Origin of the sequence: Pseudomonas tumuqii (genome assembly GCF_013184545.1) — a bacterium.
Lineage (GTDB): Bacteria > Pseudomonadota > Gammaproteobacteria > Pseudomonadales > Pseudomonadaceae > Aquipseudomonas > Aquipseudomonas tumuqii.
In genome coordinates this window covers 286,839-517,524 of the sequence record NZ_JAAOJA010000001.1, presented here as the reverse complement: position 1 = coordinate 517,524, position 230,686 = coordinate 286,839, and the positions used below count along the sequence as shown (strand labels likewise).

Annotated in this window: 194 protein-coding genes, 4 tRNA genes and 3 pseudogenes (2 of these 201 only partly in view); 92 read left to right on the top strand and 109 right to left on the bottom strand. The window is 64.5% G+C overall.

Going from position 1 to position 230,686, the window contains the following annotated elements; translation table 11 throughout:
• The 3 genes from G9C89_RS02260 to G9C89_RS02250 form a co-directional block, all read left to right on the top strand.
• Positions 1-447 carry the final stretch of an ABC transporter permease subunit gene (locus G9C89_RS02260; RefSeq protein WP_172143976.1) on the top strand. It extends 459 nt beyond the left edge of the window, so only the last 447 of its 906 coding nucleotides appear in the window; the start codon falls outside the window, past its left edge; it ends in the stop codon at positions 445-447.
• 133 nt (positions 448-580) lie between these two features.
• Positions 581-1,549: an ABC transporter ATP-binding protein gene (locus G9C89_RS02255; RefSeq protein ID WP_172143974.1), complete on the top strand. Its 969-nt coding sequence runs from the start codon at positions 581-583 to the stop codon at positions 1,547-1,549.
• A complete protein-coding gene (locus G9C89_RS02250; RefSeq protein WP_172143972.1) occupies positions 1,549-2,538 on the top strand; it encodes a peptide ABC transporter ATP-binding protein in 990 nt (329 codons plus the stop codon). Before G9C89_RS02255 ends, G9C89_RS02250 begins: the two co-directional genes overlap by 1 nt.
• Positions 2,539-2,833: 295 nt before the next feature.
• On the opposite strand, the gene G9C89_RS02245 is transcribed toward G9C89_RS02250, so the two are convergent.
• The 6 genes and pseudogenes from G9C89_RS02245 to G9C89_RS02220 form a co-directional block, all read right to left on the bottom strand.
• Positions 2,834-3,754, bottom strand: coding sequence for a 5-oxoprolinase subunit C family protein (locus tag G9C89_RS02245; RefSeq protein WP_172143970.1), 921 nt, complete (start codon positions 3,752-3,754; stop codon positions 2,834-2,836).
• Entirely contained in the window at positions 3,751-4,428 is a 678-nt protein-coding gene (pxpB, locus tag G9C89_RS02240; RefSeq protein ID WP_172143968.1) for a 5-oxoprolinase subunit PxpB, read from the bottom strand. The genes G9C89_RS02245 and pxpB overlap by 4 nt, the downstream gene beginning before the upstream one ends.
• Positions 4,425-5,171, bottom strand: a complete 747-nt coding sequence (locus tag G9C89_RS02235) for a 5-oxoprolinase subunit PxpA (RefSeq protein ID WP_172143958.1) — start codon at positions 5,169-5,171, stop codon at positions 4,425-4,427. The genes pxpB and G9C89_RS02235 overlap by 4 nt, the downstream gene beginning before the upstream one ends.
• Before the next feature lie 97 nt (positions 5,172-5,268).
• Positions 5,269-7,796, bottom strand: a pseudogene (locus G9C89_RS02230) (PepSY domain-containing protein).
• Between the two features lie 63 nt (positions 7,797-7,859).
• Positions 7,860-9,977, bottom strand: coding sequence for a TonB-dependent receptor (locus G9C89_RS02225; protein ID WP_172143956.1), 2,118 nt, complete (start codon positions 9,975-9,977; stop codon positions 7,860-7,862).
• 285 nt (positions 9,978-10,262) lie between these two features.
• Entirely contained in the window at positions 10,263-11,426 is a 1,164-nt protein-coding gene (locus tag G9C89_RS02220; RefSeq protein ID WP_172143954.1) for a type III PLP-dependent enzyme, read from the bottom strand.
• Positions 11,427-11,857: 431 nt separating this feature from the next.
• On the opposite strand from G9C89_RS02220, the gene G9C89_RS02215 reads away from it, so the two are divergent.
• Complete coding sequence (locus G9C89_RS02215) at positions 11,858-13,441, top strand: peptide chain release factor 3 (protein WP_172143952.1); 1,584 nt, start codon at positions 11,858-11,860, stop codon at positions 13,439-13,441.
• A 127-nt stretch (positions 13,442-13,568) separates the two neighbouring features.
• Entirely contained in the window at positions 13,569-14,039 is a 471-nt protein-coding gene (locus G9C89_RS02210) for an REP-associated tyrosine transposase (protein WP_172143950.1), read from the top strand.
• 114 nt (positions 14,040-14,153) lie between these two features.
• Here the strand turns inward: G9C89_RS02210 and G9C89_RS02205 are convergent, their stop codons facing one another.
• The 3 genes from G9C89_RS02205 to ptsP are packed head-to-tail and all read right to left on the bottom strand — an operon-like array spanning position 14,154 to position 19,723.
• A complete protein-coding gene (locus G9C89_RS02205) occupies positions 14,154-15,890 on the bottom strand; it encodes a fructose-specific PTS transporter subunit EIIC (protein ID WP_172143948.1) in 1,737 nt (578 codons plus the stop codon).
• A 21-nt stretch (positions 15,891-15,911) separates the two neighbouring features.
• Positions 15,912-16,847 carry a 1-phosphofructokinase gene (pfkB, locus tag G9C89_RS02200; protein ID WP_172143946.1) on the bottom strand — a complete coding sequence of 312 codons (936 nt, stop codon included), beginning with the start codon at positions 16,845-16,847 and terminating at the stop codon, positions 15,912-15,914.
• Positions 16,847-19,723, bottom strand: a complete 2,877-nt coding sequence (ptsP, locus tag G9C89_RS02195; protein WP_172143944.1) for a phosphoenolpyruvate--protein phosphotransferase — start codon at positions 19,721-19,723, stop codon at positions 16,847-16,849. Before ptsP ends, pfkB begins: the two co-directional genes overlap by 1 nt.
• 167 nt (positions 19,724-19,890) lie before the next feature.
• Here ptsP and cra point away from each other — a divergent pair, with 167 nt between their 5' ends.
• The gene (gene cra / locus G9C89_RS02190; protein ID WP_172143942.1) at positions 19,891-20,898 is read left to right on the top strand and encodes a catabolite repressor/activator; all 1,008 of its coding nucleotides are present in this window, start codon (positions 19,891-19,893) and stop codon (positions 20,896-20,898) included.
• On the opposite strand, the gene G9C89_RS02185 is transcribed toward cra, so the two are convergent.
• Positions 20,880-22,931 (bottom strand): AsmA family protein, encoded by a 2,052-nt coding sequence (locus G9C89_RS02185; RefSeq protein WP_172143940.1) that lies wholly within the window; start codon positions 22,929-22,931, stop codon positions 20,880-20,882. The two genes, cra and G9C89_RS02185, sit on opposite strands and share 19 nt — an antisense overlap.
• 145 nt (positions 22,932-23,076) lie before the next feature.
• On the opposite strand from G9C89_RS02185, the gene G9C89_RS02180 reads away from it, so the two are divergent.
• A complete protein-coding gene (locus G9C89_RS02180) occupies positions 23,077-23,859 on the top strand; it encodes a TatD family hydrolase (protein ID WP_172143938.1) in 783 nt (260 codons plus the stop codon).
• 265 nt (positions 23,860-24,124) lie between these two features.
• Here the strand turns inward: G9C89_RS02180 and G9C89_RS25465 are convergent, their stop codons facing one another.
• The 6 genes and pseudogenes from G9C89_RS25465 to G9C89_RS02155 form a co-directional block, all read right to left on the bottom strand.
• Complete coding sequence (locus tag G9C89_RS25465) at positions 24,125-24,829, bottom strand: methyl-accepting chemotaxis protein (protein ID WP_390623757.1); 705 nt, start codon at positions 24,827-24,829, stop codon at positions 24,125-24,127.
• A 153-nt stretch (positions 24,830-24,982) separates the two neighbouring features.
• A pseudogene (locus G9C89_RS25460) lies at positions 24,983-25,186 on the bottom strand (HAMP domain-containing protein); the annotation flags it as partial.
• A gap of 1,595 nt (positions 25,187-26,781) precedes the next feature.
• Positions 26,782-27,618, bottom strand: coding sequence for a regulatory signaling modulator protein AmpE (gene ampE, locus G9C89_RS02170; protein ID WP_172143934.1), 837 nt, complete (start codon positions 27,616-27,618; stop codon positions 26,782-26,784).
• Positions 27,615-28,178, bottom strand: coding sequence for a 1,6-anhydro-N-acetylmuramyl-L-alanine amidase AmpD (gene ampD / locus G9C89_RS02165; protein ID WP_172144832.1), 564 nt, complete (start codon positions 28,176-28,178; stop codon positions 27,615-27,617). The genes ampE and ampD overlap by 4 nt, the downstream gene beginning before the upstream one ends.
• A gap of 151 nt (positions 28,179-28,329) precedes the next feature.
• Positions 28,330-30,062, bottom strand: a pseudogene (gene ltrA, locus G9C89_RS02160) (group II intron reverse transcriptase/maturase).
• Between the two features lie 1,535 nt (positions 30,063-31,597).
• Entirely contained in the window at positions 31,598-33,910 is a 2,313-nt protein-coding gene (locus G9C89_RS02155; RefSeq protein ID WP_172143932.1) for a DUF1631 domain-containing protein, read from the bottom strand.
• 304 nt (positions 33,911-34,214) lie between these two features.
• Here G9C89_RS02155 and nadC point away from each other — a divergent pair, with 304 nt between their 5' ends.
• Positions 34,215-35,063 carry a carboxylating nicotinate-nucleotide diphosphorylase gene (gene nadC, locus G9C89_RS02150; RefSeq protein ID WP_172143930.1) on the top strand — a complete coding sequence of 283 codons (849 nt, stop codon included), beginning with the start codon at positions 34,215-34,217 and terminating at the stop codon, positions 35,061-35,063.
• A gap of 85 nt (positions 35,064-35,148) precedes the next feature.
• Here nadC and G9C89_RS02145 read toward each other — a convergent pair whose 3' ends face one another.
• The 7 genes from G9C89_RS02145 to G9C89_RS25385 all read right to left on the bottom strand — a co-directional run bounded on the left by G9C89_RS02145 (position 35,149) and on the right by G9C89_RS25385 (position 39,573).
• On the bottom strand, positions 35,149-35,481 hold the full coding sequence (locus G9C89_RS02145; protein WP_172143928.1) for a DUF5615 family PIN-like protein: 333 nt from the start codon (positions 35,479-35,481) through the stop codon (positions 35,149-35,151).
• Positions 35,478-35,705 (bottom strand): DUF433 domain-containing protein, encoded by a 228-nt coding sequence (locus tag G9C89_RS02140; RefSeq protein ID WP_172143926.1) that lies wholly within the window; start codon positions 35,703-35,705, stop codon positions 35,478-35,480. Before G9C89_RS02140 ends, G9C89_RS02145 begins: the two co-directional genes overlap by 4 nt.
• A gap of 368 nt (positions 35,706-36,073) precedes the next feature.
• Positions 36,074-37,027, bottom strand: coding sequence for an ABC transporter ATP-binding protein (locus G9C89_RS02135; RefSeq protein ID WP_172143924.1), 954 nt, complete (start codon positions 37,025-37,027; stop codon positions 36,074-36,076).
• Positions 37,024-37,860, bottom strand: coding sequence for a hypothetical protein (locus tag G9C89_RS02130; RefSeq protein WP_172143922.1), 837 nt, complete (start codon positions 37,858-37,860; stop codon positions 37,024-37,026). Before G9C89_RS02130 ends, G9C89_RS02135 begins: the two co-directional genes overlap by 4 nt.
• 1 nt (position 37,861) lies before the next feature.
• Positions 37,862-38,671 carry an ABC transporter permease gene (locus G9C89_RS02125; protein WP_172143920.1) on the bottom strand — a complete coding sequence of 270 codons (810 nt, stop codon included), beginning with the start codon at positions 38,669-38,671 and terminating at the stop codon, positions 37,862-37,864.
• A gap of 276 nt (positions 38,672-38,947) precedes the next feature.
• Positions 38,948-39,364 (bottom strand): hypothetical protein, encoded by a 417-nt coding sequence (locus G9C89_RS02120; protein WP_172143918.1) that lies wholly within the window; start codon positions 39,362-39,364, stop codon positions 38,948-38,950.
• A 23-nt stretch (positions 39,365-39,387) separates the two neighbouring features.
• Positions 39,388-39,573 (bottom strand): prepilin-type N-terminal cleavage/methylation domain-containing protein, encoded by a 186-nt coding sequence (locus tag G9C89_RS25385; protein ID WP_172143916.1) that lies wholly within the window; start codon positions 39,571-39,573, stop codon positions 39,388-39,390.
• 234 nt (positions 39,574-39,807) lie between these two features.
• Here G9C89_RS25385 and pilB point away from each other — a divergent pair, with 234 nt between their 5' ends.
• Genes pilB through G9C89_RS02100 form a run of 3 tightly spaced genes read left to right on the top strand, consistent with a single transcriptional unit; the run spans position 39,808 to position 43,611 of the window.
• Positions 39,808-41,511 (top strand): type IV-A pilus assembly ATPase PilB, encoded by a 1,704-nt coding sequence (pilB, locus tag G9C89_RS02110; RefSeq protein WP_172143914.1) that lies wholly within the window; start codon positions 39,808-39,810, stop codon positions 41,509-41,511.
• A gap of 3 nt (positions 41,512-41,514) precedes the next feature.
• Entirely contained in the window at positions 41,515-42,735 is a 1,221-nt protein-coding gene (locus tag G9C89_RS02105) for a type II secretion system F family protein (protein ID WP_172143912.1), read from the top strand.
• Between the two features lie 3 nt (positions 42,736-42,738).
• On the top strand, positions 42,739-43,611 hold the full coding sequence (locus G9C89_RS02100) for a prepilin peptidase (RefSeq protein ID WP_172143910.1): 873 nt from the start codon (positions 42,739-42,741) through the stop codon (positions 43,609-43,611).
• Between the two features lie 362 nt (positions 43,612-43,973).
• Here the strand turns inward: G9C89_RS02100 and G9C89_RS02095 are convergent, their stop codons facing one another.
• The gene (locus G9C89_RS02095; RefSeq protein ID WP_172143908.1) at positions 43,974-44,516 is read right to left on the bottom strand and encodes an REP-associated tyrosine transposase; all 543 of its coding nucleotides are present in this window, start codon (positions 44,514-44,516) and stop codon (positions 43,974-43,976) included.
• A gap of 271 nt (positions 44,517-44,787) precedes the next feature.
• Here G9C89_RS02095 and coaE point away from each other — a divergent pair, with 271 nt between their 5' ends.
• Positions 44,788-45,396, top strand: coding sequence for a dephospho-CoA kinase (coaE, locus tag G9C89_RS02090; protein ID WP_172143906.1), 609 nt, complete (start codon positions 44,788-44,790; stop codon positions 45,394-45,396).
• Positions 45,393-45,599 carry a DNA gyrase inhibitor YacG gene (gene yacG, locus G9C89_RS02085; RefSeq protein ID WP_172143904.1) on the top strand — a complete coding sequence of 69 codons (207 nt, stop codon included), beginning with the start codon at positions 45,393-45,395 and terminating at the stop codon, positions 45,597-45,599. The genes coaE and yacG overlap by 4 nt, the downstream gene beginning before the upstream one ends.
• A 98-nt stretch (positions 45,600-45,697) precedes the next feature.
• On the opposite strand, the gene G9C89_RS02080 is transcribed toward yacG, so the two are convergent.
• Positions 45,698-45,913 (bottom strand): hypothetical protein, encoded by a 216-nt coding sequence (locus tag G9C89_RS02080; protein WP_172143902.1) that lies wholly within the window; start codon positions 45,911-45,913, stop codon positions 45,698-45,700.
• A 169-nt stretch (positions 45,914-46,082) separates the two neighbouring features.
• Positions 46,083-46,772 carry an energy-coupling factor ABC transporter permease gene (locus G9C89_RS02075; protein WP_172143900.1) on the bottom strand — a complete coding sequence of 230 codons (690 nt, stop codon included), beginning with the start codon at positions 46,770-46,772 and terminating at the stop codon, positions 46,083-46,085.
• A 261-nt stretch (positions 46,773-47,033) separates the two neighbouring features.
• Between G9C89_RS02075 and G9C89_RS02070 the strand changes: the two genes are divergently transcribed.
• The 3 genes from G9C89_RS02070 to G9C89_RS02060 all read left to right on the top strand — a co-directional run bounded on the left by G9C89_RS02070 (position 47,034) and on the right by G9C89_RS02060 (position 49,408).
• Positions 47,034-47,663 carry a DUF1780 domain-containing protein gene (locus tag G9C89_RS02070; protein ID WP_172143891.1) on the top strand — a complete coding sequence of 210 codons (630 nt, stop codon included), beginning with the start codon at positions 47,034-47,036 and terminating at the stop codon, positions 47,661-47,663.
• 200 nt (positions 47,664-47,863) lie between these two features.
• The gene (locus G9C89_RS02065) at positions 47,864-48,037 is read left to right on the top strand and encodes a DUF3094 family protein (protein ID WP_172143889.1); all 174 of its coding nucleotides are present in this window, start codon (positions 47,864-47,866) and stop codon (positions 48,035-48,037) included.
• Positions 48,038-48,100: 63 nt separating this feature from the next.
• Positions 48,101-49,408, top strand: coding sequence for an NAD(P)/FAD-dependent oxidoreductase (locus G9C89_RS02060; RefSeq protein WP_172143887.1), 1,308 nt, complete (start codon positions 48,101-48,103; stop codon positions 49,406-49,408).
• Between the two features lie 462 nt (positions 49,409-49,870).
• Here the strand turns inward: G9C89_RS02060 and G9C89_RS02055 are convergent.
• The 3 genes from G9C89_RS02055 to G9C89_RS02045 form a co-directional block, all read right to left on the bottom strand.
• Positions 49,871-49,946: transfer RNA gene (locus tag G9C89_RS02055), tRNA-Lys, on the bottom strand.
• A 5-nt stretch (positions 49,947-49,951) separates the two neighbouring features.
• Positions 49,952-50,028 (bottom strand) — tRNA-Pro (locus G9C89_RS02050).
• A 10-nt stretch (positions 50,029-50,038) separates the two neighbouring features.
• Positions 50,039-50,114 (bottom strand) — tRNA-Asn (locus G9C89_RS02045).
• Between the two features lie 210 nt (positions 50,115-50,324).
• Between G9C89_RS02045 and G9C89_RS02040 the strand changes: the two genes are divergently transcribed.
• Positions 50,325-52,664 carry a DUF1631 domain-containing protein gene (locus G9C89_RS02040; RefSeq protein ID WP_172143885.1) on the top strand — a complete coding sequence of 780 codons (2,340 nt, stop codon included), beginning with the start codon at positions 50,325-50,327 and terminating at the stop codon, positions 52,662-52,664.
• 17 nt (positions 52,665-52,681) lie between these two features.
• The gene (locus G9C89_RS02035; protein WP_172143883.1) at positions 52,682-53,014 is read left to right on the top strand and encodes a PilZ domain-containing protein; all 333 of its coding nucleotides are present in this window, start codon (positions 52,682-52,684) and stop codon (positions 53,012-53,014) included.
• Between the two features lie 241 nt (positions 53,015-53,255).
• On the opposite strand, the gene clpB is transcribed toward G9C89_RS02035, so the two are convergent.
• Both clpB and G9C89_RS02025 read right to left on the bottom strand, forming a co-directional pair.
• A complete protein-coding gene (gene clpB, locus G9C89_RS02030) occupies positions 53,256-55,820 on the bottom strand; it encodes an ATP-dependent chaperone ClpB (protein ID WP_172143881.1) in 2,565 nt (854 codons plus the stop codon).
• A gap of 357 nt (positions 55,821-56,177) precedes the next feature.
• On the bottom strand, positions 56,178-57,179 hold the full coding sequence (locus G9C89_RS02025; RefSeq protein WP_172143871.1) for an outer membrane protein assembly factor BamD: 1,002 nt from the start codon (positions 57,177-57,179) through the stop codon (positions 56,178-56,180).
• Positions 57,180-57,484: 305 nt separating this feature from the next.
• Here G9C89_RS02025 and rluD point away from each other — a divergent pair, with 305 nt between their 5' ends.
• Both rluD and pgeF read left to right on the top strand, forming a co-directional pair.
• Complete coding sequence (gene rluD / locus G9C89_RS02020; protein ID WP_172143869.1) at positions 57,485-58,459, top strand: 23S rRNA pseudouridine(1911/1915/1917) synthase RluD; 975 nt, start codon at positions 57,485-57,487, stop codon at positions 58,457-58,459.
• Positions 58,456-59,190 (top strand): peptidoglycan editing factor PgeF, encoded by a 735-nt coding sequence (pgeF, locus tag G9C89_RS02015; protein ID WP_172143867.1) that lies wholly within the window; start codon positions 58,456-58,458, stop codon positions 59,188-59,190. The genes rluD and pgeF overlap by 4 nt, the downstream gene beginning before the upstream one ends.
• A gap of 93 nt (positions 59,191-59,283) precedes the next feature.
• On the opposite strand, the gene G9C89_RS02010 is transcribed toward pgeF, so the two are convergent.
• Positions 59,284-60,915 carry an NAD+ synthase gene (locus tag G9C89_RS02010; protein WP_172143865.1) on the bottom strand — a complete coding sequence of 544 codons (1,632 nt, stop codon included), beginning with the start codon at positions 60,913-60,915 and terminating at the stop codon, positions 59,284-59,286.
• A 402-nt stretch (positions 60,916-61,317) separates the two neighbouring features.
• Between G9C89_RS02010 and G9C89_RS02005 the strand changes: the two genes are divergently transcribed.
• From G9C89_RS02005 to G9C89_RS01995, 3 genes are read left to right on the top strand one after another with little or no spacing between them, the layout of a single operon-like run.
• The gene (locus G9C89_RS02005; RefSeq protein WP_172143863.1) at positions 61,318-61,554 is read left to right on the top strand and encodes a PP0621 family protein; all 237 of its coding nucleotides are present in this window, start codon (positions 61,318-61,320) and stop codon (positions 61,552-61,554) included.
• On the top strand, positions 61,544-63,136 hold the full coding sequence (locus G9C89_RS02000) for a sensor histidine kinase (RefSeq protein ID WP_172143860.1): 1,593 nt from the start codon (positions 61,544-61,546) through the stop codon (positions 63,134-63,136). The genes G9C89_RS02005 and G9C89_RS02000 overlap by 11 nt, the downstream gene beginning before the upstream one ends.
• 2 nt (positions 63,137-63,138) lie before the next feature.
• Positions 63,139-64,476 carry a sigma-54-dependent transcriptional regulator gene (locus tag G9C89_RS01995; protein WP_172143858.1) on the top strand — a complete coding sequence of 446 codons (1,338 nt, stop codon included), beginning with the start codon at positions 63,139-63,141 and terminating at the stop codon, positions 64,474-64,476.
• 127 nt (positions 64,477-64,603) lie between these two features.
• On the opposite strand, the gene thiO is transcribed toward G9C89_RS01995, so the two are convergent.
• The 13 genes from thiO to G9C89_RS01930 all read right to left on the bottom strand — a co-directional run bounded on the left by thiO (position 64,604) and on the right by G9C89_RS01930 (position 79,288).
• Positions 64,604-65,692, bottom strand: coding sequence for a glycine oxidase ThiO (gene thiO, locus G9C89_RS01990; protein WP_172143856.1), 1,089 nt, complete (start codon positions 65,690-65,692; stop codon positions 64,604-64,606).
• A 114-nt stretch (positions 65,693-65,806) separates the two neighbouring features.
• On the bottom strand, positions 65,807-66,277 hold the full coding sequence (locus tag G9C89_RS01985) for a type IV pilin protein (protein WP_172143854.1): 471 nt from the start codon (positions 66,275-66,277) through the stop codon (positions 65,807-65,809).
• The gene (locus tag G9C89_RS01980) at positions 66,277-70,044 is read right to left on the bottom strand and encodes a pilus assembly protein (RefSeq protein WP_172143852.1); all 3,768 of its coding nucleotides are present in this window, start codon (positions 70,042-70,044) and stop codon (positions 66,277-66,279) included. The genes G9C89_RS01985 and G9C89_RS01980 overlap by 1 nt, the downstream gene beginning before the upstream one ends.
• A 41-nt stretch (positions 70,045-70,085) precedes the next feature.
• On the bottom strand, positions 70,086-70,547 hold the full coding sequence (locus G9C89_RS01975; protein ID WP_172143850.1) for a pilus assembly PilX family protein: 462 nt from the start codon (positions 70,545-70,547) through the stop codon (positions 70,086-70,088).
• Positions 70,548-70,555: 8 nt separating this feature from the next.
• Positions 70,556-71,557 carry a PilW family protein gene (locus G9C89_RS01970; protein WP_256674089.1) on the bottom strand — a complete coding sequence of 334 codons (1,002 nt, stop codon included), beginning with the start codon at positions 71,555-71,557 and terminating at the stop codon, positions 70,556-70,558.
• A complete protein-coding gene (pilV, locus tag G9C89_RS01965) occupies positions 71,554-72,015 on the bottom strand; it encodes a type IV pilus modification protein PilV (protein WP_172143848.1) in 462 nt (153 codons plus the stop codon). The genes G9C89_RS01970 and pilV (G9C89_RS01965) overlap by 4 nt, the downstream gene beginning before the upstream one ends.
• On the bottom strand, positions 72,012-72,485 hold the full coding sequence (locus G9C89_RS01960) for a GspH/FimT family pseudopilin (RefSeq protein ID WP_172143846.1): 474 nt from the start codon (positions 72,483-72,485) through the stop codon (positions 72,012-72,014). The genes pilV (G9C89_RS01965) and G9C89_RS01960 overlap by 4 nt, the downstream gene beginning before the upstream one ends.
• A gap of 473 nt (positions 72,486-72,958) precedes the next feature.
• Positions 72,959-73,489, bottom strand: coding sequence for a GspH/FimT family pseudopilin (locus tag G9C89_RS01955; RefSeq protein ID WP_172143844.1), 531 nt, complete (start codon positions 73,487-73,489; stop codon positions 72,959-72,961).
• Positions 73,490-73,497: 8 nt separating this feature from the next.
• Complete coding sequence (locus G9C89_RS01950) at positions 73,498-76,689, bottom strand: pilus assembly protein (RefSeq protein WP_172143842.1); 3,192 nt, start codon at positions 76,687-76,689, stop codon at positions 73,498-73,500.
• 31 nt (positions 76,690-76,720) lie between these two features.
• Complete coding sequence (locus G9C89_RS01945) at positions 76,721-77,218, bottom strand: pilus assembly PilX N-terminal domain-containing protein (protein ID WP_172143840.1); 498 nt, start codon at positions 77,216-77,218, stop codon at positions 76,721-76,723.
• The gene (locus G9C89_RS01940) at positions 77,215-78,318 is read right to left on the bottom strand and encodes a PilW family protein (RefSeq protein ID WP_172143838.1); all 1,104 of its coding nucleotides are present in this window, start codon (positions 78,316-78,318) and stop codon (positions 77,215-77,217) included. Before G9C89_RS01940 ends, G9C89_RS01945 begins: the two co-directional genes overlap by 4 nt.
• Complete coding sequence (gene pilV / locus G9C89_RS01935; protein WP_172143836.1) at positions 78,315-78,872, bottom strand: type IV pilus modification protein PilV; 558 nt, start codon at positions 78,870-78,872, stop codon at positions 78,315-78,317. Before pilV (G9C89_RS01935) ends, G9C89_RS01940 begins: the two co-directional genes overlap by 4 nt.
• 8 nt (positions 78,873-78,880) lie before the next feature.
• Positions 78,881-79,288, bottom strand: coding sequence for a type IV pilin protein (locus G9C89_RS01930; RefSeq protein ID WP_172143834.1), 408 nt, complete (start codon positions 79,286-79,288; stop codon positions 78,881-78,883).
• A 354-nt stretch (positions 79,289-79,642) separates the two neighbouring features.
• On the opposite strand from G9C89_RS01930, the gene G9C89_RS01925 reads away from it, so the two are divergent.
• On the top strand, positions 79,643-80,158 hold the full coding sequence (locus G9C89_RS01925; protein WP_172144826.1) for a GspH/FimT family pseudopilin: 516 nt from the start codon (positions 79,643-79,645) through the stop codon (positions 80,156-80,158).
• A 193-nt stretch (positions 80,159-80,351) separates the two neighbouring features.
• Here G9C89_RS01925 and ispH read toward each other — a convergent pair whose 3' ends face one another.
• From ispH to murJ, 6 genes are all read right to left on the bottom strand, one after another.
• Positions 80,352-81,296: a 4-hydroxy-3-methylbut-2-enyl diphosphate reductase gene (ispH, locus tag G9C89_RS01920; RefSeq protein WP_172143832.1), complete on the bottom strand. Its 945-nt coding sequence runs from the start codon at positions 81,294-81,296 to the stop codon at positions 80,352-80,354.
• A 124-nt stretch (positions 81,297-81,420) separates the two neighbouring features.
• Entirely contained in the window at positions 81,421-81,858 is a 438-nt protein-coding gene (locus tag G9C89_RS01915) for an FKBP-type peptidyl-prolyl cis-trans isomerase (RefSeq protein ID WP_172143830.1), read from the bottom strand.
• A complete protein-coding gene (gene lspA / locus G9C89_RS01910) occupies positions 81,855-82,355 on the bottom strand; it encodes a signal peptidase II (protein ID WP_172143828.1) in 501 nt (166 codons plus the stop codon). Before lspA ends, G9C89_RS01915 begins: the two co-directional genes overlap by 4 nt.
• Positions 82,356-82,463: 108 nt before the next feature.
• A complete protein-coding gene (gene ileS / locus G9C89_RS01905) occupies positions 82,464-85,295 on the bottom strand; it encodes an isoleucine--tRNA ligase (RefSeq protein ID WP_172143826.1) in 2,832 nt (943 codons plus the stop codon).
• A gap of 14 nt (positions 85,296-85,309) precedes the next feature.
• Positions 85,310-86,269, bottom strand: coding sequence for a bifunctional riboflavin kinase/FAD synthetase (gene ribF, locus G9C89_RS01900; protein WP_172143824.1), 960 nt, complete (start codon positions 86,267-86,269; stop codon positions 85,310-85,312).
• Positions 86,270-86,389: 120 nt separating this feature from the next.
• Positions 86,390-87,934 (bottom strand): murein biosynthesis integral membrane protein MurJ, encoded by a 1,545-nt coding sequence (gene murJ / locus G9C89_RS01895; RefSeq protein ID WP_172143822.1) that lies wholly within the window; start codon positions 87,932-87,934, stop codon positions 86,390-86,392.
• A gap of 200 nt (positions 87,935-88,134) precedes the next feature.
• Here murJ and rpsT point away from each other — a divergent pair, with 200 nt between their 5' ends.
• A complete protein-coding gene (rpsT, locus tag G9C89_RS01890) occupies positions 88,135-88,413 on the top strand; it encodes a 30S ribosomal protein S20 (protein ID WP_172143820.1) in 279 nt (92 codons plus the stop codon).
• A gap of 217 nt (positions 88,414-88,630) precedes the next feature.
• On the opposite strand, the gene G9C89_RS01885 is transcribed toward rpsT, so the two are convergent.
• The 5 genes from G9C89_RS01885 to rplU all read right to left on the bottom strand — a co-directional run bounded on the left by G9C89_RS01885 (position 88,631) and on the right by rplU (position 92,347).
• Entirely contained in the window at positions 88,631-89,095 is a 465-nt protein-coding gene (locus G9C89_RS01885; RefSeq protein ID WP_172143818.1) for a CreA family protein, read from the bottom strand.
• Positions 89,096-89,105: 10 nt separating this feature from the next.
• Positions 89,106-90,224 carry a glutamate 5-kinase gene (proB, locus tag G9C89_RS01880; RefSeq protein ID WP_172143816.1) on the bottom strand — a complete coding sequence of 373 codons (1,119 nt, stop codon included), beginning with the start codon at positions 90,222-90,224 and terminating at the stop codon, positions 89,106-89,108.
• Positions 90,225-90,340: 116 nt separating this feature from the next.
• Positions 90,341-91,564: an Obg family GTPase CgtA gene (gene cgtA / locus G9C89_RS01875; protein WP_172143814.1), complete on the bottom strand. Its 1,224-nt coding sequence runs from the start codon at positions 91,562-91,564 to the stop codon at positions 90,341-90,343.
• 174 nt (positions 91,565-91,738) lie between these two features.
• Positions 91,739-91,996 carry a 50S ribosomal protein L27 gene (rpmA, locus tag G9C89_RS01870; protein WP_172143802.1) on the bottom strand — a complete coding sequence of 86 codons (258 nt, stop codon included), beginning with the start codon at positions 91,994-91,996 and terminating at the stop codon, positions 91,739-91,741.
• A 39-nt stretch (positions 91,997-92,035) separates the two neighbouring features.
• Complete coding sequence (rplU, locus tag G9C89_RS01865) at positions 92,036-92,347, bottom strand: 50S ribosomal protein L21 (RefSeq protein ID WP_079203223.1); 312 nt, start codon at positions 92,345-92,347, stop codon at positions 92,036-92,038.
• Positions 92,348-92,593: 246 nt separating this feature from the next.
• Between rplU and G9C89_RS01860 the strand changes: the two genes are divergently transcribed.
• Together G9C89_RS01860 and G9C89_RS01855 are read left to right on the top strand one after the other, a co-directional pair.
• Positions 92,594-93,562 (top strand): polyprenyl synthetase family protein, encoded by a 969-nt coding sequence (locus tag G9C89_RS01860; protein WP_172143800.1) that lies wholly within the window; start codon positions 92,594-92,596, stop codon positions 93,560-93,562.
• A gap of 311 nt (positions 93,563-93,873) precedes the next feature.
• Complete coding sequence (locus G9C89_RS01855) at positions 93,874-94,101, top strand: PA4570 family protein (RefSeq protein ID WP_172143798.1); 228 nt, start codon at positions 93,874-93,876, stop codon at positions 94,099-94,101.
• A gap of 113 nt (positions 94,102-94,214) precedes the next feature.
• Here G9C89_RS01855 and G9C89_RS01850 read toward each other — a convergent pair whose 3' ends face one another.
• Positions 94,215-94,832, bottom strand: a complete 618-nt coding sequence (locus G9C89_RS01850; RefSeq protein ID WP_172143796.1) for an FKBP-type peptidyl-prolyl cis-trans isomerase — start codon at positions 94,830-94,832, stop codon at positions 94,215-94,217.
• 156 nt (positions 94,833-94,988) lie between these two features.
• On the bottom strand, positions 94,989-99,140 hold the full coding sequence (locus G9C89_RS01845) for a sensor domain-containing protein (RefSeq protein WP_172144823.1): 4,152 nt from the start codon (positions 99,138-99,140) through the stop codon (positions 94,989-94,991).
• 440 nt (positions 99,141-99,580) lie between these two features.
• Between G9C89_RS01845 and ettA the strand changes: the two genes are divergently transcribed.
• The 8 genes from ettA to G9C89_RS01805 all read left to right on the top strand — a co-directional run bounded on the left by ettA (position 99,581) and on the right by G9C89_RS01805 (position 108,826).
• A complete protein-coding gene (gene ettA / locus G9C89_RS01840; RefSeq protein ID WP_172143794.1) occupies positions 99,581-101,245 on the top strand; it encodes an energy-dependent translational throttle protein EttA in 1,665 nt (554 codons plus the stop codon).
• A 233-nt stretch (positions 101,246-101,478) separates the two neighbouring features.
• Positions 101,479-101,808 (top strand): TraR/DksA family transcriptional regulator, encoded by a 330-nt coding sequence (locus tag G9C89_RS01835; RefSeq protein ID WP_172143792.1) that lies wholly within the window; start codon positions 101,479-101,481, stop codon positions 101,806-101,808.
• Positions 101,809-102,138: 330 nt separating this feature from the next.
• Positions 102,139-104,595, top strand: a complete 2,457-nt coding sequence (locus G9C89_RS01830) for a Lon protease family protein (RefSeq protein WP_172143790.1) — start codon at positions 102,139-102,141, stop codon at positions 104,593-104,595.
• A 386-nt stretch (positions 104,596-104,981) separates the two neighbouring features.
• The gene (locus tag G9C89_RS01825; RefSeq protein ID WP_172143788.1) at positions 104,982-105,323 is read left to right on the top strand and encodes a PA4575 family protein; all 342 of its coding nucleotides are present in this window, start codon (positions 104,982-104,984) and stop codon (positions 105,321-105,323) included.
• Between the two features lie 216 nt (positions 105,324-105,539).
• On the top strand, positions 105,540-106,037 hold the full coding sequence (locus G9C89_RS01820; protein WP_172143786.1) for a TIGR00645 family protein: 498 nt from the start codon (positions 105,540-105,542) through the stop codon (positions 106,035-106,037).
• 319 nt (positions 106,038-106,356) lie between these two features.
• Positions 106,357-106,656, top strand: a complete 300-nt coding sequence (locus G9C89_RS01815) for a DUF6482 family protein (RefSeq protein ID WP_172143784.1) — start codon at positions 106,357-106,359, stop codon at positions 106,654-106,656.
• 344 nt (positions 106,657-107,000) lie between these two features.
• Positions 107,001-108,254, top strand: coding sequence for a serine hydroxymethyltransferase (gene glyA, locus G9C89_RS01810; RefSeq protein ID WP_172143780.1), 1,254 nt, complete (start codon positions 107,001-107,003; stop codon positions 108,252-108,254).
• Between the two features lie 200 nt (positions 108,255-108,454).
• Positions 108,455-108,826 (top strand): PilZ domain-containing protein, encoded by a 372-nt coding sequence (locus tag G9C89_RS01805; RefSeq protein ID WP_172143778.1) that lies wholly within the window; start codon positions 108,455-108,457, stop codon positions 108,824-108,826.
• Positions 108,827-108,845: 19 nt separating this feature from the next.
• On the opposite strand, the gene radA is transcribed toward G9C89_RS01805, so the two are convergent.
• The 3 genes from radA to G9C89_RS01790 form a co-directional block, all read right to left on the bottom strand.
• Positions 108,846-110,210, bottom strand: a complete 1,365-nt coding sequence (radA, locus tag G9C89_RS01800; RefSeq protein WP_172143776.1) for a DNA repair protein RadA — start codon at positions 110,208-110,210, stop codon at positions 108,846-108,848.
• A 131-nt stretch (positions 110,211-110,341) separates the two neighbouring features.
• Positions 110,342-110,611, bottom strand: coding sequence for a YdcH family protein (locus G9C89_RS01795; RefSeq protein ID WP_172143774.1), 270 nt, complete (start codon positions 110,609-110,611; stop codon positions 110,342-110,344).
• Positions 110,612-110,677: 66 nt separating this feature from the next.
• Entirely contained in the window at positions 110,678-110,926 is a 249-nt protein-coding gene (locus tag G9C89_RS01790; protein WP_172143772.1) for a YdcH family protein, read from the bottom strand.
• On the opposite strand from G9C89_RS01790, the gene G9C89_RS01785 reads away from it, so the two are divergent.
• A complete protein-coding gene (locus G9C89_RS01785) occupies positions 110,920-111,147 on the top strand; it encodes an EAL domain-containing protein (protein ID WP_172143770.1) in 228 nt (75 codons plus the stop codon). The two genes, G9C89_RS01790 and G9C89_RS01785, sit on opposite strands and share 7 nt — an antisense overlap.
• Before the next feature lie 84 nt (positions 111,148-111,231).
• Entirely contained in the window at positions 111,232-111,645 is a 414-nt protein-coding gene (mscL, locus tag G9C89_RS01780) for a large-conductance mechanosensitive channel protein MscL (protein WP_172143768.1), read from the top strand.
• 58 nt (positions 111,646-111,703) lie between these two features.
• Here mscL and G9C89_RS01775 read toward each other — a convergent pair whose 3' ends face one another.
• Positions 111,704-112,480 (bottom strand): ferredoxin--NADP reductase, encoded by a 777-nt coding sequence (locus tag G9C89_RS01775; RefSeq protein WP_172143766.1) that lies wholly within the window; start codon positions 112,478-112,480, stop codon positions 111,704-111,706.
• Between the two features lie 217 nt (positions 112,481-112,697).
• Between G9C89_RS01775 and G9C89_RS01770 the strand changes: the two genes are divergently transcribed.
• A complete protein-coding gene (locus G9C89_RS01770) occupies positions 112,698-113,822 on the top strand; it encodes a methyltransferase (protein ID WP_172143764.1) in 1,125 nt (374 codons plus the stop codon).
• Positions 113,823-113,927: 105 nt separating this feature from the next.
• Here the strand turns inward: G9C89_RS01770 and G9C89_RS01765 are convergent, their stop codons facing one another.
• Genes G9C89_RS01765 through G9C89_RS01755 form a run of 3 tightly spaced genes read right to left on the bottom strand, consistent with a single transcriptional unit; the run spans position 113,928 to position 116,525 of the window.
• On the bottom strand, positions 113,928-114,071 hold the full coding sequence (locus tag G9C89_RS01765) for a DUF2474 domain-containing protein (protein WP_172143762.1): 144 nt from the start codon (positions 114,069-114,071) through the stop codon (positions 113,928-113,930).
• Between the two features lie 10 nt (positions 114,072-114,081).
• The gene (cydB, locus tag G9C89_RS01760) at positions 114,082-115,089 is read right to left on the bottom strand and encodes a cytochrome d ubiquinol oxidase subunit II (RefSeq protein ID WP_172143760.1); all 1,008 of its coding nucleotides are present in this window, start codon (positions 115,087-115,089) and stop codon (positions 114,082-114,084) included.
• A 2-nt stretch (positions 115,090-115,091) separates the two neighbouring features.
• Entirely contained in the window at positions 115,092-116,525 is a 1,434-nt protein-coding gene (locus G9C89_RS01755) for a cytochrome ubiquinol oxidase subunit I (protein WP_172143758.1), read from the bottom strand.
• A 310-nt stretch (positions 116,526-116,835) separates the two neighbouring features.
• Here G9C89_RS01755 and G9C89_RS01750 point away from each other — a divergent pair, with 310 nt between their 5' ends.
• Positions 116,836-118,086: an MFS transporter gene (locus G9C89_RS01750; RefSeq protein ID WP_172143756.1), complete on the top strand. Its 1,251-nt coding sequence runs from the start codon at positions 116,836-116,838 to the stop codon at positions 118,084-118,086.
• Between the two features lie 102 nt (positions 118,087-118,188).
• Here the strand turns inward: G9C89_RS01750 and G9C89_RS01745 are convergent, their stop codons facing one another.
• Positions 118,189-118,743, bottom strand: a complete 555-nt coding sequence (locus tag G9C89_RS01745; protein ID WP_172143754.1) for a DJ-1 family glyoxalase III — start codon at positions 118,741-118,743, stop codon at positions 118,189-118,191.
• Positions 118,744-118,937: 194 nt separating this feature from the next.
• Here G9C89_RS01745 and G9C89_RS01740 point away from each other — a divergent pair, with 194 nt between their 5' ends.
• Both G9C89_RS01740 and trmA read left to right on the top strand, forming a co-directional pair.
• Positions 118,938-120,230: an NCS2 family permease gene (locus tag G9C89_RS01740; protein ID WP_172143752.1), complete on the top strand. Its 1,293-nt coding sequence runs from the start codon at positions 118,938-118,940 to the stop codon at positions 120,228-120,230.
• Positions 120,231-120,313: 83 nt separating this feature from the next.
• A complete protein-coding gene (gene trmA, locus G9C89_RS01735) occupies positions 120,314-121,402 on the top strand; it encodes a tRNA (uridine(54)-C5)-methyltransferase TrmA (RefSeq protein ID WP_172143750.1) in 1,089 nt (362 codons plus the stop codon).
• A gap of 44 nt (positions 121,403-121,446) precedes the next feature.
• Here the strand turns inward: trmA and G9C89_RS01730 are convergent, their stop codons facing one another.
• Positions 121,447-122,316 carry a helix-turn-helix domain-containing protein gene (locus tag G9C89_RS01730; RefSeq protein WP_172143748.1) on the bottom strand — a complete coding sequence of 290 codons (870 nt, stop codon included), beginning with the start codon at positions 122,314-122,316 and terminating at the stop codon, positions 121,447-121,449.
• Between the two features lie 107 nt (positions 122,317-122,423).
• Here G9C89_RS01730 and pobA point away from each other — a divergent pair, with 107 nt between their 5' ends.
• Positions 122,424-123,608 carry a 4-hydroxybenzoate 3-monooxygenase gene (gene pobA / locus G9C89_RS01725; RefSeq protein ID WP_172143725.1) on the top strand — a complete coding sequence of 395 codons (1,185 nt, stop codon included), beginning with the start codon at positions 122,424-122,426 and terminating at the stop codon, positions 123,606-123,608.
• Between the two features lie 229 nt (positions 123,609-123,837).
• Here pobA and G9C89_RS01720 read toward each other — a convergent pair whose 3' ends face one another.
• The 6 genes from G9C89_RS01720 to G9C89_RS01695 all read right to left on the bottom strand — a co-directional run bounded on the left by G9C89_RS01720 (position 123,838) and on the right by G9C89_RS01695 (position 132,462).
• On the bottom strand, positions 123,838-124,575 hold the full coding sequence (locus tag G9C89_RS01720) for a hypothetical protein (RefSeq protein WP_172143723.1): 738 nt from the start codon (positions 124,573-124,575) through the stop codon (positions 123,838-123,840).
• Positions 124,576-126,984, bottom strand: a complete 2,409-nt coding sequence (locus G9C89_RS01715) for an efflux RND transporter permease subunit (RefSeq protein ID WP_172144820.1) — start codon at positions 126,982-126,984, stop codon at positions 124,576-124,578.
• A 43-nt stretch (positions 126,985-127,027) separates the two neighbouring features.
• Positions 127,028-128,113, bottom strand: coding sequence for a WD40/YVTN/BNR-like repeat-containing protein (locus tag G9C89_RS01710; protein WP_172143721.1), 1,086 nt, complete (start codon positions 128,111-128,113; stop codon positions 127,028-127,030).
• Positions 128,114-128,463: 350 nt separating this feature from the next.
• Positions 128,464-129,825, bottom strand: a complete 1,362-nt coding sequence (locus G9C89_RS01705; RefSeq protein WP_172143719.1) for a DUF1329 domain-containing protein — start codon at positions 129,823-129,825, stop codon at positions 128,464-128,466.
• Positions 129,826-129,843: 18 nt separating this feature from the next.
• The gene (locus G9C89_RS01700) at positions 129,844-131,490 is read right to left on the bottom strand and encodes a DUF1302 domain-containing protein (RefSeq protein WP_172143717.1); all 1,647 of its coding nucleotides are present in this window, start codon (positions 131,488-131,490) and stop codon (positions 129,844-129,846) included.
• 204 nt (positions 131,491-131,694) lie between these two features.
• Positions 131,695-132,462, bottom strand: a complete 768-nt coding sequence (locus tag G9C89_RS01695; RefSeq protein WP_172143715.1) for a coniferyl-alcohol dehydrogenase — start codon at positions 132,460-132,462, stop codon at positions 131,695-131,697.
• 279 nt (positions 132,463-132,741) lie between these two features.
• Here G9C89_RS01695 and G9C89_RS01690 point away from each other — a divergent pair, with 279 nt between their 5' ends.
• From G9C89_RS01690 to G9C89_RS01680, 3 genes are all read left to right on the top strand, one after another.
• Complete coding sequence (locus G9C89_RS01690) at positions 132,742-134,580, top strand: sigma-54-dependent Fis family transcriptional regulator (protein WP_172143713.1); 1,839 nt, start codon at positions 132,742-132,744, stop codon at positions 134,578-134,580.
• Between the two features lie 508 nt (positions 134,581-135,088).
• Positions 135,089-136,171, top strand: coding sequence for an aromatic ring-hydroxylating dioxygenase subunit alpha (locus G9C89_RS01685; protein WP_172143711.1), 1,083 nt, complete (start codon positions 135,089-135,091; stop codon positions 136,169-136,171).
• Complete coding sequence (locus G9C89_RS01680) at positions 136,168-137,121, top strand: PDR/VanB family oxidoreductase (RefSeq protein ID WP_172143709.1); 954 nt, start codon at positions 136,168-136,170, stop codon at positions 137,119-137,121. The genes G9C89_RS01685 and G9C89_RS01680 overlap by 4 nt, the downstream gene beginning before the upstream one ends.
• Before the next feature lie 154 nt (positions 137,122-137,275).
• On the opposite strand, the gene G9C89_RS01675 is transcribed toward G9C89_RS01680, so the two are convergent.
• From G9C89_RS01675 to G9C89_RS01660, 4 genes are all read right to left on the bottom strand, one after another.
• A complete protein-coding gene (locus G9C89_RS01675) occupies positions 137,276-138,007 on the bottom strand; it encodes a GntR family transcriptional regulator (RefSeq protein WP_172143707.1) in 732 nt (243 codons plus the stop codon).
• Positions 138,008-138,061: 54 nt separating this feature from the next.
• On the bottom strand, positions 138,062-138,721 hold the full coding sequence (locus tag G9C89_RS01670; RefSeq protein WP_172143705.1) for a TetR/AcrR family transcriptional regulator: 660 nt from the start codon (positions 138,719-138,721) through the stop codon (positions 138,062-138,064).
• A gap of 233 nt (positions 138,722-138,954) precedes the next feature.
• A complete protein-coding gene (locus tag G9C89_RS01665; protein WP_172143703.1) occupies positions 138,955-139,896 on the bottom strand; it encodes an alpha/beta hydrolase in 942 nt (313 codons plus the stop codon).
• A 19-nt stretch (positions 139,897-139,915) separates the two neighbouring features.
• Entirely contained in the window at positions 139,916-141,358 is a 1,443-nt protein-coding gene (locus G9C89_RS01660) for a coniferyl aldehyde dehydrogenase (protein WP_172143701.1), read from the bottom strand.
• A gap of 336 nt (positions 141,359-141,694) precedes the next feature.
• Between G9C89_RS01660 and G9C89_RS01655 the strand changes: the two genes are divergently transcribed.
• Positions 141,695-142,186, top strand: coding sequence for a MarR family winged helix-turn-helix transcriptional regulator (locus G9C89_RS01655; protein WP_172143699.1), 492 nt, complete (start codon positions 141,695-141,697; stop codon positions 142,184-142,186).
• A 181-nt stretch (positions 142,187-142,367) separates the two neighbouring features.
• On the opposite strand, the gene G9C89_RS01650 is transcribed toward G9C89_RS01655, so the two are convergent.
• The 10 genes from G9C89_RS01650 to G9C89_RS01605 all read right to left on the bottom strand — a co-directional run bounded on the left by G9C89_RS01650 (position 142,368) and on the right by G9C89_RS01605 (position 153,353).
• Entirely contained in the window at positions 142,368-143,615 is a 1,248-nt protein-coding gene (locus G9C89_RS01650) for a thiolase family protein (RefSeq protein ID WP_172143696.1), read from the bottom strand.
• Between the two features lie 2 nt (positions 143,616-143,617).
• Positions 143,618-145,423, bottom strand: coding sequence for a feruloyl-CoA synthase (locus G9C89_RS01645; protein ID WP_172144817.1), 1,806 nt, complete (start codon positions 145,421-145,423; stop codon positions 143,618-143,620).
• Between the two features lie 226 nt (positions 145,424-145,649).
• Complete coding sequence (locus G9C89_RS01640; protein ID WP_172143694.1) at positions 145,650-147,098, bottom strand: aldehyde dehydrogenase; 1,449 nt, start codon at positions 147,096-147,098, stop codon at positions 145,650-145,652.
• Between the two features lie 192 nt (positions 147,099-147,290).
• Positions 147,291-148,121, bottom strand: a complete 831-nt coding sequence (locus G9C89_RS01635) for a p-hydroxycinnamoyl CoA hydratase/lyase (protein WP_172143692.1) — start codon at positions 148,119-148,121, stop codon at positions 147,291-147,293.
• Between the two features lie 307 nt (positions 148,122-148,428).
• Complete coding sequence (gene pcaC / locus G9C89_RS01630; protein WP_172143690.1) at positions 148,429-148,824, bottom strand: 4-carboxymuconolactone decarboxylase; 396 nt, start codon at positions 148,822-148,824, stop codon at positions 148,429-148,431.
• A 132-nt stretch (positions 148,825-148,956) separates the two neighbouring features.
• Positions 148,957-150,309 carry a 3-carboxy-cis,cis-muconate cycloisomerase gene (locus G9C89_RS01625; RefSeq protein WP_172143688.1) on the bottom strand — a complete coding sequence of 451 codons (1,353 nt, stop codon included), beginning with the start codon at positions 150,307-150,309 and terminating at the stop codon, positions 148,957-148,959.
• Between the two features lie 51 nt (positions 150,310-150,360).
• The gene (gene pcaG / locus G9C89_RS01620; protein WP_172143686.1) at positions 150,361-150,969 is read right to left on the bottom strand and encodes a protocatechuate 3,4-dioxygenase subunit alpha; all 609 of its coding nucleotides are present in this window, start codon (positions 150,967-150,969) and stop codon (positions 150,361-150,363) included.
• A gap of 12 nt (positions 150,970-150,981) precedes the next feature.
• Entirely contained in the window at positions 150,982-151,701 is a 720-nt protein-coding gene (gene pcaH / locus G9C89_RS01615) for a protocatechuate 3,4-dioxygenase subunit beta (protein WP_172143684.1), read from the bottom strand.
• 119 nt (positions 151,702-151,820) lie between these two features.
• The gene (gene pcaQ, locus G9C89_RS01610) at positions 151,821-152,753 is read right to left on the bottom strand and encodes a pca operon transcription factor PcaQ (RefSeq protein ID WP_172143682.1); all 933 of its coding nucleotides are present in this window, start codon (positions 152,751-152,753) and stop codon (positions 151,821-151,823) included.
• A 213-nt stretch (positions 152,754-152,966) separates the two neighbouring features.
• A complete protein-coding gene (locus G9C89_RS01605) occupies positions 152,967-153,353 on the bottom strand; it encodes a DUF4345 domain-containing protein (RefSeq protein ID WP_172143680.1) in 387 nt (128 codons plus the stop codon).
• 132 nt (positions 153,354-153,485) lie between these two features.
• Here G9C89_RS01605 and G9C89_RS01600 point away from each other — a divergent pair, with 132 nt between their 5' ends.
• From G9C89_RS01600 to ypfJ, 3 genes are all read left to right on the top strand, one after another.
• A complete protein-coding gene (locus G9C89_RS01600) occupies positions 153,486-153,920 on the top strand; it encodes a DUF411 domain-containing protein (protein WP_172143678.1) in 435 nt (144 codons plus the stop codon).
• A 15-nt stretch (positions 153,921-153,935) separates the two neighbouring features.
• On the top strand, positions 153,936-154,808 hold the full coding sequence (locus G9C89_RS01595; protein WP_172143676.1) for a PhzF family phenazine biosynthesis protein: 873 nt from the start codon (positions 153,936-153,938) through the stop codon (positions 154,806-154,808).
• Between the two features lie 69 nt (positions 154,809-154,877).
• On the top strand, positions 154,878-155,753 hold the full coding sequence (gene ypfJ, locus G9C89_RS01590; RefSeq protein WP_172143674.1) for a KPN_02809 family neutral zinc metallopeptidase: 876 nt from the start codon (positions 154,878-154,880) through the stop codon (positions 155,751-155,753).
• A gap of 94 nt (positions 155,754-155,847) precedes the next feature.
• Here ypfJ and G9C89_RS01585 read toward each other — a convergent pair whose 3' ends face one another.
• Positions 155,848-156,735 carry a PA4780 family RIO1-like protein kinase gene (locus G9C89_RS01585; protein ID WP_172143672.1) on the bottom strand — a complete coding sequence of 296 codons (888 nt, stop codon included), beginning with the start codon at positions 156,733-156,735 and terminating at the stop codon, positions 155,848-155,850.
• Positions 156,736-156,834: 99 nt separating this feature from the next.
• Positions 156,835-157,725 (bottom strand): LysR family transcriptional regulator, encoded by an 891-nt coding sequence (locus G9C89_RS01580; protein ID WP_172143670.1) that lies wholly within the window; start codon positions 157,723-157,725, stop codon positions 156,835-156,837.
• A gap of 100 nt (positions 157,726-157,825) precedes the next feature.
• On the opposite strand from G9C89_RS01580, the gene G9C89_RS01575 reads away from it, so the two are divergent.
• From G9C89_RS01575 to G9C89_RS01525, 11 genes are all read left to right on the top strand, one after another.
• Positions 157,826-158,467 carry an NAD(P)-dependent oxidoreductase gene (locus tag G9C89_RS01575; protein WP_172143668.1) on the top strand — a complete coding sequence of 214 codons (642 nt, stop codon included), beginning with the start codon at positions 157,826-157,828 and terminating at the stop codon, positions 158,465-158,467.
• Between the two features lie 160 nt (positions 158,468-158,627).
• The gene (locus tag G9C89_RS01570; protein ID WP_172143666.1) at positions 158,628-158,909 is read left to right on the top strand and encodes a DUF2218 domain-containing protein; all 282 of its coding nucleotides are present in this window, start codon (positions 158,628-158,630) and stop codon (positions 158,907-158,909) included.
• Positions 158,910-159,067: 158 nt separating this feature from the next.
• Positions 159,068-160,117, top strand: coding sequence for a bifunctional DNA-binding transcriptional regulator/O6-methylguanine-DNA methyltransferase Ada (ada, locus tag G9C89_RS01565; RefSeq protein WP_172143664.1), 1,050 nt, complete (start codon positions 159,068-159,070; stop codon positions 160,115-160,117).
• Positions 160,118-160,236: 119 nt separating this feature from the next.
• Positions 160,237-161,088: a MaoC family dehydratase gene (locus G9C89_RS01560; RefSeq protein ID WP_172143662.1), complete on the top strand. Its 852-nt coding sequence runs from the start codon at positions 160,237-160,239 to the stop codon at positions 161,086-161,088.
• Positions 161,089-161,136: 48 nt separating this feature from the next.
• Complete coding sequence (locus G9C89_RS01555) at positions 161,137-161,442, top strand: nucleotide pyrophosphohydrolase (RefSeq protein ID WP_172143660.1); 306 nt, start codon at positions 161,137-161,139, stop codon at positions 161,440-161,442.
• Positions 161,439-162,188 carry a methyltransferase domain-containing protein gene (locus G9C89_RS01550; protein ID WP_172143658.1) on the top strand — a complete coding sequence of 250 codons (750 nt, stop codon included), beginning with the start codon at positions 161,439-161,441 and terminating at the stop codon, positions 162,186-162,188. Before G9C89_RS01555 ends, G9C89_RS01550 begins: the two co-directional genes overlap by 4 nt.
• A 110-nt stretch (positions 162,189-162,298) precedes the next feature.
• Complete coding sequence (locus G9C89_RS01545; protein ID WP_172143656.1) at positions 162,299-162,898, top strand: DUF4136 domain-containing protein; 600 nt, start codon at positions 162,299-162,301, stop codon at positions 162,896-162,898.
• Positions 162,899-162,967: 69 nt separating this feature from the next.
• Positions 162,968-163,528: a DUF4136 domain-containing protein gene (locus G9C89_RS01540; protein ID WP_172143654.1), complete on the top strand. Its 561-nt coding sequence runs from the start codon at positions 162,968-162,970 to the stop codon at positions 163,526-163,528.
• Between the two features lie 94 nt (positions 163,529-163,622).
• On the top strand, positions 163,623-164,114 hold the full coding sequence (locus tag G9C89_RS01535; RefSeq protein ID WP_172143652.1) for a GNAT family N-acetyltransferase: 492 nt from the start codon (positions 163,623-163,625) through the stop codon (positions 164,112-164,114).
• Positions 164,107-164,481: a DsrE family protein gene (locus G9C89_RS01530; protein ID WP_256674087.1), complete on the top strand. Its 375-nt coding sequence runs from the start codon at positions 164,107-164,109 to the stop codon at positions 164,479-164,481. The genes G9C89_RS01535 and G9C89_RS01530 overlap by 8 nt, the downstream gene beginning before the upstream one ends.
• Positions 164,478-164,942, top strand: coding sequence for a glycine cleavage system protein H (locus G9C89_RS01525; RefSeq protein WP_172143648.1), 465 nt, complete (start codon positions 164,478-164,480; stop codon positions 164,940-164,942). Before G9C89_RS01530 ends, G9C89_RS01525 begins: the two co-directional genes overlap by 4 nt.
• Positions 164,943-164,971: 29 nt before the next feature.
• Here the strand turns inward: G9C89_RS01525 and G9C89_RS01520 are convergent.
• The 8 genes from G9C89_RS01520 to G9C89_RS01485 all read right to left on the bottom strand — a co-directional run bounded on the left by G9C89_RS01520 (position 164,972) and on the right by G9C89_RS01485 (position 175,155).
• Positions 164,972-165,067: transfer RNA gene (locus G9C89_RS01520), tRNA-Sec, on the bottom strand.
• 18 nt (positions 165,068-165,085) lie between these two features.
• Entirely contained in the window at positions 165,086-167,020 is a 1,935-nt protein-coding gene (gene selB, locus G9C89_RS01515; RefSeq protein ID WP_172143646.1) for a selenocysteine-specific translation elongation factor, read from the bottom strand.
• Positions 167,017-168,426 carry an L-seryl-tRNA(Sec) selenium transferase gene (gene selA, locus G9C89_RS01510; protein ID WP_172143644.1) on the bottom strand — a complete coding sequence of 470 codons (1,410 nt, stop codon included), beginning with the start codon at positions 168,424-168,426 and terminating at the stop codon, positions 167,017-167,019. The genes selB and selA overlap by 4 nt, the downstream gene beginning before the upstream one ends.
• A 3-nt stretch (positions 168,427-168,429) precedes the next feature.
• Positions 168,430-169,350, bottom strand: a complete 921-nt coding sequence (gene fdhE, locus G9C89_RS01505) for a formate dehydrogenase accessory protein FdhE (RefSeq protein ID WP_172143642.1) — start codon at positions 169,348-169,350, stop codon at positions 168,430-168,432.
• A gap of 83 nt (positions 169,351-169,433) precedes the next feature.
• On the bottom strand, positions 169,434-170,057 hold the full coding sequence (locus G9C89_RS01500) for a formate dehydrogenase subunit gamma (RefSeq protein ID WP_172143640.1): 624 nt from the start codon (positions 170,055-170,057) through the stop codon (positions 169,434-169,436).
• A gap of 51 nt (positions 170,058-170,108) precedes the next feature.
• The gene (gene fdxH / locus G9C89_RS01495) at positions 170,109-171,029 is read right to left on the bottom strand and encodes a formate dehydrogenase subunit beta (RefSeq protein WP_172143638.1); all 921 of its coding nucleotides are present in this window, start codon (positions 171,027-171,029) and stop codon (positions 170,109-170,111) included.
• Position 171,030: 1 nt separating this feature from the next.
• The gene (gene fdnG / locus G9C89_RS01490) at positions 171,031-174,105 is read right to left on the bottom strand and encodes a formate dehydrogenase-N subunit alpha (RefSeq protein WP_172143636.1); all 3,075 of its coding nucleotides are present in this window, start codon (positions 174,103-174,105) and stop codon (positions 171,031-171,033) included.
• 117 nt (positions 174,106-174,222) lie between these two features.
• The gene (locus G9C89_RS01485; RefSeq protein WP_172143634.1) at positions 174,223-175,155 is read right to left on the bottom strand and encodes an SdiA-regulated domain-containing protein; all 933 of its coding nucleotides are present in this window, start codon (positions 175,153-175,155) and stop codon (positions 174,223-174,225) included.
• A gap of 469 nt (positions 175,156-175,624) precedes the next feature.
• On the opposite strand from G9C89_RS01485, the gene G9C89_RS01480 reads away from it, so the two are divergent.
• The 4 genes from G9C89_RS01480 to G9C89_RS01465 all read left to right on the top strand — a co-directional run bounded on the left by G9C89_RS01480 (position 175,625) and on the right by G9C89_RS01465 (position 180,485).
• Positions 175,625-177,127 carry a SulP family inorganic anion transporter gene (locus G9C89_RS01480; protein ID WP_172143632.1) on the top strand — a complete coding sequence of 501 codons (1,503 nt, stop codon included), beginning with the start codon at positions 175,625-175,627 and terminating at the stop codon, positions 177,125-177,127.
• Between the two features lie 12 nt (positions 177,128-177,139).
• On the top strand, positions 177,140-177,991 hold the full coding sequence (locus G9C89_RS01475; RefSeq protein ID WP_172143630.1) for a universal stress protein: 852 nt from the start codon (positions 177,140-177,142) through the stop codon (positions 177,989-177,991).
• An 88-nt stretch (positions 177,992-178,079) separates the two neighbouring features.
• Positions 178,080-179,201: a GGDEF domain-containing protein gene (locus tag G9C89_RS01470; RefSeq protein WP_172143628.1), complete on the top strand. Its 1,122-nt coding sequence runs from the start codon at positions 178,080-178,082 to the stop codon at positions 179,199-179,201.
• 159 nt (positions 179,202-179,360) lie between these two features.
• Positions 179,361-180,485 carry a GGDEF domain-containing protein gene (locus tag G9C89_RS01465; RefSeq protein WP_172143626.1) on the top strand — a complete coding sequence of 375 codons (1,125 nt, stop codon included), beginning with the start codon at positions 179,361-179,363 and terminating at the stop codon, positions 180,483-180,485.
• A 23-nt stretch (positions 180,486-180,508) separates the two neighbouring features.
• Here G9C89_RS01465 and G9C89_RS01460 read toward each other — a convergent pair whose 3' ends face one another.
• The 3 genes from G9C89_RS01460 to G9C89_RS25020 all read right to left on the bottom strand — a co-directional run bounded on the left by G9C89_RS01460 (position 180,509) and on the right by G9C89_RS25020 (position 185,933).
• Positions 180,509-182,332 (bottom strand): diguanylate cyclase, encoded by a 1,824-nt coding sequence (locus G9C89_RS01460; RefSeq protein ID WP_256674086.1) that lies wholly within the window; start codon positions 182,330-182,332, stop codon positions 180,509-180,511.
• A gap of 93 nt (positions 182,333-182,425) precedes the next feature.
• Positions 182,426-184,747 (bottom strand): peptidoglycan glycosyltransferase PbpC, encoded by a 2,322-nt coding sequence (pbpC, locus tag G9C89_RS01455; protein ID WP_172144814.1) that lies wholly within the window; start codon positions 184,745-184,747, stop codon positions 182,426-182,428.
• Between the two features lie 595 nt (positions 184,748-185,342).
• Positions 185,343-185,933, bottom strand: coding sequence for a hypothetical protein (locus G9C89_RS25020; protein WP_218575907.1), 591 nt, complete (start codon positions 185,931-185,933; stop codon positions 185,343-185,345).
• Between the two features lie 316 nt (positions 185,934-186,249).
• Here G9C89_RS25020 and G9C89_RS01445 point away from each other — a divergent pair, with 316 nt between their 5' ends.
• On the top strand, positions 186,250-186,552 hold the full coding sequence (locus G9C89_RS01445; protein ID WP_172143622.1) for a hypothetical protein: 303 nt from the start codon (positions 186,250-186,252) through the stop codon (positions 186,550-186,552).
• 342 nt (positions 186,553-186,894) lie between these two features.
• A complete protein-coding gene (locus tag G9C89_RS01440; RefSeq protein WP_172143620.1) occupies positions 186,895-187,188 on the top strand; it encodes a hypothetical protein in 294 nt (97 codons plus the stop codon).
• 149 nt (positions 187,189-187,337) lie between these two features.
• Here the strand turns inward: G9C89_RS01440 and G9C89_RS01435 are convergent, their stop codons facing one another.
• Together G9C89_RS01435 and G9C89_RS01430 are read right to left on the bottom strand one after the other, a co-directional pair.
• Positions 187,338-192,242: an alpha-2-macroglobulin family protein gene (locus G9C89_RS01435; protein WP_172143618.1), complete on the bottom strand. Its 4,905-nt coding sequence runs from the start codon at positions 192,240-192,242 to the stop codon at positions 187,338-187,340.
• Between the two features lie 184 nt (positions 192,243-192,426).
• Complete coding sequence (locus G9C89_RS01430) at positions 192,427-192,891, bottom strand: aminoacyl-tRNA deacylase (protein WP_172143616.1); 465 nt, start codon at positions 192,889-192,891, stop codon at positions 192,427-192,429.
• Between the two features lie 172 nt (positions 192,892-193,063).
• On the opposite strand from G9C89_RS01430, the gene G9C89_RS01425 reads away from it, so the two are divergent.
• Together G9C89_RS01425 and G9C89_RS01420 are read left to right on the top strand one after the other, a co-directional pair.
• Complete coding sequence (locus tag G9C89_RS01425) at positions 193,064-194,434, top strand: MATE family efflux transporter (protein WP_172143614.1); 1,371 nt, start codon at positions 193,064-193,066, stop codon at positions 194,432-194,434.
• A 23-nt stretch (positions 194,435-194,457) separates the two neighbouring features.
• The gene (locus tag G9C89_RS01420; RefSeq protein ID WP_172143612.1) at positions 194,458-194,913 is read left to right on the top strand and encodes a DUF2214 family protein; all 456 of its coding nucleotides are present in this window, start codon (positions 194,458-194,460) and stop codon (positions 194,911-194,913) included.
• Between the two features lie 82 nt (positions 194,914-194,995).
• Here G9C89_RS01420 and speA read toward each other — a convergent pair whose 3' ends face one another.
• The 4 genes from speA to G9C89_RS01400 form a co-directional block, all read right to left on the bottom strand.
• Positions 194,996-196,909, bottom strand: coding sequence for an arginine decarboxylase (gene speA, locus G9C89_RS01415; RefSeq protein WP_172143610.1), 1,914 nt, complete (start codon positions 196,907-196,909; stop codon positions 194,996-194,998).
• A 125-nt stretch (positions 196,910-197,034) separates the two neighbouring features.
• Positions 197,035-197,406 (bottom strand): translation initiation factor Sui1, encoded by a 372-nt coding sequence (locus tag G9C89_RS01410; protein WP_172144808.1) that lies wholly within the window; start codon positions 197,404-197,406, stop codon positions 197,035-197,037.
• 274 nt (positions 197,407-197,680) lie between these two features.
• Positions 197,681-198,217 (bottom strand): NUDIX hydrolase, encoded by a 537-nt coding sequence (locus tag G9C89_RS01405; RefSeq protein ID WP_172143600.1) that lies wholly within the window; start codon positions 198,215-198,217, stop codon positions 197,681-197,683.
• A gap of 3 nt (positions 198,218-198,220) precedes the next feature.
• Positions 198,221-199,288, bottom strand: a complete 1,068-nt coding sequence (locus G9C89_RS01400; protein ID WP_172143598.1) for a DUF2333 family protein — start codon at positions 199,286-199,288, stop codon at positions 198,221-198,223.
• Between the two features lie 268 nt (positions 199,289-199,556).
• On the opposite strand from G9C89_RS01400, the gene G9C89_RS01395 reads away from it, so the two are divergent.
• From G9C89_RS01395 to G9C89_RS01335, 13 genes are all read left to right on the top strand, one after another.
• Complete coding sequence (locus tag G9C89_RS01395) at positions 199,557-201,188, top strand: GGDEF domain-containing response regulator (protein ID WP_172143596.1); 1,632 nt, start codon at positions 199,557-199,559, stop codon at positions 201,186-201,188.
• Between the two features lie 173 nt (positions 201,189-201,361).
• The gene (locus G9C89_RS01390) at positions 201,362-203,326 is read left to right on the top strand and encodes a methyl-accepting chemotaxis protein (RefSeq protein WP_172143594.1); all 1,965 of its coding nucleotides are present in this window, start codon (positions 201,362-201,364) and stop codon (positions 203,324-203,326) included.
• A 158-nt stretch (positions 203,327-203,484) separates the two neighbouring features.
• Positions 203,485-205,275: a protein-disulfide reductase DsbD gene (locus G9C89_RS01385; RefSeq protein WP_172144805.1), complete on the top strand. Its 1,791-nt coding sequence runs from the start codon at positions 203,485-203,487 to the stop codon at positions 205,273-205,275.
• Between the two features lie 121 nt (positions 205,276-205,396).
• Entirely contained in the window at positions 205,397-205,840 is a 444-nt protein-coding gene (gene aroQ, locus G9C89_RS01380) for a type II 3-dehydroquinate dehydratase (RefSeq protein ID WP_079203286.1), read from the top strand.
• A 22-nt stretch (positions 205,841-205,862) separates the two neighbouring features.
• Positions 205,863-206,318, top strand: a complete 456-nt coding sequence (gene accB, locus G9C89_RS01375) for an acetyl-CoA carboxylase biotin carboxyl carrier protein (RefSeq protein WP_172143592.1) — start codon at positions 205,863-205,865, stop codon at positions 206,316-206,318.
• Between the two features lie 17 nt (positions 206,319-206,335).
• Positions 206,336-207,685: an acetyl-CoA carboxylase biotin carboxylase subunit gene (gene accC / locus G9C89_RS01370; protein WP_172143590.1), complete on the top strand. Its 1,350-nt coding sequence runs from the start codon at positions 206,336-206,338 to the stop codon at positions 207,683-207,685.
• A 205-nt stretch (positions 207,686-207,890) separates the two neighbouring features.
• Positions 207,891-208,769, top strand: coding sequence for a 50S ribosomal protein L11 methyltransferase (prmA, locus tag G9C89_RS01365; RefSeq protein ID WP_172143588.1), 879 nt, complete (start codon positions 207,891-207,893; stop codon positions 208,767-208,769).
• Between the two features lie 81 nt (positions 208,770-208,850).
• The gene (locus G9C89_RS01360; protein WP_172143586.1) at positions 208,851-210,209 is read left to right on the top strand and encodes a DUF3426 domain-containing protein; all 1,359 of its coding nucleotides are present in this window, start codon (positions 208,851-208,853) and stop codon (positions 210,207-210,209) included.
• A gap of 236 nt (positions 210,210-210,445) precedes the next feature.
• Positions 210,446-211,444, top strand: coding sequence for a tRNA dihydrouridine synthase DusB (dusB, locus tag G9C89_RS01355; RefSeq protein WP_172143584.1), 999 nt, complete (start codon positions 210,446-210,448; stop codon positions 211,442-211,444).
• Positions 211,441-211,761 carry a DNA-binding transcriptional regulator Fis gene (gene fis, locus G9C89_RS01350; RefSeq protein ID WP_172143582.1) on the top strand — a complete coding sequence of 107 codons (321 nt, stop codon included), beginning with the start codon at positions 211,441-211,443 and terminating at the stop codon, positions 211,759-211,761. The genes dusB and fis overlap by 4 nt, the downstream gene beginning before the upstream one ends.
• Before the next feature lie 86 nt (positions 211,762-211,847).
• Positions 211,848-213,455: a bifunctional phosphoribosylaminoimidazolecarboxamide formyltransferase/IMP cyclohydrolase gene (gene purH, locus G9C89_RS01345; protein WP_172143580.1), complete on the top strand. Its 1,608-nt coding sequence runs from the start codon at positions 211,848-211,850 to the stop codon at positions 213,453-213,455.
• A gap of 241 nt (positions 213,456-213,696) precedes the next feature.
• A complete protein-coding gene (gene purD / locus G9C89_RS01340; protein WP_172143578.1) occupies positions 213,697-214,986 on the top strand; it encodes a phosphoribosylamine--glycine ligase in 1,290 nt (429 codons plus the stop codon).
• A gap of 387 nt (positions 214,987-215,373) precedes the next feature.
• Entirely contained in the window at positions 215,374-218,169 is a 2,796-nt protein-coding gene (locus G9C89_RS01335) for a hybrid sensor histidine kinase/response regulator (protein WP_390623747.1), read from the top strand.
• A 16-nt stretch (positions 218,170-218,185) separates the two neighbouring features.
• On the opposite strand, the gene G9C89_RS01330 is transcribed toward G9C89_RS01335, so the two are convergent.
• The gene (locus G9C89_RS01330) at positions 218,186-219,262 is read right to left on the bottom strand and encodes a WD40/YVTN/BNR-like repeat-containing protein (RefSeq protein WP_172143574.1); all 1,077 of its coding nucleotides are present in this window, start codon (positions 219,260-219,262) and stop codon (positions 218,186-218,188) included.
• A gap of 12 nt (positions 219,263-219,274) precedes the next feature.
• On the bottom strand, positions 219,275-219,544 hold the full coding sequence (locus G9C89_RS01325) for a MoaD/ThiS family protein (protein ID WP_172143572.1): 270 nt from the start codon (positions 219,542-219,544) through the stop codon (positions 219,275-219,277).
• A 215-nt stretch (positions 219,545-219,759) separates the two neighbouring features.
• On the opposite strand from G9C89_RS01325, the gene G9C89_RS01320 reads away from it, so the two are divergent.
• From G9C89_RS01320 to ureC, 11 genes are all read left to right on the top strand, one after another.
• A complete protein-coding gene (locus G9C89_RS01320; RefSeq protein ID WP_172143570.1) occupies positions 219,760-220,356 on the top strand; it encodes a MarC family protein in 597 nt (198 codons plus the stop codon).
• Positions 220,357-220,570: 214 nt separating this feature from the next.
• Positions 220,571-221,839 (top strand): urea ABC transporter substrate-binding protein, encoded by a 1,269-nt coding sequence (urtA, locus tag G9C89_RS01315; RefSeq protein ID WP_172143568.1) that lies wholly within the window; start codon positions 220,571-220,573, stop codon positions 221,837-221,839.
• A gap of 130 nt (positions 221,840-221,969) precedes the next feature.
• Positions 221,970-223,541, top strand: coding sequence for an urea ABC transporter permease subunit UrtB (gene urtB, locus G9C89_RS01310; protein ID WP_172143566.1), 1,572 nt, complete (start codon positions 221,970-221,972; stop codon positions 223,539-223,541).
• A gap of 139 nt (positions 223,542-223,680) precedes the next feature.
• Positions 223,681-224,757, top strand: coding sequence for an urea ABC transporter permease subunit UrtC (urtC, locus tag G9C89_RS01305; protein ID WP_172143564.1), 1,077 nt, complete (start codon positions 223,681-223,683; stop codon positions 224,755-224,757).
• A 145-nt stretch (positions 224,758-224,902) separates the two neighbouring features.
• The gene (urtD, locus tag G9C89_RS01300) at positions 224,903-225,754 is read left to right on the top strand and encodes an urea ABC transporter ATP-binding protein UrtD (protein ID WP_172143562.1); all 852 of its coding nucleotides are present in this window, start codon (positions 224,903-224,905) and stop codon (positions 225,752-225,754) included.
• Positions 225,755-225,848: 94 nt separating this feature from the next.
• Positions 225,849-226,547 carry an urea ABC transporter ATP-binding subunit UrtE gene (gene urtE, locus G9C89_RS01295; protein ID WP_172143560.1) on the top strand — a complete coding sequence of 233 codons (699 nt, stop codon included), beginning with the start codon at positions 225,849-225,851 and terminating at the stop codon, positions 226,545-226,547.
• 94 nt (positions 226,548-226,641) lie between these two features.
• A complete protein-coding gene (locus G9C89_RS01290) occupies positions 226,642-227,481 on the top strand; it encodes an urease accessory protein UreD (RefSeq protein ID WP_172143558.1) in 840 nt (279 codons plus the stop codon).
• Between the two features lie 3 nt (positions 227,482-227,484).
• Positions 227,485-227,787: an urease subunit gamma gene (ureA, locus tag G9C89_RS01285; RefSeq protein WP_172143556.1), complete on the top strand. Its 303-nt coding sequence runs from the start codon at positions 227,485-227,487 to the stop codon at positions 227,785-227,787.
• A gap of 3 nt (positions 227,788-227,790) precedes the next feature.
• Positions 227,791-228,312, top strand: coding sequence for a GNAT family N-acetyltransferase (locus G9C89_RS01280; RefSeq protein WP_172143554.1), 522 nt, complete (start codon positions 227,791-227,793; stop codon positions 228,310-228,312).
• Positions 228,309-228,614: an urease subunit beta gene (locus tag G9C89_RS01275; protein ID WP_172143552.1), complete on the top strand. Its 306-nt coding sequence runs from the start codon at positions 228,309-228,311 to the stop codon at positions 228,612-228,614. Before G9C89_RS01280 ends, G9C89_RS01275 begins: the two co-directional genes overlap by 4 nt.
• 86 nt (positions 228,615-228,700) lie before the next feature.
• A complete protein-coding gene (gene ureC / locus G9C89_RS01270) occupies positions 228,701-230,401 on the top strand; it encodes an urease subunit alpha (RefSeq protein WP_172143541.1) in 1,701 nt (566 codons plus the stop codon).
• A 25-nt stretch (positions 230,402-230,426) separates the two neighbouring features.
• On the opposite strand, the gene G9C89_RS01265 is transcribed toward ureC, so the two are convergent.
• Positions 230,427-230,686, bottom strand: partial view of a DMT family transporter gene (locus G9C89_RS01265; RefSeq protein WP_172143539.1) — the end only. 604 nt of this gene lie beyond the right edge of the window; only the last 260 of its 864 coding nucleotides appear in the window; the start codon falls outside the window, past its right edge; it ends in the stop codon at positions 230,427-230,429.

Genomic DNA, 230,686 nt, shown 5'->3' with positions numbered 1-230,686 from the left:
GCCATCCTCGGCCCTGGCCTGATCAACACCATCTTCGCCATCGCCATCGTCTCGCTGCCGTCCTACGTGCGCCTGACCCGCGCCGCGGTGCTCGGCGAACTGAACCGCGACTACGTCACCGCCGCACGGCTGGCCGGCGCCAGCCTGCCGCGCCTGATGCTGGTCACGGTGCTGCCCAACTGCATGGCGCCGCTGATCGTGCAGGCCACCCTGAGCTTTTCCTCGGCGATCCTCGACGCCGCCGCCCTGGGCTTCCTCGGCCTCGGCGTGCAACCGCCGACGCCGGAGTGGGGCACCATGCTGGCCTCGGCGCGCGACTACATCGAGCGCGCCTGGTGGGTGGTCACCCTGCCCGGCCTGACCATCCTGCTCAGCGTGCTGGCAATCAACCTGATGGGCGACGGGCTGCGCGATGCGCTCGACCCGAAACTGAAGAATGCCGTGTGAGGAGGCCCCGCATGCACAACGACCCGTTGGTGCGCACGGCGCACCCTACCCTGACTGGGGCGTCCCCGATAACCCGTAGGGTGACGCGGGGCCGCCCAGGCCGCGCGCACCACGCGCTAGTGGAGCTCCGCCCATGAAGCTGCTCGACATCAAGAACCTCAGCGTGCGCTTCGGCGACGCCAACGCCGTGCCGGTAGTCGATGGCCTCGACCTCAGCGTCGACAAGGGCGAGGTGCTGGCCATCGTCGGCGAGTCCGGCTCGGGCAAATCGGTGACCATGCTGGCGCTGATGGGCCTGATCGACCCACCCGGCGTGGTCAGCGCCGACAACCTGCAGTTCGACGGCACCGACATGCTGCGCCTCAAGGGCCGCCAGCGCCGGCGCATCGTCGGCAAGGACCTGGCGATGATCTTCCAGGACCCGATGACCGCCCTCAACCCCAGCTACACCGTGGGTTTCCAGATCGAGGAAGTCCTCCGCCAGCACCTTCAGCTGTCGGCCAAGGCGGCTCGCCGCCGCGCCCTGCAACTGCTCGAACGGGTCGAGATCCCCGCCGCCGAGAGTCGCCTCGACGCCTACCCGCACCAGCTCTCCGGCGGCATGAGCCAGCGCGTGGCGATCGCCATGGCGATCGCCGCCGAGCCCAAGCTGCTGATTGCCGACGAACCGACCACCGCGCTGGATGTGACCATCCAGGCGCAGATCATGGAGCTGCTGCTCGACCTGCAACGCGAGCAGGATATGGGCCTGGTGCTGATCACCCACGACCTCGCCGTGGTCGCCGAGACCGCCCAGCGGGTCTGCGTGATGTACGCCGGCCAGGCGGTCGAAGTCGGCGTAGTGCCCGGCCTGTTCGATGCCCCGGCACACCCCTACACCGAGGCGCTGCTCAAGGCGATTCCCGAACACAGCCTGGGCGCCCGGCGCCTGGCCACCCTGCCCGGCATCGTCCCCGGACGCTTCGACCGCCCACACGGTTGCCTGCTCGCGCCGCGCTGTCCCTACGCGCAAAGCAACTGCCAGGCGCAGCGGCCGACGCTGGACCCGCAGGTCCGCGGCGCGGTGCGCTGCTTCTATCCATTGAACCAGGAGGTCGCATGATGGCTGACAGAGCGAGCGCCACCAGCGTGCTCAGCGCCCGCGAGCTGACCCGCCACTACGCCGTGTCCCGCGGCCTGTTCAAGCCCCACGCCACGGTGCAGGCCCTCAACGGCGTGTCCTTCGAACTGCAGGCTGGCAAGACCCTGGCCGTGGTCGGCGAATCCGGCTGCGGAAAATCCACCCTGGCGCGCGCCCTGACCCTGATCGAGCAACCCTCCTCCGGCTCGCTGCAGATCGCCGGCCAGGAGGTCACAGGGGCCAGCAAGGCGCAGCGCAAGCAACTGCGCCGCGACGTGCAGATGGTCTTCCAGAACCCCTACGCCTCGCTCAACCCGCGGCAGAAGATCGGCGACCAACTGGCCGAACCGCTGCTGATCAACACGCCGCTTTCCAGCCTCGAACGGCGCGAGCGGGTGCAGGCGATGATGCAGCAGGTCGGCCTGCGCCCCGAGCACTACCAGCGCTACCCGCACATGTTCTCCGGCGGTCAGCGCCAGCGCGTGGCCCTGGCCCGGGCGATGATGCTCAATCCCAAGGTGCTGGTGGCGGACGAACCGACCTCGGCCCTCGACGTGTCGATCCAGGCCCAGGTGCTCAACCTGTTCATGGACCTGCAGGAGCAGTTCAACACCGCCTACGTGTTCATCTCGCACAACCTCTCGGTGGTGCGCCATGTCGCCGACGATGTGCTGGTGATGTACCTCGGCCGCCCGGTCGAAATGGGCGCCAAAGAGCTGATCTACAGCCGCCCGCTGCACCCCTATACCCAGGCGCTGCTGTCGGCGACGCCAACCATCCACCCGGATCCGAGCAAGCCGAAGATCAAGATCGTCGGCGAACTGCCCAATCCGCTGGCGCTGCCCAGCGGCTGCGCCTTCCACCAACGCTGCCCATATGCAACCGAGCGCTGCAGCGTGGAACTACCGCAACTGCGCCTGCTCGATGCGCGCCAGGTGGCTTGCCATCATGCGGAGCGGATCAATGGCTAAGGACGATTTCGCGGCCAATAACTAGGCGTCCCCGCCGCTCCCACAGAGAGCGACAGTCGTAGGTTGGGTTAGCGGCGGCTGCATTTCCGAGCAAGTCACAGATTCGAGGCGCCGCGTAACCCAACAGGGCGTCAGCAGGTACGCCGCAATGATGGGTTATGCCGCGCAGAAAATGCGGTCTTGCCGAGCATCGCCTGGGCGGCTAACCCATCCTACGGTTACTGGCCCCCCCCTGTAGGAGCGGGCCATGCCCGCGAAAACCGGTCGAGGTGTACAGGTCGCGGCAGGGCCAGGATCAGCGCCCAAAGAACCGATAAAACCCGCGCAGCTCGGCCTGGGCCTCGCCGAGGTCGACCGGGCTGAAACGCAGCTCGTGGTGCGCCGGGCACTGGGCCAGGCGGGCCTGGTCGAGCGGGTGCAGCCAGCCGAGGATGGGGTAGCCGCCCATGGTCTGGTGGTCGGCCTGGAGGATGATCGGCCGGCCGTCGGGCGGCACCTGGATCGCCCCGCGGCCGACGCCTTGCGACCACTGTTGCGGCGGTGCCACCAGCGGCTCGCCGAGCAGGCGTGCGCCCATGCGATCGGACTGCGGGCTGAGCTGCCAGCTGCGCTCGAAGAATGCCTGCAGCTGATCGGCCGCGAAACCCGCCGCAGCGCCGCCGCCGATCACCCGCAATTGCGCCGGGGCCCGGTAGTCCGGCTGATAGGGCCAGGGCACGCTGGCCGCGCGCGCCAGGTTGACCGGCCGGCAGGGCAGCAGATCGCCCGCACGCAACGGTCGACCCAAGCCATCGCCGCCGCCCAAGCCTTCACGCAGTTGGGTGCTGACGCTGCCGAGCAGCGACGGCGCACGAAAGCCGCCGGCCACCGCCAGGTAGGCGCGCTGGCCGCTGCGGGCAAAGCCCAGCTTGAGACGCTGGCCGGCGCGCAGGGGGAAGCGCGACCAGGGCGGCAGCGGCGCGCCGTCGAGCGTCGCCGCGACCTGCGCGCCGGTCAGCGCCAGCCAGGTATCCAGCTCGCTCTCCAGCTCGAGATAACCCAGGGCGACCTCCAGCAGCGGTGTGCCCCAGGGGTTGTCCAGCAGGTGGTTGGCCCAGGCGGCGGCGTGCAGGTCCAGCGGCCCGGCCGGCGACACGCCGAGGTGCTGCCAGCCAAACCGACCGCCATCCTGCAACAGACTCTGCGGCCCCGGCTTGAGTACCCGCAGCCCGCTCATAACGGCCCGCCCTCGGCACGGAAGCTCTGCTCGTCGACAGCCACGAAACGCACCCGGTCACCCACTACCAACGGGCATGGCGGCTCACGCTGGACATCGAACAGGCGCCGGGGACACAGGCCGAGCAGATGCCAGCCACCGGGCGAGGCCTGCGGATAGACCGCGGTCTGCCGCTCGACGATGGCCAGGCTGCCGGCCGGCACCCGTGTGCGCGGCGTGCTGCGGCGCGGCAGGGCCAGGCGCTCATGCAGGTCGCCCAGGTAGGCGAAGCCCGGGGCGAAACCGATGGCGCCGACCCGGTACTCGGTAGAACTGTGCAGCTCGATCACCTGCTCGACGCTCAGCCGGCACAGGCGCGCCACCTCGGCCAGGTCGGCGCCGGCATACCAGATCGGGATCTGATGCAGACGTCCGCCCTCGGCCGGCAAGGGCTCGGCGAGCCAGCGCGGCAGCAATGGACTCAGGCGTTCGGCCAGTTGCCGGTGATCGGTGCGGGTCAGGTCGTAATGCAACAGCAGGCCGGTCCAGCTCGGCACCAGATCACGCAGCAACGGCCCCAGTTCGGCACGAATGCGCTCTGCCAGCAGCGCGATGCGCAACGGCAACTGCGCATCGGGCTGCTCGGCCAGCACCAGCAGGAGCGCTTCGGCGCCGGCCGGCTCGAAGCGCATCATGAGGCGTCCAGCAGCGCCCGCAAGCGCCGCAGCACGGCCAGCGATTCGGCGTTGTCGCCATGCACGCAGAGGCTGTCGGCACAGAGTTGCAGCGGTTTGCCATCGATATCGGCAAAGGCCTCGCCCTGGGCGATGGCCAGGCCCTGGTCGAGGATCCGCTGCGGATCGCGGTGCAGCGCATCGGCCAGGCGCCGTGGCGCCAGCTGGCCGTCGGCCAGGTAGGCACGGTCGGCGAAGGCCTCGAAGATCAGCGGCACGTCGGCGGCATCGGCAAACTCCAGCTCACGGCGATTGTCCAGCAGGGCCAGGACCATCAGCGGCAAGCCCTTGCGGTAGCTGGCACAGGCATCCAGCACCGCCGCGAGCAGGGCATCGTCGCGCACCAGGTCGTGGTACAAGGCTCCATGCGGCTTGACGTAGGCCAACTGGGTGCCGGCGGCGCGGCAGAAGGCATCCAGCGCACCGATCTGATAGAGCACCTGGGCGGTGACCTCCTCCGGCGAGCAGGCCAGATGGCGGCGGCCGAAGCCGACCAGGTCGGGATAGGCGGGATGCGCACCGATGCTCACCCCATGCTGCACCGCCAGGGCGACGGTGCGTTGCATGGTCAGCGGGTCGGCGGCGTGAAAGCCACAGGCCAGGTTGGCCTGGTCGACCAGGGGCATGGCCAGGGCGTCATCGCCCATGCTCCAGGCGCCGAAGCTCTCGCCCATGTCGCAATTCAGCAGGATTCGTCTGTTCATGAGCACAAGCTTAGAGCCACAGCCAGAGCGGCACCAGTAGCCCGGGTGCAATCCGCGACCACGTTCTCGCCAGCGGCGGATTGCATTGGGCTACGCCTCAATAGACATCCCGTCGATAGCGGCCCTGCCCGCCAGTTCGCCGACCGCCGCCGCGCCCAGCACCTCATGCAGCACCGCGTCCACCCCCGCCGCCATCCCGGCCAGGCTGCCACACACATACACCGCCGCACCCTCGGCCAGCCAGGCGCGCAGCAGCTCGGCGGCTTCGCCCAGGCGCTCCTGCACATAGACCTTGTGCGCCTGGTCGCGGGAAAAGGCCAGGTCCAGGCGCGCCAGCTCGCCGCTGGCCAACCAGCCCTGCAGTTCGTCGCGGCAATAGAAGTCATGGGCCGCGTTGCGCTCGCCGAACAGCAGCCAGTTGCGGGTATGCCCGACGGCGATGCGCGCCTTGAGCAGGCTGCGCAGGCCGGCCAGGCCGCTGCCATTGCCGATCAGGATCAGCGGGCGCTCATCCTCGGGGGCATGGAAGGCGCTGTTGCGGCGCACCCGCGCCAGCAAGTGGCCGTGCAGCGGCGCATGCAAGGTCAGCCAGCCAGAGCCGAGGCCGAGGCTGCCGTCGGCATGCCGCTGCTGGCGCACGATCAGTTCCAGTACGCCATCGCTGGGCAGGGAGGCGATCGAGTATTCGCGCGCCGCCAGTGGCACCAACGCATCCAGCACGGCCTGGGCGTGCAGGCCGAGCAGGTGGGCGAAGCTGTCCGGCAGTTGCCGGGTCGCCAGCGCCTGGTGCAACGATTGCTGCATGCCGTCGAGCTGCACCGGCTGGCTGCCGTCGACGCCATGGGCCTGCAACCAGCTAGCGACCCTGACCTCGCTCTGGCGCGGCAGCACTTCGAGGATGTCGCCGGCGCACCAGTCGGCTGGCTGGCTGGCGTTGAGCCCCAGCAGGAAGGTCGGGGCGCCCTGGCTGCCCGGGTTGAGCAGCTCGCGCCGGTTCAGCGCCCACAGGCCATATGGCTGTGCGGGGCTGCCGAGCGGCTGCGCACCGGTCAGTTCGCCAAGCTGGCGCTGCCAACTGGCCAGTGCGCTGGCGTCGCCGGCATCCACCCGCACCGGCTCGAACAACGTGCGCGCGCCTTGCTGCCCGAGCCAGCCGTGCAGGCGCTCGGCGAAACCGCAGAATTGCGCGTACTGCCGATCGCCGAGGGCGAGCATGGCGTAGCGCAGATGCGCAAGCTCCAGCGCCTGGCCGAGCAGTTTGCGCTCGAAGCCGCGGGCGCTGTCCGGCGCCTCGCCATCGCCGAAGGTGCTGAGCACGAACAGGGCATGTTGCGCTTCGCTCAGAATCTGCCGATCGAGACGCGCCAACGGCTCGACCCGCACGCCATGGCCGGCCGCCTGCAGTTGCCCGGCGGTCTGCCAGGCCAACTGCTCGGCGAAACCGCTCTGGCTGGCGAAGCCGATCAGCCAGTCGCGCGCACCCGCACCCATCGGCAACAGTGCCTTGCGGGCGGCCAGGGCCGTGCGCTTGTTGCGCCGACGATCCAGGTACAGCAACCAGCCGGTAATGGCGAACAGCGGCATGCTCAGGCTGGCCAGCAGCATCAGGATGCGCCCGGGCAGACCGAAGTAGCTGCCGACATGCAGGGCATAGTTGCTGGCCAGCAGCTGATCGCCGAACGCCAGTTGGCGATAGCGCCGGTTGCCGCTCGGCGCGCCGCTTTGCGGGTCCAGCGCCACCTGATTGAGGGCGCGATCATGGGGCGCGTCGGCGAGCAGGTAGAACACCGTGGCCGGCTGACCGGCCGCAGCCGGCAGGCGCAGACTATAGGCGCTAAGCTGCGCCCCGGCGGCTTGCTGCAACCCGGCCCAGAGCGCCGCATGGTTCACCGCAGGCAACGCCTCGCTCGCAGGCTGAGCGCCCCGGCCGCCGCGCACGCGGGTGCCGGCCGGCTCGCTGCCGAGCAGAGCAGTCAGGCCTTCGCGGTACCAGTCGTAGGACCAGTACAGCCCGGTCAGCGCCGCACACAGATAGAACGCCAGGCACCAGGTGCCGGCCACCGCATGCAGATCCCAATTGAACGCGCGGCCGCGCTTGGCCCAGTCCAGGCTCAGCCAGGCGCGCCAGCTCGAGGCCTGGCGCGGCCAACGCAGGTAGAGCCCGGAGAGGCAGAAGAAGATCAGCGCCAGGGTGCTGGCGGCGGTGATCTGCTTGCCGTACTCGCCCATGGCGAGAAAGCGGTGCAGCTCCAGCATCAGCTCGAAGAAGCCCTGCCCGCGCGGCGCGCCGAGCAGCTCGCCGCTATAGGGGTCGAAATAGCGCAATGCTCCTTGGCGTTCGCCCGGCGGTGGGGCGAACATCACCCGACCGGGCGCATCGGCGGCCGCCTCCACATTCAAGCGCACCACCCGCTGCTGGCTGGCCGCCTCGATGCGCGGCAGCAGCACATCCGCCGGCAATACGCCGCCGTCCCGCACCTCGACCCGCAGCACCTCGGGATTGAGCGCGCGCAGCAGTTCGTCCTGGAACGAATAGGCGGCGCCGGTCACGCCCATCAGGGCCAGGACCAGGCCGGCAGTGATGCCGAGCAACCAATGCAGCTGAAAGAGGATTTTCTTCAACATTTTTTCAATCCCGCAGGGTGGTCCGTGTCGGACCACCCACAGACAGGCTGCACAGCTTCCTAATTAGAAGCTGACCTGATAACCCAGGGTGACGGTGCGTCCGCGACCCTTGAACAGCTGGTCGTCGCGCTTGCTGGCGGCCTGGGCGTAGTAGGTCAGGTAGTCCTTGTTCAGCAGGTTCTCGATGCCCAGGCTGGCCTCGCCCACCGGCAGGCGGTAGCCGAGCGAGGCGTCGACCAGGCTGTAGCCGTCGAAATCCAGGTCCGGGTCGTCGAAACCACGGCTAGCGTAATGATTGGCCTGCAGGCGGCTGTTGAGCTTGTCGCTCCAGTTGGCCTGCCAGCTGATGCCGTAGCGATCCGGGGAGATGTTGGCTCCGTCCAGGTCGGTGTCGACCTTGCCATCGCCGTCGGTATCCGAGCGGCCGTTGACCTCGGCATAGGTCGCCTGCAGACGGTGGACAGGGTTGATCTGCCAACCGGCCGTGGCCTCGATGCCGTCGATCTCGGTGCGCTCGCGGCGTACCTGATAGAAGCCGCCGACGTTCTGCAGGCGCGCCCCCAGCTCGGCGTCCGACTCGAAGTAGCTGACTTCGGCATCGAAGGGACCCTGGTTGAAGCGCAGGCCGATCTCGCGGTTGTCGGTGACGATCGGCTGCAGGTCGAGGAAGCTGTCGACGCTCAGGCCCGGCTGGCCGATGCCGCGCAGCACCCGGCCGACGTCCGGCATGCCGAAACCTTCGGAGTAGTTGGCGAACACCTGCGCCCAGTCCGTGGCCTGGAACACCAGGCCGGCGTTGAACAGGGTTTCCTCGAACGTCGGGCTGCCGCCCTCGACGCTGACGCCGCCGGCGGGGGTGGTGGTCGAGGCGATGGTATGGAAGTCGTCGATGTCCAGCCGGGCGAACTCGTGGCGCACCCCGGTGTGCAGGGTCAGGCGCTCGCTGGCCTGGATTTCGGCCTGGAAAAAGGGCGCGAAGTTGCGAAAGCGCGTTTCCGGCACCCATTCGCGGTCGGTGGCGATCAGCATCTGGCTGGTGGTGTCTTGCAGTATGTCGAAGCCGCCGGTGAGCCCCAGCAAGCCGTCGAACATGCCCTCACGACCCAGGCTGAACTTGCCGCCATACTTGTCCGATTCGTTCTGCGACTGGTCGAACAGGGTGCCGACCGGGGCAATGGAGGCGTCCTGGAAGGAGGCATGGCTGCCGCCGCCGAAACGCGCGCGAAAGCGCTGGCTATAGAGCTGCGCGGACAGGCGATTGCCGAACAGGTCGTCGTGCTTGTAGCTCAGGCTGGTGGCCAGCACCTCGTTCTGCGGCGCCTCGCCCAGAGGTTGGCCCTTGCGCGAAGTGGCCGGGATGCCAGCTGCGCGGTCGCCAGGCACGTTGACGTACTCGTGCTCGCCTTCCAGTTGGAAGCGATTGACCATCAGTTCGAGATTCTGCTCGCTGTCGAACCAGTAGCCCAGCTTGAGCAGCAGGTCATTGCTGGTCGAATCCATGATATCGCCCTGGGTGTCGTCGACGCCGATCAGCTCGCCGTCGGCGTCGTAGAACATGCCACGGGTCTGCCAACTGAGCGCAGCCAGGTAGTCCCAACTGCCCTGATTGCCTTCGACGCGGTAATCCAGCTTGTAGCCCAGCCCCTCGGAGTCATAGTCGGTCGGTCCATTCAGGCTGACCCCGGCGTGCTGCTTGAAGGTGCCGCCTGCGGGGCGGCGGGTGACGTAGTTGATGATCCCGCCGGTGGCGCCCAGGCCATGCTCGGCGCTGGCACCATGGATCACCTCGATGCGCTCGACCATCGCCAGATCGATGGTGTAGCCGTCGCGGGCGCTGTCGCGCAGCGGCGTCGACTGCGGCACACCATCGATCAGCACCAGGGCCGAACGGCCACGGAAGGTCTCGCCGGAGCTGGTCATCTTCTGCCGGCTCGGCGAGTAGGACGGAATCAGGTTGCTGAGCACCTGGCCATGGTCGGAGGTGATCGCCAGCTGCTGCTCGATCTGCTCGCGACTGATCACCGTAATCTTCTGCGGCGTCTTGCCCGCCTCGCTCCTGGCACGGGTGGCGCTGATGGTGACGGCATCCAGCTCAACGGCCTCTTGGGCGAAAGCGGGTAACCCCGGCAGGGCCAGGCAGGCCAATGAAATAGAGAGCTGGAGGCGGGAGCGACAGAACACGGGACAGACTCCTTTGTGGGCGAGGTGAAAACCAAAGGGTCGGCAAGATACATCATCTGATAATCGTTTGCATTACGATTGTTAAAATGCACGAAGTGGCCGCCGCCGACACGCACCCGCCCCCCCCGGCGCAACTTGCGCCAGGAAGATTCAGCGAGAACGCACAGCACGGCCACAAGGGCCAATGCCTCCGGATTGCCCGGAGCTGGTGCGCAAAAAAATGCCGCTCACTTGCGCCAAGTGAGCGGCATGTTCGCCGCCGCGGGAGTTACCGGCAGTAGCTGTTTACAGGTAGTAAGCCTTCAGCGGCGGGAAGCCGTTGAATTCCACCGCGCTGTAGCTGGTGGTGTAGGCGCCGGTGGACAGCCAGTACAGGCGGTCGCCGATGGCCAGGTTGAGCGGCAGGCCGTACTTGTAGTTCTCGTACATGATGTCGGCGCTGTCGCAGGTCGGGCCGGCGATTACCACCTCTTCCATCTCGCCCTTCTTCTCGGTCCAGATCGGGAACTTGATCGCCTCGTCCATGGTTTCGATCAGGCCGCTGAACTTGCCCACATCGACGTACACCCAGCGCTCCACGGCGGTACGCGACTTGCGCGCCACCAGCACCACTTCGCTGACCAGGATGCCGGCGTTGGAAATCAGCGAGCGACCCGGCTCGAGGATGATTTCCGGCAGGTCGTCGCCGAAGTCGTCCTTGAGGAAGCGGATGATTTCCTCTGCGTAGGTTTCCAGGCTGTTGGTGCGGGTGATGTAGTTGGCCGGGAAGCCGCCACCCATGTTGATCATCTGCAGGACAATGCCGTCTTCTTCCTTGAGGCGCTCGAAGATCACCTTGACCTTGGCGATGGCCGCGTCCCACACGCCGATGTCGCGCTGCTGCGAGCCGACATGGAAGGACACGCCGTAGGGCACCAGACCGAGTTGGCGGGCGAGGATCAGCAGGTCCATGGCCATGTCGGTCTGGCAGCCGAACTTGCGCGACAACGGCCAGTCGGCGGTGGTCGAGCCTTCGGTGAGGATGCGCACATAGACTTTCGAGCCGGGTGCGGCCTTGGCGATGTTGCGCAGGTCGGCTTCCGAGTCGGTGGCGTACATGCGCACGCCCTTCTCGTAAAAGTAGCGGATGTCCTTGGCTTTCTTGATGGTGTTGCCGTAGCTGATGCGCTCCGGGCCGACGCCACAGCCCAGCACCCGATCCAGCTCGTAGATCGAGGCGATGTCGAAGTTCGAGCCTTTTTCCTTGAGCAGCTCGATGATCTCGACCGCCGGGTTGGCCTTCACCGCGTAATAGACCTTGGCAAACTCGAACCCGGCGCGCAGGTCGTCGTAGGCCTTGCTGATGGTCGCGGTATCGATCACCACGAAGGGGGTTTCGTGCTGATCGGCGAATGCCTTCATTTTCTGAAAGGTGGCGGGGGCGTAATAATCTTCGACCTTGATCGGCATGCGTGGGACTCCAAATGGCAAAACACACAAAGATGAATGAGGGGGTGGCTTTGTCAGCAAAGCCGCGAACGCCTGATCAGTTTCCCCACTTTGGTTCGCCTACTTCCCAAGGCATGTCGCCGAGTACCTGCACAGGTCTCTCGTCGTCAGTACTTGAGCCGGATGGATCGTTGCCAGCATGGACGTTCGGGCGCGAACTTTAGGACCATGGGAAGCTTAGATCAATCAAAAATTGTCGGATTTACCCGCGTTTTATCGGCTGATTTGCCGGTCGTTGCGGATTCAAAACAAGGCGTCACGAAATGCTGCACAAAGCCTGGCAAACTGCGCATTTTCCGCCCTGACTACAGGTCGCCGCGCTGAGGGCCGTTTGCCGCTATAATCGCTCCCTTTTTTGACAGACCGACTATCAGTCGACGGGTTCCCCCAGCATGAGCAAGCAGGCCGCCGAAGTCGCCAAAAGGCGCACATTCGCCATCATTTCCCACCCCGACGCCGGTAAAACCACGATTACCGAGAAACTCTTGCTGATGGGCAAGGCGATTGCCATCGCCGGCACGGTGAAGTCGCGCAAGTCCGACCGCCATGCCACCAGCGACTGGATGGAGATGGAAAAGCAGCGCGGCATCTCCATCACCACCTCGGTGATGCAGTTCCCCTACCGCGAGCACATGATCAACCTGCTCGACACCCCCGGCCACGAAGACTTCTCGGAAGACACCTACCGCACCCTGACCGCGGTGGACAGTGCGCTGATGGTGCTCGACGGCGGTAAAGGCGTCGAGCCGCGCACCATCGCCCTGATGGACGTCTGCCGGCTGCGCGACACGCCGATCATCAGCTTCATCAACAAGCTCGACCGCGACATCCGCGACCCGATCGAACTGCTCGACGAGATCGAGGCGGTGCTGAAGATCAAGGCCGCACCGATCACCTGGCCGATCGGCTGCTACCGCGACTTCAAGGGCGTCTACCACCTGGCCGACGACTACATCATCGTCTACACCGCGGGTCACGGCCACGAACGCACCGACATCAAGATCATCGAGAAGCTCGACTCCGACGAAGCCCGCGCCCACCTCGGCGACGAGTACCAGCGTTTTATCGAGCAGCTGGAACTGGTCCAGGGCGCCTGCCACGAGTTCGACCAGGACGAATTCCTCAATGGCCAACTGACCCCGGTATTCTTCGGCACCGCGCTGGGCAACTTCGGCGTCGATCACGTGCTCGACGCGGTGGTGAACTGGGCGCCCAAGCCGCTGGCGCGGGTCGCCAACGAACGCACCGTGGAACCGGTCGAAGACAAGTTCAGCGGCTTCGTGTTCAAGATCCAGGCGAACATGGACCCCAAGCACCGCGACCGGATCGCCTTCATGCGCATCTGCTCCGGCAAGTACGAGAAAGGCATGAAGATGCGCCACGTGCGCACCGGCAAGGACGTGCGCATCGGCGACGCCCTGACCTTCTTCTCCAGCGAACGCGAGATGCTCGAGGAGGCCTACGCCGGCGACATCATCGGCCTGCACAACCACGGCACCATCCAGATCGGCGACACCTTCACCGAAGGCGAGAGCCTGGGCTTCACCGGCATCCCGCACTTCGCCCCGGAACTGTTCCGCCGCGTGCGCCTGAAGGACCCGCTGAAATCCAAGCAACTGCGCCAGGGCCTGCAACAGCTGGCCGAGGAAGGCGCGACCCAGGTGTTCTTCCCCGAGCGCAGCAACGACATCATCCTCGGCGCGGTCGGCGTGCTGCAGTTCGATGTGGTCGCCAGCCGCCTGAAGGAGGAATACAAGGTCGAGTGCGCCTACGAGCCGATCACCGTGTGGTCGGCGCGCTGGATCGAGTGCGGGGACAAGAAGAAGCTCGAGGAATTTTCCAACAAGGCCGTGGAAAACCTCGCTGTCGACGGCGGCGGCCACCTCACCTACCTGGCGCCGACCCGGGTCAATTTGGCGCTGATGGAAGAGCGCTGGCCGGACGTGAAGTTCAGGGCAACGCGCGAGCATCATTGATCGGTTGCGCTACCCTGTGTAGGAGCCAGGGGGACGCCTAGTCCTTGCTGGCGATCGCTTTCTTGCCGCGCGCTGGATCGCCAGCAAGCTGGCTCCTACATAAACGTGCCCACAGGAATTAACTGGAATGGATTCCAGCCGCTTCGCCCACCGCAGCCATGCCCTGCGGACCGGGCGCTTCTCCGAGCCCGGTCGGGCTTATCTGCTGACCGCCGTTACCCTCGAGCGCAAGCCGGTTTTCAACGACTGGCAACTGGCTCGCCTGCTGATTGCCGAGATGCGCCACGCGCACGAATCAAAGGCGGTCCAATCAATTGCCTGGGTGCTGATGCCGGACCATCTGCACTGGCTTGTCGAGCTTAGCGACACGCCCATGCAAGCTCTGATGCAACGCCTCAAATCGCGCAGCGCGATTGCCATCAACAAAGCCAGCGTCGTGCACAACGGCAAGCTGTGGCAGAGAGGCTTCCACGACCATGCACTGCGCCGGGAGGACGATATGCAAGCGATTGCGCGCTACATAGTCGCCAACCCATTGCGGGCTGGGCTGGTCGAGCATATTGGCGACTATCCGTTATGGGACGCGATTTGGCTGTGACGCCACCAGCATGGATCGCCAGCAAGGACTAGGCGTCCCCCTGGCTCCTACAGAAACATCGCCACCCTGTAGGAGCCAGCTTGCTGGCGATCCGAATCCAGAGGTAAATGATCGCTACGCCTCCCCCCCCGCCACCACCAGCTCCACCGCCTCGCCTCTTTTGATCAGCGCATAGACCACCCCGGTCAACAGGCTGCCGGCGACTATGGCCAGCAGATAGAGCAGCGCATGGTTGATCGCATTGGGGATCAGCAGGACGAACAGGCCGCCGTGCGGGGCCATCAGCTTGCAGCCGAAGTACATCGACAGCGCGCCGGTCAATGCCCCGCCGGCGATGCTGGCCGGGATCACGCGGAACGGGTCCTTGGCGGCGAAGGGAATCGCCCCCTCGGAGATGAAGCACAGCCCCAGCACTCCGGCGGCCTTGCCGGCTTCGCGTTCGCTCTGGGCGAACTTGTGCCGGGCGATGAAGGTGGCGATGGCCATGCCGATCGGCGGCACCATGCCGGCGGCCATCACCGCGGCCATCGGTGCGTAGCTCTGCGACGCCAGCAGGCCGACGGAGAAGGCGTAGGCGGCCTTGTTGATTGGTCCGCCGAGGTCGACGCACATCATGCCGCCGAGCAGCAGGCCGAGCAGGATCGCGTTGGTGCTGCCCATGCTGTCGAGAAAGCTGGTCAAGCCGACCAGCATGCCCGCCACCGGCTTGCCGACCACATAGATCATCACCAGACCGGTGAACAGGCTGGCCAGCAGCGGGATGATCAGGATCGGTTTCAGGGCTTCGACGCTGGCCGGCAACTGCACCCAGCGGGCGATGGCCTTGGCCGCATAGCCGGCGAGGAAGCCGGCGATGATGCCGCCGATAAAGCCCGCGCCCAGGGAGCTGGCGAGCAGGCCGCCGATCATCCCCGGCGCCAGGCCGGGACGGTCGGCGATCGAATAGGCGATGTAGCCGGCCAGCACCGGCACCATCAGTTTGAACGCGGCCTCGCCGCCGATCTGCATCAGCGCGGCGGCCAGGCTGCCCTCCTGCTTGAACGCCTCGATACCGAAGACGAACGACAGGGCGATCATCAGCCCGCCGGCCACCACCATCGGCAACATGAAGGACACGCCGGTGAGCAGATGCTTGTACGCCCCGCCCTGGGCGGCGGGGCCGGACTGCGCGGCCTCGCCCTGGCTGCCGCCAGCCAGGGGCTGCGCCTCGGCCAGGGCGCGTTCGAGGGTCTGCCGGGGCTGCTTGAGGGCCACCCCGGTGCCGCAGCGGAACACCTTCTTGCCGGCGAAGCGGGCGGTCTCCACCTCGATATCGGTGGCCAGCAGGACCACATCAGCGGCGGCGATGGCGGCGTCATCCAGCACGTTGCGCGCGCCCACCGAGCCGCGGGTTTCCACCTGCAGCTCGTAGCCGAGTTGCTCGGCCGCCTGCTGCAGGGCCTCGGCGGCCATGAAGGTGTGCGCCACCCCGGTCGGGCAGGCGGTCACCGCGACCAGGCGTGGTCGGGCAGGCGCCTCGGCGAGCGCCGGTGCATCCTGCTGCAGGACCTCGGCGTGTTCGGCGGCGGCGAGCAGGAACTGCTGCGGATCGGCCAGCGCTTCGGCCGGGGTGGATTGCACCAGGCGCTTGCCGACAAAGCGTTGCAGCGACAAGTCGCCGGTCTTGACCACCACCACCAGTTCGGCGGCGGCGATGTCGGCGTCGCTCAGCGGCGAGCCTATCGCCTTGGGGTCATGCACCTCGACCCGGCTCGTCCAACCCAGACGCTGGGCGGCGGCTTCCAGTAAACGCGAGCAGAGCACGCTGGTGACCATGCCATTGGGGCAGGCGGTGACGATCAGCAGATTCATGAAAATGACCTCATTATTGTTTTAATCCAGGGACGCGATAGTCACGCCCGCTTCCAGGCGCGCCAGTTGTTCCCGGTCGTGAATACCGAAACCGAGCTGGGTGACCGCCTGCGCGGCAATCGCGGTGGCCAGGCGCAAGGTGCGTTCGGCCGGCCAGCCAATCAGCAGGCCGTGCAGCGCGGCGGCGAGCAGCGAGTCGCCGGCGCCCACCGTACTGACCACTTCGACCCGCGGCGGCCGCGCCTGCAGCGCAATGTCCGGGCCGAACCAGTAGACGCCCTCGGCGCCGCGCGACAGCAGCACATGCTCGACGCCCGAGGTGCGCAGGCGCAGCGCCGCGGCCTGCAGATCGGCCGCGGTGGACGACCACAAACCGCAGGCATCGGCCAGTTCCTCCTCGTTGGGCTTGATCAGCCAGGGCGCCACGGCCAGCCCGGCGCGCAACGCGGCGCCACTGCTGTCCAGCGCCAGCGGCAGGCCGAATGCCTGCAGCCGGCGCAGCAGCGCGGCGAACCATTCGGGGCTGACGCCCTGCGGCAGGCTGCCAGCGACCACGATGGCGTCGTGGCCGGCCACGATCCGCTCCAGCTCCTCGAGCAACTCGGCCTGATGCGCCGCCCCGACCTGCGGTCCCGGACCATTGAGGTCGGTGATCCGCCCGACGTGCTCGGCCAATTTGATATTGCTGCGGGTTTCCCCGGGCACGCGGACGAAGGCGTCGACGAATCCGCGCCGCGCGAACAAGACCTCGAAAGGCGCGGCGTTGGCCAGCCCGAGAAAGCCGCTGACCGTGACCTTGTGGCCAAGGTCGGCCAGCACCTGGGCCACGTTCAGGCCCTTGCCGGCGGCGTGACTGTGCAGCCCCAGGCTGCGATTGACGGTGCCGACCTGCAAGGCCTCGAGCGACACGGTCAGGTCCAGCGCCGGGTTCAGGGTCAGGGTCAGAATGCGTGCCATCAGCCGATCTCCTCCACCAGGGCACGCACTGCCGCGGCGCTGTCCAGACCGAGCGCCTGGCGGGCCAGCAGTTGGCTCTGGCTGAAATCCAGCTCGCGCACCCGTGCCTTGACCAGCGCGATGCTGCGCGCCGAGACGCTCAATTCGTCCACCCCCAGGCCGACCAGCAGGGGCACCGCGAGCATGTCGCCAGCCAGTTCGCCGCACACCCCGACCCATTTGCCATGGGCGTGGGCGGCCTCGACGGTCATGCCGATCAGGCGCAGCACCGACGGATGCAGGCCATCGGCCTGGGCCGACAGGGTCGGGTGGTCGCGGTCGATGGCCAGGGTGTACTGGGTCAGGTCGTTGGTGCCGATGCTGAAGAAGTCCACCTCGCGTGCCAGCACCGGTGCCAGCAGCGCCGCCGAGGGCACCTCGACCATGATCCCCAGCTGCAAGTCGGCCAGCGGAATCTCTTCGCGCAAGCGCAGCGCCATGTCGCGCGCGGTACGCCACTCCTCGACGCAGCAGACCATCGGAAACATGATCCGCAGCGGCCGGCCCTCGGCCGCGGCGAGCAAGGCGCGCAACTGGGTTTCCAGGATCTCCGGGCGCTGCAGGCTGAGGCGGATGCCGCGCACGCCGAGGAAGGGGTTCACCTCCGCCGGCATCGGCCAGTAAGGCAGCGGCTTGTCGCCACCGACATCCAGGGTACGCACCACCAGCGGTCGCCCGTCGAGGGCATCGAGCACACGCCGGTATTCGACCTCCTGGGTCGCCTGGTTCGGCGCCTGGGCATGATCCATGAACACCAGCTCGGTGCGCAGCAGACCGATGGCTTCGCCGCCCAACTCGACCGCGGCGGCGGCTTGAGCGCTGGCGCCGATATTGGCCGCCACTTCCAGACGATGACCGTCGCGGGTCACCGCCGGCTGCATGCGTTCGGCGTGGGCGCGCTCGCGGCGGGCTTCGCTGGCCTCGCGCTGGCGCAACGCCTGCTCCAGGGTCTGCTGATCGGGCGCCACGCGGAGCAGGCCGTGATCGCCATCGAGCAACAGCACAGTGCCCTGGGCCAACGCCAGGACCGCCGCACCGGCGCCCACCACCGCCGGGATGCCCAGCGCGCGGGCGATGATCGCGCTGTGTGCGGTGGCGCCACCGCGTGCGGTGAGGATGCCGGCCACGCGCTGGCGATTGAGGCTGGCGACATCCGAAGGCGCTACTTCGTCCATCACCAGAATGTAGGGCTCGTCCGGCTCGCGCGGCGCCTCGACGCCACACAGCTGGGCCAGCACGCGGCGGCCGATGTCGCGCAGATCGGCGGCGCGCTCGGCCAGCAGCGCATCATGCAAGGCTTCCTGCTGGGCGGCGGCCGTCTCGATCTCGCCAGCCCAGGCCGCCTCGGCACTGAGCCCCTGGTTCAGGCGCACGGCCACGTCCTCGCCCAGGGCCGGGTCGCGCAGCATCGCCTGGTGGGTGATGAAGATCTCGCGGATATTGGCTTCGGCCGTGACCTCGACCACGCGCTGAATGTCGGCGCCGACCTGCTCCAGCGCCGCGCTCAAGCGCTGCTGCTCCAGGGCCGCGCCCTGGCCTTGCTGCGGGTAATCGAGCACCGGCGGCACCCTCACCAGCGCCGGGCCGATGGCAATACCGGGCGCCGCGGCAACCGCCTGCAGACGCGCACCGGCAGCAGGCGCCGGCAGCTTTGCTGCAGCGCTGAGCAGCGGCGCAACACTGGCCGGTACCCCAGCCTCGGCCAGCGGCAAGGGTTCGATGCTTTCCCCCAGGCCCGCCAGCACGGCGGCTTCCAGGGCCGGCAGGACCTCGCCGGCGATCGCCGGCTCGGCGCTGAACTGCAGTTCCTGACCACGCCGCGCACCCAGCGCCAGCAGCTTGCTCAGGCTCTTGACCGACACCCCGGCGCCCGCCTCGCCGGCCAGACGCACGCGCACCTCGCCGGCGAAAGCCAGGGCAATTTCGCTCAAGGCCTTGGCCGGGCGGGCATGCAGGCCATGGGTATTGGCCAGGATCACGGCGCACATCGGCCAGTCGGCGGGCACTTCACCGCCCAGGGCCTCGAGCACGCTGCGGCTGCTGGTAGCCTGGCTGAAGGCCGCGGCGCGGCCCTCGATCAGCAGATCGCAGAGGCGCTCGAGCAATTGCCGATGGGCCTCGCCGAGGCTGGCCAGGCAGAACAGGCCGGTCAATGGCTGGCCCCGGTAGTCGAGCGGTTGTGCCGGGGTGACGAACGCCAGGCCGGGGCTGAGCACGGCCTGATCGCTGTGCAACCACCACAGGCCGTTGCCCAGCGGCAACGGCTGGCCCTGGGCCAGGCTGTTGGCGAAGCCGGACTCGGCGCAACCGGCCTTCTTCAGCAGACGCGCGCCCTGCCAGAGCAGTTCGTCGAAATCCTCGACCGCCACACCCAGGCCGATCAGTTGACTGTCCAGCGCCAGTTCCTGCGGCGCGCCCTGCAGCAGCGCGACTATTGCCTCGGGCTCCTGCGCCGCACGCAACGCCGGGCCGAGATCGCCTTCGCCGAGGGCCCGGGTGAGCAATTGCAGCAGGCGCAGGTGCTCATCCGAGCGGGCAGCGATGGCAATCGCCAGGTAGACCATCTGGCCATTGCCCCAGTCCACCCCCTCGGGGAACTGGATCAGGCGCACGCCAGTGCAATGCACCTGATCGCGGGTTTCCGGGGTGCCATGGGGAATCGCGATGCCCTGGCCCAGGTAGGTCGAACCCTGCTTTTCGCGCGCCTGCATTCCGGCCAGGTAGCCGGGCGCGACCAAATCATCGTGCACCAGGCGATCGGCAAGCAGCGCCAGCGCCGCCGGTTTATCCGGGGCGCTATGGCCCATCTGGATCTGCGTGACATTCAACTCGAGCATTGAAGATATCCTCTGGCAACTGACGGCGCCGCTAGCGTGAAGTCCAGGCTATTTGCAAAGAATAGCCACTTGAACTATCTGCTGAATCGTTTCACCTAACGACTGGCACGTTACCTGATAATCGGCGATCCTTGAAGCCCTGCCTTTTCCCGCTCAGGAATCCACCCTTGAAACTCAGTGACATCGCCCGCCTGGCCCAGGTTTCCGTCACCACCGCCAGTTACGTGATCAACGGTCAGGCCGACAAACGGCGGATCAGCGCCGCCACCGTGGCGCGGGTACTGGAAGTGGTCGAACACCATGGCTATCGACCCGACCAGCAAGCCGCCGGCCTGCGCCGTGGGCAGAGCCGCTGCCTGGGTTTCATCCTGCCGGACCTGGAGAACCCCAGTTACGCGCGCCTGGCCAAGCTGCTCGAACAGCGCGCCCGCGCCGCCGGCTACCAGTTGCTGATCGCCAGTTCCGATGACGACCCGAGCAGCGAGCGCCAGGTGCTCAAACTGTTCCGCTCGCGCCGCTGTGACGCGCTGATCGTCGCCAGCTGCCTGCCCCAGGACGATCCGGCCTACCTGCACCTGCTCGCGGCCGGCGTGCCGGTGATCGCCGTCGACCGCGCCCTCGACCCCGCGCACATCTGCTCGGTGGTCAGCGACGACCAGCAGGCCGGCGCCCTGCTCACCGCCAGCCTGCTCAGCCCGCCGCCGCGGCATATCGCCCTGATCGGCGCGCGCCCGGAACTGCCGATCAGCCAGGCCCGCGAACGCGGCTTTCGCCAGGCCCTGAGCGACTTCGGCGGCAGCATCAGCGTCAGCCACGCCGAACAATTCAACCGCGCCAGCGGCTACCGGCAGATGCGTGCCCTGCTGGACAACCACGCCGACCTGCCGGATGCGCTGATCACCACCGCCTATGTCCTGCTCGAAGGGGTGTTCGATGCCTTGCAGGAACAGCCGGGGCCAGGCATCGACGGCCTGCGCCTGGCCACCTTTGGCGACACCCAGCTGCTGGATTTCCTGCCGCTGCGGGTCAACGCGATCTCCCAGCAACACGAGCGGATTGCCGAACGGGTGCTCGACCTGGCCCTGCGCGCCATCGAGCGGGACGACTACCAACCCGGCATCGAAGCCATCCCGCGCCTCCTCAAGATCCGCCACGCTCAACGCCGCGCCGGCTGACCCATCTGCTGCAGCAGCACGGCGCATTGGTTGGGCTGATCGCCGCTGGGGACCACCAGCGCCAGCAGCCCGGCGGCCGGCGCCACCAGCGCGCCCAACGCCAGCATGCCGCTGCCGCGCAGCACCAGGGGCACCGGCTTGACCCCGGCGCGGGGGCTCTTCAAGCTGCCCGCGACATACAGCGGCGAACGCAGCGAGAGCACTCGCACGCCCTTGGACTGCGGGGCGACGCTCAAATCCAGGCGCTCGTTGCTCAGGTTCAGTGTACCGTCCACCTCGATCAAGGCGTTCTCGGTGTCCACCACGAACAGCCGTGTGCTCATCAGGCCTTGCTCGATGCCCAGGTCGGCTGCCGCGCAGTTGATCGCCACCTCTTCGTCGCCGAACAGCTTGCCGATCAGGTAATTGCCCAGGTTGAGCCCGGCGATCTCCATCAGGTTGCGGCTGATCCGACCGTCGTTGATCAGCAGTTTCAGCTCGCCTTCGGCGCTGCCGAGCAGAGCCGCCACCGAGTTGCCGGTGCCTTCGAGGCGCGCATCGCCGTTCAGCTCGCCGAGGCTGCTCTGCATCACCTCGACGCCGGGAAACAGCTGCTTGAGCTTGAACCGGCGGGCATTGAGCCGGGCCTGCCCCTGCATGGGAGTAGCCCGGCCATCGAGGCGAATGACCGAGTCCAGCCGCCCACCGGCCACACCGAAACGCAACGGCTCGAGAATGAGCTCGCCATCGTTGAGCAGCACATGGGTGAACAGGTCGGTGAACGGCAGCTCTTCGCGCTGCACGATGCGTTTGCCGGTGAAGCTGACATCGGCATCCATGGCGCGCCAGCGCTCGGTACGGAAGGCCTCCACCGGCAGTACCTTGTCCGCCGGCTGCCGGGCAGTGGCGCCACGCGCCTGCTTCTGCGCGTTGGAGTCGGCGCCGATCAGCGGCGCCAGATCGGCGAAGCGCAACTGGTTGGAGGTCAGGCTGCCCGACAGTTTCGGCCGGGGCTGGCGGGCGACGAAGGTGAGGTTGCCATGGATGTCGCTGGCGCCGATGCGACCATGAAAATCCTCGTAACGAAAGCGGGCGCCGCCCTCTTCCTGCAGCTGCGCGCTGAGCCGACCCTCGGTGGTATAGGCCGGGGTATCTGGCAGGGTCACCCCGGTCAGCGGGTAGAGATTGCCCAGGCTGCTGCCGGACAGGCGCAGACGCAGGTCGAGGGCACCGAGATGCTGCGGGTCGGTCAGGGTGCCGGCCAGCACGATGCGCGTGGAGCCGGCGCGGATATCCGCCTGCAGCGGGAAGGGCCGCCGCGCATCCTGCAACGCCAGCAGCCCGCCGACCTTGCCGCTGCCATCCAGCGCCAGGCCCTTGTAGCGGCCCTTGGCCTGCAGAGCGAAGGCGTAGTCCTGCGCCGCGGCGTGCTGCCTGGCGGTCTTGTCCGCAGCGCCCTTGCCGACGATATCGCTGAACGGGATCGGCTGGCCGAGCGGATCCACCTGCAGTTCCAGACGGGTCTGCAGGCCCTGGTCGTCGAGCCTGACCCGGGCCTTGTCGAACGCGATGGTGCCGATATCCAGCGTCCAGGGCGAAGGCGTTTGCGGGTCGTCACCGCCAAGGTCGAAGGTCCAGTTGCTGCGACCGTCGGCCAGGCGCTCGAGACTGGCACTGGGCGCGCTCAGGTCGATACGCGGAATGTGCACGGTTTTCCACAGCAACGGCAGGGGCGCCAGGCGGAACTGCACCCTGTCCAGGCTGACGAAGGACTCGCCCTCGGCCCACTCGGGGTTGCCCAGGGACAATCGCTCGGCGGAGAAATGCGGCCAGGGCAGCCAGGCACGCCAATTGCCTTCGCCCGGCTCGCGCTGCCAGACCACCGCCAGGTCGCCCTCGATCGCAAAGGGCCGATCGAGGGCTGCGGAGACCCTGGCATTGAGGGTCGGCCTGAGCAGGTTCCAGTCGAACAGCAGCAGGAACAGCGTCAATCCCGCCACCAGTAGCAGCAGGCTTGCCAGGCACCAGCCGAGCACTTTAGCCACGCGCGTCATCTACCCAATCCATCACTGAAAATCCTCAATGGGCTGCGTTCCTTGTTGTTTCGACTGACGGAATGCTCGAATGACTCCCACGAAGGTGGCAGCCTGGCGCTAAATGCCCGACGCTATAAACTTGGTCGCTCCCGGAAAAACGTCCATGCATCTGATCGACACCCACACCCACCTGGATTTCCCCGACTTCGACGCCGACCGCACTGAACTGCTCGCGCGTTGCCGCGCCCTGGGCGTGGAGCGGCTGGTGGTACTCGGCGTGCACCAGGGCAACTGGCAACGGCTGTGGGATCTGGTGCAGGGCGATGCCGGCCTGTACGCCGCCTTCGGCCTGCACCCGGTGTTCCTCGACAAGCATCGCCCCGAACACCTGCACGAGTTGCGCGCCTGGCTGCAGCGCCTGGCCGGCCATCCGCAGCTGTGCGCGGTGGGCGAGTTCGGCCTGGACTATTTCCTCGAACAACTGGACCGCCAGCGCCAGCAGGCACTGTTCGAGGCACAACTGCAGCTGGCGCTGGAGTTCGAGCTGCCGGTCCTGCTGCACGTGCGCCGCGCCCATGCCGTGACCATCGCCACCCTGAAACGCCTCAAGCCGCCGCGCGGCGGCATCATCCACGCCTTTGCCGGCAGCGTTGAGGAAGCCCGCGAATACCTCAAGCTCGGTTTCAAGCTGGGCCTCGGCGGCGCACCGACCTGGCCCCAGGCCAGACGTCTGCAGCAGACCCTGGCGCGCCTGTCGCTGGACGCCGTGGTGCTGGAAACCGACGCCCCGGACATGGCCCCGGCCATGCACCCGCACCAGCGCAACAGCCCGGAATACCTGCCGGAAATCTGCACCGAACTGGCGCGGCTGATGAATGTCACCCCAGAACAACTGGCCGAAGCCAGCAGCCGCAATGCCGCCGAACTGTTCGGCTGGGCTCTCTGAACACCACAACGCAACCTGCGGGCAGCCACAGCGTTTTTGTAGGATGTGGCGGGCCGCGTAGGCTTGAGCGCAGCGATACCCATCACGACGAACTGCGGCAAATCAATAAAACCCGGTGGCTGCGTAACCGGTTGATGGGTATCGCTGCGCTCAACGCCATCCTACGGGTTGGTGGTCTGAAGCAGGCCGCCCGGACCGCCCCACGCTCCTGGCGTAAACGACAAGGCCCGCCAAATGGCGGGCCTTGTCGGTACTGCAACAGCTCTCAGACGCGGAACGCGCCGATCAGTTGTTTCAGGCGCGACACCAGGCCGGACAGTTCGCGGCTGGCCGACTCGGTCTGGCTGGCGCCCGCGGCGGTGCGTTCGCCGGCGCGGTTGATCTCGACGATGTTCTGGTCGATATCGTGGGCCACCGCGGTCTGCTGTTCGGCGGCCGCGGCGATCTGCTGGCTCTGGTCGACGATCATGCCCACCGCACCGAGGATGTTCTCCAGCGCCAGTTGCACCTTGCCCGACTCGCTGACCGTGCCGCTGGCCATCTGATGGCTGGCGCCCATGGCCTTGACCGCCGCACCGACCCCGCCCTGCAACTTGTCGATCATGTTCTCGATCTGCTCGGTGGACTGCTGGGTGCGCTTGGCCAGGTTGCGCACCTCGTCGGCGACTACGGCGAAACCGCGGCCCTGCTCACCGGCCCGCGCCGCCTCGATGGCGGCGTTGAGTGCCAGCAGGTTGGTCTGCTCGGCGATGCCCTTGATCACGTCCAGCACCTGGCTGATCGAGGCGCTGTCGCTGGCCAACTGGTTGATCACTGCCACCGACTGGTCGATCTCGCTGGCCAGGCGCTGAATGCTGCCGACCTGGGACTCGACCAGGGCGCGGCCGCTGACGGTTTCGCGGTTCACGCTCTGCGCGCTATCGACCGCCGCGGCGGCGCTGCGCGCCACCTCCTGGGCGGTAGCGGACATCTGGTTCATCGCCGTCGCCACCTGTTCGATCTGGCTGCGTTGCCCGGCGACCGCCTGGTTGCTCTCGCCGGAAACCAGTTCCACGCTATCGGCCTGACGCTCGACCTCGACCACGGTCTGGCCGACGCGCTCGATCAGGTCATGGATCTTCTTCACGGTCTCGTTGAACACCTGCCCCAGCTCGCCCAGTTCATCCTTGCTCTGCGGCGTGAAGCTGACCGTCATATCGCCGGCCGCGACTTTATCCATGACCTCGCCCAGGCTCTTCAAGGTGCTCCGGGTCGACACATAGAAGGCGCCATAGAGATAGCCGATCAGCAGGAACACCAGCACCAGCGCCGCGACCAACAGAACCATCTGCCCACGGTTTTCCTGTAGACGCTCCTGCAGTTGCTGATCGAGGAAAGCCAACACCGCATCGTTCAGCTCATAGGTCTTGCCCATGGCCGCGCCGACTTCTTCATAGAATTGCGGCCAGGGCATATCCAGGGTATCGGCGACCACCACCTTGTTCTCGAACAGCGCAACACTGGTCTTCAGGGTCGACTGGCTGGCGGTGGCCAAGGTTTCCAGCGCGGCGCGCGCGGCCGGGCTGCTATTCAAGGCGTCCTGCAAGTTCAAGCCATACTCGGCGTGGAGCTTTTCCAGCTCCAGCAGCAAATCATCGAACTTGGTGCTGGCGGCCGAGTTGAGGAAGCCCTGCCCCAGAGAATAGGCGCCCACTGCCCTGCCCTTGCTCAATGCTGACGTGATCCCCGGCGTGGTGCTGACAATCAGGTCGGTCATCTGCCGAACTTCGCGCTGACGATCCTGACTGAGGCCGGCCTGAGCCGCGATCAGCTTGATGAATACCTGCGAACTGTCCAGCAGCTTTTCGGCCAATCCAGCTTTGCTTTGCAGCGAAGTCTCGCTCTGTACCGCGGCCAGTGCGGCAATCATTTCATCGCGCCTGGCGGTGAATTCGTCGACCTGTTCGGCCTCATGTACCACCGGCACCAAGCCCTGCAAGGTCGCGTCCAGCGCACTATGCTGGCGTGTGATACGTGCCTCGAGATCGCCCGCCTGACCGGACTGACCAGACTGACCGATCATGACGTTGATTTCCATCAGGTCGGAAAAATCCTCCAGGTCGCGCCTTAAACTCAGCGCCTGACCGAGCAGGTCGATGCTCTCCAGAGCCGCCTGGGTGCTGACGAACTGGCGATAGGAATCGCGTACCAGATAGAAGTTGGTGACCAGCATGGGCAGAAAGAACAGGACACTGATCAAACTGAACTTCATGCCGAAGCTGAGGCGATTCATTAGCGCGATGGCCGGATACAGCACGGTCTTCACAAGACGTCTCCTGTTCTCATTATTGTTATGCAGCGTTACAAGGTCGACCGTGGAAAGGCTCCCGCGGTAGTCGTTGCATCCCTTGCAGCCCGACCTGAGGCGTCCCGATCAATGCATAAGATGCCAGTACGGCAGATCCGCCTGAGCAACCGCCTGGCCGATCGATCGAGCACAGTGTGCTTGTATACCCGTTATCGACAGCAATCTCTGTAACTTAAGGTTAAACACGTGCACATCCCCAAGCCTCGGCCGTCGGCAGGAGCGGGAGCGTTACCCGGCCCCCGTAGGATGGGGCGGGCCGCGCAGGATGAGCGCAGCGATCTGCGGAAAATCAATAAAACCCGGCCGCTACACATCCGGTTGATGGGTATCGCTACGCTCAACCACATCCTACGAAAAACGGTGTGGCTGCCAATCGCTGACCTGTCGCCACCAACCCGTAGGATGGCGCGGGCCGCGTAGGCTTGAGCGCAGCGATACCCATCACTGCGCTCTGGATCCCGCGCAACCGCGCCCCGGTGTGCGCCGGGGCTGATTCGTATAGGGATGGATTGATCGAAGATGACGCCTGAGCGCCGCTGGGTACTGCTAGCTCAACCGCAGGCTGCCAAAGGTGATCAGTAGAACAGTTCCCAGAGGGCGAACACCGCATACCAGAGCACGGCGGAGCGCACCAGTAGCTGCCACAGGCTATCCAGGCTGCTCACCCCGGCTTCGCCGAGCACCGGTTCCGGCGTCTCGCAAGCCGCGCGCCCGACATCGATCACCAACTGCGCGGCACTGATGTCCCAACTCAACAGTTCGTGCAACAGCGCCCGGTTGACCGCCACGAAATTGCCGACCAGGGCAAAACTTGCCGCCAGCACTCGTACCGGCATCCAGTCGAAGGCATGCCGCAGTTGCACGGCGCGCTCGCGCAAGTTCTCCTGCCCGGCATGCTCGGCGAGCAGGGCCAGCAACCGATAAGCCAAGGCCGCCAACGGGCCAAGCAGCGCGTACCAGAAGATCACGGCGAAGAAACTCTGATAGGCCTGCCACACCAGATGCCCTTGCACCTGCTGCAGCAGCGCGCCCTCCTCGCCGGCTTCCAGGGCCAGATCGCGACGGGCGACCAGATAGGCAGCCTCACTGTCACCGCGCCGCCAGCTGTCGCGAAACGGCCCGAGCGCCGCCTGCAAATCGCCACGCCCAAGGCTGTAGATCAGCACCAGCAGGTGCACCGGCAACGCCAACCAACCGTAGGCCAGCGGTTCGAGCAACACCAGCAGCAACCCCAGCACGACCAGCGGCAGCACCACCAGCAGCACGATCGCCAACCAGGGGCTCTCGATAAAGTCCGCCTGCCGCTCCACCCTGGCCAACAGCCGCAACCAGGGACCGTCCTGCTGGATCTTGTTGCGCCAGGCCGAAAACTTCTCCACCCACAGCACCAGCAACAACACCAGAAAACTCATGACTTCTCCTTCCTATCCATCAGTGCAGCGCGCAGGCGCGACCAGTCGAACGCCGGGCCGGGGTCAGTCTTGCGGGTCGGGGCGATGTCGCTGTGCCCGCAGATACGCTCCAGGGTGAGCGCCGGATACACCCTTTGCAACTCGGCCGTCAGGCCAACCAATGCGGCATATTGCGCATCGCTGAAGGGCAGCTCGTCAGTGCCCTCCAGCTCGATCCCCAGAGAAAAATCGTTGCAGTTCTCGCGCCCGGCGAAACACGACTGCCCGGCATGCCAGGCGCGCTCGTTGCACGAGACGAACTGAGTGATGGCGCCGTCGCGCTCGATCAGGAAATGCGCCGACACGCGCAAGCTCGCAATCTCGGCAAAGTATGGATGCTCATCGACGATCAGGCGATTCTGGAAGAATTCCTGCACCTTGCCGGTCCCGAACTGTCCCGGCGGCAGGCTGATGTTATGGATCACCAACAGGGAAACCTCAGCCTGCGGGCGCTCATTGAAATTGGGCGATGGGCAGTGGCGCGCACCTTGGCACCAACCACTGCGAGGATCCAGCTGCATAAAGGCTCCTTGAGTCGGGTAGAGATAGGCCATTACTGGCCCATCCCCCCCTTAGAACCGTGCGTGCGATTTTCATCGCACACGGCTCAAGCTTACGTTAAACCAAGTAGCTTGGCCGGCAACGCACGGAGTGTTGCGTGTGATTCTACGGCTATAGACCGTTGAACTGTAGAGTTACCTCTTGTCGCTGGCTATGCACCAACGCATGACAGTTGGGATGGAGCAGCACACGGTTGCATAAGGTATCCGGCCCACCGTCTACACGTCTGATGACGTGATGGTCGTGCCAGCCAGTTCCCTTGCTTACCGCTTGCCCGCACAGGGCACAAAGACCCCGCTGTCTACGGAAGAGGCTGAGGATTTGCCCTCGATAACGCAGCTTGTGCTGCATCCGCTGGACTCTCAACGCCTCCCACTTCAGTTCGTGCTCTGCGTCATAGGGGGTGTAATCCCCCGGCAGACGTTTGTGGCGCACGATTGCGGTTCCCGCCAGTTTGTACAACTGGCGATACTGCCTTTCTCCCTTGCCATTCTTGTAGGGGTACGCAAACACCCAGTTCTGCCTACCTATGGATCGGAAGTATTTATTCCTGATCCATTCAGCCGACTTCTTCGGATGCCTGCGCTTCGCCCACCTCCAGATTCGCCAGAAAATCAGATTATCCAGCTTGCTGAAGGTCTTCTTTGCCACGACTGGGGAATGGTATTGCGCCACCCCTTCAGTACCGGATTCAGATGGCCGACCAACGCTTCCTGCGTCAAAGCCCCGCTGCCTTTAATGATCTCGCTCACCTTCCGATAGAACGCCGAGGCGTTTTTCTTCGAGGGCTTGATCAGCAGCTTGGCCTTCCTGTGTGGTGACTTCGGCACGTACTTCCTGAAATTCCACCCCAGAAAATCGAACCCCTGGTAAATGTGCGTGATTTGCGTTTTCTCTTGGGATAGTGCAACCCCTCGTACCGACAGGAATTGCTCCACCCAGGGTTTGATCTCTTCCTCCAGCAGCTCTTTCGAGGCTGCCAGGATCACAAAGTCATCCGCATAACGCACACATTGCACCTTGGTCTTCGCGGCCTTATTGATCCCCAGCTTCTTCGCCAGATGGCGCTTCAACTGAGTCTCCAGACCGTTGAGGGTGGCGTTGGCCAGACAGGGCGAGATGATCCCGCCCTGTGGCGTCCCGGCTTCCGTAGCCATGAGTTGTCGCCGGTCGATAACCCCAGCTCTCAACCACTTGCGCAGCACCGCCCTGTCCATCGGGACATTTCGGCACAGCCATCCGTGGTTAATGTTGTCGAAGAAGCCTTTGATGTCGCCCTCCAGAATCCAGACTGGAGCCCTTTCAGGCGCCAGCAGGTGGAAGAGCTCTACCATTGCGTCAGCCGTCGAGCGATCCGGGCGAAATCCATAGGACTTCGGATCGCTGGCGCTTTCCACGACAGGCTCCAACGCTTGCAGATACAGCGCCTGCATGGCCCGATCCAACATCGTCGGGATACCCAGTGGGCGTTTCTCCTGCTTGCCAGGTTTCGGTATCCATACCCGCCGTAGCGGTCTGGGCCGATAGCCTCTTTTTTTCGACAGACGTCCCACGGCATGGAACTTGGCTTGGGGCGTACCCCAGGTTTCTCCATCTACGCCCGGAGTCTTGCGACCCCGATTCTCCGTGACTCGCCTTACAGCCATGCAGCGACCATAAAACGAGTGAGCCAGCATCCGTTGCAGGCGTTTAACCCTGCGCCAGTCACTGTCCCGTGTTGCCTGCGCAATCTTCAGCTGCGTTTTCCGAACGGATTGCTGAACTTTGGCCCAATCGAGATCGTGCCAGTTCGTCATTCCGCCGGAGGGCGCAGACGCGACCGATGTTGCTGGTTGCGTTTTCATACAGTCCTCCCGAGATGAACGACATTCAGGACGGACTACTCCCCTATGGGCAGCAGTTCGCCCATAGGGTCATTTGGTTATCGCTGGAATCAGCGGCTCTTTTTGCGCTCGTAAACCAGATGCACGTCAGCCAGAGTTATCCCCTGCCGGTAATGTCTCACCCGGTATACCGCCCATTACAGGCGGCCATTCGCTTCTTGCATCCTCCCATTCCCCACACCCATCAGCTCGCCTTGCGGTCTGCCTGCCTACCCGATGTTGCTGGGCAGGCGAGTGGTCGGGATTGCCACGTTCCCCGAATCGCATCAATTCCCCGTTTAGGCTCCGTCTTTCCCCCGGTAGCAGTGGTGGTACCGCAGCGCATACTCATACTGCGCCGACCGACTACATTGCCATTTTGGCTGGGGCCGATAATTGCCGTAGGCCCGTCAGTGGTGTCGAGGGTTCTGTCAACGGTTCACATGCGTTAGCCATGCGGGTTTGGTCACTAGCCCCCCTGCCTCCGTGCAATTCGGATGCATCGCACGCTCCGTTGCCGGCACATGCTTCTCTTGCGAGAGGGGACATTGTTGATCGGGCTTCACACCCCGGGGTTGGCCCCCGACGCATGCCGACCTAGTGAACTGACAGGTACATGTCAGGCTCGGTACTCCCTGGACAAGCGGAGCTGAGCAATACGAATCGGAGCTTGCGCTCCGTGCTTGGACAAGAGGTCTCCCACGTCTCGCGACGGTGGCAGGGGCCAAAATGACCAGGCTTCGTAGAGGATGGATTGCGCCCCTGAGGGCGTTTTCCATCCCCAGGGAGCTTGATACATTTTGAAACAATCTCCAGTACGGAGATTGTTCTTTTGATAGTGCTTTTGATCGAATTCTAGCCAGCAAAAGCCGAATTCGAGGCGTTATTTCCCCGCAAACGGAGAGTTTCGCACCTCCGCAAGCGGATCATTTTTAGGCTATCAAAGCCAGGCTCTTGTGCTTATTCTGACTTCAACCCTCTGATAACAAAGGAGTTTTGGTGTCATGGGAAAGCTCCCAACCAAGCACAACACGACCATGCGTGTCGCACACGAGCCTCCACTCTAGAGCAGGCAGGCAACGGGGCCAAGGGGCGATCCGCTCGGAGCGCAGCGACAGATCGTAGGATCGGTTAGGCGCCCGCAAATTGACCTGCTGTCAGCAGAACAAAGGCGCCGTAACCCATCATCGATATTCGCCCTGCCAGCGGGTACAGGCATAAATCGCTTGATGGGTATCGCTGCGCTCAACGCCATCCTACAAAAGCCCAGACCGCCAACCCGTAGGATGCGGTTGAGCGCAGCGATACCCATCATCGCGACCGGCAGGCAAACCGGGAAGTTTCGGCCCCCGCCCAACCGCCCCCGGATTGCGCCGGGGCTTGTGCGGGCTACCTCGCTGAGTGAGCGTTGCTCCGGGTGGCCACCTATGGGTATCGCTGCGCTCATCCTACGCGGCCCGACGGATCGCCGCCCGTGCCATCCTACAAAGGCCGCCCCGAGTGCCACATGGACAGCGTCAGGCGCCCTTGAGCTTGCGCAGGTTGCCGATGACCGACTCCAGCGCCCGATCGAACAGCAGCGCGTCGTCGAGCAGGCGGATGGCATTGCGGCGGAACTCGAGCGCCAGGCCCATGCGGGTTTTTTCCAGGATCTTCATGCCGGTGCGGTTGACGAAGATGTACTTGCCGGTTGGCTTGATCACCGCGGCCAGCTTGCAGCGCAGCTTGTGCTCCGCGTCTTCCTGAAACTCCACCCAGCTGCCGACACCCAGGCTATCCACGCGCAGCAGGGCTTCGTCGTCATCGGCCAGACAGATATCGGGCTCACTCGCACTGCTTTGCCCGGGGGCCAGCAGTACGATCTCCTCGACCACCTCGATCATCGCCGATACATCCAGCTCTGCCGCTGGAGACAACTCCAGCGCGGCCAGCTCAGCACCGGCCTCAGCCACAGCGTCACCCGCCTGCTCGTCGCTCACGCGCACGGCCGGCGCTTCGACCTGATCCATTTCGGCTACCGGCATCACCCGTTTGAAACGCTGGAAAGCCTGCACATGCAGCGCCTCCAGCTGACTGAAAAATTCGCCCGTGGAGAACGGATCGAACGCCGCGCTGGCCATGCCTTCGCGCAACGCCTTGAGCAGCCCCGGCACCAGTCGGAGCAAATGCAGACGCGCCTCCGGATCTTCGTGGGGCTGCGCACTCCAGACCAGGTCATCCATGGTCGCCAACGCCGTCCGCCACTCGGGCGAATCGACGCCGTGCTTGAGGCAGGTGAGCATCAGCACCTTGCTCCACGCCTCCTGCAGCAGGCGCACCACCACCTCGGGCAGGCGCTTGCCCAGCAGGCGCTCATTCAGCGCCAACTCGACCTGGCGCCGCGCCAACTCGGCCTTGGCGCTGCCCTCTTCCGCGTCGCGGGTACGCTGCTCCAGCAGCTCGCTGCGGCGCCGCTCGTTACCGGTAAAGGCGAGAAAATCCGCCAGCAGCTCGGCAAAGATCTGCGGATCGTCGACAAAGTCGTTGAGCAAGCGCAGCACCACCTGCTCGATCTTCTGATACAGGCTGCCGCGCTGGGTGTCATCCTGTTCACCCCAACCCAGGGCCGCCGAGGCGATTTCATTGAGCAGGCGCCGGGCCGGATGACTGCCGCGACTGAAGAAGGTCTTGTCCAGCAGCGCGACCTTGAGCATCGGAATCTGCAGGCGCGCGATCAGCGCTTTCAGCGAATCCGGCAGGGTGCGGTCATCGAGGATGAACTCGAACAGCATCGACACCAGGTTGATCACGTCCTCATCGACCTCGCCGACTACCCGCGCTTTGCCGCTCCTGGCGCTGGCGCGGCTGAGCAGTTGTTCGAGCTGCTCGCGCAGATCGAACTCATCGCTGACCGGCGCCGGTGCATGTTGCTGCATATGGGAGAGCAGGCGCAGCAGATCGCGGCTGGTGATTGGCGCCGCATCGGCCGGCGTCTCGCGCCGCGGCGTGGCACGGCCGCGCACCTGGGCCAGCAGCGCCTGCAGCGCCACGAACACTTCCTGCACGCTCTCGCCGTCCTGCTCGCCAGCAGCGACGCCCGCCTGTTCCGCGGGGTCGCGCGCAGCCGCCCCGGAGCGCTCCGGGTTACGCCGCGCCGGCGCCGACTTCAGTTCCGGCAACACCCCCGCAGCAATCAGCAGCTGATTGGCCTCGGCATAGAGCTGATCGAGATCGGCCAACACATACTTTTCAAACAGCTTGAGGATGATCAGCTTGACCTTGATCTCCACCCCCAAGCTGCTGCACGCCTCGAGAAAAGCCGCGCAGAGCGCAGTGGGGCCGAGCGGGTTGGACTTGTCGTCGAGCTTCTTGCTGACCAGGGCATTCAGGCGCGCAGTCAGGTGGCGGACGCCCACGCCGTCGCGGCTCATGACCTTGGCCACCATGGCGTCCAGCGCCACGGACTCTTCCAGCTCGTCGTGCTGCACCAGCGCCAGGTTGTCGAACGACACAGACCCCAGCGGCGACCTGCCGATCTCGTATTGATTGAGGGTGGCGAACGGCTCGAAGACCTCTTGCAGGAAGCCGCGCTCGATACTCTTGCGCTTCAAGCGCAGATCGCGCATGGCTTCGAAGAAGGCGTTCTGCTCGCCATTGCTGGCCGCCCGATCCGCCATCTCGAACAGCGTGTCGTCGGCATTGTCGAAGAGGATTTGCAGGGATTGCTTGAGCTGCAACGCAGCCTTGTCGCGTAGGTGAATGAGCGCCACGGGCAGTCTTCCTACCGGTGAAGTGGGCGATTGCTCGGCGGCCACCGGATTCAGGTGCACCACATTCGCGTCAGTCTTCATTGCGACTCTCCTGCAGACTGCCCCCTCTTGGGCCAACCGATCTGCACAGCAACCAACTGAGCGTTATCCTTAACGTCAAAGTTACGGCGTCAATAATCATAAAGGCAAATCGATTATAGGTATGCCGCCTGCGCCCCAAACAGACTTTTCCTGCAGATATGACACAGGTCACAGATATAAATCAGCGACCTCGTAACGACGGGCAGCACCCGGCAGCCCGATCATGCGAGCCGCGATGAGCAATCTCGCTGCAGCCGCGGTCGGCAATCCCTATAATCGCCCGACCCTGACAGTGGAGCCCACCATGCCGAACCTAACCCTCGCCGACCTGACTGCCGAAATCGAGGCCAATGTTCGTCGCGCGCTGACCGAGGACATCGGTAGCGGCGATATCACCGCGCAACTGATCCCCGCCGAGCGCCTGGCCCACGCCACCGTCATCACCCGCGAAGCCGCGGTGATCGCCGGCAGCGCCTGGGTCGACGCGGTGTTTCGCCGGCTCGATCCGCGCGTCGCCGTGCACTGGCAGGTGCGCGACGGCCAACGCGTCAGCCCCAACCAGGCCCTGTTCCACCTCGAAGGTCCGGCCCGCGCCCTGCTCAGCGGCGAGCGCAGTGCCCTGAACTTCCTCCAGACCCTGTCCGCCGTCGCCACCCGCTGCCAGCATTACGCCGATCTGGTGCAAGGCACCGCGGTCAAACTGCTCGACACCCGCAAGACCCTGCCCGGCCTGCGCCTGGCGCAGAAATACGCCGTCACCTGCGGCGGCTGCCACAACCACCGCATCGGCCTGTTCGACGCCTTCCTGATCAAGGAAAACCACATCGCCGCCTGCGGTGGCATCGTCGAAGCCGTGCAAGCCGCGCACAAGATCGCCCCCGGCAAACCGGTGGAAGTCGAAGTGGAAAGCCTGGAAGAACTGCAACAAGCGCTCGACGCCGGGGCCGACATCATCATGCTCGACGAACTCTCGCTGGACGACATGCGCCAAGCGGTCGCCATCACCCAGGGCCGCGCCAAGCTGGAAGCCTCGGGCGGCGTCAACGAAACCACCCTGCGCGCCATCGCCGAAACCGGCGTCGACTACATCTCGATCGGCACCCTGACCAAGGATGTGAAGGCAGTGGATTTGTCGATGCGCTTGAGCTTGTAAGCAGAAAAAAAGGGGGGCATTAGCCGAAAAACTATTCAAGCTGTGTCCGCAACCCGAAGTCGATGCGCGCGCCCGTTACGGCAACTCAGACAATTTCGATCAGTCCAATTCGCTCATCGGCCAGACTCTCTCGCAGCTGCACGGCAGAAGTCGTCAGCGCATGCAGAACCGCTTGGTTAGAGCTATTACCAAGGGCAAGTAGAATGATCTTCGGTGGGTAACCCCACGCGGTTTGCAGATTATGAAAGTCTTCATCTTTGCTGACGATCACATAATCGTGCACCTTCGCGTATTCCCATATGCCGCGGTCATCGGCTTGTTCCAGCCCCAGCAGTGCAACTTGGGAAGAGCCAGGGAAGTCCGCCTGCAACGCCGGCAGCAATCTGCGCGACAAATTTTCATCCAGCAATAACTTCATGCAGCCCTGATCCAAGCCGCATGCTTCAGGCGGTCGGCAGCAAAAGCCAGGCAAGCAAGAATGTCTTCACGACTCAACTCCGGGTAATCCTCCAGAATCTCCTCTTGGGACATCCCCCCAGCAAGCCAACCGAGTACATCCTCAACACTGATGCGCAGACCTCGAACGCAAGGCTTGCCGCCACGCTTACCGGGCTCCAGGGTAATTCTCGAGTCGCTTGCCATAATTCATACCTACGATTTTTGTCTGCCAGCCAAACTATACACCCGCAATTGATGAAGCGAATCAACCACCGGCGGTCAAGGGTCAGAGTCGATTTTCTTTGGCCTTCCCCTCGGCAGCGGCGCCGCACGATGGGCAGTCATCGTCTATATCTGAACGCGCGACAAAAAAACCTGCGGCCACCAACCCGTAGGATGACGCGGACCCCGTAGGATGGCGTTGAGCGAAGCGATACCCATCACAGCGATCTGTGGCAAACCAATAAAATCCGGCGGCAGGGCAACCGGTTGATGGGTATCGCTGCGCTCAACCGCATCCTACAAAAGCACCGCGGCCCGCCACATCCTACAAAAGCCCTGCGAGCGCAGGGTCAGGCCGGGATTTTGTTTGGTGGGGATGGCGCGGGGGTTGGGGCGGGCTGGGGTTTCCGGGCGGCGTCGTCGAGGATTTTGAAGAACACGCTTTCGAGCGACACCGCCGGTTTCACCGACAGCAGGTGGCCGCCGCTCTGGTTGAGTTGGGCGATGAAGGCGGGCAGCGCGGCCTGGGTCAGTTCGCATTCGAACTCGCCGTCGCGCAATTGGCGGGCGCCGGGGGCGATGGCGTGTGCGGCGTTGAAGCGCACCAGCAGGTAATCGGCGCGCTCGGCGGCGAGTTCGCGCGGCGAGCGCACGGTCAGCAGTTCGCCCTTGTTGATGAAGCCGAAACGGTCGGCGATGCGTTCGACGTCGTGCAGCACATGGGAGGTGAAGAAGATCGCCCCGCCCTGCTGCTTGTACTCGTTGAGGATATCCACCACATCCTTGCGCCCGACCGGGTCGAGACCGGACAGCGGCTCGTCGAGCACCAGCAATCTGGGCTGCACGACCATGGCATGGGCCAGCGCCACGCGCTGCACCGTGCCCTTGGACAGCTCGCGGATGCGCCGGTTGGCGGACGCGCCGATAGAGAAGCGCTCCAGCCAGTTCAGGCACCAGGCCTTCTCGTCCGTCCGGCGGATGCCGTACATGGACAAGGCCATGCGCAGGATTTCCATCGCGGTGAACTGCTCGTACAGCGCCGGGGCTTCCGGCACGTAGGCCACGCCCTGGCGCGCCTCGGCCTGGCGCGCACAGGTGCCGTACAGGCTGACCCGGCCCTGGTAGTCGTTGATGATGTCGAGCATGACCTTGATGGTGGTCGACTTGCCGGCGCCGTTGGGCCCGACGAAGCCGAACACCTCGCCCTCGGCCAGGCTGAAGCTGACATCGCGCAGCGCCTGCACCGCCTTGCCCTTGACGCGAAAGGTCTGGCTGACGCCCTGAAATTCCAGTGCAGCACTCACGACTGATCCTCCATGCCGGCGATCTCCAGTTTCTTCAGGATGATGCGACCATCGCGCAACTCGTAGCCGAGCCTGAGCGGGTCGTCCGGCAAGGCCGGCAACAGCCCGGCTTCGACCAGTTGTTCGAGCCTTACCAGCGCACCGTTTTTCGCCTCGAAGCGGCGCTGCGCCTCGCGCAGGGCAACCAGACCTTGCAACCGAACGACGCGTTTGTCGAGCATGCCGCGCAGCTTGGGATCGCTGGCGGCATCGCGTTGTTGAATCAGGTAGTCCAGGGCCAACTGTTCATCGGCGAAGGTTTCCGCCTGCAGCATCACCGCCAGCTTACGGAAACCGGCTGAGTTAGCGGTAGAACGCTGCGCCGCCAACTCCAGCGCACGGCTGGCCTCGGCAATATCCTTGTTGAAGAACGCCTGATTGAAGCCATAGAAAAACGCCGGCAACTCATCCCAGAAGCGACACTGCATGGCCCGGCGCAACACCTCGGCGCCCTCGCGGTCCGCCCCACCCCAGGTGAGCAGGCCGCTGGCCAGGTAATAGTTGTCTTCATGGCAGGGGTTGAGCTCGGCCACCACCTGCTGGGCGCGGACCAGATAGCCGGTATCCGCCTGCCCCCAGCCCGACCCGGTGGCGGCCAGGCGCATGGTTTCCAGGCTGGCCGCGAGAAAGCGGTCGCCGCCGAACAGCACCAGCAACACCGGCGCGGCGATGACCACCCGGCCTTCAATCACCGGAGCCACAGGCGCAGGGGTATGGGCGCGCCACTGCGAGGCGGCGGAGAACACGGCGAAACCGAGCAGCGCCAGCAATAGCGGAGCGTAGCGGCTGCGCATATCAGGCGAAACGCTTGCGTTGCAGCGCCCAAACCGCCAGCGCCAGCAGGGCGCAGGCGTAGGCCAGACTACTCAGGAGCAACCAGGGCCAGTCGGCGGGGAGAAATTCCGGCTGGCCGTAGAGCGCCAGCATGCGCAGATCCAGCGCGCCAAGATCCGGTAGCAGGTAACCCAATACCCCGAGGCTGGCGCGATAGCCCTCGGCATTGCCGACCAGCTCGGCACCACGGCTGAGCAGCTCGACGATGGCGCCGTAGGAACGCGCCACCAGCATAAAGCCGAAGGTGCCGAGCAGGACGAAGCTCGGGGTCGAGGCGACTACCGCCAGCAGGGTCGCCAGCGCCGCCAGCACCAGCAGGTCGAGGGCCATAAAGGCGATCACGATCAGATAGGGCTGCCCCATGGCCACTGGGGTGGCCTGGGGGTGCGCGTCGCCAATCAAACCCACCAGCAACACCTGCAACAGCCCCAAGACCAGCAACAGGCCCAGCAGCATTGCCAGCAGCGCGGCAAAACGACCGAGCAACAGGCTGCGCCGCCCACGCGGGTACGTCAGCGAGTTGAGGTAATAGCGCTTGTCGAACTCGCGGGACAGCAGCTCCTGTACCAGCAGCACGATCAGCAGCGGCACCAGCAAGCGAATGGTCGAGAGCCCCACATCCAGCGCCACGGTCGTCGGCTGGCGACCACCGAAATAGGCGGACAACAGGGTGGCCAGCGCCACCACCAGCAGGACGCCAGCAGCCATCCAGACGAAGTTCGCCTTGAACGCCAGGCGCAGTGCAGTCAGAAAATCACGAAATATAGGCATTTAAGACGGGACGGAATCTGGAGAAAATAAAAATCGACACAACCGAAGAGGCTATTCGTCGAACGCATTAAAAAGAAAAATAACAGCCTGATTTATTCAAGTGGAGAACATCAGGGTCGGCGACATATCTCAGTAAACGATGGAAGCGCCTTCGCGCTTCCATCCTACGACCCAACATACCGCGATAAGGTACCGACCAAGACGTCAAGCAATACTTAAATTCAAAGCGCCCCACGCCGGGCGAGGACGCTTTGATGTGGCTAACACATAGAGCTGTTACGGCTGAGCGGTTGCAAAGGTATCGGCAGTGGCAGCGGTGCAGAGGCCACCCGGAAAACCGCTGATCACGGTGCCGCGGTTTGTATTCGCAACGGCCATTGCCGGACCGGTCACAGTCTGGACTTCCACCGTATCTTCGCAGGCAGGGTCTGCAACGGCATCGCAAGCAGTAACAACCTCGACGCTGCGGCCAACCTGGCGTCCGGCGGTATGGCAAGTAGCAATTGCAATGCGGGTAGCACTGCAATTAACACCAGCCTCTACACCAGTGGTCAGGTTGATGCGCACGTCCTCGTTCAAAAGAGTCTCGCAATCACCGACGCGTTGAACCACACCACCAGTACCAGTCAGCTGTACGGCAGAAGCCATACCCGAAACCATCAAACCTGCCAACAACAGAGTAATCTTTTTCATATTAATATCTCCTGAAAAACCGATCAGCGCAGCGAAGAGATGATTGCGGTAATGCCATTTTTGGCATCGGCAACAGCGGAGGTGTCATTCGCACGCTGGCGATACTCGTTGAACTGCGGGATGGCGATGGCGGCGAGAATACCGATGATCGCAATTACGATCATCAACTCGATCAGGGTAAAGCCTTTTTGCTTCTTGAGAGACTTCATGGACAAGCTCCTATTATGGTTAAGGTCAGCGACCTGTGCATGACAAAGCAGATGGCGTGCCAACTCGGCAGAGCGCGCAGCCCAAGGGATTTCCCGCTACACACCGCTAACCGCCCGCTCCCAACACGGCAGCAACTGACGTTTTTTGTCAGGCACGACTGCCGCACTTGGGCTTGGCGCGCGATTAGGCTATAAGTCAGCAGCATCCGCCTCCCTTCGATTAGCAGAAGCGCAATGAACGACTCTCCCAATCTGACCGGCCTGGCTCGGCAACTGGTCAACGCCGACTTGCTGGACGAACGCGCCGCGGCCCAGGCCCAGGCCCAGGCCCTACGCAACAAGATCCCGCTGGTGTCTTACCTGGTGCAGAACAAGCTGGCCAGCAGCCGGGCGGTGGCGGAAATCGCCTCCGAGCAGTTCGGCGTGCCGTTGTGCGACCTCAAGGCCATCGACAAGGACAGCCAGCCGCACGACCTGGTCAGCGAGAAGCTGTGTCGCCAGCACCGCGTGCTGCCGCTGTACCGGCGCGGCAACAAGCTGTTCGTCGCCCTCTCCGACCCGACCAATCACCAGGCGGTCACCGACATCCAGTTCAGCACCGGCCTGAGTACCGAAGCCCTGCTGGTGGAGGACGACAAGCTCGGCGAGGCCATCGACAAGTTCTTCGAGGCGGCCAACAGCGGCATGGAAGACCTGGCCGACGTCGACCTCGACGGCATGGACGTGCAGGCGGTGGACGAGAACAAGAACGACGGCGTCGCCGGCGAAAGCGCCGACGACGCGCCGGTGGTGCGCTTCGTCAACAAGATGCTGCTGGATGCGATCAGGGGCGGCTCCTCGGACCTGCACTTCGAGCCGTACGAGAAGGTCTACCGGGTGCGTTTTCGTACCGACGGCATTCTGCAGGAGATCGCCCGGCCGCCGATCCAGTTGGCGCCACGCATCGCCGCGCGCCTCAAGGTGATGGCGGCGCTGGATATTTCCGAACGGCGCAAGCCGCAGGACGGGCGGATCAAGATGCGCATCTCGAAGACAAAGTCGATCGACTTTCGCGTCAGCACCTGCCCGACCCTGTGGGGCGAGAAGATCGTGATGCGGATTCTCGACCCCTCCAGCGCACAGATGGGCATCGATGCGCTGGGCTACGAGCCCAGGCAGAAAGACCTGTACATGGCTGCGCTCAAGCAGCCGCAAGGCATGATCCTGGTGACCGGGCCGACCGGCTCGGGCAAAACGGTGTCGCTGTACACCGGCCTGAACATCCTCAATACCGTGGACGTGAATATCTCCACCGCCGAAGACCCGGTGGAGATCAACCTGGAAGGCATCAACCAGGTCAACGTCAACCCCAAGCAGGGCATGGATTTTACCGCCGCGCTGCGCGCCTTCCTGCGCCAGGACCCGGACATCATCATGGTCGGCGAGATCCGCGACCTGGATACCGCCTCGATCGCGATCAAGGCGGCGCAGACCGGGCACATGGTGATGTCGACCCTGCACACCAACAGCGCCGCGGAAACCCTGACCCGCCTGCGCAACATGGGCGTGCCCTCGTTCAACATCGCCACCTCGGTCAGCCTGATCATCGCCCAGCGCCTGGCGCGCAAGCTCTGCGGCTATTGTAAGAAGGAAGTGCAGATCCCGCGCGAGGCGCTATTGGAAGAAGGCTTCCCGGAAAACCAGATCGGCAGCTTCAAGATTTATCGCCCGGTCGGCTGCGAAAATTGCAACGGCGGTTACAAGGGCCGTATCGGAATCTATGAAGTGGTTAAAAACACGCCTGCATTGCAACGGATTATCATGGAGGAAGGCAATTCCATTGATATCTCCGCGCAAATGCGCAAAGACGGCTTCAATGACCTGCGCACCTCGGCCCTGCTGAAGGCCATGCAGGGCATCACCAGCCTCGAAGAAGTGAACCGCGTGACAAAGGACTAACCGATGGCGGCCAAAGCATTAGCAAGCAGTGTTTTCCTCTGGGAAGGCACCGACAAGAAAGGCGGCAAGATGAAGGGCGAGCTGATCGGGCAGTCACCTGCTCTGATCAAGGCCCAGTTGCGCAAGCAGGGTATCAACCCGCTCAAGGTGCGCAAGAAACCCAAGTCGCTGTTCAGCGCCGGCAAGAAGATCAAACCCCTGGACATCGCCCTGTTCACCCGGCAGATGGCCACCATGATGAAGGCCGGGGTGCCGCTGCTGCAGTCGTTCGACATCATCGGCGAGGGCTTCGACAACCCGAACATGCGCAAGCTGATCGAGGAGGTCAAGCAGGAGGTCGCCGCGGGCAACAGCTTCGCCGCCTCGCTACGCAAGAAACCGCTGTACTTCGACGACCTGTATTGCAACCTGGTCGACTCGGGCGAGCAAGCCGGTGCGCTGGAAACCCTGCTCGACCGCATCGCTACCTACAAGGAAAAGACCGAGGCGCTCAAAGCCAAGATCAAGAAGGCCATGACCTACCCGATCGCGGTGATCGTGGTGGCGGTGATCGTCACGGCGGTCCTGCTGATCAAGGTGGTGCCGCAATTCGAGAGCGTGTTCCAGGGCTTCGGCGCCGAACTGCCGGCATTCACCCAGGTGGTGGTGAACATGTCGCGTGGGCTGCAGGAATGGTGGTTCATCTTCGTCTTCGCCATCTTCGCCAGCGCCTTCACGTTTAAATGGGTGTTCAAGCGCTCGGAGAAATTCCGCGACTTCCTCGACCGCACCCTGCTCAAGGCGCCAATTATCGGCGACATCCTGTACAAAGCGGTGGTGGCGCGTTACGCGCGCACCCTGGCCACCACCTTCGCCGCCGGCGTGCCTCTGGTCGAGGCGCTCGACTCGGTGGCCGGGGCGACCGGCAACGTGGTGTTCCGCAATGCCGTGCACAAGATCCGCAATGACGTGTCGTCTGGCACCCAGTTGAACTTCTCGATGCGCAGCACCGGGATCTTCCCGAGCATGGCCATCCAGATGACCGCCATCGGCGAGGAATCCGGCTCGCTGGACGAGATGCTGGACAAGGTCGCCGGCTATTACGAGGACGAGGTGGACAACGCCGTCGACAACCTGACCACCCTGATGGAACCGATGATCATGTCGGTTATCGGCGTACTGGTCGGCGGCTTGATCATTGCCATGTACCTGCCGATCTTCCAGTTGGGCGCGGTGGTTGGCTAACTCATGACCCTAGAGTTCCTGGCCGGCAACTTGCCGGCCTTTACGTTTATCTGCCTGGTGCTGGGGTTGTTGATCGGCAGCTTTCTCAATGTGCTGGTGTATCGCCTGCCGGTGATGATGCAGCGCGACTGGCAGGCCCAGGCCCGGGAAATCCTCGAACTGCCGGAGCCGCCGGCCGCGCCGCTGTTCAACCTGATCCTGCCCAATTCGCGCTGCCCGCACTGCGGCCACGAGATTCGCCCCTGGGAGAATATCCCGGTCATCAGCTACCTGTTCCTGCGTGGCAAATGCTCCAGCTGCAAGGTGCCGATCAGCCTGCGCTACCCGCTGGTGGAATTGGCCTGCGGCTTGCTGTCGGCGTATGTGGCCTGGCACTTCGGCTTTACCTGGCAGACCGCCGGCATCCTGCTGCTGACCTGGGGCCTGTTGGCGATGAGCCTGATCGACGCCGACCATCAACTGCTGCCGGACGCCCTGGTGCTGCCGTTGCTGTGGCTGGGGCTGATCGCTAACTACTTCGGCCTGTTCACCAGCCTGGAAGCCGCACTGTGGGGCGCGATCGGCGGCTACCTGAGCCTGTGGTCGGTGTACTGGCTGTTCAAGCTGGTGACCGGCAAGGAAGGCATGGGCTATGGCGACTTCAAGCTGCTGGCCATGCTCGGCGCCTGGGGCGGCTGGCAAGTGCTGCCGCTGACCATCCTGCTGTCGTCGCTGGTCGGCGCCGTGCTCGGGCTGATCATGCTGCGCCTGCACAACGCCGAAACCAGCACGCCGATCCCGTTCGGCCCCTACCTCGCCATCGCCGGCTGGATCGCCCTGCTCTGGGGCGGCCAGATCACCGGAAGCTATCTGCAGTTTGCCGGGTTTGGCTCGTAGGATGGTGCGGGCCCCGCAGGATAGTGTGATCCCGTAGGATGGCGTTGAGCGAAGCGATACCCATCACGACGATCTTCGGCCAATCAATAAAACCCGCCGGCTGGGCAACCGCTCGATGGGTATCGCTGTGCTCAAACCTACGCGGTCCGCCACATCCTACAAAAGTCCTGCGACTGCCAACCCGTAGGATGGTGTTGAGCGCAGCGATACCCATCACAACGATCTGCGGCCAATCAATAAAATCCGGCGGATGGGCAACCGCTCGATGGGTATCGCTTCGCTCAACCGCATCCTACAAAAACGCCGCGGCCCGCCACATCCTACAAAAAACCTGCGGCTGCCAATCGGTTGGCTGTGAACGTTCAATCCGCCCATTGCTGCTCGCCGTATTCGCTGTCCGGCTCATCGCCTCCGGCCCAATCTTCGGGCAATAAACCCGCCTGCACGTAGCGGTGAAAGGACGACCACGGCCAATCGGCTACTCGTTGTACGTGGCCGTGTTTGCGTGGGTTGTGGTGGATGTAGTCGACATGCCGGGCGAAGTCCTGGTCATCGCGGATGCGGTGCTCCCAATAACGCCGTTGCCAGATGCTGCGCTCGCCTCTGCCCCGGCGGCTGGCGCAAATCTTTTCACCGCCAGGCAATGCGCGGGAGAAGCCGGTTTTTATCAGGCGCCAGCGCACGGCAAAGTCGGCATCGCCGGGCGGCAAGGTACAGAGGGCGTGCAGGTGATCGGGAAGGATGACGATGGCTTCGATACGCCAGGGATGCTGGCACATCACCCTGGCGAAGCTGGCGCGCAGCAGGTCGACCTGGGTGGTAAGCAAACCGCGTTGGCGGTCGGCCAGGTTGAGGGTGAAGAACCAGGTGGCGCCCGGCGTGCTATCCCGACGATAAGCGGTCATGGGCTGCAGTCCTTTGCAGGGTAAGACCGGGCAAGTGTAGTTGATGCAAGTGGATTGATTAAATGATGGGGATTGCTGCGGCTGCGCAATCGGTTGATGGGTATCGCTGCGCTCAACGCCATCCTACGGGTTGGCAGCTACGCCGTTTTTGTAGGATGCGGTTGAGCGCAGCGATACTCATCACCGCGATCCGCCACCTGATTCGCCAGGGCGCGGGCTCCTGCTCTACAATTGTTGCCCTGTTTATGGCCAACGAGAGCCGCACCCGAAGATGAAACCCTGGATTCTTGGCCTCACGGGCGGTATCGGCAGCGGTAAAAGCGCGGTCGCCCAGCACTTTATCGATCAGGGCGTGCATCTGGTCGATGCGGATCATGCAGCGCGCTGGGTGGTCGAGCCGGGCACGCCGGCGCTGGCCAAAATCGTCGAGCACTTTGGTGAAGGGGTGTTGCGGCCTGACGGCCAGCTCGACCGCGTGGCGCTACGCGGTCTGATTTTCCAGAACCCCGAGCAACGGCGCTGGCTGGAAACCCTGCTGCACCCGCTGATCGGCCAGGAAATCAGCCAATACCTGGCGCGCGCCGAGTCGCCTTACGCGATTCTGGTGTCGCCGCTGCTGGTCGAGTCTGGCCAGCACCGCTTGACCCAGCGGGTATTGGTGATCGATGCCCCCGAGCACTTGCAGGTGCAGCGCGCCATGCAGCGCGACCAAACCTCGGCCGAACAGGTGCAGGCGATCCTCAAGGCCCAGACCAGCCGCGAACAACGCCTGCAGCATGCCGATGATGTGCTGCTGAATGATCGCGACCTGGTTTGGCTGAAAAGCGAAGTCGAACGCCTGCACAATTTTTATCTGACCCTGCGCGGAGGCCAGCCATGAGCCAACCCACCATCGTGAAATGCCCCACCTGCAATGCCCCGGTCGAATGGGGCCCGCAAAGCCCGCAACGACCCTTCTGCTCGGAACGCTGCAAACTGATCGACCTTGGCGCCTGGGCCTCGGAAGAACACGCCATCCCCGGTGACAACCTGGAAGACGAACTGTTCTCCAGCGATCTGGATCAGCCGCCGCGCCGGCACTGACGAGGTAGGGTGCGCCGCGCGCACCAATAATCCCTGCAATGAGCGCGGCGACTCGTGCGCACGGCGCACCCTACGGGCGGCGAGTGATGCAGCGGGAATCAGGGGCGCATGAAGCCGTAGTCACGCTCATCGTCCAGGTTGTCGGCAAGGAACTGCAGTTCGGCGGCCAGGTCCTTGGCATCGCGCTCGCCGCGGCTGCGCTCCACCACCGCGCCGAGCAAGGCGCGCAAGCCGAGCGCGGGATCGAAACCTTGTGCTGGCGCCTGCTGCAGGCTTTGCTCGATTTGCTGCCTGGCCCACTCGTGTACACCCATGATGTTGTCTCCTCTGTTGTGATCGCCGGGGTAAATGATCGCGACGCTGGGCTGAAATCGCCGCCCGCCCCAGCCGCCCCCTCGTCAGCAGAGACTGGCAGACTCATGAACGGGCCGGTTGATCTGGGTCAACCCAGCAACCCCGATCAATTTGCTGAAGCCTGCGCCATCAATGCGGCTTGCTGTCGTCCTTCCAGGGCGCCGCCAGGTAGCGCGAACGATTGAAGGTTTCCAGCCAGTCGGGGTAGAACACCACCAGCGCGGTGACGACCATTCCATTGATGAAGGCCTCGGGGAAGATCACCATCCACAGGTAGCCGACGAAGTCGCCGAGCCAGGGCGGCATCGGGAATAGGCCGTCGACCCACAACACGCCCAGCCCGGCCAGGATGCACAGCAAGACGGCCAGGGCCGCGGGGAAAAAGCCGCTGAAAAAGATGTAGACGAACAGATTGCGCGGCTGCGCGCGCTCGACCCGCAGCGCGCAGAGCTCGGTGACCAGCACCGGAATCAGCACCATCAGCACGCCGTTCACCCCCAGCGCAGCCAGGTCCTGCCGGCCCAGCAGGAGCATGCCGAGCTGGGCGACAAACCCGGCGAGGATCGCCAGCGGCCAATCGAGCAGCAGGGTCACCGCCGTCATGCCGATGATGTGGTAGGACAGCCCCGAGGCGAAATCCCGGCGCACCAGCCACAGCACGAACAGCACGAACACCGTGGCGAAGACCAGGTGCTGGCGGCGCAGGTCGCTGAACAACTCCAGCCACGGCGCCCGCCATATGGCCCAGAACAGCAGCGGCAGATAAATCGCCCAGCCAATGATCTGGCTGGCGGGTGAGAGTAATTCGGCAGCGATCATAGGTAAGCGCCCAACCCCTGAATGATGAACGCAGCCAGTCTACACCGGCGCTCGGGCGGCGAAAAAAGCTTCGCGGGCGAAGCGCAACGCCGCCCGGGAAAGCCGGAACAACCCCCAATCCTTAGCCTGGCAGGTCATGCTTGACCATACCGTAGGATGCGGCGGGCCGCGTAGGTTTGAGCGCAGCGATACCCATCAACCGGCTGCCCTACCGCCGGGTTTTGCTACCAAGCCGCCGCGACTGCGGGCTAAGCTGTAGGCATGGACGATTCAGATTATTTGCGCTTGCTCACGCACCAAGCGGAGCAGGCTAACGCGTTCCTTTCCAATGCCCGCAAGTGGGAGCGTGAGCGTTGGGTGTGCCAGCGCCTGCTGCAAGCACTGAACGTCAGCCATCGGCTCGAGGAGTTCAGCGCGGCCGGGCAAGAACCGCCGGACGTGCTGTTTCGCGAGGCCAGTTTCGAGGTGTTTTTCGTGCTGGACGAAGGCCGGCGCCTCAACGATGAGTGGCGCGTCGAGCTGGAACGGCGGCGTAGCGCCTTCTCGCTCAGCCAGCTGGTACGCCGCGAGGCCAAACCGCGGCGCATCGGCGCTGCCGAGCTGCAGGCGCGCCTGGCCCCGACCCTGCGCAAGAAAGCGCACAACTACAGCGAACGCGGCCTCGACCCTGGCGAACTGGATCTGCTGGCGTTCGTCAGCCTGAAACGCGTCGTACCCGACTTCAACAGCCACTTCCCGCCGCCCACCGAGTTCCTGCGCCAGGGCTGGCGCTCGCTGTCGCTGGTCGGCCCGACTTTCGCGCGGGTATTGTTCGCCCATCCCGACGCGCCAGATTTCCTGCGCAGCAATCTCGGCCGCAGCGTACTGTTCGATGTCGGGATCAGCCTGTGATGACCCGAGACACTGCAATTCCCTGCAAACCGGCCCACCTTACGCCAGTATCACCACCCGGATACGGCAAGGCGGCATTATTCATCTGAATGACGACCCGTGCGTTGAGCCCTGGTGAACGCCACGGCTAGAATAGCCACCATCCACAGGCCAGCCGAGAACCGCAGGGTTTTCCCACGGTCTGATCCCTCGAGGTTCCTATGTCCAGCCGCCTGAGTCCCGACGATCAAAAACGCGTCGACCAGTACCTGAGTGCCCCGCAGCATCAAGTCGAACGTCAACCCTTCAAGGTGTGGCGCTTGCTGCTGATCATCGTTGGCGTGGTGATCGCCATGGGCCTGCTGAGCCGTCTTCTGAGTCGCCTGGTGCTATGAGCTGCTTCGCGCTCGCCCAGCAAGACTTAACGAATTTTTTTCCAAGCCTTGTGAGAGCAATCCATGTCCCATCGAATCCTGATCGTCGGCGGCGGCGCCGGCGGCCTGGAGCTTGCTACCCGCCTGGGTAGAACTCTGGGTAAACGCGGCAAAGCCAAAGTCACCCTGGTCGACGCCAACCTGACGCACATCTGGAAACCGCTGCTGCATGAGGTGGCTGCCGGCTCGCTGAACTCTTCGGAAGACGAGCTGAACTATGTGGCCCAGGCCAAGTGGAATCACTTCGAGTTCCAGCTCGGCCACATGACCGGGCTCGACCGGGCCGAACAACGCATCACCCTCAGCGCGACGCTCGACGAGCAGGGCGAGGTGCTGGTACCCGAGCGGCAACTGGGCTACGACAGCCTGGTGATCGCGGTCGGCAGCACCACCAACGATTTCGGCACCGCAGGCGCCGCCGAACATTGCCTGTTTCTCGACACCCGCGAACAGGCCGAGCGCTTCCATAGCCAGCTGCTCAGCCACTATTTGCGCGCCCACGCCAGCCAGAGCGATACCACCGAGCATATCAACGTGGCCATCGTCGGCGCCGGCGCCACGGGCGTGGAACTGGCCGCCGAACTGCACCATGCGGCGCACCAACTGGCGGCGTATGGGCTGGACAGCATCCACCCGGAAAACATGCGCATTACCCTGATCGAAGCCGGACCACGGGTGCTGCCGGCGCTGCCGGAGCGGATCAGCAAGCCGGTGCACAAGACCCTGGAAAGCCTCGGCGTGACAGTCATGACCAACGCCTCGGTCAGCCAGGTGACCCGCGATGCCCTGCTCACCGCTCAGGGCGACACCATCACCGCCAGCCTCAAGGTCTGGGCCGCGGGGATTCGCGCGCCCGGCTTCCTCAAGGACCTCGACGGCCTGGAAAGCAACCGGATCAACCAGTTGCAGGTGCGCCCTACCCTGCAAACCACCCGCGACGACAATATCTTCGCCTTCGGCGACTGCGCCGCCTGCCCGCAACCCGGCAGCGAAGGCCGCAACGTGCCGCCACGCGCCCAGGCCGCTCACCAGCAAGCCTCGCTGCTGGCCAAGTCGCTGAAACTGCGCGTCGACGGCCAGGGCCAGGCCCTGCCGGAATACCGCTACCGCGATTACGGCTCGCTGATCTCGCTGTCGACTTTTTCGGCGATCGGTAACCTGATGGGCAACCTCACCGGCAGCGTGATGCTCGAAGGCTGGCTGGCGCGGGTGTTCTATGTCTCGCTCTACCGTATGCACCAGATGGCGCTGTACGGCCCGCTACGCACCATGCTGCTGATGCTCAGCGACCGCATCGGCCGCAGCACCGAGCCACGCCTGAAACTGCACTGACCGATATGCGGGGAGCCGGGGCAGATGGCATCGATGGTTGCCACGCTCTGCGTCCGGTAAGCGTCTCGGGCTGTATGCCCACGCGGACGGTTCGACGCCTCGACGTGGGAACTCAAAATTGGTGATCCGTGAGGCAGCCGATGGGTATCGCTGCGCTCAACCACATCCTACAAAACAGCTGCGGCTGCCACCCCGTAGGATGGCGTTGAGCGCAGCGATACCCATCACAGCGACCTGGATGATATCCGGGAAATTTCGGCGCCTGCACAACCGCCCCCGGATTTCGCCTTCGGCTAATCCAGGCTACGAACGAATCGCCACTTCAAGCCCGCTATCGTCGTGGGCTCCATTACAAATCGCGCGCATAAAAAAAGCGCCCCGGAGGGCGCTTCTTTTATGGTTGCCGATGAACATCTCATCTCAACCTTAAGATTCAACGCTGCAAACAGCTGCAGGTGAAAATGGTGGGTCGTGTGGGATTCGAACCTACGACCAATTGGTTAAAAGCCAACTGCTCTACCAACTGAGCTAACGACCCAAAAATGGTCGGGGTAGGGGGATTCGAACTCCCGACATCCTGCTCCCAAAGCAGGCGCGCTACCGGACTGCGCTATACCCCGATTGAAAGATTGGCTCCGCGACCAGGACTCGAACCTGGGACCCAATGATTAACAGTCATTTGCTCTACCGACTGAGCTATCGCGGAACTAAGCGCTTTCAAATCTCTTCCACTAAGCTTCGGTGTGAACCGTTTCCCGTGTCTGAGGCGCGCCATTTTACGTTTCCGCAGCCGCCTGTCAACCCCTTAAATTGCTTTTATGACAATGCTTTGCACGCGAGTGACGGCCTGCTATATCTTCCTTGAGTCTGATCAGCGCAGGATGCATTAGCCACAAGGCTTCAATCAGGAACGTCCATGAGCAGCCAGGACATGCCACCGAACACGCCAAAAGCCGCACAGACCCTCGCCAGCCGTGGCATTCAGCCTCGCTTTGGCGAGCTGGTGCAGAGCTGTCGCAAATTGGTGATGAACCGACTGGCAGAGCAGCTGACCCGCGTTTTCGGGCAAGTCGATGACACCTTGTTCGAGTGCGCGGAAAAAGCCGAGAACAATCAGCTCCAAACCCTGTTCTTCGACAGCATGCGCGAGATTCGCAAGCAGCGGCCGCAGATCGAACGAACCTATCACCAGACCATCTCGCAGAATTTCTCCGACTTTCTCGACGGCAAGCTCAAGCCGGCCCCCAGCGTCATGGAACTGGATGCCGATCAGCTCACCCTGGTACAGAAAGAGGAGTACGAGGAAAGCCTGCTGATCACCACGATGGTCAGCCAGGTCAAATCACGCTGCACGGAGCAGCTGTTTGCCCTGGAGCAGCGCCTGGCCCTGCTCAACAATGGCAAACAACTGATCGAGGAGAACAATCCCTTCGGTCCGCAGATGATTGCCCTGGCATTTCGCCAGGCCCTGGTGCCCAGCCCGTTCCCGCTGCGGATCAAAGCCATCCTCTACCGCCTGTTCGACAAGTACGTGATGCTCAGCCTGGATTCTGTGTATGACGCCCTGAACCAGCGCCTGATCGACGCAGGCGTACTGCCCACGCTCAAGTACAGTGCCAAACGCGCCGCCAACCCCGAACGACCGGAGAAGAAGACCAACGCACCCGCCGCCACGCAGCAACGGCCAGCCGACAATCCCGCCCAGGCCAGCGCCCCCCCCCCGGCAAGTGCAGCCGACAGTTCACCGCTCGACCTCGATGGCCCGCCGCCGAGCAACCCGACAGCGCTGTTGCAGGGCCTGGCCGCCCTGCTCGGCGAACATCGCCAGCGCGATATTGACGCGCCATTGCTCGGCGGCACCCGCAGCATTGCCAGCTTTGCCCCGCGCGATGCCACCAGCACCTACAGCGCCAGCGACCTGCTCGACGCCCTGAACCGCATGCAGCGCCAGTCTGCCGACGAGCTGGCGCAGCGCCTGCACAGCCCGCAGCAGGTCGAAGGCTTGAAGGCCGACTTGCAGCGGCAACTGGAAGCCTTCAGCCAGCGGCCGGGCCAGCAGAAACTGTCGGAACAGGAGGCCGATGTGATCGACCTGGTCGGTATGCTGTTCGACTTTATCCTCGACGACACCTGCCTGATCGACAGCTACAAGACCACCCTCTCCCACCTGCACACGCCCTATTTGAAAGTGGCGCTGCAGGACAAGGCGCTGTTCACCCAGCACCAGCATCCGGCGCGCCGCCTACTCAACAGCATGGCCCAGGCGGGCGTCCTCTATGGCGGCGAGGCCAATGAGCGCGGCCTGCTGGCCAAGATGAAATGGGTGGTGGAGCAGGTGGTCGGCGCAAACAGCGACGATCCCTTGCTGTTCGAGGGACTCCTCGCACAATTCGACGCATTCACCGACACCCTCAAGCACAAGGTCGAACTGCGCGAACGCCGCGCCGTGGAGGCCGTCAAGGGCCGCGACAAGCTGCTGGGCGCCCGTCAGCAGGCCATAGACGTGATTGCGCGCAGCCTCAATGGACGTCAGACGCCGGCGATCATCCGCGACTTTCTCGAGCTGACCTGGACCGATGTGCTGGTCTTTGCCCTGCTCCGCCATGGCGAGAACAGCCACGAGTGGCAGCGCGCCTGTGAAGTGGCCGAGCAACTGGCCTGGAGCGGCACGCCACTGGATGAAAATGGCCGCCAACAACTGCAAGCGCTGCGCGTGGCGCTGCTGGATGACTTGCGCAAAGGCCTGCAACTGCTCGGTGGCTATCACGAGGACGGCATTCGCCGTTTGCTCCAGGACCTGGTCGCCTGCCAATACGCCGCACAGGCCAAGCAACCGCAGCTCGCCGACACCTTTGCCCCGCAGTTACCGGCGAGCACGCTCGGCGCCATGCTCGGCGAGGACGCCCTGCTCGCCACTCTGGCACCGCGCGAATCCGGCCTGTCTGCCCGCGCACAGGCATTCGCCCAGGAGCTGATCCAGGTCGAATTCGGCACCTGGTTCGAGTTCATCACGGATAACCAGCCCCACCAGCTCAAGCTCTCCTGGTTCAGCCCGACCACGCGCAATTACATGTTTGTCGATCACAGCGGCCAACGGGCGGCGATCAAACCCCTGGCCCAACTGGCCAGCGAAATGGAACAGGGCCTGGCCCGCATCGTTTCACCTGAACGCGATGCGCCGCTGGTGGATCGCGCCCTCAACGCCATTTATCGTGTGCTGCAGCGCTTTAGCGGCCGCACGAGCAAACCCCGCTAGCAGGCCAAGGAGCCACCATGGATGATCGTCGTCAGCACAGCCGGCACAGTACCGAGCTGCAGCTGGAAGTCTTCGACCTGCATACCGGACAGCGTCTCGGCCGTGTGGCAGACCTCTCTGCCGACGGCTTCATGCTGTTCAGCGACAAGCCGCACCGGGCGGACAGCCTGGTCGAATGCCGCCTGGTCAGCGAACAGGTGATCGACGGGGTCGGCGAGATCCACTTGAGCGCCGACTGCCTATGGAGCCGCCCCGGCGCCGACGGCCAACACTGCTGGGCCGGTTTTCATATCATCGACCTGGAACCCGACCAAGCCACCGCACTGGATGTGCTGCTCCAGCATCTTTAAGCGCTATCCGATCATGCCGAAGACCCCGTGATCCGTAGGATGGTGCGCCCCCGTAGGATGGCGTTGAGCGAAGCGATACCCATCACAACTCTGCGGCGAACCAATAAATCCGGCGGTTGGGCGACCGATTGATGGGTATCGCTTCGCTCAACCGCATCCTACAAAAACCCAGACCGCCACACGCGCATAAAAACGCCCCGCACGGCGCCAACCGTGACGGGGCGTTGTCAGTGCTGCCGGCTTAGACGAAGACGATTTCGTCGTTTTCGACCGTGCCGGTGACGGTGCTGCCGGGGCCGAACTTGCCGGCGAGAATCAACTGCGCCAGCGGGTTTTCGATCCAGCGCTGGATCGCCCGCTTTAGCGGCCGCGCGCCGTAGACCGGGTCGTAGCCGATGGCGACCAGCTTGTCCAAGGCCTCGTCGCTCAACTCCAGGCTCAACTCGCGCTCGGCCAGGCGCTGGCGCAAACGGCCCAGCTGGATTTGCGCGATACCGGCGATCTGCTCGCGGGCCAGCGGCTCGAACACCACCACTTCGTCGATACGGTTGACGAACTCCGGACGGAAATGGCTGCTCACCGCATCCATCACCGCCGCCCGCTGTGCCTCGCGATCACCGACCAGCTCCTGGATCTGCGTGGAACCGAGGTTGGAGGTCATCACGATCACGGTGTTCTTGAAGTCGACGGTACGCCCGTGACTGTCGGTCAGGCGGCCGTCTTCCATGACCTGCAGGAGGATGTTGAACACGTCCGGGTGGGCCTTCTCCACCTCGTCCATCAGCACCACCGAGTAAGGCTTGCGGCGTACCGCCTCGGTCAGGTAACCGCCCTCCTCGTAGCCGACGTAGCCGGGCGGAGCGCCGATCAGCCGCGACACGGAATGCTTCTCCATGAACTCGGACATGTCGATGCGCACCAGCGCCTCCTCGGTATCGAAGAGGAACTCGGCCAGGGCCTTGCACAGCTCGGTCTTGCCCACCCCGGTCGGGCCGAGGAAGAGGAAGGAGCCGCTCGGCCGGTTCGGGTCGGACAGCCCGGCGCGCGAACGCCGTACCGCGCTGGCCACGGCGACCACCGCTTCGTTCTGGCCGATCACCCGCTGGTGCAGCAGGCCTTCCATCTTCAGCAGCTTGTCACGCTCGCCTTCGAGCATCTTCGAGACCGGGATGCCGGTCCACTTGGACACCACTTCGGCAATTTCTTCCTCGGTGACCTTGCTGCGCAGCAGCTGGTTCTCGGTCTTGCCGTGCTGGTCGACCATCTGCAGGCTGCGCTCCAGATCCGGAATGATGCCGTACTGCAGCTCGGCCATGCGGCTGAGATCACCCTTGCGCCGCGCCGTTTCCAGCTCCTGGCGGGACTGCTCGATTTTCTGCTGGATCTGCGCCGAGCCCTGCACCTCGGCCTTTTCCGCCTTCCAGATGTCTTCCAGGTCGGCATACTCACGTTCCAGCCGGGCGATGTCTTCCTTGAGTTTCTCCAGGCGCTTGATCGCCGCCTCGTCGTCCTCCTTCTTCAGCGCCTGGGCCTCGACCTTGAGCTGGATCAGGCGCCGCTCCAAACGGTCGAGCACTTCCGGCTTGGAGTCGATCTCCATGCGGATGCGGCTGGCCGCCTCGTCGATCAGGTCGATGGCCTTGTCCGGCAGCTGGCGGTCGGTGATGTAGCGATGGCTGAGCTTGGCCGCGGCGATGATCGCGCCATCGGTGATCGCCACCTTGTGGTGCACCTCGTAGCGTTCCTTGAGGCCGCGGAGGATGGCGATGGTGTCTTCCTCGCTCGGCTCGTCGACCAGCACCTTCTGGAAGCGGCGTTCCAGGGCGGCGTCCTTCTCGATGTACTGGCGGTACTCGTCGAGGGTGGTGGCACCGACACAGTGCAGCTCGCCGCGCGCCAAGGCCGGCTTGAGCATATTGCCGGCGTCCATGGAGCCCTCGGCCTTGCCGGCGCCGACCATGGTATGGATTTCATCGATAAACAGGATGATCCGCCCTTCCTGCTTGCCCAGCTCGTTGAGCACCGCCTTGAGGCGCTCCTCGAACTCGCCGCGGAACTTGGCACCGGCGATCAGCGCGCCCATGTCCAGCGACAGCACGCGCTTGTCCTTCAGGCCATCCGGCACCTCGCCGTTGACGATGCGCTGGGCCAGGCCTTCGACGATCGCGGTCTTGCCCACGCCCGGCTCGCCGATCAGCACCGGGTTGTTCTTGGTGCGGCGCTGCAAGACCTGGATGGTGCGGCGGATCTCGTCGTCGCGGCCGATCACCGGATCCAGCTTGCCTTCCTCGGCGCGCTTGGTCAGGTCGATGGTGTACTTGTCCAGGGCCTGGCGCGATTCCTCGGCATTCGGGTCGTTCACCGCGTCACCACCGCGCAGGTTGCTGATGGCATTTTCCAGGGCTTTCTTGCTCACGCCCTGGGCGAGCAGCAATTTGCCCAGCTTGGTGCCTTCGTCCAGCGCGGCAAGCAGCACCAGTTCGCTGGAGATGAACTGGTCACCCTTCTGCTGGGACAGGCGGTCGGCCTGGTTGAGCAGACGCGCCAGATCCTGGGACAGGTTGACGTCGCCGGTCGGGTTCTGGATCTTGCCCAGGCGATCGAGTTCCTTGCTCAGTGCCTGGCGCAGGCTGTTGACATCGAAGCCGACCTGCATCAGCAGCGGCTTGATCGAACCACCCTGCTGGTCGAGCAGCGCCTGCATCAGGTGCAGCGGCTCTATAGCGGCATGATCGAGGCCGACGGCCAGGGACTGGGCGTCGGATAGCGCAAGTTGCAACTTGCTGGTCAATCGGTCGATTCGCATTGCGTCATCCTTCCTTTTTAAGAGCAGGCCGGCGCGATGGACACCCCTGTATTGAAAGCCTGCCGAGATGAAGACTAGATGAGGACGATTGTGCGAGTTTCAAGCGTGGCGACGTTGATCTGGGTCATAGCCAGCGGCGGATGGGCGATCCGGCGGAGTATAGGGCGGTTCGGGCGGCGTTCCGTTCGGCGCGCAGCGACAACCCGCCAGCTTTGTACCGCGCCGCTGAACCCCGGTGCACTGCCTGCGGCGAGTGACAGCCTACGAGAGCAGCAGGATCGGTCCCGCCCATAAAAAATGCCGCGCACTTGTCTCAAGTGCGCGGCATCGATTCTGCGTCTCGCCGTTCAGGTATTTTCAGTCGAACAAGCCAAAGGTCATGTAGCTGAACCAGGAGCGCTTGCGGCCCTGGGTTTCCTGGCTGGGCTCGCCTGCGGTTACCGACTTCAGCTCCTCGGGGATCTGCTCTTCGGCTTCTTCGTACTGGCGGATCACGTCCTGGCTGGCGCGGGTTTCGCCCGGCGGCAGCGGTGTATCGGTTTCGATCAGGCCGAGAGTGGCCTTGGCCAGCCAGGAGCGGCTGTCGGCCTCCTCTTCGCGCGGAACGAACTCGCCATCGACCAGGGTGGGGTGATCCGGGTAATTGAGCTTGAGGGTTTCCAGGCTGGTCGCGGCCAGCTCGTCCAGGGTCAGGCGCTGGTAAGCCTCGGTCATCACCGCCAGGCCGTCGCCGACCGATGGGGTTTCCTGGAAGTTTTCCACCACGTAGCGGCCACGGTTGGCGGCAGCGACATACGCCTGGCGGGTCAGATAGTAGTGCGCCACATGGATTTCATAAGCGGCCAGCAGGTTGCGCAGGTAGATCATGCGCTGCTTGGCATCCGGCGAGTAGCGGCTGTTCGGGTAGCGGCTGGTGAGCTGGGCGAACTCGTTGTAGGAGTCGCGGGCGGCACCGGGGTCGCGCTTGCTCATGTCCAGCGGCAGGAAGCGGGCGATCAGGCCGCGATCCTGATCGAAAGAAGCCAGACCCTTGACGTAATAGGCATAGTCGACGTTCGGATGCTGCGGATGCAGGCGAATGAAGCGCTCGGCGGCAGATCTTGCGGCTTCCGGCTCGGCATTCTTGTAGTAGGCGTAAATCAGCTCCAGCTGGGCCTGTTCGGCATAGCGGCCAAACGGATAACGCGACTCCAGAGCCTTGAGCTTGGTCACCGCACTGGTGTAACTCTTGTTGTCCAGATCGCTTTGCGCCTGCTGGTACAACTCGGTCTCGCTCAGGTTCTCGTCGAGTACCTCTTTGGACGAGCAGGCAACGGTAAGGGCGAGGATGGCGATCAGCAGCAGGTGTCTCACTTGCATGGCGGCTTGCGTCCCTGTGACGGCGGCTGTCTTGAGCAAAGCCGTCCTGTTATGATGAGCGCCCCCGGTGACCCTGGGGCAAAAGACGCCGTATTTAACCACAAGCGCGTAGCCGAAACCAAAAGTAGGGCCTGTTGATGCAGCATTTTGGCCGCCGGCCCCAGGCTTGCGCGGCAAATGCAGCCAGGCTTGTCACTGTGGCGATCATTCGGCGGCGTCCCACGCCTTGCCTGGGCTAATTTGTCGCGGCAATCGGCGTGCACTGAAACATCAACCGACCTTCAGGTCCCCCACCGTTGCCGAGCATGTCCTCTATTATTAAGCAGACCATTGAACTGAACGCCGAGGTGCCCACTGATATGGGCGGTCAACGCCTCGACCAAGTCGCCGCCCAACTGTTCGCCGAGCACTCGCGTTCGCGCCTGTCTGCCTGGATCAAAGAGGGTCTGCTGACTGTCGATGGTGCCGTGGTACGCCCGCGTGACATCGTGCATGGCGGGGCGTTACTGGCGCTGCGCGCCGAGCAGGAGGCCCAGGGCGAGTGGATCGCCCAGGACATCGCCCTGGACATCGTCTACGAAGACGAGCAGATCCTGGTGATCAACAAGCCTGCGGGGCTGGTGGTGCATCCGGCCGCGGGGCATGCCGATGGCACGTTGCTCAACGCCTTGCTGCACCACGTACCGGATATCGTCAACGTGCCGCGCTGCGGCATTGTCCATCGCCTGGACAAGGACACCACCGGGCTGATGGTGGTGGCCAAGACCATCGAGGCGCAGACGCGCCTGGTCGATCAACTGCAAAAGCGCACGGTCAGCCGCATCTACGAGTGCATCGTGATCGGCGTGATCACCTCCGGCGGCAAGATCGACGCACCCATTGGCCGCAGTTCGTCGCAGCGTCAGCGCATGGCGGTCAGCGACGGCGGCAAACCGGCGGTCAGCCATTACCGGGTGCTGGAACGCTTCCGCTCGCACACCCATGCGCGGGTCAAGCTGGAAACCGGGCGTACTCACCAGATTCGCGTGCACATGAGCCATGTCGGTTACCCGCTGGTCGGCGACCCGGTCTACGGTGGGCGCTTCCGCATCCCGCCGGCGGCCAGTCAGACCATGGTGCAGAGCCTCAAGGAGTTTCCTCGCCAGGCCCTGCATGCACGCTTCCTCGAGCTGGATCACCCGATTACCGGGCAACGGATGAAGTGGCAGTCGCCGCTACCGGATGACTTCGTCTGGTTGCTGACGCTGCTGCGTCAGGATCGCGAGGCGTTTATCGGGTGAGCTGGGCACATGACTGGCTGACGCCAGATTGGCCGGCGCCCATCTGGGTCAAGGCCTGCATCACGACGCGCAGCGGTGGCATCAGCGCTGCACCCTTCGACAGTTTCAACCTCGGCGAACATGTCGAGGACGATCCCGTTGCCGTGACCAAGAACCGTCAGCGCCTGATCAGCCAGTTGGGCTGCAAGCCGGCCTGGTTGCGTCAGGTGCACGGTGTTGCCGTGGTGCCTGCGGAGCCGGGCGACGTGCTGGAAGCCGACGCCAGCTGGACCGCCACGCCGGGTGTCGCCTGTAGCGTGATGACCGCCGATTGCCTGCCCGTGCTGTTTTGCGATCGTGCCGGCAGCCGTGTCGCCGCCGCCCATGCGGGGTGGCGCGGGCTGGCTGGCGGCGTGCTGGAGGCGACCCTGGATGCGCTGGCCGTGGCGCCGGAGGACGTGCTGGCTTGGCTCGGGCCGGCGATTGGCCCGCAGGCCTTCGAAGTGGGCGCCGAGGTGCGCGAAGCGTTCATGGCCGTGCATCCGCAGGCCGCCGGAGCCTTCGTTGCCAGCGTCAACCCGGGTCGTTATATGGCCGATATCTATCAGCTGGCACGTATCCGCCTGGCGGCGCGTGGCGTTACGGCCGTCTATGGTGGCGGCTTCTGCACCTACAGCGACCCGCGTTTCTACTCCTACCGCCGCGCCGCTCAGACCGGTCGCTTCGCGTCGTTGATCTGGCTGGCCAGCTGAGCCTTTAAATCGGCGCGGCGCACATCCGGCGGATTATCGCTGCGCTCCGAACGGAACGCCGCCCGAGCCGCCCTACGGTACATGCCCTGCGCCTCAATCGCCGATCTGCCAACCCGAGGTGATCGGGTAACGCCGGTCGCGACCGAAGCCGCGCTGGGTGACCCGTATGCCGACTGCGGCCTGGCGGCGCTTGTACTCGTTCAGATCGACCAGGCGCAGCACGCGCTTGACCGTATCCGCATCGAAGCCCTCGGCAATGATCGCATCGGCCGACAGGTCGTACTCGATGTACAACTTGAGGATCTCGTCGAGCAGCGGATACGGCGGCAACGAGTCTTCGTCCTTCTGGTCCGGCGCCAGCTCGGCTGAGGGCGGACGGTCTATCACCCGCTGCGGAATCACCGGCCCGCGGCTGTTGCGATATTCGCAGAGGCGGAACACCAGGGTCTTGGGCACGTCCTTGAGCACATCGAAACCGCCGGCCATGTCGCCATAGAGGGTGGCGTAGCCAACCGCCATTTCGCTCTTGTTACCGGTGGTCAGCACCAGGTAGCCCTGCTTGTTGGAGAGGGCCATCAGCAGCGTGCCACGGCAGCGCGCCTGCAGGTTTTCCTCGGCGGCGTCGCGGGGCAGGCCCTTGAACACCGGAGCCAGGGTGGCCATGAAGGCGTCGACCATTGGCCCGATTGGCAGCACCCGGTAGGTCACGCCCAGTGCATGGGCTTCGGCCTCGGCGTCCTCCAGGCTGATTTGCGCGGTGTAGCGGTACGGCATCATCACCGCTTCGACCTGTTCGGCGCCCAGCGCATCGACCGCCACCGCCAGGGTCAGGGCCGAGTCGATGCCGCCGGACAGCCCGAGCAGCACACCCTTGAACCCGTTTTTGCGCACATAGTCGCGCACGCCCACGACCAGGGCCTGATACACACTGGCTTCCAGCTCCGGCAATGGCACGCAGTTGGCCGGCCGCGGGCTGACTCGCTCACCATCGAGGATCAGGTCGACCGGGTACAGGCCCTCGGTGAAGGCGGCCATGCGTTGACTGATCTGGCCGCCGGCATCGACGACGCAGCTGCCGCCATCGAACACCAACTCGTCCTGGCCACCGACCTGATTGACATAGACGATCGGCATCGCCCCTTCGAGCGCGCGCTCGGCCAATGTCTCTTCGCGTTCGCGCTGCTTGTCGAGGTGAAACGGCGAGGCGTTCAGGCTCAGCATCAATTGCGCCCCGGCGTCACGGGCCTGGGCCATCGGCTCGGCGAACCAGATGTCCTCGCAGATGCTCAGCGCCACCGCCACGCCCTTGATGTCGACCACGCAGGGCTGGGTGCCGGGCTCGAAATAGCGCTTCTCGTCGAACACCCGGTAATTCGGCAACTTCTGCTTGTAGTAGCGGGCCAGCAATTGGCCGTCGGCGATCACCGCGCAGGCGTTGTAGCGCAGTTCATCCTCCAGCCAGGGATAACCGACCACCAGATAGATGCCGCGGACTTGATCCTGCAGACGCTGCAAGCCCTGCTCGATGCGCCGCTGCATGCTCGAGCGCAGCAGCAAGTCCTCCGGCGGATAACCGCACAGCGTCAGTTCGGGGAACACGATGACATCCGCCAGCCACTGATCACGGGCGTTGCATGCCGCCTCGATGATGCTCTCGACGTTGCCGTGTACATCGCCAACGCGCAAATTCAATTGGGCCATCACGACCCGCAGGGTTTGGCTCATGGCTGCCTCCACCACATAAGTCCCTCGTTCGAGTGAGCCCGGCGGCTCAGTCGTAACATGCATCGTTCAACCCACAGCATAGGGTTTAACAGCTTGCCAAGCATGTCGCGAGCGCAAAAAGCTGGCGGCTGGGCAACCCGGTTGATGGCTATCGCTGCGCTCAACGCCATCCTACGGTTTGGTGGTCGCAGCGTTTTTGTAGGATGTGGCGGGCCGCGTAGGTTTGAGCGCAGCGATACCCATCACAACGATCTCTGTCCCGATCTGAGTGGCGAACCGATGATGGTTGCCAACCAGCAAGCAGAATAGCCGCTGTGCTGGCACGACTTCCTTGGCTAAACTGCCAGGCTTTCCAATAAACTGCCTTCCAACAACCTGCATTTCCAACATGAAGAGAGCGTTATGGGCCTGTTCCGCCTGCTGTTCTGGATAGCCATTATCGCCGCGGCCTTCTGGCTCTGGCGGCGCTTTACCCGCCCCGCCCGGCGCTCCGGGCAAAACCGGCAAAGCCCCGCACCCATGGTGCGTTGCGCCCATTGCGGGGTTTATCTGCCCCGCGAAGAGGCCCTGACCAGAGCCGACCAGTGGTATTGCAGCCAGGCCCATCTCGAGCAAGGCCCCAAACCTGGTGAACGCTGAAGCCCTAGCGCTCAGCGGCATCCAGGGCCGTCGCGTACTGCGGCTCTACCACCTGTATCGCCTGACCATCGGCGTGGTGCTGGTGCTGCTGATTTCCAGCGACATGGATACCCAGCTGCTGAAGCTGGCCGATGCCGAGCTGTTTCGCTATGGCAGCTGGTTCTACCTGATCCTGAATATCCTAGTGGCCGTGGTGGTACAGCGGCCCAAGCACCTGGCGCAGATCTTCAGCCTGGCCCTGGTCGATGTGATCCTGCTGTCCGCGCTGTTCTATGCGGCCGGCGGCACGCCCAGCGGGATCGGCAACCTGCTGATCGTGGCGGTGGCCATCGCCAACATCCTGCTGCGCGGACGCATCGGCCTGCTGATCGCCGCCGTCGCCGCCATGGGCCTGATCTACCTGACCTTCTACCTCAGCCTCAGCCGCCCGGAAGCCAGCGCCCAATACGTGCAGGCCGGCGCGCTCGGCGCCCTGTGTTTTGCCGCCGCCCTGCTCCTGCAGGGGCTGACCCGGCGCCTGCAAGCCAGCGAAAACCTGGCCGAACAACGCGCGGCCGATGTCGCCAGCCTGGAAACCCTCAACGCCCTGATCCTGCAGCGCATGCGCACCGGCATCCTGGTGCTCGACGAGCAGCATCGGGTACTGCTGGCCAACCAGGGCGCACTGCACCTGCTCGGCCGCGACGCGCTGGCCGGCAAGATTCTCGACCCGCACTGCCCGGAGCTGGTCAAACGCCTGCAGCAGTGGCAGCACAACCCGACCCTGCGCCCCGCGAGCCTGCAGGCCTTTGCCGATGGCCCGGTGCTGCAGCCGAGCTTCATCGCCCTGCAGCGCAGCGGAGAGCGCCACACCCTGGTGTTTCTCGACGACATTTCGCAGATTGCCCAGCAGGCCCAGCAGCTCAAGCTCGCCTCCCTCGGCCGCCTGACCGCCGGCATCGCCCATGAGATCCGCAACCCGCTCGGCGCGATCAGTCATGCGGCGCAGCTGCTGCAGGAGTCGGAAGACCTGCAAGGCCCGGACCAGCGCCTGGCGCAGATCATCCAGGATCACTCGCGGCGGATGAACCTGGTGATCGAGAACGTCCTGCAGCTGTCGCGCAGGCGCCAGGCCGAGCCGCAGCTGCTGGACCTGAAATACTGGCTGCACCGCTTCGCCAGCGAGTTCCGCGGCTCGGCGGCGCCAGGGCAGACGCTCCATCTGGAGACCCGGAGCGGCACCGTGCAAACCCGCATGGACCCCCACCAGCTGACCCAGGTGCTGACCAATCTGGTGCAGAACGGCCTGCGCTACAGCGCGCAAAACCACCCGCAAGGGCAGGTCTGGCTGAAACTGTTCCGCGACGAGAGCAGCGACCTGCCGGTGCTGGAAGTGCTCGACGACGGCCCAGGCGTATCGCCCGAACAGGTGCAGCACATCTTCGAGCCATTCTTCACCACGGATAACAAAGGCACCGGCCTGGGCCTGTATATTGCCCGCGAGATGTGCGAAAGCAACCAGGCGCGGCTCGACTACAAACCGCGCGAAGGCGGCGGCAGCTGCTTTCGCATCACCTTCGCCCATCCACGCAAACTGAGCTGACCATGACCCGCCAGAGAGCCCTGATCGTCGACGATGAACCCGATATCCGCGAACTCCTGGAAATCACCCTGGGCCGCATGAAGCTCGACACCCGCAGCGCGCGCAACGTCAAGGAGGCGCGCGAGTGGCTGGCCAAGGAGCCGTTCGACCTGTGCCTGACCGACATGCGCCTGCCCGACGGCACCGGCCTGGAGCTGGTGCAGCACATCCTCCAGCGCCACCCGCAGGTGCCGGTGGCGATGATCACCGCCTACGGCAGCCTGGACACCGCGATCAACGCGCTGAAAGCCGGCGCCTTCGACTTCCTGACCAAGCCGGTCGACCTCGGCCGCTTGCGCGAGCTGGTGGCCACCGCCCTGCGCCTGCGCTCGCCGGACAGTCAAGAGCTGCCGGTGGACAGCCGCCTGCTCGGCGAGTCACCGCCGATGAAGGCGCTGCGCAAGCAGATCCTCAAACTCGCGCGCAGCCAGGCACCGGTGTATATCAGCGGCGAATCCGGCAGCGGCAAGGAGCTGGTCGCCCGCCTGATCCACGAACAGGGCGGGCGCAGCGAACAGCCGTTCGTGCCGGTGAACTGCGGGGCGATCCCGTCGGAGCTGATGGAAAGCGAGTTCTTCGGCCACAAGAAGGGCAGCTTCACCGGCGCCATCGAAGACAAGCAGGGGCTGTTTCAGGCAGCCAATGGCGGCACCCTGTTTCTCGACGAAGTGGCCGACCTGCCCTTGCCCATGCAGGTCAAGCTGCTGCGCTCGATTCAGGAGAAAGCCGTACGCGCGGTCGGCGGCCAGCAGGAGCTGGTGGTCGACGTGCGCATTCTCTGCGCCACCCACAAAGACCTGGCCGGCGAAGTCGCCGCCGGGCGTTTCCGCCAGGATCTCTACTACCGCCTGAACGTCATCGAACTGCGCGTGCCGCCGCTGCGCGAGCGCCGCGAAGACATCGCCCAGCTGACCGAGGTGATGCTCAAGCGCCTGGCCGAAGGCCCCGGCCTGAGCCCGGCCAGACTCGACGCCGACGCGCTGGACAAACTCAAGAGCTATCGCTTCCCCGGCAACGTGCGCGAGCTGGAGAACATGCTCGAACGCGCCTACACCCTGTGCGAAGACGACCAGATCACTGCCGCCGACCTGCGCCTGGCCGACGCCTGTGGCTCCAGCGAAAACGGCGACGCCAGCCTGGCGCAGATCGACAACCTGGAAGATCACCTGGAAGACATCGAGCGCAAGCTGATCATGCAGGCCCTCGAGGAAACCCGCTGGAACCGAACCGCCGCTGCCCAACGCCTGGGCCTGAGCTTCCGCTCGATGCGCTACCGCCTGAAGAAACTGGGGATCGATTGAGCTGCCGATGGGTATCGCTACGCTCAACGCCATCCTACGGTTGACGGTCTGGGTTTTTGTAGGATGTGGCGGGCCGCGTAGGTTTGAGCGTAGCGATACCCATCACAGCAAACTGGCGCCTACCTCCTCAGCCCAAGCGTCCTTCGGGCGCATAGGGTGCCGGATCGATGATCGGTGCACGGTCGAGCAGCAGGTCGGTCAGCAACTGGCAGGAGGCCGGCGCCAGGACCAGGCCATTGCGGAAATGGCCGCAGTTCAACCAGAGGCCGTCATACCCCGGCACCGGACCGATAAAGGGCAGGCCTTTCGGTGATCCCGGGCGCAATCCGGCCCAATGCCCCACCACCTCGGCATCGGCCAGCGCCGGCAACAGCCCGACCGCCGAGGCCTTGAGGCTGGCCAGGGCTTCCGCGGTCGGGGTCTTGTCGAACCCCACATGCTCGAGGGTACTGCCGATCAGGATATGACCATCGCGCCGCGGGATCGCGTAGCGGCCGTTGGCCAGCACGATACTGGTGAGGAAATCCTCGGCGCACTTGTAGAGGATCATCTGCCCCTTCACCGGCTCGACCGGCAACTCGAGGCCGAGGCTGCGCAACAACTCGCCACTCCAGGCGCCGGCGGCAACCACCACGCGATCGCCACGGATCTCGCCGATCGAGGTGTGCACACCACAGATCCGCTCGCCTTCGCGGATAAACCCGCTGACCGCACACTGCTCATGCACGGTCACATTCGGCATCTGTGCCAGCGCCGCGCGCAATGCCTTGACCAGGCGAGGGTTACGCACATTGGCTACATCCGGCATGTACAGCGCCTGCGAGAAGCCCTTGGCCAACGCCGGCACCGCCCGATACACCGCCTCGACCGGTACCGCCCGCATCGGCCGCTGTTCACGCGCGGCCCAGGCCAGGGGCGCGGCTTGTTCCTGATCGAGCCAGTACAGGCCGGTGACATACACCTCGGGGTCGACGCCGGTGTCCTCCAGCAACTGCGCCCCCAGCTGCGGGTAGAAATCCTGCGACCAGTGCGCCAGCGCCGTCACCGCCGGGCTGTAGCGCCAGGGATAGAGCGGCGAAACGATGCCGCCACCGGCCCAGGACGACTCTCCGCCCAGCGTGCCCTGATCCAGCAGGCAGACCTCGACACCGGCCGCGGCCAACAAACGCGCCGACAACAACCCGATAGCGCCACCACCCACCATCAAGACTCGCATAGCTTCTCCAAAAAAACGGGCCGCAAAGGCGGCCCGTTATACGTCATAAACCCGGTCGATTTCTACCAACATGCTTGCGCGGCGATCCGCTAATCGCCGCAGGGATCGCGCAAGCTAGCGCCGCCAGCACGCCGCGAGGCTGGCACCCGCAGCCTGCCCTTTGGCCCCGGTATTGCCAAGAGTCATGGTGCCGCAGGTATCGTTCGCCATGACGCCCTTGGGTACCGCGCGCAGTGTGTAGCTGCTGGCTGTCGGAGCGCTGGCAAAGCTCAGGTCGTAATATTTGCTGGTACCGTCCTTGGGCGTCTCCGTGAAAGGCAGGACGGGGGCCGCGTTGGCCGCGGTCAGGTACTTGCCGTTGGCGGTGTAGTGGCGCTCCATGAATTGCGCCAGTTCCAGCAGCGCGGTCTGCGCATCCGCACGCCGGGCCTTGCGGGTGTACTCGTCATAGGCCGGATAGGCGATGGCAGCCAGGATGCCGATGACGACGATCACTATCATCAACTCGATCAGGGTAAAACCGCCGCCATTACGCCATGCACCATGAAAACCCGCTCGGGATGCCTTGCCGCAGTATCGAGTCATCAGTTGGCCCCCACTTCATGCCAGGATTGGCGGCCAAACCGCTGTGAGTCGGGCTGCGGGATACACCTGGGCGCGCCACCACTGGAGCCGGCGAAGCACAGCCATTTATACAGCGAGGTAACGCCCTTGCTCACGCCGTCCTCCACGTCGGAGATGCCCGACCAGGGGATGTCGTCGCCCTCGTCGACGATGGTGGTTGTGTCATCGCCATCCAGGTCGTCGTCGCCGTCGGCATCGAAGTACACATAGTTAAGGCGGCCGCCGCTGGACAGATTAACGGCCATGATCCAGCTGGTTCCGCCGAATGCGCAAGGATCCGCCGACGGGGTCATGGTGGTGAAAATCACCCGATCGTTGCGCAAGGTAGCCTTGGCGATGACGCGCTCGCCCTGTGCCCCGGTGGCATCCTCGCCCGTTTCCCAGGCGAGATCCAGATACCAGCCCTTGTCGCCAGCCTGAATAGCGTTCTGCGTAATGGCGCGGCCCCTGTCCCCACTGCCGAGGGTGGCCTCGAGCAGGATCCGCTGTTCGCGCAACCCGTCGCGCCCGTCGATCAGCAGTCCGTTGTCGATGATGCCGTAGAAGCTATCTATCGCCGGATCCTCCGCAATCTCATTGTCGCCGGTGCGGTAGAAGCTGCCGGTGCCGAAAAACACCATGTGCTGCTGTTTGTCGTTGAAGGCGGATGACAGTGGCGCGGTGATGGCTTGCCGCGCACCCGAGTCATCCTTGGCGATAAACAGCGGGTTAGCGTTGAGTGACCCGGGAATACCCCAGGTGGCAGTGTTGCTGCCACTCAGGTCCAGCCGCCAAAGGTTGCCCAGCGTGTCGGCAACATAGAGCCGATCGGCAATCTGATTCGCGTCTGTATCGGAGACCAGTGGCGAGCCCAGGCCGCCGCTAGTGGCCAGGGTGAACTCCTTGATCACGCTGCCATCGGTGGCATCCAGGATCCAGACCTTGCCATCGGCCTGCACGCTATCGTGGTAACCGCTGCTGACGATCACCCCGAAGCGGTTGTTAGGCAGCGCTACCAGTGCCGGCTGGCCAATGGTGTAGCCCATTCTCGAGTGGCTGAACTCCCACATCACGCTGTCGCTGGACATGTTGCCAGGATCAGTGACATCCAGGGCGAAGACGCTCTTGCCGCCGGCGCCGGTGCTGCCTACGACCATGGTCCGCCAGCCTGTGCCGGAGCCCAGCCAGACGTCGGAAACGCGAGGGGTGCCATCGACGTAGTAGCGATGGGCGTAGGCCGGGTCAGTCAGGTTGATGAGGTTGCCGAAAACATTGCTGGGCACATAGGCAAAGAGTTCCTTGCCGCCGTTTGTCGCAGATACTTCGCTGATTCTGGCATCGAAGCCATGCAACATGCCGTCGTTGGCGCCGCCAACCACCATCGGCGTGCGATTTTGATAGGCCGAAGAGGCGCGGAACGCGCTATAGGCCACGCCCACGGCACCATTGTTCCAGCCCAGCCGAGAGTAACCGAAGTCCTGTTTATGGATGAACTGCGGATCCGAGTTGACTATGTCGCCCAGCCGACTGTTGCGTTGACGAAAGGGCTGGGTGCGGTTGGCATCCGAGATTTCCAGCGATCGATCGCCACGCAAAAAGGCCAGGCGACTCTCCGCCATGGCGGTGTCGGTCTCTCCGGTCTTGGTGAGCAGGGTGCGCTGCGCAGTACCGAGATCGCTCCAGGTGAAGTCGATACCGCTGGTCGAGCGGAGCGGACCATTGGCCGAGTCTTCGGCAAGCGGCGTGTTGCTAAAGATTTTCCGGCTGGCGACATTGCTCAGGCCATCCAGCGCAACAGCGGCACTCCAGGCGGCTTCGACCGCCACTACGCCATTGGCGCCTATCCGTTTTGCCAGCAGGTCGCCACTCCAACGCCGACTGTCGAGCAGCGACTGAAAGACTGCCGTATCGGTATTCAAGCGGGTCGAGTTGGTCGCCAGTGAAGCCGTGGTGCTTTGCACTTCGTTGGCGATTTGCGCGAAAGCCAGCTCCAGGCTCTCGATCATCTTGGCGGCATCGCTCGCAACGTAGAAGTTATCGGGCCGCGGATCGCCTGTGGTGAGCGTGTCTGTGGTGGTGCGCCACCATTCTTCGGGCAATGCCGAACTGCGCGCGTAAGGATCACCAAAACCTTCAGGCACCTTGAAACCACCGTACTTGGCGGCCAGCCAGTACTGGTTGCGGGCTTTTCCGGCCAGCGACTCGTTCTCGCGAACATCGACCCAGTAGGTAGAGACGGTTTGCTTGCCGGATACATCGGCACGCAAATCCTTGGTGTGGGCATCGTAGGCAAGGCCTGCCATGTAGGCCGAGTTATTGCGGCCGGTAAACGGGGTATTGATGGTGATGCCTTCGAGAGCGGCCACTTTTTGCGTTGCGGTGACGACATTGACCGTAGTGTCTGCGCTGACTTCACTGGGCACCGCCGGCTCTTCGGAGGTATTGCTATTGCCGGGCAGGTTCTTGTCGCGGTGTGTATTGGTGTCGCCGATGCCCAATATCACGTTCTTCTGGCAGGCATACTGAATGGGGTCACCCCAGCTGGTGATGACCGGAAAGCCATCGGCCAGTTCGTAGCGGCTGGTCGCATCGCCGCCGATCGTAGAATAGGCGGAGACATTGCCCTGGTTCTTGAAGTAGCGCAGCGAGGTATAGAACAGCTCGCTCACGGGATCATAGGACTTGTGACCCTTGCTGGTCATCTGACCAAACTTGTTCAGGTAATTGATGACGCCACTGTCAAGGATGGCGGCATTGGTTGCGGAGGCATCCGCGGAGTCGGGATTACGGACAAACACCCCCGTCAGCGCATCCCACTCACTGGCCGGGTTGCTTTGATTGCCGGCAACCCCGGGGGCACGGATGGTCTGGCCGACAAACTTCTGCTTGGCCCGTAATACCCCGCCATCTCGAAGTATGTCGTGATCGTTCAGGTAGCCGAAAACGCTATAGCGGATGTCACTGGCGTATTGCTGAATGAGTCCTTCGGGCTTGTAGCCCTGACTGTATCTTTCGCAGTTATCTTCCAGCCCGACACCAGGGTCGCACACCTTAACCCGCATATAGACTTCATAGACTCTATCCTCGTGGCCGGAAAGATTGGTCGACGACGTATAGTCTCTGACTGTTCCACCCCAGTCGCCATTCATGGTGAACCGCAGGCGATTACCAAAGCCGGCAATCTGCGTATTAAATTCACTCCAGTTGGCCGGGGTTGCATTGCCGATGGTGCTACTGCCGGTAATACCCCGTGCCCCGCTATTGTTCTGCCCTGAGTGCCTGGCTTTTTCCAGCCAGGTTTCGCTGGGTGTATCCCTGACCCGATAGCCGCCGGTCAAGGCACTGCGGAAAGGGTCGATGGTCTGGGTCGCCGCCCAGTTAAGGAAGTTGCCGCTCCATAAATTCCCGGCGCAGGTACGGCTATTGGTTATGCCGGTCGGATAGAAGTGACTGTTGCGCCGGTCACTGTTCGTCGCGTCGTGGCTATAGTCGTAGCATTTGTCGGCATCAAAATAACCGACATATTTATTACTGACCGAATAGTTGCCCAGGTTGGCCATGCTGATAATCGTCGGCCATTCGACCGAAGGCACCAATGCCAAGTTGCCCGGCACGTTGCCGCCGCCCAGCAACAGGGGCGACTGGGAGACATCCGAGTGGGCCGGAGTCGCGGCGAGCGCGATGGCCAGCGACATCATGAAGGCCAAACCCGTGCGCAGCGGCTTGTATCGGCGGGCGAAGCTGTCCATCGCTATGACTCCCCATGAGCACTTATCGAGCGGTTGGTTATTCATTGTTCGACCAGGAAAATAGAGCGCAGCTCGACGTGGGAGGCCGCGCCACTGTCGGAGTTGAGCGCCATGCCATAACCATCCGCCTCTACCCGCGTAAGGGCGCCCTCATCTGGCATCCCCAGTTCGGTGCTGGTGCGCAGCTTGGCCAGCATCGTGATGCGATAGGTGGGTAGCGTCGCAACGCCTGGAAAGCCTGAGTAAGTGCCGGTGAGCGGCGCGGCATCGAGGGTACCCAGGGTATCGCCCAGGAATTTTTCGTTGACGACCCCTTCGCCCTTGCGCAACGCCGCTTCGGCGGCCTGAAGGGCGAGACTACTGTCGCGTATATTGCCGGCCATGCTTTCTTGCAGCGATGTTCCACGCATGCTGCTCAAGCCGATGATCGTCAGCAATAACAGCATGACCATGGCGATGATCAGAATCGCCCCGCGCTGGTTATTTATGGGCACTACGTTCATGGGTCTACTCATGGCAGGCGGTTACGGATTCCGATGGTGCTCGAGAACACTTGCGCAAGACGACGATTCCCAATGGTCACGGCTGCTCCATTAAAATCGATGACTTGATTTTCTGGAGTCACATTGGTTTCAGCACCGACAACCAACAGATAGACGCGAACAGAAACGACATCGTCCCAGTCGGCGACACTAGCCGCCGACACATAATTGCTAACCTGCTTATTGGCGCCAGCGATGCCATAAAGGATCTGCATATTCTCGACCCCTTCGATCAGCACTTCATCGACGGCAACCCCAGTCGAAAAACTGATCCGGCGCAGCGCGGGGCGGCTATTGACGTCATTGCCGATGTAGTAAGTGGCACTCTGCAGTTTGAGAATGTCCATGGCGGCATCGTAGGCATGACTGAAGGGGTTGCTGGCGGGATTCTTGTTGCCGGGCGAGCCCGACCCCGTGCTGCCGCGGGTCAGGTTTTGCGCATTGGCATTACTGCGATTTTGAAACAGGTCGCAGCCCAGGGGGGCGGAGGCGATGATGATCGTGCCCTGGGCAACACCACTGGCAGCGGTCAGGCTGATGGTGTTGGCAGTGGCCGGGGTATTGCCACTAGCCGTCACCCCCGCAAGACTGGCCGCATATTTGACGTGAATCACGTCGCCAGCGCTGCGATTGGCTACCCATGAGGGTGATGCGTTAGCTCGACCGCTCAGGGCCTGGCTCAGATCGAACAAGTCATCGCTGTAGCTGGCACTGCTCTCATTGAGCAGGTTATTGAGTGGCGTTATGCACTCGCCCTTGTACCCGGCATTGCGAATGTCACTGGTTAGAAATTCCATGGCGAAGCGACCGCTTTCCTGCACGCGGGAAAGTGCGGTATTAGCACTGTAGGTTTGCTTGCTCGCCAGAAAGATCTGCAATACCCCACCCATCAGCAACAAGCTGAGGGTCATGGCGATCAACAGTTCGACGAGCGAAAGACCTTTCTGCCGGTGCATCGAGGTACGGGTCATATTTCAGTCCGGTAGACGAAGGTTTCAATGCCGCTGTCGCTGCTATCGACTGTCTTGATCCGCCCGCGATTGTCGTTCCAGCGCACGGAAATGGTCACCAGCGCGCCCGTCTTTTCGACCTTGCCGGTGCCTTCCGGCAGGGTCTGGGCCAGCGCATTCAGCCATTCGGCCTTGTCTTTCTGCGCTTGCGTGCCACTCACCGAGTTGCTGCTGGATGAGGTTGGAAAGTCGAATACGTAGGCGCTGCCCAGCGCCGCCGTACGGTTTGCCCGCATGCGGTCGGCGAGGTCGCTGGCGAGTATGGTCACTTGCGATCGGTAATAGGCGCTGTGGTTACTCTGCACGCTGGTGATCTGCAGCAGGGCCAGCCCCAGCAAGCCGATGGCGAGGACGATGATGGCGATGAGCACTTCGATCAGCGTGGCGCCGCGCTGGGCGACCGGGCGATAGGCTCTCATTGGCAGCCCGCCTTTTTCAGAGTGGCAGTACCGGTAGCGGTGAGGGCAATCTCGCGCTTTTGCTGGCCGCTGCAAAGGGCGGGCTTGACGGAGAAGTCGCTGGCAGCAGCCATGCCATTGCCGCGAAAGGTCACGCCAGCGTTCGGACCGACGATCACCAGGCCTTGTGCGCTGTCCCAGACCTTGATCACGTCCCCACCGGACTGCTGCACGAGCCAGCCAGCGCTCCAGTCCGTCCCGGCGTCACAGCTGCTGCCGCCCGCATTGCGGCGACAGATCACAACGTCCAGGCGACGTTTCACCGCCTCGGAACGGGCGAACTGCAGTGCCCCGTGAAGTTCGCTGCCCAGCGACGACGCACGGGTGTCCCGCAGCATGCTGCTGAAGGACGGGACGGCGATCCCGAGAATAATCGCGAGCACTGCGAGGGTGATCATCAGTTCGATCAGCGTGAAGCCTTTCTGCGACATCGCATCCACTCCATAGATGTCTTCTTATGGCACGCACGGACCGCCCTCTCCCTCCCCTGCAAACGCCCATCCATGGACAAACGGTCATAAATTACCGACTAACGGTAATTTTTGCGCCCCGGGATCATACCCGACTGGTACGCTCGTTTTAAATTGTTATTCCAAAGAACTGCGACATCGCCACACATCGGGATGTGACAGGCAGCGCAATGTGCGAAGCAGGCTGGGTTTGAGGAAGGCCAACGGGTTAATCGGCAAGCAGGCGGTTGCCGTGCCTGGAGACTGAGGGAAACGGAGGCAGTGAGCGCTGACGGCTAGGGGAATGAGCCAGATTGGCTGAGGCCGGCACAATGCACGAGGGCAACCCGGCACAGGCCAGCCGCCCATTGTGCCGAAACGCTGCTGCTTGATATTGGGGGTGAAGGTTGCCAGCAGAGACAGCCAGTTACGCCGGTTGAGCTACGGGAAATGGGTCAGGAGCAGGTCGCGGTATTGGTCCTGGTCACAGATGCACGCCCTGTCGCAGTGATATTGACCACACGCTCTTGGCCCCCAACGCTGGGAGTGGCACGGCAGGCTGTCAATGTAACCTGGGTAGCCCCTACACCAGTTCCCTGAAAACGCACGCTGGCGAGCGTCCCGGTAATTTTAAAACCGGAAGGGGCCGCCTGATGCTGCAGCAGTACCGTCTCGCCTGCATCCAGCGTCCCGTCGTCGTCGGCGTCGTGGAACACCACCCAGCCTTGCTCCCAGCCCCCTGCGATGCAGTTTGCGCCATCAGCAGAAACACACATCCGCACAGCGGCATTACGCTTGATCGCCTCGCTGCGCGCCAGCACCGCTCCCGCGACCAGATCGTTGGCTTGGGAGCGCAGTTTGCTGCCCAGGGTCATGTCGGAGTACGACGGCACCATGATTGCCAGCAGCACCGCGAATACAGCAAGAGTGATCATCAACTCGATCAGGGTGAAACCGCGCTGCCCTGATCGCTGAATAGAAGCCATGTGTCCAATCATTGCTCGATATTCCAATACACACGGCTTTTGTTAACCGCAGAACCACTAGGCTCGGGCGCATAATCAACTTCCACGGGCGACTCTGGGTTAGCTCCTATAACAAATGGCACATCAGTGCATACTCCATCACTGGTACATACTGTCACTATCCCTGACACTGGAGAAGGTGGCAGCCCGCCGCCATCAATTACTTGAAAACGATCAGATCCCTTAGCCGGTGAAGCATCCAGAAAATTGATGTTATAAACCCGAGCCGTCCCCAGATTCGAACCACAACTGGTCGATGATGCGACGGTTGGGGTATGGGTACTGAAGGTTACCACCCCAAACACGACCACCGCAGATGTCACCACCTGCTCTTTATCGTGGACGGCACCGGTTCCATACTGCAAATACCAGCCTTTATTATCGGCAGCGTTTAGCTCGGTCTGTTGAGCAGCAGTTAGCCCCGCACTATTAGCATCGATCTCCAACAACACATCGTCGTCGAGGCTAATCACATCCGGGTCGGCCGAACGATCATCCTTGATCATGTAAAAGGCGTTATTAACAGATGCAGTTACAGCGTCAGTACTCAATGGATGCTCGCGATCGCCAGAGCCCAACAGCACCGCATTGAAGCCACTGGTAACGACGACTTCTGGAGCAAACAGGAACTTGCGATTGGCCACCCCGCCAGGGCAAGTCTCGGTATCACAGCCGAGCGCAGCGATTTTTTTGACCGCCCAGGTCGACGGAGCGCCAGCGATACTGATCCGATAGACATTACCGCCGGTATCTGCCGCATACGCGTACTGCGCCAACCCACTGCTGTTGGTCACAACCGTAATGTCGCCCACTACACTGCGGTCTGTAACCATAGTGAGAGCGTCATTCAACACTGTGCCGGTATCTGCATCCAACACATAGATATTGCTGCCCCGAGGCGTGCCAGGCGTACACGTATTGAGATCGGAGGCGACAGTGCCATCCTCGCAGGAGTCGTAACCGCCGCCCATGATCAGCATGGGCTTGTAGTTCGTAGTAGTTGTTGTGACTCCCTCAGCGTCTGTGGAACTGGTAACGCTGGTATAACCTGCGGCTTTGATGACCTTGGGCGCCGACCATGTCTGGCCAATATTGCTCAGCCCTGTTGTCGTACTGTCAGCCTTCCATTTCAGCCTTGGGTCGGTGAGGTTCGCCCCAGCACTGACATCGAATGCGTACATCGCACTGCCGCCGCGGCGCATGGCAGCATAGACCCACACATTATCGTCATCTTTGTGCGCAGTGACCGGACCGTCGAAGAAGTAGTCCTTGCGTGTGGCTGTGGCTGTCGGCGTGCCTGGATAATACAACTCAGGGCTGTTCGAGCGCAGCCGCTCGAATTTGCTGTAGTGCTCTGGCGCGACAAACGACCAGAGCTCGTTGCCGTCGGTATCGCCCTGATTGCCATTGATGGCGCGAAAAGTTCCATCATTAGAACCATAGAACACCACTACGCCTGTATCGCCACCGTAATCCACGGCTACCGGGCGGGAATGCACCACATCGCCATGCACCGAGGGACGCATATCAGCGGCAGTCTGACCTGACTTTTCAGGGGTAGGAACGTTATCGGCGTTAACGGTGTTATCGGCACCACGTATCCACGCCACCAAATCGGCTGACAGGCCAGAACTGGTATCGCTAATTTCTGGCAGCGAGTCAGTATTGAGCACGCAGCCGTTGCAAGTCTTAACCTTGCGTGTAGTCGGCGTTAGTCCCCCACTCCGGAGGCGATATCCCGCAGCGCCCTTCTCCACAATATCGCCGTCTGGTGAGTTGGACCGATCCAGATTAGGGATAACCACTTCGTTGATGGTCGTACAGGTACCTTGCGGCAGGAACGACCAGTAGCTGTCTGGATCCTCAGACGTCCAGAAGCTGCGTGCGCAGGGCCTAAGGAAGCCTGTATTGGCCGTACTGATGGCAGGCTTGCTATCCGCATCGCCGAGAAACAAACTGAATTTCCCGCCCGAAGTATCCGCAACGAACTTATATTGCTTGAGGTTGCCTGCCCAGCGCGGGTCAGCATTGACGTCCGGGCGGAACATGCCGATAAACACCTGGTTCAAGTAGGTGCCCTGGGTACTGACGCTGATTGGCAAGCTGGCCGAAGCAAAGACACTGTTGACCGCCTGAATCTGGCTGAACGTATCCAGAATTGCGACCGTGAGTTTATCCACATCGCTGGCCGCAAAATAGCTGCCATAACCGTAGTCGGCCATCGCCCTTATGAAATTGGGGTAATTACCGTCACTCGAAGCCCCCGTAACGGCAATCCCGTGGGTGATGATGCCCTGCGCGTCATCCTTGTTACTTACGTCGGCCCCGCGCATATAACGCGCATATTCATCGGCCCAGTTGCCTTGGTCACTATTGCTGATCTCACTGGTCGGATAACTGATCTGCGTAACATTGCCGCCCAAGCCATTCAGAAGGTCGCGCGCCTCGTTGTTAGTCACCTCGCCAGCCCCGCCATTGGCGATAAAGATGATGTGGTTTCGCCCACAACTGTTGGCAGAGTGGCTGACATACTTCCCCCCCTCTACGGCAGCGGGATCCCACTTGGTACCGGCAGTGCCCTTGTAGGGTGTTTCCCCCTTGAAATACAGATAGGCCTCATGCAACGTTTTGGCAAAGGCGGCATTGTTGCCTTTATCAAGATCAATACTAAGGGCAGCAATCTTTGCCTTGAGTACCGCTTTATTTGCAGTTGTCAGCGGCAAAAAGGCCTGACGCGGATAGCCGCCGCTATTGGCGGCTGGAGATTCATTGAAGAGCATAAAGCCAACATTGAACTTGGCGCCCCCATCCGCCTCGGTCGGCAAGGCATCGATTGCGTTGTAGAGGGCACATTTCTCAATGGCTATCTTTTTACCTTGCTCAACACTTGGACTGTCTTTACCTTTTACGCTGCCATCCGGCGGGCCAACAGAAACCCCATCAGAGTCTTTAACAACCACTCCATTATCTTTGTAATAACAGTCAGCAACAGGAATATTGGACCCCCAATTTGCCGAGTTATCCAAGATAAGCAACACATTGGGAAGTCCAGAGTTCGGCGGCGTGATGCCCGCAAACAGATCAACGTCCTCTGCATAAGCAGAGCAGTGCAGAATCAGTGCAGTCATACCCAGCACGCTTTTCAGCCAAAAGCCTTTCATTATCCTTCTCCTAAGCGTCTATGCACTGCACTCAACTGCACTTTGCAAAATCGGGGTCAAGTTCACCCATATACTTGCGCACACCATGGCGCACGGTCACCGCCGCTCCCGACAGCCCATCGGCCACAACCGACTTGAGTTCCCAGAGGGTGTAAAAGCCGCTGGTACTGGGAATACCAGAAGCGACACCACTCAAAAGAGACTCATCGACAGGGGCCGGAGTTGCCCTACGGCAACCTTCCACCGTCACTGTCACCAGATATGGTGGGGTCGCAGGATCCTGATCAAAATCGAGTTCGTAGGGTTGAGCTGCTGTCAGGCTGGTGAAATTAAGGCTTACCACCTGCTCAATAGCCGCGTTAGCCGCTGCAATAGCTTCGTCGCGAGACTGCATATTACCCACGGCCTTGAGATTGCTCCCGCTCATGGTGAATGCACTGGAGATCATCAGCGTGAACAGAAGCAGCATGATCAGGCCAACGATCAGGGTTGATCCACGCTGGGAATAGAGCGATCTGGGCAAAGTCATGGGGCCTCTCTTCTGCCAGATATATTGTTCAGGCGCACCGTGCTGGAAAATACGTGGCGCTTGAAATTGTCATTGAATGGCCCGAGCGTGGTGGTGCCGAGGCTATAGGTCTTGCCATCGGTATAACCCGGCGTTGCGGTAAGGCTGCGCACCAGCACATATACTTTGACCGCCACCACATTCGCCAACTGATCTTCGGTACAGACAGTTGCGGCCGGATGGGTCGAGGGAGCAGTCGTATCGGCAGAGATATCAGCCAAGGGGCAACGCACATAGGTATCGGGAGCGCCATCGACCGGACCGTCATCGATACCCAGCTCAACCCGGAAGCCTTCCACACCTTCAATCATGGGCTCAGCGGCAAGATGCCTGTCTACGTCGAACCGTGAACGCATCAAGGTGTCATCGTCGCGAATATAATAAATATTCGACACAAACTTCCTTCTATCCGCAGCAGTCGCGCAGTCCATCTGACGAAGATCATGGTCATCGGTATCAAGCACATAGGAATAGGCTGTTTCAGGCAAGGTCGAACACAACGATGTCTGGAAATAAACTTTGCCAGCGGTATTTTCACAACCACCCACACCAGCCACACAAGTTTCTGCGTGGCGCACCACCAGGAAATCGGTGTTGGCTTTTATATCTGTTCCTATCGCTGGTGAGGCACTGGTACAGCCCGTCGGCGCATCGTCGTATGCCTGTACAGGGATACCCAGCAGATTGTTTTTATGCTCATCAGTCCAGCCTAAGTCACTGTAAGCGAGGCAGGAATTAGGAGCCTCGGTAGGCGTATCGCTGGCCACGGTGGTCAACGTCAAGTCATCAAACTGGGGGACATAGCCGTCCCAAAACCCGCCATGCGAGAGGTCGTTCTGCAACAACTGAATGGCAAAACGACCATTCTCGATCTGGATATTGGTCTTGGCCATTTCATCGTTGGTGCGAGTGACATCCAGAAAGAGTGTGAGTACGCCCCCCATGATCAGCAAACTGATGACCATGGCGACCATCAATTCGATGAGACTAAAACCGGATTGCGGGCTCTGCCCAAAGGGCCTGCACTGCTTGCTTTGCACTTCTATTAATAGGGTTTTCATAGTGTGGCCACCCGCACGATGGTAGTGACCACACGACGACAAACATCATTGGCACAGGTTGAACCGGCGGAACCATAGCTATTTGCGCCACAGGCAACACCCGCCGAAGGGGCCGCGAGAGGGAACAAGCCCTGCCAAGCCACCGTGACTAGGTATTGACCACTGCCAAGAGATTCGACACAGCCTCGACCACCTAGCATCGCGCCGATCTGACTGGTACCAACGTTTTCCGCCGCGCCTTGCAGGGCGGCGCACCACTCGCTGGAGTCTCTTTGCTTGCGGCTACCTGAATTGCTTGGGCAAGTCATGCCGAAACCAAGCGGGCTGGCTGCTCCCGTAACGTAGGTAGCTGCATTATTGCGGTTGCTGGCAATGCGATTGGCCATGTCATTGAGCAGCAACAGAGCCTGGGATCGCTGATATGCCTCCATCTCGGACTGCTGCAACCGCGACTGCAACCCCGCGATACCCAGCAAACCGATGGAAAGAATAATCACGGTGACCAGCACCTCAATCAGAGTGACGCCGCGCTGGTTTCGGATGGTTAGTGGCATAAGCATGGTCACCACTTCTCCGGCGGCGTCTTGGCCCCTTGACTATTCAGCGTCAGGTTGCCATCGCCTGCCTGCCCCCCCGACGGCACGAATGTGATCGTAAAGGAAGGCTCCGGCCCCGCACCCAGCTCGACCTTGAAACCATATTTAGCGGACACTTCGGCAGGCAACACGTATCCGGTACTGGCTTGAAAAGCGGCGGCGTTGGCCGCGGCGACATAGGCGCGGTTAGCCAGCAGCAATTGCTGTTCGCGATTGGCGATATCCATCATCGCCGCCTGCGCCGCGGCACGATTGCTCTTGATGATGTATTCCTGATAGTTCGGGTAGGCAATAGCAGCCAGGATGCCGATGATCGCAATCACGATCATCAACTCGATCAGGCTAAACCCCCGCTGCTCAGTTCGCTCCACCATGTTCCCTCTCGCGCTCGGTTTATTCACATGCCCTACCCATGCGCCGGTAGGGTACGAATCATTGCACTGGAATACCGCTAACCAGTGCGGAGTTTCGACAGTTGGCGCTTTTCCATTCACGGACGGCCATGTCCATCGACTCAGGCGAATCTAGCAGCTTTCCTCGACAGCTTTCCTTGCCCTTTTCTTGCTCTTCTTGCGCGCTTGCCTTGCAAAAAGCGGTTTACCGGCTAGAGCTTATAGGCCAGCCGCGGAAAACACTCCGGCCGGCGCGACCACCGGAGCCGGGACGGAGACGACCGGCACACGCCCTACCAGGATGGCAGGGTCACCCGACCAAGAGGCACGGACGCCATGCACCGTCACGCTTGCGGTTTCACCCTCCCCGAATTACTCACCTCGCTCGGCGTCCTCGCGCTGCTGGCGACTATCGGCGTGCCGGGCGCGCAGCAGTTCATGGGCAATCAACAACTGGTCAGCGCCAGCAATACCCTGGCGGCGAACCTGGCCCTGGCCCGCAGCGAATCGATCAAGCGGCGCCAGCCGGTGCTGGTCGACAACGCCGATGGCGATTGGGCCAGCGGCTGGCGAGTGTTCGTCGACCTGAACAACAACGGCCAACTGGATGAAGGCGAACCCTTGCTCAGGCAGGAACAGTCGCTGCCCAAGGGCGTGATCGCCAAGGGCAATACGCCAGTCGGGCGCTACGTCCGCTACACCCCGCTCGGCAACGCCAAGCTGCTGGGTGGCGGCTTCCAGGCGGGGACGCTGACACTCTGTCACGCAACCGGCAAACAGGCGGTCAGACGCCTGGTACTGAGCGCCAGCGGCAGACTGAGACGGGCCAGGGATGAGCCGGACTATTGCTGAAGGAGCATGCGAGCGCAGGCGGCGTGCAATGGGTCACCGGCGCAGCACAGAAGCTGGCGGGTTGTCGCTGCGCTCCGAAGCCGCCCTACCCGCAGGCAGTGCACCATGGCTAATCGGCGCGGCGCAAAGCTGGCAGGCTTTCGCTGCGCTCCGAGCGGAACGACGCCCGGACGCCCTACTTTTGCCGCCAGACTCAGAGCTGCGTCACCCGCAACTCCTTGGGCATGGAGAAGGTGACGTTCTCCGGCCGACCTTCCAGCTCGCTCTCGCCTGTCGCGCCCCAGGCTTGCAATTGGCTGACTACGCCACGCACCAGCACCTCTGGCGCCGAGGCGCCGGCGGTGATGCCGATGCCGGCAACGCCGTCGAACCACTCGCGCTTGAGGTCTTCGGCGCCGTCGATCAGGTAGGCCGGGGTGCCCATGCGCTCGGCCAGTTCGCGCAGGCGGTTGGAGTTGGAGCTGTTGGGGCTACCGACCACCAGCAGCACGTCGCACTCGGTGGCGAGCTGCTTGACCGCGTCCTGGCGGTTCTGGGTGGCGTAGCAGATGTCATCCTTGCGCGGCCCGCCGATGCTGGGGAATTTGCTGCGCAGGGCGTCGATGACCTTGCTGGTGTCGTCCATCGACAGGGTGGTCTGGGTGACGAAGGCCAGGGCCTCGGGGTTGCGTACCTGCAGGCGCTCGACATCCGCCTCGTCTTCCACCAGGTAGATGGCGCCGCCGTTGCTGGCGTCGTACTGGCCCATGGTGCCTTCGACTTCCGGGTGGCCAGCGTGGCCGATCAGGATGCATTCGCGGCCTTCGCGACTGTAGCGCACCACTTCCATGTGCACCTTGGTCACCAGCGGGCAGGTGGCGTCGAAGATCTTCAGGCCGCGCCGTTCGGCTTCGCTGCGCACGGCCTGGGATACGCCGTGGGCGCTGAAGATGACGATGACGTCGTCGGGGATCTGGTCCAGCTCCTCGACGAAGATGGCGCCGCGCGCGCGCAGGTCTTCGACCACGAACTTGTTGTGCACCACTTCATGACGCACATAGATCGGCGGGCCGAAGACTTCCAGGGCGCGGTTGACGATTTCGATGGCGCGGTCGACACCGGCGCAGAAGCCGCGGGGATTGGCGAGTTTGATATGCATGGTGACTCTCGGCACGCGGGAACTGGAATGGCAGTGTAATACGGCAAGGCCGTGGGGGCGGCAGTAGCCGCCGGCCGGAAGAGCTTCGCGGCTAAAGCCGCTCCCACAGAAGCAGAAACGCTAGCTACAGCGCTTTGACCGCGATGATTTCCACGTCGAAGCTGAGGGTCTTGCCGGCCAGCGGGTGGTTGAAGTCAATGGTCACCTGGCTGTCGTCGAAGGCCTTGACCACGCCCGGCAGCTCGGCGTTGGCGGCGTCGTTGAAGATCACCAGCAGGCCGTCGGAGAGTTCCATGTCCTTGAACTGGCTGCGCGGCATGATCTGCACGTTCTGCGGGTTGGGCTGGCCGAAGCCATGCTCGGGCAGGACCTGCACGGTGCGCTTGTCGCCGGCCTTGAATCCGAACAGGGCGGATTCGAAGCCCGGCAGCAGGTTGCCGTCGCCGACCCTGAAGGTGGCGGGCTGTTTGTCGAAGGTGCTGTCGACCACGTCGCCGTTTTCCAGCTTGAGAGCGAAATGCAGGGTGACTTCCCTGTCCGGGCCGATACGTACATCAGTCATGGGGTGGTTTCTCCGGACTTGTGGCTTTTGAACATATCCAGCGCCAAGAGGATGGCGCCGAGGGTAATGGCGGCGTCCGCGACATTGAAGGCCGGGAAGTACCAGCGGTGTTGCCAGTGCACCAGGATGAAGTCGACCACATGACCGAACATCACCCGGTCGACCAGGTTGCCCAGCGCACCGCCGAGCACCAGCGCCAGCGCCATGGCCAGCCAGGTTTCGTCCGGTTTCAGGCGCTTGAGCCAGACCACCAGCACAGCGCTGATGACGATGGCGATCACGGCGAACAGCCAGCGCTGCCAGCCCGAGGCCCCGGCCAGGAAGCTGAACGCCGCGCCGGTGTTGTAGGCCAGGGTCCAGCTGAAGTAATCGGGGATCACCACGATCTGCTGGTACATGGTCAGCGCGTTGTCGAAGTAGAACTTGCTGGCCTGATCGATCACGAACACCAGCAGGCTCAGCCACAGCCAGGGCAACCGGCCGAAGCGGGCGCTCATGAATGCCCCTCAATCTGTAGGAGCCAGCTTGCTGGCGATATTCCGCGGATCGCCGGGGCGCCGGACCGCAGCAAGCTGGCTCCTACGCAAGAACGCGCATGACTGCCATCACGCATAGTGACGAACCTCGCCGGCGCCTTCGATGTTGTCCACGCAGCGGCCGCAGATTTCCGGATGCGCCGGGTTGACCCCGACGTCTTCACGGTGGTGCCAGCAGCGCGCGCACTTGGCGTGGCCGGACTTGAGCACTTTCAGCTTGAGGCCCGGCACTTCGGTCTCCACCGCATCGCTTGGCGCACTGGCGAGCGGCGCCAGGCTGGCAGTCGAGGTGATCAACACGAAGCGCAGCTCGTTGCCGAGCTTGCTGAGGTCGGCGATCAGGCTGTCTTCGGCGTAGAGGGTCACCTCGGCCTGCAGGTTGCCGCCGATGGCCTTGGCCGCGCGCAGGTTCTCCATTTCCTTGTTGACCGCGACCTTGACCGCCATGACCCGCTCCCAGAACTCGCGGCTCAGCTCGAAATCCTGCGGCAGCTCGCTCAGGCCCTGGTACCAGCCGTTGAGCATCACCGATTCGTTGCGCTCGCCCGGCAGGTACTGCCACAGCTCGTCGGCGGTGAAGGACAGCACCGGGGCGATCCAGCGCACCAGCGCCTCGGCGATGTGGAACAGCGCGGTCTGGCAGGAACGGCGCGCCACGCTGTCGGCGGCGGTGGTGTACTGGCGGTCCTTGATGATGTCGAGGTAGAAGCCGCCCAGCTCCTGCACGCAGAAGTTGTGCACCTTCTGGTAGACGTTCCAGAAGCGGTAGCTGTCGTAGGCTTCCTCGATCTCGCGCTGCAGCAGCAAGGCGCGATCCACCGCCCAGCGGTCCAGGGCCAGCATGTCCGCGGCGGGCAGCACATGCTGCGCCGGGTCGAAACCGCTGAGGTTGGCCAGCAGGAAGCGCGCGGTGTTGCGGATCCGCCGGTAGGAATCGGCGCTGCGCTGCAGGATCACCTTGGACACGGCCATCTCGCCGGAGTAGTCGGTGGACGCCACCCACAGGCGCAGGATGTCGGCGCCCAGGCTGTCGTTGACTTCCTGCGGGGCGACCACGTTGCCCAGCGACTTGGACATCTTGCGACCGTTCTCGTCGACCACGAAGCCGTGGGTCAACAGCTCCTTGTAGGGCGCGTGACCGTCGATGGCGCTGCCTGTCAGCAGGGACGAATGGAACCAGCCACGGTGCTGGTCGGAACCTTCCAGATACAGGTCGGCGCGCGGGCCAGTGGCGTGGCCGAGCGGATGGGAGCCGCGCAGCACGTGCCAGTGGGTGGTGCCGGAGTCGAACCAGACGTCCAGGGTGTCGCTGATCTTGTCGTACTGCGCGGCCTCGTCACCGAGCAACTCGGCGGCATCCAGCTTGAACCAGGCCTCGATGCCCGCCTGCTCGACATGTAGCGCTACGGCCTCCATCAGTTCGGCAGTGCGCGGGTGCAGCTCGCCGCTCTCCTTGTGCAGGAAGAACGGGATCGGCACGCCCCAGTTGCGCTGGCGCGAGATGCACCAGTCCGGTCGGCCGGCGATCATGCTGTGCAGGCGCGCCTGGCCCCAGGCCGGGACGAAGGCGGTCTGTTCGATGGCAGCCAGCGCCCGCTCGCGCAGGGTGTCGCCCTCGTTCGGTTGGGTGTCCATGCCGACGAACCACTGCGCGGTGGCGCGGTAGATCAGCGGGGTCTTGTGCCGCCAGCAGTGCATGTAGCTGTGCTGGATGGCTTCGTGCTTGAGCAGGCAACCGACTTCGTCGAGCTTGGCGACGATGTTCGGGTTGGCCTTCCAGATGAACTGGCCGCCGAAGAACGGCAACGACTCGACGTACACGCCATTGCTCTGCACCGGGCTGAGAATGTCGTCATTGCTCATGCCGTAGCCCTTGCAGGAACGGAAGTCGTCCTCGCCGTAGGCCGGCGCCGAATGGACGATACCGGTGCCCGCGCCCAGGTCGACGTAATCGGCCAGGTAGACCGGCGAGAAACGCTCGTAGAACGGATGGCGGAAACGGATCAGCTCGAGCGCCTCGCCCTTGGCGATGGCCAGCACTTCGCCTTGCAGGCCGTAGCGCTGCAGGCTGCTCTCGACCAGTTCTTCGGCCAGGACCAGCAGCTTGTCGCCGGTATCGACCAGGGCGTAGTTGAATTCGGGGTGGACGTTGAGCGCCTGGTTGGCCGGAATGGTCCAGGGCGTGGTGGTCCAGATCACGATGCTGGCAGGCTTGCCCAGGCTGGCCAGACCGAAGGCGGCGGCCAGCTGGTCGGCATCTTCGACCGGGAAGGCCACGTCGATGGCATCGGATTTCTTGTCCTGGTATTCGACTTCGGCTTCGGCCAGCGCCGAACCGCAGTCGAAACACCAGTTGACCGGCTTCAGGCCCTTGAACACGAAGCCGTGCTTGACCATCTCGGCCAGGGCGCGGATCTCGCCGGCCTCGTTGGCGAAGTCCATGGTCTTGTACGGGTTGGCCCAGTCGCCGAGCACGCCGAGGCGGATGAAGTCGGCCTTCTGCCCTTCGATCTGCTCGCCGGCATAGGTGCGGCAGCGCTCGCGGGTGAGGTCGGACGGCTGGTTCTTGCCGAAGGTGGTCTCGACCTTGTGCTCGATCGGCAGGCCATGGCAGTCCCAGCCCGGCACATAGGGGGCGTCGTAGCCGGCCAGGGTCTTGGAGCGGGTGATGATGTCCTTGAGGATCTTGTTGACCGCATGACCGATATGAATGCTGCCGTTGGCATAGGGCGGGCCGTCGTGCAGGACGAATTTCGGCCGGCCTTCGCCCAGCTGCCGCAGCTTCTGATACAGACCCATGTCGTTCCAGCGCTGCAGAATCTGCGGCTCGCGCTGCGGCAGGCCGGCCTTCATCGGGAACTGGGTATCTGGCAGATTTAGCGTGGCTTTGTAGTCGGTCATTTCAGGCTCTTCATTTAATCGGTTGGCCCTGCCAACAGGTTGTGCAGTTGACCCTGCCAGTGGGCACGGGCGGCGGCAATATCGGCAGCAATGGCCGTCTTCAGTGCCTCGAGGGAGGCGAAACGCTGCTCTTCACGCAGCTTGTGGTGGAATGCCACCGTCAAACGCCGGCCATACAGATCACCGGCAAAATCCAGCAAATGCACTTCGAGGTGGGCACTGCCATCGCCCGCCACGCTCGGGCGCACGCCGATATTGGCGACCCCCGGCCACGGCTGACCGTCCACCTCGGTGCTGACCAGGTACACCCCGCTCAGTGGCACGCGCTTGCGCTTGAGCTGCACATTGGCGGTCGGCGCATCCAGCTGGCGACCCAGCTTCTGCCCGTGCAGCACGCGCCCGGCGATCTGGAACGGGCGACCGAGCAGGTGTTCGGCCAGGACGAAGTCGCCCGCGGCCAGGGCCTCGCGCACCCCGGTACTGCTGACGCGCACGCCATCCAGTTCGACCGTCGCGGCGGCCTCGACGGTAAAGCCTTCGCGCTCACCGGCCTGCTCCAGAAAGGCGAAGTCGCCGACCCTGTCGCAACCGAAGCGGAAGTCGTCACCGACCTCCAGATGCCGCACGCCCAGGCCCTCGACCAGCACCTTATGGACGAATTCGGCGGCGCTCAACTCGCGCAAACGCGGGTTGAAGCTCAGGCACAGCACCCGATCGACACCTTCGGCGGCCAGCAACGCGAGCTTGTCGCGCAGACGCGTCAGGCGCGCGGGCGCCGTGTCGGGGCCAAAGAACTCACGCGGCTGCGGCTCGAAAATCACCACGCAACTGGGCAGCGCCAACTCGGCCGCGCGCTCACGCAAACGCGCCAGAATGGCCTGATGGCCACGATGGACGCCGTCGAAATTGCCAATAGTGGCGACACAGCCCCGATGCTGGGGCCGCAAGTTGTGTAGGCCTCGAACCAGCTGCATAACGCGCTTCTTGCTCATAAAGTGGCCGATTATACCCATGCTCGGCCCTCGGGCGTAGGGTCGATCGGCATACAAGCACAATGCCGCACTCAAACCCAGGCACACGGGACCATTCGCTGATCAATGGCGTAGATGGCGCATGCGCAGCCCCAACGCCAGCAAGGCCGCGACAAACGCCAGCAACCCGCCGCCGACCAGCAGGCTCAACCAGAGCACGCGCTGCTGCCAGCCCCAGACGAACCACTCGGCCGGCGCCACATTCAACCACCAGACCAGTACCACCATGGCCGCACAGGCGCCGAGCAGGCGCAGGCCGTACAGGCCCCAGCCCGGCGCAGGCTTATACACGCCGATCTTGTACAGGCCCCAGAACAGCAGCGCGGTATTGAGCAGCGACGACAACGAGGTCGCCAGCGCCAGACCGACATGCTTGAGCGGCCAGATCAGGATCAGGTTGAACACCATGTTCGCCACCATGCAGATGATCGCGATGCGCACCGGGGTTTTCAGGTCCTGGCGGGCAAAGAACGCCGGCGCCAGCACCTTGATCAACATGAAGGCCAGCACCCCGAGCGAATAGGCGCGCAGCGCAGCGGCCGACTGCAGCACGTCACGTTCGGTCATCGCGCCATAGTGGAACAAGGTGGCGATCAATGGCTCGGCGAGGATCGCCAGGGCCAGCGCCGCCGGCACCCCGACCAGCAACACCATGCGCAGGGCCCAGTCGATAGTCGCCGAAAACGCCTTGGGATCGTCGCTGGCGTGCTGGCGCGACAGGCTCGGCAGAATCACCGTGCCGATGGCGATACCGAACGCGCCCAGGGGCAGCTCGGACAGGCGGTCGGCGTAATACAGCCAGGACACGCTGCCGGTCTGCAGCAGCGAGGCCAGCACGGTATCGAGCAGCAGGTTGATCTGGCTGACCGATACGCCGAACAGCGCCGGTATCATCAACAGCATGATCCGCCGCACGCCCTCGTCGCGCCGCACCCGGGGCGTGGGCAGCAACTTGAGCCGCGCCAGGAACGGCAACTGGAACAGCAACTGGGCAACCCCGGCGATCAGCACGCCCCAGGCCAGGGCCATGATCGGCTGATCGAAATACGGCGTCAGGTAAATTGCCGCCCCGATCATGCTGATATTCAGCAGCACCGGGGTAAACGAGGGCACGGCGAAACGCCCGTAGGCATTGAGGATGCCGCCGCAGAACGCCGTTAGCGAGATCAGCAGCAGGTAGGGAAAGGTGATCTGCAGCAGATCCCCCGCCAGCGCGAGCTTGGCCGGGTCACTGTGAAAGCCGGGCGCAAACAGCATGATCAGGTAGGGCGAGCCGACCACCCCGAGGGCGGTCAGGGCGGTCAGCGTCAACCCCAGGTAGCCCGCGGTGCGGTCGACCAGTTGCTTGACCTCGGCCAGGCTGCGCTGCGTCCGGTATTCCGACAGCACCGGGACGAACGCCTGGGCGAAGGCCCCCTCGGCAAACAGGCGGCGCAGAAAGTTGGGAATCTTGAAGGCAATGAAGAATGCGTCGGCCGCCGGACCCGAACCGAAATAGGCGGCCACCACCATATCGCGTATCATGCCCAGCACACGCGATAACAGGGTCATTACACTGACCACCGCGCTGGAACGTAACAAGCCGCCCTTCCCGGTTCGCTCGGACATATGTAACCCCTTAGAAAAGGTCGCCGAGTTTACCGACCCGCATGGATACTGGGTAGAGCAAGCGGTGTGCCATCGACTGCTGACGATCAGCAGACGGGTAGCAAGTAACAGCAAGCCAACAGGCTTGACAATGAGCGCAGGCCTCGGCATGATTCGCGGCCTTATTTGTTTGTATCCCCCAGATTTCGAGGAGCTTGACGGTGGCCAATACACCTTCTGCCAAAAAACGCGCAAAACAGGCTGAGAAGCGTCGTAGCCATAACGCCAGCCAGCGCTCCATGGTCCGTACCTACATCAAGAACGTGGTCAAGGCTATCGACGCCAAAGATCTTGACGTAGCAAAAACCGCTTACACCCTGGCTGTGCCAATCATCGACCGCATGGCCGACAAAGGCATCATCCACAAGAACAAAGCAGCGCGTCATAAAAGCCGCCTGAATGGCCACATCAAGGCCCTCAGCGAAGCTGCAGCCGCCTAATAAGCGATTCGCGCTTTACTGCTGGTTCTTAAAAACCGACCTCAGGGTCGGTTTTTTATTGCCCGGGAAACGGTGATGGGTATCGCTGCGCTCAACCACATCCTACGGGTGGTGACCGCAGCGCTTTTGTAGGATGTCGCGGGCCGCGCAGGCTTGAGCGCAGCGATACCCATCGGCGGCTACACGGATCACGCTGACTCGAGGCACGAGAACGGGCTCAGCGCTTTTCCGGCCAGGGCATGATCGGAATGGCGGTCACCGCATTCTGCGGGCTGCCTTCGATCACTCGATCGCTGTACACCAGATAGACCAGGGTATTGCGCTTTTCATCGAAGAAGCGCACCACCTGCATGGTCTTGAACACCAGCGAGGTGCGCTCGCGAAACACCTCTTCGCCTTCTTTCAGCTCATCCTTGAAGCTGACCGGCCCGACCTGGCGACAGGCGATCGAGGCCTCGGCGCGATCCTCGGCCAGGCCCAGGCCACCCTTGACCCCGCCGGTCTTGGCGCGCGACAGGTAGCAGGTAACGCCCGCCACCTTGGGATCATCGAAGGCCTCGACCACGATCTTGTCGTTCGGCCCCATCCACTTGAACACCGTGGACACCTCACCTATCTGCTCGGCCGATGCGCACATCGGCAGCACCAGCAGCGCACCCAGCAATCCCTTGAGCATTCGCATCAGCACATCCTCAGACCAGAATCAGGTTATCCCGATGGATCAACTCGGGCTCATCGACGTAACCGAGCAACCTTTCGATGGCATCCGACGACTGACCGATGATCTTTTGCGCCTCGAGCGCACTGTAATTGGCCAGGCCACGGGCAATTTCACGCCCATCGGGATCGACACAGATCACCATTTCGCCACGCCGGAAGCTACCCTGGAGCGCCTTGACCCCGACCGGCAACAGACTCTTGCGACCAGTCGCCAGGGCCTTGACCGCTCCCGCATCCAGCACCAGGGTGCCACGGGTCTGCAGATGCCCGGCCAGCCATTGCTTGCGCGCCGCCAGCAAACCGCGCTCGGGCGCCAGCAGCGTACCCAGGCGCTCGCCAGCCTTGAGCCGCGCCAACACCTGCTCGATGGCGCCACCGACAATCACCGTATGGGCGCCGGAACGAGCCGCCAGGCGCGCAGCGCGCAGCTTGGTCTGCATGCCACCACGCCCCAGCGCACCGCCCACGCCACCGGCCACGGCATCCAGCGCCGGATCGTCGGCGCGCGCCTCGTAAATCAGTTCGGCATCGGGGTTATGCCGCGGGTCGGCGTTATACATGCCGTCGCGGTCGGTGAGGATCACCAGCAGATCGGCCTCGACCAGATTGGCCACCAGCGCCGCCAGGGTGTCGTTGTCGCCGAAGCGGATCTCGTCGGTGACCACCGTATCGTTCTCGTTGATCACCGGGATCACATCCAGGTCGACCAGGGTGCGCAAGGTGCTGCGCGCATTCAGATAGCGCTTGCGATCCGACAGGTCGTCATGAGTCAGGAGAATCTGCGCGGTGCGCCGCGCATGCTCACCGAAACTCGACTCCCAGGCCTGGATCAGCACCATCTGACCAATGGCAGCGGCCGCCTGCAGTTCATGCATGGCCTTCGGCCGCGCGGTCCAGCCGAGGCGGCTCATGCCCGCCGCCACCGCACCGGAAGACACCAGCACCAGCTCCACGCCCTGCTCGCGCAACGCCACCATCTGCTCGACCCACACCGCCATGGCCGCACGATCCAGGCCACGCCCATCGGCGGTGAGCAATGCACTGCCGATCTTCACCACCCAGCGCCGCGCACTGGTCACCTTGTCACGCATGATCATCCAACCTTAGCCAGAAACCGCCCAACGGAACGGAAGCCACTGCGCTCGCAGCCTCCAATCACTCGCTACAAGACAAGAACGCCGCAATTAAGCGGCGTTCAACAAGTTGCTTAATCCCGGACGTAAATGATTTCCGGGCCATCCTCATCATCTTCTTCATCCCAGAAGCTGTCATCTTCCTCGACATCACCGACCGCCTTGACCCCGGTACGGCGCAACGCACGCTTGTCGTCCAGCGCCTGCAACTGGGCGCGCGCCTCATCTTCGATGCGCGTATCCAGCTCGGCCAGCTCGGCGGCAAACTCGGGATTCTCCTGAATGCGCTCGGCGCGCGCCTCGAGGAAATCCATGATGTCGTAGCACAGCTGATCGGTGCCTTGACGCGCCAGGGCGGAAATCACGTACACCGGCCCCTTCCAGTCGATCCGCGCGACTATTTCGGCGACGCGGGCCTCCTGCTCTTCGCCGAGAATCTGGTCGGCCTTGTTCAGCACCAGCCAGCGCTCACGCTCGGCCAGCGAGGGGCTGAACTTGGTCAGCTCATCGACGATGGTGGCCGCCGACTCCGCCGGATCGGTCAGATCCAGTGGCGCCATGTCCACCAGGTGCAGCAACAGGCGGGTACGCGCCAGGTGCTTGAGGAAGCGAATACCCAGACCGGCACCATCCGAGGCGCCTTCGATCAGTCCAGGAATGTCGGCGATCACGAAGCTCTTGTAGCGATCGACACTGACCACACCCAGGTTGGGAATCAGGGTGGTGAACGGGTAATCGGCAACCTTCGGCTTGGCCGCCGACACCGAGCGAATAAAGGTGCTCTTGCCGGCATTCGGCAAACCGAGCAGACCGACATCCGCCAGCACCTTCAATTCCAGCTTGAGGTCGCGCGCATCGCCCGGCTTGCCCGGCGTAGTCTGCCGCGGCGCGCGGTTGGTGCTGGACTTGAAGCGCGTGTTGCCCAGGCCATGCCAGCCACCCTGGGCGACCAGCAGGCGCTGACCAGCCCGAACCAGATCGCCAATCACTTCCTGGGTACCCGCATCGATCACGGTGGTACCAATCGGCACCGGCAGGATCAGGTCCTCACCCTTGGCTCCCGTGCAATCAGTGCTACCGCCCTTGTCACCATTCGGCGCTTGGAAGCGGCGGGTATAGCGGTAGTCCACCAGCGTATTGAGGTTCGCGAAAGCCTCGATATAAATCGAGCCACCATCACCACCATCACCACCGTTGGGGCCACCGTTTTCGATGAACTTCTCACGGCGGAAGCTCATCATGCCGTTACCACCATCACCGGCCTTTACAGAAATCGATACTTCATCGACGAATTTCATAGGTACGCCTCCCGCAACAAGGCGGGTTATCTAAAACGAGAAACACCAGGTTCTTGCAAAATTGACCTGCATTCAAATCGAACGCTACGCCCAGGACAGTTTGGCAAGAACCCCAAGAATACAGAAACAAAAAAGCCCCGTCGCAAGGACGGGGCTTTCCCAGCAGTCGCGCGATTAAGCCGCAACGACGCTCACGTAACGGCGGTGGAACGCGCCCTTTACTTCGAACTTGATCACGCCTTCGATTTTCGCGAAGAGGGTGTGATCCTTGCCCATGCCGACACCGTAACCGGCGTGGAACTGGGTGCCGCGCTGACGCACGATGATGTTGCCAGGAATGATTTTCTGGCCGCCATACATCTTCACGCCAAGGCGTTTGGCTTCTGAGTCGCGACCGTTGCGGGTACTACCGCCAGCTTTTTTGTGTGCCATGAGTTCAATACTCCTATAGAGGGATTAGACCGAAACGAATCAGGCCTGAATACCGGTGATTTTGATCTCGGTGTACCACTGACGGTGGCCCTGACGCTTCATATGGTGCTTACGACGGCGGAACTTGATGATGGTGACCTTGTCGTGACGGCCTTGTGCAACGACCTCGGCCACAACCTTGGCACCTTCAACAACTGGAGCGCCGATTTGCACGTCGTCGCCGTTGCCGATCAACAACACGCGGTCGAAAGTAATGGCCTCGCCAGTGGCGATTTCAAGCTTTTCGACCTTGAGGAATTCGCCTTCGGTGACCTTGTATTGCTTGCCACCAGTAACAATCACTGCGTACATGGTAAATCTCCGTTAATCCTGCTCACCCAGCGCTTTATAGAAAGAGTTATTGGCTGGCATGGCTGCTTGGGGCCGGATAAGACGCCCTTGCAATTGCGTAAGTCAGGGAAATACCCAGGGGGAAGTTCAGGGTGCGCGATTGTACGCAAGCCACCGTCACGGCGCAAGGCCCTCGACCACTCGCCTTGACAGCCCCCACCCTGCCCCATAGCATGCCGCGCAACCTTTGAGGAGCACGTGCCGCTGATGCAACCCCAGGCTTTCTACCATGTGGTGGCGGATGACTTCACCGCCGTCGACGGCATCATCCGTCAACAACTCGTCTCGCGCGTGCCGCTGGTGGGTAAGATCGGCGACTACATCATCTCCGCCGGCGGCAAACGACTGCGCCCGCTGCTGGTGCTGCTCAGCGGCAAGGCCCTGGGCCTGCAAGACGACAACCTGCGCTTGCTCGCCGCCACCATCGAGTTCCTGCATACCGCCACCCTGCTGCACGACGACGTGGTCGACATGTCCGACATGCGTCGCGGCCGCAGCACCGCCAATGCCCAGTGGGGCAATGCGCCCAGTGTACTGGTTGGCGACTTCCTCTATTCGCGCTCCTTCGAGATGATGGTCGAACTCGGCTCGATGCCGGTGATGAAGATCCTCTCCCGCGCCACCCGGGTCATCGCCGAAGGCGAAGTGCTGCAACTGTCGAAGATTCGCGACGCCAGCACCAGCGAAGCAACCTACATGGAAGTCATCCGCGGCAAGACCGCGATGCTGTTCGAGGCCTCGACCCACAGCGCGGCAGCCCTGGCCGGCGCCACGGCCGAACAGACCGAAGCCCTGCGCACCTTTGGCGACAACCTCGGCGTGGCCTTCCAGCTGGTCGACGACCTGCTCGACTACCGCGGCGATGCCACCACCCTGGGCAAGAACGTCGGCGACGATCTGGCCGAGGGCAAGCCGACCCTGCCGCTGATCTATACCATGCGCGAAGGCACTGCCGAACAGGCCGCCCTGGTGCGTCAGGCGATCCAGAAAGGCGGCATCGAGGACCTGGAAAGCATCCGCAATGCCGTGGAAGCCGCCGGCGCGCTGGACTACACCGCCCGCCAAGCCCGCGACTATGCCGAGCGCGCCATCGCCTGCCTGGATGTCCTGCCCGCCAGCGAATACCGCGATGCCCTGGTCGAACTGAGCCGCTTCGCCGTCGCCCGCACGCACTGACGCTTGTCGTGACCAGAAGAGCCCGTCCATGCGACGGGTTTTTTATTGAGCAATAACCCGACTACCTGCCGGATCCAGCGATCCCTCGCAGGAGCCAGGGGGACGCCGAGTCCTTGCCGGCGATCCGCCGCAGTGCAAGCCGGGGCCGTCTGCCAGCGGTGCGCACGGCGCACCCTACCCGAACCGCGTCCACCCAAACATCGACCCGGGCGCGTCGACCAAGGCATGACCCCCATCGACCTGGCAATTAAGACTTGCTATTAATGTAATAAGAATTATTCTCATCTAACCATTTGAAAGGGAGATGAGTCATGACCTACTTGATCGATGCCTGGCTGGACCGGCCACAGCCTTACCTGCGCATTCTCAATCGCGACACCGGCGAAGTCTGCGCGCTACTGGAAGAACAGGCGCTGGATGAACTGCGGGATCAGGGCGATCTGGACCTGCATGAACTGAATTCCAACGAGCCACTGGTGCTCAAGGAATTGGTGCGCAACCTGTTTCTCTACTGCTATGCGCGGGCATTGCGCCCGTGATCTGCATCGGCAGAGAAACGTCGCGGGCATGGCCCGCTCCTACGCAAGGTCGACTGTTGTAGGAGCGGCGGGGACGCCTAGGCCATGCCCACGAACCGGAACCGCCTGAAACGTTAGAGAACGTCCAGCAGTTCGACGTCGAACACCAGCACGCTGTGCGGCGGGATGCTGCCAACGCCTTGCTCGCCGTAAGCCAGTTCGCTCGGCACATAGAGGCGCCATTTGCTGCCGGCGTTCATCAGTTGCAGGGCCTCGGTCCAGCCGGCGATGACGCCGCCAACCGGAAACTCGGCGGGCTGGCCGCGCTCGTAGGAGCTGTCAAACACAGTGCCGTCGATCAGGGTGCCGTGGTAATGGGTACGCACGCTGTCCTCGCGGGACGGTTTGGCGCCTTCACCGGCAGTCAGCACTTCGTATTGCAGGCCGGAGGCCAGTACGGTGATGCCGTCACGCTTGGCGTTCTCGGCAAGGAAGGCCAGACCGGCACCTGCCGCGGCTTCGGCCTTGGCCTGAGCTTCGGCCTGCATGATGTCGCGGATCACCTTGAAGCTGGCCGACAGCTCGGCCTCGCTGACGCGGCTCGGCAGCCCTGCGAAAGCATCGGAGATGCCGGCGATGATGGCTTCCAGGCTGGCACCCGGCGGCGGATTGTCACGCAGCTGGCCGCCAAGTTGACGACCGATGCCGTAGCTGACGCGGGTTTCGTCAGTGGAAAAATTGAGTTCGGACATGCCAAGGCTCCGCTGGGGCTGAAAAAAGGGCGACCAGCCTAGCACAGCGACGGCGACATGCCACACGGATCAACCCCGATGCCTCGCCAGCCCGGACAGGCGCGGGGCAATCCGCGCCTGGCTTGAACGCGCCAGACTTGCCCATGCCCTCATCCGCTAGCTGAGCATAAACAGTGCGGCGCCGCTGAACTGGGCGGCGAATTGGTGGGCGGGCATGGGCCGACCGAGCAGGTAGCCCTGGACTTCGTCGCAATCGTGGATGCGCAGGAAGTCCAGCTGCGCCTGGGTCTCCACGCCTTCGGCGATGACCGACAGGTTCAGGCTGTGGGCCATGGCAATGATGGCGCGGGCGATTTGCGCGTCCTGTTCGCCCTGCGGCAGGCCGTCGACGAAGCTGCGGTCGATCTTCAGCACGTCGATGGGAAACTGCTTGAGGTAGTTGAGCGACGAGTAGCCGGTGCCGAAGTCGTCGATCGCGATGCACAGGCCAAGATTCTTCAGGTCATTGAGGGTGCGCAGCGCGCTCGCCACATCCTGCATCAGAATGCTTTCGGTCAGCTCCAGCTCCACGCAGGCCGGGGCGACGCCACTGTCCTCGAGAATCGCGGCGATGCGCTGCGCCAGCGCGCCTTCGGTGAACTGCCGGGCCGACAGGTTGACCGAGATCTTCGGCACGCGGATCTTCGCCGCGTGCCAGCTTTTCAACTGGCGGCAGGACTCGGCTAGGACCCAGTCGCCGACCTGCACCACCAGGCCGAGTTCTTCCAGCACCGGGATGAAGTCATCCGGCGGCACCAGGCCGCGCACTGGATGCTGCCAGCGCAACAGGGCTTCGACGCCGGTCAGGCGCTGGCCGTTGCCGGAGAACTGCGGCTGGTAATAGAGCATGAACTCCTGCTGTTCGAGGGCGTGGCGCAGATCCCGTTCCAGCTCCAGGCGTTCCAGGGCGCTGGCGTTCATGTCCGCCTGATAGAACTGGAAGTTGTTCTTGCCATGCTCCTTGGCGTGGTACATCGCCGTGTCGGCGTTCTTCATCAGCTGGCTGAGCTCGTTGCCGTCCTGCGGACTGAGGGCGATGCCGATGCTGGCGGTGACGAAGAATTCGCGGCCTTCGAGCACGAACGGCCGGGCCAGGCTGGCGAGAATCTGTTCGGCAACATGGATCGCCCGGTTCAGCGCGCCCTCGCGATTGGCGCACGACTGCAGCAGCAGGGTGAACTCGTCGCCGCCCATGCGCGCCACGGTGTCGTCGCTGTCGACGCAGGCCTCCAGACGCACGGCGACGTCCTTGAGCATGCGGTCGCCAGCGGCGTGGCCCAGGGAGTCGTTGATCGGCTTGAAGCGGTCGAGGTCGAGGAACATCAGCACCACCCATTCCTGATGCCGTTCACCGTGTTGCAGGGCGGTGTGCAGGCGATCCTGGAACAGCGTGCGGTTGGGCAGCAGGGTCAGGGCGTCATAGTAGGCCAGGCGATGGATGCGCTGTTCGCTGGCCTTGCGTTCGCTGATATCGCTGAAGAAGCACACGTAGCTGACCAGGTCGCCATCTTCGTCCTGCACCGCGGTGATCCCGACCCAGGCCGGGAAGCTCTCGCCGTCGCGGCGCTTGAGCCAGATTTCGCCTTCCCAGCTGCCGCGCTGATTGAGCTGGTTGAGGACGTAATGCAGGTGGCTGGCTTGCTGGCGGTCGGCGGTGAGCATGCCCGGCAACTGGTCGAGGACCTGGGCCGAGGAATAACCGCTGACCCGACTGAAGGCCTTGTTGACCTGGACAATGTAGCCGGCCGGGTCGGTGACCAGGATCGCCGCGGTGGAGTGCTCGAATACCGTGGCGGCCATGCGCAGGTCTTTTTCCGAGCGGCGCTGCTGGCTGATGTCGCGGCCCACACCGAGCAGGCCTTCGAAATGGCTGTTTTCATCCCACATCGGCACCAGGCGCAACTCGACCGGAATTTTCCGGCCATCGGCGCGCAGGCAGTCGAAGATGAACAGTTGCGGCTGGAACTGCTCACGCAACTCGAACATGCGCTGGGGGCTGCCGAGCGCGCCGCGGACCCGGTCGAGCAGGATCGACAGGCCGGCCAGTTGCTGCGGGTTGGCGGCCAGGTTGTGGAAGTTGTTGGCCAGGAGCCATTCCGGTCGATGGCCGAGCAGCGGTTCCACCGAGGGGCTGACGTAGTTGAGGTGCAGGCTGTTGTCGGTGGAGAAGATCACATCGCTGGTGCTCTCCGCCAGCAGCCGGTAACGCTGCTCGCTGTTGCGCAGCGATTCGCTGCTTTCGATCTGCTCGGTGATGTCCTTGGCCACTCCGATCAGGCGGCTGACCCGGCCGCGGGTGTCGCGGGCCAGGGCCTGCTCGCGGATGCTGAACCAGCGCCAGGCACCGTTGCGGTGGCGCCCACGCAGTTGTGACTCGAGCAGGACGCCGTCGCCGATCACCTGCTGCAGGTTGCGGATGCGCCAGTAATAGTCGCTGTCGTCGGGGTGCAGGATGTGCTCCCAGAAGCGCTCGCCCAGGGCTTTCAACTCGATCGTGCTGTAGCCCAGCTGCAGGCCCAGGTGGTGGTTGCTGAACAGCACGCGTTTATTCAGCAGGTCATGCACGTAGAGGGTGTCCGGCACCGCGCGCACCACATCCGACCAGAAGCGCTCGCGCTCGATCAGTGACAGCTCGATGCGCTTGCGGCTGGTGATGTCGCTGATGCTCAGGGTCACCGCGTTCAGTTCTTGCGCGCTGTCCGGCAGGCGCAGCACCAGCCACAGGTGACGCTCGTGGCCTTGCGGGGTGCTGATCCGGCTCTCCAGTTCGAGCTGGCCGGTGCCTTCGAGCAGGGCGCTGAGCAGCTGCACGCGAAAGCCCGCGGGGCGCAGCGGACCGCTGTCGATCAGGTGCTGCCAGGCTTGCTCGGTGGAGTCGACGCCGAGCAGGTGCAGGGCCACCTGATTGGTCTCGGTGAAGCGCATCAGCTGCAGCAGTTCACCATGCCGCTGTGGATGGGCGAGCAGCCAGTGCCTCAGCCCCGCGCCGTCATGGATCTGCTGCTGGTGCAGGTACTCCGGCAGCGCGGCCAGGTCCAGTACACAGAGCGCGGTGCCGGTGCCATCGAAGATATCCTGGTAGCGCCGGCGGGTGTCCTGCAGCACGCGGGTGGCATGCTGTTGCTCGGTGACGTCGCGCAGCACCCAGACGAAACCCAGGCGCCTGGACGGCTCGCCGAGTTCGCAGCGGCTGATAGCGAACAGACGGGCCATGCCGTCCTGCTTGATCTCGACCAGGTCGGGCTCAATCTCGTCAGGCTCGTCAGGCTCGCTGGAGTCGTGCAGCCGCAACGGATCGAGGCGCGGCAGCAGTTGCAGCAGGTGCCAGTTGTGCGCGTCGCGGCTGCGTAAACCGAACAACTCCTCGGCCTGGGGATTGAGGTAACTCAGCTGGCCATTGCTGTCGGTGACCAGCACCCGTTCCTCGATGGCCCCCAGTGCACTGGCCGCCTGGCGTAGCGAGCGCCGCGAGGCCGTATTGAGTTCATGCAGGCTGCGCTGTTCGCGCAGCAGGCGGTACAGGGCGAGCAGGGTCAATACGGAGCAGAGCGCGAACAGCAGGAATTTTCCGGTCAGCGCGGGTAGCAGTTGGGCGCGCGCACTGCGCTCGTCGAACAGGGCACGCAGTTGCCAGTCGCTGCCCTTGAGCGGGGTCAGGAGAATGCTCTGCTGCAGATCGGTAGCGCTTATCGGTGCAGCGCTCGCGCTGTCGGCGGCAGCGTCGCCCTGCTGGCTGGCAATCGTGCGTTGTGCCTGGTGGTCTTCCAACTGCCAGCGATAGCGACTCTGGTGGTGTTGATACAACCAGGCGCGCAATGCCTCGTCGGTCAGGCGCAAGACCCAGTAACCGCTCGGGTTGCTGCCCTGGCTCTGCCGCAGCAACAGGTAGATCAGGCCGCCTTCGCGGGTGCTGGACGCATAGTAATAAGCCGAGCCGTTGCTGCGCTGGATCAGACCGGGCAGGGCGTGGCTGTCATCCGCCGGGGGTTGGCTGTCTGCCAGGATAATGCCGTGTGGGTCAAGCCAGGCCAGGCTGTGCAGGCTGCTGAAGATCCCTCGCAGACTGTGCAGCAGATTCTCGTCGATCGCGCCCGGCCCTGGCGCCGAAGTGCTTTGTCGCAGCATCGCCACGCCGGCCTGGGCCTTCAGCTCCATGCTCAGGCTGAGGTGATTGGCCAGTTGCGCGCTGAACTCATGGCTGAGCTGGCGCTGGTTGTCGAGCAAATGCCGCGACTCCACCTGCAGCTGCCACAGCAGCAACGCCAGCATGCCCAGCACCAGCGCGACCAGCGCCCCCTTGATCGAGCTGCGCCAGGGCGGCGTCAGCGGTTCGCCTGGCGCGTGCGGTAACGACGGTGATGTGTGGCTTGGCACTTGATGACGATCCTGCAATTACGGCTCGATGAAAGCAGGGCGTGCCTGTGTCTTCCACTAGATCTGCCTTCTAGCAAAAACGGGCGCGCGCGCGGGGCGCTAGCATGCCATAACCGTGGCGAAGTGCCAGTGCCGCCGACGAGCGTCGTTTGCCCTGCACGGAGCATTCCGGTAGCTTTGTCGCACGCGCGCGGGAGCTGTTACAGGCGTTTTCGACAAGCCCGCTGGTGTGTGGTGCCGGGCGTTGCGTCAGGCGCCGTCACCCATGGTCTTGCGTTTGTCGCGCGACAATCTGCTGCCATTTTCAGTTTTCTGTCTTAGAACCAAGGTTATTCATGGCCCAATACGTCTACACCATGCACCGGCTGAGCAAAGTAGTGCCGCCGAAGCGGGAAATTCTCAAGAACATTTCCCTGTCGTTTTTCCCCGGCGCCAAGATTGGCGTGCTCGGCCTCAACGGTTCGGGCAAATCCACCCTGTTGAAAATCATGGCCGGCGTCGACAGCGAGTTCGACGGCGAAGCCCGGCCGATGCCCGAGCTGAACGTCGGCTACCTGCCGCAGGAACCGCAACTCGATCCGAACAAGACCGTGCGCGAAGTGGTCGAAGAAGCCGTCAGCGTGATCAAGGACGCCCAGGCGCGCCTCGATCAGGTCTACGCCGCCTACGCCGAGCCGGATGCCGACTTCGACAAGCTGGCCGCCGAACAGGCCAAGCTCGAAGCCATCCTCCAGGCCAGCGACGGCCACAACCTCGAGCGCCAGCTGGAAGTCGCCGCCGATGCGCTGCGCCTGCCGGCCTGGGATGCCAAGGTCGCCGTACTGTCCGGTGGCGAGAAGCGCCGCGTCGCGCTGTGCCGCCTGCTGCTGTCGGCGCCGGACATGCTCCTGCTCGACGAGCCGACCAACCACCTGGACGCCGACTCGGTGGCCTGGCTGGAGCATTTCCTCCACGACTTCCCCGGCACCGTGGTGGCGATCACCCACGACCGTTACTTCCTGGATAACGTCGCCGGCTGGATTCTCGAACTCGACCGTGGCGCCGGCATTCCCTACGAGGGCAACTACTCCGGCTGGCTGGAAGCCAAATCCAACCGCCTGGCGCAAGAGTCCAAGCAGCAGTCGGCCCATGAAAAAGCCATGAAGGAAGAGCTGGAGTGGGTGCGCAAAGGCGCCAAGGCCCGTCAGTCGAAATCCAAGGCGCGCCTGCAACGCTTCGAGGAAATGCAGTCGCAGGAATTCCAGAAGCGCAGCGAAACCAACGAGATCTATATCCCGGCCGGTCCGCGCCTGGGTGACAAGGTCATCGACTTCGTCAACGTCAGCAAGGGTTACGGCGACCGTGCGCTGATCGACAATCTGTCGTTCAGCATGCCCAAGGGCGCCATCGTTGGCGTGATCGGCGGCAACGGCGCCGGCAAGTCGACCCTGTTCCGCATGCTCATGGGCAAGGAACAGCCGGATGGCGGCAGCATCGAGATCGGCGACACCGTGCAACTGGCTTGCGTCGACCAGAGTCGCGACGACCTCGACGGCAGCAAGTCGGTGTTCGAGATGATTTCCGGCGGCTCCGACCAGATACGCATCGGCAACTACGAGATTCCGTCGCGTACCTACGTCGGCCGCTTCAACTTCAAGGGCGGCGACCAGCAGAAGTTCGTCAAGGACCTCTCCGGTGGTGAGCGTGGCCGCCTGCACCTGGCCCTGACCCTCAAGGAAGGCGCCAACGTCCTGCTGCTCGACGAACCGTCCAACGACCTCGACGTGGAAACCCTGCGTTCGCTGGAGGAAGCGCTGCTCGACTTCCCCGGCGCGGCCATCGTCATCTCTCACGATCGCTGGTTCCTCGATCGTGTCGCCACCCACATCCTGGCGTACGAGGACGACTCGCACATCGAGTTCTTCGAGGGCAACTACACCGAGTACGAGGCCGATCGCAAGAAACGCCTCGGCGACGCCGCCTCCCAGCCACACCGGGTACGCCACAAGAAACTGGCGTAATAGCCTGCTGGTAAGAAGAGCCTGCACATCGCCTGTGCAGGCTTTTTTTATGGCTGATTTCCGGCAATACGCTGCCCGGGTGTCCGCTTTCCCGTAGGCGCGCAGCGACAACCCACCCGCTTCGGGCCACGTCAGTGTCGCCAGGCTACTCGTGCAAGTAGTGATTGATGTCAGTGCAAGCTGGCCAGGAACGTCCACACTTGAATGAGTAAGTTTCCCTCTGGAGTTCCCCTATGTCTGCTTTCGATCCTCAAGCGGCACTCGATGCCCTGCTCGCCGAGTACAGTGCGCGGGCCAGTGCGATTCGTCAGGATTTGGCCCGCAGCCACTCGCCGGATTTTGCCGAGCAGGCCCTGCAACGACAGAACGATGAGGTGCTCGAAGCCCTGCTGGCCGAGGCCGAGAAAGGTTTGCGCCAGGTGGGGATGGCCAAGCTGCGACTGGACGAAGGCACCTATGGTGACTGCCTGCGCTGTGGCGAGCCGATCGAGCTGGCGCGTTTGCAGGTGCTGCCGGCCGCCGAGTACTGCCTGGCCTGCGCCGATCACGTGGTCGGCAGCTAGCAGGCCGCGCCTGCCCTCCTCATCCGCACGACCTGCCGCGCGCGACTGGGCCTTTCAGTTGCAGTCGATGTCAGCCTGCACTCGCCTGGCGGTGAATTCAGCCGCGTCGTCATGGGGCGGCGAGGCACTGCCCGCACCGGCATTTCTCCGGGTAGCGCACGTCAGGGGGATGGCCACTTGCTGCAACAGCGCATGGGCGGGGTTCCTGGGGTGACCACGTCACGCTTACGCATACCGGCATCTTTTCGCTTGCTCGGGATCAACCATACGGCTTGTGGATGGCGGTCGATGCGGCCATGATTTCAACAGCCCTCCGTTCAAGGATTACCAATGCCAGACTCCGTTGCAGCCCATTTGCGGCTGGCACCTGAAGCACTCACCCGTCCGTTCTCGCCCGAGCAGTTCAACTTCACCAGCACCGATGACCTGGAACCATTTCGCGGTGTGCTGGGCCAGGAGCGCGCGGTCGAGGCCCTGCAGTTCGGCGTGGCGATGCCGCGCCCCGGTTACAACGTATTTGTCATGGGCGAGCCCGGTACCGGGCGTTTCTCGTTCGTCAACCGCTACCTCAAGGCCGAAGCCAAGCGCCTGGCGACCCCGGCGGATCACGTCTACGTCAATCATTTCGACGAGCCGCGCGAGCCGCGTGCGCTGGAATTGCCGGCAGGTAGTGCCGGGGCGTTCATCGCCGACATCAACCTGCTGATCGACAACCTGCTGGCGACCTTCCCGGCGGTATTCGAGCACCCGTCCTATCAGCAGAAGAAGAGCGCCATCGATCGCGCCTTCAACAAGCGCTACGACCAGGCGCTCGATGTGATCGAGAAGCTGTCCCTGGAAAAGAACGTGGCGCTGTATCGCGACAGCAGCAACATCGCCTTCACCCCGATGCTCGAGGGCAAGGCGCTGGACGAGGCCGAGTTCGCCCAGTTGCCGGAAGCCGAGCGCGAGCGCTTCCACGTCGACATCTCCACCCTGGAAGAACGACTCAACGAAGAATTGGCCAGCCTGCCGCAGTGGAAGCGCGAGTCGAGCAACCAGCTGCGCCAGCTCAATGAAGAAACCATCACCGTGGCGCTGCAACCATTACTGGCGCCGCTGTCGGAAAAGTACGCGGAAAATGCCGGCGTCTGCGCCTATCTGCAGGCGGTGCAGGTCAACCTGCTGAAGACCGTGGTCGACCAGCTGGTCGAAGTGGAAAAGGCCGATGCGCAGACCCGCAAGCTGCTCGAAGAGCAGTACTGCCCGAGCCTGGTGGTTGGTCATCATGCGCATGGCGGTGCACCCGTGGTGTTCGAGTCGCACCCGACCTACGACAACCTGTTCGGCCGCATCGAATACAACGCCGACCAGGGCGCGCTCTACACCAGCTACCGGCAACTGCGCCCCGGCGCCCTGCACCGGGCCAACGGCGGCTTCCTGATTCTCGAAGCGGAGAAGATGCTCGGCGAGCCGTTCGTCTGGGATGCGCTCAAGCGTGCACTGCATTCGCGCCAGCTGAAGATGGAGTCGCCGCTCGGCGACCTCGGCCGCATCGCCACCGTGACCCTCAATCCGCAGGTCATTCCCTTGCAGGTCAAGGTCATCATCATTGGCGCGCGCCAGCTGTATTACGCGTTGCAGGACCATGATCCGGACTTCCAGGAAATGTTCCGCGTGCTGGTCGACTTCGATGAGGACATTCCCCTGGCCGACGAGAGCCTGGAACAGTTTGCCCAGCTGATGAAGACCCGCACCATGGAAGAAGGCATGGCGCCGCTGACCGCCGCCGCGGTGGCGCGCCTGGCGACCTTCAGCGCACGCCTGGCCGAGCACCAGGGACGTCTTTCGGCGCGGATCGGCGACCTGTTCCAGCTGGTCAGCGAGGCCGACTTCATCCGCCAGTTGGCCAATGAAACGGTCACCGACGTCGGCCATATCGAGCGCGCCCTGAAAGCCAAGGCGACCCGCACCGGCCGCGTGTCGGCGCGGATCATCGACGACATGCTGGCCGGCATCATCCTCATCGACACCGCCGGTGCCGCGGTCGGCAAGTGCAACGGCTTGACCGTGCTGGAAGTCGGCGACTCGGCCTTCGGCATGCCGGCGCGGATTTCCGCCACCGTCTATCCCGGCGGCTCGGGCATCGTCGACATCGAGCGCGAGGTCAACCTCGGCCAGCCGATCCACTCCAAGGGCGTGATGATCCTCACCGGTTACCTGGGCAGCCGCTACGCCCAGGAGTTTCCCCTGGAAATTTCCGCGAGCATCGCCCTGGAGCAATCCTATGGCTATGTCGACGGCGACAGTGCCTCGCTGGGCGAGGTCTGCACGCTGATTTCCGCCTTGTCGCGCCGTCCGCTCAAGCAGTGTTTCGCCATCACCGGCTCGATCAACCAGTTCGGCGAGGTGCAGGCGGTCGGCGGCGCCAACGAGAAGATCGAAGGCTTCTTCCGCCTGTGCGAGGCCCGTGGCCTGACCGGCGAACAGGGCGCGATCATCCCGCACTCCAACGTCACCACCCTGATGCTCGACGAGCGGGTGCTGCAGGCGGTGCGGGCCGGGAAGTTCCATATCTATGCGGTGCGCCATGTCGACGAGGCGTTGAGCCTGCTGGTCGGCGAAGATGCCGGCACGCCAAACGCCGAAGGTCAGTTTCCGCCTGGCAGCGTCAATGCGCGGGTGGTCGAGCGCTTGCGCGAGATCGCCGAAATCGACATGAGCGAGGACGACAAGGAGGTGAAGGCCGAAGTGCTGGTGGCGCTGCCCAAGGAGAAAAAACCGCGCGCGAAGAAGCCGGCCGCCTGAGAATCTGTGAAAAAACGCCAGCGGCGCTGCGTTTTAGCGGTGGGTATTGGCCCGCTTTGTGGAAGGGGCTTTAGCCGCGACTGGCCTTGAAGATGCTGAAAGCATCGCGGCTGAAGCCCCTTCCACGGTTGCCTGCGCAAGTGCATATTGTCCGCTGCGGCGTTGCGCTCGAAATTTACCTATCTGCTGTCCCTGCCCTCCACCTGCTGCCAGGCCGCTGGCGGGCGCAACCGGCGGCTTGGGCGAGGCTTCGGCGCGGCCCTGCAGGCAGATGCCGGAGGATTTCATCCACACAGTTATCCACAGATGAGCCCGCTGACTGGCGGCTTCCCTGCGCCGCCTGTGCGGGTGTAGGCTGAAGACCTGATCACATGAGGGTCGCCGCCATGCCGCGCAGCCTCTGTCTCACCCGTCAATGTCTGGGTCTGATGACCCGTATCGAGTGCGTGGTATTGCCACTGGCTGGCGACAAGGGCCTCTGGACATTGATCTGCGCCGCCGGCCTGTCCGGCGCCCAACCCTCTGCCATCAAGGCGCAAGGCCCATTTTGCGGGCCTGTCGTGGCCGAAGGGGTGCTCGCAGGGATTGCCGAAAGCCTGCTGGTTCAGGGTTACGACGAATGCACCGAGCTGCCGATCTGGCGTCTGCACATCCAGGCCGAGTTGCGTCGTTTGAATGGCGACCGTTACGGCCGCCAGGGCTATTACCAATTCCAGCCGGATAGCTGAGCACGGCCTGATCGTCTTTTGAGCAGCCTGCAGAAAGGCCAGTCACCGCTGGCCTGACGGCGTTAATCCCGAGCCTGTCCACAAGGTTATCCACAGTTGCTGGGGATAAGCGCAACGGCGTGGTTCCTGCTTGCACCTTTGTCTGCCCCGCCCTTTGTCTGAAGAGATACGCTGGGTATACTCGCCGGCAGCTTTATTGGCCACTTGCGAGACCCCATGGAACGCTTTATCGAGAACACGATGTACGCCTCGCGCTGGTTGCTGGCGCCAATTTACTTCGGGCTATCGTTGGCGGTGCTGGCGCTGTCGATCAAGTTCTTTCAAGAGGTCTATCACATCCTGCCGGATATCTTCGCCCTGAGCGAAGCGGATCTGATCCTGCGCCTGTTGTCGTTGATCGACATGGCTCTGGTCGGCGGTTTGCTGGTGATGGTGATGCTGTCGGGCTATGAGAACTTCGTGTCGCAGTTGAACATCAACGAGGGCACCGAAAAACTCAGCTGGCTGGGCAAGATGGATTCCGGCTCGCTGAAGATGAAGGTGGCGGCCTCGATAGTGGCGATTTCCTCGATTCACCTGCTCAAGGTGTTCATGGATGCCAAGAACTATGAGGTCGCACACCTCAAGTGGTACGTGATCATTCACCTGACCTTCGTCGGCTCGGCTTTCGCCATGGGTTATCTGGATAAGCTGACCAAATACCAGGCGGACTGAGAGGTTGTGAAAAAACTCTCGCCTACTGCGGCCCTCTCCAAACATCCGCTGTGGTGTTGCGCTATGTGAAAAGTGAGGTCATTTAGCTCACTAAACTCCCCCACTTTTCACATAGCGCGCCTTGCCGCGAACGCCTGGAGGCGGCCTCGCGATGGCGCTCGATATTTTCACAGCCTCTGATCCAGCCTGCGCCTGACCCGCCGCCCGGCCGTTGCAAAACGGACGGGCGGCTTGCTTTGTGCCTTGTGTTTTTCTGGTCTTGTAGAAGGATTGTAGGTATAGCGGTTCTTGCACAGCTTGCTGGCAGCGAGGTATCCATATGAACCTGCATGATCTATCTGTTCATGCCCGTGCCGGGCATATCGACGAACTCAATCTGATTTCCATTGAAGGCGGCATCTACGTGCTCGAAGCGCACATGGACGGTCGCGCTCACTCGCTCAATGACAAAAGCGGACAGACCTTGCACCTGCGCTCGGTCGAGCATGCGCGCGAGCTGTTGCACGAGTTGCCCAAGCTGCCGTTCCATCTGGTGCATGCTGTGGTGCATGACGAGATGTGCGGCATGCCGGATGAATCCCCGGACACCGTGCGCGTCCCGATTCCACTCGGCGCTTGAGAAACAATCGAGCGCCGTAGCGAGGCCGTCTCCAGGCGTTCACGGCAAGGCGCGTTCAAACCAAGGTGCACTGCCTGCGGCGAGTGACTCCCTACGGAGTGCGGATTGTTCGAGATAATGGGTCGCAGTTCCGAAGCCCGAATGCAATCCGGGGATGCAGTTGCTGGCGGCAAAAGCTCGCGGATTGCCCTGGTGCTTGTCTGGGCTACGAAACTGCAAGCTGCCTTGTGCATGAACCCCACTTGTCCGCCACATGACTGCGCTGCATACCCCTGCTTAGCCGAGATGGGGTAGAATTCGCCCCCTCTTTCTACCGCCCAGCTGATTTTCTCAGGGGATTTGCCATGTTCAGCCGTGATTTGAATCTTGCTCGTTTTGACGCCGAACTGTTTACCGCGATGGAGCAAGAAGCCCAGCGCCAGGAAGAACATATCGAGCTGATCGCCTCGGAAAACTACACCAGCCCAGCGGTGATGGAAGCCCAGGGCAGCGTACTGACCAACAAGTACGCCGAAGGCTATCCGGGCAAGCGCTACTACGGCGGCTGCGAATACGTCGATGTGGTCGAGCAGTTGGCCATCGACCGCGCCAAGCAGCTGTTCGGTGCCGATTACGCCAACGTCCAGCCGCACTCCGGCAGCCAGGCCAACGCCGCCGTGTACATGGCCCTGCTCAACCCGGGCGACACCGTGCTGGGCATGAGCCTGGCGCATGGCGGCCACCTGACCCACGGTGCCAGCGTCAGCTTCTCCGGCAAGATCTACCACGCCGTGCAGTACGGCATCGACGGCAACGGCCTGATCGACTACGACGAAGTCGAGCGCCTGGCCGTAGAGCACAAGCCGAAGATGATCATCGCCGGCTTCAGCGCCTACTCCCAGGTTCTGGATTTCCCGCGCTTCCGCGCCATCGCCGACAAGGTTGGTGCCTATCTCTTTGTGGATATGGCCCACGTGGCCGGCTTGGTCGCCGCTGGCGTGTACCCCAACCCGGTGCCGTTCGCCGACGTGGTCACTACCACCACCCACAAGACCCTGCGCGGCCCGCGCGGCGGCCTGATCCTGGCGCGTGCCAACGAAGCGCTGGAGAAGAAGTTCAACTCCGCGGTGTTCCCGGGCGGCCAAGGCGGCCCGCTGGAGCATGTGATCGCGGCCAAGGCGGTGTGCTTCAAGGAAGCCCTGCAGCCCGAGTTCAAGGCCTACCAGCAGCAGGTGGTGAAGAACGCCCAGATCATGGCCGGCGTGTTTATCGACAACGGCTATGACGTGGTGTCCGGCGGTACCGAGAACCACCTGTTTCTGCTCAGCCTGATCAAGCAGGACATCACCGGTAAAGACGCCGACGCCGCCCTGGGTCGCGCCTTCATCACCGTGAACAAGAACAGCGTGCCCAACGATCCGCGCTCGCCCTTCGTCACCTCGGGCCTGCGCATCGGCACCCCGGCCGTGACCACCCGCGGCTTCAAGGAAGACGAGTGCCGTCAACTGGCCGGCTGGATGTGCGAGATCCTCGCCAACCTGGGCGACGAATCGGTCGAAGCGCGCATCCGCGAGCAGGTCAAGGCGCTCTGCGCCAAGTTCCCGGTCTACGGCAACTAAGCTGCAACCGCAGAACGCAGAAGCCCGCCACTTGGCGGGCTTTTTACTGGCGCAGCAACAAGCGCCTGGCTGCTGGCGATTGATAATCACCCTGACCTCCCGGCCAGGCATTGGGCCTTATGCACCGGATGCGCCGCATAAAGCCAAGCCCGCCGTAGCAGCCTTGGCTATAGTGGACAAAACCGCACAGGAGTTTTTGCATGAGCGACACGAGCAACGAGCGTAGACGCTTTCAGCGCATCGCTTTCGATGCCCCCACCGAGATCATTCAGGGTGAGCGGCGCTGGACTGTCGAGCTGCATGACGTATCGCTCAAGGGGCTGCTGGTCAAACGTCCGCCGCAGTGGAATGGCGACCCCAATCACCCCTTCAACGTCAGCATCCAGCTCGCCGAGGACGCCTGCGTGCAGATGGAAGTGGTCCTGACGCGCACCCATGGCGAGCTGCTCGGCTTCGTCTGCCGGCATATCGACCTCGACTCGATCAGCCACCTGCGGCGCCTGGTGGAGCTCAACCTCGGCGATGAAACCCTGCTGGAGCGCGAACTGGCAGCGCTGGGCGAAGGCGACTGACTGCCCTTCCTACGCAGTTCTAGTCGAATAGCGCATCGAGCGCCTGCTCCAGGCGAGTTACCGCAATCACCTGCAAGCCTGCCGGCGCTTCCTTGGGGGCGTTGCCCTTGGGCACGATGGCGCGTTTGAAACCATGCTTGGCGGCTTCCTTCAGGCGCTCCTGACCGCTTGGTACCGGGCGCACCTCGCCGGACAGACCAACCTCGCCGAACACCAGCAAGTCATGGGCCAGCGGCCTGTTGCGCAGGCTGGAGATCACCGCCGCCATCAGCGCCAGGTCGGAGGCGGTTTCCAATACCTTGACCCCGCCGACCACGTTGAGGAACACGTCCTGGTCATGGGTGGGGATGCCGCCGTGGCGGTGCAGCACGGCCAGGAGCATGGCCAGACGGTTCTGATCCAGGCCCAGGGTGACGCGGCGTGGGTTGGCCATATGACTGGTGTCGACCAGCGCCTGCACCTCCACCAGCATCGGCCGGGTGCCTTCCCAGGTGGCCATCACCACGCTGCCCGGCACTTCTTCCTGGGCGCGGGTGAGGAAGATTGCTGACGGGTTGGTGACTTCCTTGAGGCCCTTGTCGGTCATGCCGAACACGCCCAGCTCGTTGATCGCGCCGAAGCGGTTCTTCACCGCGCGCAGCAGGCGCAGGCGGCCATCGGACTCGCCCTCGAAATACAGCACCGTATCGACCATATGCTCGAGCACCCGCGGGCCGGCCAGCGAACCATCCTTGGTGACGTGGCCGACCAGGAAGATCGCCGTGCCGCTCTGCTTGGCATAACGCACCAGCAGGGCCGCACTCTCGCGCACCTGGGACACGCCGCCGGGAGCCGACTGCAATTGCTCGGTGAAAATGGTCTGGATCGAGTCGATCACCATCACCTTGGGCTTTTCCAGGCGCGCGGTGGCGATGATGCTTTCGATGCAGGTTTCGGTCATGACCTTGAGCTTGTCTTCCGGCAGGCCCAGGCGACGGGCGCGCATGGCCACCTGCTGCTGGGATTCCTCGCCGGTGACATAGAGGGCGGGAAAGCGCGTGGCGATATTGCACAGGGTCTGCAGCAGGATGGTCGACTTGCCGATCCCCGGATCGCCGCCGATCAGCACCACCGAGCCGTCGACCAGACCGCCACCGAGCACCCGGTCCAGTTCACCGGAGGCGGTGGAAAATCGCGGCATCTCCTCGACACTGACCTCTGCCAGGGTTTTCAGCTGTGCCTGCTGCCCCGTCCAGCCACTGCGTCCGCTGGGTGCAACCGCATGGGCTTCGATCATGGTTTCGGTCAGGGTGTTCCAGCTGCCGCATTCGCCGCATTGCCCGGCCCACTTGGGAAAGGTGGCGCCACACTCGGTGCAGCCATACATGCGCTTGGCCTTGGCCATGGGCGGACTCCCTGAACGAAAGCCCGCATCATAGCCTTTCCCGGCCGTCTATCGGGAGCCGGATCAGAGGTTGGGAACATATCGAGCGCCGTCGCAAGAGCTCCGTCGGGCGAGCGAAACAAGGCGCGCTCTCAGCCCTTGCAGCAACCGCAGCACTGAGCGGCAGGCGGTGCGAGGCGCTTGGCCACCTGGTCCTTGAGGTCAACGCGCTCGCGCTTCAATAAAGCCAAGGCGTCGTCGGCCAATAGCTCGACGCCATCTTCGACGCGGCAAATGCGCTTATCCAGCGCCTCGTATTCATCGGCCAGACGGGCGAAGTCCGGGTCGGTCTGACGCAAATCGTGCAACTCGGCACGCTGCTCGGGGAAATCATGAACCAGGGGATGATGGTCGATATGCATGCTGATACTCCAGGGAATGACTGTGCACAGCATATTCCCCTGCAGCGGCGCGCCCCTTGACCCGGATCAACCGACCGCACCGTTGCGCAGCAGGGTCTCGATTTCGTCCTTGAGGGTGACCCGTTGCATCTTCAGGCCCTGCAGTTGCAACTCGTCCATCGCCACCCGGCCATCCATCACGGCATAGATGCGTTTATCCAACTGATCGTATTCCTCGACCAAGCGGGCGAAATGGCCATCAACCTGCAACAAGGTGCGCATTTGTGCTTCAAACTGCGGAAACTCACGGCTGAGTGGATGATATTGCAATGGCATGGCGGCACCCTCCAAATGTATCTATCAGACTAGCTCAGCTGGTTGCTTCACACCGAAATCCTAGACTACTGGCGAACTGGCAGGTCAGCGTGATCGCCGAGGGCATTGAAAGCACAGGCGAACTCGATGCGCTGCGCGACATGGGCGTGGAGTTGTTCCAGGGTTATCTGTTCGCCAAAGCAGGCTTCGAGACGCTGCCCGAGCTTCGCTTTCCCTACTGAACCGGCACAACTTCGGAGCGCGCGCCTGGCAACTGCCGCGCGCTGCATTACACTCTGCACATCATCTAAATCAGGGAGTTACACATGAGCATCGTCAGCGAATTCAAGGCCTTCGCCGTCAAGGGCAATGTGGTCGACATGGCCGTGGGCATCATCATCGGTGCGGCCTTCGGCAAGATTGTCTCGTCCTTCGTCGGCGACGTGATCATGCCGCCTATCGGCCTGCTGATCGGCGGCGTCGATTTCACCGACCTGGCGATTACCCTCAAGGCTGCCGAGGGCGACCTGCCGGCAGTGATCCTCAGCTACGGCAAGTTTATCCAGACCCTGCTGGACTTCCTGATCGTTGCCTTCGCCATCTTCATGGCCGTCAAGGTGATCAACAAGCTCAAGCGCGAGGAAGCCGTAGCCCCTACCCTGCCGCCGGCGCCGAGCCCGGAAGAAACCTTGCTGACGGAAATTCGCGACCTGCTCAAGGCCCAGCAAAGCAAGGAATAGAGCGGAACAGCGCCCAGGCTGGTGCCACCCGCAATCCGCAGGGTGTCACTCGCCGCAATCACCAATAGTTCTCGACCGCCACCTGACCCGGCCGACGGGTCAGGCTCAGTTGCAGGTCGCGCTGTTTCAGCAATTTTCGCGTGTCGTCGATCATCTGCGGATTGCCACAGAGCATCAGCCGCGAGTGCTCGGGCTTCAGGCTCAGGCCGGCGGCGCGCTCCAGTTCGCCGCTGGTCAGCAGCGTGGTGATGCGCCCGTGCAGACAGCCCGGCGCCTGTTCGCGGGTCACCAGCGGCAGATAGGTCAGCTTGTCGGCATACTCGGCCAGGTGCTCGAGGTCTTTGAGGCCGTGAATCATCGGCTGATAGGCCAGTTCGCCGGCGGTGCGCGCACTGTAGACCAGGACGATGCGCTGGAACCGCTGCCAGACCTCGAAGTCCTGGAGGATCGACAGAAAGGGCGCCAGGCCGGTGCCGCTGGCCAGCAGCCAGAGATCGCGGCCATCGATGAAACGCTCGAGCGTGAGAAATCCGAAGGCCTGCTTGTCTACCAGCAAGCTGTCGCCGGCCTTGAGTCGGCTCAGCTCGGAGGTGAACTCGCCGCCGGGCACGACGATGGAGAAAAATTCGAGAAACTCGTCATGCGGCGCCGACACCATCGAATAGGCACGCCAGACCACAGTGCCGTCGGCCTTCTGCACGCCGAGGCGGGCGAACTGTCCGGCGCGGAAGCGAAACCCGGAGTCCCGCGAACAACGCAGGCTGAACAGGCTCGGCGACCACACATGCACGTCACTCAAGATCTGCCGGGTGAACTTGTCTTCGCTGGCGGTCATACTTCACTCCCTCTGCTGCGCCGAAGATCTGGCAGGCCGTTAAAAAACGTAGCGAGCGAAGGCTAGGCAGGGCGAAGTTAGCCGAGGACGCGGAGTGTACGAGTTGTACATGAGCAGTCCGAGGCTAACTTCAACGCGGCATAGCCGAACGCAGTAGTTTTTCAACGGCCTGTCACAGTGTCGCGCAAAGCGCCCTCAACAAACACCAGCAGTCTATATGCCTATATTCGTTACGCCCTTTTCCCGACTCGACCTGATCCGCCAGCCCGAACAGCAGGCCGAACCCCTGCAGGCCTTCGATGCCGCCGACGAGTACTTGCTCAACCACCTGCATGCGCAGGGCTTGCCCGCGGCTGCGCGCGTGCTGGTACTCAACGACAGCTTCGGTGCCCTGGCGGCCAATCTGGCCGGCCATGCCCAGGTCACCAGCAGCGGCGACTCGCACCTGGGTTTCCTGGGTTTGCAGGCCAACCTGGCGCGCAATCACTTGCCGGCAGACGCGGTCAGTTTCGTGCCGGCCAGTGCAACGGCCCAGGGTCCGTTCGACCGGGTGCTGATCCGCATACCCAAGACCCTGGCGCTGCTGGAAGAACAGCTGATCCGCCTGCATGGCCAGTTGGCCGCCGACGCCCAGGTCATCGCCGCCGGCATGGTCAAGCACCTGCCTCGCGCGGCCGGCGACCTGCTGGAGCGCTACATCGGCCCGGTGCAGGCCTCGCTGGCGGTGAAGAAAGCGCGCCTGCTGCTGGCCACGCCCGAAGACAAACCAGCGCCGGTATCGCCCTACCCCACGCGCTACCGCCTGGACAAACCGGCCCTCGAACTGTTGAACCATGCCAATGTGTTTTGCCGCGAAGACCTCGACATCGGCACCCGCGCCCTCTTGCCGCATCTGCCCAAGCACCTCAGCCGCATGCGCGTAGCGGATCTCGGCTGCGGCAATGGCGTGCTGGGGATCGCCTATGCGCTGGGCAGCCCGCAAGCGGAGCTGACCTTGGTCGACGAATCCTATATGGCGGTGCAATCCGCGCTGGAGAACTGGCGCGCGGCCCTGGGCGAGCGCCCGGTGGAGATCCGCGCCGGCGACGGCCTGGCCGAGCAACCAGCCGACTCGCTGGACCTGGTGCTGTGCAATCCGCCGTTCCACCAGCAGCAGGTGGTCGGCGACTTCCTCGCCTGGCGCATGTTCCAGCAGGCCCGCGCCGCCCTGGTCACCGGCGGCGAGCTATGGATAGTCGGCAACCGCCACCTGGGCTACCACGCCAAACTCAAACGGCTGTTCCGCGGCGTCGAGCAGGTCGCGGCCACACCCAAGTTCGTGGTGCTTAAAGCAATTAAATAGGCGGCCCGTAGGGTGCACCGTGCGCACCAAGAGCTTACGGGCTGCATTGGTGCGCACGGCGCACCCTACCTATCGACCCCAGCAACATCCAACGGGTACATAGCCTTAGGGCGTGCCCATCCCCGCCGCCTGCATGAACAGGCGCAACAACCCGGCCACCAGCCCCAGGGCCAGCACGCTGGCGGACCAGATCAGCAGCAGCCAGCCGAGACGCTGCCACAGCGGTTTCTTCTCCTGTTGCTCCGGCATGGCGGGCACCTCAATGATAGCCGTCTTCCTCGGTCACCTTGCCGCGGAACACGTAGTAGCTCCAGGCGGTGTACCCCAGGATGAAGGGGATGATGAACAGCGCGCCGACCAGCATGAAACCCTGGCTCTGCGGCGGCGCAGCGGCCTCCCAGATGCTGATCGACGGCGGGATGATATACGGCCACAGGCTGATGCCCAGGCCGCTGTAGCCGAGAAAGATCAGCGCCAGGGTCAGCAGGAACGGCGAATAGTGGGCGTTGCTGGCCACCGCGCGCAGCAGTGCCCAGGTGCACAGCAGCACCAGCAGCGGCACCGGAAGGAACCAGAACAGGTTGGGCAGGCTGAACCAGCGCGCGGCGATCTCGGCATGGGCCAGCGGCGTCCACAGGCTGACGATGCCGGTCACCGCCAGCACAACGAACACCAGTGGCCGCGCCAGGTCGTGCATCTGCTGCTGCAGGCGACCCTCGGTCTTCATGATCAGCCAGGTGCAGCCGAGCAAGGCGTAGGCGACGATCAGCGCCAACCCGCAGAACAGCGAAAACGGCGTCAGCCAGGCGAAGGCGCCGCCGACATAGACCCGCTCCACCACCGCGAAGCCATCGATATAGGCGCCCAGGGCCACGCCCTGGAAGAAGGTCGCGGTCAGCGAGCCGCCGATAAAGGCCTTGTCCCACAGGTGGCGTTTATCCGCCTTGGCCTTGAAGCGGAACTCGAAGGCCACGCCGCGGAAGATCAGCCCCAGCAGCATCAGGATCAGCGGCAGGTAGAGCGCGCTCAAGACCACCGCATAGGCCAGCGGAAAGGCGCCGAACAACGCGGCGCCGCCGAGCACCAGCCAGGTCTCGTTGCCGTCCCAGACCGGCGCCACGGTGTTCATCATCACATCGCGCTCGCCCTTGCGCTTGACGAAGGGGAAGAGGATGCCTATCCCTAAATCGAAACCGTCCATCACCACGTACATCATCACGCCGAAGGCGATGATCGCGGCCCAGATCAACGAAAGATCGATGCCCATATTCAACTCCTTCCACTCGGGGTGTCGCTGTCGTCCGGCTCTTCATCCGCGGCGGACAACGGACGCGACGGCGTGCGCTGGCGTCCGGGCCCGCCCTCGGTGGCTTGCTTGCCTTCATCGGTGACCGGCCCCTTGCGCACCAGCCGCATCATGTAGCCGAGCCCGGCACCGAACAGGGCGAAATACACCACCACGAACAGCGCCAGGGTCAGGCTCATCTGCGCGAAGCTGTGCCCCGAGGACGCATCGGCGGTGCGCATCAGACCCTGGATGACCCACGGCTGGCGACCGATCTCGGTGGTGTACCAGCCGGCGAGCATGGCGATGATGCCCGAAGGTCCCATCCACACCGCCAGGTGCAGGAACGCCCGCGATTGGTAGAGGCGACCGCGCGCGCGCAGCCACAGGCCCCAGAGACCGGTGAGGATCATCAGCACGCCGAGGCCGACCATGACCCGGAAGGTCCAGAACACGATGGTCGCATTGGGCCGGTCCTCCTTGGCAAACTCCTTGAGCGCCGGCACCTGCTGGTCCAGGCTGTGGGTCAAAATCAGGCTGCCGAGCGCCGGAATCTCCAGTTTGAAGCGGGTTTCTTCGCGCTGCATGTCCGGCCAGCCGAACAGGGTCAGCGGGGTCGGCTCGTCACCGTGGTTCTGCCAGTGGCCCTCGATCGCGGCGATCTTCGCCGGCTGGTATTTCAGGGTATTGAGGCCGTGCAGGTCGCCGATCATGGCCTGGATAGGCGCAACCAGCAGGGCCATCCACATGGCCATCGAGAGCATCTTGCGCAGCGCCGGGTTGTCGCGGTCGCGCAGCAGGTGCCAGGCCGCCGCGGCGCCGACGAAGAACGCCGTGGCGAGGAAGGCGGCGGTGGCCATATGCGCCAGGCGATAGGGGAACGATGGATTGAACACCACGGCGAACCAGTCGACCGGAATCACCCGCCCGTCGATGATCTCGAAGCCCTGGGGAGTGTGCATCCAGCTGTTGGAGGCGAGGATCCAGAAGGTCGAAATCAGGGTGCCGATGGCCACCATCAGGGTGGCGAAGAAGTGCAGGCCGGGACCGACGCGCTGCCAGCCGAATAGCATGACGCCGAGAAAACCCGCCTCGAGGAAGAAGGCGGTGAGCACCTCATAGGTCAGCAGCGGCCCGGTGACCGCCCCGGCAAAATCCGAGAAGGCGCTCCAGTTGGTGCCGAACTGATAGGCCATGACCAGGCCAGAGACCACGCCCATGCCGAAGTTGACCGCGAAGATCTTCGCCCAGAAGTGGTACAGATCGCGGTACACCTCCTGCCGGGTGTTCAGCCACAAGCCTTCCAGGACCGCCAGGTAGCTGGCCAGGCCGATGGTGATGGCCGGGAAGATGATGTGGAAGGAAATGGTGAAACCGAACTGGATTCGCGCCAGGTCGAGCGCCTCTATGCCGAACATGCAGCATCCTCACTCAGGTTATTCGGAGCACAGCCCTGTGCACACGCCTACCGATCACGCACCTGTTGATAGGGAAGCGCAAACGCAAAAAGGTGCAATTGTTCTTGTTATTGCCGGGGTGATGCGGCGCAGCGGCCAAGACCGCTACAGGAAAACCCAATGCGGGTTTTGATCTGGATCAAGTATTGGTTAGAGAGTAGCGCCTCCTCCGGCGCTTGCCGCTGTGGTTATTTGTCGCGCCGCAGACTTGTGCGGGCCGCCAGCCATGCTAGGCTGGCGCACCTTCAGTAGCTAGCTATCTAAATAACTCATGAGCGTCCACGCCAAGCTGCTCCTGCGTCACCAGCGCCCCTTCATCGCCTTCTGGCTGGCCCGGGTCGGCACCGCCAGCGGCTTCCAGATGCTCACCGTGGCCATTGGCTGGCAGCTGTACACGCTGACCGGCAACGTGCTCGACCTGGGCCTGGTCGGCCTGGTCGAGTTTCTCCCGCGGATCCTGTTCATCCTGCTCACCGGCCATGTGGCGGACCGCTTCGACCGGCGCAAGGTCGCCGCGCTGTGCCAGGGCGGCCAGGGCCTGGTCGCCCTGGCCCTGCTGATCGGCACTACGCTGGACAGCCTCAGCCGCGAGATGATCTTCCTGATCGCCTTCCTGCTCGGCAGCGCCCGCGCCTTCGAGATGCCCACCACCCAGGCGCTGCTGCCCAACATAGTGCCGCCTGGCCTGTTTCCCGCCGCCGTGGCCGCCTCCGCCTCGGCGATGCAGACCGCGACCATAGTCGCGCCGGCGCTCGGCGGCCTGCTCTTTGCGCTGGATGCGGGCTGGGTCTATGGTCCCGCCGCGCTGCTGTATATCGGCGCCCTGAGCCTGATGCTGAGCCTGCCGGCGCGCCAGCTGCCGCTGAAACAGAAGGCTTCGCTGGAGTCGCTGCTGGCCGGCTTTCGCTTTATCCGCAGCCGCCCCGCAGTGTTCGGCGCGATCTCCATGGACATGTTCGCGGTGTTGCTCGGCGGCGCCACCGCGCTGCTGCCGGTATTCGCCAAGGACATCCTGCTCACCGGCCCCTGGGGCCTCGGCTTGCTGCGCTCGGCGCCGGCGGTGGGCGCGTTGCTGATGTCGCTGTGGCTGGCGTACTTCCCCATCGAACGCCGGGTCGGCCCGGTGATCTTCACCTCGGTGGCGATCTTCGGCGTGGCGACCATCGGCTTCGGCCTGTCCACCTCGCTCTGGTTCAGCCTGGCGACCCTGGTGCTGCTGGGTGCGGCGGACATGGTCAGCATGGTCATCCGCGGCGCCTTCGTGCAGCTGCAGACACCGGACGAAATGCGCGGCCGGGTCGGCGCGGTGAACGGCCTGTTCATCGGCGCCTCGAACCAGCTCGGCGAGTTCCGTGCCGGGGTCAGCGCCGCCTGGTTCGGCACCGTGCCGGCGGTGCTGATCGGCGGGGTCGGCGCCCTGCTGGTCACCGGCGCCTGGATCAAACTGTTCCCGGAACTGGCAAAGCGCGATCAGCTGAGCGAACCGCGCGGGGAAAGCCAAGGCGCTGCGCCAGTTAGTTGAGCTGAATCATAGCCGGGTCTGGCGCACGGTCCGCCAGCGGCTGGAAGGCGGCGAACTGCTGCGCGAGTAAGCCCGACGCGCGGGTGCCGACCGAGACCCGCGTCAATGCACCAGCATCGCCTCGGCCACCTGCTTGCGCGTACCCTTGCCGCGCAGCAGTTCGACCAGGGTCAGGGCGAACTCGAGCGCGGTGCCCGGGCCCTGGCTGGTGATGCAGTTACCGTCGACCACCACCGGCTGGTCGACGAAGGTGCAACCGCTGAGGCGCTCGCTGAAGCTCGGGTAGCAGGTCATGCGCCGCTGCTGCAGCACGCCGAACGCCTGCAAGGCCACCGCTGGCGCCGCGCAGATCGCGGCAAACAACTTGCCGGCCTTGGCCTGTCGGCGCACCCGTTCGGCCAGCGGCTCATGCTCGGCCAAACGTTGCGCGCCGGGCATGCCGCCGGGCAGGACGATCAGGTCGAACTCCTGGGCCAGCACGTCGACCAGCATGGTATCGGCGGTCAAGCGGCTGCCGCGGGCGCAGGTGACCATACGCCGACCTTCGATGCTGGCGACCACCACCTCGACCTCGGCGCGCCGCAGCACGTCGATCAGGGTCACGCATTCGATGTCTTCGACGCCATCGGCAATGGTGACAAGGGCACGTGAAGTCATGTTTGCCTCCTCGAAACACACAACGAAAAACGCCCGCAGAGCCATGCCTGCACCGCTTGCGGACGAGCTGTTATGATGCGCGCCTTTTTCCAGATCGCCAGCAAAATCGTGCACATGTGCTTTGCTTTCGGTCTGCACATTGAAGGCGTGACAGATAGTTTTTCACAACCTCATTACGCCACAGGGAGTCCTGCATGCTGGAACGAATCTTCCACCTCAAAGCGCATCACACCACGGCACGCACCGAGATCCTGGCCGGACTCACCACCTTCCTGACCATGGCCTACATCCTCTTCGTCAATCCCAACATGCTCGCCGAGACCGGCATGGACAAGGGCGCGGTATTCGTCGCCACCTGCCTGGCCGCGGCCATCGGCTCGGCGATCATGGGCCTGCTGGCCAACTACCCGATCGCCCTGGCGCCGGGCATGGGCCTCAATGCCTTCTTCACCTACACCGTGGTCCTGACCATGGGCCACACCTGGCAGGTGGCGCTAGGCGCGGTGTTCCTCTCCGGGGTGATCTTCTTCGCCCTGTCGATCTTCAGGATCCGCGAGTGGATCATCAACAGCATCCCCATGGCCCTGCGCGCCGGTATCGCCGCCGGCATCGGCCTGTTCCTGGCGATCATCGCGCTGAAGAACGCCGGCATCGTGGTCGACCATCCGGCCACCCTGGTGACCCTCGGCGACATGAGCCAGGGCGGCGTGCTGCTGGCCTGCCTGGGCTTCTTCGTGATTGCCGCCCTGGCCTACCGCAAGGTCACGGGTGCGGTGATGATCGGCATCCTGCTGGTCACCGGCCTGTCGATCCTGCTCGGCCTGTCGCAGCTCAGCGGCGTGGTGTCGATGCCGCCCTCGCTGCTGCCGACCCTGCTGCAACTGGACATCATGGGCGCCCTGGACATCGGCCTGCTCAGCGTGATCTTCGCCTTCCTCTTCGTCGACCTGTTCGATACTTCCGGCACCCTGGTCGGCGTCGCGCAGAAGGCCGACCTGCTGGACCAGGACGGCAAGATGCCGCGCCTCGGTCGTGCGCTGATGGCCGACAGCACGGCGACCATGGCCGGTGCCGCCCTGGGCACCTCGACCACCACCAGCTACATCGAATCCGCCGCCGGCATCGCCGCCGGCGGGCGCACCGGCCTGACCGCCTGCGTGGTCGCCCTGCTGTTCCTGCTCAGCCTGTTCTTCGCCCCGCTGGCCGGTGCCGTGCCGGCCTTTGCCACCGCGCCGGCGCTGCTGTTCGTCGCCGTGCTGATGATGAGCAGCCTGGCGCAGATAGACTGGGACGACCTCACCGTTGCCGCGCCGGTGGTGATCGCCGCCCTGGCCATGCCGCTGACCTTCTCGATCGCCAACGGCATCGCCTTCGGCTTCATCGCCTGGACCCTGATCAAACTGCTGGCCGGCCGCTGGCGCGACCTCAACCCGGCGCTGGTGGTGTTGTCGGTGTTGTTCGTGATCAAGCTGGGCTGGTTCGCCTGACACCGCCACCAATTTACCGTAGGAGCGGGCCATGCCCGCGATCATGGTTCGCTCCTACAAGTGCCTTATTCATAGAGTCTCCCATGAGCCGTTCCCAGTTCGATCCCGCCAGCTATGCCGTCCAACTCGCCGAAAAGAAAGCCCGCCTGGTCGAGCTGCTGGCGCCCTTCGATGCTCCAGAGCCTGAAGTCTTCGAATCGCCGCGCGAGCACTACCGCCTGCGTGCCGAGTTCCGCCTGTGGCGCGAAGACGGCAAGCGCCATTACGCGATGTTCGAAGCCGGCGACAAGTTCACGCCGATCTTCTTCGACGACTTCCCCATCGCCAGCGCGCAGATCAATGCCCTGATGCCGCGCCTGAAAGCCGCCTGGCAGGCCAGTGAGGTGCTTTCTTTCAAGCTGTTCCAGGTCGAATTCCTCACCACCCTGAGTGGCGATGCGCTGATCACCCTGTGCTATCACCGTCCGCTGGACGCGGCCTGGCACGCCGAGGCGGAGCAGCTCGCGGGCGAACTGCAGGTCAGCCTCATCGGCCGCTCCAAGGGCAAGCGCATCGTCATCGGCAAGGACTATGTGGAGGAACAGCTGCAGGTGGCCGGCCGCACCTTCAGCTATCGCCAACCGGAAGGCGCCTTCACCCAGCCCAACGGCGAAGTGAACCAGAAGATGCTCGGCTGGGCCCACGAGGTACTGGGCGAACGCCAGGATGACCTGCTGGAGCTGTACTGCGGCAACGGCAATTTCACCCTGCCGCTGGCCACCCGGGTGCGCAAGGTGCTGGCCACCGAGATCAGCAAATCCTCGGTCAACGCCGCCCTGGCCAATCTGGCCGACAACGGCGTGGACAACGTGTGCCTGGTGCGCCTGTCCGCCGAAGAATTGACCGAGGCACTCAACGAGGTGCGGCCGTTCCGCCGCCTGGCCGGCATCGACCTGAAAAGCTACGACTTCGGCAGCGTGTTCGTCGACCCGCCGCGCGCCGGCATGGACCCGGACACCTGCGAGCTGACCCGACGCTTCGAGCGCATCCTCTATATCTCCTGCAACCCCGAGACCCTGGCCGCCAACATTGCCCAGCTCAGCGACACCCACCGGGTCACGCGCTGCGCGCTGTTCGACCAGTTCCCCTACACCCACCACATGGAAGCCGGGGTGCTGCTGAGCAGAAGGTAGGCGCACCTGCTTCTTGCGGCCCGAGCCAGGCGAGGCCGGCGAGCTTAGCGGCGCTGGCGAAATGCCTGCGGGGCCACACCGGTGGAACGCTTGAAGAAGCGCGAGAAGTAAGCCGGCTCGGAGAAGCCGAGGCTATCGGCCACCTGATTGATGGTCATGGTGGTGTACACCAGATTGCGCTTGGCCTCCAGCAGCACCCGCTGGTTGACCACCTGCAGGGCCGAGAGCCCGGCCAGGCTGCGGCACAGGGCATTCAGGTGCGCGGCGCTGAGTCCCAGGTCCGCGGCGTAGCGCTCGATAGGCCAGTGCTCGCGGTAGTGCTCTTCCAGCAGGCGGGTGAACCGCTGCAGGTGGACACGCCCCTTGTCCAGCGGCGCGGCTTCACGCTGCTGCGCCGCCAGGCAGCGCCGGCCAATCCACACCAACAGAATACTGATCAGCGACTGCAACAGCAGATCGCGGCCGACGGCTACCTGGCTGTATTCCTGGGCAATCGACTCGAACAAGGCATCCAGCCGCGGCTTCTCGTCCCCCACGGCATGCCAGCTTGCAGCGGCAAGCGGGGCCAGCGGCAAGCCCGTCTCCAGTTGCTCGACCAGGGGCAGCGCCAGGCTCAGCACATGGCCCTGGATATCCCGGGAAAAGCGAAAGCCATGGACACTCAGCGCGGGCACCACCTGCAGGAAGGCTTCTTCGACCCGCTGCAGCGCCCCCTCGACCTCCAGCTCGGCACAACCAGCCTGCACATAGAGCAGCTGGACCAGGTCGCTGTGCCGATGGGGCTTGATCTCCCAATCATGCAGACGGCTGCGTTCGGCGATCGATTCGCAGTGGATCAGGTCCGGCGTGGGCCAGACCCCGGTCTCGCCGTAGAGCTTGAACACCGGAATAGCGCCGCGAGCACTGGAAGGCATACCTTAATCCTCGAAAAGTCCATAACAGCAACTGGATAGTGCCTTCAACAGGCGTTCCATACCATCAAAAATACTGTCCCGTGACTATCTCAGCGAGGACAACAACAATGAAAACCCAAGTCGCCATCATCGGCGCCGGCCCCTCGGGCCTGCTGCTCGGCCAGCTGCTGCATAACGCCGGCATCGCCAATGTGATCATCGAACGCCAGAGCCCCGACTACGTGCTCGGCCGCATCCGCGCCGGGGTGCTGGAACAGGGCCTGGTCGAGCTGCTGCGCGAAGCCGGGGTCGGCGCGCGCATGGATAGCGAGGGCCTGGTCCACGACGGCTTCGAGCTGGCCTTCGATGGCCGCTGCGAACGCATCGACCTGAAGCAACTCACCGGTGGCAAGACGGTGATGGTCTATGGCCAGACCGAGGTCACCCGCGACCTGATGCAGGCCCGCGAGCAGTGCGGGGCGAAGACCTTCTACAGCGCCAGCAACGTGCAACCACATGACCTGCAGGGCGAACAGCCCTACGTTACCTTCGAGCACAACGGCGCGAGCCTGCGCCTGGACTGCGACTTCATCGCCGGCTGCGACGGCTTCCATGGCGTGGCTCGGCAGTCCATCCCAGCCGGGGTGCTCAAGGAGTTCGAGCGGGTCTATCCGTTCGGCTGGCTGGGCATCCTCGCCGACACCCCGCCGGTGGCCGAGGAGCTGATCTACGCCAGCCACGAGCGCGGCTTCGCCCTGTGCAGCATGCGTTCGCCGACCCGCACCCGCTATTACGTGCAGGTCGGTGCCGAGGAAAAGGTCGAGGACTGGTCGGATGAGCGCTTCTGGGCCGAACTGAAGAGCCGCCTGCCCAGCGAGGTCGCCGCACGCCTGGTGACCGGCCCGTCGATCGAGAAGAGCATCGCCCCGCTGCGCAGTTTCGTGGTCGAGCCCATGCAGTACGGTCGCCTGTTCCTGCTCGGCGACGCCGCCCACATAGTCCCGCCGACCGGCGCCAAGGGCCTCAACCTGGCCGCCAGCGACGTCAGCACGCTGTACCGCATCCTGCTCAAGGTCTACCGCGAGGGCCGCAGCGACTTGCTGGAGAAGTACTCGGAAATCTGCCTGCGGCGCATCTGGAAGGCCGAGCGCTTCTCCTGGTGGATGACCTCGATGCTGCACAGATTCCCCGACACCGACGCCTTCAGCCAGCGCATGCAACAGACCGAGCTGGACTACTTCGTCGGCTCCGAGGCCGGGCGCAGGACCATCGCGGAGAACTATGTGGGTCTGCCCTACGAGCCGATCGAATAGGTTTTCGGCCAGTTCGCGCAAGGCCCCGGCCGGCCATCGCGCCGACGCCTTGCGCAGCGACAATGGCCATGCTGCGCACGGCGCCAGCGCCGACGACAACCCGTAGGGTGCGCTGCGCGCACCAGAACGCCAGAGTCGCTGCGGCCGGTTATCCATGCCTCGACCTGCCCTTAGGCAATCGGTGCTCACGGCGCACCCTACCTGCCGGTCTGCCGCCAGTCGATAAGCCCTAGCGCGCCGCCAACGCGTCGAGCGCCACGACGATGCCGGCCAGGTAGCGCTCCAGGCCGCCGATCACCTTCCCCGGATCGCGATCGAGCAGGCGCTTGCGCACGAAACGGTAGGCCAGGCGCTGCTTGTGCAGCCTGTCGGCCTGCTCCGGCAGGATACTGATCAGCTCGGCGAAACCCTGTTCGATGGCCCGGTCGCGAGCGACAAACTCGGCCTCGGCGAAAGCCAGCGAATGGTCGCCGAGCACCCGCGCGCTGCGCGCCTGGGCATGCAGCAGCAGGCTGGCGATATCGAGACTTTGCCGATTGAGCAAGCGCGCGGCGGGCGACAACTGATCCTGCCCTTGCTGGTAAGTTGCGGCCGCCTGCCGATCCAGTTGCGCCCGGCTGTCGAGCAGGCCGATCAGCAGCTGCGGGTATCGCGGTGCCTCGTCACGGCGCAAGGCCTGCAAATCGTCCAGCCAGGCATTCAGGCTGGCCAGCGAGTCGCCCATGTCCGCCGACAGGTCGAGCTCCACGGCCAGGGCATCCAGGCGCTGCTGTGCTTCGCGCAGGCTGGTCAGGTGCCTGGCATCGGGCTGCAGCCGCGGGTCGGCGTCGAAGTAGAGCAGCGCGTTGACCGCCAGCAGGGTCGCCTGGCTGCGCAGCTGCTGGTACTGCTGCGCCGGCGCCGCGGCCCAGAGCGTCGAGGAGGCCAGCAGCCACAGGCTCAGGCAACCGCCCTGCAGGGCGCGCATTCAGCTCGCCCCGCTCGGCTGCGGCAGCGCAGGCGCTTCGGACTTGGCGCCGAAGGCCCGCTGCGGCAACAGAAAGTAGGCCAGGGCCGGCAGCAGGATCAGCGCGCCGAGCATGTTCATCAGGAACATGAAGGCCAGCAGGATGCCCATATCGGCCTGGAACTTGATCGGCGAGAAGGCCCAGGTGGCCACGGCGATGGCCAGGGTGACGCCGGTCAGCAGCACCACCTTGCCGGTGAACAGCAGCGCGCGGTAGTAGGCCTCGGACAGCGAATCGCCGGCACGCATGCGCGCCAGGATCACGCTCAGCACATAGAGCGCGTAGTCGATGCCGATGCCCACGCCGAGGGCGATCACCGGCAGGGTGGCGACCTTGACGCCCATGCCCAGGCCGACCATCAGCGCCTCGGTGAGGATCGAGGTGAGGATCAGCGGCAGGATCGCCGCCAGTACCGCGCGCCAGCTGCGGAAGGTTACCCAGCACAGCAGGATCACCGCGCCGTAGACCCAATAGAGCATTTCCTGCATGGCCTTTTCGACCACGATATTGGTCGCCGCCTCGATCCCGGCGCTGCCGGCGGCGAGCATGAACTTGACCTCCGGCAGCTGTTGCTCGGCGATAAAGGCTTCGCTGGTCGCCACCACCCTATTCAGGGTTTCGGCCTTGTGGTCGGCGAGGTAGACGTACAGCGACAGCAGCGAGCAGCCCTGGTTGAACAGCTCGCGCGGCGCGCGGGTCTGGACCGCACCGAGGGCACCGTCGTTGGGCACCAGCTCGTACCACTTGAAGTTGCCCTCGTTGTAGCCAGCGGTGGCGATCTTGCTCAGCGCCGCCATCGAGTTGGTCGACTCCACCCCCGGCAGTTGCTCCAGGCGCCAGGCCAACTGGTCCACCGCCGACAGGGTGGCATAGCGGGTGCACTGATCCTCCGGGGTGCGGATCATCACCACGAAGATGTCCGAGCTGGCGGCGTAGTTGTCGTTCATGAACTCCACGTCGCGGTTGTAGCGCGAATCCGCGCGCAGCTCAGGGGCGCCGGGGTCGAGGTCGCCGATCTGCAACTGGCTGCCGATGCCCTTGCCGACCAGCGCCAACAGCAGGCCGAGCAATACGGCGGCGACGGCCCAGCGGCGAGTGGTGAAACGGTCGAGCAGGCGCCATAACGGATGCCGCGCCAGCCCGGCGCTGTCGGCCTGTTCAGCCTGCAAACTGCGCTGCGCCGCCTTGGGGCTGACGCCGATATAGCTGAGCAGCACCGGCAGCAGCACCAGATTGGTCAGGATCAGCACGGCGACGCCGATGCTGGCGGTGATCGCCAGGTCCTGGATCACCCGGATCTCGATCACCATCAGCACGGCGAAGCCCACCGCATCGCTGATCAGCGCGGTCAGGCCGGCGAGGAACAGACGGCGGAAGGTCAGCCGGGCGGCGACCCAGGGCAGCATGCCGCGACCGATGTCCTGCATGATGCCGTTCATCTTCTGCGAGCCGTGGCTCATGCCGATGGCGAACACCAGGAACGGCACCAGAATCGAATAGGGGTCCAGCTCGTAGCCCATGGCCGCGAGCAGGCCGACCTGCCAGAGCACGCCGACCAGCGAGCAGAGCACCACGGCGAAGGTGCTGCGCACGCAGCGGGTGTACCAGAACAGCACGGCGATGGTCACCGCCACCGCGGCGACGAAGAACAGCGCGACCTGCAGCAGCCCTTCGATCAGGTCGCCGATCAGCTTGCTGAAGCCGGTGATATGGATGCGCACCTGCTCGCTCTGGTACTTGTCGCGCAACGCCTCCAGGCGCCGCGAGAACTCGCCGGCGTCCAGCGCCTTGCCGGTCTCCGGGTTGATCTCCAGCAGCGGCACGTAGATCACGCTGGACTTGAAGTTGGCCGCCACCAGTTGGCCGATCTCGCCGGAACGGGCGACGTTGGTGCGCACCTCGTCCAGGCTGGCCGCGGAGCCGTCGTAGCTGCCGGGGATCACAGTGCCGCCGTCCAGGCCGTCCTCGGTCACCGCGGTCCAACGGGTGGTCGGCGTCCACAGCGACTTCATATAGGGTTTGTCGACGCCTGGCAGCAGGTAGATCTCATCGTTAAGCCTGGCCAGGGTGTCGAGGTAGTCGGCGCTAAAGATATCGCCCTGCTCCGCCGTCACGGCGATCCGCAGGGCGTTGCCCAGGCCGCTCAGCTCGCTGCGTTCGGCAAGGAAATTGACCACGAAGGGATGCTTGCTGGGGATGGTCTTCTCGTAGCTGGCGTTGATGCCGATGCCCGCGGCCTGCCAGCCGAGCACCAGGGTGGCCAACAGGCACAGCAGGATCACCCAGGGCCGGTGGTTGAAGATCGCCCGCTCCACCCGGTTGCCCGAAGCGCGGTCGAAGTCTTCCAGGCGGCCGATCAGGCTGTGCATTGCGCTCGACGGTTTTTCGTATTTCACAGTTGACTCCTAACGCTCAAGGGCGGGCCACGGCCTGGATATCCTGGCGGGCGGACAAGCCGCCCAGACCGACGCTGGTCAGGCTGCCATCGGCCGCCTGTGCGACGGCGGCGACAGTCGCGCCCTCACGGGTGCGTCGGTGGTCAAAATGCGCGCCGCCATCGCCGCTGAGCAGCAATTCGCCGCTCTGGCTGGCCAGCAGCAGGCGGCCGTCGTTCAGCTCGAGGCCGGCGGCCAGGGCCGACTCCACGCCGGTGTCCAGTTGGCGCCAACTGTCGCCGCGGTCGCTCGACCACCAGGCATTGCCGCGCAGGCCGTAGGCCAGCAGGCCCCCGCTGCGACTGGCCAACAGGCCGAAGAAACTGCCCTCGTAGGGCGACTCCAGCGCCTGGAAGGACTGCCCGCCATCGCTGGAGCGCAGCAGCAAACCGCGCTCGCCAGCAATAAACAGCTGATCGCCGAGGGCACGAATGGCGTACAGGTTGAGGCCCTCGGGGTTATCGACTTGGTGCATCCACGCCTGCCAGCTGGCGCCGCCGTCGCTGGTGCGCAGGATCAGGCCGTAGGCGCCGACGATATAGCCGTGCCGGATGTCGCTGAAATACAGGTCGAGAAAGGGTTTGTCCGGGCCATCGGCGACCAGCCATTCGGCGGCCTTGAGCAGTTTGGCGTCGTCGCCTTGCTGGGCGCTCTGCAGCGCCAGCTGCGCGGCCTGCACGCCGTCCAACTGTTTGTTCCAGGTCTCGCCGCCGTCCGCGCTGTGCAGGACGACGCCGAGGTGACCCACCGCCCAGCCCTGTTCGGCATCGGCGAACTGCACCGAAGTCAGGCTGACGCTGGCCGGCACCTGGGCCTGGCGCCAGCTAGCCCCGGAATCGTCCGAGAGCAGAATGATGCCGCGTTCGCCGACCGCCACCAGGCGTTCGCCGGCGCGGGTCAGCGCCAGCAGCACCGAGCGCTGGGCCTTGGCGCTGTGCAGCGCCGGCTGGTCGAGCAAGGGAATCTGCGCAACGGCCGCCGACTGCGCCGTCGCCCAACCGGGCAACAGCAGCGCCGTGAACAGCAGGGGCAGCGCCCGGGTGAAGGAAAAATTACCGATCATGTCCGCTCCAACCACTGCAGAAGAGTTATCAGACTGTTGAAAACTACCTGGGCTGCCCCGCTTCTTGAAAAGAAAAGATAGGGGCGTTAAAAATCGACTCTGTACCAGCTACGTGTTGCATGGAGTCGCAGCTCTTTGTAGGAGCCAGCTTGCTGGCGATCCATCTCACAGCGGAAAGCATCGCCAGCAAGCTGGCTCCTACAGGCCCTGTGTTTTGGCCTGTTAGCCATTGCAACAACCAATTGGGACATGGCCTTCATCACTTGGACTGCCTTCACGGCATGCCCCTTACCCAGGCAGCAATTGCCTAGCGCGCCCATACCTGGGCATCGACGCGCCAGACAACCCCCTTAGCGCATGCTGTCGCTGGCCATGGCGTCAGGGGTGAAGAACGACACCGACGGACGCGGATAGGCCTGGTACTGCACCTTCAGGTCGTTGGCCGCGGCGTTGAGGAAGTAGGCGCCGGTCTCCAGGTTGTAGCTGCCCCACATGACGTTGGCGGTCAGCACCGGCATTTCCGGGGCGAGCAGGGTCAGCGAGTAGTTGTGCCGGCCCAGCTTGCCCTGCGCGTCGTAACCGTCGAGCAACAGCACCTGCCAGGAGTCCTCGTCCACGTAGTAGGTGCGCTTGGGCACCACGTGGCGCTTGCCGGCCTTGAGAGTGGCCTCGACCACCCATACTCGGTGCTTCTCCCAGCGCACCAGATCGGGATTGAGGAAGCCCGGCTTGACCAACTCGTCGCTGCTCGCCGCCGCGGCGCGGTTGTTGTTGTAGGGCACCAGCAGTTCCTTCTTGCCGACCAGCTTGAGGTCATGGCGATCGGTCGGGCCGAAGATCATGAAGGCCTCGTCGAAGAAGCCGACGCCGGAGGTGACGAAGTCCGGGGTGTCATAGGCGATATTCGGCGCGCGGCGCACCCGGCGCTGGCCGACCAGGTACTGCCAGGCGGCGCGCTTGTCCGGGTCCATGTCCCAGTGGGTCATCAGGCCTTCGCCGGCCTTGGACGACGGCTGCTCGGTGGCCAGCTTGCCGATCAGGTGTTTGCCGCCATAGGTCTCCAGGTTGCCTTCCTTGAAGTAGTAGGGATGCTGGTACCAGAAGCGTGCGCGGGTGGCCTGCAGCTTCTTGCCGCCGGCGGTCATCAGCCAGGTGTCGAACGGCACGTAGAAGGTGTCGGCGCCCTGCCAGGACAGCCGGTAGTTCCACAGCACCTCGGCGCCATTCTTCGGCAGCGGGAAGGGAATCCCGCCGTAGGCGCCGCTGACTTTCTCGGTGGCCTCTTCGAGGGTGGCGCGGGTGGCGTTCTGCAGGGTGTTGTCGTACACCCACTGCGGCGCCGCGGCGCTACGCCGGGTCGGATAGACATCCAGGCGGTAGTCCGGGTACTTCTTCAGCAGCGCCTGAGTACCCTCGGCCAACTGCTCGGCGTACTGCGCCATATTGCTTGCGCTGACCGAGAACAGCGGCTTGTCGGCGGCGAACGGGTCGGCGCGCTTGTCGCCGCTCTGGTAACCCGCCGGCGCCTGGGTATAGCCGCCGGTCCATTCCGGGATGCTGCCGTCGGCGTTGCCGGCGCGCTCGCCGCCCAGGGGCGTGAGGTCGGCGTTGAGCCGCGCGGCCTGGTCCGGGGAAACTGCCGCCTGCACCAGGCCGGCACTCAACAAGGCAATGGTCAGGGCCGAAATACGCAAGGAAGATTTGCTTTGCATGGCGAATAAAACCTCTTATTAGAATGTGGTTTTCACGTAGACGGAGACGAAATCGCGGTCGGCCAGCGACTGCGCATAGCTGAAGTTGCCGTCTTCACGCAGCCCGGCACCCTTCTTGCCGAAGAAGTTCACGTAGTTGACGCCGAAGTCCCAGCGCTGCAGGTAGGTGGCCTTGAGCCCGATGCTCCAGTCGCCGGCGTGGGTATTGCCGAAACCGGCCTTGCTCACCGCCGAGGAACGCCCGTCGAGGACCACGCCAAAGCCCACCGGCACGCTCAGGTCGACGCCGTCGGCCACCTGGAAGTAGGCTGGCTCGGCCAGCACGCGCAGCGCGGTGGCGTCGCGGGTGGTGTTGGAATCCAGCGCCGCGCGGTTGTCGGTGACGCTGAGGGTGCGGTTCCAGGCCAGCTCGGCGATCACCGAACCGCCATCCCACAGCTTGCCGGGCGACAGCAGGTAGATGGTCGAAAGGTTGATGTGCGCGGTCTTGCCCTTGGCGTAGAGCGCGTCGTCGCCGTTGTCCGCGGCCATGCCGGGCAGGACCACCTGCAGATTGCTGACCAGTGGCGCGTCCCAGCGCAGCGAGGCCTCACCGGCGAAGTTGAACGGCCCGGACGCGGTGGAGAAGCTGGCGCCGAGGGTCTTGATGTCTTCGGCATAGACCTGACGATAGGAGCCGAGGATCGGCAACCCGGTGGCGGCGAACGCGGCACCGTCCAGGTAGGCGTAGAGGCCGCTGGGCGCCTTGTCGTGGTACTTGGCGGCGTAGAAACCGAGTTCCAGCTCGGTGCCTTCCGGCTTGTAGCGCAGTTGCATGCCGCCCTGCCCCGAGTCCTTGGCGCTGATGTCGCCGCCGTTGACCGTGGCGTTGCCGAACACCTGCTGCAGGTCGCCGGAGCCGTGGCCGATGGCGTCGACGTCGCTCAGGTAGCTGCCAGCGCCCGGCACGTTGGAGCGGTCCCACTCGAACTGGTAATAGGCGCCGACCGACAGTTGCGGGTTGATCTGCAATTGCCCGGACACCTGGTTGACCGGGCGCAGGATCTCCTTGAACTGGGTGCCCGGCACGCTGAGCAGCTTGACCACGTCGATCGGCCCCTGGGCGTTGGCGATGCCGTTGCCGCCGTAGAACAGGCTCTCGCCGTAGATCAGGCTGTGCTGGCCGAGGCGCAGGGTGCCCTGGCTCGACTCGCCGACGTTGCCGCGAACGAACACGAAGGCATCGAGGATCTCGGCGTCGCGCCCGTGCAGATCGCGGGTCGCGTCGAGAAAATCCTTTTGCAGGTCACTGTCGGTATCCTGGTTGTAGACATCGTCGTACCAGGCCGCGCCACTGACGCGCAGGCCATAGTTCTGCGTGCTCAGATCGAACTCGGAGAGCACGTCCAGACGGTTGGAGACCAGACCGCGATCGAAGTTGTTGTCGCCCTGGCTCTGGATATTCGGATAGAGCCCGCCGGCGGTCGGCGAGTCGGTGATGGCGCTGTCCTGCCCTTGCAGGCGGTAGGCCAGGCTGTATTTCAGGGTGTTGTCCCAGCGCGCACGCCACTGTGAATCCCCCAGGTCGAATTGCATGGCGCTGGCACTCGACAGTGGCAGTGTCGCGCAGATGGCGGTGGCCAGTGCGGCACGCGTGAAAACGGCAACAGCTCTACTCTTTTTCATGGATTGCCTCATTGTTCTTATTATCAATTTCGCCCGCCGACCAAACGGCCTGGCGGGGTTCGATGGCTTTATTCAGTTCATGTGCAGTGGACTTGCTCCGGCTACAACGCCTTGTTCGATCTCCCGAGGTTCAGCCGCCGTTGAATTACAGATCCACTACCGACACAGCAGCACCGGCGTAGCGAACCCACCCAGTGATGCGGGTCAGAGATAGGTCGAGGCCAGGCCGCCATCCACCGCGACGTTCACGCCGTTGATCCAGCGCGACTCGTCGGCGCAGAGGAAGGCAATTACCGGGGCGATTTCGTCGGCATAGGCCGGGCGCTTCATACGGTGGGCGTCGGCCTGCGCCCGCTCCGCGCCGAGCATGGTCACGAATTCGTTGAGGATGGGGGTGAACACCGGGCCGGGGGCCACGCAGTTCATCCGCACCGAGGTGCGCAGGAACCAGGGTTGCGCCTGGATCTGGGTCCAGACGATCAGCGCTTCCTTGAAGTACTGGTAGCAGGTCTGGTCCGCCACCGGGTGCTCGTTCAGCCAGGCCTCGCCCGCGGCGAAACCGCTGGCCAGGCTCAGGGCGCGATGCAACTCCAGACGCTGTGGCCATTCGGCGCCGAGCACCGAGGACACGTTGACGATCGCCCCGCCCTCGCGGATGCGCGGCAGCACGGTCTCGCTCAGATGACGCAGGCCCAGGTAGTTGACCCGCGCCAGCAGCTGCGGGTCGGCGGTGCCGGGTACCCCGGCGATATTGCACAGGCCATCGACCTGCGCCGGCAGCTGCTGCACGGCGGCATCGATGGCATCGGCATGGCTGAGGTCGGCCTGGACGAAGCCGTCCAGGCTCAGGCTGGGTTCGTTGCGGTCCACGCCGATGACGGTGGCGCCATGGGCACGCAGGGTTCTGGCAGTTTCGGCGCCGATACCCGAGGAGACCCCGGTCACGACGATCGTCTTGTTGGTCAGCTTCATACGGGTTTCCCGATTCTCGCCTGTGCTGTCCGGCGCGAGCGCGGCGGCAGCCAAGCCATGTTGTTATTGCCGAATTAGTTAAAGTCGGTAACTAGTTCTAGCAATCGATATGCCATGTAATGGCCACAACAGAGAAACCCCTCTAGCCCGCATATTTTCGCTTAATCACAGGAAAACAGGCCTGCTTAGCCAGGCTGAAGCCACCTTAAAAAAGTGATGATTTCAGCAAAATCATGCTGCACTATGCGGAATATGATTAATCCGATTAAGGGGTTCTCGATGGCAAACAAGTTGATCTCCCTGGCCGAACTCTCCCGCGGCACGCAGAAATCCCCTGCCCGCGGTGCCAGCGAACAGTTGCCACCCGGGGCCGCGCCGACCCTGCAGGATCTGACCGAATGCCTGATGTTCAGCCCCGGCGACGGGCGCATCTGGCTCAATGGCGCGCGCATGCTGCTGATGCACAGCAGCGGCATTGGCGCGCTGCGCCGCGAGCTGATCGAAAGCATGGGCCTGGCCCGTGCCCGCGGCATCATGCTGCGCACCGGCTACCACTGCGGCGCGCGGGATGCGGCGCTGATCAAGGAACGCTTTCCCGAGTCAGACACCCTGGCGCTGTTCGCCGCCGGGCCGCTGATTCACGCGATCGAAGGGGCGGTGAAGGTCGAACCGGTGCACTTCGAGTTCGACATGAACCTGGGCACCTATTACGGCGAATTCCTCTGGCACCACTCCAGCGAGGACGACGAACATATCGCCCAGTACGGCATCGGCACCGAGCCGGCCTGCTGGATGCAGACCGGCTACGCCACCGGCTACACCTCGGCGATGGTCGGCCGGCTGATTCTCTACCGCGAGGTGGAATGCCGCTCCACCGGCTCCAGCATCTGCCGCCTGATCGGCAAGCCCGCCGAGGAATGGGACGATGCCGAGGAAGATCTGGCCGACCTCAACGCCGAACCCTTTGTCGGTAGCGGCGGCAGCACGGCCGCGCGCCATGCCAGTGCCAAGGGCGGCGACAAAGGTGCCCTGCCGAGCGCCCTGCAGGCCGACCCGGCACCGGCCCAGGACGGCGAGATGGTCGGCATCTCCTCGGCCTTCAACGCCGCCTGCCATATGCTGCGGCGAGTCGCACCGACCCAGGCGACCGTGCTGTTCACCGGCGAATCCGGGGTCGGCAAGGAGATGTTCGCGCGCATGCTGCACCGCATCAGCCCGCGCAGCGAGGCACCCTTTGTCGCCATCAACTGCGCCGCCATCCCGGAAAACCTGATGGAGTCGGAGCTGTTCGGCGTCGAGCGCGGCGCCTTCACCGGGGCCACCCAGTCGCGTGCCGGGCGCTTCGAGCGCGCCGATGGCGGCACCCTGTTTCTCGACGAAATCGCCACCCTCAGCCTGGTGGCCCAGGGCAAGCTGCTGCGCGCCCTGCAGGAAGGCGAAATCGAGCGGGTTGGCGGCAGTCGCACGCTCAAGGTCGACGTGCGGGTGGTCGCCGCGACCAACGTCGACCTGCGCGCCGCCGCCCAGCGCGGCGAGTTCCGCGAGGATCTGTTCTTTCGCCTCAACGTATTCCCGATCCACCTGCCGCCGCTGCGCGAACGCAAGGAGGACATCCCGCTGCTGATGACCCACTTCCTCCATCGCTTTACCCAGCGCCACGGCAGGCAACTCAGCGGCTTTACCCCGCGCACCGCCGACACCCTGCTGGCCTACGACTTCCCCGGCAATATCCGCGAGCTGCAGAACCTGGTGGAGCGCGGCGTGATCAGCGCCCCGGACGGCGGCGCCATCGACCTGTCACACCTGTTCACCAGCGGCGAACGCCTGGCCCAGCCGATGTTCTCCATCGGCGTCCGCGGCCAGCTGGCCGCAGCGCCAAACGACCAGGCGCCAGGGGCCGGCGCGACCAGCGAGCCGGCCAGCGCAGACAACCAGGCGCTCCAGGCCCTGTTCGGCGGCAAGGATCTGCGCCGGCTGTCGCTGCAGGAAATCGAGGACACCATGATCGACCACTGCCTGGCCGAGGTAAAAGGCAACGTCTCCGAAGCCGCCCGCCGCCTCGGCCTGACCCGCGCACAACTGTCCTATCGCCTGTCGCGGCGGCCGGCGGGCGAGTAGCGGGTCGCCCTGTAGGGTGCGCCGCGCGCACCATTGCCATGACCACTGACAACTAGCGAATCGCCCTTGTAGGGTGCGCCGCACGACCATGGCCGCGATCACCCGGTGCGCGCAGCGCACCCTACGGGAGGTCGCGCGTCCGCGCTGGAACCATAAGGCAGCCCCTGATCGTACCCATCCAGCAGCACAGGAACGCTCAACCACTTCCTCTCCAGCCCACCACGCCCCATAGGGTGCGCCATGCGCACCAGCCTCATACGCCCCAAATACACCAGGGAAACGGCTCGGTCTACCGCCGAACAATTGGATCCATAAAAAGATATCGTCAAACTCTAAGCATCCGCCCAGCACGCCAGACACCCTTTAATCATCCGAGCAAATCTACTTATTCGTTCGATAATCGACCACAAATCACTCCACGCGCAAACTTTCACTTTGACACTCAGCTACGTCAGCGAGAACAATTGGATCCAATAACAACAAACAAGGCCCACCCAGGAGAGCCTCCATGTTCCCGAAAAATGCGTGGTACGTAGCCTGCACCCCGAATGAAATCGCCGACAAACCCCTCGGCCGGCAGATCTGCGGGGAGAAAATCGCTTTCTATCGTGGGCCGCAAGGCAAGGTCGCGGCGGTCGAGGATTTCTGCCCGCACCGCGGTGCGCCGCTGTCCCTGGGCTTTGTCGAGGACGGCCAGTTGATTTGCGGCTACCACGGCCTGGCCATGGGTGCCGACGGCAAGACTCAGGACATGCCGGGCCAGCGCGTGCGCGGCTTCCCGTGCATCCGCAGCTATCCGGTGGAGGAGCGCTACGGCTTTATCTGGGTCTGGCCAGGCGATGCCGAGCAGGCCGACCCGGCGCTGATCCATCACCTGGAATGGGCCGACAGCCCGGACTGGGCCTATGGCGGCGGGCTGTTCCATATCAACTGCGACTACCGCCTGATGATCGACAACCTGATGGACCTGACCCACGAGACCTATGTGCACGCCTCCAGCATCGGCCAGAAGGAGATCGACGAGGTCGCCCCGGCGACCACGGTCGAGGGCGACAACGTGGTCACCAGCCGGCATATGCAGAACATCATGGCCCCGCCGTTCTGGCGCATGGCCCTGCGCGGTAACGGCCTGGCCGACGATGTGCCGGTAGACCGCTGGCAGATCTGCCGCTTCACCCCGCCGAGCCATGTGCTGATCGAGGTGGGCGTGGCCCACGCCAGCAAAGGCGGTTATGACGCAGCCCCGGCCGACAAGGCAGCGAGCATCGTGGTCGACTTCATCACCCCGGAAACCGAGACCTCGATCTGGTACTTCTGGGGCATGGCGCGCAGCTTCAAGCCCGAGGACCAGGAGCTCACCGCGACCATCCGCGAAGGCCAGGGCAAGATTTTTTCCGAGGACCTGGAGATGCTCGAGCAGCAGCAGGCCAACCTGCTGGCTCATCCGCAGCGCGCCCTGCTCAAGCTGAATATCGATGCCGGCGGCGTACAGTCGCGGCGCATCCTCGAACGCCTGATCGCCCAGGAACGTGCAGCGGCCGCGACGCCCGAACTGATCGCCAGCACCTTCAGTGCAAGGAGCGTCCCGTGATCGAAGTCATAGTCGTTGCGCGCACCAACCAGGCCCAGGATATCTGCAGCTTCGAACTGGCCCGCATCGACGGCGCGCCGCTGCCGGCATTCGCCGCTGGTGCCCATATCGACGTGCACCTGCCCGGCGGCCTGATCCGCCAATATTCGCTGTGCAACCCACCCTGGGAAAACCAGAGTTACCTGATTGGCGTACTCAAGGATCCCGCCTCGCGCGGCGGCTCCAGGGCCATGCACGAGCAGATGCAGGTGGGCCAAAGGCTGCTGATCAGCGAGCCGCGCAACCTCTTTCCGCTTAGCGAATATGCCCAGCGCAGCCTGCTGTTCGCCGGCGGCATCGGCATCACCCCGATCCTGTGCATGGCCGAACGCCTGCACCGACTCGGCGCCGACTTCGAACTGCACTACTGCGCCCGCTCCAGCGAACGCGCGGCTTTTGTCGGACGCCTGCAGGCCTCGCCGTTCGCCGAGCGCGTGCACCTGCATTTCGACGACGGCCCCGCCGCTCAACGCCTGGATGCCGCCACCCTGCTCGCCGAGCCCGCAGCCGATACGCACCTCTACGTCTGCGGACCGGGCGGTTTCATGGAGCATGTGCTGGGCACAGCCAAGGCCCAGGGCTGGGACGATCAACGCGCGCACCGCGAGTATTTCGCCGCCGCACCCATCAATCACACCAACGACGGCAGCTTCGCCGTGCAGCTCAACAGCAGCGGCCAGATCATCCAGATTCGTGCCGACCAGAGCGTCGCCGAGGCGCTGGAAGCCTGCGGTATCGATATCCCGCTGTCCTGCGAGCAAGGCATCTGCGGCACCTGCCTGACCCGGGTATTGGCCGGCGAACCGGAACACCGCGACCTGTTCCTCACCGAAGCCGAACAGGCGCTGAACGACCAATTCACCCCCTGCTGCTCGCGGGCGAAAAGTCCGTTGCTGGTGTTGGATCTGTAGGGCGGACATGCCGAAGGCTTGTCCACCATCCGGGCCGCCTAATTTCGATTGGTGGATGAAAAAGGCGTCATCCACCCTACTTCACTACGATCCGTAGGAGCGGGCCATGCCCGCGATGCTCTTGCCTTGCCCGTTTCGCGGGCATGGCCCGCTCCTACAACCGCTCCTCTGCCGCCCCCTTCTGAATCACCTTGAGCCCTTCGCTGGCGACCTGGGTCGGACCGAAAATCTCCGCATAGCGCAGGGTCGCATTGGCGTGCTCGCGCATGATCGCCTCGGCCCGCGCGCCCTGGCCGTTGACCAGGGCGTCGAACACCGCATGGTGCTGCATGTGGGCGAAATTGAAGCGGCGGTATTCGCGGACCATGTCGTGCAGGTCGACCGCCAGCGAGCTGACCGAGGCGAACGGCAGGTGGTCGTTGCGCGCCAGGGCCTCGGCGATGGCCGGGTTGCCGCTGGCTTCGATGATCAGCTGATGGAAGCGCATATTGAGGTCATGGTAGCTCTCCAGGTCCTCTTCCAGCACATAGCCTTTGGCGAACAGCCGGTCGCCCTGTGCCAGGCATTGCTGCAAGGCCTGGCGTACCTCGGCAGCGATGCCGCGTTCCGCCGCCTGGCGTGCAGCCAGGCCCTCGAGCACCCCACGCACCTCCACCGCCCCGGCGATATCGGCCGGGCTGACCGCGCGCACCGTGTAACCACGGCCGGCGCATTTGACCAGCAGGCCCTCCTGCTCCAGAGTGCGAAAGGCGATGCGCACCGGCGTGCGCGACACCTCGAGCAATTCGGCGGTGGGAATCTCGGCAATGCGCTCGCCCGCCGCCAGTTCCCCGGAGGCGATCATCTTGCGCAGCGCGATCAGGACGCGCTGACCCGGCTTACTCATGGCATCCCCCAGCCAGTCTCCAATGGCCACCATCATAGCGCAGCCAAGGTGCGGTCAAGACAGGGCACCGCGAGACATGAAACACCTGCCGAACATGCCCAGGGCCACCTCGACCCGCTCGCCGATCTGCTCGTCGGACCAGCTCTGCTGCACCCCCAGGGTGAACAGCTTGAGCGGCTGCGAGATCAGCAGCGCATCGATCAGCTCGACCGCCGGCTCGACATCCGCGCGGGCCAGCAGGCCCTTGCCCGCAGCCTTGCCCAACCAGCCGCGGAGCAGGTTGAGGCAGCGCTCGGCGCCCTCCTGATACCAGATCCGCGCGATGCTCGGCGCGCTCTCGCGACCCTGGGCGGCCATCAGGTAGATGCCCAAGGCCAACGGCGAGAGGGTCAGGCGCGCCCACAGGTACAGGTACATGCGCAGCTCGCTGAGCAGACCCTCGGCGCAGTCGATGCCGCTTTCCAGCAGCAGTTCGAGGGTGGACAGGTCGCGAGCTACCAGCTGCGAGATCAGCTCTTCCTTGCTGGCGACCAGTTGATAGAGGGTCTTTTTCGAGATGCCGGCCGAACGCGCGATGGCATCCATGGTGACGTTGGCGAAATTGCCGCTGCCGAGCTCGGCCGCCGCGGCGTCCAGCAGCAGGCTCATCTGCTCGTCGCGACTGCGTACGGGCGGGCGACCGCGCCTGGGGGGCTGAGGAGTGGTTTCAGACATAAGGGATTCTGCTGATCGGCATGACTTGGGATCCTGGCGGCGAGCGCCCTGGAGTGCCGCCTAGCTTACCGCGGCATGCCGGTAAACGCCTGTGTCGCCGCGCAAGCACCGTCAGGTAGGAGCCAGCTTGCTGGCGATCAACAAACAAGCGCCAACAATTTTCGGTCGTCTGGATCGTCGGATCGCCAGCAAGCTGGCTCCTACAAGTGTGGGGTCATTTCCGCATTTGGACGTTAGGCCAGCGCGCTGGCACCACTCACACCGACCTCCTCCCCCGCCCCAACCCGAAACGCCCCACGCAACCCATCCTCGATCAACTGCCAGGCCTGCTCCGCCGAGTCGTCCGGTCCCAGGTGGGTAAACATATGGTCGCAGCCGGCGAACATTCGCTCGTTCACCGCCACCCCGGCCTGGCGCAGCTTCTCGGCGTAGGCCTCGCCTTCAGCGCGCAGGATGTCGTACTCGGCGGTGATCAGGGTGGTAGCCGGCATGCCGCGCAATTCGTCGACCGTCGCCAGCAACGGCGAGGCCAGCGGATCATTGGCCTGGGCCGGATCGCTCAGGTAACAACGATTGAAGAAGCGCACCAGACCGGCGCCGAGCAAGGGTTTGTCGAGGCTCGAAACTTTCAACGCGGGGTCCTGGGCCAGGTCAAGTACCGCATAGTCGATCAGCTGATGCACCACCCGTAGCCGCTGATGCCCGCGCGCCAGCTTGGCCACGCCGGTGGCCAGGTTGCCGCCAGCGCTGTGTCCGCCGACGGCGATTCGCTGCGGATCGATGCCCAGCGTCTCGGCCCGTTCCACCAGCCACTCGAGCACCGCAAAGCTCTGCCGTAAGCCGGCGGGGAACGGACACTCCGGCGCCAGCACATAATCCAGATTGACCACCAGGCAACCGAGGTTATGCGCCAGGCGGCGGCAGTAACTGTCGTCATGTTCCGGCACCCCGGCGACGAAGCCGCCGCCATGCAGATTCAGATACACCGGCAAGGGCTGCGCGGACTCTGTGATGGGCCAATAGAGTAGCGCCCGCGCCGGCCCCCAGGCGGTCGGGATGAATTCCTCGGCGACCGCGCGCAACGGATACTGCGCCGCGTCGTAGATAAATTTCCCTTTCATGCGCTTGGCCAAGGCGCGCAATAACTTGGCCTTGAGGCTTTGTAATAGCTTCATGATTTGGCTCCTTAACGACTCAATTAGCGGTCAGCAGTTGATCCAGCAGACCATGAATCATCTCGCCGTAAGGCGCGCGCATCGCCAGGTTGGATTCACCAATCGGGCTCTGCACCACCACCGCCTTGGCATGGCTGAAGGTGCGGAAACCATAGACACCATGATAGGCGCCCATGCCCGAGTGGCCGACGCCGCCGAACGGCAACTGCTCGAACAATACATGGCTCATGACGTCGTTGATCACCACTGCGCCCGAGGTGGTGCGTTCCAGCACTTGCTGGCGCTCGTCGGCATCCTCGCCGAAGTAATAGGCCGCCAGGGGCCGCGGCTGGGCGTTGACGTAGTCGATCGCCTCGGCAAAGTCGCGGTAGGTCTTGATCGGCAGCAGCGGGCCGAAGATCTCCTCGCGCAGTACCTGCATTGCATCTCTGGTGTCGAGCACCAGGGTCGGGGCGATCTTGCGAGTCTCGCGGTCGCTCAGGTCTTCCTGCGCCGGATTGATCTCGACCAGGCGTGCGCCCTTGGCCTGGGCATCGGCGAGGTAGCTGAGCAGGCGGTCGAAGTGACGCGGGTTGATGATCGAGGTGTAGTCGGGGTTGCTGCGCAGGGTTGGGTACATCGCACCGACAAAGCGCACGGCCTCGGCGACGAAGTCACTCAGCGACTCTTCCGGCAGCAGCAGATAGTCCGGGGCCAGGCAGATCTGCCCGGCGTTGAAGGTCTTCACCGTCATCACCCGCTGCACCACGGTGGCGAGGTCGGCGCTACGCGAGACCAGCACTGGCGACTTGCCGCCCAGCTCCAGGGTCACCGGCACCAGGTTGTCCGCGGCGGCGCGCATGATGTGCCGCCCGACCGCGGTGCCGCCGGTAAAGATCAGGTGATCGAAGGGCTGCGCACTGAACAGCGCACCGACCTCGGCGCTGCCCAGTACGGTGCTCAGCTCGTTGACGTCGAAGTAACGGGCGATCAGCTCGGCGAGCAACGCCGAGGTGCGCGGGGTCAGCTCGGAGGGCTTGAGCATGGCGCGGTTGCCGGCGGCGAGGATGCTCGCCAGCGGACCGAAGGCCAGCACGATGGGAAAATTCCACGGACTGATCACCCCGACCACGCCCAGCGGCTGGTAGTCGACCCGCGCTTCGCAGCCGGGGAACGGCGCCGGATGGGACTCGACCTGCAGCCACTCGGCCAGGTGCTCGCGGCAATGCTTGAGGCTGGCCACCGAGCCGGCGATATCGGACAGCAGGGTCTGTTCGCGGCTGCGGTTGCCGAAGTCTGCGGACACCGCCGCGACTAGCTCTTCACGGTTCTCCAGCAACAGGGCGATCGCCCGGTCGAGGCGGTCGCGGCGCAGCTCCAGACTGGCCGGCCCCTCGACCAGATGGGCCTGTTTCATGGCGGCGAGGGCCGTAGCGAGTTGTTCGGCGCTGACCGCCGCAGCCTGGTGACCGAGAATGCTCATGGCGTAGTTTCCTGCTGGTTGAATTGTTATTAGCCAGCACTAAGTGCTGGACAAGCCGGCACCTCTACCGACTCGCTGGATGGAGTATGGCAAAAAACACGACAAAGGAAACCAATAAGTTTCCTTAATTTTTAATTTCTGACTAGAGGTCTACAACCAATAGATAAGCGCCTCTACGGATAAACCTGGGTAGCGCCGACTCAGCACACTGCTTACCCATAAACGCCGCCGGCGGTTTAAGCAACTGGCCAAAACCTGGCTATTGGTGCGAAACTGATTAGGTTTATTAATCAGTAGCCCATTTCGGCAACCCACAGCGAGCCCCGGTCCCAGCCAATGGCCAAGAAGAATTCCTCCGTCACAGAAGCGAACGGCCCGATCACCGAGCCGAGCGACACCCTGCTCAGCCAGCTGATCGGCTACGCCCTGCGCCGCGCCCAGTTGAAGGTCGCGCAGAATCTGGTCGAGCAACTCAACCCCTTCGACCTGCGTCCCGCCCAGTTCTCCGCCCTGCTGATCATCGAGGCCAGCCCCGGCCTGATGCAGACCGACCTGGCGAGCATCCTCGCCATCGAGCCGCCGCAGGTGGTGACCCTGCTGAACAAACTGGAAAAACTCGGCCTCGCCGTGCGCGTGCGCTGCAAGCCGGACAAGCGCTCCTACGGCATCTTCCTCAGCAAGGCCGGGGAAACCCTGCTCAAGCAACTCAAGGAAATCGCCGCCTCCAGCGACCGCGAGTCCACCGCCGCGCTCGACGACGGCGAACGCCAGCAGCTGCTGCAGTTGCTGCACAAGGTCTATCGGCAGGACAGTACCGCCACGGACTAAGTGCATGGCCGTAGGGTGGATGGCGCTCTTTCCATCCACCAATCGCGGCACCGGCAATAGCCGCAATGGTGGATGAAAAAGGCGTCATCCACCCTACCCCTCTCTTGTAGCCCGGATGCAATCCGGGGAAAGATTGCGCGGCCAACAACGCTTCCCGGATTTCATCCGGGCTACAGGGTTGTTAACGCCTTTCGAACTCTGGATTTTCGATCAACACCGCCATACCCTGACCGCCGCCGATGCAGGCGGCGGCGATGCCGTAGCGCTGGTTGGCGGCGCGCAGTTGCCGGGCCAGGCTCAAGGCCAGACGCAAGCCGGTGGCGGCCAGCGGATGGCCGAGGGCAATGGAGCCGCCTTGCGGGTTGAGGCGCTGCGGGTCGAGCTGCAGCTCACGCTGCACCGCCAGCACCTGGGCGGCCTGGGCTTCGTTGATTTCGAAGCGGGCGATATCGTCCAGACGCAGGCCGCTGCGCGCCAGCAACAGGCGGATCGCCGGAGCCGGGCCGATACCCATCAACTCAGGTGCCACCCCCACCACAGCAGTCGCCAGCAATCGCGCCAGTGGCCTGCGCCCCGCTGCCGCGCTGGCGGAGGCGACCAGGGCCGCCGCCGCGCCATCGACCACCGCGCAACTGTTACCGGCGGTCTGTACGCCGCCGGCATGGATCGCACGCAGGCGCGATAACGCCGTCAGGCTGGTCGGCCGCGGATGGCTGTCCTGCGCGAGCGATTCGACTCCCCGCGGCAAGGCGATGCCACGGGTCTGATAGCCGTCCAGCGCGAAGGATTCGCTGTGCACACTGACGATCTCGCCGGCAAACACACCCGCGCCCTGCGCCGCCAGGGCCAACTCGAAACTGCGCAAGGCATAGGCATCGGCCTCTTCGCGAGCGATGCCATAACGCCGTGCCAGATTCTCCGCGGTGCCGATCATGTCGATACCGGCGGCCGGGTCGAACAGCGCCTCCCAGAGGAAATCCTTGAACTCGACCCCGGCACCGAGGCGGAAACCGCCGCGGTGGGTGTAGGCTGCAATCGGGTTGCGCGACATCGACTCGCTGGCGACGCACAGGGCCAGCTCGGCTCCCCCGGCGGCGAGCTGCTCGCCGGCCTGGCGCAGCAGTTCGAAACCTGTGCCGCAGATACGTTGCACGCCCAGGGCCGGCACCGTCTGCGCCACGCCGCTGTACAGGCCGATATGGCGCGGCAGCAGGTAGGCGTCGAAACTCGCCTGGGCCACGCAACCGGCCAATACCGAATCCACCGCCGCCGGGTCGATGGCGGCGCGACTCAGCACTTCGCGGCCGACCTTGATCCCCAGGTCGGTCGGCGAAACCAAACCCAGGGCCCCGCCGTAATCGCACCAGGGGGTGCGCACGGCCTCAAGCATCAGCACATCGTCGAACGCCGAATAGAGGCCCGCACTCATGCTCAGCGCTCCGCCGTTACCCGCTGCGGATCTGCGCCCTGGTAGAGGGCCTCGATTCGCTCGGCGCGACAGCTGAGGATCACCCGCTGGTTGAGCGAGCCCTTGTCGGTGACCTCGCCCTTGTCCAGCGATGGCGGCTCGCTCATCAGGCAGGCCCAAGCCAGGCGCGAGGCGCTGCCGGTGGCCTGCCGGTTGAGGCGTTCGAGCAGCTCGCCCAGCCAGGTCCGCACCTTGGCCGAGGCCAACACCTGTTCGGCCGTGGCACCGTCCGGCAAACCAGCCAGTTCGCGACAGGCCGCCAGCTGCGGGAACACCAACAGACCGATGCACTCGCGGTTCGGCGCGGTCACCACCACGTCCTGGATATAGGGCGCGCCGGCCATGATCACCCGCATGCGCAGCGGGCCGACGCTGACGAACACCCCGGTATTGAGCTTGAAGTCCTCGGCGATGCGGCCGTCGAACATCAGGCCCCATTCCGGGTGCTCGGGGTCGGCCAGCTTCAGCGCATCGCCGGAGCAGTAGAAGCCTTCCTCGTCGAAGGCCGCGGCGCTCTGCTCGGGCGAGCGCCAGTAGCCGGGCATCACATGGGGGCCACTGAAACGCCCTTCCAGCTTGCCGTCCACCGGCATCAGCTTGACCTCGCAACCCGGTGCCGGCAGGCCGACGTAGCCGGCCATGGCCAGCGGCCCGGTGGTGAAGGTGCAGGACGGCGAGGTCTCGGTCATGCCGATCCCCGCCATCATGCGGATGCGTTCGCCGCAATGCGCCTCGGCCACCGCATCGAGGCGATCCCAGACTGCCTGCGACAGCCCGGCGCCGGCGAAGAACAACAGCTTGATCCGGACGAAGAAGGTCTCGCGCAGCTCGGCATCCACCTCCAGGGCGGCGACCAGCTCTTCCCAGCCCTTGGGCACGGTGAGGTAGGCGGTTGGCGAAATCTCGCGCAGGTTGTCCAGGGTCTCGGCGAAATGCTGCGGGGTCGGCTTGCCGTCGTCGATATACAGGGTGCCGCCGTTGTACAGCACGATGCCGACGTTATGGCTGCCGCCGAAGGTGTGGTTCCACGGCAGCCAGTCGACCAGCACCGGCGGCGCCTCGCCGAACACCGGGAAGGTCTGCAGGAGCATCTGCTGATTGGCGCAGAGCATGCGCTGGGTGGTGATCACCGCCTTGGGCAGCTTGGTCGAGCCGCTGGTGAAGAGGAACTTGGCGATGCTATCGGGGCCGGTCGCGGCGAAGGCCGCATCCGCCTCATCGCAGGCCTCGACGCCGAGCAGGCTGGCGAACGAGCGGCACTCGCGCCCCGCCACTTCGCCCGCGGTCAGCAGCAAGGGCGTGGCGGCCGGCACCACCGCTTCGATGGCGCGGGCGAAGGCCTGGCCATCGGCGGCGAACACCAACCCCGGCTGCAACAGCATGCAGATGTGCTGCAGCTTGGTGTAGTCCTGGGCCACCAGCGAATAGGCCGGCGACACCGGGCAATAGGGCACGCCGAGATACAGGGCGGCGCAGGCCAGTTGCAGGTGTTCCAGGTCGTTACCGGAGAGAATCAGCAGCGGACGCTCGACCGACAGATCGAAATCCAGCAGACCCTGGGCGATGCTGCGCACGCGCCGGAGCATCTCGGCATAGCTGATCCGTTGCCACTCGCCATCGGCGCCGCGGCGGGCGATAAAGGTCTGCTCGGGACGCTCCTCGGCCCAGCGCAGCAGACGCTCGAGCAGGCGCTGCGGATACGCCTGCAGCGGCTCCAACGCCTGCATATACAGCGCCTGCCCGGCCTGGCGCAGTTGCACCGCCGGCATGCCGATCGATACCGGCCGGTAGACCGGCTCGACGCGACCGCTAGATGGGTTGTTCACCTGTGAAACTCCTCCGCAAAGCGCGCCCTGGGCGTCCGAGCGCGCCACCCCATGGGTGCGCGGCCGGGCCTGGGCCGATTGTTCTTATAGTGCTGTTTTGCGCCAACTCTCAGAGCCTGCTATGAATCTACGCCCTCTGGCCGACGCGCAGCAGACCCTTGGCAGCTTTTCAGATCGGGTAGTGACGCGGCCCGTTCTGAATGGTCACCCAGCGCAACTGGGTGAAGAAATCGATCGAGGCCTTGCTGCCGAAGCTGCCGTAGCCACTGGCTTTGACCCCGCCGAAGGGCATCTGCGCCTCGTCGTGCACGGTCGGGCCGTTGATATGACAGACGCCCGACTCGACCCGCTGTGCCAGCAACAGGGCGCGCGACACGTCGCGACTGAAGATCGCCGCCGACAGACCAAACTCGGAGTCGTTGGCCAGGCGCAGCAACTCTTCGTCGCCCGCCCCGCGCAGCACCACCGCCACCGGGCCGAAGGATTCCTCGTGGTACAGGCGCATATCCCGGGTGACGCCGTCGAGCAGGGTCGCCTGCATGATGCTGCCGTCCAGCTGGCCGCCGGTGACCAGGCGCGCGCCCTTGGCCAGGGCATCGTCGACCAGCGCCTTGATCCGCTGTCCGGCCGAGGCGTCGATCAGCGAGCCGAGCACCGAGGCGCCATCCTGCGGATCGCCGGCACGCAGGCTGGCGACCTTGCTCGCCAGCTTGCCGACAAAGGCATCGGCCACCTGGGCATCCACCACCAGCCGTTCGGTGGACATGCAGATCTGCCCCTGGTTGAAGTAGGCACCGAAGGCCGCGGCCTCCACTGCCGCATCCAGGTCAGCATCCTCCAGTACCAGCAACGGCGCCTTGCCGCCCAGCTCCAGCAGTGCCGGCTTCAGGTGCCGCGCCGACAGCTCGCCGATGATCCGCCCGACATGGGTGGAGCCGGTGAAATTCACCCGGCGCACCGCCGGATTGGCGATCAGCCGGGCGACGATGGCCGGCGCATCTTCTGGCGCGTTAGTGATCACGTTGACCACGCCGTCGCCGAGGCCGGCGTCCTGCAATACCTGGCCGATCAGCCGGTGCACCGCCGGGCTCAGTTCGGATGCCTTGAGCACCAGGGTATTACCGCAGGCCAGCGGCATGGCCAGCGCCCGGGTACCGAGAATCACCGGCGCGTTCCACGGCGCGATACCGAGCACCACGCCGCAGGGCTGACGCAGGGCCATGGCGAAGCTGCCGGGCATATCGGACGGGATCACCTCGCCCTGAATCTGCGTGGTCATCGCCGCCGCCTCGCGCAGCATGCCGGCGGCCAGGTGTACGTTGAAGCCGTACCAGTTGGCCATCGCCCCGGTCTCGCCGGCCAGCGCGAGGAACTCCGGCGCCCGCTCTGCGAGCAGCTCGGCGGCCCTGAGCAGACGCGCGCGCCGCTCGTTGGGCGCCAGCGCGGCCCAGGCCGGAAACGCCGCCTGCGCCGCGGCCACGGCGGCATCGGCATCTTCCAGGGTGGCGGCGGCGACCCGCGACACCACTGCGCCGGTGACCGGGTTGCAGCGCTCGAACACGCGGCCATCGGCAGCCGGTCGCGACTGACCGCCAATCAGCAAAGGCACCTCGAACATGGGGAATTCCTCTTGTTGTGCTTGTTCTGGCGGGCAGGCTCTAGTGTGCTGCCTCGCAATAATCCATTGCTCAAGCGACTACAGCTGGCCGGTGTAGGGTGCGCTGCGCGCACCACTGGCAACCGGGTGTCTGGTGCGCGCAGCGCACCCTACGAGCCGGAGTCATCGAAACAATATTTTTGAGACAGCACGCTAGCGCTTGTAGGCCTGCAGACCCGGCTTAATGCTCTTCTCATCGAGGAACTGCTTCATGCCCTGTTCACGGCCGCCTTCGGTATCGAGCAGGCGCGACTGGTCGAGCTTGGCGTACAGGTAATCCTCGTTCTGCTCCCAGGTCAGTTCGCGGCAGCGCTTGAAGCCGATCTTCGCCGCACGCATCACCACCGGGTTTTTCTCCAGCAGGTTGCGCGCCAGCTCGATGGTGGTTTCACGCAGTTGCGCCAGCGGCACGCTCTCGTTGACCAGGCCCATCTGCGCGGCTTTCTGCCCGTCGAAGGTCTTGCCGGTCATGATGTAGTACAGCGACTGGCGGTGGCCGACGGTATCGGCCATGGCCTTGCTCACCAGGTTGCCCGGTGGAATGCCCCAGTTGATTTCCGACAGACCGAAGGTCGCCTCGTCGGCGCAGATCGCCAGGTCGCAGGCCACCAGCGGGCTGAAGCCACCGCCGAAGCACCAGCCATTGACCATGGCGATGGTCGGCTTGGTGTACATGCGCAGCAGCTTCCACTGCCATTGCGAGGCCTCGCGACGGATCTTCTCCTGGAGGATTTCCGGGCCGGCGTCGATCTCGCGGAAGTACTCCTTCAGGTCCATGCCCGCGGTCCAGGCTTCGCCGGCGCCGGTCAGCACCAGCACACCGACGTTTGCATCCTGCTCCAGGGTCTCCAGCACCTCGACCATTTCGCGGTTCAGGGTCGGGCTCATGGCGTTGCGTTTTTCCGGGCGATTGAGGATGACCCAACCGATGCCCTCTTCGATCTCGACCTTGACGGTTTTCCAACGGTTTTCGTAGCTGCTCATCTCTCACCTCTTGTCTTGGCTGTTAGCGCCTGGAGACAAAATTACCCTGCGAATATAGTTATGTCAATTAACTATATTCGCGAATTTCATCCTGTGAAAAACAAGAAATACCGCCACAACCATGATTTAACAGCTAGAAATCCAAGGGATAGAGGGAAGAACGCGTGAACAGACAGAGAATTACATTAATAAACATAACCTTATTGTCAGGTCGCATGAGGAGCGCAGCGACAAAGCAACCAGCCAAAACGAAAAAACCGCCGAAACAGCGCAAAGGTTGCCGGCGGTTCGAGGGGAAGGGTGGCGATCAGTCCTGCAGCGATTCCACGCCCAGCTCGTCCCACACCTCTTCGGCCAGGTGGAAGCTGGCGTTGGCCGCCGGGATGCCGCAGTAGATGGCGCTCTGCATCAGCACCTCCTTGATCTCGTCGCGGGTCACGCCGTTGTTCTTCGCCGCGCGCAGGTGCAGGCGCAACTCGCCCTCACGGTTCATGCCGATCAGCATGGCGATGGTGATCAGGCTGCGGGTATGCCGCGGCAGCCCGGGGCGGGTCCAGATATCACCCCAGGCGTGGCGGGTGATCATGTCCTGGAACTCTTCGTTGAACGGCGTGATGTGCTGCAGGCTGCGGTCGACATGGGCATCGCCCAATACTGCGCGGCGGACCTGCATGCCGGCTTGGTAACGTTGTTTCTCGTCCATTTCCAGCTCCGGGTAAGAGGTGGTGCGCGCGGCGCACCCTACGGGCGAATCGCGGCCCGGGTAGGGTGCGCTGTGCGCACCAGGGTAATCACGGCTGACAACTATCCACTCCTAGTGAAATAACTGTGGCCTTTAACTATTCAGGGCTCGATGCTCGGCCAGGGCGCGTGCCACCCAGCGTTGCGCCTGACCCAGGTAATGGGCGGGGTCGAGCAGGCGATCCAGTTCGGCGGCGCTCAGCTGGGCGCCGACCTCGGCATGCTCGCCCAGCACCTCGCGCAGATGGCGCTGCTCGGCGATGGCCTGGCGGCAGCACTGTTCGATCAGGTGATGGGCCTTATCGCGGCCGATGCGCTGGGCCAGGGCGATGCTCACCGCCTCGGCCAGCAGCAGGCCGCGGGTCAACTCGAGGTTGCTGCGCATCCGCGCGCTGTCCACCTCCAGGCCGGGCACGGCGAGCAGCGCCTGCTGCAGCGCCCCGGAAACCAGGCCGCACAGCTCGGGCAGGGTCTGCCATTCGGCATGCCACAGGCCCAGGCTGCGCTCGTGCTCCTGGGGCATGGCGGCGAACAGGGTCGCGACCAGCCCCGGGGCGCGGGTGGCGGCGGCAATCAGCACCGCCGCACCGATCGGGTTGCGCTTGTGCGGCATGGTCGAGGAGCCGCCCTTGCCCGCCGCCGACGGTTCGAAGACTTCCGCCACATCGGTTTGCATCAGCAGGCTCAGATCGCGCCCCAGCTTGCCCAGGCTGCCGGCGATCAGGCCGAGCAACGCGGCGAACTCCACCAGGCGATCGCGCTGGGTGTGCCAGGGCTGGTCCGGCAGGGCCAGCTGCAGCTCCTCGGCCAGCGCCTCGGAGACCGGCCAGGCCTGCTCGCCCAACGCCGCCAGGGTGCCGGCCGCGCCGCCGAACTGCAGCACCAGCAGACGCGGCTTGAGTTCGGCCAGACGCTGGCGGTGGCGGGTGATGGCGCCCAGGCTGCCGGCCAGCTTCATGCCCAGGGTCACCGGGGTGGCGTGTTGCAGCCAGGTGCGCCCGGGCAGCACGCTGTCGACATGACGCTCGGCCTGCAGCGCCAGAGCCTCGGCCAACTGCGCCAGATCGGCGTCGAGCAGCGCGCAGGCCTGGCGCAGTTGCAGCACCAGGCCAGTGTCCATCGCATCCTGGCTGGTGGCGCCGAGATGGACATAGCGTTCGGCCTGCGGGTCAGCCGCCGCGATCTGCCGGCCCAGCGCCTTGACCAGCGGAATCGCCGAATTGCCGGCCAGGGCAATGGCCTCGGCCAGTTCGGCAAAGTCATAGCGCTCGGCACGGCAGGCCGCCTCGATCGGGGCCACCGCGCCGTGCGGAATCAGGCCGACACGGGCTTCGGCGCGGGCCAGGGCCGCCTCGAAATCGAGCATGCCCTGGACCCGCCCGGTGTCGGAAAACACCGCCCCCATGGCGGCGCTGATGAAGTAACGGTCGAACAGTTGGTTGCTCAAGAGCGCTTTATCCTCACAGATGCCTGCCTCGCCTACGTTTTCATCAGTCTGCTAGAAATCGAAGAACACCGTCTCGCCTTCGCCCTGAATGCGGATATCGAAACGATAGGCGGTTTTACCGTCCAGCTCGCAACGTTTGGCGATCAGGGTTTCGCGGCGCTGCGGCTGCTCGATCAGGTTGAGCACCGGATCCTGGGCGTTGGCCTCAGCCTCGTCGTCGAAATACAGACGGGTCTGCAGGTGGATATTGATCCCCCGGGCAAACAGGCTGATGTTGACGTGCGGCGCCATGGCGACCCCGGCGGCATTGAGCACCACACCCGGTTTGATCGTCTGCACCGTCCACTCGCTGCCGGCATCGAAGGTGGTGGCGGTGCGGGCGAAGCCGTTGAAGGGCTTTTCCAGGTCGAAGTCCGGCTGGTAATGGCCCAGGTGATCGGCCTGCCACAACTCGAGGAAGGAGTCGCGCACCAGGTGGCCATTGCCGTCGTAGACCTGGCCGATCAGGGTGATGTGCTCGCCCGGCGCATCGGCCTTGGCCATCTGGTTCCAGATTTCCTGGTCGCGGCTCGGATTACCGGCAGCCGCCAGGGCCAGGCCGATGTGCACGTAGGGGCCGGCAGTCTGCGAAGGGGTTTCCGCCAGCAGTTCGATAGGCATGCGCGTGCCTCCTCAGCAATTTTCGAAGTGGGTTTTGCGCTGACCGCGCAGGACGATGTCGAAGCGGTAGGCCAGGCAATCCATGGGATTGGCCGCGCTCATGTCGAGCTTGGCGATCAGGCTCTGTACCGCATCCGGGTTGGCGATCGACTTGACAATCGGGCACAGCGGGATCAGCGGGTCGCCTTCGAAATACAGCTGGGTGATCAGCCGGGTGGCGATCGACGGGCCGCTGATGGAAAAGTGGATATGCGCCGGACGCCAGTCGTTCGGGCCGTTGCGCCATGGATAGGGGCCGGGCTTGACGGTGCGGAAGCTGTAGCGGCCTTCGCTGTCGGTCAGCGCGCGGCCGACACCGCCGAAATTGGGGTCGAGCGGCGCCAGGTAGCGGTCATTCTTGTGCCGATAGCGGCCACCGGCATTGGCCTGCCACATCTCCACCAGGGTATGCGGGATCGGCTTGCCGTGCTGGTCCATGACCCGGCCGCTGACCAGGATGCGCTCGCCCACCGGCAACCCGCCGTTGTTGAAGTTGAGCAGCAGGTCATTGTCGTGCCGGCCCATCTGCAGGTGGGAAAAATCCGGCCCGCTGGTTTCCGAGATCGACTGCGGGATGCTCACCAGCGCCTGGCGCGGCGAACGGGCAATCGAGGTCTTGTAGTCGGGAGTGAAGGCTTTCGGGTGCCAGTTGCGATCACGGATGACGAAACGGCAGTTGTCCTCGGCGGGCATGGCGCGCTCCTGCTTGTTGAGAGAATGGCGTCGGCCTGTCGAACAGGCAGTGACCGCAGTCTCGAACAAACGACAGCGCGCGAAAATTGAAAAGACCGCCGCACTACATAACCATTTGGTTATGTGAAAAGCCCCGCGCGGTACTCCCCCGCCACCTCGCGCAACACCTCGCAGAAGTCCAGCGCCGGCAGCGGCAGGGGCAAGGCGCTATTGCTGCAGATGCCCACGGAGCCGCCCGGTTCCTCGATACCCAAGGCCAGCTCGGCCAGTTCGCCATGCCGTACATCCAGACGCACGGCGTCCTGCGGCGCGACCCAGACCGCCTCGCTGGACAGCACATAGCGCCGGCTCAGGGCCAGCGACAGGGTTTCCAAGCGCTGCCGCGCGGGGCTGACGCCGCATTGCACGAACAGGCTGTCGGCATGCTTGCGAATGGTGGTGCCGGCCAGCGGCAACACCAGCGGGTAATCGCCCAGGCGTCCCAGTGCCGCGGCACCGGCGCTTGACAGCGGATGCCCGGGGCGCACCACCAGGGTCATCGACTCGCTGTACAGGTGCTCGAAGGTCAGCCCCTGGATATCCGGACTGTCGGTCATGCGCCCGACCACCAGGTCGAGGTCGCCGACCCGCAATTGCGCCAGCAGATAGGCACTCGGTCCCGTGGCAATGCTCACCACCAGGGCCCCGTGGCGCTGATGCAGGCGCCGCACCACCTCGGGAATCAGCAGGCTTTCGACCGTCGACAGCACCCCCACCCGGACCTGCCCGGCGTCATGCTCGCCCGCGCGCAGGCTGTTGACCCCATCGCGCAGCGCCTGCACACAGGGCCCGGCGTAACGCATGAAGGCCACCCCGGCCGCGGTCAGGCTGACCGGGCCCTTGCCGCGCTCGAACAGCGAGGCCGCGAGAATCTCTTCCAGTTCCTTGAGCGTCTTGGAAATCGCCGGCTGACTCACCGCCAGCGCATCGGCGGCCTTGGCAAAACTGCGCTGGCGGGCGATCTCGAGAAAGCAGACCAGGTGGCGGAACTTGATGCGGGTGTCGACATTCATCGGATCAGCCTGACGCTCCTGATGCCGTACCGGGCGCTTGGATGTGCCGATACGACAGGTCAATGGGTACGGCGAAACTTAACACGACCTGCCTCAGCGGCCGCATGCAGGTCGGTACGCCAACCAACCAGGCTCCACCTCAACAGGCAGCTGCCTTGTATCGCCGGCGGCCCCGGATCAGTACTCAACCCCCGGCAGCCCGGCGCAGCAAAACTACTGCCGATTCAACCCGCGCAGGGCCCAGAAGGCCAACCCGGCGGAAACCACCTCGATCAGCAAGGCCAGCAGGTTGAAGGTCTGCTGGGCGCCGCCGTCCAGCCACAGGCCACCGATGCGCGCCAGCGCCAGCGAGCTGTACAGCAGCACCAGCAGGATCAGGGCGGCGCGGGTCAGCTCGAGGCGGCTGAGGGCCAAGGCCAGGAATGCCGCCAGGCCGATCTGCAGGCCGCCGTAATAGGCGCGCACATCGGTCGCCGCGGCAGGCGCCATCAGCAGCATGCCACTGAGGTTGGCCATCTCGTGGGGCCGAACGAAGTAGGCCAGGCCCAAACCGGCCAGCGCCACCAGCTGAATGACTAGAATCACCCGTGCAAACAACATCGCCAGCTCCCTTGTCCCGATAATCGTCCACGCAGCATAGGCTGCCTGCCACGTATCCGGATACAGCCACTGATTTGGCTCCCTGCCGGGACAGCGCTATGCTCGGCCAACGATCCACAGTGGAGTGCCAGCATGCGTCCGTTAATCCTTATCGCCGGTCTGTTCGCCGGCCTCGCCCAGGCCGCCGAACCGATCAGCATCGACGTGCACCGCGACGCCAATTGCGGCTGCTGCAAGGCCTGGATCAGCCATCTGCAGGACAACGGTTTCAGCGTCAACGACCATGTCGAAAGCGACATGAGCGCGGTCAAGCAGCGCCTCGGCGTGCCGCCGCGCCTGGCCTCCTGCCATACCGCGGTGATCGACGGCAAGTTCGTCGAGGGCCACGTGCCCGCGGCCGACATCCTCAAGCTGCGCCAGCAGCCGGACCTGCTCGGCGCCGCCGTACCGGGCATGCCGGCCGGCTCGCCGGGCATGGAGATGGGCGATCGCCAGCAGGCCTACCAGGTCATCGGCCTCGATCAGCAGGGCAAGGAGCGGGTACTCGGCGACTACCCGGGCAACTGATCGTAAGGAGCACCCATGTCACCGTTGGTTTACTGGCAACTCGATGTATTCGCCGAGCGGCCGCTGGCCGGTAACGGCGTAGCGGTATTTCCCGATGCGCGCCAGCTGACGCCGGCCGCCATGCAGGCGCTGACCCGCGAGTTGCGCCAGTTCGAGTCGATCTTCCTGCTGCCCGGCAGCGACCCGCAGGTCCAGGGCGCGCGAATCTTCACCCTGGAGGAGGAACTGCCCTTCGCCGGCCATCCGATCCTCGGCGCGGCCGCCTTGCTGCACCACCTGCAGGACCCGGCCACGGACGCCGAATGGACCCTGCAGCTGGCCGCCAAGAGCGTGCACCTGCTTACCCGCCGCCAGGAGCGGGGCTTCTACGCGCAGATGGACCAGGGAGTGGCCGAATTCGCGGCGCAGCTCGCCCCTGTGCAAGCCCAGGTGATCGCCGAGGCCTTTGGCTTGAGCGGCGCACAGCTGGATCGCCGCTACCCGGCCAGCGTGGTCAGCACCGGCCTGCCCTACCTGATCCTGCCGGTCACCGCCCAAGGCCTGGCCCAGGCCAGGCAGCAGCGCACGCTGGACGCCGAGCTGGCGACCCATGGCGCCGCCTTCGTATTCCTGCTGGACGTGGATAACCACGAAGGACGCACCTGGGATCCTTTCGGCGTCATCGAAGACATCGCCACCGGCAGCGCCGCCGGCCCGGTGGCAGCCTTCCTGGTGGAACACGGCCTGCATCGCCGCGCCGCGCCCTTCAGCCTCAACCAGGGACGCTTCCTCGGCCGTCCCAGCAGGCTGGATGTCTGCCTCGGCAGCGACGACCGGGTCAGCGTGGGCGGCAGCGTGCAACTGCTGGCACGCGCCGAGTTACGGGTGGACCCGCGGGAACTGACCTGATAGCCGGGCTGGCGGCGGCAGGACAGTGCGACGACACTGAAGGCCAGTAAATGGCGAAGGGAGCCGGGCATGCGCTGGAAACGGGCAAGACGCAGCGACAACGTGGTGGATGCGCGCGGTAGCGGTGGAGGGAGGCGCTTTGGCGGGGCCAAGGGCCTGAGCCTCGGCGGGGTCGCCGCCGTGGTGATCATCGGTTTGCTGATGGGCCAGGATCCGCTGCAGATTCTCGGCCAGCTGGCCGGCCAGGCCACCCAGACCAGTTCGCTCGACCCGCGGCAGAGTGCGCCACCGGCGGCCAACGATGAACAGGCGGAGTTCGTCCGCGCCATCCTCGGCGACACCGAGGACACCTGGCGCGAGATCTTCCAGAGCGCCGACCGTCAATACCGCGACCCGACCCTGGTGCTGTTCCGCGACGGCGTCGACTCGGCCTGTGGCTTCGCCGACTCGGCGGTCGGCCCCTTCTACTGCCCCGGCGATCAGCGGGTCTACCTGGACCTGGCGTTCTTCCGCGAACTGGAACAACGCTTTGCCGCCGCCGGCGACTTCGCCCAGGCCTATGTGATTGCCCATGAGGTGGGCCATCACGTGCAGACCCTGCTCGGCGTCTCGGCCAAGGTGCAGGCCGCACGCCAGCGCGGCGAACGCATGGAGGGCGATAACGGCCTGCTGGTGCGTCAGGAATTGCAGGCCGATTGCCTGGCCGGGATCTGGGCCCATCACGCCCAGCGCCGCCTCGACTGGCTGGAACCGGGCGACATGGAAGAGGCGCTGAACGCCGCCAATGCCATCGGCGACGACCGTCTGCAGAAACAGACGCGCGGCCAGGTGGTGCCGGACTCCTTCACCCACGGCACCTCGGCGCAGCGCATGCGCTGGTTCAAGCTCGGCTTCGAACAGGGTCAAGTCGGCCGTTGCGATACCTTCCAGGTGGCGCGGCTGTAGACCCAACCCGGAGCAAATCCGCGAGAGGTGGTGTCCTTGATTGCTTTCCCCGGATCGGATCCGGGTTGCAACGGCTAGCCGCCGCACCCCTCGACTATTGCGCCCAGGGCGGCGGCGGTTCTTCGCCGAGGGGCGCGTCTTCGGCATTCAGCAGGGCCTGGCGACGCGCTTCTTCGGCCAGGGTGGCCTTGATCTCGCGCATCACCGCATCGATATCGGCGGCCTCTTCAGGATCGTCGAACTCGCCGGTCAGCTGACTGTCCGGGGTCAGCTCGCCGGCCTCGTACAGCGCCCACATTTCCTTGGCGTACTTGCTGAACTTGAGTTCCGGGGCGAACTGGCCGAAATAGGCGGCCATATTGCCGACATCGCGTTCGAGCATGCTGAAAGCATGGCTGTTGGCAGCGGCATCGACCGCTTGCGGCAGGTCGATGATCACCGGGCCTTCAGGGCCCAGCAGCACGTTGAACTCGGACAAGTCGCCATGCACCAGGCCGGCGCAGAGCATCTTGACCACTTCACCGATCATGAAGGCATGGAATTCGCGGGCATCTTCCGGGTGCAGGTCGACATCGTTGAGGCGCGGCGCAACATTGCCCTCATCGTCTAGGACCAGCTCCATCAGCAACACGCCCTCGAGGAAGTCGTAGGGCTTGGGCACCCGCACCCCGGCGCCGGCCAGATGGAACAAGGCGGCCACTTCGGCGTTCTGCCAGGAGTCTTCCTGGCCCTTGCGGCCGTACTTGGTGCCCTTGGTCATGGCCCGCGTATCGCGGCTGCTGCGCACCTTGCGGCCTTCCTGGTAGACCGCTGCCTGACGGAAACTGCGCTTGTTGGCCTCCTTGTAGACCTTGGCGCAGCGCAGCTCATCACCGCAGCGCACCACGTACACTTCGGCTTCCTTGCCACTCATCAGCGGGCGCATCACCTCGTCGACCAGACCAGCCTCGACCAGGGGTTCAATACGTTTTGGCGTCTTCATTAGCTTTAATCGTGGGTCCTGTGTTGCCCTATTCGCGTATACCGCCCGTTATACGGCAATCCTCGGGCAGCGCCCAGCCCACGGATCGCCATGTGTCCATCAGGCGACCAATAAATGCTGACGCAGCGCCTCGATGGCATAGCGCACCTTGGCCGGCTGGGCCTCGCGGCGCGGGGTGACCAGATAGATGCCGAACGGCGGCAACTGCCAGTCCGGCAGCAGCACGCGCAGGCTACCGGCGGCCAGCTCCCCGCGAATTTCCTGCTCCGGCTGCAACGAGATACCCATGCCGGCCAAGGTGAAATGGCGCACGGCGAGGATGTTGTTGCAACTCACCCGGCTCTCGATGCGCAGTTTCTGCACCTCGTCGCCGGGCCCTTGCAGGGTCAGCATGCTGTTCTGCAGGTCGCGGTTCAGCGCCAGCCAATCCTGGCCGACCAGATCCTCCGGGCGGCTTATCGACGGTTTGCGCGCCAGGTAGCTCGGCGCTGCGCACAGCAGCATGCGCGAATCGCCGATATGCCGCGCCACCAGGCTGGAGTCCTGCAGGGTGCCGACACGAATGGCCAGGTCGATGCGCTGCTCGATCAAATCGATCTGCTCGTCATGGAACAACAGGGTCAGGCTCAGGCCACTGTGCGCCTGCAACAGCGGCGCCAGCGCCGCGCTGATCGGCCGCCCGGAAAACCCCACCGGCGCGGCGATGCGCAACTCACCCACCGGCGCATCGCGCAGTTCGGCCAGGCGCTGCTCGGCCTGCTGGGCCAGCGCCAATACCTGAGCACAGCTCTGGTAGAAAGTGGCACCGGCCTCGGTCAGGGTCAGCTTGCGCGTGGTGCGGTGCAGCAGGCTGACCTGGGTGCTGTCCTCCAGCTTGCGTATCTGCTGGCTGACCGCCGAGGCGGTCATGCCGAGCACCTCGGCAGCCGCGACCATGGAGCCGCGATCGACCACGGTGGCGAAGATCGCCATGCGCTTGAGCTGCTCCATTAGTAAGCCCTGCTTAATAGTGAAAGTCTTTTTAGCCTATTTTTCTGATCTTTATCCAGCTGCGATTATCTGTCTCCACGAAACTTACCGGGAGACACCCATGAAACTCGCCCTGATCGGCGCCAGCGGCTTCGTTGGCGCAGCCATCCTGCAGGAAGCCCTGAACCGTGGCCACCAAGTCACCGGCATCGTCCGCCATCCAGAAAAACTGCCGACGCATGCGGCGCTGACCGCCGTGGCCGGCGATGCCTATGACGCCGACGCCCTGGCCCGCACCCTGGCGGGCCACGATGCGGTGATCCACGCCTTCAACCCGGGCTGGGGCCAGGCAAATATCCGCGAGCTGTTTATCCAGGGCAGCCAAGCCATCTACGCCGCGGTCAAGCAGGCCGGGGTCAAGCGTCTGCTGGTGGTCGGTGGTGCCGGCAGCCTGTATGTCGCGCCGAACCTGCAACTGCTCGACACGCCGGACTTCCCCGACGAGTACAAGGAAGGCGCCGAAGGCGCGCGCCAGGCCCTGAAGCTGATCCAGGGCGAAACCACACTGGACTGGAGCTTTGTCTCGCCACCTGCCCTCCTGCACCCGGGCGAGCGCACTGGCCAGTTCCGCATCGGCGGCGATCAGTTGCTGATGAAGGGCGAAGCGCCGGCAGGGATTTCCGTGGCCGACCTGGCGGTGGCAATCATCGATGAGCTGGAGCGCCCGCAACATATCCGCCAGCGTTTTACCGTCGGCTATTGAGCCAAAGTCCGCAGCGATTTGAATCCATGAGCAGCGTTGGCGGTCGCAGGCGCGGCCGGGCGACGTTCGGCTTTAGCCGCGAGGTTTGTCGATGATTCGGTTTGTTTCGCGGATCAATCCGCTCCTGCAGCAGCGGTCTTACCCATTCCCTGGAGAACCCATGACCCTAACCGCCACCAGCCATGTACCTACCGCCACCCCGGGGCGCTATATCGGCCGCCTGTGCAAGCACTTCGCCCACAAGATCCCGGTGAGTTTCGATGAGCAGCAGGGCCGTATCGAGTTCGCCTTCGGCCTGGCGCTGCTGGATGCCGAGCGCGATGGCCTGCGCCTGACCGTGCAGAGCGCGGACCACGCGCAACTGGAAAAGCTCAAGCAGGTGGTCGCCAGCCACTTCGAGCGCTTCGCCTGGCAGGAGGCGCTGAGCCTCGACTGGCACTGAACAGCAGCTGGCGGCGGCCTCGCTATGGTGCTCGATATTTTCACGACCGCTGAGGAACTTGAAGCGCAATCCGGACAGCACACTTTGAAAGTGCAATTCGCATTGGCGTGCTCGGCGCAAGGGTCGACAATCGACTCATCATTCTGCGGAGCCGCGCCATGCTCGACACCGATCTTTGCTGGCAAGCCGTCTGCGCACGCGATGCCGCGCGCGATAACCAGTTCGTCTTCGCCGTGCGTTCCACCGGCATCTATTGCCGGCCGAGCTGTCCGGCGCGAAGGCCACGGCGCGACAACGTCAGCTTTCATGCCACCGCGGCGAGCGCCGAAGCGGCGGGGTTTCGCCCGTGCAAACGCTGCTTGCCGCAGGGCGCCAGCCCGGCCGAACAACTCGATCAACTGGTCGCCGCCGCCTGCCGCCTGCTGGTCGAACCGGACAAAACGCCCAGCCTCGCCCAGCTCGCCGCACGCATCGGCCTGTCGCCCTCGCACCTAGCCCGCGCATTCAAGGCGCGCACCGGGCTGACGCCGAAGGCCTGGGCCAATGCCCAGCGCCGCGCACACCTGGAGGCCGGCCTGGCGCAGGCCGGTTCGGTGCTGGATGCCGCGCTAGCCGCCGGCTACTCCGACACCAGAGCACTGTATCAACACCACGATGGCTTGAGCCCGGCGCAACGCCGGCGCCAGGCCGCCGGAGAAACCCTGCGCTACGCCATCGCCGCCTGTCCGCTCGGCCAGCTGCTGCTGGCCAGCAGCGCCAAGGGCGTCTGCGCCCTGCTGTTCGGCGACAGCCCCGAGGAGGTGGAAAGCGAGTTGCGCCAGCGCTTCGCCGCCGCCCGGCTGCAACGCGACGATGCCGGCCTGGGCGACTGGCTGCGCCAGGTCATCGGCCAAATCGAGGAACCGCAACGCGCCACGCAGTTGCCCCTGGACCTGCGCGGCACGGTGTTTCAGCACCAGGTGTGGCGCGCCCTGCAGCAAATCCCGGCGGGGCAGACGCGGCGCTATGGCGAACTGGCCGCCAGCATCGGCAGCCACCCGCGCGCGGTGGCGCGGGCCTGCGCGAGCAATCCGCTGGGCCTGCTGGTGCCCTGCCATCGGGTGATCGGCGCCGACGGCGGGTTGAGTGGCTACCGCTGGGGGCTGGCACGCAAGGCGGCGCTACTGCAGGGCGAAGCCCGCGCGCAGGACGAGACAACCAGCACCTAGCAGCCTCCCGGTTCAAGGCACAAGACGGTTTGACCACCGGGCCTGGAATCAAGCCAGGGCGAACAGGGTCAAACCAGTAGCAGACTAAGCTGCTGCCCTTGCGTCCAAGGAGTTTGCCCATGGCTAGCGACTGGCTCGACCTGCCCGCCCCACCCGCCCTGCCTGGCCTGTATCTGCGCGCCGCACTGCGCCGCGCAGTGACCGGCCGGACCCTGCCGAACCGGGGCCTGCGCTGCCAGGTCGAGGTCAACCCCGAGCATCTGGCGCGTTACCGGCAGATTTGCGGGTTTCGCGACGATGGCCGGCTACCCGCCACCTACCCGCACGTCCTGGCCTTTGCCCTGCAGCTGAAGCTGCTCACCGAACAAGGCTTCCCCTTCCCGCTGCTGGGCCTGGTGCACCTGGAAAATCGCATCCGGGTGATTCGTCCGTTGCGCGGCCTCGGGCCCTTCGTCGTCAGCGTGGCAGTGAACAACCTGGCCGCGCACGAAAAAGGCGCGGTATTCAGCCTGATCACGCGCCTGCAGGACCCGCTCGGGCCGCTCTGGGAGGGCGACAGCCGGATTCTCTGCCGCGACCTCACGCTGGAGGGGCCGGTTATCGAGCGCAGCGAGGAGGCCGCGCTGCAATTGCTCGAGGTCGACAGCTGGCAGGCCCCCGCCAACATCGGCCGCGCCTACGCCCGCGTGGCTGGCGACTACAACCCGATCCATCTCAGCGCGGCCAGCGCCAGGCTGTTCGGCTTCCCGCACGCCATCGCCCACGGTTTGTGGAACAAGGCGCGCAGCCTGGCGGCGCTGAGCCAACACCTGCCGGCCGCCGGCTATGCCATGGATGTGCGTTTCCACAAGCCGGTGCTGTTACCCGCCACGCTGCGGCTGCGCGCCAGCGAGCCGGCGGCCCATGGCCAGCTCAGCCTCACCGGCAAAGACGACCTGCCGCACATGGTTGGCAGCTGGCAGCTGATCTGACCCCGTGAAACAATGCGTTTCCACCCCAGCGCATCCCCCCGGAGCCGCATGAACCTGACCGAACTCACCACCCGCCTGCATGCCATCCGCGACCGCAACGACTGGCGGCAATTCCACAGCCCGAAGAACCTGGCCATGGCCGCCAGCGTGGAGATGGCCGAGCTGGTGGAGATCTTCCAGTGGCTGAGCGAGGCGCAATCGCGCCAGCTCGCCCCGGAGCAGCTGCAACACGCCGGCCAGGAGGTGGGCGATATCGTGCTCTACCTGTTGCTGCTGTGCAGCGAACTGGGGATCGACATGGAGCAGGCGGTGCGCGCCAAGCTGGCCGACAGCGAACGGCGGTTCACGCCATGAGCGACCGGCATTTCGATGAACTGGCGACGCGCTTCGCCGAGAAGATCTATGGCGGCGCCAAGGGCGCGATTCGCCTGGCGGTGCTCCAGGCCGACCTCGCCGAAGCCCTGCCGGATCGACCGCTGCGGGTGCTGGACATCGGCGCCGGCCTCGGCCATATGGCGCTGTGGCTGGCCGAACGCGGCCACCTGGTGACCCTCGCCGAACCCGCCGAACCGATGCTCGCCGGCGCCCGTGAGCGCTTCGCCGCGGCCGCTCAGCCGGCGACCTTCATCCAGGCGCCCTGGCAGGAACTGCTCGGCCAGCTCGAGCAACCCTATGACCTGGTGGTCTGTCATGCGGTGCTCGAATGGCTGGCCGAGCCGCAGGCCATCCTGCCGGTGCTGCAGCAACTCTGCGCGCCGGGCGGCTGGCTGTCGCTGGCCTTCTACAACAAGGACGCGCTGATCTACCGCAACCTGCTCAAGGGCCATTTCCGCAAGCTGCGCAAGGCCGAATTCGCCGGGGAAAAACAGAGCCTGACGCCGCAGCGGCCGATCGATCCGCGCGAGCTGGCGGCGCAACTCGAGGCCCATTGGCAGGTCGAAAGTCAGAGTGGCGTGCGGGTTTTCCACGACTACATGCCCCATGAGTTCCAGGCCAAGGCCGAGCTGATCGACCTGCTGGAAATGGAGCTGGCCTACCGCCGCCACCCAAGTTTTGCCGGTCTGGGCCGCTATCTGCACTGGATCTGCCGACCGCGCTGACTGCGGCGCACGAAGTCATAGCCCGGATGCAATCCGGGGGCATTGATCGAATTCCCGGATTTCATCCGGGCGACCGAGGGGCGGCCCGCGAGGCGCTGGCGGAGAGCACGATGAAAGTATTCCCCCTGCTGTTGCTGCTGCCCTTGCTGGCAGCGTGCCAAAGCAGCAATCCCTACACGGCGCAATCGTCCCCGCTGCCGCCGGCCCCGGCGCAAGCCGCCCAACACCTCGACCTCAGCGCCTACCCGGCGCCGGCGCGTGATTATGCGCACTACCGCAGCTGGACCTGGCGCGATGGCCAGCAGCCGGCCGGCAGTGCCTGGGCCAGCTCGGCCCTGGTCCAGGAGGCGCTGAGCAACGCCCTCGATCAGCGCGGCCTGCGCCCGGCACCACCCGGCAGCGCCGCCGACCTCGAAGTCAGCACCGAGCTGCACCTGGAGCGGCGCATTCGACAGGTTCGCGAGGACTACGGCGGCTATTACGGCCACGGCCGCTACTGGCACGACTACGGCCTGTGGGGCAGTGCGCCGCTGGTCCGCACCTACGAGGAAGAAGTGCTGATCGTACGCATCGACCTGTTCGACGCTCGGGACGGCCAACCCGTGTGGAGCGGCAGCGCCGAAATGCTCAGCGCCGGCCGCCAGGCCGAACGCAGCAAGGCGCTGCGGGCGGCCCTGCAACGTGCCCTGGAGAATTACCCGCCAACCTGATACACAGCAATCATCGGTTCTTGGCGCACGCACCGGTGTGCATTCGCCCAAGACCCTGGAGGTTCGATCATGCGTTTGCACCTGCTGCTGATGCCCGCCCTGCTGTTGCTCGGCGCCTGCCAGACCACCCAGCTCAATCGCGACTTCGACCCGGACCGCGACTTTGCCGCCTACCGCAGCTGGAACTGGCAGGAACCGGCCGTGCAATACCGTCCCGATGACCCGCGCCTGAAGAGCGACCTGACCGAACAACGCATCCGCAGCGCAGTCGCCGAACAGCTCGACCAGCGCGGTCTGCGCCTGATACCTGCGGGTAGCGCCGGCGACCTCAAGGTGCAGGTCTGGTTGATCGTCGATCAGCGCCAGGATCAGGTCACCACCCATTACGGCGGTTTCTGGGGCGGGTCGTGGAACGGCTACTGGGGCGGCCCGGGCTACAGCGAAACCCGCACCCTGGACTACCAGACCGGCACCCTGCAGATCGACCTGTACGACAGCCAGGACGGCAAGCTGGTCTGGCGCGGCAGCGGCCAACAGATTGTGCGCGACAACCAAGCGAACCCGAGCGAACGCAGCGCGAAGATCCGCGAAACGGTGGCCAAGGTGCTCAGCCAATACCCGCCGCACTAGCGCGCCACTATTCATTGACCATGCGCAATGGCACAGGCACCGGCCTGCGCCTATAAGCTAGATTAATGGCATGCCCCGCTCACCAGGACGCCCGATGAATCACTCGGCAATGCTTACCCAGCGCCCCGCCAGCGCCACCGACCTGCACGAGGTGGTCGGCTTCGTCCTCACCCCGGAGGAACTGTTCTTCTGCTACCCCAAGGCGGCCTGGCCGTTGACCGTCGGCCAGCTCGCCGCGGCCAGCGCCGAGCGGCGCAACAGCACCGTGGCGCTGCTGGAGGGTCGACTCGCCGGCTTCGCCAACTTCTACCAGTGGCAACATGGCGAGTTCTGTGCCCTGGGCAATCTGATGATCGCGCCCTGGGCTCGCGGCCAGGGCGTGGCGCACTACCTGATCGCGGTGATGGAACGGCAAGCCCGCGAGCAATTCAAGGCCGGACGCATGGCGGTATCCTGTTTCAACGCCAATGCCGCCGGCCTGCTGCTCTACACCAAACTCGGTTATCGGCCCCAGGCCATCGTCGAACGCCGCGATCCCCAAGGCCGGCGGGTGGCCCTGGTGCAACTGGAGAAGGTCCTTGACTGAAACCACCGCGCAACGCGTGCTGATCCTGGTGAGCAGCGGCCCGAGCACCCCGGCACGCTGCGCCGCGCCCTTCCATATCGCCACCCTGCTGGCCTGTATGGACGCCGAGGTGGTCCTCTACCTCAGCGGCGAAGGCACCCAACTGGCCCGCCGCGAAGTCGCCGAGACGCTGCGCGCGGTGGACGGCGGCGAGCCGCTGCTGCACTTCATCGGCCAGGCCAAGCAAGCCGGCGCCCGCCTGCTGATGTGCCGCCAGCCCGGGGTGACGGTCGACCCGCAAGCGCTGATCGCCGAACTCGACGAGATTTCCAGCGGCGGCGAACTGGCGCAGATGATCCTCGAATACGACAAGGTGCTCAGCCTGTGACGCTCCATGGCCTGGAATTCCCCGCCGAGCTGCTCTACGCCCCGGCCTACAACCTCTGGTTGCGCGAGGACGCCGACGGCTGCCTGACCCTGGGCCTGACCGCCTACGGTTGCGCGCTCTACGGGCAGATCTTCGCCTTCACCGGCAAGCGCGTCGGCACTCGCATCGAACGCGACCGCAGCTTCGGCGTGGTCGAATTCGCCAAGGCCGCCGCCTCGGCGCGCAGCCCGCTGGCCGGCGAGCTGGTGGAAAGCAACGAAGCCCTGCTCACACGCCCCGGCCTGATCAACCAGGACTGCTACGGCGCCGGCTGGCTGGTGCGCCTGCGCCCGCACGACTGGGCCGCCGTGCGCGGCGAGTTCCTGCAGGGCGAGGCGGCGCTGGCGGCCTTCGCCGCGCAGATGCGCCTGGATGGCTTCGACCCGCAGGACCATGGCGTGCAGGTCTTGCGTCACGACTGATGCGCCTGCCGAGCGGCAGACGCGGAAAATGGCGGAAGGTAGTGGGAGTCGAACCCACCCGGGAACGGCTGCCGTCCCCCACCGGGTTTGAAGCCCGGCCGCGCCACCGGGCGCGATTGCCTTCCTTAATTCGTGTCCGCACCTCAGTCAGGCCCGGAATGCGCGCTCCTACCACCGCTCTGCGCCAGGGCGCTGTCGCGGCGGACCTTGCGTTCGTTGCCGAAGCGACGGGTCAGGCCGATACGGTCGAAGTGCTCGAGAATCTGGATGCTGCGCTTGCGCCCGAGCTGGATGCGGTCGCGAAAGGCCGCGGCGCGAATCACTCCGGCCTGATCCTCCAGGCGCAGCAGCTCGTCGGCCAACTGGCGGATGGTCGCCTCCGGGTAGAACAGATCCTTGACCACCTGCTGCAGCAGACCGAGGCGCGCCAGCTTGCGCAGCAGCAGGCGCACCTGGCCTTCCTCCACCGTCAGCGCGCGGCCCAGGTCGCGCACCCAGGGCGGGTCGAAGCCGCCGGCTGCGAGCAGCGGCCACAGGCGTTGTTTCAGCGCCTCGTCCGCCGCGCTCAGGTGCACCCGGTGTTCCGGACGGTGCAGCCAGGGCCCGCTGGCCTCGATGCGCCCGGCGGCCATGGCCGCTTCCAGCAGGGCGATGAACAGCGGTCGCTCCAGTTGCGCCAAGGCGTAGCGGCGCAGGCGGTCGCGGTCCGGGCCCAGCTCGTCCGGCTGCTCGTCGTGGAAGCGCTGCAGCCCCTCGACCAGCCTGTCGCCCAGCGCCTGCCAGCGCTGCCGGTCGAACAGCCGCGGGCCCAGGCGGGTGGCGATGCTGAGGATGGCGTCCGGCAGCTGCCAGCTATCTTGCGGGCGGTTGAACTGGCGCTCCAGTGCCAGCGGATCCAGGCCGTTCTCCGCCGTGGCCAGCAGCGCCGGCACCGCGCTTTCCAGCGTGGCGCCGCGTAACGCGCGCAACTGGCTCAGGCGCGCCTCGCCGCGGCGACCGCGGGCCGGGGCGAAGGGGTCGAGCACCACACCGCCGCCGAGGGTGCGCCGGGCGCACTGGTCGCGCAGCACCAGGCGGTCGCCATGCACCGCGTGCACCGGCGCGTTGAGCAGCAGTTGCGCCAGCATGCTGGCCCCCGGTGCCAGGCTTTCGCCCTCGAGCAGGGCGACCCGTGCGGTCACGTCCTGGGCGCCCAGGTGCACGTGCACGGGCGTCCAGTGCTTGAGCTCGCGAGCCTCGCCGGGCAGCAGCTGCAGCTCGCAGTCGATCCGGCTGCTCGGCGCGTGCAGGACCGGCTGCAGCAGCCAGTCGCCGCGGTGCAGCTGCTCCAGCGTCAGGCGCTCGCCGGCCAGGTTCAGCGCCACCCGCTGGCCGGCCTGGGCCTGCTCGGCTTCGCGGTTCTGCGCATGCAGGCCGCGCACCCGCAGCGGGCGACCGGTGGGGCTGAGCACGAGTTCGTCGCCGACCCGCACCTGCCCGGCGAAGGCCGTGCCGGTCACCACCACGCCGCTGCCGCTGAGGCTGAAGGCGCGGTCGATGGGCAGGCGAAAGTAGCCCTCGGCGCTGCGTGCGCGGCAGGCCCGGGCTTGCTCGATCAGGGCCTGGCGCAGGGCCTCGACGCCCTCGCCGCTCAGGCTGGCGACCGGAAAGATGGCGCTGCCGGCCAGTGGCCCCGGCGCCAGCAACGCGGCGATCTGCGCGCGCACCTCGGCGATCCGCTCGGCGCCGACCCGGTCGATCTTGCTCAGGGCCACCAGGGCGCGGCGAATACCCAACAGTTCGACGATCGCCAGGTGTTCGCGGGTCTGCGGCATCACTCCGTCGTCGGCCGCCACCAACAGCAGCACCAGGTCGATGCCGCAGGCGCCGGCGAGCATGTTGTGAACGAAGCGCTCATGCCCCGGCACGTCGATAAAGCCGGTCAGTTCATCGCCGTCCAGCGGCGCGTAGACATAGCCCAGGTCGATGGTGATACCGCGTTCGCGCTCGGCCGGGCGGCGGTCGCCCTCGATGCCGGTGAGCGCGCGCAGCAGCGCGGTCTTGCCGTGGTCGATGTGCCCGGCGGTGCCGACTATCACGGCGCCTCCGGGTGCAGCTGGGCCAGTTGCGCGAGGAACGCCGGCTCGTCGTCGAGCTGGCGCAGGTCGAGCCACAGGGCATCGTCGTCGAGGCGGCCGAGCACCGGGATCGGCAACCGGCGCAGCGCCTCCTCCAGCTGGCGCAGAGCGCGCCCGCGCAAACGCTTGGGTTGCTGCGGGCGCAGGCACAGGGCGGCGCTGGGCAGGCGCGCCACCGGCTGGGCGCCGCTGCCGATCATGCCCAAGGCGTCTTCGACGGTGACGCACCAGAACGCGCCGAGCACGGCGGCCAGCGACGGTGCCAGGCGCTCGGCCTGGGCGCGGATCTCCGCCTGCGGGCGGCTGAGCAGACGCAGACTGGTGAGGCGCTGGCCCAGCCGATCCGGGTCGCGGTAGAGAGCCAGCACCGCCTCCAGTGCCGCCAGCGTCAGCTTGTCCACCCGCAGCGCGCGCTTCAGCGGGTTTTTCTTGATCCGTTCGATCAGCTCCTTGCGCCCGACGATGATTCCGGCCTGGGGGCCGCCGAGCAGCTTATCGCCACTGAAGGTGACGATGTCCGCGCCGTCGCGCAGTGCCTCCTGCACCGTCGGCTCCCTGGGCAGGCCCCAGCGGCTGAGGTCGACCAGGCTGCCGCTGCCCAGGTCTTCCAGCAGCGGCAGGCCGTGGGCATGGGCGATGGCCGCCAGCTCGGCGGTGGCGACGCTGGCGGTGAAGCCCTGCACGCTGTAGTTGCTGGTGTGCACGCGCAGCAGCAGGGCGCTGCGCGGGCCGATGGCGTTCTGGTAGTCGCGGGCATGGGTGCGGTTGGTGGTGCCCACCTCCACCAGCTTGACCCCGGCGCGGGCCATGATGTCGGGGATGCGGAAGGCGCCGCCGATCTCGATCAGTTCGCCGCGCGAGATGATGCCCTCCTTGCGCGCGCCCAGGCTGTTGAGCGCCAGCAGCACCGCGGCGGCGTTGTTGTTGACCACGGTGACCGCCTCGGCACCGGTCAGCTCACAGAGCAGGCCTTCGACCAGCTGGTCGCGGTCGCCGCGCTTGCCGGTCGCCAGGTCGAACTCCAGGTTGAGCGGATGGCGCGCGGCCAGGCAGATCGCCTCGACCGCCTCCTCCGGCAGCAGGGCGCGACCGAGGTTGGTGTGCAGCACCGTGCCGGTCAGGTTGAACAGCCGCCGCAGGCGACTGCGCTGGGAAGCCGCGAGACGTTCGCCGGCACGCCCGGCGAGCACCGCCTCGGACAGCTCCTGGCTGGCCAGTTGGCCCTGACGGACCGGCTCGCGCAGCTCGTCTAGCAGGTCGCGCAGGGTCTTGAGCAACGCCTCGCGACCGTAGCGCTGCTGCAGCGGTGCACAGGCCGGCGCGCGCAGCAGGCGGTCCACCGAAGGCAGGCGTGCCGGGTGGGTCATCGCTCAGTCCCCGCCGCCCGGCGCCAGCAGCAGGTTGGGTGCGCGGCGCAGGTAGCCGCGCTCGGCCAGCAGCAGGTCGAGGTCGAGGCTGAGCAGGTCGGCGGACAGGCTCTCGCCCTGCGCGTCCAGTTCCAGATACAGCTGCTTGAGGTAGGTGTGGCAACTCGGGCAGGCCTCGGCCTTGATGCCGTGGGGCGAGCCGTCGAGGTGAAGGTAGTCGAGCTTCTTGGTGCTCTGGCAGTGGCTGCACTTGAGCCGCACGTAATGCCACTCGCAGGCGCACAGCGAGCAGACCAGATAGCGCAGGCCGTTGACCCGACCAAGCTGGCGGATCACCCCGGCCATCGGCGGCGCACCGCAGGCCGGGCACTGCGCCTGGTCCTCGCGCTCGCGCAAGTCGTCGAGGCCGAGACTGAGCAGCCAGTGGCTCCAGGCCAGTTGCAGGCCGGCGCCGAGGAACGGCAGCAGCGCCGCCGGCAGGCTGTCGTACTGGCCGCTGACCAGGGCCACGCCCCAGGCCTTGCGCTGCCCGGCAGCGGCCTGGCGCAGCTGCGTCAGCGCGGCGGCGACGGCGGGATTGTCGGTCGGCGCGGCGAAGGCCGCCAGCAGGGCGTCCAGCTGGCGCAGCCAGGCGTCCTCGCGCACCAGGGTATCGGCGGCCAGCGGTGGCAGGTCGTGGGTCAGCGATTGCTCGATGCGCCGCGCATCCAGCGCCGGCAGCTCGGGCGGCGCGTCCAGCACCTGCTGCTGGGCGCGGCAGAGCGCGGCCAACAGCTGCAGGTAGGCGGCCAGGGCATGACCGTCCGCATATTTTTCCAGACGCGCGGCGCGCAGGGCGAAGAGGTTGCGCGGCGGCAGTTGGATGAATGGGGGCTTGCTCGCCGAAGCTTCGATCTGCCCCGGCTCGAGAATGGTGCCTGACACGCAGGACTCCTTTTACCTGTGCCCCAGCGGGCTAGCTGTCTTAATACAGCGTAGCCCCGATTGCCGAGGGTGCCCGGCGGGCACTATTTGCGCTCGCGGCTGAGCTGCTTGTACCAACCGGCATGGTGCTTGCGCGCCCAGGCGCGGCTGACCGTGCCATGGAGCATGGCGCCCAGCGAGCCCTTGATCCAGATCGCCGCATAGATGTGCACGAGGACGCCGAGGATCAGCACCAAGGCCGAGGCGGCGTGCAGCAGGCTGGCCCAGCGCAGGGTCCCGATGCCGAAGGCTGCACTGAAATACTCGCGCCAGATGACGATGCCGCTGACCAGCAGCACCAGCATGCTCAGCACCAGCACCCAGAACAGCAGCTTCTGTCCGGCGTTGTAGCGACCGACTTCCGGCAGGCGCTCCTCGCGGTTGTTGATCACGTCGCCCATCTGCCTGAGCCATTGGCGGTCGTTGGCGTCGAGACGGTTATGCCCGGCGAAGCGGATTGCCATCCAGAGAAACAGCAGGAACATCGCCACCCCGAGGAAGGGATGCAGGATGCGCGTCCAGGCGCCGCCGCCGAACAGCCCGGAGAGGCCGAACAGCGCCGGATGGAACAGTGCCAGGCCGCTCAGCCCGGCGAGCACGAAGAGAATGGCCACGGCCCAGTGGTTGCTCCGCTCCGAAGGGGTGTAGCGTTCGATGTCATTGTTCATCGTTGGCTCCCGGAAGCGCCCCGCCGCAGCCAGGCGCCTCCTGCTGGCTGGTTAGGGCTTCTTCGGATCCACCACATGCACCGAGGGATCGACCTCATGCACGATCGGCTCGCCCGCCGGCGGCTCTTCTTCGACCCGGTTGGGGCCGACCCGCACGTAGTGGAAGAATCCCAGCAGCACGGTGACGCCCATGGCCAGCAGCCCCAGCGGCTTGCTCACGCCCTTCCACAGGCCGACCAGCGGGCTGACGCTCGGATCGTTCGGCAGGCCGCTGTACAGCGAGGGCTGGTCGGCATGGTGCAGCACGTACATCACATGGGTGCCGCCGACCCCGGCCGGGTTGTACAAGCCGGCCTGCTCGAAGCCGCGCTCCTTGAGGTCTTTGATCCGCCCATCGGCGTGCTCGATCATGTCCTCCTTGCTGCCGAAGACGATGGCGCCGGTCGGGCAGGTCTTCACGCAGGCCGGCTCCAGCCCCACCGCCACGCGGTCGGAACACAGGGTGCACTTGTAGGCCTTGTGGTCCTTCTGCGAGATGCGCGGGATGTCGAACGGGCAGCCGGTGATGCAATAGCCGCAGCCGATGCACTTGTCCTGGTTGAAGTCGACGATGCCGTTGGCGTACTTGACGATCGCCCCCGGGCTCGGGCAGGCCGCCAGGCAGCCCGGCTCGGCGCAGTGCATGCAGCCGTCCTTGCGGATCAGCCACTCCAGGTTGCCGGCGGGGTTCTCGTGCTCGGCGAAGCGCATCAGGGTCCAGGACTCGGCGCTCAGGTCGCGCGGGTTGTCGTAGACCCCCACGTTGCTGCCGACCTCGTCACGCAGGTCGTTCCATTCCGAACAGGCGACCTGGCAGGCCTTGCAACCGATGCACTTGGAGGTGTCGATCAGCTTGGCCACCTCGCCGACCAGGCGTACCGAGGGCATCGGCGTGGTGGTGGCGGAGCGGGCGATGATGTCTTGAGTGGCCATGTCACACCTTCTCCACGTTCACCAGGAACGATTTGAACTCCGGCGTCTGGGTGTTGCCGTCGCCGACGAAGGGGGTCAGGGTGTTGGTGATGTAGCCGTTCTTGGCCACCCCGGAAAAACCCCAGTGGATCGGAATGCCGACCTGGTGCACGGTCTTGCCGTCCACCGTCAGCGGTTTGAGACGCTTGGTCACCACCGCCACCGCCTTGATGAAGCCGCGGTTGGACGACACCTTGACCCGGTCGCCGGCCTTGATCCCCAGCTCCTTGCCCAGCACCTCGCCGATCTCGACGAACTGCTCCGGCTGGGTGATGGCGGCGAGCCGGCAGTGCTTGGTCCAGAAGTGGAAATGCTCGGTCAGCCGGTAGGTGGTCGCCGCATAGGGGAACTCGGCGGCCGTGCCGAACACCTCCAGGTCGTTCTTGAACACCCGCGCCGCCGGATTGCTGGTCGCCTGCGGCTTGTCCGGGTGCAGCGGATTGCGCCCGATCGGTGTCTCGAACGGCTCGTAGTGCTCGGGGAACGGCCCTTCGTTCATCTTGTCCACGGCGAAGAAGCGCGCCACCCCTTCGGGGTTCATGATGAACGGATTCATCCCCGCCTCCGGTGGCGAATCAGGCTTGATGTCGGGCACGTCGGTGCCGGTCCAGACCTTGCCGTTCCACCACACCAGGCGCTTCTTCACCGGGTCCCAGGGCTGGCCGGAAAGGTCGGCCGAGGCGCGGTTGTAGAGGATCCGCCGGTTGGCCGGCCAGGCCCAGGCCCAGCCGTTGGTCTGCCCCATGTTGTAGGGGTCGGCGTTGTCGCGCCGCGCCATCTGGTTGCCCTGCTGGGTCCAGGCGCCGCTGAAGATCCAGCAGCCGCAGGCGGTCGAGCCGTCGGCGCGCAACTGGGCGAACCCCGCCAGTTGTTCGCCGGCCTTGGCCAGCAGCGCGCCGCTCGCCGGATCGCTGACATCGGCCAGGGCCTTGCCGCTGAACTCGCGGGCGATCTCGTCCGGCCCCGGTTCGTCCGGGCGCAGGTAGTTCCACTCGAGGTTGAGGATCGGCTCGGGATAGGCGCCGCCTTCCTCGCGGTACAGTCTGCGCAGGCGCTGGAACAGCCCGCCCATGATGGCGATGTCGGTGCGCGCCTGGCCTGGCGGCTCGCCGCCCTTCCAGTGCCACTGCAGCCAGCGCCCGCTGTTGACCAGCGAGCCATCCTCCTCGGCGAAGCAGGTGGTCGGCAGGCGGATCACCGTGGTCTGGATGCTGGCGGTGTCGACGTCGTTGAACTCGCCGGCGTTGCGCCAGAACTCCGAGGTCTCGGTGGCCAGCGGGTCCATGATCACCAGGTACTTGAGCTTGGCCAGCGCACCGCTGATCTTGGCCTTGTTGGGGAACGAGCCGATCGGGTTGAAGCCCTGGCAGAAATAGCCGTTGACCTTGCCCTGGTACATCATGTCGAACACCTTGAGCACGTCGTAGCCGGGGATGTCCAGCTTGGGCAGCCAGTCGTAGCCCCAGTTGTTCTCCGCCGTGGCGTTCTTGCCGTACCAGGCCTTCATCAGGCTGACGTGGAACTTCTCGTAGTTCTGCCAGTAGGACAGCTGCCCCGGGCGCATCGGCAGGCTGGTGCGCTTGGCGATATAGGCCGCGTAGTCCTGCTCGGCGTCACCGGGCAGAGTCATGTAGCCCGGCAGCAGGTTGGACAGCAGGCCGAGGTCGGTCAGCCCCTGGATGTTGGAGTGGCCGCGCAGGGCGTTCATGCCGCCGCCGGGCATGCCGATGTTACCGAGCAGCAACTGGACCATGGCGCCGGTGCGGATCATCTGCGAGCCGACCGTATGCTGGGTCCAGCCGAGGGCGTAGAGGATGGTCATGGCCTTGCCCGGCGCCGAGGTTTCGGCGATCTCCGCCCAGACCTTGAGCAGCGCCTCTTGCGGCGTACCGCAGATGCTGCTGACCAGTTCCGCGGTGTAGCGGCTGTAGTGGCGCTTCATCAACTGGAACACGCAGCGCGGATCCTGCAGGGTCGGATCGACGCGGGTGAAGCCGTCCTCGCCTTTCGCATAGCTCCAGGTGGCCTTCTGCGTATAGGCGCGCTTGTCCGCATCGTAGCCGTTGAACAGACCGTCCTCGAAGCCATAGCCGTCGTCGACGATGAAGGCCGCGTCGGTGTAGTTGCTCACGTACTCGTGCTGGATCTTGTCCTCGCTGATCAGGTAGTTGATCAGCCCGCCGAGGAAGGCGATGTCGGTGCCGGTGCGGATCGGCGCGTAGTAGTCGGCCACCGAGGCCGAGCGGGTGAAGCGTGGATCGACCACGATCAGCCGCGCCTTGTTGTGCGCCTTGGCTTCGGTGACCCACTTGAAGCCGCAGGGGTGGGCTTCGGCGGCGTTGCCACCGATGATCAGCACCAGGTCGGCATTCTTGATGTCGACCCAGTGATTGGTCATGGCGCCGCGGCCAAACGTCGGGGCAAGACCTGCCACCGTAGGGCCGTGTCAGACACGCGCTTGGTTATCGAATCCCAGGATGCCGAGGGAGCGCACCACCTTGTGGGTGAGGTAACCCGACTCGTTGGACGAGGCCGAGGCGGCGAGGAAACCGGTGGTCAACCAGCGGTTGACCGTCTGGCCCTGCTCGTTGCGCTCGATGAAGTTGGCATCGCGGTCGGCTTTCACCAGCTTGGCGATGCGCTCCAGGGCGTCGTCCCATTCCAGGCGCGTCCACTCGTTGCTGCCGGGCTCGCGGATCTGCGGGTACTTCAGGCGGTTGGGGCTGTGCACGAAGTCCAGCAGGCCGGCGCCTTTCGGGCAGAGGGTGCCGCGGTTGACCGGGTGGTCGGCGTCGCCCTCGATATGGATGATCTCCTGGGTGACGTTCTTGCCGCCGTCGCCCTGGCTGTACATGATCAGGCCGCAGCCGACGGAGCAATAGGGGCAGGTGTTGCGCGTCTCACGGGTGCTCGCCAGTTTGAAGTGGCGAACCTGGTCGGCGAAGGCATCCGGTGGAGCCATGCCCAGCGCCGCCATGCTCGATCCCCCAAGGCCGACTGCGCAGACCTTGAAGAATTGCCGACGGTTCATATCCATCGTGGTTCTCCTGGTTCGGGAACGCGAACGACGGGGCCAGCCACGCCGCTCCCTTAATAACCCTAGTCAATCCGGGGAAATTGGCAAATCGCCAGCCTGCGACGGGCGCCGCTTTGCTCAGTCGCGCTCGAAGCGATAGAACAGGTTGGGTTCGCTGACCAGATAGAGGTTGCCGCGGTCGTCCAGGGTCATGCCCTCGCCCTGCGGCACGCTGTCTTGCAGGCCGGCAAAGCCGCCGAGCAGCGAGCGGAAGCTGATCAGCTTGCCCTGGCCGTCCAGTTCCATCAGCACCTTCGACTCGTCGCTGAGCAGGGCCAGATGGCCGGTCTGTTCGTCGTAATGCACCGAGGACAGGTCGGTGGCGAAGACATTTTCGATCCATGCCTCGCGGTCGATCACTTCGAGATTGAAGTCGCCCTCGATGCTCAACTTCAGCCCGCGGATTTCGTAGAGCTTGCGCGGCGAATGCTCCTTGACCACGAACAGCCGATCGCCGTCGCGGTCGTAGCCGACGCCCTCGAAGCCCTGATTGTCGCCCGCCCCGATACCCAGGGTCAGGGTCCGATAATCCTCGCGAAACAAGGCGCCGCGCTGCTCCGGCACCTCGACCACCACCAGCGCCTGGTTGCGCTCCTCGGCCAGCAGCAACAGGTTGTCGCCCAGGTAGGTGATGCCCTCCACATCGCTGAAGCCACTCAGCGGATAGCGCGCCAGCACCTCGCCGTCCGTACTCAGGGCGAGCAGCTCTTCCGGGTTGTTGACCACCGCCCAGAGCTGGTCGCGGCGCTCGTCGTAGGTCAGCCCGGAGAGGTTATCGCTGACCCCCGGCACGGCCTTGGCATCGATCCGCACGCGGTACTCCGGCAGCCACAGGCTGCGGTTCTGCCACTCGGTTTCGTGCCAGGAGGTCTGGATCCAGAAATACAGGCGGTCATCCAGGTGCAAGCTACGCACTTGATAAACCAGGGTCAGCAGAATCAACAGCAGCGCCCATGTCCATGGACTTGAAACAGGCAGCCGTCCTAGCATCCCCTTGGCAGTTGACATCATCGACAGTCACTCTCGCGTACAGATGGGCAAAGGCAGTCTGCTCCGCGATTGTTGCAATCCGCGGCACTCAGCAGCGCTCGGCACGCGCACGCACAGAACTGAAAGCCCGCGCCAGTCGGCGCAGGGGTTCGATCATGGAACGCCGGCCAAGTTCCGCCGTGCGCCGCAGAGCGCCCGCGCGGGCTGCGGGCAAGCCCCGCCCGTGTTAAGCTGCGCGGCCTTTTTACTTAGTATGGACAGAGACAGGTCGTCATGACACTGGCCCAACCATTACGCTGGCTGCCTAAGCCGCCATAGCGTCACGCCCCCTCCTGCATAGCCTCACCGGTTTCCCGGTCGCGCGGCTGTGCACCCTTGCGTAGCCGAACGCCGTTCGGTCAGGCGCCTGCTTTATTGTTCAATCTGCCATTCACCCAGTCCGCCCGGCGCTTGCGCGCGGCAGCGGAACCCAGCCCTCTTGGAATACGCCATGCTGCAAAGCCTGAAACACACCTGGTTGTTCAACATTCGCGGCGACGTGCTCGCCGGCCTGGTGGTGGCCCTGGCGCTGATCCCCGAGGCCATCGCCTTCTCGATCATCGCCGGGGTCGATCCCAAGGTCGGCCTCTATGCCTCCTTCTGCATCGCCGTGGTGATCGCCTTCGTCGGCGGTCGCCCGGGGATGATCTCCGCCGCCACCGGCGCCATGGCCCTGCTGATGGTCACCCTGGTGAAGAACCACGGCCTCGAATACCTGCTGGCCGCCACCCTGCTCTGCGGCGTGCTGCAGATCGGTGCCGGTTACCTCAGGCTCGGCTCCTTGATGCGTTTCGTCTCGCGCTCGGTGGTCACCGGCTTCGTCAACGCCCTGGCGATCCTGATCTTCATGGCCCAGCTGCCGGAGCTGACCAACGTCAGCTGGCACGTCTACGCCATGACCGCCGCCGGACTGGGCATCATCTACCTGTTCCCCTACGTGCCGAAGCTCGGCAAGGTCATCCCCTCGCCGCTGGTGTGCATCCTCTCGATGACCGCCGTGGCCATGGTCCTCGGCCTGGATATCCGCACCGTCGGCGACATGGGCGAGCTGCCGGATACCCTGCCGATCTTCCTCTGGCCGGATGTGCCCCTGACCTTCGCGACCCTGGCGATCATCTTCCCCTACGCCGCCGCCCTGGCCGTGGTCGGTCTGCTGGAGTCGATGATGACCGCCACCATCGTCGACGACCTGACCGACACCAACAGCGACAAGAACCGCGAGTGCAAGGGTCAGGGCGTGGCCAACATCGCCTCCGGCCTGCTCGGCGGCATGGCCGGCTGCGCGATGATCGGCCAGTCGGTGATCAACGTGAAGTCCGGCGGCCGCGGCCGCCTGTCCTGCCTGGTGGCGGGCAGCGTGTTACTGCTGATGGTGGTGTTCCTCAGCGACTGGGTCAGGCAGATCCCCATGGCCGCATTGGTGGCGGTGATGATCATGGTATCGATCGGCACCTTCAGCTGGGACTCGCTGCGCAACCTCAAGCAGTACCCGCTGTCGACCAATATCGTCATGCTCGCCACGGTGGTGGTGGTGGTCTTCACCCACAACCTGGCCTACGGCGTGCTGGTCGGCGTGCTGCTGGCGGCGATGTTCTTCGCCAACAAGATCGGCCACTTCCTCTATATCGACTCCGCGGCCGACGACACCGGCAGCCAGCGCCGCTACCAGGTGGTCGGCCAGGTGTTCTTCAGCTCCGCCGACAAGTTCGTCGCCGCCTTTGACTTCAAGGAGGCGGTTGATAAGGTGAGCATCGACCTGTCCCGTGCACACTTCTGGGACATCACCGCCGTCGCCGCCCTGGACAAGGTGGTGCTCAAGTTCCGCCGCGAAGGCACCGACGTCGAAGTACTGGGCCTCAACGAAGCCAGCGCCACCATCGTCGACCGCTTCGGCGTGCACGACAAATCGGGCCCCGCCGGGTCCGATGCCGTCGACCAACTGCTGGGCCACTAGAAGGAGCACGACATGACCCACGTAATGGCCTGTATCGATGGTTCGCAATCCGCCACCGGCGTCTGCGACTACGCCGCCTGGGCCAGCCAGCGCCTCGGCGCACCGCTGTGCTTCCTGCATGTCCTGGATCAGGTGCAGTACCCGCAACAGCCTGATCTCAGTGGCACCATCGGCCTGGGCAGCCGCGAACACCTGCTGGCAGAACTGGCGGCGCTCGACGAGAAGCGCGGCAAGCTGGCCTTGGAACAGGGCCATCACCTGCTCGAAGCGGCCAAGGCCCGCGCCAGTGCGGCCGGCATCAGCGACGCCCAGCTGCGCCAACGGCATGGCGACCTGGTCGAGAGCCTCGCCGAACTGCAACAGGACATCCGCCTGCTGGTCATCGGCCGCCAGGGCGAAACCAGCGACAACCTCAGCCAACTGGTCGGCAGCCACCTGGAGAACGTGATCCGCACCCTGCAGCGGCCGATCCTGGTCAGCTGCGGCGAATTCAAGGCGCCGCAAAGCTACCTGTTCGCCTACGACGGCAGCGCCACCGCACGCAAAAGCATCGAGATGATCGCCGCCAGCCCGCTGCTCAAGGGCCTGCCGTGTCACCTGCTGCTGGTCGGCGCCGACACCGCCGCTGCCTGGGAACAGCTCAAGTCCGCCGAGCGGGTGCTGCAGGGTTCGGCCAGCGCTGTGCACCTGGCGATCCGCGCTGGCGACGTCGAGCCGACCCTGCACGCCTACCAGGCCGAGCACGGCATCGACCTGCTGGCCATGGGCGCCTACGGCCACTCGCGGATTCGCCAGTTCCTGGTCGGCAGCACCACCAGCCAGCTGTTGCGCTCCAGCGTCAGCCCGCTGCTGATCCTGCGCTAGGGGAGACATGCCTGATGCTGGCAGAGTGGCACTCCAAGCCTGACTGACGCACTATGGCCGGGCCCAGCAGTTTTTGTGATCCCACATCATGCGCAACCTCGACGTACCCCGTGAGCCCCAGGCCTTCGTGCTCTGGCGTGAAGCCCAGGACACGCGCATCCGCACGCGTCTGGGCGGTGCCTACTACCTGCTGGCGTGGTTGCTGACCTGGCTGTTCAGCGACAACCCGGCGGAGCTGCTGGCCTGGGGCCTGGCCGGAGTCGCCTTGTTCGCCCTGCTGCTGGCGCTGCGCCTGCTCCATCGCCTGCCCGCAGAGGAGACGCCGCAAACGCTGCGCATCTGGCTCGACCGCCATTGGGGATTAGTCCTGCTGACCGCGCTGGCCTGGGGCCTGATGCATGCGTGGGCCCTCAACGACCCGGCATTCGCCAGTTCCTGGCTGATCGCCACCCTCAGCACCATCGCCTTCAGTACGGCGATGGCCTTCAACTTCTCGATGCGCAAGGGCCGCGCCATCGTCGCCCTGCTCCTGCTCTATCTACCCGGCCTGGGCGCACTGGCCGTGGATTGGCACGAACAGCAGGCGATCCTGATCACCCTGGCCTGCTACCTGAGCTACCTGGTCCTGGCGCTCAACCGCAGCCACCGCGAATACCACAACACCCTGGCGCTCGAACTCGAGCTGCTGGAACAACAGCAAAGCCTGGAGCAACTCAGCCGCACCGACAGCCTGACCCAACTGGGCAACCGCTATCTGTTCAACCGCCTGTTTCCGATGATGGTCGCCACCGCCCAACGCCAGCGCGAGCCGATGTCGCTGGTGCTGCTGGACATCGACTTCTTCAAGCGGGTCAACGACCAGCACGGCCATGCCTGCGGCGACGCCTGCCTCAGCGCCTTCGCCGAACGCATGCGCCAGGTGTTTCGCCGCGGCAGCGATGCCCTGCTGCGCCTGGGCGGCGAGGAGTTCGGCGTACTGATGCCCAATACCACGCTAGAACAAGCCTGCCTGCTGGCCGAGAGCTTTCGCCTGGAACTGACCCGGCAAGGCTTCGACGTGCAGGGCAACAGCCTGCCACTGACCGCCAGCCTCGGCGTCGGCTGCTTCGATCCGCTGCGCGACGACAGCGCCGAAGCCTTCTACAAGCGCGTCGACGATGCGCTCTACCAGGCCAAGGGCGCAGGGCGCAACCGCCTGGTCCGGGCCTGACGACCTGCTTGCTGCGGCGCCACAACCTCTCGGTTTTCGCACGATAACTGCCGGCCAATCATCGACCGTGTTGCCCGGCGCAGCGGCCAGCGAACCGGCAAAGGCAAATAGCCATCGCTCGACTAGGCTGAAACTTGTAACTCTCCGAGTACGGCGCCGATGAAGCCTGAGTCTGCGGCCCCCAGCACCCGCCTCAGCTTGTGGCGGGAGGCAAGCGATACCCATGTCCGCTCCAGGTTTGCCGGCTATTACTACCTGCTCGCCTGGGGTCTGCTCTGGTTCACCAGCAGCGCACCCTGGGACAACCTCTGGGCGTGGGGCGGTGGCAGCCTGTTGTTGCTGGTGTTCTTCGCCCTGCGCAGTCGCCATCGCCCATCCGCACAGCTCGACTCGACGCAACTGCAGCGCTGGCTGGATTTGCACTGGCTCGCCATCCTCCTCCAGTCGATGACCTGGGGCCTGATGCTGGCGACCCTGCAGCTGCACCCCGAGATAGCTGCCTCGCACCTGCTGACCATGCTCAGCGCGGTGGTGTTCGCCACCGCCCTGGCGTTTACCTTCCCGATGCGCATGGGCCGGTGCACGCTGGCGATCCTGCTGACCTACCTGCCCAGTACCGCGGTCAAGTTCCACCTGGGCATCGGCGATATCGGCGAATCCGTGGCATTGGTGGTCTACCTGGGTTATCTGGGCCTGTTCCTCTATCGCTGGAACCGCGAGTACCGTATCGGCCTGGAACGCGAACTGCGCCTGCTGCTGCACGGCGAACAGCTGGACCGACTGAGTCGCACCGATGCCCTGACCGAACTGGGTAATCGTTATCAGTTCAACGCCCTGCTGCCCGCCTGGCTGGCCAACGCGCGCCGACAAAACGGCCAGCTGACCCTGGTGCTGCTGGATATCGATCACTTCAAGAAGGTCAACGACCAGTACGGCCACCGCACCGGCGACCTCGGCCTGCAAGCCTTCGCCGAACGCATGCGCCAGGTATTCCGCCGCGACAGCGATATCCTCCTGCGCCTGGGTGGCGAGGAATTCGCCGTGCTGATGCCCGATACCCCGCTGGAGCAGGCCATCCCGCTGGCCGAGGGCTTTCGCGCCTCGCTGGCCGCGCAGCCGTTGCAGGTACAGGCGCAGGTGCAGCAGCTGCCACTGACCTGCAGCCTCGGCATCGGCCACTTCCTGCCACTCTGCGACGACTCGGCGGAAACCTTCTACAAACGGGTCGACGATGCCCTCTATCGGGCCAAGGCCAGGGGCCGCAATCGGCTCGAACTGGCCTGATGCCTGCCGGGCGAGCCGCCAACTCACGACGAATACAGCACCACTCCCTGCTTGCCACTGCGTTTGCGCTGATACATGGCCTGATCGGCCTGACGCATCAGGGTTTCGATATCCGGCTCGATCCCGTCGCTGAAACTGATGCCGATGCTCGCGCCAACGCTGACACTTTGCTGCTGCAGCGTCACCGGCAAACTGATGACGTGCAACAGGCGTTCCGCCAGTCCCAGGACTTCCTGCCGATCAAGGATGCCTTCGCTGAGCAGAATGAATTCATCGCCGCCCAGGCGGGCGACCAGATCGCTACCCCGGGCAAACGCCTGCAGCCGCGCGGCAACCTCGATCAACACCCGATCCCCGACCGCATGCCCCCACTCGTCATTGATGTCCTTGAAGCCATCCAGATCGATCAACACCAGCGCCAGCAGTTCGCCGCGCCGCCTGGCGCGCGACATGGCCTGCTGCATATGGCTTGCCAGGGCGGTCCGGTTGGCCAGCCCGGTCAGCGGATCCTGCATGGCCTGCGCTTCCAGCCGGGCATTGGCTTCGGCCAGCGCTTCGGTGCGTTCGGCTACCCGCTGTTCCAGCACCTTTTCCTGCTGGAGCGCGGCGGCCAGCGCCTGCTTCTGCGCCTCTGCCTGCAGCCGCTTGAGCTGATTGAAGCGCGCCGCCAGCCCCAGCGAGAGCAACAGCATCTCCATGGCCGAGCCAATCTGCATGGCGTTGACGGTGACGAAGTTGGACGGGATCAGGCCGAAGTTACGCAGCGCCAGCAGGGTGCCGCCGATCAGCAACGCCAGCCAGGCCAGCACGAAGATCCGCGCTCCCGGTACTCGCCTGGCCACACAGATCAACCCGCTGACCAGCAGCACCACAGTGGTGATCAGGCCGACGATGGACATCAACTGCAGCGCTCGCTGCACCTCGATCGCCAGCGTGGCCAGGGTCGCCAGTGCCGCCAGGCAGGCCCACACGCACAGGCAACGGTCGAGTCTTGGTGCGCGCCGCGCGGTAGACAAAAATGCCCGGGCAAACAGCACCCCAAGGGTGGCCGCCAGGCTAAGAGCAAGAGGTAGCAGCCGATTGCCCAGCGTGCCCAGGTCAGGCCACAGGTATTGCGCGCCCAGGCCGTTGATGGCCAATGCACCGACCCCGAAACTGGCGACAAAACACACATACAGAATGAACGAGCGCTCGCGCAATACCGCGAACAGCAACAGGTTATAGCTGCCCAGTGCCAGCAACGCGCCGAAATACAGGGCCAGCACCACATAGCCCTTCTGGCTGTATTGCTGGAAGTCCGCCGCCGACCATAACCGGCTACCCAGGGTCAGGCTGCCCGCGGAGTGGGCGCGGATAAACAGCCTGCGCTGTTCGCCGGGCGCCAGACGCAGGGCAAACAGCGGGTTGCGGTGACCGATGCTGCGCTCGCCGTAGGCCAGGGTGTCGCCAGAATGCTGAACCTGTATGCCGTCCGCGCCGACGCTGTAGAGGCTGACCCGGTCGAGCGAGGCGTAGCTCATCTCGATCAGCCAATCGCTGAGCTCGTCTGCCGTGGAAACCAGGTCGAAGCTCAGCCAGAGATGATCATGGGTATAGCCGAAATTCAGATCGCGGCGTTCACTGGCCGGAAGGAACTGCTCGACCTGCTGCACAACCTGTTCGATCTGCAGGCTGCGGCTCGGGTCGCGCAGATAGCGGATGTAGGGCTGCAATTCGATGGCCGACTGGCTGCCATCGACCCGCAACACCTGCGGCCCGGCAGCCGCCATGGGGCTGACCAGCACCAGGATGCAGGCCAGCAGACGCAGGCAGGCCAAGAGACCCGCAATCGCGAACTTATCCGGCAAAGCCAACTCCCCATAGCCACAGGCCTTTAATAGCATCGTGCCAGCCTATGGGGATTGAAGATAGCTCAGCAAGGCGGAGGACGCGTCAGGTCGCTAGTCACCCACACTGAATTCCAGGCGCGCGGTCTGGCCGCTCTGGTCCAGCACGCTGAGCTGGTAGCGGCCACTGCGGCTGAAGGCGTGGTTGAAGTCGGCCGCGGCCGCGGTCTCGCCCAGCGGCTGGCCATTGACGAACCACCAGCGCCGGCCCGCGCCGCCGAGGGCGGAAAGGCGCAGACGCAGCGGCTCGGCACTGCCCGCCGGGCGGCGCAGGCGGTCGCCCTGGCGCACCCCGACAATCGACAGCGGCGCGGCCAGCGTTGTCCCGTGCGGCGGGCAAGCCGGGTCGCTGGCCGGCAGGCGCGCGCTGCGCCGCTCGGCACGCGGCAGCCAGGGTTCCAGGGCGGCCGGCCACAGCAGCAACTCGTGTGCCTCGGCCTCCGGGCAATTGGCCGCGACCCGCAGCCCCGCGGCGCTCAGCCACAGCGGTTCGCGCAGGCCCAAGCCGAGCGGCTGATCGAGCGCCTGCAGGGTCGGTGGCGTGGTGCCGTGCAGGGTCCAGGCGAATCGCTGGCGGCGGCAGTTGGGGTCGGCCTTGGCCAGTGGCTGGCCCAGCGGCCAGCAGATCGCCGCCACGCCGACCGCCGCCGGTTGCGGATCGGCCGGCACGCCGAGGCCGCGCTGGCTGTCGCGGTTGCTCAAGAGGTCGTGCACTTGCAGCAGCAAGGGTGCGGCCGAGGCCAGGCCGAACTGACCGGGCACCGGCGTGCCGTCCGGTCGGCCGATCCAGATGCCGATGACATAGCGCGGCGCCACGCCGATCGCCCAGGCATCGCGAAAACCGTAGCTGGTGCCGGTCTTCCAGGCCAGGCTCGGCCGCTGCAGCAGCTGCGCGCGCGGGTCGCGGTCCGGGCGAGCCTGACCACTGAGAATGCGCCGCACGATCCAGGCCGCGCCGGGCGACAGCAGGCGCCGCTCATGCATCCCGTCTTCAGGTTGGAAACGCAGGCGCGCCGCCTTGCCGCCACGGGCGAAGGCGCTGTAGCCGCTGACCAGTTCCTCCAGGCGGCTGCCGGCGCCGCCAAGGATCAGCGCCAGATTCGGCTCGGCCAGCGGCGGCAAGGCCAGGGGCACCCCGGCGCTGCGCAGTTCGCCGGCGAAGCGCTTCGGCCCGTAGGCCTCCAGCAGTTGTACCGCCGGCAGGTTGAGCGAGCGCGCCAGCGCCTCGCTGACCGACACCGCGCCGCTGAAACCGGCGGCGAAGTTGCCCGGACGGTAATCGCCGTAACGCCGCGGCACATCTTGCAGCAAGGACTCGGAATGAATCAGGCCGTCATCCAGGGCCATGCCATAAAGGAAGGGCTTGAGCGTCGAGCCGGGCGAGCGCAGGGCACTGATCATGTCGACATGGCCGAAGCGCTTGGTATCGCCGATATCCACCGAGCCGAGGTAGGCACGCACCGCCATGCTCGGCTGCTCGACCACCAGGATCGCCGCCGAGGTGCGCTCCGGCAAGCGGGCGCGCCAGCCCAGCAGCAGGTCTTCCAGGCGCCGCTGCAGCGCCGCATCCAGGGTGGTGCGAATCAGCGGCGGGCTGCCGGGCCGGTTCAGCCGCCGCGCCAGCAACGGCGCCAGGCGGGGTTCCTGACGCGGCGCCAGGAGTACCGGTTCCTCCAGGGCATCCGCGATCGCCGCCTGCGGCCAGACTTCGAAGCTGGCCAGGCGCCTGAGCACCTTGTCCCGCGCCGCCTGGGCGCGCTCAGCATGACGGTCCGGGCGCAGACGGCTGGGCGCCTGCGGCAACACCGCCAGCAACGCCGCCTCGGCGCGGGTCAGCTGGCTCGGCGGTTTGCCCAGATACGCCCAACTGGCCGCAGCCACCCCCTGCAGGGTGCCGCCGAAGGGCGCACGGTTGAGGTAGAGGCCGAGGATCTCGTCCTTGGACAGATGCCACTCCAACTGCGCGGTGCGCCACACCTGCTTGAGCTTGCCGGCGTAACTGCGCGCATGCGGATCGAGCAGCCGCGCCACCTGCATCGACAGGGTGCTGCCGCCGGAGACCCGCCGCCCGCCACTGAGGTTCTGCCAGGCCGCACGCGCCAGGGCCAGCGGATTGACCCCGGGATGCCGATAGAACCAGCGATCCTCGTAGGTCAGCAGCGCCTCGAGGTAATAGGGCGAGACCTCACTGGGGGCGACCGGATAGCGCCACACCCCGTCCTGATCGGCGAAGCGCCACAACGGCGTGCCGTCCTCGGCCAGCACCACCCGCGCCAGATCGTCTTCCGGCAACGGCAGGGGGAACAGGCGGTCGGCGACGAACAGAAGCAACAAAAACAGTATCGGCAGCGATACAACCCCACTCCGGCGACGTATCCAAGCGAACAGTGCTTTTCGGCCACCTTCGAACACCCGATAAATCTCCTAACCGCATGAAATTAAATGACTTCTATTAATACAACAGCGACACAGTAGAAACCGAATAAAGCCATTTATTTGGCGCTAAATACTTGCCAATTGATTATTAACCAACCAATAACAGCCGATCGTCGGAATATTGTCGGAAGTCCCCAAAGAACTGTTTCACCAGCTTTACAGCGTATCGGCGCAGAGCTACACCCATATCAAACTGACATCAGATGAAGTGGGCCGTTCTTCTGATTCAGTAGCCACCAATACATTGGCCTCAACCTTAGCCTCATGACTCCAAGCCAGCGACCAAAGGATACCGCGAAAAATGCAAGCCCCGGGGATCGAGGCTTGCATCTTGGGGGCCAGCCAGGCCCCACACAGGGAGCACAGCGCGGACTGGTCTGACTAGTAGGAGAGGAGCGCTCTTTTACCGGGCAGGACAACAATCATGGAATACAAGTCTCCCGCAGCAGACCACAACCAGTCGACAGCAATGGATACGGGCAGGCCTTTACGCGGCGCCCTGGCGGTTTTACCTACCGCTCTGCTGTCGGCGGTGCTATTCGGCCTCAGCACGCCGGCGCTGGCGGATCACGACGTCGAGCACGTCGTGACCAATCTCAAGGGCGGCCTTGGCGCCCTCGAGCAGCGGGTGTGGGATTGTGAACATGGCGTCGGCGGTGCCTGCCCTGGCACCAAGGGCGATACAGGGGAACAGGGCATCCAGGGCGAGATCGGACCAATAGGACCGCAAGGACTGCAGGGCGAAGTCGGGCCAGTCGGACCGCAAGGGCCGCAGGGCGAAGTCGGGCCAGTCGGACCGCAAGGGCCGCAGGGCGAAGTCGGGCCAGTCGGACCGCAAGGGCCGCAGGGCGAAGTCGGGCCAGTCGGACCGCAAGGGCCGCAGGGCGAAGTCGGGCCAGTCGGACCGCAAGGGCCGCAGGGCGAAGTCGGGCCAGTCGGGCCGCAAGGACTGCAGGGCGAAGTCGGGCCAGTCGGGCCGCAAGGACTGCAGGGCGAAGTCGGGCCAGTCGGGCCGCAAGGGCCGCAGGGCGAAGTCGGGCCAGTCGGGCCGCAAGGACTGCAGGGCGAAGTCGGGCCAGTCGGGCCGCAAGGACTGCAGGGCGAAGTCGGGCCAGTCGGACCGCAAGGGCTGCAGGGCGAAGTCGGACCTGAGGGGCCTGAGGGGCCGCAGGGCGATACCGGCTTGACCGCCTGGGAACGAGTATCCATGGACTGCACAGGGAGCGGCACTATCACCTGCACCGCAACCTGCACTGGAACAAAGATGGTTTTAGGGGGGGGCATAAGTAATACCAACGCCTCCTGGCAGATCCTTCAAAACTATCCGGCAGCCGAATCGAGTTGGACAGCAACTCTGACAAGGAGCGGGGGCGGCTCACACACCATCACCACTTACGCCATCTGCGCGAACACCAACTAGCCCGACCCAGGAGGTATGAGTCATGAACAAGCTTTCGCTTTATCTCTGGCCGGTCGTGGCAATGCTGCTGGCCGGCCCCGCGCTGGCTAATCATTGCGACGCGAACTTGGCCGACGCACACGCCTCGATCGACCGAGCCTACAGCCTCGAGCCCAACGTGGAGGATGCGGTAGCCGCCCTGCTACCAGCCGCCATCGAAGCCTGCCGGTTAGAGGAAGAGCAACTGGCCACAGCGGAGTTCGGCTCGCCGATGCTCGAGCCGGATTATGTGTCGGTCGGCCAATCCATGCTGATCAACGTCACCGCACTGGTCAGCGTTCCATAGGCCTGGCGGCGACAGCCGCTCCCGCAACCAGGGTGCAAGCGCCGCCACGGCCTTGCACCCTTCTTTTTGCAGCGCACTGCCCCATTTCTCCGGCACAGGCCACGACCCGACTCGGCCTACCGCACGCACCCCGCCTATTCGGCGCAGACTTTCCCCGGACTGTATCCGGGCAGCAGAAGCTCGCAGTCAAGCTTTTGTAGCCCGGATGAAATCCGGGGGCCACAACCCAATACACCTGCGAATGCGCCCAAGGAATGGCACACTAACGGCCCTTGGCGCAGGCGCTGGATGGCAATCGCTGCCACTCGGCCCTCCGGCGCTCGGCTGACAGGAACAATGCAGATGCAGGTAGAAGGTTTTTTCGAATGGCTCGGCCAGGCGTTCGGCTCGGTCATCCGTTTTATCGTCGAGGCCATGAGCGGCTTCCTCGGTTTGTTCGGCGATGCGCTCGGTGGTTTTATCAATGGCATGTCCAAGGCCCTGGGCATCGCCCCGTCGCTGCTTGGCACTCTGGTACTGATCGTCGGCCTGCTGTTGCTCTATGCCGCCGTACGCGCTTTCTTGCGCCGCTCGATCATCGTCGGGCTGATCTGGCTGTTTTTCGGCCTGTGGCTGCTCGGCGGGCTGATTAGCTGAACGTCCCGCCAGGCAATGCTCGCCTCGCACACCGCACGCAGGCTAGGCGTCAGATGCGACACCCTGGTTGAAGGCACGCCACAACCCCGTGGGAGCGGATTTATCCGCGAAGCTTCGCGGCTCTCCCACGGGTAGCACGCAGCTCGCCTCTAGCGCTCCTCGACCACCATCATCTCCGGCGTTTCGCCCAGGGCCTGCCAGTTCGGCCGGTACATCGATTCCACCTGCGGCGGCGGCACGCGGTAGCTGCCGGGGGTGACGGCGCGGGCCAGGTAGAGCAGATGGCTGGTCTCGTAGTTGCTGACATCCAGGGCTGCGACATAGCGGTCGCCGCGAAATTCCTGGTGCTTGATGCGGGCATTGGCCATCGACTTCTGCCATTCCTGCACCGCGCTGCTAGCATCTTCCAGGCTGGCGGCGCTTTGCGCGAGGTTCTGGTTTTCCAGTTCCAGGCCGGCGGGCAACAGGTCGACGACCAGGGCATCCGGCACCCGTTGCTTGGCCGCCACGGCCAGATGCACCAGCACCAGTTCGCCGCTTTTCAGTGCAGCGAGATCCAGCGGACTGCCGTCCATACCCAAGTACTCGCGGTAGATGCTCAGGTTCTCGCCGCCGGCCGTCGGTGCCTTGGCCGGGTAGCCGGACAGGGTCAGCTGCTGGTACAGCGGCTCGCTGCCCGGATTGCCGATGGTCAGGGGTGAGGCCAGTTGGCTGGCGTCCAGCTTGAGACCAGGCTGGCGATTGCTCAGTTCGAACTGAAACGCGCCGCTGCTAAGCGCGGCGCGCCAGTTCGGTTCCGGCTTGTCGAGCAGCTTGCGCCCGGCCAGGTACAGCGCATTGCGCTCCTGGGTCGACAGCCACTGCTGACCGGCCACTTCGTCGGCCAGGGCGAACAGCCGGTCTTCGCGACTGCCCGCTGCCAGCTCATGTTCCTCCAGCAACGCCAGGATCAGCGCCTGATCGCGCAGCGGGCTGCCATAGTCGGCCAGCCAGTTGTCGCCCTCGCGGCTGCGCGCCAGGCCGGCGGCCAGGGCATCGTCGGCGCGCGGCTGATCGCCCATCTTCTGCAAGGCCACGGCCAGATGCACCAGCGGCAAACCGGACAGTGCATCGGCGCGCCGCTCGTACAGGCTGCGCAAGGCGCCGAGCGGTGCCTGTTGGCTGCGCGCCAGCACATAAGCGGCGTACGCCTGCACGGCGAAACGGCTGTGGTTGGCATTGTCGCTGTAGTCGATCTCGATCAGGTTGCGCTCCTGCACATAGCGCAGCAGCCGCTCGCTGGCCTTTTTCAGTGCCTCGGCTGGCACGCCGAAGCCCTGCTCGCGGGCGCGCAGGAGGAAGTCGCTGACGTAGGCGCTCAGCCAGTATTCCTCGTCGCCGTCCGCGCCCCACAAGCCGAAGCTGCCGTTATGCCGCTGCATGCTCAGCAGGCGCTCGATGCCCAGCTCGATGGCGCGCCGGCGTTGCGCGTCCGGTTCGCCCTCCAGGCCCAGGCGCTTGAGCGCAGCCGCATCGGCATACAGCGACGGATACAGGCCGCTGGTGGTCTGCTCCAGACAGCCATAGGGATAAGCCTTGAGCGCACGGATCTGCTCGCCGAGGTTGAGCGGCGGCCGACTGGAGATCGCCAGACGCGCCTCCAGCCCCGCCGGTTCGAAGGCTGCCAGGGCGCCTTCCGGCAGGCTCCAGGCCTGATCCTTGAGCACCGCACGGAAGTGCTGCAGCTGCGCCGGATAGGCCGGACGCACGCCCAGGGTCCACTCGCGACGCAGCGGCGGCAGATCTTCGCCGGGTAGCTCCAGCCCTTGCACCGTCACCGTGAAACGGCCCTGACCGAAGCCACCGAGGGCACGCACCGGAATGCGCAGGATGGTGCGCTCGCCATCGGCCAGGCGCAGGCTGGTTGCCGCAGCGGCCGGCTCGATCAGGCTCAGCTGGCCCTCGACGCCGATCTGCACCTGCAGTTGCTGGGCCTGGCCGGACAGGTTGCGCAGATCCAGGGCCAAGCTGGTCTGGTCGCCACCGGCGAGGAAGCGCGGCGCCGACAGCTCGGCGATCAAGGGCGCGGCCACCAGGGTCTTGCCTTCGGCCATGCCGTAGCGTTCATCGCTCCAGGCTTGCGCCATCAGGCGCAGTTCGCCGTTGAAGTCGGGAATGTCCAGGCTGACTTCGCCCTCGCCCTGCGCGTTCAGGCGCAACGGCTGGCTCTGCAGGGCGACGATCCGCACGCTGGTGTCCGGGCGCTTGCCGCCGCCGGCCAGCGCCGCGTCACCACCGAAGGCCAGCTTGGCCACCCGCCCCTGGCCGGCTTCGATCAGTTGCCCGTAGACATCCAGCTGGTCGGCGCCGTAGGCCTTGCGCCCGAACAGGCTGGCGAACGGGTCGGGGGTGGCGTAGTCGGTGATGTTGAGGATGCCGACATCCACCGCGGCGACCAGCACCTGCACCGATTGCGCCACGCTGCCGTCGGCATTGCGCGCCTGCACCTTGACCTTGAGCGGCTGGTTCGGCCGCATCTTCTCGGCTGCAGTGAGGCTCAGCGTCAGCTGGCGCGGCGCGCGCTGCAGCGGCAGATGCAGCAGGCCGACCGCGCGCTTGGGCGTGGCGTTGCTCTTGCGCTCGCCGGGGCGGATCACCAGGGCGCTGACGTACAGGTCATGCCGCGCCCAGTCCCTGGCGAGCGGAATCTCGAAGGTTTTGCCCTCGGCCGGCACCTCGATTGCCTGCCACCACAGCGGCCCGTCGCTGGACTCGACCAGCAGATAACCGCTGCCGGCGGCTGGCGGGGTGACCGTGACCCTGGCGGTTTCACCGTCGCCATAGGCCGGTTTGTCCAGCGCCAGCTTGACCTGATCCGGGCGCACCGCACCACCATCGGCGTTGTCCTGCCAGCGGTAGCCGGCCCAGAAGCGCAGGCTGCTGAGCAGGCCGGTCTGGGCGTCGATCACTTCGACCCGATAAGGCCCCCACTCCACCGGGAAGCTGATCTTCGCCGTGCCGCCGGCCGCGACCTTGAGGGTTTCCTCGTTGAGGGTGAGGAATTTCTCGTTGTAGTTATGGCTCCAGCCGTCGCTGTCGGAGAAGTTCCAGTAGTAGTCGCGGCGCTCGCGCACCAGGCGCACGCTCAGCTGCTCGGCGGCCAGCTTGTTGCCGGCGGCATCGGCCACCAGCACCTCGAATTCAGCCAGGCTGTCGGCGTCGACCTGCTCGCCGTCGAACAGCCCGCGCACCCCCGGCAGGCGCTCGGCCGGCCATACCGGCTGGACCAGGCGGCGGGTGATCGGCCGGCCGCCGGACTCCTGCAGGCTGGCCTGGAGGATCAACTTCAGCGGCGACTTGGCATCGGCCCAGCGGCTGTCGATGTTCAGGCTGGCCTGGCCCTGCTGGTCCAGGCTGGTTTCGTCCAGCTCGATGTCCTGGCTCAACTCCTCCTCGGTAACCGAGCCGAACTGGTAACCCGGCAGGCTGGCCACCGCCTCGCGCAACGGGCGCACGTAAAGCTGGCCGCTGAGGCGATTGCCAGCGGCCGGCGCGCCATACAGGTAGCGCCCGTTCACCTCGAAACGCGCACTGTCGCCTGGTTTGAACGGCACCTCGCTGCCCTTGAGTTCCAGCGCCAGGCGCTCGGGCAGGAAGTCTTCGACCGAAAATTCATACAGTTGCGGCATGCCATCGCCGAGGTCGAACAACAGTTGCCAGCGCCCGGTCGGCGCCTCCTCGGCCAGTTGCAGCTGGTATTGGTAGAGCCCGGAATCATCGGCCTGCCAGACGAACTTGCGGCTGACCTGCTCGTCCGGCCGGCGCACCTCGACATGCACCGGTTGCGCCTTGACCGCGTGGCCGTCGGCGTCGCGCAGCAGGGCGTTGAGCAGCACGGTTTCGCCGGGGCGATAGAGGTCACGCGGGCCGAACACGAAGAACTGCAGCGGATGGGCCTGGGGGCCGGCGATGTCGAACTCGGCCAGGTCCAGCGCCGGGCCGTTCAAGCGCAGCAGACTGGTCTGCTCGCCCAGCTGCGCCAGCAGCACCTCGGCCTTGGCCGCCAGCGGCAGCTCGGCATGCCCGACGCTGTCGGTCTTGCCCGCGGCGAGCAGCCGGCCTTGATCATCGAGCAGCTGCAGCTCGACCTCGGCCAGGGCCGCGCCGCCGGCCAGGGCCTGGGTGAACACGTCCAGACGGTTGCGGTAGCGGTGCGCGGACAGGCCGATGTCGCTCAGGGTGAACAGGGTGGCCGGTTGCGAGTAGCTGTAGCTGCCGGCGGCGCGCATCACCGCCAGGTACACTCCGGGCTGCTGCAGCGGCGCCAGGCCGGCGATCGGCAGGAGTAGGGTCTCGCGGGTGTTGCGCGCCGGAGCCAGGTCGAAGCGCCCGCCATAGACCAGTTCGGCCATCGGCAGCAGCTGTTGCGCCTCCCAGGTGTCGAGGTTGCTGCTGCGCCCCCACTGGCCGAGAAAGGCCGGCAGCGCCTGCGGCTTGATGCGAAAGAACTCGACGTTGACCTGGTCGACGTTCAGCGCGATCACCGGCAAGCCCTCGGCCAGCCGGGTCGGCAGCAGCGAACCGCGGCTGGCGAAACCGACGCTGGCCTGCAGGTCGCGGGTCTGCAGGCGGCTGACGTATTCGGCGGCCAGTTCTTCGCCGTTCACCGCGCGCAGCCCGGCGTCCACCGTCAGCACCAGCTTGCGCCGCGGCTCCAGGTGGCGCAGGCGCAACTCCATCAGGTTGTCGCTCAGTTCCCAGGCGCCGTCGAGCTTGCCGCTCTTGCTGTCGACCAGGTGCAGGCGCCCGGCAAAATCCTGCTCGGGCTCGAGCGGCACGGAAAAGCTCACCAACAGCGCACTGGCGCCCTCCAGCTGAACTTCGGAGACATCCACCACGCTCGGCTCGCGTCTGGCATAACGCGCGGCCAACGCCGCACGATCGACGGCCGGCCTGGCCGCCTCGCCGCTGGTTACGGCGGCGTCCGGCTTGACTTTGGCGGGTTCGGGAGTGGAGGAATCACAGGCGCTGAGCAGGCTCAGGACAAGTGCCAGAAGCAGTCCTTTGTTCGGCATTGCAGGCTCCAACAGAATGCTAGGTGCAGGAGCCAGTCACTATAGCCGAGCCGCCCTGAAGCGAGGAAAACCCCACGGCAAAAACACCCATGACGCCCGGTCGCCTTGCGGCAATCGGATCATGGGTTCGAGCCCGGCGAGTGGAAAAATAGCCAATGTCGTCGCCAGCGTTTTGTACAGGCTCTCAGGCGCAGAGGTCGCAAACCTCGGCGTTGGGTGCCAGTTTGAAGAACTCGTCGACCGGCATGTGTATCAGGCTTTCGTGATCCCCGGCTTCCAGGTAGATGTCCTGCTGGCGCACCAGCATCGGATCGATCAGCATGTCGAGACCATAGACCTCGCCCAGCGCCGGTATCGCGCCGCGCTCGCAATCCTTGAACAGACTCACCAGCGCCTGCTCGCCACTGAGCTGCCAACGTTGCGTGCCCTTGTGCACCTTGCTCAGATCCAATTGCCGATTGGCCGGTAATACGGCCATCAGGTAGTGCCCGCGACGATCGTCGAGAATCACCGATTTAGCCATTCGTGAAGCGGGAATCCCGGCCTTGCGCGCCGACTCCAGGCTGGTCGCCGAGGGCATGTGCTCGACCAGCTTGAACTGACAGTGCGCCCGCTGCAGGCTGCGCTCCAGGGTTTGTGCCATATGCATGAGCCACCTCCTCGACCGTTTTCATTCGCGGTCATTGCCGATTGCCTGCTTCAAGTCTAGTCAGGCAACGGTGCGGCCAAGAAACGCTTGCTGCTATCGCGCGGCAGGCATAGTCGAAACAGCACTATCGAGTCCGCCCTTTGCCTATAATCGGCGTTTTCCCGGAGTCGCCATGTCCGCACTGCTCGCTGCCTGGCAGCACGCGCCCACCCACCGACGGGTCTGGGCCCTGGCTGCGCCGATGATCTTGTCCAACCTGTCGGTGCCGCTGGTGGCGCTGGTCGACAGTGCGGTGGTCGGCCATCTGCCCCATGCCCAGCAACTGGCGGCAGTGGCGATCGGCGGCAGCCTGTACACCTTGCTGACCTGGGCCGTGGGCTTCCTGCGCATGGGCACCACCGGGTTCGCCGCCCAGGCCGCCGGCCGGCAAGACGGCAGCGCGTTGCGCCAGGTGTTGCTGCAAGGCCTGCTGCTCGGCGGGCTGCTGGCGCTGGCCTTGATCCTGCTGGCGCTGCCGTTCAGTGCCGCAGCGCTGAGCCTGATGCAACCCTCGGCGGAGCTGGATGCGCTGGCCCGCGGTTATTTCCAGATCCGCCTGCTCGGCCTGCCGGCGGCGCTGGCCAGCTATGCCCTGGTCGGTTGGCTGCTCGGCACCCAGAACGCCCGCGGGCCACTAGCGATCCTGCTGACCACCAACCTGCTCAACGTCGCCCTCGACCTGCTGTTCGTCCTCGGCCTGCACTGGGGCGTGGCCGGCGCGGCCTGGGCCTCGGTGATCGCCGAATGGAGTGGCGCGCTGCTCGGCCTGTGGCTGGCACGCCGCGCGCTACGCGGTTATGCCGGGCAGATCGACTGGTCGGCACTGCGCCGCTGGCTGAACTGGCGGCCGCTGCTGGCGGTGAACCGCGACATCTTCATCCGCACCCTGGCCCTGCAGCTGGTGTTCTTCCTCATCACCGTGCAGGGCTCGCGCCTGGGCGACGCCACGGTGGCGGCCAATGCCTTGCTGCTCAACGGCCTGCTGCTCACCGCCCACGCCCTCGACGGCCTCGCCCATGCGGTGGAAGCGCTGTGCGGCCACGCCCTCGGCGCCCGCGACCGCCAGACTTTGCGCCGCAGCCTGATCGTCGCCGGCGGCTGGTCGCTGCTGGCCAGCCTCGGCTTTGCCCTGTTCTTCCTGCTCGGCGGTCACTGGTTCATCGGCCTGCAAACCGATATCGCCCCGGTGCGCGCCCTGGCCCTCGACTACCTGCCGTACCTGGCGCTGCTGCCGCTGCTGGCGGTGTGGAGCTACCTGCTTGACGGCCTGTTCATCGGCGCCACCCGTGCCCGCGAGATGCGCAATGCCATGCTCCTGGCCGTCGGCCTGAGCCTGCCGCTGGCCTGGCTGCTGCAAGCCCTCGGCAATCATGGCCTGTGGCTGGCCTTCCTGGGTTTCATGCTGCTGCGCAGCCTCTGCCTGGGCGCCTATGCTTACCGACTGACGCGCGCCGATCTCTGGTTCGGCAGCATGCCAGTGCGTTGCGCGCGTCCCGCCGACTGACTACAACCCGAAAGGACTCTGCCATGGGCGAAGCCATAGCCGCCTACCTGCACTACCTGTCGATCTTCCTGTTGTTTGCCCTGCTGACCCTGGAACACCAACTGTTCAAACGGCCGCTGGATCTGCCGCGGGCGCGCAGCCTGATCCGCATCGACATTGCCTATGCCCTGTCGGCCGGCCTGGTATTGGCCAGCGGCGCCGCGCGCCTGCTCTGGTATGGCAAAGGGCTGGCCTACTACCTGCACAACAGCCTGTTCCACGCCAAACTCGGCCTGTTCATCCTGATTGCCCTGCTGTCGATCCTGCCGACCCTGGTCTTCCTCAACTGGCGCAACGACCTGCGCGCCGGCCAGGTGCCACAGGTCAGCGCCCGCCTGGGCACGCTGGTGATCATGACCATCCGCCTGGAGTTGCTGCTGTTGCTGATCCTGCCGCTGCTGGCCGCGCTGATGGCGCGCGGCTTCGGCGTGATCGAATAGGGTTACAAAAACCGCGCGACTCGAGTGCTGCCGTAGGGTGCGCCGTGCGCACCACGGGCAACACCCGACAGAAACCGGCGCCTCAGGACGACAGATAGGACGAGCGGGTCAGGCCCAAGCGCAGGGCGTCGAGGAACTGGGTGCGCTCGCGGGGGCTGATCTTGGCGCTGGCGACCTTGTCACGGTAGTGGGTCATCAACTCCTCGGGCGACAGGTGCACGTAGCGCAGCATGTCCTCGATGGTGTCGTGGGTCTCGATCCCGGCGTGGTACACGCTGCCATCATTGTTCTGGTAGATGTTCACCGAGTCGGTGTCGCCGAACAGGTTGTGCATGTCGCCGAGAATTTCCTGGTAGGCGCCGACCAGGAAGATTCCCAGCAGGTAGTCCTCACCCTCGCGCACTTCGTGCACCGGCAGGCTGGTCTCGATGCTCTGCTCGTCGACGTACTGCTTGATCTTGCCGTCGGAGTCGCAGGTCAGGTCCTGCAGCACGGCGCGGCGCAGCGGTTCTTCATCGAGGCGATGCAGCGGCAGGATCGGCAGCACCTGGCCGATCGCCCAGGTATCCGGCAGGCTCTGGAACACCGAGAAGTTGCAGATGTACTTGTCGGCGAGCTTGTCGTTGAGCTCGTCGAGTACCTGGCGGTGCGAGCGCTGGCGCGCCTTCAGCGAGTTGTGCAGGCGCCGGCACACGGCGAAGTAGCACTGCTCGGCCAGGGCCTTTTCGGTCAGGCTGAGTTTGCCATCGGCGTACTGGCTGGCCACGTCGCTCATGTAGTGGGTGGCGCGCCAGTAGGTCTCGGTGACCATCTCGATGTCGGTCGGGCCGAGCAGCTCGACCAGGTAACGCACGGTTTCCGGCAGGCTGGTGACATCGTCGATCTTGGGGATCTGGTCGTTGTGCTTCTCCACATCGGTCACCTGCACCACCAGCATGGCGTGGTGCGCGGTCAGCGCACGGCCGCTCTCGGAGAAGATGTGCGGGTGCGGCAGTTCCTGGGCATCGCAGAACTCTTTCAACATGCCGACCACCACGCCGGCGTAGTCGTCCATGTCGTAGTTGATCGAGCTGGCGTTGCGCGAGTGGGTGCCGTCGTAGTCGACCCCGAGGCCGCCACCGACGTCGATATGATCGACCGGCAGCCCCAGGCCACGCAGCTCGCCGTAATAACGGATGGCTTCCTTGAAGCCGTGCTGGTAGTCGGCAAGATTGGCGATCTGCGAGCCCATGTGAAAGTGCAGCAGGCGGATGCCCTGATCCAGCTCGGCCACGCGGAAGCGCTCGACCACCGAGAGCAACTGCGCCGCCGACAGGCCGAACTTGGACTTCTCGCCGCCGGTGTCGGCCCACTTGCTCGAGGCCAGCGACGACAAGCGCACGCGCAGGCCGATCTGCGGGGCGACCTTGAGTTCGGCCGCCTCCTCGATCACCAGCTGCACTTCGGATTCCTTCTCGATCACGATGAACACGTTGTGGCCGAGCTTCTGCCCCATCAGCGCCAGCTTGATGAACTCGCGATCCTTGTAGCCGTTGCAGACGATGGTGCCGCCCTTCGGCGCCAGCGCCAGCACGGCCAGCAGCTCGGGCTTGGAGCCGGCTTCCAGGCCGATGGAGACGTTCTGCGTGGCGATGATGTTCTCGATCACCGCTTCCTGCTGGTTGACCTTGATCGGGTAGAGCGCGGTGTAGCGGCTCTGATAGTCGAGACGGGCGATATTGGCGTCGAAGGCACCGGTCAACTGGCGCACGCGGTCCTGCAGGATGTCCGGGAAACGCACCAGCAGCGGCAGGCTGAGACCGCTCTGGCGCAACTCGTCGACCTGTTCGAACAGGTCGATCGGCGTGCTCTCGGGTCCGTTCGGACGCACCTCGATGCAGCCCTGGTCATTGATCGCGAAATACCCCGCGCCCCAATGGCGAATACCGTAGACGCTGCGACTGTCCGCTACTGTCCACTGGCTGCCGTCATCTTTGCGTGTGCGTCGTGCGGACATCGAGGTCTCCCTTGCTGGCGATAGTGGCCTTGGCACTGCCAAGACGCGTACAGATTAAAGTCTGGAAATGACGATTACCCGGCAATGGACCAGGGGTCTGCCGAGGAAGTTTAGAAAAGACGGGATCAGCCGCCGGACTTCTTGGCTTTGAAGCCGTGCTTGAGCAGCTCGGCGATCAGCAGTTCGACGTGATCACCCTGAATCTCGATCACCCCATCCTTGAGCGAGCCGCCGCAGCCACAGCGCTTCTTCAAGGCGCTGGCCAAGTCTTTCAACGGTTCTTCGGCCAGGGGCACGCCACTGACGGTGGTCACCGTCTTGCCGCCACGACCTTTGGTTTCGCGGCGCACGCGGGCGATGCCGTCACCTTCGGGGATCAGGGTGTTCTTGCAGATGCAGGCAGCCACCGGCTGAGCGCAGTCCGGGCAATGCCGGCCGCTGTCGGTGGAATACACCAGGCCGCTCAGGGCGGCGAATGACGAAGCTTTCTTGACCACCGGCTTTTCCTCATGTGGGGTCAGGATAGCGACTGGCCGATAGGCATCGACCGCGAAGCCCCACTCTGGCAGGGGCAGCGCACCCAGGCTTATGCAGCCGGGCTTGAAGGCCGCGCAGTGTAACGGCAAAAACTCGTGATGCTAAGTACAAAAATGCGCCATTAATCGGTGGATTGGCGACGTCGCTCGGCATCCCGCACGCAACGTCCAACATCCCGCACCAAACCAGGGATTGCGCGGCCCAGGCGGCCCCACCTACGCGGCCCGGCCCATCCTACGCAATAGCGCTCAGATAGCGCTGCAAGGCGGCCAGCGAATCCGGGCAGTAGGGCTTGCACCTGGTGTCGGCCAAGGCTTCGTCGATGGACATGAACCGCGCCTCCAGCACTTCCTCCGGTTGCAGCACCAGCGGGGCATCGGACACCGCCGAGTAAGCCCTGCACCACAGCCGACTTTCCGGCGCGTCGTAGAGAAAATGCGCGTGCTCGACCAGCAGCGCATCGTGGATGCCCAGCTCCTCGGCCAGCTCGCGCGCGGCGGACTCGGCGTAACTCTCCCCCTCCAGCACCATGCCACCGGCGGCCACATCCCAGTAGCCCGGGTACAGCGCCTTGCTCAGGGTTCGCCGGTGCACACAGAGTTCACCGGCACTGTTGAACAGCAGAATATAGGTGCCCCGACCGATCAGCCGGCGCTCGCGCAACTCGGCACGCAACACGCCACCCAGCGGCCGATCCTGCTCGTCGACCCAGGCGATCAGTTCGGCATCGGAGGCGGCGCGGTGCGCCAGCTCGGCGTCGGAAATAGCCATTGCCTAGCCCTGCGACAGCAGTTGACGCAGATCGATGAGCCCGGCGTTGGCCCGCGAAATATAGTTGGCCATCACCAGCGAATGGTTGGCCAGCAGACCATAGCCACTGCCATTGAGGATCATCGGACTCCACAGGGTTTCCTGGGCGGCCTCCAGCTCACGGATGATCTGGCGCACGCTGACGGTGGCATTCTTCTTTGCCAGCACATCGGCGAAATCCACTTCGATGGCACGCAACAGATGCGCCAGCGCCCAGGCCTGGCCACGGGCTTCATAGAACACGTTGTCGATCTGCATCCACGGCGTCTCGTAAGTGCCCTCGTTGACCTGTACCGCCTGGCCTTCAACCACGTCTTGCAGAGCGGTATCGGTGTTCAGGCGCACCTGGCCGACACTCGCCGACAGGCGCTGCGACAGCGAACCCAGACGGGTCGCGGCATCGCCCAGCCAGGCGTTGAGGTTATCGGCCCGGGTATAGAACTTCGCACCCGACTGGCTCGAACCGCCCAGCCGCGCCATATAGCGCTCCAGTGACTTGATTGCCTCGCGGTATTCCGCCTCGGATGCCGGCAACGCCCAGCTCTTGTTATCGAAATGGAAGCGCGGCTCGGCCTTGGCCAGGTCCGGATCCTCGGTGGATTGCGACTGCGAACGAGCGAAGTCCTTGCGCAGGGCACGCGCCATGTCACGCACCTGCACCAGCACGCCGTATTCCCAGCTCGGCATATTGTCCAGCCACACCCCCGGCGGCGCCAGGTCGTTGGCCAGGTAACCACCGGGCTTATCCAGCAAGGTGCTGGCGACATGCTTGAGGGTGGCCGCCGTGGTGTAACCATGGACCATCTGGTGCTGCGCGCTTTGCGCCGCCGCTGCGGCGCGCTGCTGCACCGGGAATTGCTCCGGCTCCTGACTCCAGTACCAGCCGACCACCAGCGCCAACAGCAGGTAGAGGCCAAGCAAGCCACCTATTGACCGGCTTAGCCAGCCGCCGCCCAGGTAACTGCGCACGTTATCCACAGAGTCATCGACGCTGTCGCGCGCGCCTGCAGCGCGTTTTTTCCAATCCAGCATGGCAGTGTCCTTTCATTTCAAGCATTTGGCTGTTCGACCACAACCCTACACCCAAGGTTGCGCATCGCCTCGCACTATAAATGAAGCACAGGCCGATGCGCAGCGCTGGCGAGCAACTTCGCGGCGCTGAAACTCCTGGCCCGCGCGGCGGTCAATGTGACCGAAGGCTCACGCTGACAGATCGGCGGTACTGCTGGACAAACCCGCAGTGATAGCATGCAGCCACCACGGCAGACTGCTTACGCCGCCCCCAAACGGAATCCGGGCCATGACCGAGCACGAAGACCCCAGTCTTGACCGTCTCAAGCAGCACTTCGCCCAGCGCGTGATTCATCAGGCGCGGCAAATACTGGAAGTCTGGCAACGCCTGCAGCGCAACGAGTGGAACGAGCGCGGCATGCATGAGCTGCGCGAGGCCACGCTGCTGCTGCAGCGCTATGCCGAACGCTTCGAGCAGGCCGAGCACCGCCAGTTGGCGCAAGGCATCGGCGATTGCCTGCGGGCGGTCGCCGACAATCGCGGGCGCCTCAACAGCGACCTGATCAACCAGCTCAACCAGCTCATGCAGCGCCTGTCGCGTACCGGGCTGCGCCACGGCGACAGCTTCGAGCAGACCGCCCTGCCGCCGCTGCGCAAACCGGTGTACCTGGCCCTGCAACACCCCGAGCGGGCCGAACGCCTGGCGCAGCAACTGGAGTACTTCGGCATGACCGCGCAAGCGCTGGACACGGCCAATGCCTTCCGCTCGGCGATGCTCGAGCGGCATCCGGCCGCCATTCTCATGGAAGTGGACTTCTCCGGTCCCGGAGCCGGCTTGCAACTGGCCCAAGCGGTGCAACAAGACCTGGAAGAGAAAATCCCCCTGCTGTTCTACAGCCACCAGGACACCGACACGCCGACACGCCTGGCGGCGGTGCGCGCCGGCGGCCAGGAGTTTTTCACCGGCACCCTGGACGCGTCCAGCCTGCTCGAACGCATCGAAGTGCTCGCCCATGTGGCGCAGTACGAGCCCTACAAAGTGCTGATCGTCGATGATTCGCGCGCCCAGGCCACCTATACCGAACGCGCGCTCAACAGCGCCGGAATCCTTACCCGCACCCTGATCGAGCCGATCCAGGCGATGGCCGAACTGGCCGAATTCCAGCCCGACCTGATCATCCTCGACATGTACATGCCGGACTGCAACGGCACCGAGCTGGCCAAGGTGATTCGCCACAACGACCGCTACGTCAGCGTGCCGATCATCTACCTGTCGGCCGAGGACGATCTCGACAAGCAGCTCGACGCCATGAGCGAAGGTGGCGACGACTTCCTCACCAAGCCGATCAAGCCGCGCCACCTGATCGCCACCGTGCGCAACCGCGCCGCCCGCGCGCGCAACCTCAAGGCGCGCATGGTGCGCGACAGCCTCACCGGCCTGTACAACCACACCCACACCCTGCAATTGCTCGAGGATGCCCGTTTCCGCGCCCAGCGCGATGGCCAGCCGCTGAGCTTCGCCATGCTCGACATCGACTTCTTCAAGAAGGTCAACGACAACTATGGCCACCCCATGGGCGACCGGGTGATCAAGAGCCTGGCCCTGTTCCTCAAGCAGCGCCTGCGCAAGAGCGACCACATCGGCCGCTACGGTGGCGAAGAATTCGCCGTGGTCATGCCCAATACCGAGGCTCAGGCGGCCCGGCAGGTGCTCGACGAGATCCGTCAGCGCTTCGCCGAGATCCACTACCCGGCGCAGCCGCTGGACCTGTCCTGCACCTTCAGCTGCGGCATCGCCCAGCTGCAGGACGATACGAGCAGCCAGACCCTGACCCAGCACGCCGACGAGGCGCTCTACGTGGCCAAGCATGGCGGGCGCAACCGGGTCGAGGTGTACCACACGGAAATGCCCCCGGCCTGATCGGTTCCGGTTCAGCGATACAAGACCCGACGCCATTCAGGTGTGTCGCTCGACTGTCGCCGGTCTCGGGCGTCATAACCCTGTCATGAAAACGCAATAACTTCAGCGCCATAGCGATCGCGCCCGAACCTCATCGGGCGCACGCCAGCACCTTCCGTCTACGGTCGAGTCCTATGCGCCTGAAATCACTTACCAACCTCAATACCCTGCTGCTGGTCACCGTCTGCGTGGCCCTGGCCGCCACCCTCTGGTGGTCGCAACGTGCCCTGGAGCGCCCCTATCTGCTGATGGAGCGCTACCTGAGCCTGTCCCAGCAGTTCCAGCGGGAAGCGGCGCGCAATATCCTCGACTACCTCGGCAGCGGTGACGCCCTGCAGCACAGCGCGGCGATCCAGGCCCTGGAAAACCTGGCGCCCGCGATTGCCGAACTGCCGCCGCAACTGGCCGAGGAGCTGCGCCCCAGCCTCGCCGAACTGCAGAGCTTCAGCGCCAACCAACTGCTCGCCGCCGGCAAGCTGGCGGGCGACCCCCAAGGCTTGCTGCTGCAGGCCGAGCGCGAGATGGGCGGCGCCCTGGAACAACTGGCGCACTATGCCGACAGCGCTACGGCCGGTGTGGCGCACGCCTACCGCCAGCCCCTGTTCGTCGCGGCCCAGCACCTGAGCCGCCTGGCCCATGCCCGCGACAAACTGGTCAGCAGCGGGCGCAGCGAACTGGTCGGCGATGTCGAGCGCGAACTGGCGGCCCTCGCCGTTCAGGCCCAAGCCCTGGATGCCTTGCCCCTGCTGGGCGTGGCCGATGACAGCAGCTCCGGCAGCGATGCCTTTTCCGCCCTGCTGGGCCTGGCCGGCGACAGCGACAGCACGCCGGCAGAAGACCGCGGCATCGCCCTCAAGCGTGATTTTGCCAGCCTGATCAGCCGCTATCCGAACGAACTGCAGCGCACCCGCAGCCTGATCGAACAGCGCGTCGCCCTGGCCGGCGCCACCCGCCGCCAGGTCGATGGCGTGCAACAGGCCCTCGCCACCCTGGAACCGGCGGTGCGCGCCGAACATGGGCGGATTCAGGGCGAGGTGCGCCTGCTGCAGGGCCTGATGATCGGCCTGATCCTGCTGATCGCGCTGACCATCGACCGCATTCAGCGGCGCCTGACCCGGGTCCTCAACCATCTGGTGCCGGCCCTGTCGGCCTGGGCCCGGGGCGATTTCGCCGAGGACATCAGCCTCGGCTCGCGCACCCGCGAACTGTGCGACATCGAGGCATCGCTGAACCGCCTGCGCGTCTACCTGGTCGATCTGGTCGGCAGCATCCGCCTGCATGCCGAACAGGTTGCCGGCTCCAGCCGCACCCTGGCCGACCTCAGCGGCGGCCTGCATGCCGGCGCCGAACGCCAGGCTGGCGATACCGCGCAGATTCGCGATGCCCTCGGCGAACTGGAGGCGACCATCCAGCAAGTCGCCGGCGACGCCAGCCAGGCCGCCGACGCCAGTCGCGATGCCGACCGCGCCTTGGAGCAGGGCCAGCAGGTGATCGGCCAGAGTCTCAGCGGGCTGCATGCGCTGGTCGGCGAAGTGCAGGACAACGCTCAGGCCATCGAGCGCCTGGCCGAGGAAACTGCGACCATCGGCAATGTGCTGACGGTGATTCGCGGCATTGCCGAACAGACCAACCTGCTGGCCCTCAACGCCGCCATCGAAGCGGCCCGTGCCGGCGAGGCCGGCCGCGGCTTTGCCGTGGTCGCCGACGAGGTGCGCTCGCTGTCGCAGCGCACCAGCGGTGCCACCGCACAAATCCAGGAACTGATCGGTCGCCTGCAACAGGCCGCACGGCAATCCGTCAGCGCCATGCGCGCCCAGGTCGAACACGCCCAGGCCAGCGCCGGCCAGGCCGAGGCGGCCGATGGTGCGCTGGACGAAATCATCGTGGCGATTCGCACCATCGCCAGCATGGCCGAACGCATCGCCGACGCCACCGCCCAGCAGAGCGGCGCGGTCAGCGAAATTCGCGGCCACAGCGAGCGCATCCACCAACTCGGCGGCGACAACCTGGTGCGCATCGGCGAAGGTCGCCAGCAAGGCGATCGGCTTCTGCAGGTCGGTGGCCAGTTGCACACGGCGGTGCAGGCATTCCGCCTGTAGCGCGCTCACTGGCCAGGCGCGGCCATCTGTCGCAGGTGCGGCGCACAGGCGTGATTACAGACCATTGGTGCGTCTGACAAGCCCGCTTACAGGCTGCGCCCTGACGTCAGGGCGCAAGCTTGGTTATGATGCAGGCACTTCCGACCCGCGAGACCACCATGCGCCGTTTGCTCTGCCTGATCCTGCTGCTGGTTGCCCTGCCCGCCGGCGCCGGCCTGTTCGACAGCCGTCCAGCCCCGGCGCTGCTGGGTACGCCGCTGAACAACAGTGCGGACTTCCTCCCCGTGCGCGAGGCGTTCCAGCTGAGCCTGGTCGACAGCTCGGCCGAGTCGATCACCCTGCGCTTCGTCGCCGCCGAGGGCTACTACCTCTACAAGCACCGCTTCCAGTTCAGCAGCGAGCCTGCCGACCTCGGCCTCGGCGCCGCGCGACTGCCGGCCGGCGAGGCGAAGTTCGACGAGTACTTCGGCGACGTCGAGGTGTATTACGGCGTGCTGGATGTCGAGTTGCCGCTGGATAACCCGGACAACCGCCCGTTCAACCTCAACGTCAGCTACCAGGGCTGCGCCGACAAGGGCCTGTGCTACCCACCGGAAACCGAACAGCTGAAGATTGGCGGCGGCCTGCCCGGCGTCGGAGCCACACCCGCCACCCCCGCTACGCCGGGTTCCACAGACAACAGCTGGAGCTGGAGCGACCTGGCGCTGTTCTTCCTCGCCGGGCTGGGCCTGACCTTTACCCCCTGCGTGCTGCCGATGCTGCCGATCCTCTCCGGCGTGGTGCTGCGTGGCCAGGTTGGCGGACTGCGCAGTTTCAGCCTGTCGCTGGCTTATGTGCTGCCGATGGCCCTCTGTTTCGCCGTGCTTGGCGCGCTGATGGGGGTCTTCGGTGCCGGCCTCAACCTGCAGGCGCGCCTGCAATCGGCGTGGATCCTGGTGCCCTTCGCCGCCTTCTTTGCGGTGTTCGCCCTGGCCATGTTCGGCGTCTACGAACTGCGCCTGCCGCGCCGCTTCAGCGAGCCGCTGGACCGCCTGGCCGGCAAGACCCGCGGCGGCTCCCACGCCAATGCAGCCGTGCTCGGCGTGCTTTCCAGCCTGCTGGTGTCGCCCTGCGTGTCCGCCCCCCTGGCCGGCGCCCTGCTGTATATCAGCGCCAGCGGCGATGCCTTGGGCGGCGGCGTGAAACTGTTCGCCCTGGGCCTGGGCATGGGCGCGCCACTGGTGCTGTTCGCCACCGGAGGCGGCGCCCTGCTGCCGAAGTCGGGCACCTGGATGATTGGCGTGCGCAACGCCTTCGGCGTATTGCTGCTGGCCGTCGCCGTGTGGTTGCTCGAACGGGTGCTGCCGGGTCAGCTGGCACTGGCCTTGTGGGGCCTGCTCGCCGGTGGCGTGGCGTTGTTTCTCGGCGCCCTGGAACTCGGCCCGAAAACCCACAAGCAGAAACTCGGCCAGCTGGCCGGCCTGCTGCTGCTGGTCTATGCCCTGGCCGCCTGGACCGGCGCCCTGCAAGGTCAGAACGACCCGTTGCGCCCGCTCGGGCGCATGCCGCTGGCTGGCAGCGCCGGTGAGCCAGTGCAATCGAGCAGCTGGCAGACCGTCAGCAGCCCCGCCGAACTGGATGCCGCCTTTGCCGCCGCGCAACGCGCCGGCAAACCGCTGCTGCTCGATTGGTACGCCGACTGGTGCATCAGCTGCAAGGTGATCGAGCGCGAAGTACTCGCCGCCGCGCCAGTCGCCAGCCAGTTGGGCGACTACCGCCTGGTCCGCTTCGATATCACCGAGAGCAACCCGGCCCAGCGTGCCCTGCTCGATCGCTACCAGCTGTTCGGCCCCCCGGCGATCTTGCTGTTCGATGCCAAGGGCGACGAATGGCAGGATCTGCGGGTAATCGGCGAAATCGACGCCCCGGCCTTCGCCGCTCGCCTGAGTCAGGCAAGCGAACGTTTCTAACGCTCACAGTCATATGAATGACGCAAACTACCGCCATCGTGTCGACTATTGCAGGCAACTGGACAGCCTTGCGCCGTCTCCGGCATAGTCCGGCAGTGCAATCAACAAGGAACACCGGATCATGGCCACCCTACTGGTGCTGCACGGCCCCAACCTGAATCTGCTGGGCACCCGCGAACCGGGCGTCTATGGCGCCACCACTCTGGAACAGATCAACCTCGACCTGGAGCGCCGCGCCCGCGAGGCCGGCCATCATCTGCTCTACCTGCAGAGCAATGCCGAGTACGAGCTGATCGAGCGCATTCACGCCGCAAAAGGCGAAGGTGTCGACTTTATCCTGATCAATCCCGCCGCTTTTACCCATACCAGCGTCGCATTACGTGACGCATTGCTGGCGGTGAGCATCCCATTCATCGAAGTGCACCTGTCCAACGTGCACAAACGCGAAGCTTTCCGCCATCACTCCTACTTTTCCGATGTTGCCGTAGGGGTGATCTGCGGTCTTGGCGCCAGCGGTTACCGGCTGGCCCTGGAGGCCGCACTCGAACAACTTGAACAGCCCTGACCTCACTGGGAGTTGAGCCACTATGGATATACGTAAAGTCAAGAAACTGATCGAACTGCTGGAAGAATCCGGCATCGACGAGCTGGAAATTCGCGAAGGCGAAGAGTCCGTGCGCATCAGCCGTCACGGCAAGCAACCGACCTACGCCCAGCAACCCATGTACGCCCCGCAGCCAGCACCGGCAGCGCCCGCCGCTCCCGTTGCCGCCGCCGAAGCCGCCGCTCCGGCTGCCGCCAAGCTGAACGGCACCGTAGTGCGCTCGCCGATGGTCGGCACCTTCTTCCGCGCCGCCTCGCCGACCTCGGCCAACTTCGTTGAAGTCGGTTCGAGCGTGAAGAAAGGCGACATCCTCTGCATCGTCGAAGCGATGAAGATGATGAACCACATCGAGGCCGAGAGCAGTGGCACCGTCGAATCCATCCTGGGCGAGAACGGCCAGCCGGTGGAATACGACCAGCCCCTGTTCACCATCGTTTGAAGCGCGGAGAGCCAGCGATGTTGGAAAAAGTTCTGATCGCCAACCGCGGCGAGATCGCCCTGCGCGTCTTGCGCGCCTGCAAAGAGCTGGGCATCAAGACCGTCGCGGTGCACTCCACCGCCGACCGCGACCTGATGCACCTGGGCCTGGCCGATGAATCGGTGTGTATCGGTCCGGCATCCGGCGCCCTGTCCTACCTGAACATTCCGGCGATCATCAGCGCCGCCGAAGTCACCGGCGCCACGGCGATCCACCCCGGCTACGGCTTCCTCGCGGAAAACGCCGATTTCGCCGAACAGGTGGAAAACTCCGGCTTCGCCTTTATCGGCCCGAAAGCCGAAACCATCCGCCTGATGGGCGACAAGGTTTCGGCCAAGGACGCCATGAAGCGCGCCGGCGTGCCGGTGGTACCCGGCTCCGACGGCCCGTTGCCGGAAGAAGAGGAAGTCGCCCTGGCGATTGCCCGTGAAGTCGGCTACCCGGTGATCATCAAGGCTGCTGGCGGCGGTGGCGGTCGCGGCATGCGCGTAGTGCACAAGGAAGAAGACCTGATCAAGTCGGCCAAGCTGACCCGCAGCGAAGCCGGTTCGGTGTTCGGCAACCCGATGGTCTATCTGGAGAAGTTCCTCGGCAACCCACGCCACGTGGAAGTCCAGGTACTGTCCGACGGCCAGGGTCATGCCATCCACCTGGGTGACCGCGACTGCTCGCTGCAGCGCCGCCACCAGAAGGTGCTGGAAGAAGCACCGGCACCGTTCATCGATGAACAGGCCCGCGCCGAAGTGCTCAAGCGCTGCGTCGATGCCTGCATCGAAATCGGTTATCGCGGCGCCGGCACCTTCGAGTTCCTCTATGAAGACGGCCACTTCTACTTCATCGAGATGAACACCCGCGTACAGGTCGAGCACCCGGTTTCGGAAATGGTCACCGGCATCGACATCGTCAAGGAGATGCTCAGCATCGCCGCCGGCAACAAGCTGTCGTTCACCCAGGAGGACGTGGTGATCCGCGGCCACGCCCTGGAATGCCGGATCAACGCCGAAGACCCGGACAACTTCATGCCCTGCCCCGGCAAGGTCAAGCACTTCCATGCCCCTGGCGGCAATGGCGTGCGGGTCGATTCGCACCTGTACAGCGGCTACACCGTACCGCCGCACTACGACTCGCTGATCGGCAAGCTGATCACCTACGGCGCGACCCGCGACGAGGCCCTGGCCCGCATGCGCAACGCCCTGGATGAAATCGTCGTCGACGGCATCAAGACCAACGTGCCGCTGCACCGCGATCTGGTGCGCGACAAGGGCTTCTGCAAAGGTGGCGTGAATATCCATTACCTGGAAAAGAAACTGGGTATGGATAAGCACTGATCCCATGAGTGGCTGCGCGTCCGCGATACTGCGTTAAAAACAGCCTCGTTCCAGCGCACCATGTCATGAAAAAAGTCTCGACAAGGGCTGCCATTGGGCGGCCCTTGTCGTTTCTGCGCGGCGCGGCGGTGGCAGCCGGACCACCGCTTCAAGTAAGCTGCGCGGCCAATTGCACCATCACGCCACAGCGCTCACGAGGTTTCCCATGCCCTGGTTACAAGTCCGTCTCGCCATCACCCCGGATCAGGCAGAAACTTACGAAGACGCCCTGCTGGAAGTGGGTGCCGTGTCGGTGACCTTCATGGACGCCGAAGACCAGCCGATTTTCGAGCCGGACCTGGGCACCACCCCGCTGTGGTCGCACACCCACCTGCTCGCCCTGTTCGAGGCCGACACCCAGGCCGAGGCGGTGTTTGCCCACCTGCAGCTGCTGACCGGCGCCGCCCTGCCCGAGCATCAGGCCGAGGTGATTGCCGATCAGGACTGGGAGCGCAGCTGGATGGACAACTTCCACCCCATGCGCTTCGGCCAACGCCTGTGGATAGTGCCCAGCTGGCATGCCGCACCCGAGCCGGACGCGGTCAACCTGCTGCTCGACCCCGGCCTGGCATTCGGCACCGGCACCCATCCGACCACCGCACTGTGCCTGGAATGGCTCGACAGCCAGGATCTGCGCCACTGCGAGGTGCTGGATTTCGGCTGCGGCTCGGGCATCCTGGCCATCGCCGCCCTGCTCCTGGGCGCTCCCCGGGCGGTTGGCACCGACATCGACCCGCAGGCCCTGGAAGCGTCGCGCGACAATGCCGGGCGCAACGGCATCGACCCGGCGTGCTTCCCGCTCTACCTGCCTGCCGACCTGCCGCAGCAGCAGGCCGACGTGGTAGTCGCCAATATCCTCGCCGGGCCGCTGGTGGCCCTGGCAGCGCAGATCACCAGCCTGGTCAAGCCCGGCGGACGCCTGGCCCTGTCGGGCATTCTCGCCGAGCAAGCCGAGGAGGTGCGCGAAGCCTACGCCGACGCCTTCGTACTCGACCCGACCGCGGAGAAGGACGGCTGGGTGCGCATCAGTGGTACTCGTCGCTAGACTAGGCACTGCCGCTTGTTCAGGCACTTGCGTTAGACTAATCGCCTTGATTCCCCTGTTCGCAGGCCGACGGATTGTCGCATGACCGAAAGTTTCGTCACCCAGTGCCCCCAGTGCCGCACAAGCTTTCGCGTGAGCCTCATGCAGCTAGGCGCCGCCCGCGGCGCCGTGCGCTGCGGTGCCTGCCTGCACGTCTTCAACGCCGCGCAACAACTGCTCGAACAGGGCCAGCAGCTGCCCGGCGCTGCGCCACAGGCCGCGTCCTTGATGCCTGCGGCGACCAGCCCGGACGTCGCGCCAAGCGTCCAGGCCGAGCCCGAACCATTCGCCCCGCAGAACCAAAACGACAGCGATACGCTGTGGATTCACGACGACCTGGACCTCGACAGCCTCGATCTCGACGAGGAGCTGGCCAAGCTGGAGGAGCAGGAACAGCAACTGTCGCAGCAGTTCCTCGCGCTGAATCAGAGGCCCGAACATAGCGAGCCCTTCCGCCCAGCCGCGGATAGCGGGATTCTGGCCCATGACGAAGACTGGGCCGAAGCCCTCCTGCACGAGGACTCGCCCCAACCGCCAGCGAGCATCGCCCCCGCGGCCCCCAGTACTGCGCCCCAGACACTGGTCTCAGCGAACGAGTCGCCTGCGACAACGCCCCCAGACACGGCGCACGTGGCAGATTCCCCTGTTCGCGACGTAGCGCCGCTCAAACTCAGCGCGCTGGAGGCAGACGATCAGCCTCCCGCACTGGATGAGCCCAGCCTGAGCGCCCAGCGCGACGACCCCGGCCTTGACCTGGACCTGGACGACCTCGACACGCCGGACGAACAACAGCCCGCCCCCGCCGCGCCGCGCCAGGCCGATAGAATAACGGCGCGCAGCGAGCCCGGCCTGCGTGACGAACACCTGTTCGAACTGGACGACGAACCGCTGCAACTGGACTGGCAGCCAGCGCGCAAGCCCTGGGGCCGCTGGCTCGGCTGGGGCCTGCTGAACCTGCTGGCCGCGACCGCCCTGATCGCTCAGCACATCCATTACAACTTCGACGAACTGGCCCGCCAGGATCAATACCGTCCCTGGTTCGAGCAGCTCTGCCCGCTGATTGGTTGTACCTTGCCGTCCAAGGTCGATATCAGCCAGATCAAGAGCAGCAACCTGGTGGTGCGTAGCCATCCCGAGTTCAGCGGCGCCCTGGTCGTCGATGCAATCCTGTATAACCGTGCGCCCTTCGCCCAGCCATTCCCCCTGTTGGAAATGCGCTTTGCCGACATCAATGGTCGACTACTGGCCAGTCGCCGCTTCAAACCCAGCGAGTACCTCGCCGGCGAACTGGCCGGGCAGGCAGAAATGCCGCCACAGACACCTATTCATGTGTCCCTGGACATCCTCGACCCAGGCACCCAGGCGGTTAACTACAGCCTGAGCTTCCACTCGCCGGAGTAAGGGCTGGGCAATCGCCATCCAGACCACTACAACCCTCCCCCCGCTCGCGTCTGGCCGATCCCGGGCGTTCTTGCCGGTTTTCCGGGAGCGAATCTAACCCTTGGCGATAAGCCCATAGCTGTTCAGAATTTGTTCAAAACAGCCTTTATCCGGTCATCCAGAGCGGGTATGATTCCCACCCTTTTTCACAGTCTCCTATTGGCCTCAACAGTACATCTCTTGAGCAGGGAAGCCCCATGTCGGCGTTATGCATCGGCCCCTACACATTGCCCAATTCGCTGATTCTCGCGCCCATGGCCGGAGTCACCGACCGGCCGTTCCGCCAGCTCTGCCATCGCATGGGGGCAGGCATGGTGGTATCGGAAATGGTCACCAGCGATGTGCGCCTGTGGAACACCCGCAAGTCGAGCCTGCGCTTGATCCATCAAGACGATGCCGAGCCGCGCTCGGTGCAGATCGCCGGTGGCGACCCGCAGATGCTGGCCGAGGCGGCGCGACGAAATGTCGCCTTGGGTGCGCAGATTATTGACATCAACATGGGCTGCCCGGCCAAGAAGGTCTGCAACAAGGCCGCGGGCTCTGCCCTGCTGAGGGACGAGGGCCTGGTGCGCGAGATTTTACAGGCGGTGGTCGCCGCGGTGGATGTGCCGGTGACCCTGAAAATCCGTACCGGCTGGGACCGGCAGAACAAGAACGGCATCAGCGTGGCGAAGATTGCCGAGCAGGCGGGAATAGTGGCCTTGGCGGTGCATGGCCGCACCCGCGCCGATCTGTACACCGGCAATGCCGAATACGACAGCATCGCCGCCATCAAGCAGGCGGTGTCGATTCCGGTACTGGCCAATGGCGACATCGACTCGCCGGAGAAGGCCAAGGCGGTATTGGCCGCCACCGGCGCCGACGGCCTGTTGATCGGCCGGGCAGCCCAGGGCCGGCCGTGGATTTTCCGCGAGATCGAGCACTACCTGCGCACCGGCCAGAAGCTGGCGGCGCCGAGCCTGTCCGAGGTGGAACGTATTCTGCTAGGGCACCTGGCCGAGCTGCACCTGTTCTATGGCGAGGTGATGGGTGTACGCATCGCCCGCAAGCATGTTGGCTGGTACCTCGCAACCTTGCCGGGCGCCAGGGAGTTTCGCGCCCGGTTCAATCGCCTGGAAAGTACGGACGCGCAGTGCACCAACGTTCGCGAGTTCTTCGGCGAACGGCATAACAATGGAGATGGGGTGGCCGCATGACGATGTTGACCGACACTTTTGGAACTGGAATGGCTCCCGTGAGCGACAGCACAAGCTTGAAACAGCACCTCAATACGCCGAGCGAAGAAGGGCAAACCCTGCGCGGTAGTGTCGAGAAAGCACTGCACAACTATTTTGCCCACCTCGAGGGCGCGGACGTCACCGACGTCTACAACCTGGTGCTCAGCGAAGTGGAAGCGCCACTGCTGGAAACCGTGATGAATTACGTCAAGGGCAACCAGACCAAGGCCTCCGAGCTGCTCGGCCTGAATCGCGGCACCCTGCGCAAGAAGCTCAAGCAGTACGACCTGCTCTGAAGCTGCACGCCGGGCAGAGTGCTTTTTCTTGAAGCTGACTGCTGCGGCTTCAAGCCCATTTTCTATTACGCAACCGGATCCGATTGATGACCGACCAGACTACCCGCCTCCCCGTCCGCCGTGCGCTGATCAGCGTTTCCGACAAGACCGGCATCCTTGAATTCGCCCGCGAGCTCGTCGCCCTGAACGTGGAAATCCTCTCCACCGGCGGCACCTACAAACTGCTCAAGGACAACGGCGTGGCCGCTGTAGAGGTCGCCGACTACACCGGCTTCCCGGAGATGATGGATGGTCGGGTCAAGACCCTGCACCCGAAGATCCACGGCGGCATCCTCGGCCGTCGCGCCCTCGACGGTGCGGTCATGGAGCAGCACGGGATCAAGCCGATCGACCTGGTCGCGGTCAACCTCTACCCCTTCGAAGCCACGGTCGCCAAGCCTGACTGCGACCTGGCCGACGCCATCGAGAACATCGACATTGGCGGCCCGACCATGGTTCGCTCGGCAGCCAAGAACCACAAAGACGTGGCCATCGTGGTCAGTGCTTCCGACTACACCGGCATCCTCGACAGCCTGAAGGCCGGCGGCCTGACCTACGCCCAGCGCTTCGACCTGGCGCTCAAGGCCTTCGAGCACACTGCCGCCTATGACGGCATGATCGCCAACTACCTGGGCACCATCGACCAGAGCCGCGAGACGCTGAGCACTGAAGCCCGCGGCACCTTCCCGCGCACCTTCAACAGCCAGTTCATCAAGGCCCAGGAAATGCGCTACGGCGAGAATCCGCACCAGAGCGCGGCCTTCTATGTCGAGGCGAAGAAAGGCGAAGCGAGCATTTCCACCGCCGTGCAGCTGCAGGGCAAGGAACTGTCGTTCAACAACGTCGCCGACACCGACGCCGCCCTCGAATGCGTGAAGAGCTTCGTCAAGCCGGCCTGCGTCATCGTCAAGCACGCCAACCCCTGCGGCGTGGCCGTGGCCCTGGACAACGAAGGCGGCATCCGCCAGGCCTACGAACTGGCCTACGCCACCGACACCGAATCGGCCTTCGGCGGCATCATCGCCTTCAACCGCGAACTGGACGGCGCCACCGCCCAGGCCATCGTCGAGCGTCAGTTCGTCGAAGTGATCATCGCCCCGAAGATTTCCCAGGCGGCCCGCGATGTGGTGGCCGCCAAGGCCAACGTGCGCCTGCTCGAATGCGGCCAATGGCCGGCCGAGCGCAGCCCCGGCTGGGACTTCAAGCGGGTCAACGGCGGCCTGCTGGTGCAGAGCCGCGACATCGGCATGATCAAGGCGCAAGACCTGAAGATCGTCACCCAGCGCGCGCCCAGCGAGCAGGAAATCCACGACCTGATCTTCGCCTGGAAAGTGGCCAAGTTCGTCAAATCCAACGCCATCGTCTACGCCAAGAACCGTCAGACCATCGGTGTCGGCGCCGGCCAGATGAGCCGCGTCAACTCCGCCCGTATCGCCGCGATCAAGGCCGAGCATGCCGGCCTGCAGGTAGCGGGCTCGGTGATGGCGTCCGACGCCTTCTTCCCGTTCCGCGACGGACTGGATAACGCCGCCGCCAACGGCATCACCGCGGTGATCCAGCCGGGTGGTTCGATGCGCGATGCGGAAGTGATCGCCGCCGCCGACGAAGCGAATATCGCCATGGTATTCACCGGCATGCGCCATTTCCGCCACTGACGGCCGCACTGAAACCGGCATCTGCGGCGTTGCCCAGGGTTCCGCCAATGCTCATTGCCGCTAGGCAACTCCGCTTGGCGACACCCAGGGCGCCTTGCATCTACCGGCTTCATTGCGACCTCGAAATTTGTTTCGTAGGTTGGGTTGAGCGCAGCGATACCCAACACCGCTTTCGTAGGGTGGATAGCGCCTTTTCTATCCACCAAACGGGCCGCAGGCCCGCCTCCTGAAGGAGAACCCCATGAACGTACTGATCATCGGCAGCGGCGGGCGTGAGCACGCCCTGGCCTGGAAAGTCGCCCAGGATCCACGGGTCGAGAAAGTCTTCGTCGCCCCGGGCAATGCCGGCACCGCCACCGAAGCCAAGTGCGAGAACGTCGCCATCGACGTGCTGGCCCTGGAGCAACTGGCTGACTTTGCAGAAAAGAACGTACAACTGACCATCGTCGGCCCGGAAGCGCCGCTGGTGGCCGGCGTGGTCGACCTGTTCCGCGCGCGCCAGCTGGATGTCTTCGGCCCGACGGCTGGCGCCGCCCAACTGGAAGGTTCGAAAGCCTTCACCAAGGACTTCCTCGCCCGCCACAACATCCCCACCGCCGATTACCAGAACTTCACCGAAGTCGAGCCGGCCCTGGCCTACCTGCAACAGGTCGGCGCGCCCATCGTGATCAAGGCCGACGGCCTGGCCGCGGGCAAAGGTGTGATCGTCGCCATGACCCTGGCCGAAGCCGAAGACGCGGTGCGCGACATGCTCGCCGGCAATGCCTTCGGCGCAGCCGGTTCGCGGGTGGTGATCGAGGAATTCCTCGATGGCGAGGAAGCCAGCTTCATCGTCATGGTCGACGGCAAGAATGTCTTGCCGATGGCCACCAGCCAGGACCACAAGCGCGTCGGCGACGGCGACAGCGGTCCCAACACCGGCGGCATGGGCGCTTACTCGCCGGCGCCGGTGGTCACCGCCGAGGTGCACCAGCGGGTGATGAACGAGGTGATCTACCCCACCGTCAACGGCATGGCCAGCGAAGGCAACGTCTATACCGGCTTCCTCTATGCCGGGCTGATGATCGACAAGGCCGGCAAGCCGAAGGTCATCGAGTTCAACTGCCGCTTCGGCGACCCGGAAACCCAGCCGATCATGGTGCGCCTGGAGTCATCGCTGGTGTTGCTGGTCGAGGCCGCGCTGGCGCAGGCGCTGGACAAGGTCGAAGCACGCTGGGATCCGCGCCCGACGGTCGGCGTGGTACTAGCCGCCGGCGGCTACCCGGGCGATTACGCCAAGGGCGAGGTGATCGAAGGCCTGGCCGAGGCCGCGCAACTCGACGGCAAGGTGTTCCATGCCGGTACCGCACTCAAGGACGGCCAGGTGGTGACGGCCGGCGGCCGGGTACTCTGCGCCACGGCCATTGGTGCCAGCGTGGCCGACGCCCAGCAGCAGGCCTATCGCCTGGCGGAGAAGATTCGCTGGAATGGCTGTTTCTACCGCACCGACATCGGTTACCGCGCCATAGCCCGCGAACGCGGCGAGGCCTAACAGGCCGTTGAAAAACTACCTGCGTTGGCAATACTGCGTTAAAAACGGCCTCGAAATGCTCATTTACAACACGTAAACTGCGCTTTCTCGGCCGTTTTTGCCTTGTCTTGCCTGCCTCGCCTACGTTTTCAACGGCCTGCTACCGGGCGGCAAACCCCGTGCAGCCGCGGCGCCCAGGCCGCGGCAACATGGCACGACCCACACCCACGCGGGTCGTGTCGCAACCGCCAGGAGCATCAATACCAGGTATCGAATGCTCCACCCCTCGGCTGGCGCCGCAGTGCCAGTGGTCGCTTTCACAGCGTCTGGCCTGGCCATCCTGGCCATATTCCGCTACACAACGGCTTGGTTATAATCTGGCCACTTACCATTCAAAGGGAATTCAGCGTGCGCGGGCTCAGGATTGCCACAGGACTACTCGTCGTTTTGCTCATGGCCTGTCTGTTGCCGACAGCCATGGCCGACAACGTATCAGGCGCCGCTGACGGCCAACCCGGAAACTGGTCGTATCTGCTCGACCCGGGTGCCGCGCTGACCCTGGCGGATGTGCAGGCACGCCGCCAGCAGTTCCAGCCCCTGAGCAAACAGGCCTTCACCTTCCCCCCCAGCGAGCAGGCCGTGTGGTTGCACGTCGAGTTGTCGCGCCACCAGCAGCCGCTCTGGTTATGGATCTTCGCCCCGCGCGTGCAGTTCCTCGACTTTCACCTGTTGCGCGATGGCCAGCTCGAACGCGAGATCCAGACCGGCGAATCCAGGCCGATGAGCGCCCGGCCGCTCGACTCCCGGGCCTACCTGATGGCGCTGCCGAACGATGGCCAGCCGCGCGAAGCCTATGTGCGCATGACCTCGAACCATCCGCTGATGGCCTGGTTCAAGATCATCGACGAGGCCGGGTTGGTGGCCCAGGAAAAACCCGCCTATGTGTTTGGCGCCCTGCTCGGCGGCCTGCTGCTGCTCACCCTGTACAACCTCATCCGTTTTTTCTACAGCCGCGCCACCTGCTGCCTGTGGCTGAGCGCCCTGCATGCCAGCCTGGCGGTCGGTGCGGCGGCCAATCTTGGCCTGTTCGCCGTCTGGGTGCCCAGCCAGAGCTATAACCAGTCGCTGGTCGCCGACCTGTCGGCGCTGCTGGCGGCCTTCTGCCTACAGGCCTTCTGCCTCGGCTTCATGCGGCACACAGCGGCCCAGCCGGGCAGATTCAAATACCTGCTGCAGGGCATCGCCGGGCTGATCCTCGCCGTCACGCTGGTGATCGCCAGCACTGGTCTGCTCTGGTACAGCACGCTGATCTACCTGCTGGTGCTGCTCAGTACCTTGAGTGTGTTGCTGGTGGCCAGCCGGCTCTGGCACGACGGTTATCAGCCCGCGCGCTTCATGGTCGTCGGCATGCTGGTATTCATCCTCGGCTTCAGCGCCTGCATCCCGGTCCTGCTCGGCCTCGAGCAACTCAACCCCGGCTGGCTGGTGATCAGCGTCTTCAGCATCGCGACCCTTGGCGGCATCTTCCTCAGCCTCTCGCTCGCCGAGCGTCAGCGACAGATCCAGCGCACCAATCTGAGCGAACGCACGGCGATGGCCGCCAACGCAGCCGAACTCAAGGCCAAGGCCGAATTCCTGGCCAAGATCAGTCACGAAATCCGCACCCCGATGAACGGTGTGCTGGGTATGACCGAGTTGTTGCTCGGCACACCGCTGTCGGCCAAGCAGCGTGATTATGTGCAGACCATCCACAGCTCGGGCAACGAACTGCTGTCCCTGATCAACGAGATTCTCGACATATCCAAGCTCGAATCCGGGCAGATCGAGCTGGATGACGTGCAGTTCGATCTCAATGCGCTGATCGAGGACTGCCTGGACATCTTCCGCGCCAAGGCCGAGCAGCAGAAAGTCGAACTGATCAGCTTCATGCAACCGCAGGTGCCGCGGGTGATCAGCGGCGACCCGACGCGCTTGCGGCAGACCTTGCTGAGCCTGCTCGACAACGCCTTCAAGCAGACCGACGAAGGCGAAATCCTCCTGGTCGTGGCCCTCGACAGCGGCGGCGAGCAACCGCGCTTGCGCATCGCCGTGCAGGACAGTGGCCGCCCGCTGCAAGCCAGCGAGCGCGATGCCCTGCTCAATGCCGAACTGCACAGCAAGGACTTCCTCGCCGCGACCCAACTCGGTGGCCGCCTCGGCCTGATCATCGCCCGCCAACTGGTGCGCCTGATGCATGGCGAGTTTGGCATCCAAAGTGGCGGCGCCCAGGGCTCGACCCTGTGGCTGACCCTGCCCCTGGACAGCCAGCGCCTCGAACAGCCCACCGCCGACCTCGATGGTCCGCTGCAGGGCGCACGCCTGTTGGTGGTGGATGACAACGACACCTGCCGCAAGGTCCTGGTGCAACAGTGCAATGCCTGGGGCCTGCAGGTCAGCGCCGTGCCCTCGGGCAAGGAGGCCCTGGCCCTGCTGCGCACCAAGGCGCACATGCGCGAATACTTCGACGTGGTGCTACTCGACCAGGACATGCCCGGCATGACCGGCATGCAGTTGGCGGCGAAAATCAAGGAAGACCCTAGCCTCAACCACGACATCCTGCTGATCATGCTCACCGGCATCAGCCATGCGCCGAGCAAGATCATCGCACGCAACGCCGGGATCAAACGCATCCTGGCCAAGCCGGTGGCCGGCTACACCCTGAAAACCACCCTGGCCGATGAACTGTCCCAGCGCGGCGGCGACAGCTCCCCGGTGTTCACCCCGACCCTGGTCAGCACCCCGCTGAATGTGCCGAGCGATTTCCGCATCCTGGTCGCCGAAGACAACAACATCTCGACCAAGGTGATCCGCGGCATGCTCGGCAAGCTCAACCTGCAACCGGACACCGCCAGCAATGGCGAAGAAGCCCTCAACGCGATGAAGGCGCAGCACTATGACCTGGTGCTGATGGACTGCGAGATGCCGGTACTCGACGGCTTCTCCGCCACCGAACAACTGCGCGCCTGGGAAGCCGCCGAGCATCGCCCGCGCACGCCGGTGGTGGCCTTGACCGCGCACATCCTCAATGAACACAAGGAACGGGCCCGGCAGGCCGGCATGGACGGCCACATGGCCAAACCGGTGGAACTCTCGCAATTGCGCGAACTGCTCGAATACTGGATCACCCAGCGCGAGATCCGCCAGCCGCGCGAGGCCCTGCCCTAAGCCACCCGACGGCGTTTCAGGCAAAGCGCAGCGCATAGATCGGTGGCAGGTTGCCAGCCAACGCCTGCCAGCTGTCGCCCTGGTCGTCCGATAGCCACAGATGGCCGGTAGTCGAGCCCATCGCCAGGCACTGCCCGCTGCCGTCCACCTCCAGCGCATGGCGATAGACCAGATCGAAACAGTCGGTTTGCGGCAAGCCGCGACTCAAGCTTTCGAAACTCTGCCCGCCATCTCGGGTGCGGGTCACCAGCAGACGCTGGCCCACCGGCACCCGGCATTCATCCTTCACCGCCGGCACGAACCAGGCCGTTTCCGGCTCGCGAGGGTGCACCGCCAGCGCGAAGCCGAAGCTCGAGGGTTCGACGCCGAGCAGCTCCTGCCAGTGCGCGGCATCATCGCGGGACAGGAAGATGCCGTTATGGTGCTGCACCCACAGGGTCTCGGGTGCGGCCGGACAGGCCAGCATGCGGTGCGGATCCTGGATCTCCGGGGTCTGCGCCAGTTCCGCCGGCATATAGGCGGCGCGCATGCCCTGGGTGCGGCAGGCCCAGTTGACGCCATCGTCGTCGCTGCACCAGATCCCGCCGCAGGACACCGCCACGCGCAACCGCGCACTGTCGCGCGGGTCGACGCAGATCGAGTGGATGCCCGGCTGGTCGTAACCGCCGCCGAACCACTGGGCCCGCTCCGGACGCTGCCATAGCGCCTGGTTCAACTGCCAGGAATCGCCGTGATCCGTCGAGTGGAACAAGGCGCCCGGCAGGGTGCCGGCCCACAGGCTGCCGGGTCGATCGGCACCGCCGCCTTCCAGCGACCAGATCATCGTCACCGAGGGCCCTTCACCTTCCGCCTCGGCGGCGAAGGCCGGCGCGGCGATCTCCTGCCAGTGCTGCCCGGCGTCCGTCGAGCGCCATAGTTTCGGGCCGAAATGCCCCAGATTGAGGGCCGCATACAGCTGACCGTCGCGGCGATCGGCCAGGACCATGCTGACCGGCTCGCCGAGAAAATCCGTGCGCACCAGGCGCCAGCCTCCGCCTGCGCGGGCGAAGGTCAGCAGGCCCTTGCGCGTAGCCACATAAAGCACATCCGCCATATCGTTCTCCTGCTAGCCGCCGGAAAGCGCCTGTACCACATAGACCTCGCTGTCGGCGCCGACCCTGTCGCTCAGCTGCCGGCGGTCGTCAATCCGCTCGGCATCGACGAAGATCGCCACATGCCGGCGCACCTGCCCCTGGTCGTCCAGCAGGTAACTGCGCAGCCGCGGGTTGACGGCGAACACCTCGGCCAGCACCTCAGCGACCGTGTCGCCCGTCACCGCGCACGGCGTCACATCGAGGTGACGCTGCAGGTTGGGGGTGAAGCTGATACGTGCCATCCGCCGCTCCCGGCATGCAGCCGTTGCCAACACGGGTTAACCCAACAGGTATAGCCGACGCCGTTCCCCGGCTGCCCTTCGGCTGCCGAACGGTTGCCTGGTGTACACGCAATTGCCGCAGCGGGCACTGGAGATCGGCACGACAATCCCGGATCATGCAGGCGCCGCCGGCAGTGCCGGCCACGCCCCCTTTAGCCAAGAGACGAGTCCACCCCATGGCGTCCGAGCTGTTCAGTCTGTATCTGAAGTTACTGGTGCTCTACAGCCCGTTCTTCGTGTTGTCCTGCTTTATCGGCCTGAGCCGTGGCTATACGGTCAAGGAGCGCAAACGCCTGGCCTGGAAGGTCGCCCTCGGCGTACTGATTTCCAGCCTGCTGCTGTACCTGTTCGGCAAGCACATTTTCACCCTGTTCGGCATCACCATCGACGCCTTCCGTATCGGCGCAGGCTCAGTGCTGTTCATCTCGGCCCTAGGCATGGCGCAGGGCAAATCGGTGGTGCAGAGCGACAACGTGCAGCAGGACGTGACCATAGTGCCGCTGACCATCCCGCTCACCGTCGGCCCCGGCACCATCGGTGCCCTGCTGCTGATGGGCGCTAGCCAGCCGCACTGGGACGACAAGCTGCTGGCGGTAGTCGGCATCGCCCTGGCCAGCCTGACAGTCGGCGTGGTGCTGTACCTGTCCAACCAGTTCGAACGCCTGCTCGGCGACCAGGGCCTGCAGATCGTCAGTCGCCTGATGGGCCTGTTCGTCTGCGCCCTGGCGGCGCAGATCATCTTCACCGGGGTGAAGAACTACCTGTCGCTCTGAATCGGTGCGGGGCGGCCTGGCCGCTCGCCCCAGGCTCTTGGCGCGCACCAGATTGGCGCAGCCTTGATGCCGTGAAGACGCTTTAACCACCGCTCGAACCCTTATGACACAAGGCCTTACACGCGTTGGCACGGATGCTGCCATTGGACTGACGACCTTAGGAGCCTGTCGGGCTCCTAGGTCCCACTCAACAGCCGCGCACGGAGCCATAACGATGAAACGTCGTCCTTTGTTGAAATCCACCCTCGCCGCCAGCGCCCTGCTGCTCAGCGGCCTGTTCCCCTTCACCGTGCAGGCCGCCGAGACCATCAAGGTCGGCATCCTTCACTCGCTGTCCGGCACCATGGCCATTTCCGAGACCTCGTTGAAAGACATGGCGCTGATGACCATCGACGAGATCAATGCCAAGGGCGGCGTCCTCGGCAAGCAACTCGAGCCGGTGGTGGTCGACCCCGCCTCCAACTGGCCGCTGTTCGCCGAGCGCGCCCGCCAGTTGCTGACCCAGGACAAGGTCGACGTGACCTTCGGCTGCTGGACCAGCGTGTCGCGCAAATCCGTGCTGCCGGTCTACGAAGAACTCAACGGCCTGCTGTTCTACCCGGTGCAGTACGAAGGCGAAGAGCTGTCGCCGAACGTCTTCTACACCGGCGCGGCGCCCAACCAGCAGGCCATTCCGGCGGTCGAGTACCTGATGAGCGAAGACGGCGGCGCGGCCAAGCGCTACTTCCTGCTCGGCACCGACTACGTCTACCCGCGCACCACCAACAAGATCCTGCGCGCCTTCCTGCACAGCAAGGGCGTGGCCGACAAGGACATCGAAGAGGTCTACACCCCCTTCGGTCATAGCGACTATCAAACCATCGTCGCCAACATCAAGAAGTTCTCCGCCGGCGGCAAGACCGCGGTGATCTCCACGGTCAACGGCGACTCCAACGTGCCCTTCTACAAGGAACTGGCCAACCAGGGCCTGGAAGCCACCGACGTGCCGGTGGTGGCCTTCTCGGTGGGAGAGGAAGAACTGCGCGGCATCGACACCAAGCCGCTGGTCGGCCACCTCGCCGCCTGGAACTACTTCCAGTCGGTGGAGAACCCGGTCAACAGCGCCTTCGTCGCCAAATGGAAGGCCTATGCCAAGGCCAAGAGCCTGCCGGGCGCCGACAAGGCGGTGACCAACGACCCGATGGAAGCCACCTACGTGGGCATCAATATGTGGGCCCAGGCGGTCGAGAAAGCCGGCAGCACCGAGGTCGACAAAGTTCGCGACGCCCTGGCCGGGCAGACCTTCGCCGCGCCGAGCGGCTACACCCTGACCATGGACAAGACCAACCACCACCTGCACAAGCCGGTGATGATCGGCGAAATCCAGGACGACGGTCAGTTCTCGGTGGTCTGGGAAACCAGCAGCCCGATCCGCGCCCAGCCGTGGAGCCCGTATATCGAAGGCAACGACAAGAAGCCGGATTACGCGGTGAAGAGCAACTGATCTGACGGGGCTTGCCCGCCTTAATTCTGTAGGAGCCAGCTTGCTGGCGATCAAAGCGACGCGGTTGTCCTGGTAGACCGCGATCGCGAGCAAGCTCGCTCCTATAGTGTCCATCATCCAGGACATACTCATGCCCACTGCCGTGTGCCGTTTTTTCCTATTTCTGATCCTGCTGCTGCCGCTCGCCAGCCATGCCGGCGATGCCGCCGACTTCGCCGCCGCCAGCCCGGCCAAACAGGCCAAGCTCCTGGAAAGCTGGGCCGCCGCGCCCGATGCTGCGCGCCTGCCGCTGCTCGAAGCCTTGCAACAAGGTCGCGTCGCCGCCGATAGCGACAAGACGCCCTTTATCGAAAACGCCGGCCGCTACCAGGCCGTCGAAGGCGCTGCCGAACCCGTCGGCAGCCCACGCAAACTGCGCCTGAACAACCGCCTGCGCGGCCTGATCGCCAGCGCCATGGCCAGCCACCAATTGCTCGCCGACGATCCGGCCGTGCGCCTGGCCGCCGCCAGGCACTTGCAGAAAAGCGCCAAGCCGGCGCAACTCGGCCTGCTCGATGCCCGCGTCGCCAGCGAAGAAAACCAGCAGGTACGCGATGCCCTGAGCCTGGCCCTGGCCAACCTGCAACTGGTCGACAGCAACCCGGCCGTACGCCTGGCTGCCGTGCGCCTGCTCGGCGAAACCGGCGATCCGCTGGCGCGCACCCGCCTGGAAACCCTGCTCGACCCCGCCGTGGAAAACGACGCCGGCGTGCGTACCGCGGCGGAAACCAGCCTGGCCCAGGTCAAACGCAAATTGTTGATCGGCGAACTGCTCGGCCAGGCCTTCAGCGGCCTGTCACTCGGCTCGATCCTGCTGCTGGCCGCCCTCGGCCTGGCCATCACCTTCGGCCTGCTCGGGGTGATCAACATGGCCCACGGCGAGATGCTGATGCTCGGCGCCTACTCCACCTATATGGTGCAGATCGCCTTCCAGAAGCTGGCCCCGGACTACCTCGCGCTCTACCCGCTCGCCGCCCTGCCGGTGGCCTTCTTCGTCACCGCAGGCGTAGGTATGGCCCTGGAGCGCACGGTGATCCGCCACCTGTATGGCCGGCCGCTGGAAACCCTGCTCGCCACCTGGGGCATCAGCCTGATCCTGATCCAGCTGGTACGGGTGCTGTTCGGCGCGCAGAACGTCGAAGTGGCCAACCCCTACTGGCTGTCCGGCGGCATCCAGGTGCTGCCGAACCTGGTGCTGCCGTACAACCGCATCGTCATCATCGGCTTCGCCCTGTTCGTCGTCGTCTTGACCTGGCTGCTGCTGAACAAGACCCGCCTCGGTCTCAACGTCCGCGCGGTGACGCAGAACCGCAACATGGCCGCCTGCTGCGGCGTGCCCACCGGGCGGGTGGACATGCTCGCCTTCGGCCTCGGCTCCGGCATCGCCGGCCTCGGCGGCGTGGCCCTGAGCCAGATCGGCAACGTCGGCCCGGATCTGGGCCAGAGCTACATCATCGACTCCTTCCTGGTGGTGGTGCTCGGCGGCGTCGGCCAGCTCGCCGGCAGCGTGCTGGCGGCCTTCGGCCTGGGCATCGCCAACAAGATTCTCGAACCGCAGATCGGTGCCGTGCTCGGCAAGATCCTCATCCTCGCGCTGATCATTCTGTTTATCCAGAAACGCCCGCAAGGTCTGTTTGCTCTCAAGGGTCGGGTGATTGATTGATGACTTACCTGTCCCTTCATTCCTCTGTAGGAGCGAGCTTGCTCGCGATCAATGCGCCAGCCGCCAATACCGCAGGATCGCCAGCAAGCTGGCTCCTACAGGGCGGTGCTAACCTGAGCGCCATGGAGAATTCACACCGATGAGTCTGCCCATCTCGATCACCGTTGCGCAGAAAGCCGGCCCCAAACTCACCGCCACCGCCCTCGGCGTGGTGCTCACCGTGTTGGTCGCCCTGCCGCTGCTGCACCTGCTGCCGGCGGACAGCGCCATGTATGTGTCGGCCTACACCCTGACCCTGATCGGCAAGATCCTCTGCTACTGCATCGTCGCCCTGGCGCTGGATCTGGTCTGGGGTTACGCAGGGCTTTTGTCCCTCGGCCATGGCCTGTTCTTCGCCCTGGGCGGCTACGCCATGGGCATGTACCTGATACGTCAGAGCGCAGGCGATGGCCTGCCGGCATTCATGAGTTTTCTCGCCTGGACTGAATTGCCCTGGTACTGGTACGGCACCTCCAGTTTCCTCTGGGCCATGTGCCTGGTGGTGCTGGCGCCCGGCTTGCTGGCCCTGGTATTCGGTTTCTTTGCCTTCCGCTCGCGGATCAAGGGCGTGTACTTCTCGATCATGACCCAGGCGCTGACCTTCGCCGGCATGCTGCTGTTCTTCCGCAACGAAACCGGTTTTGGCGGCAATAACGGCTTCACCGGTTTTACCCGCATCCTCGGCTTCGACATCACCGCCGCCGGCACCCGCGCGGTGCTGTTCCTCGCCACCGTGGCGCTGCTGGTGGGCAGCCTGTACCTGGGCTTCAAACTGGCGCGCAGCAAGTTCGGCCGGGTGCTGACCGCCCTGCGCGATGCCGAGAACCGCCTGATGTTCTGCGGCTACGACCCGCGCGGCTACAAGCTGTTTATCTGGGTGCTGTCGGCGGTGCTCTGCGGCCTGGCCGGCGCGCTCTATGTGCCGCAGGTGGGCATCATCAACCCCAGCGAGATGTCGCCGACCAACTCCATCGAAGCCGCCGTGTGGGTCGCCCTCGGCGGGCGCGGCAGCCTGATCGGCCCGCTGCTCGGCGCCGGCCTGGTCAACGGCATGAAGAGCTGGTTCACCGTGGCCTTCCCCGAGTATTGGCTGTTCGCCCTGGGTTTCTTATTCATAGTCGTCACCCTGTTCTTGCCCAAAGGCGTGATCGGCCTGTTGCGCAGGAAGTCATCATGACCGCTGCTGCGCATTCCATCTGCGGCGTTGCGCGGTGCTCGCTCCTCGCCGTACACATTCGTACTGTCTCGTCGCTGCGCTCCGTGCGCCTTGCAGCTGAAATTGCTCGCGACGCGCTCCTAACGACTTCCACAGGAGAGCAATGATGCGCGCCACTCCGCTACCCGAATTCATGCTCGAACCGGCCTTCGATCCGGCCGGCAGCAGCCGCGACGCCATCGGCGCCAGCGCTGTTGCGGCGCAAGGCCTGAACATCCGCCACGGCACCATCCTGACCCTGGAAGAGATCAACGTCAGCTTCGATGGTTTCAAGGCCCTGACCGACCTGTGCCTGTACATTGGCGTCGGCGAGCTGCGCTGCATCATCGGCCCCAACGGTGCCGGCAAGACCACCATGATGGACGTGATCACCGGTAAGACCCGCCCGGACAGCGGCGTCGCCTACTTCGGCGAAACCCTCGACCTGACCCGGATGAGCGAGGTCGAGATCGCCCAGGCCGGCATCGGCCGCAAGTTCCAGAAGCCCACGGTGTTCGAGGCGCTCAGCGTGTTCGAGAACCTCGAACTGGCGCAGAAGACCAGCAAGACGGTATGGGCCAGTCTGCGCGCCAAGCTCAGTGGCGAGCAGAAGGATCGTATCGATGAAGTGCTGCAGACGATCAAGCTCGATGCCTCGCGCCAGCGCCCGGCCGGCTTGCTCTCCCACGGCCAGAAGCAGTTCCTCGAGATCGGCATGCTGCTGGTGCAGGACCCGCAACTGCTGTTGCTCGACGAGCCGGTGGCGGGCATGACCGACGCCGAGACCGAGTTCACCGCCGAGCTGTTCAAGTCGCTGGCGCGTAAGCACTCGCTGATGGTGGTCGAGCACGACATGGGCTTCGTCGGCTCGATTGCCGACCACGTCACCGTGCTGCACCAGGGCAGCGTGCTGGCCGAAGGCTCGCTTGCGCAGGTGCAGGCCAATGAGCGGGTGATCGAGGTGTATCTGGGCCGTTAATGCATACCGTGGGAGGGGCTTTAGCCGCGAGCTTTTTAAGATCCAAGGCATCGCGGCTGAAGCCCCTCCCACAAGAAGAATGAAGGGCATCGACATGCTGCAAGTTGAGCAACTGCACCAATACTACGGCGGCAGCCATATCCTCCGCGGCCTGTCGTTCGAGGCCAGGGTCGGCGAAGTCACCTGCCTGCTCGGCCGCAACGGCGTGGGCAAGACCACCCTGCTCAAATGCCTGATGGGCCTGCTGCCGGCCAAGCAGGGCGCAGTGCACTGGGAAGGCCAGCCGATCACCGCGCTCAAACCGCACCAGCGCGTGCATGCCGGTATCGCCTACGTGCCGCAAGGACGGGAAATCTTCGGCCGCCTGACGGTGGAAGAAAACCTGCTGATGGGCCTGTCGCGTTTTCCCGGCAGCCAGGCCAAAGTCGTGCCGGAATTTATCTACGAGCTGTTCCCGGTGCTCAAGGAAATGAAACAGCGCCGTGGCGGCGATCTGTCCGGCGGCCAGCAGCAACAGCTGGCCATCGGCCGCGCCCTGGCCAGCCAGCCGCGCCTGTTGATCCTCGACGAACCCACCGAAGGCATCCAGCCCTCGGTGATCAAGGAGATCGGCCTGGTGATCAACAAGCTCGCCGAGCGTGGCGACATGGCCATCCTGCTGGTCGAACAGTTCTATGACTTTGCCGCCGAACTGGCCGACCAGTACCTGGTGATGAGCCGCGGCGAAATCGTCCAGCAGGGTCGCGGCGAGACCATGCACGCCGACGGTGTGCGCGGGCTGGTGGCGATTTGAGACTCACTGTAGGGTGGATGACGCGCTGCTCATCCGCCACTGCGCTAACAGCTGGTGGATGGATAAAGCGTCATCCACCCTACGAAAAGACCCTATGAACGCATCCGCCCCCGCCGCCCTGTTTACCCCCAGCTGGCATGCCGAGCTGGAGCTGGGCTATGGCCGCGACGGCGCGACGACGCGGCCGACACTGCGCCGGCACAAAGGCCCGCTACGGGTGCAGAAGCACCTGTATGCCGAAGGCCCCGAGGTATGCCAGCACATCATCGTCCATCCGCCCGGCGGTATCGCCGGTGGCGACCGCCTGGATATCAGCGCCAGCGTCGGCACTGGCGCCTGGGCGCAACTGACCAGCCCCGGCGCGGCCAAGTGGTACCGCGCCGCCGGCCCGGCCTATCAGCACCTCAAGCTGCGCGTCGAAGCCGGCGCCACCCTGGAATGGCTGCCGCAGGAGACCATCGTCTACTCGGGGGCCCAGGCCGAGTTGCACAGCGATATCGAGCTGCTCGGCGATGCCCGCCTGCTGTATTGGGACATGGTCGCCCTCGGCCGCCCGGCCAGCGGCGAGCGCTTCGACGCCGGGCACTTTCAGGCGCAACTGAATATCCGCCGCGACGGCCAGTTGCTCTGGCACGAACGCCAGCGCATCGAGGGCGGCGACGGCCTGCTCGACTCGCCGATCGGCCTGGCCGGCAAACCGGTATTTGCCACCCTGCTGATCAGTGGCGAAATCGACAGCGAACTGCTCGAACGCTGTCGTACATTAGCCAGCGCGGTGCGCGGCGATTTGAGTCAATTACCCGGCCTGCTGGTGGCCCGCTGCCTGGCCGACGAGGCATTGCACGCCCGCGCCTGGCTGATCGAACTCTGGCGTCTGCTGCGCCCCGCCCTGCTCGGCCGCGAGGCCGTTCCCCCAAGAATCTGGAGCACCTGAACCATGGACCTGACGCCCCGCGAAAAAGACAAACTGCTGATCTTCACCGCCGGCCTGGTGGCCGAACGGCGCCTGGCCCGCGGCGTCAAGCTCAACTACCCGGAAGCCATGGCCTACATCTCTGCGGCCCTGCTCGAAGGCGCCCGCGACGGCCAGACCGTGGCCGAACTGATGCACTTCGGCACCACCCTGCTGACCCGCGACCAGGTGATGGAAGGCATTCCGGAAATGATCCCGGAGATCCAGGTCGAGGCCACCTTTCCCGACGGCACCAAACTGGTGACCGTCCACCAGCCGATTGCCTGAGCCATGAACTATTCGATTGTCGACGCCGGCGAAGCCGATCTGCCCGGCATCCTCGCCATCTATAACGATGCGGTGCTACACAGCACCGCGCTGTGGATCGAAACCCTGGCCGATCTGGCCAACCGCCGCGCCTGGCTGCTCGAGCGCGAGGCAGCCGGCTTTCCCGTGCTGGTTGCCCACGGCAGCAACGGCGAGGTGCTGGGCTATGCCAGTTACGGCGGCTGGCGCAGCAACGAAGGCTTTCGCCATACCGTCGAGCACTCGCTTTACGTGCGCGCCGACCAGCGCGGCCGCGGCCTCGGCCTGGCCTTGCTGAAAGCATTGATCGAGCGCGCCACGGACGACGGCCTACATGTCATGGTTGCCGCCATCGAGAGCGCAAACATCGCCTCGATTCGCCTGCATGAGCGCTTCGGTTTCGTCACCACCGGGCAGATGCCCCAGGTCGGACGCAAGTTCGAGCGCTGGCTCGACCTGACCTTTATGCAACTCATCTTGCCCGAAGCACAGGAGCCCCCCCGATGATCCCCGGCGAATACCAGATCCAGGACGGCGAGATCGAACTCAACGCCGGCCGCCGCACCCTGACCCTGACCGTGGCCAATAGCGGCGACCGGCCGATCCAGGTCGGCTCGCACTATCACTTCTTCGAGACCAACGATGCGCTGACGTTCGACCGCGCCGCCACCCGCGGCATGCGCCTGAATATCCCGGCCGGCACCGCCGTGCGCTTCGAGCCGGGGCAGCGCCGCGAAGTCGAGCTGGTCGACCTTGCCGGCCATCGTCGGGTATTCGGCTTCGCCGGGCGAGTGATGGGCGATCTCTAGCTCACCGATTTCGTAGGGTGCGCCGCGCGCACCATGAACCCCACAGGACAGCGGTGCGCATAGCGCACCCTACGGGAAGACAGCCAATGAAAATCAGCAGACAAGCCTATGCCGATATGTTCGGCCCCACCGTCGGCGACAAGGTGCGCCTGGCCGATACCGAGCTATGGATCGAAGTCGAGCAGGACTTCACCTCCTACGGCGAAGAAGTGAAATTCGGCGGCGGCAAGGTGATCCGCGACGGCATGGGCCAGGGCCAGCTCTGTGCCAAAGACGTGGTCGACACCCTGATCACCAATGCGCTGATCGTCGATCACTGGGGCATCGTCAAGGCCGATGTCGGCCTCAAGGACGGCCGCATCGCCGCCATCGGCAAGGCCGGCAACCCGGATATCCAGCCGGACGTGACCATTGCCATCGGCGCCGGCACCGAGGTGATCGCCGGAGAAGGCATGATCCTCACCGCCGGAGGCATCGACACGCATATCCACTTCATCTGCCCGCAGCAGATCGAAGAAGCCTTGATGAGCGGGGTGACCACCATGATCGGCGGCGGCACCGGACCGGCCACCGGCACCAACGCCACCACCTGCACCCCCGGCCCCTGGCACATGGCGCGCATGCTGCAGGCCGCCGACGCCTTCCCGATGAACCTCGGTTTTACCGGCAAGGGCAATGCCTCGCTGCCGGAACCCTTGATCGAGCAGGTCAAGGCCGGCGCCATCGGCCTCAAGCTGCACGAGGACTGGGGCACTACCCCGGCGGCGATCGACAACTGCCTGAGCGTGGCCGACCAGTTCGACGTGCAGGTGGCAATCCACACCGACACCCTCAACGAATCCGGCTTCGTCGAAACCACCCTGGCCGCCTTCAAGGGCCGCACCATCCACACCTACCACACCGAGGGCGCCGGTGGCGGGCATGCGCCGGACATCATCAAGGCCTGCGGTTTCCCCAACGTGCTGCCCAGCTCGACCAACCCGACCCGGCCGTTCACTCGCAACACCATCGACGAGCACCTGGACATGCTGATGGTCTGCCATCACCTCGACCCGAGCATCGCCGAGGACGTCGCCTTCGCCGAGAGCCGCATCCGCCGCGAGACCATCGCCGCCGAAGACATCCTGCATGACCTCGGCGCGTTCTCGATGATCAGCTCCGACAGCCAGGCCATGGGCCGGGTCGGCGAGGTGATCACCCGCACCTGGCAGACCGCCGACAAGATGAAGCAGCAGCGCGGCGCGCTCCCCGGCGACGGCGAGGGCAACGACAACTTCCGGGTCAAACGCTACATTGCCAAGTACACCATCAACCCGGCGATCACCCACGGCATCAGCCATGAAGTCGGTTCCATCGAAGTGGGCAAGTGGGCTGATCTGGTGCTCTGGCGCCCGGCCTTCTTCGGGGTCAAACCGAGTTTGATTTTGAAGGGTGGATCCATCGCCGCCAGCCTGATGGGCGACGCCAACGCCTCGATCCCCACCCCGCAGCCGGTGCACTACCGGCCGATGTTCGCCAGCTATGGCGGCAGCCTGCACGCCAGCAGCCTGACCTTTATCAGCCAGGCGGCGCTGGACGCCGGCATTCCCGAGCAGTTGGGGCTGAAGAAAAAGATCGCCGTGGTCAAAGGCTGCCGCGCGGTGCAGAAGACCGACCTGATCCACAACGACTACCTGCCGAGCATCGAAGTCGATCCACAAACCTACCAGGTCAAGGCCGATGGCCAGCTATTGTGGTGCGAGCCGGCCGAGGTGCTGCCGCTGGCGCAACGCTATTTCCTGTTCTAACCCGGTTCTGGGTGCCTGAGCTGAATCAGGCCGCGCGATGCTGGTTCCAGGCCAGCGCCACGCCGCTGGCGATAATCACCAACATGCCGAGCATCGCGCCGGCATCGGGGGCGTGATCGAAGAAGATCAGCCCGAGCACCGAGGCAAGGACGATTTGTCCGTAGGTGAACGGTGCCAAGGTTGCGGCACTGGCAAAGCGATAGGCATGGGTCAGCAGCATGTGGCCGGTCATGGCCAGGCCACCCAGGGCGAACATCAGCAACCCGTCCTGCAGACTCGGTAACT

Coding starts and splice junctions, on each gene's coding strand:
- G9C89_RS02255 (WP_172143974.1), top strand. CDS start 581: ATGAAGCTGCTCGACATCAAGAACCTCAGCGTGCGCTTCGGCGACGCC.
- G9C89_RS02250 (WP_172143972.1), top strand. CDS start 1,549: ATGGCTGACAGAGCGAGCGCCACCAGCGTGCTCAGCGCCCGCGAGCTG.
- G9C89_RS02245 (WP_172143970.1), bottom strand. CDS start 3,754: ATGAGCGGGCTGCGGGTACTCAAGCCGGGGCCGCAGAGTCTGTTGCAG.
- pxpB (WP_172143968.1), bottom strand. CDS start 4,428: ATGATGCGCTTCGAGCCGGCCGGCGCCGAAGCGCTCCTGCTGGTGCTG.
- G9C89_RS02235 (WP_172143958.1), bottom strand. CDS start 5,171: ATGAACAGACGAATCCTGCTGAATTGCGACATGGGCGAGAGCTTCGGC.
- G9C89_RS02220 (WP_172143954.1), bottom strand. CDS start 11,426: ATGCCGATCAAGGTCGAAGATTATTACGCCCCCGCCACCTTTCAGAAA.
- G9C89_RS02215 (WP_172143952.1), top strand. CDS start 11,858: ATGAGCAAGCAGGCCGCCGAAGTCGCCAAAAGGCGCACATTCGCCATC.
- G9C89_RS02210 (WP_172143950.1), top strand. CDS start 13,569: ATGGATTCCAGCCGCTTCGCCCACCGCAGCCATGCCCTGCGGACCGGG.
- G9C89_RS02205 (WP_172143948.1), bottom strand. CDS start 15,890: ATGAATCTGCTGATCGTCACCGCCTGCCCCAATGGCATGGTCACCAGC.
- pfkB (WP_172143946.1), bottom strand. CDS start 16,847: ATGGCACGCATTCTGACCCTGACCCTGAACCCGGCGCTGGACCTGACC.
- ptsP (WP_172143944.1), bottom strand. CDS start 19,723: ATGCTCGAGTTGAATGTCACGCAGATCCAGATGGGCCATAGCGCCCCG.
- G9C89_RS02185 (WP_172143940.1), bottom strand. CDS start 22,931: ATGACGCGCGTGGCTAAAGTGCTCGGCTGGTGCCTGGCAAGCCTGCTG.
- G9C89_RS02180 (WP_172143938.1), top strand. CDS start 23,077: ATGCATCTGATCGACACCCACACCCACCTGGATTTCCCCGACTTCGAC.
- G9C89_RS25465 (WP_390623757.1), bottom strand. CDS start 24,829: ATGTCCGCTACCGCCCAGGAGGTGGCGCGCAGCGCCGCCGCGGCGGTC.
- ampE (WP_172143934.1), bottom strand. CDS start 27,618: ATGAGTTTTCTGGTGTTGTTGCTGGTGCTGTGGGTGGAGAAGTTTTCG.
- ampD (WP_172144832.1), bottom strand. CDS start 28,178: ATGCAGCTGGATCCTCGCAGTGGTTGGTGCCAAGGTGCGCGCCACTGC.
- G9C89_RS02155 (WP_172143932.1), bottom strand. CDS start 33,910: ATGAAGACTGACGCGAATGTGGTGCACCTGAATCCGGTGGCCGCCGAG.
- nadC (WP_172143930.1), top strand. CDS start 34,215: ATGCCGAACCTAACCCTCGCCGACCTGACTGCCGAAATCGAGGCCAAT.
- G9C89_RS02145 (WP_172143928.1), bottom strand. CDS start 35,481: ATGAAGTTATTGCTGGATGAAAATTTGTCGCGCAGATTGCTGCCGGCG.
- G9C89_RS02140 (WP_172143926.1), bottom strand. CDS start 35,705: ATGGCAAGCGACTCGAGAATTACCCTGGAGCCCGGTAAGCGTGGCGGC.
- G9C89_RS02130 (WP_172143922.1), bottom strand. CDS start 37,860: ATGCGCAGCCGCTACGCTCCGCTATTGCTGGCGCTGCTCGGTTTCGCC.
- G9C89_RS02125 (WP_172143920.1), bottom strand. CDS start 38,671: ATGCCTATATTTCGTGATTTTCTGACTGCACTGCGCCTGGCGTTCAAG.
- G9C89_RS02120 (WP_172143918.1), bottom strand. CDS start 39,364: ATGAAAAAGATTACTCTGTTGTTGGCAGGTTTGATGGTTTCGGGTATG.
- G9C89_RS25385 (WP_172143916.1), bottom strand. CDS start 39,573: ATGAAGTCTCTCAAGAAGCAAAAAGGCTTTACCCTGATCGAGTTGATG.
- pilB (WP_172143914.1), top strand. CDS start 39,808: ATGAACGACTCTCCCAATCTGACCGGCCTGGCTCGGCAACTGGTCAAC.
- G9C89_RS02105 (WP_172143912.1), top strand. CDS start 41,515: ATGGCGGCCAAAGCATTAGCAAGCAGTGTTTTCCTCTGGGAAGGCACC.
- G9C89_RS02100 (WP_172143910.1), top strand. CDS start 42,739: ATGACCCTAGAGTTCCTGGCCGGCAACTTGCCGGCCTTTACGTTTATC.
- G9C89_RS02095 (WP_172143908.1), bottom strand. CDS start 44,516: ATGACCGCTTATCGTCGGGATAGCACGCCGGGCGCCACCTGGTTCTTC.
- coaE (WP_172143906.1), top strand. CDS start 44,788: ATGAAACCCTGGATTCTTGGCCTCACGGGCGGTATCGGCAGCGGTAAA.
- yacG (WP_172143904.1), top strand. CDS start 45,393: ATGAGCCAACCCACCATCGTGAAATGCCCCACCTGCAATGCCCCGGTC.
- G9C89_RS02080 (WP_172143902.1), bottom strand. CDS start 45,913: ATGGGTGTACACGAGTGGGCCAGGCAGCAAATCGAGCAAAGCCTGCAG.
- G9C89_RS02075 (WP_172143900.1), bottom strand. CDS start 46,772: ATGATCGCTGCCGAATTACTCTCACCCGCCAGCCAGATCATTGGCTGG.
- G9C89_RS02070 (WP_172143891.1), top strand. CDS start 47,034: ATGGACGATTCAGATTATTTGCGCTTGCTCACGCACCAAGCGGAGCAG.
- G9C89_RS02065 (WP_172143889.1), top strand. CDS start 47,864: ATGTCCAGCCGCCTGAGTCCCGACGATCAAAAACGCGTCGACCAGTAC.
- G9C89_RS02060 (WP_172143887.1), top strand. CDS start 48,101: ATGTCCCATCGAATCCTGATCGTCGGCGGCGGCGCCGGCGGCCTGGAG.
- G9C89_RS02040 (WP_172143885.1), top strand. CDS start 50,325: ATGAGCAGCCAGGACATGCCACCGAACACGCCAAAAGCCGCACAGACC.
- G9C89_RS02035 (WP_172143883.1), top strand. CDS start 52,682: ATGGATGATCGTCGTCAGCACAGCCGGCACAGTACCGAGCTGCAGCTG.
- clpB (WP_172143881.1), bottom strand. CDS start 55,820: ATGCGAATCGACCGATTGACCAGCAAGTTGCAACTTGCGCTATCCGAC.
- G9C89_RS02025 (WP_172143871.1), bottom strand. CDS start 57,179: ATGCAAGTGAGACACCTGCTGCTGATCGCCATCCTCGCCCTTACCGTT.
- rluD (WP_172143869.1), top strand. CDS start 57,485: ATGTCCTCTATTATTAAGCAGACCATTGAACTGAACGCCGAGGTGCCC.
- G9C89_RS02010 (WP_172143865.1), bottom strand. CDS start 60,915: ATGAGCCAAACCCTGCGGGTCGTGATGGCCCAATTGAATTTGCGCGTT.
- G9C89_RS02005 (WP_172143863.1), top strand. CDS start 61,318: ATGGGCCTGTTCCGCCTGCTGTTCTGGATAGCCATTATCGCCGCGGCC.
- G9C89_RS01995 (WP_172143858.1), top strand. CDS start 63,139: ATGACCCGCCAGAGAGCCCTGATCGTCGACGATGAACCCGATATCCGC.
- thiO (WP_172143856.1), bottom strand. CDS start 65,692: ATGCGAGTCTTGATGGTGGGTGGTGGCGCTATCGGGTTGTTGTCGGCG.
- G9C89_RS01985 (WP_172143854.1), bottom strand. CDS start 66,277: ATGACTCGATACTGCGGCAAGGCATCCCGAGCGGGTTTTCATGGTGCA.
- G9C89_RS01980 (WP_172143852.1), bottom strand. CDS start 70,044: ATGGACAGCTTCGCCCGCCGATACAAGCCGCTGCGCACGGGTTTGGCC.
- G9C89_RS01975 (WP_172143850.1), bottom strand. CDS start 70,547: ATGAACGTAGTGCCCATAAATAACCAGCGCGGGGCGATTCTGATCATC.
- G9C89_RS01970 (WP_256674089.1), bottom strand. CDS start 71,557: ATGACCCGTACCTCGATGCACCGGCAGAAAGGTCTTTCGCTCGTCGAA.
- pilV (WP_172143848.1), bottom strand. CDS start 72,015: ATGAGAGCCTATCGCCCGGTCGCCCAGCGCGGCGCCACGCTGATCGAA.
- G9C89_RS01960 (WP_172143846.1), bottom strand. CDS start 72,485: ATGTCGCAGAAAGGCTTCACGCTGATCGAACTGATGATCACCCTCGCA.
- G9C89_RS01955 (WP_172143844.1), bottom strand. CDS start 73,489: ATGGCTTCTATTCAGCGATCAGGGCAGCGCGGTTTCACCCTGATCGAG.
- G9C89_RS01950 (WP_172143842.1), bottom strand. CDS start 76,689: ATGAAAGGCTTTTGGCTGAAAAGCGTGCTGGGTATGACTGCACTGATT.
- G9C89_RS01945 (WP_172143840.1), bottom strand. CDS start 77,218: ATGACTTTGCCCAGATCGCTCTATTCCCAGCGTGGATCAACCCTGATC.
- G9C89_RS01940 (WP_172143838.1), bottom strand. CDS start 78,318: ATGAAAACCCTATTAATAGAAGTGCAAAGCAAGCAGTGCAGGCCCTTT.
- pilV (WP_172143836.1), bottom strand. CDS start 78,872: ATGCCACTAACCATCCGAAACCAGCGCGGCGTCACTCTGATTGAGGTG.
- G9C89_RS01930 (WP_172143834.1), bottom strand. CDS start 79,288: ATGGTGGAGCGAACTGAGCAGCGGGGGTTTAGCCTGATCGAGTTGATG.
- G9C89_RS01925 (WP_172144826.1), top strand. CDS start 79,643: ATGCACCGTCACGCTTGCGGTTTCACCCTCCCCGAATTACTCACCTCG.
- ispH (WP_172143832.1), bottom strand. CDS start 81,296: ATGCATATCAAACTCGCCAATCCCCGCGGCTTCTGCGCCGGTGTCGAC.
- G9C89_RS01915 (WP_172143830.1), bottom strand. CDS start 81,858: ATGACTGATGTACGTATCGGCCCGGACAGGGAAGTCACCCTGCATTTC.
- lspA (WP_172143828.1), bottom strand. CDS start 82,355: ATGAGCGCCCGCTTCGGCCGGTTGCCCTGGCTGTGGCTGAGCCTGCTG.
- ileS (WP_172143826.1), bottom strand. CDS start 85,295: ATGACCGACTACAAAGCCACGCTAAATCTGCCAGATACCCAGTTCCCG.
- ribF (WP_172143824.1), bottom strand. CDS start 86,269: ATGCAGCTGGTTCGAGGCCTACACAACTTGCGGCCCCAGCATCGGGGC.
- murJ (WP_172143822.1), bottom strand. CDS start 87,934: ATGTCCGAGCGAACCGGGAAGGGCGGCTTGTTACGTTCCAGCGCGGTG.
- G9C89_RS01885 (WP_172143818.1), bottom strand. CDS start 89,095: ATGCGAATGCTCAAGGGATTGCTGGGTGCGCTGCTGGTGCTGCCGATG.
- proB (WP_172143816.1), bottom strand. CDS start 90,224: ATGCGTGACAAGGTGACCAGTGCGCGGCGCTGGGTGGTGAAGATCGGC.
- cgtA (WP_172143814.1), bottom strand. CDS start 91,564: ATGAAATTCGTCGATGAAGTATCGATTTCTGTAAAGGCCGGTGATGGT.
- rpmA (WP_172143802.1), bottom strand. CDS start 91,996: ATGGCACACAAAAAAGCTGGCGGTAGTACCCGCAACGGTCGCGACTCA.
- rplU (WP_079203223.1), bottom strand. CDS start 92,347: ATGTACGCAGTGATTGTTACTGGTGGCAAGCAATACAAGGTCACCGAA.
- G9C89_RS01860 (WP_172143800.1), top strand. CDS start 92,594: ATGCAACCCCAGGCTTTCTACCATGTGGTGGCGGATGACTTCACCGCC.
- G9C89_RS01855 (WP_172143798.1), top strand. CDS start 93,874: ATGACCTACTTGATCGATGCCTGGCTGGACCGGCCACAGCCTTACCTG.
- G9C89_RS01850 (WP_172143796.1), bottom strand. CDS start 94,832: ATGTCCGAACTCAATTTTTCCACTGACGAAACCCGCGTCAGCTACGGC.
- G9C89_RS01845 (WP_172144823.1), bottom strand. CDS start 99,140: ATGCTGGCGTTGCTGCTGTGGCAGCTGCAGGTGGAGTCGCGGCATTTG.
- ettA (WP_172143794.1), top strand. CDS start 99,581: ATGGCCCAATACGTCTACACCATGCACCGGCTGAGCAAAGTAGTGCCG.
- G9C89_RS01835 (WP_172143792.1), top strand. CDS start 101,479: ATGTCTGCTTTCGATCCTCAAGCGGCACTCGATGCCCTGCTCGCCGAG.
- G9C89_RS01830 (WP_172143790.1), top strand. CDS start 102,139: ATGCCAGACTCCGTTGCAGCCCATTTGCGGCTGGCACCTGAAGCACTC.
- G9C89_RS01825 (WP_172143788.1), top strand. CDS start 104,982: ATGCCGCGCAGCCTCTGTCTCACCCGTCAATGTCTGGGTCTGATGACC.
- G9C89_RS01820 (WP_172143786.1), top strand. CDS start 105,540: ATGGAACGCTTTATCGAGAACACGATGTACGCCTCGCGCTGGTTGCTG.
- G9C89_RS01815 (WP_172143784.1), top strand. CDS start 106,357: ATGAACCTGCATGATCTATCTGTTCATGCCCGTGCCGGGCATATCGAC.
- glyA (WP_172143780.1), top strand. CDS start 107,001: ATGTTCAGCCGTGATTTGAATCTTGCTCGTTTTGACGCCGAACTGTTT.
- G9C89_RS01805 (WP_172143778.1), top strand. CDS start 108,455: ATGAGCGACACGAGCAACGAGCGTAGACGCTTTCAGCGCATCGCTTTC.
- radA (WP_172143776.1), bottom strand. CDS start 110,210: ATGGCCAAGGCCAAGCGCATGTATGGCTGCACCGAGTGTGGCGCCACC.
- G9C89_RS01795 (WP_172143774.1), bottom strand. CDS start 110,611: ATGCATATCGACCATCATCCCCTGGTTCATGATTTCCCCGAGCAGCGT.
- G9C89_RS01785 (WP_172143770.1), top strand. CDS start 110,920: ATGGCATGGCGGCACCCTCCAAATGTATCTATCAGACTAGCTCAGCTG.
- G9C89_RS01790 (WP_172143772.1), bottom strand. CDS start 110,926: ATGCCATTGCAATATCATCCACTCAGCCGTGAGTTTCCGCAGTTTGAA.
- mscL (WP_172143768.1), top strand. CDS start 111,232: ATGAGCATCGTCAGCGAATTCAAGGCCTTCGCCGTCAAGGGCAATGTG.
- G9C89_RS01775 (WP_172143766.1), bottom strand. CDS start 112,480: ATGACCGCCAGCGAAGACAAGTTCACCCGGCAGATCTTGAGTGACGTG.
- G9C89_RS01770 (WP_172143764.1), top strand. CDS start 112,698: ATGCCTATATTCGTTACGCCCTTTTCCCGACTCGACCTGATCCGCCAG.
- G9C89_RS01765 (WP_172143762.1), bottom strand. CDS start 114,071: ATGCCGGAGCAACAGGAGAAGAAACCGCTGTGGCAGCGTCTCGGCTGG.
- cydB (WP_172143760.1), bottom strand. CDS start 115,089: ATGGGCATCGATCTTTCGTTGATCTGGGCCGCGATCATCGCCTTCGGC.
- G9C89_RS01755 (WP_172143758.1), bottom strand. CDS start 116,525: ATGTTCGGCATAGAGGCGCTCGACCTGGCGCGAATCCAGTTCGGTTTC.
- G9C89_RS01750 (WP_172143756.1), top strand. CDS start 116,836: ATGAGCGTCCACGCCAAGCTGCTCCTGCGTCACCAGCGCCCCTTCATC.
- G9C89_RS01745 (WP_172143754.1), bottom strand. CDS start 118,743: ATGACTTCACGTGCCCTTGTCACCATTGCCGATGGCGTCGAAGACATC.
- G9C89_RS01740 (WP_172143752.1), top strand. CDS start 118,938: ATGCTGGAACGAATCTTCCACCTCAAAGCGCATCACACCACGGCACGC.
- trmA (WP_172143750.1), top strand. CDS start 120,314: ATGAGCCGTTCCCAGTTCGATCCCGCCAGCTATGCCGTCCAACTCGCC.
- G9C89_RS01730 (WP_172143748.1), bottom strand. CDS start 122,316: ATGCCTTCCAGTGCTCGCGGCGCTATTCCGGTGTTCAAGCTCTACGGC.
- pobA (WP_172143725.1), top strand. CDS start 122,424: ATGAAAACCCAAGTCGCCATCATCGGCGCCGGCCCCTCGGGCCTGCTG.
- G9C89_RS01720 (WP_172143723.1), bottom strand. CDS start 124,575: ATGCGCGCCCTGCAGGGCGGTTGCCTGAGCCTGTGGCTGCTGGCCTCC.
- G9C89_RS01715 (WP_172144820.1), bottom strand. CDS start 126,984: ATGCACAGCCTGATCGGCCGCCTGGAAGACTTCGACCGCGCTTCGGGC.
- G9C89_RS01710 (WP_172143721.1), bottom strand. CDS start 128,113: ATGATCGGTAATTTTTCCTTCACCCGGGCGCTGCCCCTGCTGTTCACG.
- G9C89_RS01705 (WP_172143719.1), bottom strand. CDS start 129,825: ATGCAAAGCAAATCTTCCTTGCGTATTTCGGCCCTGACCATTGCCTTG.
- G9C89_RS01700 (WP_172143717.1), bottom strand. CDS start 131,490: ATGAAAAAGAGTAGAGCTGTTGCCGTTTTCACGCGTGCCGCACTGGCC.
- G9C89_RS01695 (WP_172143715.1), bottom strand. CDS start 132,462: ATGAAGCTGACCAACAAGACGATCGTCGTGACCGGGGTCTCCTCGGGT.
- G9C89_RS01690 (WP_172143713.1), top strand. CDS start 132,742: ATGGCAAACAAGTTGATCTCCCTGGCCGAACTCTCCCGCGGCACGCAG.
- G9C89_RS01685 (WP_172143711.1), top strand. CDS start 135,089: ATGTTCCCGAAAAATGCGTGGTACGTAGCCTGCACCCCGAATGAAATC.
- G9C89_RS01675 (WP_172143707.1), bottom strand. CDS start 138,007: ATGAGTAAGCCGGGTCAGCGCGTCCTGATCGCGCTGCGCAAGATGATC.
- G9C89_RS01670 (WP_172143705.1), bottom strand. CDS start 138,721: ATGTCTGAAACCACTCCTCAGCCCCCCAGGCGCGGTCGCCCGCCCGTA.
- G9C89_RS01665 (WP_172143703.1), bottom strand. CDS start 139,896: ATGAAGCTATTACAAAGCCTCAAGGCCAAGTTATTGCGCGCCTTGGCC.
- G9C89_RS01660 (WP_172143701.1), bottom strand. CDS start 141,358: ATGAGCATTCTCGGTCACCAGGCTGCGGCGGTCAGCGCCGAACAACTC.
- G9C89_RS01655 (WP_172143699.1), top strand. CDS start 141,695: ATGGCCAAGAAGAATTCCTCCGTCACAGAAGCGAACGGCCCGATCACC.
- G9C89_RS01650 (WP_172143696.1), bottom strand. CDS start 143,615: ATGAGTGCGGGCCTCTATTCGGCGTTCGACGATGTGCTGATGCTTGAG.
- G9C89_RS01645 (WP_172144817.1), bottom strand. CDS start 145,423: ATGCCGGCGGTGCAACTGCGCCAGGCCGGGCAGGCGCTGTATATGCAG.
- G9C89_RS01640 (WP_172143694.1), bottom strand. CDS start 147,098: ATGTTCGAGGTGCCTTTGCTGATTGGCGGTCAGTCGCGACCGGCTGCC.
- G9C89_RS01635 (WP_172143692.1), bottom strand. CDS start 148,121: ATGAGCAGCTACGAAAACCGTTGGAAAACCGTCAAGGTCGAGATCGAA.
- pcaC (WP_172143690.1), bottom strand. CDS start 148,824: ATGGACGAGAAACAACGTTACCAAGCCGGCATGCAGGTCCGCCGCGCA.
- pcaG (WP_172143686.1), bottom strand. CDS start 150,969: ATGCCTATCGAACTGCTGGCGGAAACCCCTTCGCAGACTGCCGGCCCC.
- pcaH (WP_172143684.1), bottom strand. CDS start 151,701: ATGCCCGCCGAGGACAACTGCCGTTTCGTCATCCGTGATCGCAACTGG.
- pcaQ (WP_172143682.1), bottom strand. CDS start 152,753: ATGAATGTCGACACCCGCATCAAGTTCCGCCACCTGGTCTGCTTTCTC.
- G9C89_RS01605 (WP_172143680.1), bottom strand. CDS start 153,353: ATGTTGTTTGCACGGGTGATTCTAGTCATTCAGCTGGTGGCGCTGGCC.
- G9C89_RS01600 (WP_172143678.1), top strand. CDS start 153,486: ATGCGTCCGTTAATCCTTATCGCCGGTCTGTTCGCCGGCCTCGCCCAG.
- G9C89_RS01595 (WP_172143676.1), top strand. CDS start 153,936: ATGTCACCGTTGGTTTACTGGCAACTCGATGTATTCGCCGAGCGGCCG.
- ypfJ (WP_172143674.1), top strand. CDS start 154,878: ATGCGCTGGAAACGGGCAAGACGCAGCGACAACGTGGTGGATGCGCGC.
- G9C89_RS01585 (WP_172143672.1), bottom strand. CDS start 156,735: ATGAAGACGCCAAAACGTATTGAACCCCTGGTCGAGGCTGGTCTGGTC.
- G9C89_RS01580 (WP_172143670.1), bottom strand. CDS start 157,725: ATGGAGCAGCTCAAGCGCATGGCGATCTTCGCCACCGTGGTCGATCGC.
- G9C89_RS01575 (WP_172143668.1), top strand. CDS start 157,826: ATGAAACTCGCCCTGATCGGCGCCAGCGGCTTCGTTGGCGCAGCCATC.
- G9C89_RS01570 (WP_172143666.1), top strand. CDS start 158,628: ATGACCCTAACCGCCACCAGCCATGTACCTACCGCCACCCCGGGGCGC.
- ada (WP_172143664.1), top strand. CDS start 159,068: ATGCTCGACACCGATCTTTGCTGGCAAGCCGTCTGCGCACGCGATGCC.
- G9C89_RS01560 (WP_172143662.1), top strand. CDS start 160,237: ATGGCTAGCGACTGGCTCGACCTGCCCGCCCCACCCGCCCTGCCTGGC.
- G9C89_RS01555 (WP_172143660.1), top strand. CDS start 161,137: ATGAACCTGACCGAACTCACCACCCGCCTGCATGCCATCCGCGACCGC.
- G9C89_RS01550 (WP_172143658.1), top strand. CDS start 161,439: ATGAGCGACCGGCATTTCGATGAACTGGCGACGCGCTTCGCCGAGAAG.
- G9C89_RS01545 (WP_172143656.1), top strand. CDS start 162,299: ATGAAAGTATTCCCCCTGCTGTTGCTGCTGCCCTTGCTGGCAGCGTGC.
- G9C89_RS01540 (WP_172143654.1), top strand. CDS start 162,968: ATGCGTTTGCACCTGCTGCTGATGCCCGCCCTGCTGTTGCTCGGCGCC.
- G9C89_RS01535 (WP_172143652.1), top strand. CDS start 163,623: ATGAATCACTCGGCAATGCTTACCCAGCGCCCCGCCAGCGCCACCGAC.
- selA (WP_172143644.1), bottom strand. CDS start 168,426: ATGACCCACCCGGCACGCCTGCCTTCGGTGGACCGCCTGCTGCGCGCG.
- G9C89_RS01500 (WP_172143640.1), bottom strand. CDS start 170,057: ATGAACAATGACATCGAACGCTACACCCCTTCGGAGCGGAGCAACCAC.
- fdxH (WP_172143638.1), bottom strand. CDS start 171,029: ATGGCCACTCAAGACATCATCGCCCGCTCCGCCACCACCACGCCGATG.
- G9C89_RS01485 (WP_172143634.1), bottom strand. CDS start 175,155: ATGATGTCAACTGCCAAGGGGATGCTAGGACGGCTGCCTGTTTCAAGT.
- G9C89_RS01480 (WP_172143632.1), top strand. CDS start 175,625: ATGCTGCAAAGCCTGAAACACACCTGGTTGTTCAACATTCGCGGCGAC.
- G9C89_RS01475 (WP_172143630.1), top strand. CDS start 177,140: ATGACCCACGTAATGGCCTGTATCGATGGTTCGCAATCCGCCACCGGC.
- G9C89_RS01470 (WP_172143628.1), top strand. CDS start 178,080: ATGCGCAACCTCGACGTACCCCGTGAGCCCCAGGCCTTCGTGCTCTGG.
- G9C89_RS01465 (WP_172143626.1), top strand. CDS start 179,361: ATGAAGCCTGAGTCTGCGGCCCCCAGCACCCGCCTCAGCTTGTGGCGG.
- G9C89_RS01445 (WP_172143622.1), top strand. CDS start 186,250: ATGAACAAGCTTTCGCTTTATCTCTGGCCGGTCGTGGCAATGCTGCTG.
- G9C89_RS01440 (WP_172143620.1), top strand. CDS start 186,895: ATGCAGGTAGAAGGTTTTTTCGAATGGCTCGGCCAGGCGTTCGGCTCG.
- G9C89_RS01435 (WP_172143618.1), bottom strand. CDS start 192,242: ATGCCGAACAAAGGACTGCTTCTGGCACTTGTCCTGAGCCTGCTCAGC.
- G9C89_RS01430 (WP_172143616.1), bottom strand. CDS start 192,891: ATGCATATGGCACAAACCCTGGAGCGCAGCCTGCAGCGGGCGCACTGT.
- G9C89_RS01425 (WP_172143614.1), top strand. CDS start 193,064: ATGTCCGCACTGCTCGCTGCCTGGCAGCACGCGCCCACCCACCGACGG.
- G9C89_RS01420 (WP_172143612.1), top strand. CDS start 194,458: ATGGGCGAAGCCATAGCCGCCTACCTGCACTACCTGTCGATCTTCCTG.
- speA (WP_172143610.1), bottom strand. CDS start 196,909: ATGTCCGCACGACGCACACGCAAAGATGACGGCAGCCAGTGGACAGTA.
- G9C89_RS01405 (WP_172143600.1), bottom strand. CDS start 198,217: ATGGCTATTTCCGACGCCGAGCTGGCGCACCGCGCCGCCTCCGATGCC.
- G9C89_RS01400 (WP_172143598.1), bottom strand. CDS start 199,288: ATGCTGGATTGGAAAAAACGCGCTGCAGGCGCGCGCGACAGCGTCGAT.
- G9C89_RS01395 (WP_172143596.1), top strand. CDS start 199,557: ATGACCGAGCACGAAGACCCCAGTCTTGACCGTCTCAAGCAGCACTTC.
- G9C89_RS01390 (WP_172143594.1), top strand. CDS start 201,362: ATGCGCCTGAAATCACTTACCAACCTCAATACCCTGCTGCTGGTCACC.
- G9C89_RS01385 (WP_172144805.1), top strand. CDS start 203,485: ATGCGCCGTTTGCTCTGCCTGATCCTGCTGCTGGTTGCCCTGCCCGCC.
- aroQ (WP_079203286.1), top strand. CDS start 205,397: ATGGCCACCCTACTGGTGCTGCACGGCCCCAACCTGAATCTGCTGGGC.
- accB (WP_172143592.1), top strand. CDS start 205,863: ATGGATATACGTAAAGTCAAGAAACTGATCGAACTGCTGGAAGAATCC.
- accC (WP_172143590.1), top strand. CDS start 206,336: ATGTTGGAAAAAGTTCTGATCGCCAACCGCGGCGAGATCGCCCTGCGC.
- prmA (WP_172143588.1), top strand. CDS start 207,891: ATGCCCTGGTTACAAGTCCGTCTCGCCATCACCCCGGATCAGGCAGAA.
- G9C89_RS01360 (WP_172143586.1), top strand. CDS start 208,851: ATGACCGAAAGTTTCGTCACCCAGTGCCCCCAGTGCCGCACAAGCTTT.
- dusB (WP_172143584.1), top strand. CDS start 210,446: ATGTCGGCGTTATGCATCGGCCCCTACACATTGCCCAATTCGCTGATT.
- fis (WP_172143582.1), top strand. CDS start 211,441: ATGACGATGTTGACCGACACTTTTGGAACTGGAATGGCTCCCGTGAGC.
- purH (WP_172143580.1), top strand. CDS start 211,848: ATGACCGACCAGACTACCCGCCTCCCCGTCCGCCGTGCGCTGATCAGC.
- purD (WP_172143578.1), top strand. CDS start 213,697: ATGAACGTACTGATCATCGGCAGCGGCGGGCGTGAGCACGCCCTGGCC.
- G9C89_RS01330 (WP_172143574.1), bottom strand. CDS start 219,262: ATGGCGGATGTGCTTTATGTGGCTACGCGCAAGGGCCTGCTGACCTTC.
- G9C89_RS01325 (WP_172143572.1), bottom strand. CDS start 219,544: ATGGCACGTATCAGCTTCACCCCCAACCTGCAGCGTCACCTCGATGTG.
- G9C89_RS01320 (WP_172143570.1), top strand. CDS start 219,760: ATGGCGTCCGAGCTGTTCAGTCTGTATCTGAAGTTACTGGTGCTCTAC.
- urtA (WP_172143568.1), top strand. CDS start 220,571: ATGAAACGTCGTCCTTTGTTGAAATCCACCCTCGCCGCCAGCGCCCTG.
- urtB (WP_172143566.1), top strand. CDS start 221,970: ATGCCCACTGCCGTGTGCCGTTTTTTCCTATTTCTGATCCTGCTGCTG.
- urtC (WP_172143564.1), top strand. CDS start 223,681: ATGAGTCTGCCCATCTCGATCACCGTTGCGCAGAAAGCCGGCCCCAAA.
- urtD (WP_172143562.1), top strand. CDS start 224,903: ATGCGCGCCACTCCGCTACCCGAATTCATGCTCGAACCGGCCTTCGAT.
- urtE (WP_172143560.1), top strand. CDS start 225,849: ATGCTGCAAGTTGAGCAACTGCACCAATACTACGGCGGCAGCCATATC.
- G9C89_RS01290 (WP_172143558.1), top strand. CDS start 226,642: ATGAACGCATCCGCCCCCGCCGCCCTGTTTACCCCCAGCTGGCATGCC.
- ureA (WP_172143556.1), top strand. CDS start 227,485: ATGGACCTGACGCCCCGCGAAAAAGACAAACTGCTGATCTTCACCGCC.
- G9C89_RS01280 (WP_172143554.1), top strand. CDS start 227,791: ATGAACTATTCGATTGTCGACGCCGGCGAAGCCGATCTGCCCGGCATC.
- G9C89_RS01275 (WP_172143552.1), top strand. CDS start 228,309: ATGATCCCCGGCGAATACCAGATCCAGGACGGCGAGATCGAACTCAAC.
- ureC (WP_172143541.1), top strand. CDS start 228,701: ATGAAAATCAGCAGACAAGCCTATGCCGATATGTTCGGCCCCACCGTC.